This is a genomic window from Arthrobacter sp. BI5 (genome assembly GCF_056680065.1).
In genome coordinates this window covers 3520711-3748509 of sequence record NZ_CM155264.1, presented here as the reverse complement: position 1 = coordinate 3748509, position 227799 = coordinate 3520711, and the positions used below count along the sequence as shown (strand labels likewise).

Annotated in this window: 206 protein-coding genes, 1 tRNA gene, 2 pseudogenes and 3 riboswitches (2 of these 212 cut by a window edge); of the genes and pseudogenes, 113 read left to right on the top strand and 96 right to left on the bottom strand. The window is 67.4% G+C overall.

Features of this window, described 5'->3' with window-relative positions; all coding sequences use genetic code 11:
• The 7 genes from hpaE to AC1MED_RS17325 form a co-directional block, all read right to left on the bottom strand.
• Positions 1–880, bottom strand: the 5' portion of a protein-coding gene (gene hpaE, locus AC1MED_RS17355) for a 5-carboxymethyl-2-hydroxymuconate semialdehyde dehydrogenase (protein WP_346959329.1). The gene continues 635 nt to the left of window position 1, outside the view; only the first 880 of its 1515 coding nucleotides appear in the window; it begins with the start codon at positions 878–880; its stop codon lies beyond the left edge, outside the window.
• 10 nt (positions 881–890) lie between these two features.
• Positions 891–1571, bottom strand: coding sequence for a GntR family transcriptional regulator (locus tag AC1MED_RS17350; protein ID WP_479784669.1), 681 nt, complete (start codon positions 1569–1571; stop codon positions 891–893).
• Complete coding sequence (locus AC1MED_RS17345) at positions 1568–3052, bottom strand: fumarylacetoacetate hydrolase family protein (protein ID WP_479784667.1); 1485 nt, start codon at positions 3050–3052, stop codon at positions 1568–1570. The genes AC1MED_RS17350 and AC1MED_RS17345 overlap by 4 nt, the downstream gene beginning before the upstream one ends.
• 349 nt (positions 3053–3401) lie before the next feature.
• Positions 3402–4394, bottom strand: coding sequence for a hypothetical protein (locus tag AC1MED_RS17340; protein WP_479784665.1), 993 nt, complete (start codon positions 4392–4394; stop codon positions 3402–3404).
• Between the two features lie 138 nt (positions 4395–4532).
• A complete protein-coding gene (locus AC1MED_RS17335; protein WP_479784664.1) occupies positions 4533–6227 on the bottom strand; it encodes a helicase HerA-like domain-containing protein in 1695 nt (564 codons plus the stop codon).
• An 86-nt stretch (positions 6228–6313) separates the two neighbouring features.
• Positions 6314–7015 carry a type 1 glutamine amidotransferase domain-containing protein gene (locus AC1MED_RS17330; RefSeq protein WP_479784662.1) on the bottom strand — a complete coding sequence of 234 codons (702 nt, stop codon included), beginning with the start codon at positions 7013–7015 and terminating at the stop codon, positions 6314–6316.
• 64 nt (positions 7016–7079) lie between these two features.
• The gene (locus AC1MED_RS17325) at positions 7080–7949 is read right to left on the bottom strand and encodes an aldo/keto reductase (protein WP_479784660.1); all 870 of its coding nucleotides are present in this window, start codon (positions 7947–7949) and stop codon (positions 7080–7082) included.
• 181 nt (positions 7950–8130) lie between these two features.
• Between AC1MED_RS17325 and AC1MED_RS17320 the strand changes: the two genes are divergently transcribed.
• The gene (locus AC1MED_RS17320) at positions 8131–9120 is read left to right on the top strand and encodes an LLM class flavin-dependent oxidoreductase (protein ID WP_479784658.1); all 990 of its coding nucleotides are present in this window, start codon (positions 8131–8133) and stop codon (positions 9118–9120) included.
• 12 nt (positions 9121–9132) lie between these two features.
• Here AC1MED_RS17320 and AC1MED_RS17315 read toward each other — a convergent pair whose 3' ends face one another.
• A complete protein-coding gene (locus AC1MED_RS17315; protein WP_479784656.1) occupies positions 9133–10161 on the bottom strand; it encodes a GmrSD restriction endonuclease domain-containing protein in 1029 nt (342 codons plus the stop codon).
• 319 nt (positions 10162–10480) lie between these two features.
• On the opposite strand from AC1MED_RS17315, the gene AC1MED_RS17310 reads away from it, so the two are divergent.
• Positions 10481–12694: a discoidin domain-containing protein gene (locus AC1MED_RS17310; protein ID WP_479784654.1), complete on the top strand. Its 2214-nt coding sequence runs from the start codon at positions 10481–10483 to the stop codon at positions 12692–12694.
• A 50-nt stretch (positions 12695–12744) separates the two neighbouring features.
• Here the strand turns inward: AC1MED_RS17310 and AC1MED_RS17305 are convergent, their stop codons facing one another.
• The 3 genes from AC1MED_RS17305 to AC1MED_RS17295 form a co-directional block, all read right to left on the bottom strand.
• Positions 12745–13671 carry an AEC family transporter gene (locus AC1MED_RS17305; RefSeq protein WP_346959339.1) on the bottom strand — a complete coding sequence of 309 codons (927 nt, stop codon included), beginning with the start codon at positions 13669–13671 and terminating at the stop codon, positions 12745–12747.
• Positions 13672–13814: 143 nt separating this feature from the next.
• Positions 13815–14243, bottom strand: coding sequence for an aspartate 1-decarboxylase (gene panD / locus AC1MED_RS17300; protein WP_479784652.1), 429 nt, complete (start codon positions 14241–14243; stop codon positions 13815–13817).
• Positions 14244–14308: 65 nt separating this feature from the next.
• Positions 14309–15217: a LysR substrate-binding domain-containing protein gene (locus tag AC1MED_RS17295; protein WP_479784651.1), complete on the bottom strand. Its 909-nt coding sequence runs from the start codon at positions 15215–15217 to the stop codon at positions 14309–14311.
• Positions 15218–15359: 142 nt separating this feature from the next.
• On the opposite strand from AC1MED_RS17295, the gene AC1MED_RS17290 reads away from it, so the two are divergent.
• A complete protein-coding gene (locus AC1MED_RS17290; RefSeq protein ID WP_346959430.1) occupies positions 15360–16823 on the top strand; it encodes an amino acid permease in 1464 nt (487 codons plus the stop codon).
• 281 nt (positions 16824–17104) lie between these two features.
• Positions 17105–20662 (top strand): bifunctional proline dehydrogenase/L-glutamate gamma-semialdehyde dehydrogenase, encoded by a 3558-nt coding sequence (locus AC1MED_RS17285; protein ID WP_479784649.1) that lies wholly within the window; start codon positions 17105–17107, stop codon positions 20660–20662.
• A 164-nt stretch (positions 20663–20826) separates the two neighbouring features.
• Here AC1MED_RS17285 and AC1MED_RS17280 read toward each other — a convergent pair whose 3' ends face one another.
• The gene (locus tag AC1MED_RS17280) at positions 20827–21183 is read right to left on the bottom strand and encodes a hypothetical protein (protein WP_346959343.1); all 357 of its coding nucleotides are present in this window, start codon (positions 21181–21183) and stop codon (positions 20827–20829) included.
• A gap of 219 nt (positions 21184–21402) precedes the next feature.
• A complete protein-coding gene (locus tag AC1MED_RS17275; RefSeq protein WP_346959344.1) occupies positions 21403–22257 on the bottom strand; it encodes a LysR substrate-binding domain-containing protein in 855 nt (284 codons plus the stop codon).
• A gap of 158 nt (positions 22258–22415) precedes the next feature.
• Between AC1MED_RS17275 and AC1MED_RS17270 the strand changes: the two genes are divergently transcribed.
• Positions 22416–23780 (top strand): MFS transporter, encoded by a 1365-nt coding sequence (locus tag AC1MED_RS17270; protein WP_479784647.1) that lies wholly within the window; start codon positions 22416–22418, stop codon positions 23778–23780.
• Positions 23781–23889: 109 nt separating this feature from the next.
• Here AC1MED_RS17270 and AC1MED_RS17265 read toward each other — a convergent pair whose 3' ends face one another.
• From AC1MED_RS17265 to AC1MED_RS17255, 3 genes are all read right to left on the bottom strand, one after another.
• Positions 23890–25050 carry a N(5)-(carboxyethyl)ornithine synthase gene (locus tag AC1MED_RS17265; RefSeq protein ID WP_479784645.1) on the bottom strand — a complete coding sequence of 387 codons (1161 nt, stop codon included), beginning with the start codon at positions 25048–25050 and terminating at the stop codon, positions 23890–23892.
• Positions 25047–25196 carry a hypothetical protein gene (locus AC1MED_RS17260; protein ID WP_186372181.1) on the bottom strand — a complete coding sequence of 50 codons (150 nt, stop codon included), beginning with the start codon at positions 25194–25196 and terminating at the stop codon, positions 25047–25049. The genes AC1MED_RS17265 and AC1MED_RS17260 overlap by 4 nt, the downstream gene beginning before the upstream one ends.
• Positions 25197–25304: 108 nt before the next feature.
• Positions 25305–25378: transfer RNA gene (locus AC1MED_RS17255), tRNA-Gly, on the bottom strand.
• A gap of 807 nt (positions 25379–26185) precedes the next feature.
• Here AC1MED_RS17255 and AC1MED_RS17250 point away from each other — a divergent pair.
• The 9 genes from AC1MED_RS17250 (at position 26186) to AC1MED_RS17210 (ending at position 40591) form a co-directional block, all read left to right on the top strand.
• Positions 26186–27511 (top strand): sugar transferase, encoded by a 1326-nt coding sequence (locus AC1MED_RS17250; protein WP_479784643.1) that lies wholly within the window; start codon positions 26186–26188, stop codon positions 27509–27511.
• Positions 27512–27521: 10 nt separating this feature from the next.
• Entirely contained in the window at positions 27522–27980 is a 459-nt protein-coding gene (locus tag AC1MED_RS17245; protein ID WP_479784641.1) for an FAD synthase family protein, read from the top strand.
• A 115-nt stretch (positions 27981–28095) separates the two neighbouring features.
• Entirely contained in the window at positions 28096–29304 is a 1209-nt protein-coding gene (locus AC1MED_RS17240; protein WP_479784639.1) for a DUF1972 domain-containing protein, read from the top strand.
• 545 nt (positions 29305–29849) lie between these two features.
• Complete coding sequence (locus tag AC1MED_RS17235; RefSeq protein WP_479784638.1) at positions 29850–30119, top strand: hypothetical protein; 270 nt, start codon at positions 29850–29852, stop codon at positions 30117–30119.
• Positions 30119–31417: a polysaccharide biosynthesis protein gene (locus tag AC1MED_RS17230; protein ID WP_479784637.1), complete on the top strand. Its 1299-nt coding sequence runs from the start codon at positions 30119–30121 to the stop codon at positions 31415–31417. The genes AC1MED_RS17235 and AC1MED_RS17230 overlap by 1 nt, the downstream gene beginning before the upstream one ends.
• 202 nt (positions 31418–31619) lie before the next feature.
• A complete protein-coding gene (locus AC1MED_RS17225) occupies positions 31620–36929 on the top strand; it encodes a PKD domain-containing protein (protein WP_479784635.1) in 5310 nt (1769 codons plus the stop codon).
• Positions 36930–37046: 117 nt separating this feature from the next.
• A complete protein-coding gene (locus AC1MED_RS17220) occupies positions 37047–37811 on the top strand; it encodes a CDP-alcohol phosphatidyltransferase family protein (RefSeq protein WP_479784633.1) in 765 nt (254 codons plus the stop codon).
• Positions 37812–37865: 54 nt separating this feature from the next.
• The gene (locus AC1MED_RS17215; protein WP_479784631.1) at positions 37866–39305 is read left to right on the top strand and encodes a Wzz/FepE/Etk N-terminal domain-containing protein; all 1440 of its coding nucleotides are present in this window, start codon (positions 37866–37868) and stop codon (positions 39303–39305) included.
• A gap of 62 nt (positions 39306–39367) precedes the next feature.
• Complete coding sequence (locus tag AC1MED_RS17210; RefSeq protein ID WP_479784629.1) at positions 39368–40591, top strand: O-antigen ligase family protein; 1224 nt, start codon at positions 39368–39370, stop codon at positions 40589–40591.
• Here the strand turns inward: AC1MED_RS17210 and AC1MED_RS17205 are convergent.
• The gene (locus AC1MED_RS17205; protein ID WP_479784627.1) at positions 40520–41776 is read right to left on the bottom strand and encodes a right-handed parallel beta-helix repeat-containing protein; all 1257 of its coding nucleotides are present in this window, start codon (positions 41774–41776) and stop codon (positions 40520–40522) included. The two genes, AC1MED_RS17210 and AC1MED_RS17205, sit on opposite strands and share 72 nt — an antisense overlap.
• Before the next feature lie 910 nt (positions 41777–42686).
• Between AC1MED_RS17205 and AC1MED_RS17200 the strand changes: the two genes are divergently transcribed.
• From AC1MED_RS17200 to dcd, 4 genes are all read left to right on the top strand, one after another.
• On the top strand, positions 42687–44060 hold the full coding sequence (locus tag AC1MED_RS17200; RefSeq protein WP_479784625.1) for a glycerophosphodiester phosphodiesterase: 1374 nt from the start codon (positions 42687–42689) through the stop codon (positions 44058–44060).
• Between the two features lie 44 nt (positions 44061–44104).
• Positions 44105–45226 (top strand): glycosyltransferase family 4 protein, encoded by a 1122-nt coding sequence (locus AC1MED_RS17195; RefSeq protein ID WP_479784623.1) that lies wholly within the window; start codon positions 44105–44107, stop codon positions 45224–45226.
• 124 nt (positions 45227–45350) lie between these two features.
• Positions 45351–45797, top strand: a complete 447-nt coding sequence (locus tag AC1MED_RS17190) for an SRPBCC family protein (protein WP_479784622.1) — start codon at positions 45351–45353, stop codon at positions 45795–45797.
• A 66-nt stretch (positions 45798–45863) separates the two neighbouring features.
• Positions 45864–46439, top strand: a complete 576-nt coding sequence (gene dcd / locus AC1MED_RS17185; protein WP_479782390.1) for a dCTP deaminase — start codon at positions 45864–45866, stop codon at positions 46437–46439.
• A 19-nt stretch (positions 46440–46458) separates the two neighbouring features.
• Here dcd and AC1MED_RS17180 read toward each other — a convergent pair whose 3' ends face one another.
• From AC1MED_RS17180 to AC1MED_RS17170, 3 genes are read right to left on the bottom strand one after another with little or no spacing between them, the layout of a single operon-like run.
• Positions 46459–47655, bottom strand: coding sequence for a cation:proton antiporter (locus AC1MED_RS17180; RefSeq protein WP_479784620.1), 1197 nt, complete (start codon positions 47653–47655; stop codon positions 46459–46461).
• Between the two features lie 5 nt (positions 47656–47660).
• Complete coding sequence (locus AC1MED_RS17175; RefSeq protein WP_175322308.1) at positions 47661–48143, bottom strand: cation:proton antiporter regulatory subunit; 483 nt, start codon at positions 48141–48143, stop codon at positions 47661–47663.
• Between the two features lie 40 nt (positions 48144–48183).
• A complete protein-coding gene (locus tag AC1MED_RS17170; RefSeq protein WP_479784618.1) occupies positions 48184–49584 on the bottom strand; it encodes an MFS transporter in 1401 nt (466 codons plus the stop codon).
• Positions 49585–49741: 157 nt separating this feature from the next.
• Between AC1MED_RS17170 and AC1MED_RS17165 the strand changes: the two genes are divergently transcribed.
• Genes AC1MED_RS17165 through mnhG form a run of 6 tightly spaced genes read left to right on the top strand, consistent with a single transcriptional unit; the run spans position 49742 to position 56149 of the window.
• Entirely contained in the window at positions 49742–52777 is a 3036-nt protein-coding gene (locus AC1MED_RS17165) for a Na+/H+ antiporter subunit A (RefSeq protein WP_479784617.1), read from the top strand.
• Positions 52774–53337: a Na(+)/H(+) antiporter subunit C gene (locus AC1MED_RS17160; protein WP_479784615.1), complete on the top strand. Its 564-nt coding sequence runs from the start codon at positions 52774–52776 to the stop codon at positions 53335–53337. Before AC1MED_RS17165 ends, AC1MED_RS17160 begins: the two co-directional genes overlap by 4 nt.
• Positions 53334–54947 (top strand): Na+/H+ antiporter subunit D, encoded by a 1614-nt coding sequence (locus tag AC1MED_RS17155; RefSeq protein WP_479784614.1) that lies wholly within the window; start codon positions 53334–53336, stop codon positions 54945–54947. The genes AC1MED_RS17160 and AC1MED_RS17155 overlap by 4 nt, the downstream gene beginning before the upstream one ends.
• Positions 54944–55489, top strand: a complete 546-nt coding sequence (locus AC1MED_RS17150) for a Na+/H+ antiporter subunit E (protein ID WP_346959368.1) — start codon at positions 54944–54946, stop codon at positions 55487–55489. Before AC1MED_RS17155 ends, AC1MED_RS17150 begins: the two co-directional genes overlap by 4 nt.
• Entirely contained in the window at positions 55486–55764 is a 279-nt protein-coding gene (locus AC1MED_RS17145; RefSeq protein WP_479784613.1) for an MrpF/PhaF family protein, read from the top strand. Before AC1MED_RS17150 ends, AC1MED_RS17145 begins: the two co-directional genes overlap by 4 nt.
• Positions 55754–56149 carry a monovalent cation/H(+) antiporter subunit G gene (mnhG, locus tag AC1MED_RS17140; protein ID WP_346959369.1) on the top strand — a complete coding sequence of 132 codons (396 nt, stop codon included), beginning with the start codon at positions 55754–55756 and terminating at the stop codon, positions 56147–56149. Before AC1MED_RS17145 ends, mnhG begins: the two co-directional genes overlap by 11 nt.
• Positions 56150–56215: 66 nt before the next feature.
• Here mnhG and AC1MED_RS17135 read toward each other — a convergent pair whose 3' ends face one another.
• Both AC1MED_RS17135 and AC1MED_RS17130 read right to left on the bottom strand, forming a co-directional pair.
• The gene (locus AC1MED_RS17135) at positions 56216–56479 is read right to left on the bottom strand and encodes a DUF4235 domain-containing protein (RefSeq protein WP_175322316.1); all 264 of its coding nucleotides are present in this window, start codon (positions 56477–56479) and stop codon (positions 56216–56218) included.
• 41 nt (positions 56480–56520) lie between these two features.
• A complete protein-coding gene (locus AC1MED_RS17130; RefSeq protein WP_479784611.1) occupies positions 56521–57069 on the bottom strand; it encodes a heme-degrading domain-containing protein in 549 nt (182 codons plus the stop codon).
• A 77-nt stretch (positions 57070–57146) separates the two neighbouring features.
• A riboswitch (TPP riboswitch) is annotated at positions 57147–57289 on the top strand.
• A 69-nt stretch (positions 57290–57358) separates the two neighbouring features.
• Here AC1MED_RS17130 and AC1MED_RS17125 point away from each other — a divergent pair.
• The 5 genes from AC1MED_RS17125 (at position 57359) to AC1MED_RS17105 (ending at position 63391) form a co-directional block, all read left to right on the top strand.
• A complete protein-coding gene (locus AC1MED_RS17125) occupies positions 57359–57991 on the top strand; it encodes an ECF transporter S component (RefSeq protein ID WP_479784609.1) in 633 nt (210 codons plus the stop codon).
• 13 nt (positions 57992–58004) lie between these two features.
• A complete protein-coding gene (locus AC1MED_RS17120) occupies positions 58005–59639 on the top strand; it encodes an ABC transporter ATP-binding protein (RefSeq protein WP_479784607.1) in 1635 nt (544 codons plus the stop codon).
• Positions 59636–60439, top strand: a complete 804-nt coding sequence (locus AC1MED_RS17115) for an energy-coupling factor transporter transmembrane component T family protein (RefSeq protein WP_479784606.1) — start codon at positions 59636–59638, stop codon at positions 60437–60439. The genes AC1MED_RS17120 and AC1MED_RS17115 overlap by 4 nt, the downstream gene beginning before the upstream one ends.
• Before the next feature lie 129 nt (positions 60440–60568).
• Complete coding sequence (locus AC1MED_RS17110) at positions 60569–62092, top strand: UDP-N-acetylglucosamine 1-carboxyvinyltransferase (protein WP_346959374.1); 1524 nt, start codon at positions 60569–60571, stop codon at positions 62090–62092.
• Positions 62093–62152: 60 nt separating this feature from the next.
• Complete coding sequence (locus tag AC1MED_RS17105; protein ID WP_479784604.1) at positions 62153–63391, top strand: glutamate--cysteine ligase 2; 1239 nt, start codon at positions 62153–62155, stop codon at positions 63389–63391.
• Here AC1MED_RS17105 and AC1MED_RS17100 read toward each other — a convergent pair.
• The 3 genes from AC1MED_RS17100 to AC1MED_RS17090 are packed head-to-tail and all read right to left on the bottom strand — an operon-like array spanning position 63388 to position 65306.
• Positions 63388–64596, bottom strand: coding sequence for an O-succinylhomoserine sulfhydrylase (locus tag AC1MED_RS17100; protein ID WP_479784602.1), 1209 nt, complete (start codon positions 64594–64596; stop codon positions 63388–63390). The genes AC1MED_RS17105 and AC1MED_RS17100 overlap by 4 nt on opposite strands.
• Positions 64597–65016, bottom strand: coding sequence for a rhodanese-like domain-containing protein (locus AC1MED_RS17095; RefSeq protein ID WP_479784600.1), 420 nt, complete (start codon positions 65014–65016; stop codon positions 64597–64599).
• Positions 65013–65306, bottom strand: coding sequence for a DUF1737 domain-containing protein (locus AC1MED_RS17090; RefSeq protein ID WP_479786719.1), 294 nt, complete (start codon positions 65304–65306; stop codon positions 65013–65015). Before AC1MED_RS17090 ends, AC1MED_RS17095 begins: the two co-directional genes overlap by 4 nt.
• A 38-nt stretch (positions 65307–65344) precedes the next feature.
• Positions 65345–65459, bottom strand: a riboswitch (SAM riboswitch).
• Between the two features lie 304 nt (positions 65460–65763).
• On the opposite strand from AC1MED_RS17090, the gene AC1MED_RS17085 reads away from it, so the two are divergent.
• Both AC1MED_RS17085 and AC1MED_RS17080 read left to right on the top strand, forming a co-directional pair.
• Positions 65764–66720: an ATP-grasp domain-containing protein gene (locus AC1MED_RS17085; protein ID WP_479784598.1), complete on the top strand. Its 957-nt coding sequence runs from the start codon at positions 65764–65766 to the stop codon at positions 66718–66720.
• On the top strand, positions 66707–67444 hold the full coding sequence (locus tag AC1MED_RS17080) for a glycosyltransferase family 2 protein (protein WP_479784597.1): 738 nt from the start codon (positions 66707–66709) through the stop codon (positions 67442–67444). The genes AC1MED_RS17085 and AC1MED_RS17080 overlap by 14 nt, the downstream gene beginning before the upstream one ends.
• Before the next feature lie 19 nt (positions 67445–67463).
• Here AC1MED_RS17080 and AC1MED_RS17075 read toward each other — a convergent pair whose 3' ends face one another.
• Positions 67464–68438: an aminodeoxychorismate lyase gene (locus tag AC1MED_RS17075; RefSeq protein ID WP_479784595.1), complete on the bottom strand. Its 975-nt coding sequence runs from the start codon at positions 68436–68438 to the stop codon at positions 67464–67466.
• A gap of 76 nt (positions 68439–68514) precedes the next feature.
• Here AC1MED_RS17075 and cls point away from each other — a divergent pair, with 76 nt between their 5' ends.
• On the top strand, positions 68515–70005 hold the full coding sequence (gene cls / locus AC1MED_RS17070; protein WP_346959382.1) for a cardiolipin synthase: 1491 nt from the start codon (positions 68515–68517) through the stop codon (positions 70003–70005).
• A 45-nt stretch (positions 70006–70050) separates the two neighbouring features.
• On the opposite strand, the gene AC1MED_RS17065 is transcribed toward cls, so the two are convergent.
• The 3 genes from AC1MED_RS17065 to AC1MED_RS17055 form a co-directional block, all read right to left on the bottom strand.
• Positions 70051–72189, bottom strand: a complete 2139-nt coding sequence (locus tag AC1MED_RS17065) for a chorismate-binding protein (RefSeq protein WP_479784593.1) — start codon at positions 72187–72189, stop codon at positions 70051–70053.
• The gene (locus AC1MED_RS17060; RefSeq protein WP_479784592.1) at positions 72186–72773 is read right to left on the bottom strand and encodes a low molecular weight protein-tyrosine-phosphatase; all 588 of its coding nucleotides are present in this window, start codon (positions 72771–72773) and stop codon (positions 72186–72188) included. The genes AC1MED_RS17065 and AC1MED_RS17060 overlap by 4 nt, the downstream gene beginning before the upstream one ends.
• Before the next feature lie 125 nt (positions 72774–72898).
• Entirely contained in the window at positions 72899–73378 is a 480-nt protein-coding gene (locus tag AC1MED_RS17055; protein ID WP_479784590.1) for a MarR family winged helix-turn-helix transcriptional regulator, read from the bottom strand.
• 123 nt (positions 73379–73501) lie between these two features.
• On the opposite strand from AC1MED_RS17055, the gene AC1MED_RS17050 reads away from it, so the two are divergent.
• The 6 genes from AC1MED_RS17050 (at position 73502) to AC1MED_RS17025 (ending at position 80138) form a co-directional block, all read left to right on the top strand.
• Positions 73502–74437, top strand: coding sequence for an SDR family NAD(P)-dependent oxidoreductase (locus AC1MED_RS17050; RefSeq protein ID WP_479784589.1), 936 nt, complete (start codon positions 73502–73504; stop codon positions 74435–74437).
• A gap of 1 nt (position 74438) precedes the next feature.
• On the top strand, positions 74439–75332 hold the full coding sequence (locus tag AC1MED_RS17045) for an amidohydrolase family protein (protein WP_479784587.1): 894 nt from the start codon (positions 74439–74441) through the stop codon (positions 75330–75332).
• A 1-nt stretch (position 75333) separates the two neighbouring features.
• Positions 75334–76557, top strand: a complete 1224-nt coding sequence (locus tag AC1MED_RS17040; protein ID WP_479784585.1) for an acyl-CoA dehydrogenase family protein — start codon at positions 75334–75336, stop codon at positions 76555–76557.
• Positions 76558–76651: 94 nt separating this feature from the next.
• On the top strand, positions 76652–77107 hold the full coding sequence (locus AC1MED_RS17035) for a MaoC family dehydratase (protein ID WP_479784584.1): 456 nt from the start codon (positions 76652–76654) through the stop codon (positions 77105–77107).
• A gap of 52 nt (positions 77108–77159) precedes the next feature.
• Positions 77160–78506, top strand: coding sequence for an MFS transporter (locus AC1MED_RS17030; RefSeq protein ID WP_479784582.1), 1347 nt, complete (start codon positions 77160–77162; stop codon positions 78504–78506).
• A gap of 42 nt (positions 78507–78548) precedes the next feature.
• Entirely contained in the window at positions 78549–80138 is a 1590-nt protein-coding gene (locus AC1MED_RS17025) for an acyl-CoA synthetase (protein WP_479784580.1), read from the top strand.
• A gap of 52 nt (positions 80139–80190) precedes the next feature.
• Here the strand turns inward: AC1MED_RS17025 and AC1MED_RS17020 are convergent, their stop codons facing one another.
• The 5 genes from AC1MED_RS17020 to AC1MED_RS17000 form a co-directional block, all read right to left on the bottom strand.
• Positions 80191–80814, bottom strand: coding sequence for a LysE family transporter (locus AC1MED_RS17020; RefSeq protein WP_175322337.1), 624 nt, complete (start codon positions 80812–80814; stop codon positions 80191–80193).
• A gap of 81 nt (positions 80815–80895) precedes the next feature.
• Complete coding sequence (locus AC1MED_RS17015) at positions 80896–81447, bottom strand: dihydrofolate reductase family protein (RefSeq protein WP_479784578.1); 552 nt, start codon at positions 81445–81447, stop codon at positions 80896–80898.
• Positions 81448–81584: 137 nt separating this feature from the next.
• Positions 81585–82064 (bottom strand): hypothetical protein, encoded by a 480-nt coding sequence (locus AC1MED_RS17010; protein WP_346959392.1) that lies wholly within the window; start codon positions 82062–82064, stop codon positions 81585–81587.
• A gap of 72 nt (positions 82065–82136) precedes the next feature.
• Positions 82137–82952, bottom strand: coding sequence for a methyltransferase domain-containing protein (locus AC1MED_RS17005; RefSeq protein WP_479784576.1), 816 nt, complete (start codon positions 82950–82952; stop codon positions 82137–82139).
• Between the two features lie 63 nt (positions 82953–83015).
• Positions 83016–83519: a MarR family winged helix-turn-helix transcriptional regulator gene (locus AC1MED_RS17000; RefSeq protein ID WP_479784574.1), complete on the bottom strand. Its 504-nt coding sequence runs from the start codon at positions 83517–83519 to the stop codon at positions 83016–83018.
• A gap of 176 nt (positions 83520–83695) precedes the next feature.
• On the opposite strand from AC1MED_RS17000, the gene AC1MED_RS16995 reads away from it, so the two are divergent.
• The 7 genes from AC1MED_RS16995 to AC1MED_RS16965 all read left to right on the top strand — a co-directional run bounded on the left by AC1MED_RS16995 (position 83696) and on the right by AC1MED_RS16965 (position 91617).
• The gene (locus AC1MED_RS16995) at positions 83696–85921 is read left to right on the top strand and encodes an MMPL family transporter (protein WP_346959395.1); all 2226 of its coding nucleotides are present in this window, start codon (positions 83696–83698) and stop codon (positions 85919–85921) included.
• 228 nt (positions 85922–86149) lie between these two features.
• Positions 86150–86596, top strand: coding sequence for a hypothetical protein (locus tag AC1MED_RS16990; protein WP_479784573.1), 447 nt, complete (start codon positions 86150–86152; stop codon positions 86594–86596).
• Between the two features lie 323 nt (positions 86597–86919).
• A complete protein-coding gene (gene dnaK / locus AC1MED_RS16985) occupies positions 86920–88779 on the top strand; it encodes a molecular chaperone DnaK (RefSeq protein ID WP_479784571.1) in 1860 nt (619 codons plus the stop codon).
• 2 nt (positions 88780–88781) lie between these two features.
• Positions 88782–89450: a nucleotide exchange factor GrpE gene (locus AC1MED_RS16980; protein WP_479784570.1), complete on the top strand. Its 669-nt coding sequence runs from the start codon at positions 88782–88784 to the stop codon at positions 89448–89450.
• Between the two features lie 94 nt (positions 89451–89544).
• A complete protein-coding gene (locus AC1MED_RS16975) occupies positions 89545–90525 on the top strand; it encodes a DnaJ C-terminal domain-containing protein (protein WP_346959399.1) in 981 nt (326 codons plus the stop codon).
• A gap of 15 nt (positions 90526–90540) precedes the next feature.
• A complete protein-coding gene (locus AC1MED_RS16970; protein ID WP_346959400.1) occupies positions 90541–90963 on the top strand; it encodes a heat shock protein transcriptional repressor HspR in 423 nt (140 codons plus the stop codon).
• A gap of 255 nt (positions 90964–91218) precedes the next feature.
• Positions 91219–91617, top strand: coding sequence for a hypothetical protein (locus tag AC1MED_RS16965; RefSeq protein ID WP_479784569.1), 399 nt, complete (start codon positions 91219–91221; stop codon positions 91615–91617).
• A gap of 43 nt (positions 91618–91660) precedes the next feature.
• Here AC1MED_RS16965 and AC1MED_RS16960 read toward each other — a convergent pair whose 3' ends face one another.
• Positions 91661–93277 carry an FG-GAP repeat domain-containing protein gene (locus AC1MED_RS16960; protein WP_479784567.1) on the bottom strand — a complete coding sequence of 539 codons (1617 nt, stop codon included), beginning with the start codon at positions 93275–93277 and terminating at the stop codon, positions 91661–91663.
• A 112-nt stretch (positions 93278–93389) separates the two neighbouring features.
• A complete protein-coding gene (locus AC1MED_RS16955) occupies positions 93390–96833 on the bottom strand; it encodes a DEAD/DEAH box helicase (protein ID WP_479784565.1) in 3444 nt (1147 codons plus the stop codon).
• A 162-nt stretch (positions 96834–96995) separates the two neighbouring features.
• Between AC1MED_RS16955 and AC1MED_RS16950 the strand changes: the two genes are divergently transcribed.
• Positions 96996–97922 carry a DMP19 family protein gene (locus AC1MED_RS16950; protein WP_479784563.1) on the top strand — a complete coding sequence of 309 codons (927 nt, stop codon included), beginning with the start codon at positions 96996–96998 and terminating at the stop codon, positions 97920–97922.
• 9 nt (positions 97923–97931) lie between these two features.
• On the opposite strand, the gene AC1MED_RS16945 is transcribed toward AC1MED_RS16950, so the two are convergent.
• Complete coding sequence (locus tag AC1MED_RS16945; RefSeq protein WP_479786718.1) at positions 97932–98810, bottom strand: DUF1206 domain-containing protein; 879 nt, start codon at positions 98808–98810, stop codon at positions 97932–97934.
• A 68-nt stretch (positions 98811–98878) separates the two neighbouring features.
• Positions 98879–99802 (bottom strand): tRNA (guanosine(46)-N7)-methyltransferase TrmB, encoded by a 924-nt coding sequence (trmB, locus tag AC1MED_RS16940; protein ID WP_479784562.1) that lies wholly within the window; start codon positions 99800–99802, stop codon positions 98879–98881.
• A gap of 263 nt (positions 99803–100065) precedes the next feature.
• Here trmB and AC1MED_RS16935 point away from each other — a divergent pair, with 263 nt between their 5' ends.
• Positions 100066–101304: an MFS transporter gene (locus AC1MED_RS16935; protein WP_346959435.1), complete on the top strand. Its 1239-nt coding sequence runs from the start codon at positions 100066–100068 to the stop codon at positions 101302–101304.
• 7 nt (positions 101305–101311) lie between these two features.
• Here the strand turns inward: AC1MED_RS16935 and AC1MED_RS16930 are convergent, their stop codons facing one another.
• Together AC1MED_RS16930 and AC1MED_RS16925 are read right to left on the bottom strand one after the other, a co-directional pair.
• Positions 101312–102601: an MFS transporter gene (locus AC1MED_RS16930; protein ID WP_479784560.1), complete on the bottom strand. Its 1290-nt coding sequence runs from the start codon at positions 102599–102601 to the stop codon at positions 101312–101314.
• A gap of 24 nt (positions 102602–102625) precedes the next feature.
• On the bottom strand, positions 102626–103894 hold the full coding sequence (locus AC1MED_RS16925; RefSeq protein WP_479784558.1) for a M20 metallopeptidase family protein: 1269 nt from the start codon (positions 103892–103894) through the stop codon (positions 102626–102628).
• A 130-nt stretch (positions 103895–104024) separates the two neighbouring features.
• Here AC1MED_RS16925 and AC1MED_RS16920 point away from each other — a divergent pair, with 130 nt between their 5' ends.
• From AC1MED_RS16920 to AC1MED_RS16910, 3 genes are all read left to right on the top strand, one after another.
• Positions 104025–105059, top strand: coding sequence for an Lrp/AsnC family transcriptional regulator (locus tag AC1MED_RS16920; protein WP_479784556.1), 1035 nt, complete (start codon positions 104025–104027; stop codon positions 105057–105059).
• A 78-nt stretch (positions 105060–105137) separates the two neighbouring features.
• Positions 105138–106625: an MFS transporter gene (locus AC1MED_RS16915; protein WP_479784555.1), complete on the top strand. Its 1488-nt coding sequence runs from the start codon at positions 105138–105140 to the stop codon at positions 106623–106625.
• A 327-nt stretch (positions 106626–106952) separates the two neighbouring features.
• A complete protein-coding gene (locus AC1MED_RS16910) occupies positions 106953–108839 on the top strand; it encodes a DEAD/DEAH box helicase (RefSeq protein ID WP_479784553.1) in 1887 nt (628 codons plus the stop codon).
• A 124-nt stretch (positions 108840–108963) separates the two neighbouring features.
• On the opposite strand, the gene AC1MED_RS16905 is transcribed toward AC1MED_RS16910, so the two are convergent.
• The 5 genes from AC1MED_RS16905 to AC1MED_RS16885 form a co-directional block, all read right to left on the bottom strand.
• Positions 108964–109614, bottom strand: coding sequence for an MBL fold metallo-hydrolase (locus AC1MED_RS16905; protein ID WP_479784551.1), 651 nt, complete (start codon positions 109612–109614; stop codon positions 108964–108966).
• Between the two features lie 20 nt (positions 109615–109634).
• A complete protein-coding gene (locus tag AC1MED_RS16900) occupies positions 109635–110645 on the bottom strand; it encodes an aldo/keto reductase (protein WP_479784549.1) in 1011 nt (336 codons plus the stop codon).
• 135 nt (positions 110646–110780) lie between these two features.
• Complete coding sequence (locus tag AC1MED_RS16895) at positions 110781–111185, bottom strand: DMT family transporter (RefSeq protein WP_479786717.1); 405 nt, start codon at positions 111183–111185, stop codon at positions 110781–110783.
• 2 nt (positions 111186–111187) lie between these two features.
• Positions 111188–111511: a DMT family transporter gene (locus AC1MED_RS16890; RefSeq protein WP_479784548.1), complete on the bottom strand. Its 324-nt coding sequence runs from the start codon at positions 111509–111511 to the stop codon at positions 111188–111190.
• A gap of 9 nt (positions 111512–111520) precedes the next feature.
• A riboswitch (guanidine-III (ykkC-III) riboswitch) is annotated at positions 111521–111588 on the bottom strand.
• Positions 111589–111694: 106 nt separating this feature from the next.
• Positions 111695–112384, bottom strand: coding sequence for a HutD/Ves family protein (locus AC1MED_RS16885; protein ID WP_479784547.1), 690 nt, complete (start codon positions 112382–112384; stop codon positions 111695–111697).
• 127 nt (positions 112385–112511) lie between these two features.
• Here AC1MED_RS16885 and AC1MED_RS16880 point away from each other — a divergent pair, with 127 nt between their 5' ends.
• The 4 genes from AC1MED_RS16880 (at position 112512) to AC1MED_RS16865 (ending at position 114870) form a co-directional block, all read left to right on the top strand.
• A complete protein-coding gene (locus AC1MED_RS16880; protein WP_479784545.1) occupies positions 112512–113111 on the top strand; it encodes a phosphoribosylanthranilate isomerase in 600 nt (199 codons plus the stop codon).
• Positions 113112–113254: 143 nt separating this feature from the next.
• Positions 113255–113815 (top strand): YceI family protein, encoded by a 561-nt coding sequence (locus tag AC1MED_RS16875; protein WP_479784543.1) that lies wholly within the window; start codon positions 113255–113257, stop codon positions 113813–113815.
• Positions 113816–113936: 121 nt separating this feature from the next.
• A complete protein-coding gene (locus AC1MED_RS16870) occupies positions 113937–114338 on the top strand; it encodes a YccF domain-containing protein (protein ID WP_346959415.1) in 402 nt (133 codons plus the stop codon).
• Positions 114339–114381: 43 nt separating this feature from the next.
• Positions 114382–114870: an SRPBCC family protein gene (locus AC1MED_RS16865; RefSeq protein ID WP_479784542.1), complete on the top strand. Its 489-nt coding sequence runs from the start codon at positions 114382–114384 to the stop codon at positions 114868–114870.
• 25 nt (positions 114871–114895) lie between these two features.
• Here AC1MED_RS16865 and AC1MED_RS16860 read toward each other — a convergent pair whose 3' ends face one another.
• Positions 114896–115765: a DUF4031 domain-containing protein gene (locus AC1MED_RS16860; RefSeq protein ID WP_479784540.1), complete on the bottom strand. Its 870-nt coding sequence runs from the start codon at positions 115763–115765 to the stop codon at positions 114896–114898.
• A gap of 94 nt (positions 115766–115859) precedes the next feature.
• Between AC1MED_RS16860 and AC1MED_RS16855 the strand changes: the two genes are divergently transcribed.
• The 5 genes from AC1MED_RS16855 (at position 115860) to AC1MED_RS16835 (ending at position 120134) form a co-directional block, all read left to right on the top strand.
• Positions 115860–116270 (top strand): TOBE domain-containing protein, encoded by a 411-nt coding sequence (locus AC1MED_RS16855; RefSeq protein WP_479784538.1) that lies wholly within the window; start codon positions 115860–115862, stop codon positions 116268–116270.
• Positions 116267–117037 (top strand): molybdate ABC transporter substrate-binding protein, encoded by a 771-nt coding sequence (gene modA / locus AC1MED_RS16850; RefSeq protein WP_479784536.1) that lies wholly within the window; start codon positions 116267–116269, stop codon positions 117035–117037. Before AC1MED_RS16855 ends, modA begins: the two co-directional genes overlap by 4 nt.
• A complete protein-coding gene (locus AC1MED_RS16845; RefSeq protein WP_479784534.1) occupies positions 117034–117867 on the top strand; it encodes an ABC transporter permease in 834 nt (277 codons plus the stop codon). The genes modA and AC1MED_RS16845 overlap by 4 nt, the downstream gene beginning before the upstream one ends.
• Positions 117864–118913, top strand: coding sequence for a sulfate/molybdate ABC transporter ATP-binding protein (locus AC1MED_RS16840; protein ID WP_479784532.1), 1050 nt, complete (start codon positions 117864–117866; stop codon positions 118911–118913). The genes AC1MED_RS16845 and AC1MED_RS16840 overlap by 4 nt, the downstream gene beginning before the upstream one ends.
• A gap of 138 nt (positions 118914–119051) precedes the next feature.
• Positions 119052–120134, top strand: a complete 1083-nt coding sequence (locus AC1MED_RS16835; protein ID WP_479784531.1) for an SDR family oxidoreductase — start codon at positions 119052–119054, stop codon at positions 120132–120134.
• A 106-nt stretch (positions 120135–120240) separates the two neighbouring features.
• On the opposite strand, the gene AC1MED_RS16830 is transcribed toward AC1MED_RS16835, so the two are convergent.
• The 6 genes from AC1MED_RS16830 to AC1MED_RS16805 form a co-directional block, all read right to left on the bottom strand.
• The gene (locus tag AC1MED_RS16830; RefSeq protein WP_479784529.1) at positions 120241–120759 is read right to left on the bottom strand and encodes a carboxymuconolactone decarboxylase family protein; all 519 of its coding nucleotides are present in this window, start codon (positions 120757–120759) and stop codon (positions 120241–120243) included.
• A 391-nt stretch (positions 120760–121150) separates the two neighbouring features.
• Complete coding sequence (locus AC1MED_RS16825) at positions 121151–122140, bottom strand: glycerate kinase (RefSeq protein WP_479784527.1); 990 nt, start codon at positions 122138–122140, stop codon at positions 121151–121153.
• Between the two features lie 4 nt (positions 122141–122144).
• Positions 122145–123077 (bottom strand): 3,5-dioxohexanoate:acetyl-CoA acetone transferase, encoded by a 933-nt coding sequence (kce, locus tag AC1MED_RS16820; protein WP_479784526.1) that lies wholly within the window; start codon positions 123075–123077, stop codon positions 122145–122147.
• Positions 123078–123097: 20 nt separating this feature from the next.
• On the bottom strand, positions 123098–123862 hold the full coding sequence (locus AC1MED_RS16815; RefSeq protein ID WP_479784525.1) for an SDR family oxidoreductase: 765 nt from the start codon (positions 123860–123862) through the stop codon (positions 123098–123100).
• Between the two features lie 105 nt (positions 123863–123967).
• A complete protein-coding gene (locus tag AC1MED_RS16810; protein ID WP_479784523.1) occupies positions 123968–125287 on the bottom strand; it encodes an MFS transporter in 1320 nt (439 codons plus the stop codon).
• A 118-nt stretch (positions 125288–125405) separates the two neighbouring features.
• Positions 125406–126464, bottom strand: coding sequence for a LacI family DNA-binding transcriptional regulator (locus AC1MED_RS16805; RefSeq protein WP_479784521.1), 1059 nt, complete (start codon positions 126462–126464; stop codon positions 125406–125408).
• A gap of 457 nt (positions 126465–126921) precedes the next feature.
• Here AC1MED_RS16805 and clpB point away from each other — a divergent pair, with 457 nt between their 5' ends.
• Entirely contained in the window at positions 126922–129579 is a 2658-nt protein-coding gene (gene clpB, locus AC1MED_RS16800) for an ATP-dependent chaperone ClpB (RefSeq protein ID WP_479784519.1), read from the top strand.
• 105 nt (positions 129580–129684) lie between these two features.
• On the opposite strand, the gene AC1MED_RS16795 is transcribed toward clpB, so the two are convergent.
• On the bottom strand, positions 129685–130044 hold the full coding sequence (locus AC1MED_RS16795; protein ID WP_479784517.1) for a VOC family protein: 360 nt from the start codon (positions 130042–130044) through the stop codon (positions 129685–129687).
• Positions 130045–130187: 143 nt separating this feature from the next.
• On the opposite strand from AC1MED_RS16795, the gene AC1MED_RS16790 reads away from it, so the two are divergent.
• Positions 130188–130946: a VOC family protein gene (locus tag AC1MED_RS16790; RefSeq protein WP_479784515.1), complete on the top strand. Its 759-nt coding sequence runs from the start codon at positions 130188–130190 to the stop codon at positions 130944–130946.
• 27 nt (positions 130947–130973) lie between these two features.
• Here AC1MED_RS16790 and AC1MED_RS16785 read toward each other — a convergent pair whose 3' ends face one another.
• Together AC1MED_RS16785 and AC1MED_RS16780 are read right to left on the bottom strand one after the other, a co-directional pair.
• The gene (locus AC1MED_RS16785) at positions 130974–131636 is read right to left on the bottom strand and encodes a DNA alkylation repair protein (protein ID WP_479786715.1); all 663 of its coding nucleotides are present in this window, start codon (positions 131634–131636) and stop codon (positions 130974–130976) included.
• A gap of 27 nt (positions 131637–131663) precedes the next feature.
• Positions 131664–132476, bottom strand: coding sequence for a hypothetical protein (locus tag AC1MED_RS16780; RefSeq protein WP_479784513.1), 813 nt, complete (start codon positions 132474–132476; stop codon positions 131664–131666).
• Positions 132477–132947: 471 nt separating this feature from the next.
• Here AC1MED_RS16780 and AC1MED_RS16775 point away from each other — a divergent pair, with 471 nt between their 5' ends.
• Both AC1MED_RS16775 and AC1MED_RS16770 read left to right on the top strand, forming a co-directional pair.
• Complete coding sequence (locus AC1MED_RS16775) at positions 132948–133181, top strand: DUF3073 domain-containing protein (RefSeq protein WP_479782525.1); 234 nt, start codon at positions 132948–132950, stop codon at positions 133179–133181.
• 212 nt (positions 133182–133393) lie between these two features.
• The gene (locus AC1MED_RS16770) at positions 133394–134173 is read left to right on the top strand and encodes a VOC family protein (RefSeq protein WP_479784511.1); all 780 of its coding nucleotides are present in this window, start codon (positions 133394–133396) and stop codon (positions 134171–134173) included.
• Positions 134174–134249: 76 nt separating this feature from the next.
• Here AC1MED_RS16770 and purM read toward each other — a convergent pair whose 3' ends face one another.
• From purM to AC1MED_RS16755, 3 genes are all read right to left on the bottom strand, one after another.
• The gene (purM, locus tag AC1MED_RS16765; RefSeq protein ID WP_479784509.1) at positions 134250–135419 is read right to left on the bottom strand and encodes a phosphoribosylformylglycinamidine cyclo-ligase; all 1170 of its coding nucleotides are present in this window, start codon (positions 135417–135419) and stop codon (positions 134250–134252) included.
• Entirely contained in the window at positions 135416–137152 is a 1737-nt protein-coding gene (gene purF, locus AC1MED_RS16760) for an amidophosphoribosyltransferase (RefSeq protein ID WP_479784507.1), read from the bottom strand. Before purF ends, purM begins: the two co-directional genes overlap by 4 nt.
• Before the next feature lie 78 nt (positions 137153–137230).
• Entirely contained in the window at positions 137231–137557 is a 327-nt protein-coding gene (locus tag AC1MED_RS16755) for a hypothetical protein (protein ID WP_479782245.1), read from the bottom strand.
• A gap of 195 nt (positions 137558–137752) precedes the next feature.
• Between AC1MED_RS16755 and AC1MED_RS16750 the strand changes: the two genes are divergently transcribed.
• A complete protein-coding gene (locus AC1MED_RS16750; RefSeq protein ID WP_479784505.1) occupies positions 137753–138601 on the top strand; it encodes a class I SAM-dependent methyltransferase in 849 nt (282 codons plus the stop codon).
• 130 nt (positions 138602–138731) lie between these two features.
• On the opposite strand, the gene AC1MED_RS16745 is transcribed toward AC1MED_RS16750, so the two are convergent.
• The 5 genes from AC1MED_RS16745 to AC1MED_RS16725 all read right to left on the bottom strand — a co-directional run bounded on the left by AC1MED_RS16745 (position 138732) and on the right by AC1MED_RS16725 (position 142679).
• Entirely contained in the window at positions 138732–139679 is a 948-nt protein-coding gene (locus AC1MED_RS16745; RefSeq protein ID WP_479784503.1) for a hypothetical protein, read from the bottom strand.
• Positions 139680–139844: 165 nt separating this feature from the next.
• On the bottom strand, positions 139845–140321 hold the full coding sequence (gene bcp / locus AC1MED_RS16740; RefSeq protein ID WP_479784501.1) for a thioredoxin-dependent thiol peroxidase: 477 nt from the start codon (positions 140319–140321) through the stop codon (positions 139845–139847).
• 124 nt (positions 140322–140445) lie between these two features.
• The gene (locus AC1MED_RS16735; RefSeq protein WP_479784499.1) at positions 140446–141654 is read right to left on the bottom strand and encodes an MFS transporter; all 1209 of its coding nucleotides are present in this window, start codon (positions 141652–141654) and stop codon (positions 140446–140448) included.
• A complete protein-coding gene (locus AC1MED_RS16730) occupies positions 141651–142487 on the bottom strand; it encodes a hydroxypyruvate isomerase family protein (RefSeq protein WP_479784497.1) in 837 nt (278 codons plus the stop codon). The genes AC1MED_RS16735 and AC1MED_RS16730 overlap by 4 nt, the downstream gene beginning before the upstream one ends.
• A gap of 30 nt (positions 142488–142517) precedes the next feature.
• Positions 142518–142679, bottom strand: a complete 162-nt coding sequence (locus AC1MED_RS16725) for a hypothetical protein (protein ID WP_479782236.1) — start codon at positions 142677–142679, stop codon at positions 142518–142520.
• A 38-nt stretch (positions 142680–142717) separates the two neighbouring features.
• On the opposite strand from AC1MED_RS16725, the gene AC1MED_RS16720 reads away from it, so the two are divergent.
• Positions 142718–143701: an aldo/keto reductase gene (locus tag AC1MED_RS16720; protein WP_479784495.1), complete on the top strand. Its 984-nt coding sequence runs from the start codon at positions 142718–142720 to the stop codon at positions 143699–143701.
• 10 nt (positions 143702–143711) lie between these two features.
• Here AC1MED_RS16720 and AC1MED_RS16715 read toward each other — a convergent pair whose 3' ends face one another.
• Positions 143712–144236: a DUF488 domain-containing protein gene (locus AC1MED_RS16715; RefSeq protein ID WP_479784493.1), complete on the bottom strand. Its 525-nt coding sequence runs from the start codon at positions 144234–144236 to the stop codon at positions 143712–143714.
• A 135-nt stretch (positions 144237–144371) separates the two neighbouring features.
• Here AC1MED_RS16715 and AC1MED_RS16710 point away from each other — a divergent pair, with 135 nt between their 5' ends.
• Positions 144372–145022 (top strand): uracil-DNA glycosylase, encoded by a 651-nt coding sequence (locus AC1MED_RS16710; RefSeq protein WP_479784491.1) that lies wholly within the window; start codon positions 144372–144374, stop codon positions 145020–145022.
• A gap of 62 nt (positions 145023–145084) precedes the next feature.
• A complete protein-coding gene (locus AC1MED_RS16705; RefSeq protein WP_479784489.1) occupies positions 145085–145405 on the top strand; it encodes a hypothetical protein in 321 nt (106 codons plus the stop codon).
• Positions 145406–145524: 119 nt separating this feature from the next.
• Here the strand turns inward: AC1MED_RS16705 and AC1MED_RS16700 are convergent, their stop codons facing one another.
• From AC1MED_RS16700 to AC1MED_RS16690, 3 genes are all read right to left on the bottom strand, one after another.
• Positions 145525–146001 carry a hypothetical protein gene (locus tag AC1MED_RS16700; protein ID WP_479784487.1) on the bottom strand — a complete coding sequence of 159 codons (477 nt, stop codon included), beginning with the start codon at positions 145999–146001 and terminating at the stop codon, positions 145525–145527.
• A gap of 313 nt (positions 146002–146314) precedes the next feature.
• Positions 146315–147151 (bottom strand): alpha/beta fold hydrolase, encoded by an 837-nt coding sequence (locus tag AC1MED_RS16695; RefSeq protein ID WP_479784485.1) that lies wholly within the window; start codon positions 147149–147151, stop codon positions 146315–146317.
• A gap of 163 nt (positions 147152–147314) precedes the next feature.
• On the bottom strand, positions 147315–147809 hold the full coding sequence (locus tag AC1MED_RS16690; RefSeq protein WP_479784483.1) for a hypothetical protein: 495 nt from the start codon (positions 147807–147809) through the stop codon (positions 147315–147317).
• 612 nt (positions 147810–148421) lie between these two features.
• On the opposite strand from AC1MED_RS16690, the gene AC1MED_RS16685 reads away from it, so the two are divergent.
• Both AC1MED_RS16685 and AC1MED_RS16680 read left to right on the top strand, forming a co-directional pair.
• A complete protein-coding gene (locus tag AC1MED_RS16685; protein ID WP_479784481.1) occupies positions 148422–149261 on the top strand; it encodes a GIY-YIG nuclease family protein in 840 nt (279 codons plus the stop codon).
• Between the two features lie 43 nt (positions 149262–149304).
• On the top strand, positions 149305–150225 hold the full coding sequence (locus AC1MED_RS16680) for a 2-hydroxyacid dehydrogenase (RefSeq protein WP_479784479.1): 921 nt from the start codon (positions 149305–149307) through the stop codon (positions 150223–150225).
• Between the two features lie 27 nt (positions 150226–150252).
• Here AC1MED_RS16680 and AC1MED_RS16675 read toward each other — a convergent pair whose 3' ends face one another.
• Positions 150253–151065, bottom strand: coding sequence for an MBL fold metallo-hydrolase (locus tag AC1MED_RS16675; RefSeq protein ID WP_479784477.1), 813 nt, complete (start codon positions 151063–151065; stop codon positions 150253–150255).
• 122 nt (positions 151066–151187) lie between these two features.
• On the opposite strand from AC1MED_RS16675, the gene AC1MED_RS16670 reads away from it, so the two are divergent.
• Complete coding sequence (locus AC1MED_RS16670; protein WP_479784475.1) at positions 151188–151466, top strand: putative quinol monooxygenase; 279 nt, start codon at positions 151188–151190, stop codon at positions 151464–151466.
• Positions 151467–151566: 100 nt separating this feature from the next.
• Here the strand turns inward: AC1MED_RS16670 and AC1MED_RS16665 are convergent, their stop codons facing one another.
• Together AC1MED_RS16665 and AC1MED_RS16660 are read right to left on the bottom strand one after the other, a co-directional pair.
• Positions 151567–151818, bottom strand: coding sequence for a DUF1272 domain-containing protein (locus AC1MED_RS16665; protein ID WP_479784473.1), 252 nt, complete (start codon positions 151816–151818; stop codon positions 151567–151569).
• A 91-nt stretch (positions 151819–151909) separates the two neighbouring features.
• Positions 151910–152347, bottom strand: a complete 438-nt coding sequence (locus AC1MED_RS16660; protein WP_479784471.1) for a VOC family protein — start codon at positions 152345–152347, stop codon at positions 151910–151912.
• A 141-nt stretch (positions 152348–152488) separates the two neighbouring features.
• On the opposite strand from AC1MED_RS16660, the gene AC1MED_RS16655 reads away from it, so the two are divergent.
• Positions 152489–153514: a DUF808 domain-containing protein gene (locus AC1MED_RS16655; RefSeq protein WP_479784469.1), complete on the top strand. Its 1026-nt coding sequence runs from the start codon at positions 152489–152491 to the stop codon at positions 153512–153514.
• A gap of 245 nt (positions 153515–153759) precedes the next feature.
• Here the strand turns inward: AC1MED_RS16655 and AC1MED_RS16650 are convergent, their stop codons facing one another.
• Complete coding sequence (locus tag AC1MED_RS16650; protein ID WP_479784467.1) at positions 153760–154149, bottom strand: VOC family protein; 390 nt, start codon at positions 154147–154149, stop codon at positions 153760–153762.
• Between the two features lie 197 nt (positions 154150–154346).
• On the opposite strand from AC1MED_RS16650, the pseudogene AC1MED_RS16645 reads away from it, so the two are divergent.
• The 15 genes and pseudogenes from AC1MED_RS16645 to AC1MED_RS16575 all read left to right on the top strand — a co-directional run.
• Positions 154347–154607: pseudogene (locus AC1MED_RS16645) on the top strand (YciI family protein); the annotation flags it as partial.
• 18 nt (positions 154608–154625) lie between these two features.
• Positions 154626–155330, top strand: coding sequence for a DUF6994 family protein (locus AC1MED_RS16640; RefSeq protein WP_479786712.1), 705 nt, complete (start codon positions 154626–154628; stop codon positions 155328–155330).
• A 171-nt stretch (positions 155331–155501) separates the two neighbouring features.
• Positions 155502–157241 (top strand): ABC transporter ATP-binding protein, encoded by a 1740-nt coding sequence (locus AC1MED_RS16635; protein WP_479784465.1) that lies wholly within the window; start codon positions 155502–155504, stop codon positions 157239–157241.
• Positions 157238–159271, top strand: coding sequence for an ABC transporter ATP-binding protein (locus tag AC1MED_RS16630; RefSeq protein ID WP_479784463.1), 2034 nt, complete (start codon positions 157238–157240; stop codon positions 159269–159271). Before AC1MED_RS16635 ends, AC1MED_RS16630 begins: the two co-directional genes overlap by 4 nt.
• Positions 159272–159769: 498 nt before the next feature.
• A complete protein-coding gene (locus AC1MED_RS16625; protein WP_479784461.1) occupies positions 159770–160051 on the top strand; it encodes a substrate-binding domain-containing protein in 282 nt (93 codons plus the stop codon).
• A gap of 242 nt (positions 160052–160293) precedes the next feature.
• Complete coding sequence (locus AC1MED_RS16620) at positions 160294–161802, top strand: glycoside hydrolase family 32 protein (RefSeq protein ID WP_479784459.1); 1509 nt, start codon at positions 160294–160296, stop codon at positions 161800–161802.
• Positions 161802–162800 (top strand): aldo/keto reductase family protein, encoded by a 999-nt coding sequence (locus AC1MED_RS16615; protein ID WP_479784457.1) that lies wholly within the window; start codon positions 161802–161804, stop codon positions 162798–162800. The genes AC1MED_RS16620 and AC1MED_RS16615 overlap by 1 nt, the downstream gene beginning before the upstream one ends.
• Before the next feature lie 261 nt (positions 162801–163061).
• On the top strand, positions 163062–164132 hold the full coding sequence (locus AC1MED_RS16610; RefSeq protein ID WP_479784455.1) for a LacI family DNA-binding transcriptional regulator: 1071 nt from the start codon (positions 163062–163064) through the stop codon (positions 164130–164132).
• Positions 164133–164209: 77 nt separating this feature from the next.
• Positions 164210–165883: an ABC transporter substrate-binding protein gene (locus tag AC1MED_RS16605; protein WP_479784453.1), complete on the top strand. Its 1674-nt coding sequence runs from the start codon at positions 164210–164212 to the stop codon at positions 165881–165883.
• 123 nt (positions 165884–166006) lie between these two features.
• Complete coding sequence (locus AC1MED_RS16600) at positions 166007–166984, top strand: ABC transporter permease (protein WP_476862080.1); 978 nt, start codon at positions 166007–166009, stop codon at positions 166982–166984.
• Positions 166985–167016: 32 nt separating this feature from the next.
• Positions 167017–167943 carry an ABC transporter permease gene (locus AC1MED_RS16595; protein WP_479784452.1) on the top strand — a complete coding sequence of 309 codons (927 nt, stop codon included), beginning with the start codon at positions 167017–167019 and terminating at the stop codon, positions 167941–167943.
• Positions 167940–168893, top strand: coding sequence for an ABC transporter ATP-binding protein (locus AC1MED_RS16590; RefSeq protein ID WP_479784450.1), 954 nt, complete (start codon positions 167940–167942; stop codon positions 168891–168893). Before AC1MED_RS16595 ends, AC1MED_RS16590 begins: the two co-directional genes overlap by 4 nt.
• Complete coding sequence (locus AC1MED_RS16585) at positions 168890–169987, top strand: ATP-binding cassette domain-containing protein (RefSeq protein WP_479784449.1); 1098 nt, start codon at positions 168890–168892, stop codon at positions 169985–169987. The genes AC1MED_RS16590 and AC1MED_RS16585 overlap by 4 nt, the downstream gene beginning before the upstream one ends.
• Before the next feature lie 139 nt (positions 169988–170126).
• Entirely contained in the window at positions 170127–171722 is a 1596-nt protein-coding gene (locus AC1MED_RS16580) for a glycoside hydrolase family 32 protein (RefSeq protein ID WP_479784447.1), read from the top strand.
• A gap of 96 nt (positions 171723–171818) precedes the next feature.
• Positions 171819–172778, top strand: a complete 960-nt coding sequence (locus tag AC1MED_RS16575; RefSeq protein ID WP_479784445.1) for a PfkB family carbohydrate kinase — start codon at positions 171819–171821, stop codon at positions 172776–172778.
• A 165-nt stretch (positions 172779–172943) separates the two neighbouring features.
• On the opposite strand, the gene AC1MED_RS16570 is transcribed toward AC1MED_RS16575, so the two are convergent.
• From AC1MED_RS16570 to AC1MED_RS16540, 7 genes are all read right to left on the bottom strand, one after another.
• Complete coding sequence (locus AC1MED_RS16570; RefSeq protein WP_479784443.1) at positions 172944–173795, bottom strand: sugar phosphate isomerase/epimerase family protein; 852 nt, start codon at positions 173793–173795, stop codon at positions 172944–172946.
• A gap of 2 nt (positions 173796–173797) precedes the next feature.
• Positions 173798–174634 carry a carbohydrate ABC transporter permease gene (locus AC1MED_RS16565; protein ID WP_479784441.1) on the bottom strand — a complete coding sequence of 279 codons (837 nt, stop codon included), beginning with the start codon at positions 174632–174634 and terminating at the stop codon, positions 173798–173800.
• Positions 174628–175437 (bottom strand): carbohydrate ABC transporter permease, encoded by an 810-nt coding sequence (locus AC1MED_RS16560; protein WP_479784439.1) that lies wholly within the window; start codon positions 175435–175437, stop codon positions 174628–174630. Before AC1MED_RS16560 ends, AC1MED_RS16565 begins: the two co-directional genes overlap by 7 nt.
• Positions 175438–175613: 176 nt before the next feature.
• Entirely contained in the window at positions 175614–176942 is a 1329-nt protein-coding gene (locus AC1MED_RS16555; protein WP_479784437.1) for an ABC transporter substrate-binding protein, read from the bottom strand.
• A 181-nt stretch (positions 176943–177123) separates the two neighbouring features.
• Positions 177124–178233 (bottom strand): LacI family DNA-binding transcriptional regulator, encoded by a 1110-nt coding sequence (locus AC1MED_RS16550; RefSeq protein WP_479784435.1) that lies wholly within the window; start codon positions 178231–178233, stop codon positions 177124–177126.
• Between the two features lie 62 nt (positions 178234–178295).
• Complete coding sequence (locus tag AC1MED_RS16545; RefSeq protein WP_479784433.1) at positions 178296–179174, bottom strand: PfkB family carbohydrate kinase; 879 nt, start codon at positions 179172–179174, stop codon at positions 178296–178298.
• A 93-nt stretch (positions 179175–179267) separates the two neighbouring features.
• Positions 179268–180269, bottom strand: a complete 1002-nt coding sequence (locus AC1MED_RS16540; RefSeq protein WP_479784432.1) for an SIS domain-containing protein — start codon at positions 180267–180269, stop codon at positions 179268–179270.
• A gap of 872 nt (positions 180270–181141) precedes the next feature.
• Between AC1MED_RS16540 and AC1MED_RS16535 the strand changes: the two genes are divergently transcribed.
• Entirely contained in the window at positions 181142–181318 is a 177-nt protein-coding gene (locus tag AC1MED_RS16535; protein WP_479784430.1) for a CsbD family protein, read from the top strand.
• Between the two features lie 168 nt (positions 181319–181486).
• Here AC1MED_RS16535 and AC1MED_RS16530 read toward each other — a convergent pair whose 3' ends face one another.
• Positions 181487–182215: an IclR family transcriptional regulator gene (locus AC1MED_RS16530; protein WP_479784429.1), complete on the bottom strand. Its 729-nt coding sequence runs from the start codon at positions 182213–182215 to the stop codon at positions 181487–181489.
• 206 nt (positions 182216–182421) lie between these two features.
• Here AC1MED_RS16530 and AC1MED_RS16525 point away from each other — a divergent pair, with 206 nt between their 5' ends.
• The 7 genes and pseudogenes from AC1MED_RS16525 to AC1MED_RS16495 all read left to right on the top strand — a co-directional run.
• A complete protein-coding gene (locus AC1MED_RS16525) occupies positions 182422–183840 on the top strand; it encodes an MFS transporter (protein WP_479784428.1) in 1419 nt (472 codons plus the stop codon).
• A 4-nt stretch (positions 183841–183844) separates the two neighbouring features.
• A complete protein-coding gene (locus AC1MED_RS16520; protein ID WP_479784427.1) occupies positions 183845–184231 on the top strand; it encodes an NIPSNAP family protein in 387 nt (128 codons plus the stop codon).
• Positions 184221–185054, top strand: coding sequence for an SDR family NAD(P)-dependent oxidoreductase (locus AC1MED_RS16515; protein ID WP_479784426.1), 834 nt, complete (start codon positions 184221–184223; stop codon positions 185052–185054). Before AC1MED_RS16520 ends, AC1MED_RS16515 begins: the two co-directional genes overlap by 11 nt.
• Positions 185055–185131: 77 nt before the next feature.
• Positions 185132–186526, top strand: coding sequence for an FAD-dependent oxidoreductase (locus tag AC1MED_RS16510; RefSeq protein ID WP_479784424.1), 1395 nt, complete (start codon positions 185132–185134; stop codon positions 186524–186526).
• Entirely contained in the window at positions 186523–188007 is a 1485-nt protein-coding gene (locus AC1MED_RS16505) for an FAD-dependent oxidoreductase (protein WP_479784422.1), read from the top strand. The genes AC1MED_RS16510 and AC1MED_RS16505 overlap by 4 nt, the downstream gene beginning before the upstream one ends.
• Positions 188004–189554, top strand: a complete 1551-nt coding sequence (locus AC1MED_RS16500; protein ID WP_479784421.1) for an FAD-dependent oxidoreductase — start codon at positions 188004–188006, stop codon at positions 189552–189554. The genes AC1MED_RS16505 and AC1MED_RS16500 overlap by 4 nt, the downstream gene beginning before the upstream one ends.
• A 131-nt stretch (positions 189555–189685) precedes the next feature.
• Positions 189686–189867 (top strand): annotated as a pseudogene (locus AC1MED_RS16495) (hypothetical protein); the annotation flags it as partial.
• 87 nt (positions 189868–189954) lie between these two features.
• On the opposite strand, the gene AC1MED_RS16490 reads toward AC1MED_RS16495, so the two are convergent.
• The 6 genes from AC1MED_RS16490 to AC1MED_RS16465 all read right to left on the bottom strand — a co-directional run bounded on the left by AC1MED_RS16490 (position 189955) and on the right by AC1MED_RS16465 (position 196388).
• Positions 189955–191028, bottom strand: a complete 1074-nt coding sequence (locus AC1MED_RS16490; RefSeq protein ID WP_479784419.1) for an NADH:flavin oxidoreductase/NADH oxidase — start codon at positions 191026–191028, stop codon at positions 189955–189957.
• Between the two features lie 111 nt (positions 191029–191139).
• Entirely contained in the window at positions 191140–192339 is a 1200-nt protein-coding gene (locus tag AC1MED_RS16485; RefSeq protein WP_479784417.1) for a M20 family metallopeptidase, read from the bottom strand.
• On the bottom strand, positions 192336–193352 hold the full coding sequence (locus AC1MED_RS16480; protein ID WP_479784415.1) for a ketopantoate reductase family protein: 1017 nt from the start codon (positions 193350–193352) through the stop codon (positions 192336–192338). Before AC1MED_RS16480 ends, AC1MED_RS16485 begins: the two co-directional genes overlap by 4 nt.
• Positions 193349–194161, bottom strand: coding sequence for an SDR family NAD(P)-dependent oxidoreductase (locus AC1MED_RS16475; protein ID WP_479784413.1), 813 nt, complete (start codon positions 194159–194161; stop codon positions 193349–193351). The genes AC1MED_RS16480 and AC1MED_RS16475 overlap by 4 nt, the downstream gene beginning before the upstream one ends.
• The gene (locus AC1MED_RS16470; protein ID WP_479784411.1) at positions 194158–195471 is read right to left on the bottom strand and encodes an MFS transporter; all 1314 of its coding nucleotides are present in this window, start codon (positions 195469–195471) and stop codon (positions 194158–194160) included. Before AC1MED_RS16470 ends, AC1MED_RS16475 begins: the two co-directional genes overlap by 4 nt.
• Positions 195468–196388, bottom strand: a complete 921-nt coding sequence (locus tag AC1MED_RS16465) for a polysaccharide deacetylase family protein (RefSeq protein WP_479784409.1) — start codon at positions 196386–196388, stop codon at positions 195468–195470. The genes AC1MED_RS16470 and AC1MED_RS16465 overlap by 4 nt, the downstream gene beginning before the upstream one ends.
• 288 nt (positions 196389–196676) lie before the next feature.
• Between AC1MED_RS16465 and AC1MED_RS16460 the strand changes: the two genes are divergently transcribed.
• On the top strand, positions 196677–197648 hold the full coding sequence (locus AC1MED_RS16460; protein ID WP_479784407.1) for an Lrp/AsnC family transcriptional regulator: 972 nt from the start codon (positions 196677–196679) through the stop codon (positions 197646–197648).
• Between the two features lie 12 nt (positions 197649–197660).
• Here AC1MED_RS16460 and AC1MED_RS16455 read toward each other — a convergent pair whose 3' ends face one another.
• The gene (locus tag AC1MED_RS16455) at positions 197661–198362 is read right to left on the bottom strand and encodes an SCO1664 family protein (RefSeq protein WP_479784405.1); all 702 of its coding nucleotides are present in this window, start codon (positions 198360–198362) and stop codon (positions 197661–197663) included.
• A gap of 25 nt (positions 198363–198387) precedes the next feature.
• Positions 198388–199053, bottom strand: a complete 666-nt coding sequence (locus AC1MED_RS16450; protein ID WP_479784403.1) for an MSMEG_4193 family putative phosphomutase — start codon at positions 199051–199053, stop codon at positions 198388–198390.
• A 92-nt stretch (positions 199054–199145) separates the two neighbouring features.
• On the opposite strand from AC1MED_RS16450, the gene AC1MED_RS16445 reads away from it, so the two are divergent.
• From AC1MED_RS16445 to AC1MED_RS16415, 7 genes are all read left to right on the top strand, one after another.
• On the top strand, positions 199146–200534 hold the full coding sequence (locus tag AC1MED_RS16445; RefSeq protein ID WP_479784401.1) for a sigma 54-interacting transcriptional regulator: 1389 nt from the start codon (positions 199146–199148) through the stop codon (positions 200532–200534).
• A 25-nt stretch (positions 200535–200559) separates the two neighbouring features.
• Positions 200560–202563 carry a vWA domain-containing protein gene (locus AC1MED_RS16440; protein WP_479784399.1) on the top strand — a complete coding sequence of 668 codons (2004 nt, stop codon included), beginning with the start codon at positions 200560–200562 and terminating at the stop codon, positions 202561–202563.
• Between the two features lie 23 nt (positions 202564–202586).
• A complete protein-coding gene (locus tag AC1MED_RS16435) occupies positions 202587–203066 on the top strand; it encodes an N-acetyltransferase family protein (RefSeq protein ID WP_479784397.1) in 480 nt (159 codons plus the stop codon).
• A 47-nt stretch (positions 203067–203113) separates the two neighbouring features.
• On the top strand, positions 203114–203989 hold the full coding sequence (locus tag AC1MED_RS16430; protein WP_479784395.1) for an aminoglycoside phosphotransferase family protein: 876 nt from the start codon (positions 203114–203116) through the stop codon (positions 203987–203989).
• 182 nt (positions 203990–204171) lie between these two features.
• On the top strand, positions 204172–205029 hold the full coding sequence (locus AC1MED_RS16425; RefSeq protein ID WP_479784393.1) for a phosphatidylinositol-specific phospholipase C/glycerophosphodiester phosphodiesterase family protein: 858 nt from the start codon (positions 204172–204174) through the stop codon (positions 205027–205029).
• A 37-nt stretch (positions 205030–205066) separates the two neighbouring features.
• Positions 205067–206119, top strand: coding sequence for a hypothetical protein (locus AC1MED_RS16420; protein ID WP_479784392.1), 1053 nt, complete (start codon positions 205067–205069; stop codon positions 206117–206119).
• A 486-nt stretch (positions 206120–206605) separates the two neighbouring features.
• Positions 206606–207133, top strand: a complete 528-nt coding sequence (locus AC1MED_RS16415) for a hypothetical protein (protein ID WP_479784390.1) — start codon at positions 206606–206608, stop codon at positions 207131–207133.
• On the opposite strand, the gene AC1MED_RS16410 is transcribed toward AC1MED_RS16415, so the two are convergent.
• Positions 207130–208023 (bottom strand): alpha/beta fold hydrolase, encoded by an 894-nt coding sequence (locus tag AC1MED_RS16410; RefSeq protein WP_479784388.1) that lies wholly within the window; start codon positions 208021–208023, stop codon positions 207130–207132. The genes AC1MED_RS16415 and AC1MED_RS16410 overlap by 4 nt on opposite strands.
• A 193-nt stretch (positions 208024–208216) precedes the next feature.
• On the opposite strand from AC1MED_RS16410, the gene AC1MED_RS16405 reads away from it, so the two are divergent.
• The 3 genes from AC1MED_RS16405 to AC1MED_RS16395 are packed head-to-tail and all read left to right on the top strand — an operon-like array spanning position 208217 to position 210166.
• Positions 208217–208540 (top strand): YciI family protein, encoded by a 324-nt coding sequence (locus AC1MED_RS16405; protein WP_479784386.1) that lies wholly within the window; start codon positions 208217–208219, stop codon positions 208538–208540.
• Complete coding sequence (locus tag AC1MED_RS16400) at positions 208537–209775, top strand: RNA polymerase sigma factor (protein WP_479784384.1); 1239 nt, start codon at positions 208537–208539, stop codon at positions 209773–209775. The genes AC1MED_RS16405 and AC1MED_RS16400 overlap by 4 nt, the downstream gene beginning before the upstream one ends.
• Positions 209776–209818: 43 nt before the next feature.
• Positions 209819–210166 (top strand): hypothetical protein, encoded by a 348-nt coding sequence (locus AC1MED_RS16395; protein WP_479784383.1) that lies wholly within the window; start codon positions 209819–209821, stop codon positions 210164–210166.
• Positions 210167–210185: 19 nt separating this feature from the next.
• Here the strand turns inward: AC1MED_RS16395 and AC1MED_RS16390 are convergent, their stop codons facing one another.
• The 6 genes from AC1MED_RS16390 to AC1MED_RS16365 all read right to left on the bottom strand — a co-directional run bounded on the left by AC1MED_RS16390 (position 210186) and on the right by AC1MED_RS16365 (position 217100).
• Entirely contained in the window at positions 210186–211589 is a 1404-nt protein-coding gene (locus AC1MED_RS16390) for an MFS transporter (protein ID WP_479784381.1), read from the bottom strand.
• Between the two features lie 79 nt (positions 211590–211668).
• A complete protein-coding gene (locus tag AC1MED_RS16385) occupies positions 211669–212613 on the bottom strand; it encodes a hypothetical protein (protein WP_479784379.1) in 945 nt (314 codons plus the stop codon).
• 73 nt (positions 212614–212686) lie between these two features.
• Entirely contained in the window at positions 212687–213535 is an 849-nt protein-coding gene (locus AC1MED_RS16380; protein ID WP_479784377.1) for an alpha/beta fold hydrolase, read from the bottom strand.
• An 82-nt stretch (positions 213536–213617) separates the two neighbouring features.
• A complete protein-coding gene (locus AC1MED_RS16375) occupies positions 213618–214739 on the bottom strand; it encodes a cytochrome b/b6 domain-containing protein (protein ID WP_479784375.1) in 1122 nt (373 codons plus the stop codon).
• Positions 214740–215329: 590 nt separating this feature from the next.
• The gene (locus AC1MED_RS16370) at positions 215330–216313 is read right to left on the bottom strand and encodes an electron transfer flavoprotein subunit alpha/FixB family protein (RefSeq protein WP_479784373.1); all 984 of its coding nucleotides are present in this window, start codon (positions 216311–216313) and stop codon (positions 215330–215332) included.
• Between the two features lie 10 nt (positions 216314–216323).
• Complete coding sequence (locus tag AC1MED_RS16365; RefSeq protein ID WP_479784371.1) at positions 216324–217100, bottom strand: electron transfer flavoprotein subunit beta/FixA family protein; 777 nt, start codon at positions 217098–217100, stop codon at positions 216324–216326.
• A 326-nt stretch (positions 217101–217426) separates the two neighbouring features.
• Between AC1MED_RS16365 and AC1MED_RS16360 the strand changes: the two genes are divergently transcribed.
• On the top strand, positions 217427–218653 hold the full coding sequence (locus AC1MED_RS16360) for an MFS transporter (protein WP_479784369.1): 1227 nt from the start codon (positions 217427–217429) through the stop codon (positions 218651–218653).
• Between the two features lie 77 nt (positions 218654–218730).
• Positions 218731–218859, top strand: a complete 129-nt coding sequence (locus AC1MED_RS16355) for a hypothetical protein (protein WP_479784367.1) — start codon at positions 218731–218733, stop codon at positions 218857–218859.
• 16 nt (positions 218860–218875) lie between these two features.
• On the opposite strand, the gene AC1MED_RS16350 is transcribed toward AC1MED_RS16355, so the two are convergent.
• A complete protein-coding gene (locus tag AC1MED_RS16350; protein ID WP_479784366.1) occupies positions 218876–219448 on the bottom strand; it encodes an MOSC domain-containing protein in 573 nt (190 codons plus the stop codon).
• A 98-nt stretch (positions 219449–219546) separates the two neighbouring features.
• Here AC1MED_RS16350 and AC1MED_RS16345 point away from each other — a divergent pair, with 98 nt between their 5' ends.
• The 3 genes from AC1MED_RS16345 to AC1MED_RS16335 all read left to right on the top strand — a co-directional run bounded on the left by AC1MED_RS16345 (position 219547) and on the right by AC1MED_RS16335 (position 222879).
• Entirely contained in the window at positions 219547–220158 is a 612-nt protein-coding gene (locus AC1MED_RS16345; protein WP_217500986.1) for a helix-turn-helix domain-containing protein, read from the top strand.
• Between the two features lie 172 nt (positions 220159–220330).
• Positions 220331–221554 (top strand): acetylornithine deacetylase, encoded by a 1224-nt coding sequence (argE, locus tag AC1MED_RS16340; protein WP_479784364.1) that lies wholly within the window; start codon positions 220331–220333, stop codon positions 221552–221554.
• Positions 221555–221556: 2 nt separating this feature from the next.
• Positions 221557–222879: an MFS transporter gene (locus AC1MED_RS16335; RefSeq protein WP_346957971.1), complete on the top strand. Its 1323-nt coding sequence runs from the start codon at positions 221557–221559 to the stop codon at positions 222877–222879.
• A 148-nt stretch (positions 222880–223027) separates the two neighbouring features.
• On the opposite strand, the gene AC1MED_RS16330 is transcribed toward AC1MED_RS16335, so the two are convergent.
• The gene (locus AC1MED_RS16330) at positions 223028–223363 is read right to left on the bottom strand and encodes a hypothetical protein (RefSeq protein ID WP_479784363.1); all 336 of its coding nucleotides are present in this window, start codon (positions 223361–223363) and stop codon (positions 223028–223030) included.
• Positions 223364–223544: 181 nt separating this feature from the next.
• Here AC1MED_RS16330 and AC1MED_RS16325 point away from each other — a divergent pair, with 181 nt between their 5' ends.
• The 3 genes in view from AC1MED_RS16325 to AC1MED_RS16315 are tightly spaced (at most 57 nt apart) and all read left to right on the top strand, a layout consistent with a single transcriptional unit that may run on beyond the window.
• Positions 223545–226472, top strand: a complete 2928-nt coding sequence (locus AC1MED_RS16325; RefSeq protein WP_479784362.1) for an FAD-binding and (Fe-S)-binding domain-containing protein — start codon at positions 223545–223547, stop codon at positions 226470–226472.
• Between the two features lie 31 nt (positions 226473–226503).
• Positions 226504–227184, top strand: coding sequence for a GntR family transcriptional regulator (locus AC1MED_RS16320; protein WP_479784361.1), 681 nt, complete (start codon positions 226504–226506; stop codon positions 227182–227184).
• Between the two features lie 57 nt (positions 227185–227241).
• Positions 227242–227799: the 5' portion of an SDR family NAD(P)-dependent oxidoreductase gene (locus AC1MED_RS16315; RefSeq protein ID WP_479784360.1), read on the top strand. Its footprint extends 255 nt past the window's final position; 558 of the gene's 813 nt are visible here — the first part of the coding sequence; it begins with the start codon at positions 227242–227244; the stop codon falls past the right edge of the window.

Here is a 227799-nt window from a genome sequence, read left to right as displayed (position 1 = left end):
AAAAGACCCCGAAGAGAGCGGAATCGATCGCGGCGTCGAGGTCGGCGTCGGCGAACACAACGCACGGGGACTTGCCGCCGAGTTCCATGGACAGGCCCTTGAGGTTGGCCGCGGCGTTGCGGAATATCGTCTGCCCCGTGGTGGTCTCGCCGGTGAAGGAGATCAGCGGGACGTCCGGGTGCTTCACGAGGGCGTCGCCGGCTTCCTCGCCCAGGCCATTGACCAGATTGAACACGCCGTCGGGAAGGCCGGCGTCCTTGAAGATCTGCGCCCATAGCGAGGCGGAGAGCGGGGTGAACTCGGCCGGCTTGAGCACCACGGTGTTGCCGGTGGCCAGCGCGGGGGCGAGCTTCCAGGACTCCAGCATGAAGGGGGTGTTCCAGGGGGTGATGAGGCCGGCGACGCCGATCGGCTTGCGGTTGACGTAGTTGATCTGGGCGCCGGGGACCTTCATGGCGTCGTCGAACTGGGCCACGATCAGGTCCGCGAAGAAGCGGAAGTTTTCGGCCGCGCGGAGCGCCTGGCCCTTGGCCTGGGTGATGGGCAGGCCGGTGTCGAAGGTCTCCAACTCGGCAAGCCGGGCCTCCTGGGCTTCGACGGCGTCGGCGATCTTGTTCAAGACGCGGGCGCGTTCGCGGGGCTTCATCTTCGGCCATGGGCCGTTGGTGAACGCGTCGCGGGCGGCGGAGACGGCGAGGTCGATGTCTTCCTTCTGCCCGGCCGCCGCGGTGGCGTAGTTGGTGTTGGATACCGGGTCCAGGACGTTGAAGGTCGCCCCGCCCACGGAGTCAACGAACTCGCCGTTGATGTAGTGCTGGATGTGGGTGGGCAGGTCCTGCGGAATGTAGTGGGTGGTGGTAACAGGAGCAGTGAACGTCATTGTTGTCTTCCTAACTGTTGCTTTGGGCGAGGTACGCGTCCAGGGTGGCGGATCGGTGCAGGCGGGCGGACCGTTCGATCTCATCCGCGCCGGCGCCGGACTCGATGAGTTGCAGGAGCGTCTCGTGTTCGTCCACGGACTCGTGGGCGCGTCCGGGAACGAACCGGAATGTGGAGGACCGCAGCGACGCCAGCCGGTTCCAGCCCCGGTGGACCAGGTCCAGGATGTGCGGGTTGGGGCAGTGCTCGAACAGGACGCTGTGGAAGTCCTGGTTCAGCTGCGTGAACCGGACCGGATCGAAGTGTTTCAGGCAGTCGCGCATCTCGGCGTTCACGGCCCTGGCACGCGCCACGTCCGCCGGCCCGATCAGCGGAGCCGAAAGGGCTGTGGCGGCACCCTCGATGATGCTCAGCGTCTGCATCGTGTATAGGAATTCGGTGGGGTCGATGCCGGCGACCGTGGCACCGACGTTCCGTTCGAACTTCACCAAGCCTTCCGCCTCGAGCCGGCGGATGGCCTCGCGCACCGGCACCACGCTGACGCCCAGGTCCTCGGCGATCTTGGCGAGCACCAGCCGGTAGCCGGGGGAGTAGGCGCCTTCGACGATGCGAGTTTTGACGAAGGCGTAGGCCCGTTCGGATTTGCTGGTTGCGTGCGTGCCTGCGCCCGTGGCCGTTACTGTCTCGGTCATTGGGTTTTCCCCGCTTCCCATTGCTCGTACTTGCCGCGCCATGTGGCGTTCAGCGGGTAGAGGCCGTCCACGCTGTGGCCCTGCTGCACCATCTCGGCGATGAACGTTTCCTCACGCTCCTGCGCGATGGAATCGTCCGCGAGTTCTTCGGCGAGGGCCGGCGGAATCACCAGGATGCCGTCGGAATCCGCCACGATGATGTCCCCGGGCTGCACGGTGGTGCCGCCGCAGGCGATGGTGATGTCCGTGTCCCATGGGATGTGCCGGCGTCCCAGGACCGCGGGGTGCGGGTTGGCATAGTAGGTGGGCATGTCCATCGCGGCCACGGCGGAGAAGTCGCGTACGCCGCCGTCGGTGATGATGGCGGCTGCTCCGCGGACCTGGGCCCGGAGGGCCAGGATGTCGCCGATGGTGCCGGTGCCCTTTTCGCCGCGGGCCTCCATGACGAGGATTTCCCCCTCATTGACGGAGTCGATCGCCTTCTTCTGGGCGTTGAACCCGCCGCCGTGGACCTTGAAGAGGTCTTCGCGGTTGGGTACGTAGCGCAGGGTCCGGGCCAGGCCGACAATGCGCTTGTCGGGGCGGGTGGAGGTGAGGCCGTCGATGCTGACGTTGTTCAGTCCGCGCTTGCGCAGCTGGGAGGACAGGGTGGCGGTGCAGACGCTTTCCAGCTTCGCTTTCAGCTCCGGGGACAGGACAGGAGCCGGCGCCTCCGGTGCCAGAGCAGGAAGCCCTGCCGCTTCGCGGGAACCGTAGGCTTCCTCCCGTTGCAGGTCATCCGTCCTCGGCCGGGCGCCGAAGTCCGCGAACGGCGTCGTGCCTTCTGCCACCCGGGTGACCAGCCGTCCGGTGGTCAGGTCAGCGCTGCTGACTTCAACCTCGACGACGTCGCCTGGCGTGGCGACCGAGGCCCCGGCCGGGGTGCCGGTGAGGATGATGTCCCCTTCTTCGAGGGTGAGCAGCTGGGAGAGGTCGGCCACGAGCCGGGCGAACGGGAAGAGCAGGTCGTGGGTGGTGTCGTCTTGGACCAGTGCGCCGTTGTGCCAGGTGCGGATGCGCAATGCGGCGGGATCCACGGCATCCGCAGCGATCAGGCCTGGGCCCACGGGCGTGAAGCCGTCGCCGCCCTTGGACCGGAGGTTGGAGCCCTTGTCTGCGTAGCGGAGGTCGTACACGCCGAGGTCATTGCTGGCCGTGACCCACTGGACATGGCTCCAGGCGTCCTCGAGGCCCACGCGCCGGGCGGGCTTGCCCATGATCAAAGCAATTTCGCCCTCATAGCCGAGGAGTTCGCAGTCGGCGGGACGCTCCACCGTCGAGGGTGCCTGTGCCGAACCGACCGTCAGGGAGGACGATGGCTTCAGGAAGTATGAAGGCTGTTCCGGCGTACGGCCGCGCTGGGCTGCCCGGCTGGGGTAGTTGATATGCACCGCGATGACCTTGCGGGCCGCGGCCAGGGTGTGGTCGGTGACCTGTTCCAAGAATATCTCCTCATCGAGTACGAAATCATATACGATGACTATCGCTCATAAGCTGCGGATCGTCAACCCCTTTAAAGGGCACCGGCGATCCTGGGGTGTAAGAACACCCGTGCTGACGCTCCTGCCCAGTTGCTGCTGACCGCACCTTCTGCGCGCACAGGATGCGCCGGAATGCCGCGGGGTTCTTGCGTGGAGGCGGGGCCGCGGGCCGAGTAACTGGGCAGGAACGCTGCGCCCCGTGACACGGCTCGACGGCGGGCGTCGTAGGTTCCCGTTGGGTAGTCCACTTCGAGGTGTGACTGCTGGGCGTAGCGGCCGGCCGGTTTGGGCAGCCGCCCCGGCAGCGGCCCTAGTTGCTCAGCTGCGGAGTGAGCTTAACCGAGTCGCCGGCGATGTCCAGCCGGGTGGTGAAGCTGAAATCATGGACCGTGTTCAGTTCCGTGACCGCCCCGGTGAAGAGGTCCACCTGCCGTGCCTTGATCCTAGCCTTGCCGTCCAGCGGCGCGACAACCCAGCGGCCGCCGAAGGGCTCGACGCTGACGGCAGGGTAGTCGGCGATGCTCCAGTCGATGGTCCCGTCCACCACCCGGTTGTTGGTGGCGTGGTAGAACGGGCAGTCCGGCTGAAGCCGCTGCTGTTTGTCGGCCTGCGCCGCGCAGGTATCCAGGAACTCCTTGACCTTGGCGGTGACGGCGTCCTTGAGCCCCTCGGTGGCCTGGGTGAGCAGGTTCAACGGAGCCGAGGGCATGTCCCGGCTGGAAACCGTTGCCCGGGTCGCGGGGGCGGCGAAGAACTTGCCGTTCAAGGACGCCTCGTACTCACCGGGGTAGAACACGGCAAAGGTGTTCCGGCCGTTGGGCATGTTCACCGGAACGCCGTTAAGGGAGGCCTGGTTCGAGTTTACGACGGTGACATCCAGCACCGGGAGCGCGGCCGGAACGAAGGACCAGTCGTGGAAAAAGAGCCACTGTGTGCCGGAGCGCTGGAGCAGGAATTCGGTGTGCAACCGGCTCCCGCCGAGGGTGTAGTCCATCGGAACCATAACCTGGTTGCCGCCCCGGTCCTCCGCGTTGCCGAATTTCACATCCGAGATCCCCGCGGCCGCAGCCTTCAGCGCCTCGCCGTCCAGCATCGCGGGGTTGCTTTGCGGCACGGAGGCTTTCAGCAGGCCCAGGGCCTTCTCGCCTTCGCCCTTCTGCAGCGCGTCCAGATATTCGCGCACGGGCTGCTGGGGGCTGGCGATCGAATTGTTCACCAGATTGATGGCGACGACGGCGCCGGCCACGGCGAGCATCAGGCCCAACAGCCACACGGCTGCAATCCTGACCAACGCCTGACTCATCTGCACGTACCTTACGTTACCTGCACGCCCGTTGATTACCGGTCTTCAGGACGCCCGCTGTGATGGGCACCATCACCGGCGGACCGGCGGACCGGCGGACCGGCGGACGGCCGGACGGCCGGCGGGTGTGCGGGGCGGCTAGCGCCTGCGCCGCCGGGAAGAGGTGCCGAAGACGCCGCGGAGCAGCTCCCGGCCGATCTGGGTACCCAGCGAACGGGCCATGCTCTTGAGCCCGCCGCCCAGCGCCCCGCCCAGCGCGCCGGCGAGGTCTCCGGCCATGCCGCCGCCGGTTCCCTGCGACTGCGGGGCGCGCCGCTGCGGGGTACGGTCCGGTTCGGGCGTCGGCGCTGTGCGGCTGCTGGGGCGGCCCAGGATCTCTTCCTCGATCCGGCGGGCGTCCGCGTCGACGGCGTCGGGGTCCAGTCCGGTTCCGGGTCCCGAACCGGTGGGGGAGCCGGCCGCGGGGCCGGTCGGTGCGGCCGCCCGGCCTGCGAGCTTTTCGTAGGCGGAGACGTTGTCCACGGCCGTGCCGTACTTGGCGAGCAGGGCGGAGCCTGCCACGGTGCTGGAAATCAGCGCATCGTCGCTGGGGCCCATCACGGACTCCGGCGCCCGCAGCCGGGTCAGGGCCACCGGGGTGGGAGCGCCCTTCTCATTCATAACTGTGATGACGGCCTCGCCGATTCCGGCCGAGGTGAGCGTCTCTTCGAGGTCGTAGTCGCTGACCGGAAAGGTCGACACCGTCGCCCTGAGCGCTTTGGCGTCCTCGGGGGTGAAAGCCCGCAGGGCATGCTGGACCCTATTGGCCAACTGGCCCAGGACATCCGCCGGGACATCCTTGGGCGTCTGCGTCACGAAGAAGATCCCCACGCCCTTGGAGCGAATCAGCCGGACCGTGGTGGTGATCGCGTCGAGGAAGGCCTTGGAGGCGCCGTTGAACAGCAGGTGCGCCTCGTCGAGGAAGAACACGAGCTTCGGCTTGTCCAGATCGCCCGCTTCGGGAAGGTCCTCGAACAGGTCGGCGAGCAGCCACATCAGGAAGGTAGAGAACAACATGGGCTTGGTCTGCAGGGTAGGCAGCTCCAGGCAGGTCACGACGCCGCGGCCGTCGGGGGCGGTCCGCAGCAGTTCAGCGGTGTCGAACTCCGGCTCGCCAAAGAACTTCTCCATGCCCTGCGCCTCAAGCGTGATGAGTTCGCGGAGGATGACGCCGGCGGTCGACTTTGAGAGGCCGCCAAGGTTCTCCAGCTCGTCCTTGCCCTCCGCCGAGGTGAGGAACTGGATGACCGCGCGGAGGTCTTTCAGGTCGATCAGTTCAAGGTTGTTCTTGTCCGCAAAGTGGAAGACCAGCTGCAGGCTGGACTCCTGGGTCTCGTTGAGCTCCATCACCCGCGACAGCAGGATGGGGCCAAAGGAGGTGATTGTGGACCGCACCGGGATGCCGGCCCCGTCGCCGCCGAGGGCCAGGAACTCCACCGGGAACGTCTTCCCGGACCAGGCCTGGCCGATGCTGTCGGTGCGGGCCTTGAGTTTGTCCGAGCCGGCGGCGGCCGTGGCGAGGCCGGAAAGGTCGCCCTTGATGTCCGCGAGGAAGACCGGGACACCGGCGGTGGAGAGCTGCTCGGCCATCATGTGCAGGGTCACGGTCTTGCCGGTACCGGTGGCGCCGGCCACCAGGCCATGCCGGTTCATCATCGCCAGCGGCAGCCGGACGGGCGCGTCCTTGCGGAGTTCGCCGTCGACGATCGCGGCCCCCAGCTCGATCGTGGGTCCCTCCAGGGTGTAGCCCTTCTGGATGGTGGCGACTTTATCTGCAGTGGATTTGATGGCCATGCCGCTAGCTTAGCCGGGTCCGCCAGCGCGGACCCGGCATCGGCCAGTGTTTATTTGCGGTTCATTTGTGGGCCTGGCGGGCGCCGCTATTCGGCGAGGGCCTTGAGCACTTCCTTCGCCACGTCCTCGCTGGACTGCGGGTTCTGGCCGGTGATGAGGTTGCCGTCGCGGACCACGTTGGAGCTCCAGGCGGCCCCGTTTTCAATGACCGAACCCTTCTCCTTGAGCACGTCCTCAACGAACCACGGCGTGTTCTCGCCGGTGCCGCCGCCGAGCTCCTCCTCGTTGGTGAACACGGTGAGGCGGCGCCCCGCGAAGGTGAAGGTTCCGGCGTCGTCGACGGCGCTCAGCAGGCCGGCGGGACCGTGGCAGAAGGGGGCGATGACCTTGCCGGCCGTGTTGGCCTCGACCAGCAGCCGGCCGAGGTCCGCGTCCTCGAACAGGTCTGCCATCGGGCCGTGGCCGCCGGGCATCACGATCGCGTCGTACCCGGCAAGGTCGACATCGGCCAGCACCAGCGGCGAGGAGAGCTCGCCATCGATGCCGCCGATGTACTTGCGGAAGCCGTCGGCGCGGTCCTCGCCGCCGGCGGACTCTGCCGCCAGGCTGACCTCGTCGACCGTGGGCTTGGCGCCGCCCGGGGTGGCGATGCTGACGCTGTGTCCGGCGCCCTTCAGGGTCTGGTGCGAGACCACGAGTTCCTCGGCCCAGTAGCCGGTGGGGTGCTTGCTGCCGTCGCGCATGGTGAGGGAATCGGCGGCGGATACGACCATCAGGATGTTAGCCATGTTTTTGCTCCTGTTCTGCCGGCCACGGGGCCGGCCAAGGGATGGGGTGGGGATGGTTGGTTTGCTAGCGTGCGGCTTTGAGCTCGGCAAAGGTGGCGTCATCGAGGACGACGCCGGCGGCGGCCAGGTTCTCTTCGAGGTGCTTGACCGAACCGGTGCCCGGGATCGGCATCATCACAGGGGAGCGGCGCAGCAGCCAGGCGAGAGCCACCTGGGAGGTGGTGGCGCCGAGCCGCGTGGCGGCCTCGTCCAGCGGGCCGCCCGGCCGGGCAAGTTCGCCGGCCGAGATGGGGGCCCACGGGATGAAGCCGATGCCGTGCTCTTCAGCGTAGTTAAGGACATCTTCGGAGCTGCGGTCCGTCAGGTTGTAGCGGTTCTGCACCGTGGAGACAGTGAAGTACCGGCCGGCCTGCTCAAGCTCCGCCACGCTGACCTGGGACAGGCCAAGGGCCTTGACCTTGCCCTCCTTCTGCAGGTCGCGGAGCACGCTGAACTGCTCTTCCGGGTCGACCTTGGGGTCAATACGGTGCAGCTGCAGCAGGTCCAGGGCCTCGACCTTGAGCTTGCGCAGGCTCAACTCCGTCTGCTGGCGCAGGTATTCGGCGCGGCCCAACGGCACCCATTCATCGGGGCCGGTGCGGGTGAATCCGACCTTGGTGGCGATCTTCAGGCCGTCCTTGTAGGGATGCAGGGCCTCGGCGAGGATCTCCTCGCTGATGTTTGGCCCGTACGAGTCTGCGGTGTCGATGAAGTCGACGCCCAGTTCGACGGCCCGCCGGACGACGGCGATGGCCGCGTCCCGGTCGGCTGGTTCGCCCCAGACGCCGTCGCCGACGATGCGCATGGCGCCGAAGCCCAGCCGGTGGACTGTTCCCAGGTCCTTCAAATCGATCGTTGCGGATGATTCCGGATGCTGCGAGTTGTCGTGGCTCATAAGGGCGGCAACCCACTAAGGGTGCTGAGTATTCCTGCCGGGCAGTCTTGCCGGCGATTCCGGCCGCGCAGAAATAAGCCGGGCCCCGGCGCCGTTGGCATCAGTGTGCGCCGGCCGGAGTCCGGCGCGGCAGACGAAATTTTCCAGACACCATGCTCCGCTACGAAAGGCCGGCTTTTCCGTGACTGTTCCGCTTTCCATCCTTGACCTCGCAATCATCGGCAAGGGCCAGACGGCGGCAGAAAGCTTCGCCGGAAGCGTGGCCATGGCGCAACGCGCCGAGGAGCTGGGCTACCGCCGCATCTGGTACGCCGAGCACCACAACATGTCGTCCATCGCGTCCTCCGCCACAAGTGTGCTGATCGCCCATGTCGCGGCCCACACCAAGAGCATCCGGCTCGGGGCCGGCGGCGTGATGCTGCCCAACCACGCGCCGCTGACCATCGCCGAGCAGTTCGGCACGCTTGAGACCCTGCACCCGGGCCGGATCGACCTGGGCCTGGGCCGCGCCCCCGGCAGCGACCAGAACACCATGCGGGCCCTGCGCCGGGATCCGATGAGCGCGGACAGCTTCCCGCAGGATGTCCTGGAACTGCAGGGCTACCTGACCGGCCCCACCCGCATCCCCGGCGTGGAGGCAACCCCCGGCAAGGGCACCAATATCCCGCTTTACATCCTGGGTTCATCATTGTTCGGGGCGAAGCTGGCCGCCCAGCTGGGCCTGCCCTACGCGTTTGCTTCGCACTTCGCGCCCAACGCCCTGCAGGACGCCGTGGCCCTCTACCGCCGCGAATTCCGGCCCTCCGAGCAGCTGGACGCCCCGCACGTGATCGCCGGCGTCAACGTGATCGCCGCGGATTCCGCCGCCGACGCCCAGGAGATGTTCCAGGCCACCAAGCGCGCCCGGGTGTCGCTGTTCTTCGGCAACGGCCGCGTCTTCAGCGACGACGAGGCGGACATGATCCTGGACTCGCCGCAGGGCCAGCACATGGCGCAGATGATGAAGTACTCCGCCGTGGGCACCCCGGCCGCCGTGCTGGACTACCTGGACGAATTCGCCGCGCACGCCGACGCCGACGAGCTGATCGTCGCGCACCAGAGCGCCGGCGTCGAGGACAGGCTGCGTTCGGTGGAGCTCCTCGCGGAGGTCGCCGGGCTCGCCCGGGTCTGAACCGGAGGGCGGCTACTCGCAGCCGACCCCGTCGCCGTCGCCGTCGAATTTGCTGCTGAAACCGGGCTGCCCCTGCCGGATGGGGGCGGCGCCGGCAGCCCGCACCGCGGTGCAGTTTGCGTAGTACACCGCGGCAGGCGCAGGCGCCGGCCGTGCCGGGAGCGTGGCCGGGGCTTTCGGCGCAGGCGGAGCCGCCGGTGCCGGCGCCGGGGCGGCCGGTTGCTGGCTGGCGGGGACCACGGCATCCGGGCAGCCGCCCAGGATCCGCGCCATGGCGTCATGCTCGGCCGCGGTGACCCAGAGTGCGTAGCTGGCCTTGACCGAGATCTGGCGTGCCACGTAGTCGCAGCGGTAGGCCTTGTTCGGCGGCAGCCAGGTGGCGGCATCGCCGTCGCTCTTTCGCAGGTTCGCCGGGCCGTCCACCGCCAGAAGATTGAGCGGATCGTTGGCGAAGGCGAGCCGCCGGGCCGGGCTCAGCCGCTGCGCGCCCTTCTGCCAGGCGTCACTGAGCGCCACGACATGGTCAATCTGGACGGCGCTGCTGGTGCTCGCGCCGCGAAGGAAGGCGATGAGCTTCCCGGTGTAGGGGTCCTTCAGAACGCCGGAGAGCACCACACAACCCCGGGTCCCGGGTTTGAGCGCTTCCGCCGTCAGGTCGCGCCGGAGCACGTCGTTGCGGGTGTCGCAGCCGTTGCGGTCGACGTCGGCCCAGGCCTGGCCGAACTGGTCACGGGAGTAACCGGTCTTGGGTGCCCTGCCCTTGACCGGGAGCGTCGACAGCACGTCGAGGGCCTTGCCCGCGAAGGCCGGTTGCCGGTGCGCCGGCGCCGTAGTTTGGGCGGGGGCAGTCGCAGCTTTGGCGGCCGCCGCCCTGGATGCGGCAGTGGGGGGTGGAGTGGCCGCGCCGGCGGGGCCCGAGGGGGACGTCGCCATTCCGCTGCCTGCCGGGACGGCGCAAGAGGTCGAAGCCGCCAGCAGCAGTCCGGCAACACCGCAGGCAATCCAGTCGACGGCGCCGCCGAGCGAGCCCTTCTTGCGCAATTCTTCCCCCCGCTGCCTGCCTGGTTTCCGGACCCTTTTTGGCCTTTCCCAGCTTAGGGCCGGCCGCTGCCCGGGCCGTCCTGCCACGCCGTTGGGCCGGCACCGGGCCGGCCTTGCGCGGCCCTGCGCGGCCGGGCAGCGCCGGGGCGGCCCATCCGCGGAGCACATTGGGGGCCTCCGGGCCGTAGAAATTTACGGCAAGGCCCGGCACACTGGGACTTGATCGTCTCGACGGCGTTGCCGTTGCGGGTGGCTGGCTCAGAGCCGCCCGGTTTAGTTCCCATGCCCTGTTCGGACAACTGCGGACCCGAGGATCTCCATGACACCTCATGCTGAGCGGAAAAGACCGGCCCTTCGACCCTCCCGGCGCGTCGTCCTGATGTCCGTCGCGGGCCTCGCGGCAGTGGGCATCTGGCTCGGTTCGACCGTCGCGTTGCGCGGTGCGCCGCCGGGGCCGCTTCCGCACGCTGACGGCATCATCAGCATCGAGACGGACAACCCGGTGAACAAGTTTGACGGCCACCGTGCCATGGGGGTCGGCGTCGACGGCCTCGAAGAAAACGAAATCGACCGGGTCTGGTCGGCCCGGAATGTGGAAGCCATGAAGTCGGCCGGGTTCGGGCCGGTGAGTTACCGCCTGCGCACCGAATTGGGCGTCAAGGCGTGGCATTGGAACCCGCGGGGGACCTGGAGCCAGCCGGACAAGCAACAGGGGTACTGGACGTCCTCCTCCGACCCTGTGGAGGACTACGGGGTCTCATACGGCTACCGTCTTCCCCGGCGCGGCAACACCATCGATCAAGGCAAGAACAGTGGCCACTCGCGCCTCAACGACGGTGACGTCGAGACATTCTGGAAGTCCAACCCCTATTTGGATTCCCACTTCACCGGTGAACCCGACAGCCTCCATCCGCAGTGGATCATGGTCGAATTCCCGCAGGCTTTGCCGATGGACACCGTCCGCCTCGACTGGGGTACGCCGTATGCCACCAGCTTCAAGGTGCAGTACTGGGTCGGCCGGGATGCACGCTTCCCCGTGGACAACGGCAACTGGCGGGATTTCCCGCAGGCCGCGCAGCGGGGGACCGGGGGGTCCCAGACGGTGCGGATCGCATCCAAGCCGGTCAGCGCCCAGTACGTGCGCATCCTTTTCACGGCGGACTCGGACACCGACCCTGCCGGGTCCCGCGACATCCGCGACCGGCTCGGGGTCGCCGTTCGCGAACTCTACATCGGGCAGCAGCAGGCGGGTGCGTTCGTCGACCACGTCCGGCACCGGAAGTCGCATCGGCAGACGGTCATGTGGACCTCGTCGACGGACCCGTGGCACAGCAAGGATGACATCGACAAAGACTATGAGCACGCCAGCTTCGAGCGGCTTTTCGCCAGCGGGATTACCAAAGGCGAGCCCATGATGGTCCCGGTTCCCGCCCTGTACGGAACGCCCGAGGACGCCGCCGCGCTGGCCCGCTACCTCGGCAAACGCGGCTACCCCGTCCAACGGATTGAGATCGGCGAGGAACCTGACGGTCAGCTCGCCCAACCGGAGCATTACGGGGCGCTGTACGTCCAGATGGCCGCCGCCATGAAGGCCGTAAACCCGTCGCTGGAGTTCGGCGGCCCGGGCTACCAGACCACGCTGCCGGACTGGGTGCACTGGCCGGACGACAAGGGGGTCCGGTCCTGGACCGGCCGCTTTGTCTCCTACCTGCGGCACCGCGGGGCGATGGCGGACTTCGATTTCTTTTCCTTCGAGTGGTACCCCTTCGACGACGTCTGCGCCAATCCCGCCGGGACCCTGCCCCAGAACCCGGAGCTGCTGAGGCAGCTCCTCAAACGCCAGGCGGATGCCGGCCTGCCGGCCGAGGTGCCCAAAGTCATCACCGAGTATGGCTATTCCTCGTTTGTTGGGCAGGTAGAGCTGGAGTTGCCCGGCGCCATGGTCAACGCGGAAACGGCCGCCTTGTTCCTGGCGATGGGCGGAGAGAGCAGCTATTTCTACGGAATAGAGCCGAACTGGGTCTTCCAGGACGAGGTGGGCGAGAAATGCGACACCCGGGGCAACCTCATGATTTTCCAGTTCTACGACGAATGGAAAATCCGGCCCGTGGCCGGCTACCAGGCAGCCAGGCTGGTGAACCACACCTGGCTGGAGGCCGGCACGGGCAGCCACACGATGTACAAGACCACCAGCGATGTGCGCAACGCCAAGGGCCAGGACCTGGTGACCGCCTATACGCTCCGCCGGCCCGACGGCAAGCTCAGCGTGATCCTGTTCAACAAGGACCCCCAGCGGGCCATCACGGTCCGGCTGATGCAGGACGGCGGCGGTGAATCCCAGCCGGTTGAGGGCAAGCTTGAGCTGGACCAGTATTCCGCTGAGCAGTACAAGTGGAACCCGTCCCACGGCCGGGGCAACGGGGGACACCCGGACCCCAATGACCCGCCGGTGAGCACCACCATCGGCACGGACAGGCATGCCACCATCACGCTGCCGCCCTACAGCATCTCCGTGGCAACAGCCCCGGGCTGAGCGGCGGCCGAACCCGCCGGCGTCGGGCCGTTCTCCGGCGGGACCCGGCCTCAGGCGAGGAGCAGCGCCACCCCGATCATGGCGGGGACGGCCACCACCGTGGTGATCAACACGGTGTCCTTGGCGACAACGAGCCCGGTCCGGTAGCGGTTGGCCACCACGAAGACGTTCTGCGCGGTGGGCAACGCGGACGTGACGACCACGGCGAAAAGAGCCTGGTCCTGCAGGCCGAGCGCGAACCGGGCGAAGAGGTACGCCAGCGCCGGGTGGACGATGAGCTTGAAAGCGCAGGCCAGCAGGGTGTCGGTCCGGCGCCGGGCCGAGGCGTGCAGCGGGCGCGACCCGTTCAGGCTCATGCCGAAGGACAGCAGCATGGCCGGGATCGCGGCGCCGCCGATCAGGTGGATGGGCTGCAGTACCAATTCAGGAATCTGCCAGCCCGTCCCGGCCACCAGCAGGCCCAGCCCGGAGCCCACAATCATCGGGTTCCGGAGGATCATCAGGACGAAACTGAGCGGTGTTGTCCGGTGGGCGCTGGTGGTGGCGTCCAGGACCATGAGGAACAAGGGGGTGAAGAAGGCCAGCTGGAAGATCAGCAGGGGTGCCACATAGCTGGCGTCGCCCAGCACAAACACGGCGATCGGGATGCCGAGGTTGGCGGAGTTGGCCAGCGAGGCGCTCATGGCGGACACCAGGGCTTCCGGCAGCGGGCGCTTGAGCAGCAGACGCACCACACCGAAGTAGAGGGCAGCGGTGGCGATGGCACCCACTGCGGTCACCAGCAACGGCGCGGCGAAGACGTCACCGAGCCTGGCTTTGCTGAGGGTCTCGAACAGCAGGGCCGGGCTGGCCACGAAGAACGTCAGCGCGCTGAGGACGGAGCGGGCGTTGTCGCCCAGGATGTTTCGCCGGCCAACGAACATGCCGACCAGGATGATGCACCAGACAACGAAAAAACCGGCCAGGACGCCTAGCACGCGGCTGTCCGGGGCAGCGCGGGCGGGGGAAGGATGACGGACACCGTCCCACAATAATCAGATTTTTCCGCTACCCCGTCAGGGCTGGCAGCGGGACGACATGATTGCTCAGGCATGCCGGGGACGCCCCGGGGGCGGAGGTGTCAGTTCAGGGTGGCGTTGTTCAGCGCGTGCGGTGGCCGGAGCAGTCCGGCGGTGTAGCCCTCTGCGGGGTCGCTCCCGATCTGGATTACCTTGTTGTCCCTGTCCACATGGACCACCTTGGGGGTGTAGGACTGGGCCTCTTCCGTGGTCATCTGGGCGTAGGTAATCAGGATGACGATGTCGTTTTCGTGCATCAGGTGCGCGGCAGCGCCGTTGATGCCAATGACGCCGGAGCCGCGCTCGCCGGCGATGGTGTACGTCTCGAGCCGGGCCCCGTTGGTGACGTCGACGATCGCGACGAGTTCACCGGGCAGGATGTCGGCGGCCTCGAGCAGGTCCAGGTCCACGGTGACCGAGCCGACATAGTGGAGGTCCGCGTGGGTGACCGTGGCGCGGTGGATTTTGGACTTGAACATTGTGCGATTCATAACTTATTCAGTGTAGCGCCGGCAACGGAGCCGCGCTGTGAGCTAGGAAACACCGGCGTCGGACTTCAGGCGGCGGGAGCGATGGACGCGGCGGTCTCGGCGAGGATTTCGCGGGCCGCGACGATCGCCGGGCGTTTCGCGCTGGAACGGCGCACGGACGTGAAGACGGTGCGGTGGGGGTTGCCCGGGAGGTCAATCAGCTGCGCCGTGGTGCCCCGGCCGGTCCAGACCAGGTCCGGCATCAGCGCCACCGCGTTGCCCGATTCGATCAGCCGGATCTGCGCCTGCAGATCGGCGGTCTCATAGCGCACATCCGGCTCGAAGCCGGCACTGCGGCAGGCCTGTTCGGCCCAGTGCCGGGATGCCGCACCCCGGGGCTCCATCACCCAGGCCAGCCCTGCGGTGTCGGCGAGGGAAGTGACGGCGGGACGGTCCGGGGACGCGGGCGGGACCGCCAGCCGGATCGCATCGCCGGTCAGGCGGAGCCGGTCCAGCTCGGCGTAGCGGGGTGCCGCATGGCCCGGATACTGTTCCGCGATGACCAGGTCGAAATCACGGGCCCAGGTTTCATGGAGGGCCGTTTCAGGCTCCCGCTGGATCATCTCGATCCGGACCTCCGGGTAGCTGGAGGACATCCGGGTCAGGGCGTCGGGCATCAGGGCCAGTGCGGCGGACTGGAAAACGGCGATCCGCACCGTCCCGGTCACGGTGGTCATTGAGGCCGCGAGGTCGGCCTCCGCCTGCTCCAGGGTCTCCAATAGCTGGGCGGTATGGGCCACCAGCACCTCGGCCTGCGGAGTGAGCTGCACCCGGCGGCCCGTCTTCCGCAGCAGTGCGACGCCGGCTTCCTTTTCCAGCAGCGCCAGCTGCTGGGAGACGGAGGAGGGGCTGTACTGCAGTGCCTCGGCGACCTCGGCGAGCGTGCCCCGGATTTTGAGTTCGCGCAACAGACGCAGCCGCCGGACGTCGAGCATCGCTATTCCTTTGTGAATTCTAATGGTTATTGATTAGGAGAATTCACTTTATCTAATGCAATCCGGCTTGCATACTGTTGTCACCGAGTTACCCCCATCACAGGGTGGATTGATGGGCGCCACTTCTGACCAGGAGACCCTGATGAGCACCAAAGATTTAACCAAGTCGATCATGCGGCGCAAGCCCATCGATGACATTGAGGAAGAAAACAAGCACAGCGGCCTCTTTAAGAGCCTGGGGCTGTGGCAGCTGACGGCCATCGGCGTCGGCGGCATTATCGGCGTCGGCATCTTCTCGCTGGCCGGGCTGGTGGCCCACGGAAGCGAGAGCGAACCCGGCGTCGGCCCCGCCGTGCTGTTCTCGTTCCTGATCGCCGGCCTTGCTTCCGCGGCCGCGGCCCTGTCCTACGCAGAGTTCGCGGGCATGATTCCCCGGGCTGGTTCGGCCTACACCTACGGGTACGTGGCGCTGGGGGAGGTGATTGGCTGGTTCATCGGCTGGGACCTGCTGCTGGAATACATTGCCATTGTTGCCGTGGTGGCCATCGGCATTTCCGGGTACTTCGACGCGTTCCTCTCCGGCATCGGCATCCACATGCCCGTCTGGATGACGTCGACGTTCGATGAAGGCAAGGGTGGTGTCGTCAACATCCCCGCCATTGCCGTCTGCCTGCTCGTGACCTGGATCCTCTCCCGCGGCACCAAGACGTTCGGGCGCTTCGAGCTCGTGGCCGTCGCCATCAAGGTCGTCCTGATCCTGTTCATCATCGGGCTGGGCATCTTCTACATCAACACCAATAACTACAACCCGTTTATGCCCAGCGGCTTCGGCCCGGTGCTGGCCGGCTCCGCGACCGTGTTCTTTGCCGTGTTCGGCTATGACGCGATGAGTACCGCGGCGGAGGAAGCCACGGACGGCAAGAAGCACATGCCGAAGGCGATCATCCTGTCCCTGATTGTGGCCATGCTCCTGTACGTCGCCGCGACCCTGGTGCTGACCGGGATGCAGAACTACCAGGACATCGATCCCAAGGCCGGCTTCGCCTCCGCCTTCAACGGGGTGGGCCTGCCGGTGATCGCCACGATCATCTCTGTCTTCGCCGTGCTGTCCATCCTGACGGTCATGCTGACCTTCCTGCTGGGTGTCACCCGGGTCTGGTTCTCGATGAGCCGCGACGGACTGCTGCCGGGCTGGTTCGCCAAGACCGACCGCCACGGCACCCCGCAGCGCGTCACCTGGATCGCGGGCGTGGCCTCGGCGGTGCTGGCCGGAGTCTTTCCGATCAAGGCCGTCGCGGACCTGACGAACATCGGTATCCTGGCCGCGTTCGTCGTCGTTTGCCTCTCCGTGATCATCTTCCGCTACAAGAAGCCCGACGCGCCGCGCACCTTCCGGCTGCCCTTCATGCCGGTGGTTCCACTTTTCGGCATGCTCGCCTCGGCGTTCCTCATGTTTCAGCTGCACTGGGAGACGTGGGTCCGTTTCGGCGTCTGGCTGGTGGTGGGGCTGGTCATCTACTTCGGTTACGGCCGCAAGCACTCGTTGATGAACCCGGACAGCCCGCGGCACGAAGAGGCCGTGGAACTGCACCGCCACGTCGGCTGACTCCCCACGCTCCCTCACGTTTAGCAGCCATATTCCGGACGCTCCCTCAGGTCCGGCCCGATTTCGGCGAACCCTCCCTCACCTCGTGAGGGAGGGTTCGCTGGTTAGGGGCAGGAGCTGAGGGAGTGTCGCACCGGTAGGTGCCGGAAGTGGGGGCGGGCCGCCGAAAGATGCGATTTTCCTAACCAGTATTGCTCAGAAAACATCGCTTTATCTTATGAAAATCCAGTCGCATACTGATTCAAGAACGGTCCACATATTGAGAAAGAACGAGTGCCACCATGACCAACACCTCAACGGAATCCGGCCTGAACACCGGCACGTACGCGGGCAAAGACGCCACGCACGCCGCCGTTTCGGAAGGCTCGCCCGTGCTTGAGGCTGCAGCCCTAGCCGAGGAGACCATCGCGTTGGTCCGCCGCTGGCTCACCGCGGCAGCCCAGGTCCCCGTTGACGCGTCCGCCGCGCAGCTCGCCGGTGTTTTGAAGGACCCTAACGGCCTGGACTTCACCGTCGGATTCGTCGACGGCGTCGTACGCCCAGAGGACCTCCGGGTCGCCGCCCGCAACCTCGCCGCCCTGGCCCCCAAGGTCCCGGCCTTCCTGCCGTGGTACATGCGCAGCGCCGTCCGCGTTGGCGGTGCCGTGGCCCCGGTACTGCCGCAGGTGGTCATCCCGGTTGCCCGCCGCGTGCTGCGCGAAATGGTCGGCCACCTCATCGTCGACGCCACTGATGCCAAGCTTGGTCCCGCGATTGCAAAGATCCGCAAGGACGGCATCAAGCTGAACGTTAACCTCCTCGGCGAAGCCGTGCTCGGCGAACACGAGGCCTCCCGCCGGCTCGAGGGCACGCACACCCTGCTCGCCCGGCCCGATGTGGACTACGTCTCGATCAAGGTTTCCTCCACCGTGGCCCCACACTCCGCCTGGGCCTTCGACGAGGCCGTGGAGCACGTGGTCGAAAAGCTCACCCCGCTCTTCGCCCGCGCCGCCGCGTTTGCCGCCGGCGGGCAGAAGGCCAAGTTCATCAACCTGGACATGGAGGAGTACAAGGACCTGGATATGACCATCGCGGTCTTCACCCGGATCCTGGACAAGCCCGAGTTCAAGGACCTTGAGGCCGGCATCGTGCTGCAGGCCTACCTCCCGGATGCCCTGGCCGCGATGATCCGCCTGCAGGAGTGGGCCGCGGCCCGCCGCGCCGACGGCGGCGCTGCGATCAAGGTCCGCGTGGTCAAGGGCGCCAACCTGCCGATGGAACAGGTCGAAGCCTCCCTGCACGACTGGCCGCTTGCCACCTGGGGCACCAAGCAGGACTCGGACACCAACTACAAGCGCGTCATCAACTACGCGCTGCACCCCGACCGGATCCGCAACATCCGGATCGGCGTCGCCGGCCACAACCTCTTCGACATCGCCTTCGCCTGGCTGCTGGCCAAGCAGCGCGGCATCGCGGATACCGCCCAGCAGGGCATCGAGTTCGAGATGCTGCTGGGCATGGCGCAGGGCCAGGCCGAGGCCGTCAAGCAGGACGTCGGCTCGCTCCTGCTCTACACTCCGGTGGTCCACCCGGCCGAGTTCGACGTCGCGATCGCCTACCTGATCCGCCGGCTCGAAGAGGGCGCCAGCCAGGACAACTTCATGTCCGCCGCCTTCGAACTCAGCGACAACGAAACCCTCTTCGAGCGCGAGAAGCAGCGTTTCCTCGCCTCCCTCGCCAAGCTCGACGACGAGGTCCCGGCCCCGAACCGCCGGCAGAACCGCGCCCTCCCGGCCGCGCCGATGCCGCACGACGCCTTCGAGAACACCCCGGACACCGACCCGTCGCTGCCGGCCAACCGCGACTGGGGCCGCGCCATCCTGGGCCGGGTGGCGACGTCCACCTTGGGCAACGCCGCGGTCGAGGCCGCCACCATCGACGACGAGGCCACCCTCAACGCCGTCATCGACACCGCCGTGGAGAAGGGCAAGGCGTGGGGCGCGCTCTCCGGCGCCGAGCGTGCCGCGATCCTGCACCGCGCCGGCGACGTGCTCGAATCACGCCGGGCCGACCTCCTCGAGGTGATGGCCAGCGAAACCGGCAAGACCATCGACCAAGGCGACCCCGAGGTCAGCGAGGCTGTCGACTTCGCGCACTACTACGCCGAATTGGCCCGCAAGCTCGACGACGTCGACGGCGCCACCTTCGTGCCGGCGAGGCTCACCGTGGTGACGCCGCCGTGGAATTTCCCGGTGGCCATCCCGGCCGGCTCCACCCTCGCGGCCCTCGCCGCGGGCTCCGCCGTCGTGATCAAGCCCGCCAAGCAGGCACGGCGCAGCGGCGCCGTCATGATCGAGGCGCTCTGGGAAGCCGGGGTACCGCGCGACGTGCTCACCATGGTGCAGCTGGGCGAGCGGGAACTCGGCCAGCAGCTGATCTCCCACCCCGCCGTGGACCGCGTCATCCTCACCGGCGGCTACGAGACGGCCGAACTGTTCCGTTCCTTCCGCAAGGACTTGCCCCTGCTGGCCGAAACCAGCGGCAAAAACGCCATCATTGTCACCCCCAGTGCCGACCTGGACCTGGCGGCGAAGGACGTGGCGTACTCCGCCTTCGGCCACGCCGGCCAGAAGTGCTCCGCGGCTTCGCTGGTGATCCTGGTGGGGTCCGTTGCAACGTCCAAGCGGTTCCACAACCAGCTGATAGACGCCGTCACCTCGCTTAAGGTCGGCTACCCGGAGGACCCGGCCAGCCAGATGGGCCCGATCATCGAACCGGCCGGCGGCAAGCTGCTCAACGCGCTGACCACCCTCGGCGAGGGCGAGGCCTGGGCTGTGGAACCGAAGCAGCTGGACGAATCCGGCAGGCTTTGGAGCCCCGGCGTGCGCCACGGCGTCCGGCGCGGGTCCTACTTCCACCTCACCGAGTTCTTCGGCCCGGTCCTCGGCGTGATGACTGCCGCCACCCTGGAGGAAGCCATCGCGATCCAGAACCAGATCGAGTACGGCCTGACCTCCGGCCTGCACTCGCTCGACTCGGATGAACTGGCACTCTGGCTGGACACCGTCCAGGCCGGCAACCTGTACGTCAACCGCGGCATCACCGGCGCGATCGTGCAGCGCCAGCCCTTCGGCGGCTGGAAGAAGTCCGCCGTGGGTGCCGGGACCAAGGCCGGCGGCCCCAACTACCTCGCGGGGCTCGGCGACTGGGCCAGCAAGCCCAGCACCGCCGCCGAAGCCGGGCAGGCCCCGGCGCCGCTGCACTCCGGCGTGCGCCGGATCGAGGACGCGGCCAGGGGTTTCCTGACCGCCGAGGAACTGGCCCCGCTGCAGCGCTCACTGGCCTCCGACGCCCGGGCCTGGGCCGAGGAGTTCGGCACCGCCAAGGACGTCTCCGGGCTGAGCGCCGAACGCAACGTCTTCCGCTACCGCCCGTTGCCGGTCACGGTGCGGCTCGCCGCCGGAAATCCGCTCGGCGAACTGGTCCGGGTTGTTGCCGCCGGCGTCCAGGCGGGATCGCAGCTCACGGTGTCCAGTGCGGTCGAACTGCCCGCACAGCTGCGCGCCGTGCTGTCCGGCCTGGGGATCGCGGTCACCGTGGAGGACGACGCCGACTGGCTGGCGTCCGCAGCCCGGCTCGCCGGGGCCGCGAAGCTGTCCGTGACGCGGATCCGCCTGATCGGCGGGGACGCGACGGCGCTGGCAGAGGCCACCGGGGGCCGACCCGACCTGGCCGTCTACGCCCATCCGGTCACGGAGGCCGGGCGGGTGGAGCTGCTGCCGTTCCTGCACGAGCAGGCCGTCAGCATCACGGCACACCGGTTCGGCACCGCCAACCACCTCTCGGACGGCCTGATCTAGCTGCTTCGGGCGCCTCTAGCTGCTTCGGGCGCCGGGCCGGCCCCGGGGATCCCGGGGCCGGTCTCCGGCAGTTCCAGGGCAAACAGCATCGCCGCCGTGTCCGCGCTAAAGAGCGGGCACGGCGGCGATTGCCGTTGGATCAAGTGCGGTGCGGGCCGCGGCTCTTAGCCGAGGTACCAGCCCGGCGGCGCCCAGGACGCCGGAACGGCGTGCGCGGAGAAGTCTTCGCATCCCGAGCAGAAGTAGGTGACCTCGCCCAGCCGACTCACGGTCCCATCCCGGCGGTGTTTGGCGGGTACGAACGTCTCCAGGTAAACGAACTCGTCCGTCCCGCAGCGCTCGCAGTAGGGGATGCCGACGAAGTCATCGTCAGTCCGGGCGGGGGCGGGGTGTGCATCAAGCCGGCCGAGGGCGGCGTGCGGCACGCCCTCGAGGCGGGGCGATCCCGCGAGCGGCCGGGCGGCCTTCAAGGGCCGGGCGGACCTGACCGTTGGGCGGGGGCGGTTTATGGCTGGCGTCATTGCTGGCCTATCCCGAACGCCGGGTGCCGTCGCCGCCGGGCAGCAACAAGGACGAGCGTTCGTTTGTCGAATAGTGGTGGCGGGCCTCTGCTTGACCTTCAACAAGGTCAGGATAGGGCAAGTACCACGTGTGTTCAATGGGTGCGTACTGACCCCGTTCGGTCGGGTATTTTGCGGGTAGGTACCGGGCCCGGCCGAGTAGGTACACGGGTACGGGGGTCAGGCCGAGCGGTTCAGGGCGCGGCCGACGATGGTCTGGGTGAGGGCTTCAATCACCTCGGTGTTGGCGAGCGGATTGCGGATCAGGGTGAAGTCGACGTCGCCCACGGCGGGCAGGTCGAAGCGCCGGGTAATGACTTTCAGGTCCTCCGGGACCAGCGAGGACGGCATCACGGCGACGCCGATTCCGGCCCGGACGGCGGCCAGCACGCCGCTGATCTGACGGGTGGTGCAGGTGATGCGCCAGGTCCGGCCGCTGGCTTCGAGGGCGTCGATGGCCAGTTTCCGGCTCAGGCTGGGCGCGGGGTAGGCGATCAGCGGCACCGGGTCCCCCGGGTCCAGCACAGTCTGCTCGAGGCCCACCCAGGAAAAGGAATCCTGCTGCACCACGGTGCCGTCCTTGGCCCCGGCCACCCACTTGACGAAAACGAGGTCCAGCTGGCCGGCGTTGAGCCGCTTGTAGAGCTGGTCGCTTTGGCCCACCGTGAGCTCCAGGTTGATCTGCGGGTAGATCTGCCGGAACTCGCGCAGGATCCGGGGGAGTCCCGTGATGGCAAGGTCGTCCGCTGTGCCAAAGCGCAGCCGGCCGCGCATGGCGGAGCCAGAAAAATAGCGGGCGGCGGAATCGTGGGCGGCGAGGATACTGCGCGCGAAGCCGGCCATGGCGTCGCCGTTGTCCGTCAGACGCACATCGCGGGTGTCACGGGTGACCAGGGTGCGCCTGGCCGCGGCTTCAAGCTTCCTGACGTGCTGGCTGACCGTCGGCTGCGCCAGCCCGAGGCGTTCCGCGGCCCGCGTGAAGCTGAGCGTCTCGGCCACCGCCAGGAAAGAGCGGAGCTGGGCAGGTTCAAACATGCCCGCCCCCGGTCAGCGGATCCCGCACTCGATTCACTCCGGCTCCAATACATTGCAGTTCGTGATGCTAGTTATGCGCAGAATAACCTTCCATTATCGATTGGCGCCAGCTTAGCGTTAAGGCAGCCCCCGTAAACTCCCTTCCCTGAGGACTTGCCGTGCCACCCCCTCCGCCCCTCCAGGCCGCCGCAGCGCAGCAGGAGCCTCTCCGGCAGTCCTGCCGGCAACCCGTCACCGAACCGATCGGCGTCGTCAGTGAGCGGCTGCCGTGGCGGCACACTTTCATTTCGCTGCGGGTCCGCAACTTCCGGATTTTCGCGGCCGGACACTTCGTAGCTGTGGTGGCGCTGTGGATGCAGCGTATTGCCCAGGACTGGCTGGTGCTCCAGCTCTCCGGCTCCGTCACCGCCGTGGGCGTCACGGTGGCGCTGCAGTTCCTGCCCTCGCTGCTTCTCGGCCCGTGGGGCGGCATGATGGCGGACCGCTTCGCCAAACGGAAAATCCTGATGCTGTGCCAAGGCGTGGCCGCGGTCCTGGCCGCAAGCCTTGCTGCCCTGGCCCTCTCGCAGCGGATCGAGGTCTGGCACGTGTACGCGCTTGCCCTGACGCTGGGCCTGGTCACGGTGCTGGACCAGCCGGCCCGGCAGGTCTTTGTGAATGAACTCGTGGGACCGGCCTACCTGCGCAATGCCATCAGCGTGAATTCCACGATCTTCCAGCTCGGCGGCCTGATCGGCCCAGCCGTTGCGGGCATCCTGCTCAGCGCGGTGGGGGCGGGCTGGGCATTCGCCGCCAACGCGCTGGCCTGCTGTTCCACGCTGGCGATGCTCCTGATCCTGCGCAAGGACGAACTGCACCTCACGGCGCCAGCCGCCAAACGCAAGGGCATGCTCAGGGAGGGGCTGCGGTACGCGCTGGCCAAACCCACAATCTACTGGCCGTGGCTGACGGCCGGCTTCGTCGCGGTGTTCGCGATGAGCCTGCCGGTGCTGCTGGCGGCCTTCGCCGACCACGTCTACGACGCAGGAGCGGGCGGCTACGGACTATTCAACTCCCTGGTGGCGCTCGGCGCGCTCGCCGGGGCCATTACCTCCGCGCGGCGGCGGCAGCTCAGGCTGCGCTCGGTGGTGCTCGGCGCCGGAATGTACGGGCTGATGCTCTGCCTGGCGGCCGGGGCGCCCTCGATGGCCCTGTTCGGGGCGGCCATGGTGCTGGCCGGTTTCTGGTGTCTGATGTTCCTTACCGCCGCCAACCAGCTGGTCCAGGTAAGCGCCAACATGGGGATCCGCGGCCGGGTCATGAGCCTGTACATCATGGTGCTCATCGGCGGGCAGGCGATCGGCGGGCCGCTGATGGGGGCGCTGGCAGAGCACCTGGATCCCCGCACGGCGATCCTCGTCTCCGGCGGGGTGCCGGCGCTCGCAGCGGCGGTGGTCGCCGTCGTACTGGCCAGGCGTGGCGAGCTGACGCTCAGGGTGGACCTGACGGACCGGCGGCGGCTGTTGCGGATCGTCCGGGCCTAGCTTTCCGCGGCGGATACAGCTTTCCGCGCCGATAACGGACAGCCGCTACGCGGGTCGGCGTAGCGGCTGTCCGGAACCGCGGCGGAAACCCGGACGCGGCGCGAGGATGCTAGCCGGCCAGCGGGAGGTGCGGGTAGCCCGGCTGCCGCTGCTGGAACTCCAGGACATCCGGATTGAGCACCACGCCGTCGCGGATTTCGATGGCACGGCGGATGGTGTCGTTGCTGTCCCAGGCCGCAGGGCCGGAAATCACCGTCTCCAGGAACGGCAGCAATGCCTCGCTGATCTCCGAGCTGGCGGAGTTCCACAGGTACGACGGGCTGTGGTCCACCGCGTAGTAGTCGATGTGGTCGCCCACCGTGAACATCGGCTCGGCGAAGGTGGTGGTCTTCGCCCAGCTGAATCCCATGCCCTCGTCGCAGGACACGTCCACGATCAGGCTGCCGGGCCGGAAGGCGCCCAGGTCCTCGGTGCGCAGGTACGTCAGCGGCGCGTTCGGGTCCTGCAGGGTGCAGTTGACCACGATGTCGCTCTCGGCGAGGAAGGGCGCCAGCGGCACCCGGCCTCGTTCGGTGATGACTTCGCTCAGGAACGGCGCCTCGTTGTCGTGGTCGAACTGCGCGATCCGCACCGAGTGGATGGGGGAGCCCACGGCCGCGACCCCGCGGTTGGTCAGCACCTGCACATCGTGGATGCCGTGGGCGTTCAAGGCGGTCACGGCGCCGCGGGCGGTGGCGCCGAAGCCGATGACGACGGCGCTCAGCCGGCGGCCGTAATCGCCGGTGGTTCCGGTCAGGGCCAGGGCGTGCAGCACCGAGCAGTAACCGGCCAGCTCATTGTTCTTGTGGAAAACGTGCAGGCCGAAACCGCCGTCGCTGGCCCAGTGGTTCATCGCCTCGAATGCGATGAGCGTGAGTTTCTTGTCGATCGCCAGCTGCGTGATGGCCGCGTCCTGGACGCAGTGCGGCCAGCCCCAGAGGACCTGCCCGTCGCGCAGTTCGGCGAGGTCCGCCGGCTGCGGCTTGGGCAAGAGTACGACGTCGGCCTCGGCCAGGAGCTGCGCCCGCGGCGCGATCCGGCCGACCAAGCCGGCCAGCTGGGCGTCCGGGACGCCGAAGCGCTCCCCGTAGCCCGCTTCCAGGATCAGTTGCTTCCTGAGCTCCGGGGCGATGCGTTCGAAGTGGCGGGGATGGATGGGAAGGCGGCGTTCGTCCGGTTTGCGTGTGGCTGCGAGGACGCCGAGGGTGAGATGGTTCGAGGAACCGGTCACTTCTTTTTGGGGCTCGCCGTCTTGGCGGCGGTCACTTTGTCCAGGGAGCTGGGCGGCGCGGCGGCGGCCCTTTTATCAGCGCGCTTTTCCTTGATGGACTTGGCGGATTTTTTGGATGCTGCTTGACGGGGGGATTTGTCAGCCATGATTGCTCCTGTAGCGGAACCGGGAAGGTTCCTGACTCCTGACGATACAGGTAGCCACCTAACCGGCTCCGGGGCGGCAGGGCTGCGGGGCCGGGGCGTGCGAAGAATTGGAGCGGCTGACGGGAATCGAACCCGCGTATCAAGCTTGGGAAGCTAGCGCTCTACCATTGAGCTACAGCCGCAGAGGGACCGGCCAGAGCCCTGGACCCCGTCCCGCGGAACAACGAGATTCACCTTACCCCAGCCGGGCGGCTTCGCAGAACAGCGACACCGGCTGGCGGCGACGTTGCGGGTCTGCCCGCCGGCGCCGTTCCCTTCGCAGGTACCCCGGGGATACGCCAGATCCAGTGGCGTGCAGCGCGGCGTGCCGGCGGGGGGGCGGGCCAGGGCGGGCGGGCCCTGAGCTGGCCCGGAAACAGCCCCAACACGGCGCGGAATGGACGGCTGAACAGGTAGTCCCGTCTCGGAACCCCGTAGTACCTGCCCGGCGCGGCGAGTGTACCGCTAGCCATAAAAGGGTAGCCCGCACTCGTGTGCGGCCAAAAGTCATCTAATTTACTTGGGGAGACCGCAGCCAACCTATTCGCTAGAAGGTCTCACAATGTTTCGTCGGACGTTGATTGGTGTTCATGTTTCCAGGCTAAGGAGTCGAACTCGTCGCCCGGGTTCCCTCTCCAAGCCCGCCGGCAGCGTCGCTTCCAACCCCGCGGATCTTGGCACATCCAGGGACGGCAGTCATGAGTGAACTCAAACACCGCCGTCCATTCCATGCGGTGACGCCACTGACACCTCCAATAACGACCCATGAACGCCCACATGCTTCCGCAAGGCCGCGGCATTCGGTGTGGGATGACGAGTCCCGAACTGACATCGCAGCTTCAAGGAAGGCGGTCACCCGACGGTGGCGGAACTTCGCCAACCGCCTTCGAATGACCGATGCGGGAGTGATCGCAGTGTCCGTGGTGTTGGCATATGTAGCCAGATTTGGCATGGACGCAGCGACTCCGGCGGGGGTGGAATTTGAGGCTCGATATCTGGCTGTCTCCATCCTGTTAATTGCGGCATGGATCGCTGTGCTGGAAATCTACCCCACTCGTGACTGCCGGACGTTTGGTGTCGGCGCTGCCGAGTACAAGCGCGTAGTTCAGGCAACCCTGAAATTATTCGGCGCACTCGCCATCGCGATGGTCTTTGTTCGCTTCGATGTGGTGCGAGGCTACTTTGCTGTCGCGTTGCCGCTAGGGCTGCTCCTGCTGACCGGGAATCGCTGGCTGTGGCGCCGGTGGTTGAACCGCAGGCGAGCCGCGGGCAAGTATCTGTCCAAGGTGATTGTGATCGGAGATGCGGCTGACGTCGAATACGTGGTCAACCAGATCGAACGGAACCCGACTGCCGGCTACCAGGTTTCCGGAGTGGGCCTGCCGACACTGGACAAGTCAACGGAGTTGCGTCCTCCGTGGTACCGGGTCCCGGTGGTGTCGACGCTGGCGGATGTGTCCCGAATGGTGGAAGTTGCTGGTGCAGATGCGGTCATCGTCGCGGGCCGGGTGCCCGGGGGCATCACGTACATTCGGGAACTGGGGTGGAAACTCGAGGCCTCCGGAACGGAGCTTGTCCTCGCCTCAAGCCTGACCAACGTCGCCGGGCCCCGAATCCACTGGCGCCCGGTCGATGGATTACCACTCGTACACGTGGAACTTCCGCAGTACGCGGGCGCCAAGCACGTGCTCAAGAGAGCCATGGATATCGCCGTCGCATCCCTGGCGTTGCTGGTGCTTGCGCCGCTCATGCTGGTTCTTGCCATCATCGTCAAGCGGGACAGCTCCGGCCCTGTCTTTTTCGGACAGCTGAGGGCAGGTAGAAATGGCGTGCCCTTCTACATGCTGAAGTTCCGTTCGATGGTCCAGACTGCCGAAGCGGACCTCGACGCCTTGCGCGACCTCAATGAAGGTTCAGGACCATTGTTCAAGATCCGGGACGATCCGCGGGTCACCAGCTGCGGGCGGTGGATGCGGAAGTACTCTCTGGACGAGCTTCCACAGTTCTGGAACGTTCTGACGGGTGATATGAGCCTGGTCGGCCCCCGGCCGCCGCTGCCCGCGGAAGTTGAACGCTACGAGAAGTTCACCAACCGGCGCCTGCTGATCAAGCCCGGCATCACGGGCTTGTGGCAGATCAACGGCCGTTCCACCCTCCCGTGGGAGGAAAGCATCCGGCTGGACTTGTACTACGTAGAAAACTGGTCGCTTACCGGTGACCTGATCATCCTGTGGAGAACCTTCCGAGCCATGCGCAGCCCAGTCGGCGCTTACTGATGGAGCAACCATGACAACGCGAATTGGCTACGCAGCCGGTGCTTTCGATCTGTTTCACATTGGCCACCTGAATTTGCTGCGGCACGCGAAGGCGCACTGCGACTTCCTCGTCGCCGGCGTCGTATCGGACGAGCTGTTGGTCCGGGCGAAGGGCCGGTCACCCGTGATTCCGCTGGCCGAGCGCCTGGAGATCGTCCGGAATATCCGCTACGTGGATGAAGCGATAGCAGAGACCCTGCCCCGCAAGATCGACACCTGGCGCAGCCATCCGTTCGATGTCTTCTTCAAAGGCGACGACTGGCGAGGAACGCCGAAAGGCCTTGCGCTGGAGCGGGAATTCGCGTCGGTCGGGGTGGAAGTTGCCTATTTCCCGTACACGATGCACACGTCCAGCACCGCACTCCGAAGGGCCCTGGAACTCATGAACTCCGGGGCCCAGGAGAGAGGGACTTTGCAGAGCCTGCCCTGAAAGCCAGGCCGGCAGCTGCCGGCACGCTTGCCAAGGAAACGCCCGGTCTCGATCAACGCCCGGTCTCGATTACAGCTCGGTCTCTATCAACAAGAAAAACCTTGTGGGGGTAGCAGTGAAGCATTCAATTAGCCCGTCTGACGGTTTACGTATTGCCTTGGTGGGTACGCGTGGCGTGCCTGCACACTATGGAGGATTCGAAACCTGCGTCGAGGAAGTAGGGCGCCGTCTCGCGGAGCGCGGGCATCGGGTAGCCGTTTACTGCCGGTCCGGCAATAGCCCGGACAAGAGGATCAAAGAATTTGCGGGAATGCGACTGGTGCATCTGCCCGCCCTTCGCCGACGCTCCCTTGAGACTTTGAGCCACACCGGACTTTCAGCAGCTCACCTCCTGACGCACAGAGCGGATGCCACGATAATCTTCAACGCTGCCAATGCGCCCTGGCTTCCGCTGCTCCGGCTGGCCCGGCTTCCGGTCGCCACCCACATGGACGGCCTCGAATGGAAGCGCGCCAAGTGGGGCCCCGTCGGCCAACGCTATTACCGCTGGGCCGAGGGTTTCGCTGTTCGGTTCTCCAATGCACTGGTCGCGGATGCGGCCGGCATTCGCGACTACTACCGGGCCACCTTCGACGCGGATACCGAGCTGATCTCGTATGGTGCGCCGTTGCTTGCCCCCCGGGAACCCAAACAGCTGGCGTCCCTTGATCTGGCTTCCGGCAAATACCATCTGGTTGTTGCACGGCTTGAGCCGGAGAACCACGTCCATACCATCGTGGAGGGCTATGTACGCAGCGGCGCCAAACTCCCCTTGATCGTCGTCGGCTCCACCCCGTATGGCCGCGAATACAACGAAAGGCTCACGGCGTCAGCGGACGGAAGAGTGAGATTCCTCGGCGGAGTCTGGAACCAGGACCTGCTGGACGAGCTCTACGCCAACGCGCTGGTCTACTGGCACGGGCATTCCGTGGGCGGGACCAACCCTTCGCTTCTCCGGGCCATCGGTGCCGGCGCTGCAACAAATGCGTTCGATGTGAACTTCAACCGTGAGGTCCTCGGCTCGGCCGGGAAGTACTTCCGGGACCCGGGCGACGTGGCCCGCTTAGTGGAGGAATCGGAAGCGCACCCTGCCGATATCCGGTCCAGGGGAAGTCAGGCCAGGGAAGTCGCCACGCGGTACGACTGGGACGATGTGGCCGATCGCTACGAGGCCCTCTGCATCGCCCTGGCATCCCGGACACAGACGAGGGTGCAGGGCCGAGGTAGTGGCGCAACGGCCACCGTGGCCAGCCACACTCCGGACGAAAGGCAGGTGGCGTCGTGACCCGCCTGGTCCTGGGAGCTCCCGGGAGTTCGAACCCGATCCGAAGCGGCCGCAGCGCCGCCCTGCCCGTTTCCAGTAGTGCGCTTATGGAGGTCCCAATGCAGCAAGACCCGGCGGTACACCCAATCTTCGCTATTGGGGGTTCAAGAGGCGGCCCGCTGACGCGGAAAATCCTCGCGGTCGTCGTAGGAGCTACCGCAAGCATCGCCCTCTTGTCGGGCTGCAACGCGCCCTCCGGGTCGAACACTGGGCAGGCCGGCACTGTGGCGCACTCAGACGCCGGAGCGAGTGACCCGAAGCCCACGGCGGAAGGGCCGACAGTGCCGCCAGGCGGCCCGGGGTTCGTAGACAATTCCAAGGTCGCCCCCGTGGTCAGGCGGGACAACGAAAAGCCTGCTGCCGCAAAGGCCCGCGCCGTCCCCGGGGACTTCGACTCGACGCCTGCCAGATACAGCGACGGAGTGCTTGTCTCGGTGGGAGGCTTGCGCAGCGGCGTCGTGACGGCCACTGACCCTGGTTCAATAACCGGGGCTTCCTACGTATACATGGACATCAAGATCCAAAACGGCTCCAGCCAAAGCCTCACCGTGTCCAACGTCGTGGTGACAATGCGGTACGGGAGCGGCAAAACCGCGGCTGCGCCGCTATACGAGGGCAAGGAAGAGCTCGACTTCGCCGGCACCGTGAAGGCCGGTGAGAGCCAGACGCGGGGTTACGCCTTCATGGTCCCCAAGGGCACCGACGCCGGCACCGTCTTCATCGACATCGACGGCGCCCACACGCCGGCTTCCCTCAGCGGAAACCTGCCACGGTAGTGGCCAGTCACAAGTTCCAGCAAAAAGCCTCGGCTGCCACCGGCGGCCGGGGGATGGTGGGCGGTGTCGCGGCCCAAGGATCCCAGGCGCTCGCAAGCTTTGGACTGCAGCTTCTGGCCGTGCGGACTCTCGGGCTCGACGGACTGGGGCAATTTGCCATCTTGTACGGCGTCATTCTTTTGGTCACCGCGGTCGTGAGCGGTTTCGTGGGTGACACCCTGACCGTACTGGACCGTCACGACTCGTCGATAAGGTTCACCCTTCAGCTCTGGTGCCTCGGTCTGAGCCTGGGGACCGGCCTGTGCGGCGCCGTGGTCGCACTGGTTTCGGGTTTGCTGGCGCCGTCCGGAGCCTGGATCTTCGGGGGCGCGATCATCGTCTTCGTCCTCGAGGACACAGTGAGACGGCTGCTCATGGCACACCTCACGTTCTGGAAAATCGTGGTGGTCGACGTGTCCGGGCTCGTTGGGGCCCTCGCCGCCCTGGGTATGGCCGCAACTGCCGGTCCGCTAGCCCTGAGCTCCTTCTTCGCGGCCCTAATCTGGGGGCAATTGGCGGCGTTCGGGATCGGAATCGCGCTCCTGCCGAAAAGCGACCGCTACCTCGTTGTCAGGGCCCAGAAGTTCTCCCCGGAGGTGGCACGGTACGGGACCTGGCGTTCCCTTCAACAGGCCGTCCGCCCCACGCTGCTTACTGCCGTTCGGGTGACGGTGACATTTATGGCCGGACTGGCCGCGACCGGACAGCTAGAAGTCGCGCGGATCTATGTCGCTCCGATCATGTTGATGGTCAGCGGTGCATCCTCGTACCTTTTTGCAGTCTTTGCCCGGGAGCATGCCGTTCCGATGAAGGACCTGCTGCGGCGGGCAGACCGCGGTGTGGCCGTGTTGACCGTGGTCGCGCTGGGAGCCGGCATCATCGCAATGGCTTCGCTGTCGAGCATCGGCCGATTGGTGGCCGGGCAGGAACCCGATGCGGCGGCGGTCGTCGGGTGGATCGCCTACGCCACGTCCGTGGCGGCGGTAACACCGTATGGTGCCCTTGCCGCCGTCCGGGGAAAACAGGCAAGCGTCTTCGGCTTGCGAGTGGTGGACTCCGTTTTATCCCTCTTGCTCGCCGGAGCATTCGTCGCCTTCACAGCTGGATACACCTTGGTTCCGGCGCTGATGGCGGTGGGCTCCTTGCTGGGAGGGCCCCTCATACGCAGGTTACTCATCCGGCCCCTGTTAACTTCCGAAAGTCAATCACGACCAGCAGTTCAATATCCGCGGTCTCGAAAGGTGGCACACCGTGCATAGCAGTAAGCATCCATCGCAGGCACACTCGTTCCGGGGGTCATCGGCCAGGAAGGCAGGCGATATCAGATTCCGGCGTTCCGTCCGGGGCCTCGCGGGGGCAACCGCAGCCGTCGTCATTGCTGCCTTCTTCAGCGCCGGTGCCGCGGCGGCAGCGGACAACCCCCCGCCGCCACCCCAACTCCCACCAACAGTAAGCGGCGATGTGCTGCCCACCCCACAGATCAACGGCGTTGTCTGGAAGACAGCGGTCATCGGCAACACGGCCTACGCGGTGGGCAGTTTCACCAAGGCGCGTCCGTCGGGCGCCGCGGCGGGTACCAACGAAGTCACCCGGAACAATGCGATGGCGTTCAACATTCTGACGGGGGCAATCCTGCCCTGGAACCCAAACCTGAACGCCCAGGCACGGACCATCAAAGTCTCGCCGGACGAAAAGAAGATCTACCTAGGCGGCGACTTCACCACCGTCTCTGGCAGCACGCGCGGAAAAGTTGCAGCGTTTGACGCCGCCACCGGCGCGCTCGACCCCAACTTCAAGCCGACCGTCAATGGGTCAGTCTGGAACGTCGCGGCGAGCAACAGCGCGGTTTACGTGGTCGGATCATTCGGTGTTGCCGGCGGCGCGACGCGCCGGAACATGGCCTCCTTCACCACCTCCGCAGGTGCACTGCTGCCGTGGAATCCCGCTTCCGACGACATCGTAGAGGCAGTCGTCGCCGCACCTGATGGCGGCAGGGTGGTCGTCGGCGGCCGGTTCCAGCAGCTCAACGGTTCGCCCATTGTCGGCATCGGGGCCGTCGATGGCGCCACCGGCAGTCTGCTTCCGTGGACCAGCCGGCCCATTCCAACGCGGCAAGACACCAACCGCTCCGGAGTCACCGAGCTGTCCCTCGTCGGCAGCGTGGTTTACGCCAGCGCCGACGGCGAGGGCGGACACTGGTTCGACGGCCGGTTCGCCGCAGACTTCGCTACCGGCGATCTAATCTGGCTGAACAATTGCTACGGTGCGACCTACGGCGTCTCGGTGATGGACCAGGTTATGTATTCCGTTGGCCACGCGCATGACTGCACCTCTGTGGGCACATTCGCCGATCATGACCCGCAAATTTGGAAGCGGGCTACTGCTGATACGACGTTTGCGACGGGAACCGATCAGGGCCCTCCGGGTTCCAATATGAATTATGCATACCAGCCGGTTCCCACCCAGCTGCCGTGGTACCCCGAAGTTAATGCGGGGAGCTACACGGGCATGTACCAAGGAGGCTGGGCGTTGGCCAACAACGGCACCTACCTCGTTATGGGTGGTGAGTTCACCCGCGTGAACGGGAAGAACCAGCAGGGCCTGGCCACCTTTGCTAAGAGGTCTGTCGCCCCAAATAAGGTGATGCCGACCTACAGCCCAATGAAGCCGAGCGTCTTGTCTCTGAATTCCGGGACGGCGCGCGTCGCTTGGACTGGCACTTCGGACATCGACGACGGCACGCTCACCTATGAAATCCTGCGCGACAACGGCACCGTTCCCGTCTTCAGCGTTGACGCAAAGTCGCCTTGGTGGGCACTTCCTCAGCTGGGCTTTACGGATACCGGACTGGCCCCGGGCTCCAGCCATACCTACCGCGTACGGGTAAAGGACCCTGAAGGTAACAACTACACGGGGAGCAGGTCGGACGCGGTCGTGGTCTCCTCCGCCGCTCCCAGCGCCTACGCCCAGAAGATCATTGCTGACGGGGCCACGAACTACTGGCCGCTCAATGAACCCACTGGGTCGGTCGTTTTCGACAACGCCTCCTTCGCGGACGCCGACGCCGGCTCCGGCGTCACCCGTGGTGCCGGCGGCGCCATCCCCAATGATGCGGCGTCGAACTTTGACGGCTCCGGCAGCGGATTTGCTGCCACACGCGGCGCCATTCCCGGGCCCGACACGTTCACGGCAGAGGCCTGGTTCAAGACCACCACTACCAGCGGTGGCAAGATTCTCGGCTTTGGCGCCTCGGCAACAGGCAATTCGGGCAGCTACGACCGCCACATCTTCATGGACAACGCAGGGCACATCTGGTTCGGTGTTTACCCGGGCGGGGTCCAGACGCTGAGCACCAGCAACACCTACAACGATGGGCAATGGCACCAGGTCACCGCGAGCCTCGGCGCTGATGGCATGCGTCTTTACATAGACGGCGTTCCTGCGGGGCAACGTAGCGACGTGACCTTCGGCCAGGCCTACAACGGCTACTGGCGCATCGGCGGAGACAACATGGGAGGCTGGCCCAACCAGCCCGCCAGTTCCTATTTCGCCGGAGCCATCGACGATGTGGCCATCTACCCGACCGTGCTGACCCGGCAGGCAGTGCTCTCGCACTACACAGCAAGTGGCCGGGAATCCAGCCTTCCCCCGGCCCCGACGGATGCCTACGGTGCCGCGGTAAATTCAGACCAGCCGGACCTATACTGGCGCTTGGACGAAACCGCAGGAAACGTAGCTGCGGACTCAAGCCAGTCCAGCAATAATGGTGCGTACCAGGGCGGCGTAGCCCAGGGCGAAGCCGGCGTGGTCCCGAACTACAGCGGTACTGCGGCCAGCTTTAATGGACGGAACGGAATTGTCGCCGGCCAGAACTCGCTCACCAATCCGACGAGCTACTCCCTTGAATCGTGGTTTAAGACGACCACCACCGAGGGTGGCAAGATTATCGGCTTCGGCAACAGCAACACCGGCCTATCTGACAATTACGACCGCCACGTCTACATGCAGGACGACGGGACCCTCGCTTTCGGCGTCTGGACAGGCCAGCCGAGCCTGGTCATCACTCCGGTCCCCTACAACGACGGCAAATGGCATCACTTGGTGGCCGAGCAGTCGACGGACGGCATGAAGCTCTACGTCGACGGGGCCCTGGTGGGAACCAACCCACAGACGCAGGCTCAGCCCTATACCGGATACTGGCGCATCGGCGGAGACACGACCTGGGGATCCTCCAGCCCCTACTTCGACGGCACCCTTGACGAAGTTGCGGTCTACTCGAAGGCCCTGAGCGCCGACCGGGTGGCAGCCCACTACAACCTGGCCGCCCCCGCGAACGTTCTGCCTGCCGCAGGCTTCACGTCGACGGCGAACAACTTGGATATCGCCGTGGATGGCAGCCAATCAAGCGATCCAGACGGGCAGATCGTCGACTGCGCCTGGGACTTCGGGGACGGCCAAGTCGGCTCCGGGTCCACGGCCACCCACAGCTACGCGGCGGCGTCAACGTACGTCGTGAAGCTGACAGTGACCGATAACCGCGGGGGGAAGTCGACGGTTTCGCATGATGTGACCGTCACCGAAGCCCCCAACCAGCTGCCAGCGGCTGACTTCACCGCCACTATTTCGAACCTTAAGGTCTCAGTGGACGCAGCGGCGTCCCAGGACCCAGACGGAACGCTGGTGGACTACGCGTGGGACTTCGGCGATGGACACACTGCAACGGGAGTGAACTCCGAATACACCTATTTGGCGGAGGGCAACTACAAAATCACCCTCACGGTGACAGACAATCGTGGCGGAACCAGCACTACCAGCCGGGATGTCACGGCAGTCCGGCCGCCAAACGCATTGCCCACCGCAGCCTTCACACCCACCACGTTGGGCCTGGACGGATCCTTCGATGCAGCTGCTTCGAGCGATTCCGACGGGCAGATCGTGGACTACAGATGGAAATTCGGTGACGGATCAACTGGAACCGGAGTTACGGCACACCACTCATACACGGCGGCCGGGACTTACAGCGTCGAACTGACGGTGACCGATGACCGCGGAGGTCAGGCCCGGATTGCTCGCGACGTCACCGTCGCGTCGGTGCCCAACAAGGCACCGACGGCCGCATATTCGTTCACCGCCACCGACCTCCGTGTCGCATTCGACGGATCGGCGTCGTCGGATCCGGACGGAACGGTCGCCTCTTACGCTTGGGACTTCGGCGATGGATCTACCGCGTCAGTGGCGGCTCCGGTGCACACGTACGGCGCGGCCGGAACATACAACGCCACCCTGACGGTGACCGATGACAAGGGGGCCAGTGACGCGATTACACACGCGGTCACTGTGAGCGCCGCGCCGCCGCCCAACGCGCCACCGGTCGCCTCGTTTACAAGCGATATGGCCGGTCTGAGCGGCCAGTTCGACGGCCGGGCATCAGCGGATCCGGACGGCACGATTTCCAGCTTTGCCTGGGATTTCGGTGACGGAGCGACCGCGGAAGGATCGACGGCGAATCACAACTATGTCGGTGCGGGTGAGTACTCGGTCACTCTGACCGTCACCGACAACCAGGGAGCGTCAACTTTCATCGTCCACGCCGTTACAGCCACGGCACCCGCCAACGCTGTACCGGTGGCTGCCTTCACTTCCCAGGTGCAGGATCTGAAAGTCAGCTTCGACGGGTCGGCCTCCACTGATTCCGATGGAACGATCAGCAGCTACGAGTGGGCGTACGGCGACGGCTCAACGGGAACGGGCGCCACGGCGACCCACACCTACGCGACCGCCGGCGACTACGACGCCGTGCTGACGGTGACAGACAATTCGGGTGCCACCGACTCGGTCACTCACCGGATCACGACTGCCGCAGCTGCGAACAACCCGCCGGTCGCCGCCTTCACGAGTTCTGCGGTCGGCCTGCAGGTCTCCTTCGATGGCTCATCGTCGACGGACTCCGACGGATCCGTGACCGGCTACGCCTGGGACTTCGGCGACGGGGCCACGGGCACGGGAATGACCGCATCACACCGCTACGGCAAGGCCGGAACATTCACCGTCCGCCTCACGGCCACCGATGATCAGGGGGCAAGCTCCACAAAGACTGCCCAAGTGGTGGTGACGCAGCGGAGCTTCTCGCAGGATACGTTCTCCCGGACCGTCACCGGCGGCTTCGGTTCCGCGGACCAGGGCGGAGCCTGGACCAGTACTTCCAGTGCCAGCAACTTCTCAGTCACCAACGGAAAGGGGAATATCCGCATGGCGGGTCCGGGATCGGGCCCTTCCATCTTCCAGAAGTCGGTAAGCCAGACTGACGCCGAGATTCGGGTGGCCGCCGGAGTGGACCGGGCGCCCACGGGCGGCGGAACCAATCTGTCCGTTATTGGCCGCAGCGTCGACGGGCAGGGCGACTACCGCGCCAAGGTCAACTTGCTGGCCAACGGGGGAGTCACCTTGGGCCTGTTCCGTGTGAACACCTCCGGGGTCGGCACCATGGTGGCGGCCGAGTCGGTGGTCTCAGGGCTCACCTATCAAGTCGGTGATGTCCTGAACATGCGGGTGCAGGTGACAGGAACGTTCCCGACCACGGTGAAAGCCAAGGTGTGGAAGGCCGGCACCCCAGAGCCCGCGACCTGGATGAAGACGGGCACCGACTCCACGGCCGGCCTGCAGGTAGCAGGCTCTGTCGGACTGTTTTCCTACCTCTCCGGGTCGGCAACCGTGGCACCAATCGTCGCCTCATGGGACAACTGGTGGGTCGGGGAGAGCGCGGACCAATAGCCCGGCATGCTATCCAGCCGAGGCCTCAGACGGGCACGACTGTCTGAGGCCTCGGCCGCCGGGGAGCTGATTTGTCACCGGAAGAACGGTGAATTGTTTATCCAAGGAAGGACCGAAATGTCGAATGCACTGAACATTTCCCGCCAGGGCTCCATCCAGGTTTTCAGGGTGGCTTTAGAGACGCTGCGGACGGCGCAGAAAACAACGAAAGGGGCTCCGGCGTACTCTCGATACATTAATCGTCCCCTGGGCCGGCCCCTTGCCGCGCTGGCATATGCCTGGAAGATGACGCCGAATCAAGTGACGGCCATAAGCGCAGGGCTGACGTTTTTCGGCCTGCTCATTGTGGCCGCCACCCCTCCCCGGATATTTACGTCTCTTGCCGCGGTGCTCCTGCTCATGGCGGGATACGCGCTCGACTCAGCCGATGGTCAACTTGCCCGCTTGCGCGGCGGGGGCACCTTCGCCGGCGAATGGCTGGATCATGTGGTCGATGCTTTCAAAGCCAATCTCCTGCACATAGCAGTCCTCTTGTGCTGGTGGCAGTACTACAAGCTGGATCCTGCCTGGTACCTGCTTCCCCTTGCCTACGCGGTCCTGTCGTCCGTGTTCTTTTTCGCGGTCATCCTGACGGACCAGCTGCGCCGCCAGCACCGCGGAAGCTCAGCGATGTTCCTTCAGGGGGAGGGGCGCTCATCGGTGTGGTATTCACTGGCTGTTGTCCCCACCGACTATGGCCTGATGATCGTGGTGTTCGGCCTCCTTTGGCTGCCTCAGGCCTTCATCACTGTCTATACCGCACTGCTAATCGCGAACATCATATTTCTCGGCCTGGCCCTCCCGAAGTGGTTCGGTGAAGTACGGGCATTTGCTAAAGCGTAGCCCGGTAATTTGTGCGCACATTTCCTCGTCAATTACTAGTTTGGATGTAATGCTATGTACTACAACCCCCAGTGGGACGGGAACTGCGATCGGGAAAATCTCATGGAGTTATCCGACTATTTGAAGGCTTTTCGGGAACGTTGGCTGTTGATCCTGGTCTGCACCCTGGTCGGAGGAGGGTTGGCGGGGCTCATTACACAGCGCATCCCGCCCACGTACACCGGAGAAGCGACTCTCTTTCTCAAGGTTGACTCCAAGGCAGGTTCTCTTTACGAGCGTTCCCAGTTCGGCCTTCAACGCGTGAAGTCGTACCCCGCCGTCGTGCAGAGCCCCGATGTGCTCCTGCCCGTCATGGCGGAGCTCAAGCTGGGTGGTTCGCTGGAAGACCTGCAGGCGCGTGTCACGGCCACCAACCCGACCAATACGTTCTTCCTAAAGGTGCAGGCCGAGGACAGTTCCGCCGAACAGGCGGCGGCGGTGGCCAACGCCGTCGCCAAGAACCTGGCCGTGCAGGTCGGAGTGTTGGAAACGGCCAAAGGCGAAGCTGCTTCCGCCGTCTCCCTCGTGCAGACAGTTCCCGCCTCCCCGCCGTCGAGCAGGACCTCTCCAAGCCTGCCGCTGAACGGCGCCCTGGGGGTCTTGGTAGGACTCTCGCTGGGGCTCGCGACGGCGGTTATTGGCAAGCGGTTCGGTCAACGGATCCGCACTGCCGATGACGTTCGGGCGGCCAGCGATCTTCCGGTCCTCGGTGTGTTGAACCGCAAAGCGCGCCGACGGACTGTCATTCCGTCCCGGCGGCGGTCGGCCCAGGATGAGACGCGGTCCCACCAGGATCTCGTAACCAACCTGCAGCTGGTTGCCGGTGGCAGGCTGCCGAACTTGTTGGTACTCGTCTCGGAACTTGATTGGCAGGCGCAGTACTCGTTGCGCCAGGAACTTGCATCGACCCTCGCCAGCACTGGTAGAGCCGTCTGCTTGCTGGAATCGGAGCCGCCGCCCGGCTCAGCCGACGACGTTGCGCTGCCGCCCGGCACCCGCGGCCTGGCAGATCTGCTCAGCGAAAAGTGCGAGCTGGTCGAGGCGCTTACCCCGAGTGCCGACGGCCAATTCCAGATTCTGCCGGCTGGCTCCAAGGCTGCGGCGCCAAGCGAATTCGTCACGCAAAAGCGGTTCCCCATGGTGGCCAACAGGCTCCGTGAAAGCTTTGACGTCATTCTGGCGGAGGCGGGTCCGCGTTCTGCGGCACTGAGTCTCGCGATGGTGGCTCCATGTGCAGGCGGTGTTCTCCTGGCTGTGGAGCACGGGACAACGCGCAAGCGCGATCTCGCCCACCTGCTGGCCGAAGTGAAGGCCTTTGGGTTGCGGCCCGTCGGTGTGGTCATGACGTCAGTGCCGGGTTCCCGGCGGGTGTCCGTCACCGACGGATGGCGGTCAGGCGACTTCCGCGATACCGATCTGCAGTTTGAGCTGCAAAGAGTCCACGAGTACCGGTGATGCCGCCGCTACCCGGCGCCCTCGAACCGCGGAGAAGCGCCGCGCTGTACATTGTGTGGCTGTTGACGCTGGCAAGTGTCGTTTCCTGGCGACGGGGGGTCTATTTTTCCGGCGGGCTGGATCCCGTGGTGGTCATCAAGGCCGTCGTGGGGCTTGCGGCACTGGCAGCCGCAACATGGAGCTTCCGTCGCGGCCAGGGCAGGCTGCGGGCCGGCGGCCGGACGCTGGCCTTCCTGATGGTCTATGTGTCAGTGTCGGTCCTGGGGGCGATTTCGGACGGCAACTTGCCGGCCTCGCTGGTCCTGACCGTCCGAGTGGTACTCATCGCCATTACCATTGTGCTGCTTGCCGGCACGTTTCCTGCCAGAACCCTGTTGGAGTCGCTTCTGGCAATGATGGCGCTGGTGGGGCTGTGCGCGACCGTTTCCGGGCTCGAGACCCTAGGGGTCGAGGGGAGGATCTACGGTGTGTTCCCGCCCTTGAACCCTAACGAAATTTCTCTTCTTTGCGGGTTGCCGGCCTTGGGCGTGGTGCACGAACTGAGTATTGGCGGCATGAAGAACAGGACGGGCCTTCCGCTCCTGGCTGCATTGCTCGCTGCCGTGTGGATGACCGGATCCCGGACGGGTCTTTTTGCTTTTGCCGTGGCATGCGTGTTGATCCTGATGCACGCACGATGGCTTCGCCTCGGTGCCGGGCTGGCCCTGATCGCGCTGGTCCCGACGGCGTTTTTTGTTTTGACTGAGACCACGCTGGTTTCGAGCATCCTGGAGCGGGGCGACGCGGCAGGCGCGGACTTGCTGACACTTAACGCCCGTACGATCGCATGGGACACCGTGCTCAGTACGCCGCCAGAGACGTGGCAGCGGTGGGTGGGCGCGGGGCTGTCCGTAAAACAAGTTGCCGTCGAAGGCCAGTACTGGCAGGACCAAGCGCTGGACAGCAGCTGGATATCCGCCCTGGCCCAGGCAGGTGTCATTGGCACGGCTGTACTGGCGGCCTGGTCACTCTCCGCCGTTCTCGGCAGCCTGTCGGCGAGAGGAGTCCGCTCGATCACTACCCCGATCCTGGCGTTCATCTTGATACGGAGCTTCCTCGAAAACGGCCTCGTCGATTCCAACGTGCCCTTCATCGTGTTCCTGACGGTTTCGCTCTTGGTTGAACGTGTCAGGGCCAGGGACCAAACCGCCGGGACCGGACGAATTTGGAGCGGATCAGGCCGGCCAAGCACCCAGGTGCTGGACTCCCGTGTTTCTCCCCAGGGCGGCCGCGACGGCCCCCGGTAGGGGCTGCGCGACAGTCGCGTCCCTGGCCTTCACCTCGGAGGTGGGCTGCCAGCCGCTGAGGGCTGGCCGGCCGTCCACGACGAGGTGGGAAGATTCCTGCCCGGTGGCCGACTTGAAGCCTGGGACGGTCGTGAACACGGCAGGATTCCCCGGCCCCCGCGACCAAACGACTGCCCACGCTGGGCTGCTGGCCGAGGGGCGCTGATAGACGTCACCCTTGGCCGATATCCCAAGTTGTTCAGCGCTGAACTGATGGGAATAATCCTCCACGCAAAGGAGGCAATTGCCGGTCCCGCCAGCCAGTATGTTGTTGCGGACGGCGATCTTGGTGTTGATCCACGTCATTGTCGGGTCGGGGAACGCCTGGCGTGGGTCATGGCCGGGCAACGAACGGTTACTGGCCCGACGAGTGTCCTGGACGATATTCAAGTTCCGGCCATTGCCGCTAATGGTGTTGTTCCACAGATCCACATTGCTGGTGTCGTTGAGCTTGACGCCGTTACCCAGATTCCCGGCGATGTAATTGTCGGCGACCAGGAACTTGGCCGAGATTTCCATCGTCAGGCCATGCCCCAGATTGGCGATCGAGTCATTGCGCGTGATGACACCGTTGTAGACAGATTCGTCCAGCCAGAGTCCGGGGCCGGCGTTGCGCACAAACGAACTGTCGCTGAACTTGACTGCGCGGGAGCGGGTCACTTTGAAGCCGCCTGACACGGGGGACTGGTTGAACGCTTCCGTGTTGTTGCCGTAGGCCAGGACCGAGGTGGCCTTGAAGTTGTCCGCCGTGCTGGCGCTGCCGCCAAGCATCCCGTTGCGGGCCAGGGTCAGGTTTCGGAAGGTGATGTTGGCGCCGACGGCATGGATCCCGGTGCCCGCGTTATCAATGACGGCGACGTTTTCAACAGTGACGCCGTCCTTTTCCGCCGTGACCGCGCCCATATCCGGGATCGATGGCGCGTACCGACGGAACCCAACGCCGCGGACTACGGTGCCCCCGCCTTGGAGGGTCGCGGCTTTGGAAATGTCACTGGCGCGGACGCTGTGACCAGCCGGGTTGCTTCCGAGATACAACTTTTTGGCGGCGTAGTCGACGAAGAATGTTCCCGTTTTTACCTGGTCCAATGCCTGGACCTGGGTGAGGGCTTTCCCGTCGATCCAGACCTGGTCCGGGTGGGCGGCCATCGGGTGTGCCCTGTTAACGAAGGTCCAGTTTGCGGCGCTGCCGTCGGGCGCGCCACGGGTGTACGTGGGGCTCGCATCAAATCGTGCGGTCCACCCGCTGGAAACCCAAGCATTTCCGCTCGCAACCCAGTTTCGCACCGGGACGCTTCCGTCAAACCACACGGCCTCGTGGGGATACGGCTGGATGATCAATCTTTTGTTCGCCGGGACGGTAACGGTCTCGTGGTACTGCCCTTGCCTTAGCACAATTGTCTTTCCGCTGGCGGCCAGGGCAATGGCCCGAGCGACCGTCCGCACGGGGTTTCCCAACCCGCCCGGTGCCGAGTCCGATCCGTTGGGGGAGACGAATAGGGCGCCTGCTGGCACCGGGTACGCAGTCGAACCCACAGCCGGTGAACCTGCCGCGATGCGGGTGCCTGACAGGTCCATGACGGGCGGCGGGTCTGTCGCAGTCACCGCAGCGGATGGCCGCGACCCTGCCGACGCCGCCTGCCCCGGCGCCGTCGCCAAGAACGGGGCGGTCACGATCAGGGTGAGGGCTGCCGCTCCAACGGCATGACGCCTGACGTGCAGCCGGGACGAGCCTCGGAATCTGAGCATAGCCATGCGCAGTCCTTTGAGTGGGAATGGTTGAAGGTAAGACCGCAGAACGAGAGACCGTCCGACGATTGTTGCATGGCGGCGGGGCATCCGGAAGACGACAAGAGTTCCGAAGTCGGGCGGCGGATGGCCGTCAGTAAGGCGCTGGACGGCCCTGCGGCGGCGTTGTCGGCAAATTTTCCTGCAGGGCCTACGCTGAGTAAATCAAGGCGGCTTGAGGCTGGGGAGGAAACTTTTGAGTTCTGGCGAATGCACGCCTGCGGCGGCCTGGTTGTCGAGGCGCCAGTTAGTGGCGTTGTCTGCGAGCTCTATGCTGCTGCTGCCTGCCTGGGGCTGCGCGCCGCCGAAATCCCAGCCCAAAGGCACCAATTACACGATCGCCGGCCTACTTAGCTCCGCCCCGTTCTTCGTTGCGCATCGGGGTTCCGGGGACAACTGGACCGAACACACGGCGGCTGCCTACAGCCGGGCGATCGCCGCCGGGTCAATGGCGATCGAAGTCTCGGTCCATGCCACCAGCGATGGCGTGCTTGTCTGCCATCACGATGAGTCGACACTGCGGCTCACCGGGCAGGACTACCGGATCAAGGACCTGGACTACGGCGCTGTGTCTGCGCTTCGGGCCGATGCGCGCCAATGGCTTGGTCCCGCGGCTCCTCTCGAGCAAATTCCAAAACTCCAGGACGTGCTGGATGCGCACGCGGCCAAACACGTAATTTTCATCGAGGACAAGCAGGGAACGAATACCAAGCAACTGTTGGACCTCATGGACACCTACCCGCAGCCAACCGAACATTTCGTGTGGAAACAACCCGCGGCGTCGCCGTCCTACCGGCAAGCGCAGGAGCGCGGGTACAAAACCTGGGGATATTTCATGGATGGTTCAGACGGCCAGTTCCAGCGGTACGCCCGCAGGCACGACCTGCTGGGCATCTTCCACAACGCCACCGACGATGAAATCCGGCAGTTGGTCGCTTTCGGTAAACCGACCATCTGCTGGGAGGTGCACACGCGCTGGATGCGCGAACGGCTGACGGGCTTGGGGGTCCAGGGCATGATGTGTTCAAACATCCCGTACGTCATTGGGGGCGCCGCGCCGAGTATGGCAGATGCCTTCGGGACGGGCTTGCGCGCGGCAGGTGACCTGCCGTCCAACATCAACTGGTCGGCCCAGCCGCTGATCAAGGCGGAAACCCAATCCGTGCTCCTGGCTAACGACCCGCCGCTCAGCTACTGTCTGGGGTCCATGGCGCCAGCGGCGAGCGGGAGTTACACGGTCAACTTCCACATGCGGTGGACTGGAGAGCCGTCCGCCGAGGCTCGGGCAGGGCTTGCCTTCGGGCAGCAGAGCGACACTCCGTATGTGCCCACTTCCGCTGGGCCTTCCGGCTACCACGTGACAATGGATGCTTCCGGCGACTTAGCCCTCTTCCGACGGGCAGAAGCTGCCTCTGAGAGCACGAAGCTGGCCACCGTCCACACCGTTTCACCGGGGGCTGGTGAATGGATGGAATTCCAGGTGGACGTTTCCCCCGATTCAATCCGAATTGCACGACTGGACGGAGGCGGCTCCGTCGCTTCTGCCGACGACTCTTTCGAGAAGGGAAGATACTTCTCACTCTGCAAAAACTACAGCGGTCAGCCGGGGGCCGAATTCCGGCACGTGACAGTCAGCCTCGGATAAGCGAGAATCCTGCTAGAAAAGCGCTCCAAGGAAAGGCAGCTTTAGTGAAAGTACTTTTTGATGGGCACTGGTGGGTCGACGGACCGGCCTCGAACCGGGAAGTCCTCAAGCAAATCGTGCTGACGTGGAGCCGCGACTACGCCGGGGACGAGATTGTGCTCGCGGTGCCGAGGAAAGACGTCGGGGCAGTGCGGAACGAACTCTGCAAGGACATCAGGGTTGTCTCGACGCGGCTTTCCCCGCACGGCGTGAGTGCGATTCTTGAACTGCCGCTCTTGAATCTGCGGCATAAAGCCGACGTGATGATCGCACACAACTTCGCTCCTGCATTTGGATCGTCCGTTGTTTTTGTACACGATTTCCTGTTTTTGACCAATCCCGAATGGTTCACGTTTGCGGAGAGGCGGTACTTCGGTTTTATGCCGCTGTTGGCCCGCCGCGCAAAGATGATTTTCACGTCGTCGAAGAACGAGGCGCAGAGGATCCGGGGTTTTTCGACGAAGGGTAAGCCGGTCCATCCGGTCGGGCTCGGCGCCAACACCGCGGTTATTCATGCCGCCCCCCGGCCGGTCCCTGACCTGGCCGGAGTCCGGGGATTCATCCTGTCCGTTGGTCGACTCAACATCCGCAAGAACCTGGGCATGACTCTGGATGCCGCACTTGAATCCGGACGGGTCTCAGCGCAGTATCCGCTGGTGGTCGTGGGCGCTGAATCCGGCAGGGTTGCGGAGTTTTCGCCAAGGCTACGCGAGGCTGTCGAATCGGGGGCGATCCGCTTCCTCGGATACACCTCCAACGAGGAGTTGTCCTGGCTGTACTCCGAAGCGGATGCCTTCGTGTTCCTGTCCCTGGACGAAGGATTCGGAATGCCCCTCCTGGAGGCACTTTCCTTCGGGACCAAGGTCTTGGCAAGCGACATACCGGTTTTCAGGGAGATCATGGGCGACGCCGCAGTGTTCGTCGATCCCACCGACTTGGCCGCCGCGTCCGCGGGCATCGGATCGGTCCTCGACGCGGAACCTGACGCGGCCAGCGCGTCGAGGGTGCTGGAAAGATACTCCTGGGCCGGCACTGTGCGGCGGATGCGGCACCACCTCAGCGCCCGCAGCGAAGATCTGCACCAGCCCGGCACTGATTCGCCGTCCAATCCGGCTCCGGCCGGGTAACTCTTCGGTAAAGGCCCGCCACACAAGGACGTGTGGCGGGCCTTGCTGGATACCCTGAAGTGGTTAGCTGCAGTCTCCGGGGAACGGGCTACGTCCATCAGCCGTCCGCCAAGCGAGGATTTCCGTGGCCTTTGCAGAGTACGAAGTCGTGATTCACCGCGACGCGTTGAGTGTCTACAATTTCCTGCTGGACCCGGGGAACCTGCCGTCCTGGCGGGACGGAGTCCGCGGCGTCGAACTGGTCTCCGGGGTTGCCTGCTCCATGGGGGCCGTCTACCGCCCGCTGTTTGCCGGGGCAGGGCGGCGGCCGGCGGATGCGGACTTCGAACTCACCGCGGCACGGCCCGGAGCCGAGATCCAATTCCAGGTCATTGCCGGCCCGGCCCGCGCGCACGGCGGTTACTACCTCAGCACGGAGGGCTGCAGTACCCGCGTCCGTTTTGCCCTCCGGTACCGGCCTGCAGGTGCCGCGCTCCTGGCCTATCCCAAGGTGCGCCGGGCGATGAAGGCGCAGGTCGCCCAGCTGGAGCGGCTCAAGTCCGTGTTGGAGCACCGGCTGGCGGCAGCCTAGGGCGTTGCGGCAGTAACACTGGGCCCAGGCGTACCGGCAGGCCATTCCTGGGGTATTTTTGATGCTGTGCTGATCTCTGACCGCGACATTCGTACCGAAATCGATTCCCGGCGCATTGTGCTGGAGCCGTTCGACCCTGACATGGTTCAGCCGTCGTCGGTGGACGTCCGGATTGACCGATTCTTCCGGCTTTTCGACAACCACAAGTACGCCCATATCGACCCGTCCGAGGACCAGCCCGAGCTGACCCGCCTGGTGGAGGTCGACGCCGGCGAGCCGTTCATCCTGCACCCGGGCGAGTTCGTGCTGGGCTCAACCTACGAAACCGTGACGCTGCCGGACGACATCGCGGCGCGGCTGGAGGGGAAGTCCTCGCTGGGCCGGCTGGGCCTGCTGACACATTCGACGGCGGGCTTCATCGATCCGGGATTCTCCGGCCACGTCACGTTGGAGCTCTCCAACATGGCCACCCTGCCGATCAAGCTGTGGCCGGGCATGAAGATCGGGCAGTTGTGCTTTTTCCGCCTGACGTCGGCGGCCGAGCACCCTTACGGGTCCGGCGAGTACGGCAACCGCTACCAGGGCCAGCGCGGCCCGACGGCGAGCCGCAGCCACCTGAACTTCCACCGCACCGAGATTTAGCCCGGCAGGTGGCGGGGGCCTAGCCGACCGGCCGGACCGGGAGCGCGGTCGGCCGGGCCGGGCGGCGGAGCATTCGCACGATGGGCTCCACAAAGCGGGCCGCCAGCGGACCCATGACAGCCATGATCAGCACATAGGCGGTGGCCAGCGCGGCGAGATCGCGGGGCACCACGCCTGACGCCACCGCGAGCCCGGCGATCACAATGGAGAATTCGCCGCGGGCAATCAGCGCCGCGCCGGCGCGGAAGCGTCCGGGCAGCGCGATCCCGGCCCGCTTGGCGGCCCAGATTCCGGTGATCATCTTGGTGGCGGCTGTCAGTACGGCCAGGACCAGGGCCCAGCCAAGTACCGGCGGGATGGACGATGGATCGGTGTTGAGGCCGAAGACCACGAAGAAGATCGCGGCGAAAAGGTCGCGCAGGGGTTCAAGGATCCGCGTCGCGCTGTGGGCGGTGGCCCCGGAGATCGCGATCCCGAGCATAAACGCGCCGACGGCCGCGGAGACCTGCATGGCGGCTGCCAGCCCGGCGACCAGCAGCGCCGCGCCCAGCAGGTTCAGCAGGAACACCTCTGAATTTTCACTGTGCACGGCCTTGGACACGTGGTGGCCGTGGCGCAGCGCCACCACGAGCACAAGCGTCACGACGGCCAGGGAAATCCCCACCGTCTGCAGCCCCACCAGGAAGCTGACTCCGGCGAGGGTGGCCGTCAGGACGGGCAGGTACACCGCCATGGCCAGGTCCTCGAACACCAGGATGGACAGGATCACCGGAGTCTCCCGGTTGCCGATCCGGCCCAGGTCGGTGATGACCTTCGCGGCGATCCCGGAAGAAGAGATGTAGGTGACCCCGCCCATGACCATCGCCCCCACAACGCCCCAGCCCAGCATCAGCGCCAGGGCCGCGCCAGGCACGAAGTTCAGCACGAGATCCAAGACGCCGGCCTGCCAGGAGCGGCGCAGGCCGGTGACGAGTTCGGCCGCCGTATATTCCAACCCGAGCATAAGTAGGAGGAGGATGACGCCGATCTCACTGGAGAGATGTGCGAACTCGTGCATGCCCTCGAGCTTGACCAGCCCGCCCGCGCCGAAGAACAAGCCGCCGATCAGGTATAGCGGGATGGGGGACATGCCGATCCGCCCGGCCAGCCTGGCCAGCAGGCCAAGGCAGAACACGACGGCCCCCAGTTCGATGAGGGTCAGGGCGAGCGGATCCATGCGGCTTATCCGTTGCGCAGGATGCTGGCTGCCGTGTCCAGGCCTTCTTGCGTGCCTACCGCAACGAGGAGGTCCCCTGGGTGCAGGACGACGTCGGGCCCCGGGGAGGGAAGCACCTCACCCTCCCGCATAATGGCCACGATCGAGGCGCCGCTGCGGGTCCGGATGCAGGCCTTGCCCATGGGCTGGTTCTGGAAGGGCGAATCCGCGGCGATGGAGAACTGCCGGGTGACGATTCCGGGCACTTCCCGGTGCGCTTCGGAGAGCTGCATGGCCAAGCGCTGCCCGCCAAGCAGGTTGCCAAGGGCCGCAGCCTCGTCGGCGGTCAGCGGGATGGAGGCCTGGCAGGTGTCCGGATCGTCCCAGGTCGAGACGATCAGCTCGGTCTGGCCTTCGCGGTACTCGACGACGCCGATCCGGCGTCCCGAGGCGGTCATGAAGTCCTTGCGCCGGCCCAGGCCGGGAAGGTCTGTCTCATCCACGTTCATGCCTCCAGCCTAGTGGGCTGGCCGGATTTTGGGGGCAGGTTCAGGCCTCGGGCACCACGGCGATTTCCGTCTTTCCCGGCGGTTTCACGGGCAGCATCACCAGCAGCCCGGCCAGCAGGACAACCATGATGCCAAGGATGCCCCAGCGCTGTGCCTCGCCGGCGGCCACAAGGGGAGTCGCGACCGTGATGCACAAGGTGAAAAGCGCCGGTGCCAGGAAGCTGACGGCCCGGCCCGTAGTGGCGTAGAGGCCGAAAAGTTCGCCCGATTCGCCGTGCGGGGCCAGCCGGGCCAGGTACGCGCGGGACGAGGACTGGGCCGGGCCCACAAAGAGGCACAGGAACAGGCCGAACACCCAGAACGTCGTGCTGCCCGCCCACTGCATGCCGAAGAAGGAATAATTACCATTTCCCAGGACCAGGAGCACGGTTCCAGCGCCGAGCAGACCGATCAGTGAGCCGATAATGACCGCCTTCGGTCCGATCCTGTCGTCCAGGAAACCGCCGAGCAGGGCGCCGACGGCGGCGACGACGTTGCCGAAGATGGCGAAGAAGATCACCTGCCTGAGTTCGAAGCCGAAGGTGCCGGCGGCGATGATCCCGCCGAAGGTAAACACCGCGGCGAGCCCGTCACGGAAGATGGCGCTGGCCAGCAGGAAGTAAATGGTGTGCGGGCTGGTCCGGTAGATCGCCCGGATGCGGCGGACCAGCAGGCCGTAGGACGCGAAGAACCCCAGCCCGGACTGCGTGGCCTTGGGCACTTCCGGCACGGCGAACATCACCGGAAGCGCAAACACCAGGAACCAGAGTGCGGAGAAGACCGCCACGAGGCGGATGTTCAGGCTGTCCTCGGTAGAGGCGCCGAACCAGTCGATGCTGGGCTGGACGAAGAGCTGCAGCACGATCAGCAGCGCCACGATGCCGCCGAGATAGCCCGCGGCCCAGCCGAACCCACTGATTTTTCCGATGTTCGCGGGGGTGGAAATCTGGGCCAGCATGGCGTTGTAGTTGACGCCGGCGAATTCGAAGAACACGTTGCCCAGCGCGATCAGCGTCACCCCGAGGAGCAGGAACTCCGGCCGGGGGAAGACAAAGAAGCACAGGCCGGTCAGGAGCGCGACGGCGGCGGTGTTGACCCCCAGCCAGAGTTTGCGCCGGCCTCCCGTGTCCGAGCGCTGACCCGTGACCGGCGCCAGCAATGCGATGGCGGCCCCGGCGATGGCCAGCGCGGAGCCGAGGACCGCGGAGGCTGCATCTTCCCCGCCGAAGGCCTGGGAGGTCAGGTACACGGTGAAGACGAACGTGGTCATGACCGCGTTGAAGGCTGCGGAACCCCAGTCCCAGGCGGCCCAGGCCAGGATGCGGCCCTTGCCGGTGGCATGGTTGCCGGACTCAAGTTCGGAGCCAGGGCGCATGGCCTCGGCGGCGGTGGCGGAATTCATAGCCTGATGTTATCCGTCCGCGGCGCGCAGCCGACGAAGAAACGGTTCCGCCAAAAACAATTTGTGCACGCTTGGTAAACTGTCCGGACCGAACCTAACCAATGCGCCGCCTGCTCCAACTCTTGATAATCGAATTCCTAACGTTGCGGAGATTCCAGTGATCACAGTCCTTGCCGTGCACTTTGTGGTGGCTGCTGTGGCGCCGTTCCTCTTCCGCAGGCTGGGCAGGAACGCGTTCTTCGCACTGGCCGCGGTGCCGGCAGGATCGTTCATCTGGCTGCTCCTGCAGCACGCCGCGGTCTATTCGGACCCTGGTTCCACCGCGGTGACACTGCCGTGGATCCCGGACCTTGGCCTTGAGCTGGCGTTCCGGATGGATGCCTTGGCCTGGGTCATGTCGCTGCTGGTCCTGGGGGTCGGAGCGCTGGTCCTGGTCTACTGCGCCCGCTATTTCAAGAACAAGGACAGCTACCTGGGCGGCTTCGGCGCGCAGCTGCTGGCCTTCGCCGGCGCCATGTTCGGCCTGGTCACCGCCGATGACCTGCTCCTGATGTTCATTTTCTGGGAACTGACCACGGTGCTGTCCTACCTGCTGATCGGCTACGCCCGCACCCGCTTGTCCGCCCGGCGTTCGGCGCTGCAGGCGCTTATTGTCACCACAGCCGGCGGCCTCGCCATGCTGGTGGGGCTGATTATGCTCGGCTCCACGGCGGGAACCTACCGGATCTCGTCCCTCCTGCAGCGGGCGCCGGAGCTGGTGGCCGGGCCGGCCGCGGACGCGGTGGCGGCCGCCGTCGTGCTGGTCCTGGTGGGGGCGATCACAAAGTCCGCACTGGTCCCGTTCCATTTCTGGCTCCCAGGGGCGATGGCCGCCCCGACGCCGGTGAGCGCCTACCTGCACGCCGCCGCCATGGTGAAGGCCGGCATCTACCTCGTGGCGCGGCTCGCCCCCGGCTTTGCCGAGACGGCGTTCTGGCTCCCGGTGGTGCTGGGCCTGGGCCTGGCCACCATGCTGGTGGGCGGGTACCGGGCCCTGCGCCAGACCGACATCAAGCTCATCCTTGCCTACGGCACGGTCAGCCAGCTGGGCTTCCTGACCATGGTGGTGGGGCTCGGCAAGCCGGACGCCGCGCTCGCCGGCCTCGCGCTGCTGCTGGCCCACGGTCTCTTCAAAGCCACGCTGTTCCTGGTGGTCGGCATCATCGACCACCAGGCGGGGACCCGCGACATCCGCAAGCTCTCCGGCGTGTACCGGTCCTCTCGGGCCCTCGCCGTGGTGGCGGCGATCGGGGCGGCGTCGATGGCCGGGGTCCCCCCGCTGGCAGGCTTCGTGGCGAAGGAGTCGGTCTTTGAAGCCTTCGTGCACCACGCCGGGACCGGCCCCTGGGGCCCCGTGATCCTGCTGGGAGTGGTCCTGGGCTCCATCCTGACCTTCGCCTACAGTGCCCGCTTCATGTGGGGCGCCTTCGCGGTCAAGCAGGGCGTGCCGGCCACCCCGTTCAAGGCGATCAAACCGGCGTTCCTGGCCGCCCCCGCACTGCTGAGCCTGCTGACTGTCGCCTACGGAGTGTGGCCGGTGCCGGTGGACGCCTGGATCCAGCCCTATGCCGCACTCTTTGCGGGCCACGACGGTGCCCCGGAAGCCGACGCCGCCGGCCACCTGGCGCTGTGGCACGGGTTCACCCCGGCGCTGGGCCTCACCGCGGTCACCTTCGCCCTCGGCCTGGCGATGTTTTACGGACGGAACGTCGTCGCCCGTGCCCAGGGCCTGGTGCCTGGCTGGATCGACGGCGACCGCAGCTACCAGCACACCATCGGCGCCCTCGACGATGTCGCGGTGTGGGTCACCGGCCGGACCCAGCGAGGGTCGCTGTTCTTCTACCTAGCCGTCATCCTGACGGTTGCCTTCGTCCTGCCGCTGACCGCGCTGGTGCTGGCCAACAAGCCGCTGCCGGGCGGCCTGTACTTCGTGGACCCCGGTTCGCCGCTGCAGCTGGTGGCCGGCGCCGGAATCGTGATCGGCGCCCTCGCCGCGGTCCGGGCCAACAAACGCTTCCTGGCCGTGCTGATGGTCTCGGTGACCGGCTACGGCATCGCGCTCATGTTCGCCCTCCAGGGCGCCCCGGACCTGGCCCTGACCCAGATGTTGGTGGAAACGATCATCCTGGTGGCCTTTGTCCTCGCCATGCGCAGCCTGCCGCCGGAACTGCGGGACCGCACCGGCGGCAAATACCGGGTGATCCGGGTGATCATCGGCGCGGCCTTCGGCCTCACCATGGTCTTCGTGGCGATCTACGCACTGGGGGCCCGCGTCGCCACACCCGTTTCGCTGGAATTCCCCCGCCTGGCCTACGAGGGCGGCGGAGGCCTGAACGTCGTCAACGTCACCCTCGTGGATATCAGGGCCTGGGACACCTTCGGCGAGATCTCCGTCCTGGCGCTCGCCGCGACCGGCGTCGCCAGCCTGATTTTCGTCCGCGGGCGCGGCGACCGGATCGGACCGTCCGCGTCCGTGGCGGAGGGGACCGTGGGCCGCCGGACCGGCCTGCACGCGCACACCAGGGACAACGCGGCGCTGGCCATGAGCCGCCGGTTTGCCGCCTCGACGCGCGACGCATGGCTGGTCGCCGGGCGCACCATGGCCCCGGAGCGCCGCTCGATCATCTTCGAAGTCGTCACCCGGCTGATCTTCCACTCCATGATCGTCTTCTCCCTCTACCTGCTGCTGGCCGGCCACAACCTTCCCGGCGGAGGTTTCGCCGGCGGCCTTACGGCCGGTCTCGCCCTCACCATCCGCTACCTCGCCGGGGGGCGCTTCGAACTGCGCGAAGCCACCCCGGTCAGCGCCGGCGCCCTGCTGGGGATCGGCCTAGCAACGGCCGCGGCGTCGGGCGTGGCGCCGCTGCTGTTGGGCGGCCAGGTCTTCCAGAGCGCGGTGATCGAACTCTGGCTGCCGGTGTTCGGTGACATCAAGTTCGTCACCTCCACCATCTTCGACATCGGCGTCTACATCGTCGTCGTCGGCCTGGCCCTGGACGTGCTGCGCAGCCTCGGCGCGGAAATCGACGAGCACTTCGAGGACCAGCCCGCCGGGCGCGCCGAGGAAGAGCCCGCTGAGCCGTCCGAGGGGTCGGCCGGCGGGCCAAAGGCCGACGGCGTCCCGGCCGAAGCCACCGCGAAGGGAAACGCATGAGCGTCAATCTGACCCTGCTGACGGTTATGGGAGCCCTGTACGCCTGCGGCATCTACCTGATCCTGGAACGCAGCCTGACCCGGGTCCTGCTGGGCCTGATGCTGCTGGCCAACGCCACCAACCTGCTGATCCTGGCCACCGGCGGCTACGCAGGCCTCGCCCCGCTGTACAACAAGGACACCGCCGCCAACGACTACAACGACCCGCTCCCGCAGGCGCTGATCCTCACCTCGATCGTGATCTCCTTCGCCGTCACGGCGTTCATGCTGGGCATCATCTACCGCACCTGGGTGCTGGCCCGGCAGGACGAAATCCAGGACGACGCCGAGGACCGCCGCGTGGCCGAGACCCCCAGCTTCGACGCGGAGGATGACGCCGTCATTCCGGTGGAGACCTCGGAGTTCCCGCTGGTCGCGGCCCCGGAGGCCGGCGCAGCGGGGACGGATTCGCCGGAGACCGTGCAGGCCGGCGCCCGCCGCATGCCTGCAGCGGACGCCGCCGCCGAAGAACAACCTGGTTCCCGCAACGTCGATCCCGGCCCGGAAGGAGGGACCAAGTGAACATCGCAAGCTTTGCCCCGCTCGCCGTCGTCCTCCCCATCCTGGGGGCCGCCCTGACCTTCCTGCTGATCCGGCAGCCACGGGCGCAGCGGACTGTCAGCATTGCGCTGCTCTCGCTGACCCTGCTGCTGGAGTGCTTCCTGCTGGCCTCCGTCTGGCAGGGCGGCACGTCCGCGGTCAACATCGGCGGCTGGCTGCCGCCCTGGGGCATCGTGCTGGTGGTGGACCAGTTCTCCTCGCTCATGCTGGTGGTGTCCTCCACCGTCAGCCTCGCCGTGCTGGTCTACGCCACCGGCCAGGGCATGGCCGACGGCGACCGCGACGCACCCGTGTCGATCTTCCACCCCACCTACCTGATCCTCGTGGCCGGCGTGTCCAACGCCTTCCTTTCCGGCGATTTGTTCAACCTTTACGTGGGCTTCGAGATCCTGCTGACCGCCAGCTACGTGCTGATGACCCTCGGCGGGACGGGGCCGCGGATCCGCGCCGGGGTGACCTACGTGGTGGTGTCCGTGGTGTCCTCGGTGCTCTTCCTGATCGCGATCGCCATGATCTACGGCGCCACCGGGACCATCAACATGGCCGACCTGGCCGTCAAGCTGGTCGAACTGGACCAGGGCACCCGGAACCTGCTGCACGTGCTGCTGCTGGTGGCGTTCGGGATCAAGGCCGCCGTCTTCCCGCTGAGTTTCTGGCTCCCGGACTCGTATCCGACGGCGCCTGCCCCGGTCACCGCCGTGTTCGCCGGGCTGCTCACCAAGGTGGGCGTCTACGCGATGGTCCGCACCGAGACGCTGCTCTTTCCCGGCGATACGTTCAACACCCCGCTGATGGTCGCGGCCCTGCTGACCATGGTGGTGGGGATTCTGGGTGCCCTGGCGCAAAGCGACATCAAGCGACTGCTCTCCTTTACCCTCGTCAGCCACATCGGCTACATGGTGTTCGGCCTGGCGATGTCCTCTGTCGCGGGGCTGGGGGCCGCGGTGTTCTACGTGGCGCACCACATCACCATCCAGACCAGCCTGTTCCTGGTGACCGGCCTGATCGAGCGCCGCGCCGGCAGCTCCTCGGTGGACCGGATCGCCGGGCTCGCCAAGCTCTCGCCGCTGCTGGCGGTGCTGTTCTTCGTCCCGGCCATGAACCTGGCCGGCATCCCGCCGTTCTCCGGGTTCCTGGGCAAACTGGGCCTGCTGCAGGCCGGCGTCGCCCTCGGCACGCCGCTCGCGTACGCGCTCGTGGCCGGCGGCGTGCTGACCAGCCTGCTGACGCTGCTGGCCATCGCCCGGGTCTGGAACCGCGCTTTCTGGCGCAAGCCCGAGGACGCCGAACACCCCGACCCCGTACTGCTCGCCGCTCCCGGCGACTCCGCCACCGGCCACCGCGCCGGCCAGCAGAACGTGACCCTGCTGCCGCGGACCATGGTGGGCTCCACCTTGGGCCTGGTGCTGTTCGGGGTGGCGCTGACGGTGTTCGCCGGGCCGCTGTTCCGGGTGGCCGGCCAGTCGGCCGAGGCAATGCTGGACCGGTCAGCCTACATCCAGGCCGTGCTGGGGGACGAGGCGCCGGTCCCCGCGATCGCCGAGCCGCCGCGGCAGGAGGGCGGGAAATGACGCGGAAGAGAATCTCGCTGCGCCAGGAACTGCCGTTGCTGGTCTGGCTGGTCATCGTCTGGGGTGCGCTCTGGCAGGATTTCAGCGCCGGGAACCTGCTTTTCGGTGCGTTGATAGCAGTGGTGGTGGCGCGGCTGTTCTACCTGCCGCCGGTAGAACTGGGCGGCCGGTTCAACGTGCTGCGCGCCGTGCCCTTCGCCGTGATCTTCCTGGGCAAGGTAGTGGCGGCCAGCTTCCAGGTCCTGTACCTGGCCGTGGTCCGGGGCCCGCAGGTGATCAGCGCCGTCGTCGCCGTCCGACTCCGGAGCCATTCCGACCTGCTGGTGACCGCCACCGGGCATGTGATCTCGCTGATTCCGGGGTCCGTGGTGGTAGAAGTGGACCGGTCCACGTCCACGCTCTACATCCACGGCATCAACGTCCGCGACGCTAAGGATGCGGACAAGCTCCGCATGGAGGTCCGCGACACCGAGGCCGCGCTGATCCGGATCATGGGCACCCCGGCCGAACTGTCCGCACTGAAGCAGGAGGTGGGCACATGATGCCGCTGGTCCAGACCATCACCGCCGTCGTGCTCTCCCTCGCAGCGGCCGGCGCGATCATCCGCATCGCCCGCGGGCCCTCGCTGCTTGACCGGGTGCTCGCCGCCGACGTGCTGCTCGCCATCCTGGGCGCGGCGCTGTGCATCGATATGGCCGTGAACCGGCACCTGAACAACCTGATGCTGCTGGTGTCCATCTCCATCATCGGCTTTGTCGGCTCGGTGACCGTGGCCCGTTTCGTGGCAGACCGGAGGAAGCAGCCCAATGAGTCCTGAGACAACCTCGGCCGACGCCGTGATCGACGCCGTCTCCGCCGTGTTCATGGTGGTCGGGGCGCTGATGTCCCTCGGCGCGGCTATCGGCCTGCTGCGCTTCCCCGACCTCATGAGCCGGATGCACGCCGCCACCAAGCCGCAGGTGCTGGGCCTGTTTCTGCTGCTCTGCGCGGTGGGGCTGCAGCTGCGCACCTGGTGGGTGTGGCCGGTGCTGGGGGTGGCATGGATCTTCCAGCTGCTCACGGTGCCGGTCTCGGCCCACATGGTGGGACGCGCCGGCTACCGCACCAAGCACCTGCACCCGGAACTGCTCAGCGCCGACGAGCTCGAAGCCGTCGTCCAGCAGGCGGCCGGCAAACGCGGTTTTACCGACGACGACGACTGACGCCGCCGGCGCGGCCAGTGCACCTCGACGAGGCGCACTGGCTCATGCGCGCTCAGACCAGTGCCTCTAGACCAGGTCCTGGGTCTTGGCGAAGCGGGTGATCGCCCGCTGCGTGCCGCGGTTGGCGAGGACCTGGATGATGGCGCTGACCGACGCCGAGATCAGGGCGAACGTCAGGGCCTGCCGCAGCGTGGTGGGAACGTCGTCGTCGTGGCCCTTCGGCGGCTTGTTGCCGGTGGTCTTTTCCCAGACGGTGTCGACCACCTTGGTGCCGACGAAGCCGGCGAGGAGGCTGATGCCGGTGCCGAGCAGTTTGATGAAGATGTTCATACGTCGTACTCCTTGCGGGAGGAAACAGGGCTTCCCCTAGCCTAGCGTCCCGGTGACGCCGGGCGGCCAAGGACCTCCGTCAGGGCCTCGACCACCAGCTCGTGGTCCGCCTTCTGCGGCAGCCCCGACACGGTGACGGCGCCGACCATCCCGGTGCCGCGCAGGTAAATGGGAAAGGAGCCGCCGTGGGCCGCAAACTCCTGCTGGTCGAACCAGGCGTTGTCCTCGATCCTGCGCCCGGCGGCACGCGCCCGGAGGCCCACCAGCAGCGACGGGACTTCGTACCGCGCGGCGGTGCGCTGTTTGGCCTTGATCCAGCGATCGTTGTCCGGGGTGGCGCCCTCCAGCGCGGCGTCGAACAGCACCTGCTCACCCTTGGTGATGTCGATGGCAATCGGGTGGGCGCGTTGCCGGCCCAGTTCCACCAGGCGGAGCCCAAGGTCAAGGGCGTCGTCCTTGCTGAAGGACTCGAACTGCAGTTCGTCGATCTCCGTCAGGATGCGGCCGATGAGCGCCGCCAGGGCCCCCTGCGGCTGCGGTTCCGCGGAGTCCGGGTCGTACTCGGGGGAAGGAACTGGTGCGTCGCTCATGGGATTCAGCTTCCGTTAGCTGCCCACCGCGGCGCAACCCCAACGGGTGTAAACTGGCCCAGCCCACAAGGGCGATTTTAATACGACAGGGGAGCGCCGCCGTCGGGCATCACTGGAACACTCCAGGGAACCGTAGGTGGGCGCTGAGAGTGCGGACAGCCGCAGACCCTCGAACCTGATCCGGTTAGTACCGGCGCAAGGGAGTCGAGTTCTCAGGGTGCCCGGCGCCCGTGGCGGAAGCCGCGGCGCCGCCGGAACACCCTCCCCTCCTGTACCTCAGGAGGACGACATGACTGATATTTCTGCGAAGCAGACACTCACCACCGGCAAGTACAACTGGCGCGTGGTCGACATTGTGGTGGCGGCGTTGATCGCTGTAGCCGGCGGTGTGATTTTCTGGGCCTGGTCCCAGGGTTCCAACCTTGTTTCCGTTCCGCTCAACGCCGTCTACCCGCCGCTGACCGGGCTCTATGCCGGAGGCTGGATGATCCCCGCGGTGCTGGGCATGCTCATTATCCGCAAGCCCGGAGCGGCACTGTTCTGCGAAACCGTGGCCGCCACGGGCGAGCTGATCATGGGCTCCCAGTACGGCGCGTCCGTGCTGTTCTCCGGCTTCGTCCAGGGCCTCGGCGCCGAACTCATTTTCGCCGCTTTCCTGTACAAGCGGTTCAACCTGCCGGTGTCCCTGCTCGCCGGCGCCGGCGCGGGCCTCTTCTGCGGCCTGAACGACTCCCTCCTGCCGTGGGGCTGGAACATCGCGTACGAAACCGGCGACAAGCTCGCCTACATCATCTTCTGCGCCATCTCCGGAGCCGTCATTGCCGGCGGACTGTCCTGGCTGGCCACCCGCGGCCTGGCCAAGACCGGGGTGCTGGGCTCCTTCGGCTCCCGCAAGGCGGCGTCGGAACCCGTCTTCTCCTGAGGCCCGCACCCGCATGAGAACTTCCGACGCCGTCCGGCCGGCCGCTGTCACCGCCCGCGGCTGGGGCTGGCGGCACGCCGGCCGGCCACGGCCCGCCGTGAGCGGCCTGGATCTGGACATCGGACCGGGTGAGCGTGTGCTGCTGCTGGGGCCGTCCGGCGCCGGCAAGTCCACACTGCTGCATGCCCTGGCCGGGGTGCTCGGGGACAGCACAGCTGCAGCCGCTGCTTCGCCCGCGGCCGCCGCTGACGCCGAGGACTCGGACGAAACGGGCAGCCTGCTGATCGACGGCGCCCCGCCCCGGGCCCGGCGCGGCAGGGCGGGGCTGATGCAGCAGGACCCGGAGACCCAGGTGGTGCTGTCGCGGCTTGGCGACGACGTCGCCTTCGGGGCCGAAAACCTCTCCGTGCCCCCGGCGGAGATCTGGCGCCGCGTGGCGGAGGCGCTCGACGACGTCGGGCTGGGCGGCCTGCCGCTGCAGCACCCGACGTCGTCGCTTTCCGGCGGCCAGAAGCAGCGGCTGGCACTCGCCGGGATCCTCGCGATGCGGCCCGGCCTGCTGCTGCTCGACGAGCCCACCGCCAACCTTGACCCGGCCGGTGTCCTCGAGGTCCGCGACGCCGTGGGACGGTGCCTGGACAAGACCGGGGCCACCCTGGTGGTGGTGGAGCACCGGGTCGCCGTCTGGAAAGACCTCGTGGACCGGATCGTCGTGCTGCAGCCCGGAACCGCCACGGACTCCGCCGTGCTGCTGGACGGGCCCCCGGACCAGGTGCTGGAGCAGGCACGGGACCTGCTCATCGCCGCCGGCGTCTGGGTGCCCGGCCATGTGCCTGCCACCCGGGCCCGTGCCGGCGGAGCCCCCGGGGGTACCCTGTGGGGCGGGGCCGGCGGCGGCGCGGCGGCCGGCCAGCTGCTGCTGGCCGCCGAGGGGCTGGCCGTGTCCCGCGAACGCCCCCGCCGCACCGGTCTGCTGCGGGGGTTCCGCACGCTCCCGCCCGCGCCCGTGCAGTCCGGCATCACGGCGCAGGTCCGGGCCGGGCAGGCGCTGACCATCACCGGCCCCAACGGTTCCGGGAAGTCGACCTTCGCCCTGACGCTGGCGGGACTGCTGGCCCCGGTGGCCGGTGCGGTGTCCGCCACGACCGAACTAAGCGCCGGCGCGGGCATCGATCCCTACAAGTGGAGGGCCCAGCAGCTGATCGCCAGGATCGGCACGGTGTTCCAGGAACCCGAGCACCAGTTCGTCACCGGACGGGTGCTGGACGAACTGATGTTCGGCCCCCGCCAGCTGGGCCGCGGCGAAGAACGGGTGGACGAACTGCTGGAACGCCTCCGGCTGCGCGAGCTGGTGGACGCCAACCCCTACACCCTCTCCGGCGGCGAAAAACGGCGGCTCTCGGTCGCTACCGTGCTGGCCGCGCACCCGCAGGTGCTGGTGCTGGACGAGCCGACCTTCGGCCAGGACGCCAACACCTGGGCGGAACTTGCCTCCTTCCTCTCCGAGCTCCTCGACGCCGGCACGGCCGTGGTCTCGGTAACGCATGACGCGGAGTTCAGCGAGGTTCTGGGCGGCACCGAGGTGAAACTCGGCGCCCCGCAGCCCGGCGTGCCCGGCCCGGCCCATCCGGGGGTGGCGGCGCCGTGAGGGACACTCTGACCCTGCCCGGAAACCACGCCCTGCTGGCCCGGGCCAACCCGCTGGCCAAGTTCGCCGGCGTCGTGCTCATCACCGTCGTCCTGGCGCTGTCCATCGACTGGGTGTCCGCGTCCGTGGCGCTCGGCTTCGAACTCCTGCTGTTCCCGCTTGCCGGCCTGACCCTGGCCCTGCTCTGGCAGCGCGGCTGGCCGCTGATCCTCGCGGCGGCCGTGGGCGGCTGGAGCACGGCGATCCTCGCGCCGGACCACGGACGGATACTGCTCGACGTCGGCGTCTGGTCCATCAGCGAGGGCTCGCTGCAGCTTGGGCTGGGCTTCCTCTTGCGCGGCCTGGCGATCGCCCTGCCGGCGGTGCTGCTGATGAGCTGCACAGACCCGACAGACCTGGCCGACGCCCTGGCGCAGCAGGCGAAGCTGCCGCACCGGTTTGTGCTCGGGACCCTCGCCGCGATGCGCCTGGTGGGGCTCATGGCCGAGGAATGGCAGACCATCGGCATGGCCCGGCGGGCCCGCGGCGTGGGCTCGCATGGCAGCCCGGTGCAGCGGCTGAAGGCCACCCTGGGGCAGAGCTTCGGACTGCTGGTCCAGGCACTCCGCCGCGCGTCCCGGCTGGCGGTGACCATGGAAGCCCGCGGCTTCGGCGGCGCGCAGCGGACCTGGGCGCGGACGGCGACGTTCAGCCGGCTGGACGCGTGGGTGGTCCTGGGCGGTGTGCTGATCGCCGGCGCGTCGGTGGCGGCGGCCATCGGTGCCGGGACCTGGAACATGGTGTTCCTCGGCCAGCAGTAGCGGACTGGCGTACGCTATTCGCGGGGTAGCCGCTGCTCCCATATCGCACGAGATGGATATTGTGTGAGCTTAAGTGCAGTTGGAGGGAGTTTTGCGGATCAAATAGCTCATTCGTGATATTTATTGCATATGACTCAACAGACTGCTGAACACGTCGGCGCCGCGCTCCGGGACGCCCGCGGCCAGAAGGGCTGGACCCAGGGACAGCTCGCGGCCGAACTGGGTACCAGCCAGAGCGCCATTGCCCGGATGGAACAGGGCAAGCAGAACCTGAGCCTGAAAATGATCCAGCGGCTTGAAGCCATTTTCGGCCGGGCCATCGTCAAAGTCGGCCGGCCGCAGATGACCCACCTCAGGGTGGAGGGCGGCCGCACGCTCTCCGGCGCCGTGGACGTCAACAGCAGCAAGAACGCCGGCGTCGCGCTGCTGTGCGCGAGCCTGATCAACCGCGGCACCACCGTCCTGCGCCGGCTGGCCCGGATCGAGGAGGTCAACCGGATCGTTGAGGTCCTGACCAGCATCGGCGTCGAATGCACCTGGCTGGACGCGAACGATCTGCAGATCCGCCGCCCGGCCGTGCTGGACCTTGATTCGATGGACGTCGAGGCCGCACGCCGGACCCGGAGCGTCATCATGCTCCTGGGTCCGCTGCTCGACGAATCCGCCGAATACCGGCTGCCGTACGCGGGCGGCTGCGACCTCGGCACCCGCACCGTGGAGCCGCACATGCAGGCCCTGCGCCAGTTCGGCCTCAGCGTCGAGGCGAAGTCCGGCTTCTACAGCGTGCAGGCGCCGCCCGCGGACGGCCACGACCGTTCCTTCGTCCTGAGTGAGCGCGGCGACACCGTGACCGAAAACGCCATCATGGCTGCAGCCCACCGCCGTGGCACCACCATCATCCGCAACGCCAGCCCGAACTACATGGTCCAGGACCTCTGCTTCTACCTGCAGATGCTGGGCGTGGAGATCGACGGCGTAGGCACCACGACGCTGAAGATCGTCGGCCGCCCGTCAATCGACGCCGATATCGAGTATTTCCCCTCCGAGGACCCGATTGAGGCGATGAGCCTGATCACCGCCGGCATCGTGACCAACTCGGAAGTCACGATCCGGCGGGTCCCGATCGAGTTCATGGAGATCGAGCTGGCAACGCTGGAGCAGATGGGCCAGCGGCTGGAGGTGTCCGCAGAGTACCTTGCCCGCAACGGCCGCACCCGGCTGGTGGACGTCACCACCAAGCCCTCCGAGCTGCGGGCGCCGACGGACAAGATCCACCCGATGCCTTTCCCCGGCCTGAACATCGACAACCTGCCGTTCTTCGCCGTCATCGCCGCCAACGCACAGGGCCAGACGATGATCCACGACTGGGTGTACGAGAACCGGGCCATTTACCTGACCGAGTTGAACAAGCTCGGCGCCCAGGTCCAGCTGCTGGATCCGCACCGGATTTACGTCAACGGGCCCACGAGGTGGCGGGCCGCGGAAGTCGGCTGCCCGCCGGCCCTGCGCCCGGCAGCCTGCCTGCTGCTGGCCATGCTCGCCGCGCGGGGCGTCTCCGAGCTGCGCAACATTTACGTAATCGAACGCGGCTACGAGGACCTCGCCGAGCGGCTCAACACCATCGGCGCCAGGATCGAGTACTTCCAGGACTGACTCGTCTGACCGGCGCGGTGGGGTAGCGCACCGGGGGAGGGGCTGGCGCACAATGGTTGCATGCGCACCTTCGGCGTTGAGGAGGAACTGCTGATCGTGGACCCCGTCACCGGGGTCCCGCTGGCGCTCGCCGACGCACTGTTGAGGGGGCTGAGGCCGGCCCCCGGTGCCGGTCACGATCCGTACGCCGCCGCCGCCGCGCCGCCCGCGTCTGCCGGTCGCGATCCGCACCACGACGATTCCGGTTTCAGTTTCGAGCTTAAGCTCGAGCAGATCGAGACGCAGACCGTCCCCTGCCTGGACCACGGCGGGCTGCTGCAGCAGATCCGGCAGTCCCGGGCGTTCACGGACCGCGCCGCCCTGACCCATGGCGCCCGGGTGGCGGCCCTGGCCACCTCGCCGCTGGCGTCCGCTACGCACACAACCCCCAACCCGCGCTATGCCACCATGCAAAAGCGGTTCGGCCTCACCGTGCAGGAGCAGCTGACCTGCGGATTCCATGTCCACACCTTCATCGAATCCCCGGAGGAGGGCGTGGCGGTCCTGGACCGGATCCGGGACAAGCTGGCGGTGCTCATCGCGCTCAGCGCCAACTCGCCCTTCTGGAACGGGGCGGAGACCGGCTTCGAAAGCTACCGTACCCAGGCGTGGAACCGCTGGCCGGCAGCCGGTCCCGCCACGATCTTCGGCAGCCTTCCGGTGTACCGGCGGGTAGTCACGCGGCTGCTGGAGAGCGGGGTGCTGTTTGACGAAGGCATGGTCTACTTCGACGCGCGGCTGGCCCGGCACCACCCCACCGTCGAGGTCCGGGTCGCGGATGTCTGCCTGCGCGCGGAGGACGCAGCGCTGATCGCGGTGCTGGTGCGCGCACTGGTGGAGTCCGCCAGCCGGGAGTGGCGCGACGGCGTGGATCCGGCCCCGGTACCGACGGTGCTGCTGAAGATGGCCGCCTGGCAGGCCAGCAACTGCGGGCTGCGCGGCGAGCTGCTGGACTTCGGCAGCTTCCGGCCCGCCCCTGCCGCCGAGGTGGTGCATGCGCTGGTGGACTTCGTGGCCCCCGTCCTGGCGGAGCAGGGCGAGCTGGAACTGGCGCGCCGCGGCGTGGACCGGGTCCTGGCGAACGGCACCGGGTCGCAGCTGCAGCGCCAGGCGCTCTGCGCGCCCGGGCTGGACACGCCCGCCGACGACGCAGGCCTGGCCGCCGTCGTCGCCCACGCCGTGCGGGTCACGACGCACGGCGCGGACGCCAGGGCGGCAGCGGAGCCGACCCCCGTGCTCTCACGGGTACGCCGGGACTAAACCTGCTTGAGTGCCTGCCCGAGGTCGCGGATCAGGTCCTCGACGTCTTCCAGGCCCACCGACAGCCGGACGACGCCGTCGCTCAGCCCGATCGCTGCCCGGCCGTCCGGTCCCATGGCGCGGTGCGTCGTGGTGGCCGGATGGGTGATCAGGGACTTCGAATCACCCAGGTTGTTGGAAATATCGATGATCCGCAGCGAGTCCAGCAGCGCAAAGGCGGCCTCCTTGGCCGTGCGGCCGGGCGAGGGTGACAGCTCGAACGTCAAGACGGTGCCGCCGGCCTTCATCTGCCGTGCGGCCAGCTCGTACTGCGGATGGGATGGCAGCAGCGGGTACTTGACCCAGCTGACCGCCGGCTGCTCCTGGAGCCACTCGGCCAGCCGCAGCGCGGAGGCGGAGGAGTGGTTCACCCGCAGGGCCATGGTCTCCAGCCCCTTGGTCAGCACCCACGCGTTGAAGGCGGAGAGCGCCGGGCCGGTGTGGCGCATAAGCTGCTTGACCGGGCCTTCGATGAACTCCTTGGTGCCCAGGATCGCGCCGCCGAGCACCCGGCCCTGGCCGTCAATGTGTTTGGTGCCGGAATACACAATCACGTCCGCGCCGAGTTCCCCGCAGCGCTGCAGCAGGGGAGTGGCAAAGACGTTGTCAACGATGACGGTCGCGCCGGCGGCGTGCGCCAGTTCGCTCACGGCGGCGATGTCCACGATTTCCTGCATCGGGTTCGACGGCGACTCGAAGAAGACCGCCGTCGTCGGCTCCGACAGCGCCGAGCGCCACTGCTCAAGGTCGGGGCCGTCCACGAAGACCGTCTCCACACCCCAGCGGGGGAGGATCTCGTTGAGGATCACGAAGCAGGATCCGAAGAGGGAGCGGGCGGCGACTACCCGGTCGCCGGCCCCCAGCAGCGCCCCCAGCGCGGTGAACACGGCGGACATGCCGGACGCCGTCGCGAAGCATGCTTCGGTTCCTTCCAGCAGCCGGAGCCGCTCCTGGAAGGTGGCCACCGAGGGGTTGCCGTAGCGCGAATACACAAAGCGTTCGTCCTCGCCGGTGAAGGCGCGTTCCGCGGCGGCGGCGGATTCGTAGACGAAGCCTGAGTTCAGGAAGATCGGTTCGGTGGTCTCCTGGAAGCCGGTGCGGTCGAGTCCGCCGCGGACGGCCTGGGTGTCCGGGCTCCAGCCTTGGGCATCGGGATTAAAGCTCACTTAGTGCTTTCCGGGGTTGGTGGGCAGGCCGCGGTTTTTCCAGCCGTTGACGGTGCGTTCGCCGTGACGGTCCGGTTCGCCTTCGAAGCCCTCGAGGACGTTGTAAGAGGTGAAGCCGGCTTCCGTCGCCGCTATTGCCGCGGCGACGGACCGGGCGCCTGAACGGCACAGGAAGACCAGTTCGGTTCCTCCGCCTTTCGGGGCCCGCTGTTTCAACTGTTCAACAAACTGCGAATTGGGGATGCCGCCGGCCAGGTTCCACTGGATGAAGAGCGGATCGTTCCGTCGTTCGCCCGCGGCCGTGGTGTCGGGGGTGCCGATCCGGGCCCATTCGCCCTCGGTGCGGACGTCCACCAGGACGGCGCCCGCCTCAAGCGTGGCCCATGCCTCCTCCGGGCTCAGGTCTCCGGCGTAGTTCATGCGTGGCCCCCGCCGTCGAACTCGACGTCCAGCTCATCCACCGCGTTGGCGACGGCGGCGTCAGCGCTCGCGATGGCGGACGGCAGCACGAGCGCCTGGGCCACGATCACGGTGCTGCCATTGAAGGTCGCGGAGGGGCTGCCATGCAGGACATAGCCCTCGGCCAGGGCGGCGGAGACCCGTTCGCAGAAGCTGCGGTCATCGGGACCGGTGAACAGGCGGTAGGCCAGCCTCGCTTCGGCGGCCGGGCCGGGGGCGGCGGAGGACGGGGCGGGGGCTGTGGCGGGCACAGCGGGTGCGGACGCGTCGGGCACGACGGATCTCCTTACTTTCACGCTTGCAGCTCGAACTCTCGATATGCCGAGTATTCACCTGAGGCACCCCGCCGCGAAAGGGAGGGTTGCCGACCGGCCAGTCAGGGCTTGGCGCCGGGTCTCATTACTCCCCAAAAACGTAGCACTTCCGTGCCGTCGGCACCGGCGGCGCCGTCATGTTAAGTCACGGGCCGGCGTTTCCAGCAACGGCATGGGCGCGGGTAGCGCTGGCAGCAACCCCAGTACTCGTGGGCATCCGGCGCAGTGCCTGCGGGGCAGATTCGGGTAGTTCCTACTCGGGATATCCCTGGCCACCCTCGCCTTGACTGGGACGGGCACGACCGACGTGCCAGCAGATTTCCAATGGGATAACCAGCATTAGCCAGGCGCTGCACTGGGGCACCCGGCATGTCTACGAAGGAACTGGATTTTTATGGGACCACCTGTGAAGCCCCGCGTGCTCATCACCGGCGCGGGGGGACCTGCCGGACGGGCCGTCGCGGCCCAGCTCAAAGCGCGAGGCGTCCCCGTCCTGGGTACCGACATCCGCGAACTGCCGGCAGGGTCGGGAATCACCGCCGTCCGCGTCCCGGAGGCCTCGGATCCGGAGCTGGTCTCGGCGCTCCGCCGGCTGGTGGCCGCCGAAGACGTGAACGTTGTCATTCCTACCGTGACTGACGAGCTGCCGCAGCTGGCGGCCTTCCGGCCCGCCTTCGGCCCCGATGTCCGCGTCATCATTGGCGAGCCGGGACCCGTGGCCCTCGCCCACGACAGGCTCTTTACCGCATGGCGGCTGCAATCGGCCGGGGTGGCCGTCCCGCGGTTCGGGGTGCCCCGGGATTTCTCCGGCGCTGAGGCCGCCATGGAAGCGCTTGGCGGACCGGTAGTCGTCCGCCCCCGGGTCTCCGGCGGCGGCAGCGGCGTGACCGTCGTCGACGGAGGCAGCGACGTGGACTGGCACAGACTGCCGGAAGGCCAGATCGTGCAGGAATTCATCCCGGGAACCGCTTACGGCCCGATGGTCTTCGGCACCCCGGTGCAGAACGCGGCCGCTCCGTTCGTCGTCGTTATCGAAAAAACTGCACCGGCCCAGGGGAAGGCTGGAAACGCGGCGGCCGCCCGTCGGGTCGAAATCGGCGAGGCCATGGATGTGGGAAATGTGGCCATGGCCGCTGTCCGCGCGCTTGGGCTGACCGGCCCGGTTGGCGTCGATGTCAGGCGGCGTGCCGACGGGACGCCGGTGGTGCTCGGTGTGACCGCCCGGTTCGGCAGGAACAGCGGGCTCGTCCCGGAATTGCTCGACGCCGTTCTAGGGGCATTTACCCTGCCATCGTTCAACCCGGCATCCTTCCGTCAGTTCCCACGGGTGCACGGCAATGCCCTGGTATGAGGTCCGCGCCGCAGTGCGGCGTCGCCGCGGGGTGCCCACCCTGCTGGACATGTGGCCGACTGTGTCGATCATTGTGCCGGCCTTCAACGAGGCGGCCCGCATAGAGAGCTGTGTACGCTCCATCCAGCTCACCAGCTACGACCGTTACGAAGTGGTGCTGGTCGACGACGGCTCGACCGACAACACGTTCGAACTGATGAAGGGCGTGGCCGCGGCCGATCTCCGAATCAAAGTGCTCAGCCAGGCCAACGTGGGCACAGGTGCCGCCCTGAATCTGGGCTTACGGCACGCATCCGGCGAGGTCGTGGTGTTCATGGATTCGGACGTGGTCCTCTCACGGAACACGGTCAAAAGGATGCTCCAAGGCTTCGCGGACGAGAATACCGGCGCGGTCTGCGGCGACGCCCGGCCGGCCACGGCGGCCCCGGAGCGGCCCCGGATACCATCCTCCCTGAGCCGCGGCGCCGGGTTGCTCCGGAGAGCCCTCGCCGTGAGCGGCTGCCTGCCGGCCCGCCCCGGCAACATCAGAGCGGTATCCCGGGCCGTGCTTGAGGAAATCGGACCTCTCCCGGAAGACCTGCTGGTGGGCGGAGACCGGGAACTGATCAGGCGGGTGCGCCGCGCCGGCTACCGGGTGGCCTCCGCTCCGCGTGACTTGGCCTACGCCGATACTTCAGCGACTACCGCGGGGGACCGGTTCCATCGCCCAAGGACCCGGAGCTGAGCTCGGGTCGCTCCGCGCCTTACTCGATCGTGGCGAAAAGTTCGTTGAGCTCCGCCGTGAGCTGCCGCCGCAGTTCGGGCGTGCCGATCTCCTTGCCGTCGATGTGGTTCACCGGGGCGAGGAGCCGGATGCTCGAGATGAGCCAGACGGCGTCCGCGTCGTACAAGTCCTCGGGGACCAGCGGACCGTAGCCGAGTTCCCACCCGGCGGCCTTCGCCGCAGTGAACAGGGCGCCCTGCGAGGTGCCGGGAAGGATTCCGCTATCCAGCTGCGGGGTGATCAGCCGGCGCACGGTCCGCACCCCGCCCGCGCCGTCGTCGGTGGATTCCAGGTGCGCCAGCAGCACGGTCGACGTCGGACCCTCCAGGACCCGGCCGTCCGCGGAGGTGAAGATGACATCGTCCGCGCCCTGGTGGTGGGCATACCGGAGCGCCGCCATGTTCACCGCGTAGGACAGCGTCTTGGCGCCCAGCAGCAGCCACGGGGCGCGTTCGCCCACCTCGCTGTCATAGCCGCGGTCCAGCAGGATGACGTCAATGCCCGTCTCACGCTGCAGCCGCCCGACGGCCGGCGGAGGGGAGGCCTGGACCCAGCACGTCGGTGCGGAGTCGCCCTCGACGCCGCGGGTGGCGAGCAGTTTCACCACCACCTCGTCAGCCGCACCGTCAGCTTCGCCAGCATCGCCGGCGTCGTCAGCCGGGCCGCCGAACTCGCTGATGGCCGTCCCGATCGCGCGGCGCCAGGCGTCCTCGTCCGGGATGGCCAGCTCCAGGGCGCGCGCGGAGCCGGCCAGCCGGCTCAGGTGGGCCTGCAGCTTGCGCGGCCGTCCCCCCACCACCAGCAACGACTCGAAAACGCCGTCGCCGCGCGTCGCGCCCTGGTCCGTGGCCATCAGCTGCGGCTTGGACGAGTCGGCGACGCGGCCGTTTTCAAACGCGGGATCGAGGAACACCAGCACCGTCGGGCGGGCCGGAACAGAGGCAGGGGTAGTCATGCCTTCAGCTTAGTGCGGCGTGCCGGGATAGGATTTGCGGGTTGCCCGTTCCGGAACTGTTCCGCGGGTCTGGATCATGAGGGGTTCGCCTGTGCTGTGGCCATTTCCGCTAGTGGGAACACTCCCGTCCTGGGTCGTCCTCATTCTGACCCTGGTCGACCTCGTCATCAGGGTCCTGGCGCTGGGCATCATCCCGGGCAACCGCCGTCCCACCACCGCCATGGCCTGGCTGCTGGGCATCTTCTTCGTCCCGGCCCTGGGCCTGGTCCTGTTCCTGCTCTTCGGCAACTTCCGGCTCTCCCGGAAGCGCCGGGCGCAGCAGGAAGCGGTGAACACCCGCGTGCGCGCCGGCACCTCCGAACTGGCGATGCTGGAAAGCAGCTACGAGGGTCCGGAGTGGGTGTCCTCCGCGGCGGAACTGAACAAGACACTGGGTTCGCTGCCGATGGTGGACGGCAACCACGTGGAACTCCTGCCCGGCTACCCGGACTCGATCAAGGCGATGGCGGCCGCCGTCCGCGAGGCCGAGTCCTTTGTCAACGCCGAGTTCTACATCCTCAGCTCGGACCACATCACGGACGACCTGCTGACGGCGATGGAGGAAGCCGCCGAGCGCGGCGTCGAAGTCCGCCTCCTGTTCGACCACCTGGGAACCCTGCGGATCAAGGGCTACAGCAAGCTCATCGCCCGGCTGAAGGCCAGCAAGATCCGCTGGCGGCCGATGCTGCCGCTGCGGCCCGTGCACGGGCAGTGGCGCCGCCCGGACCTGCGCAACCACCGCAAGATCATGGTGATCGACGGCGAAGTCGCCTTCACCGGTTCGCAGAATCTGATCGAGCCCTCCTACAACAACCCCCGGCACCGCAAGGTCGGCCGGGAATGGGTCGAGCTGATGGCCTGCCTGCGCGGCCCGATTGTCACCACACTCAACGTCGTCTTCGCCACCGACTGGCTCAGCGAGACGGATGAGTCCCTGGAACACCAGCTCGCGCACCGGCCCGAGCTGCACGCCGGCAACATCACGGCCCAGGTGGTGCCCAGCGGCCCCGGCTTCATCACCGAAAACAACCTGCGGCTCTTCAACACGCTGATTTACTCGGCGCAGCACAAGATCTCAATCTGCAGCCCCTACTTCGTCCCCGACGATTCGCTCCTGTACGCGGTGACGACGGCGGCGCAGCGCGGCGTCGACGTCGAACTCTTCGTCTCCGAGAAGGGCGACCAGTTCCTGGTCCACCACGCCCAGCAGTCGTACTACGAGGCGCTGCTGGAGGCCGGGGTGCGGATCTACCTCTACAAGGCCCCGTTCGTGCTGCACGCCAAGCACTTCACGATCGACAACGAGGTTGCCGTGCTGGGTTCCAGCAACATGGACATGCGCTCCTTCTCGCTGAACCTTGAGGTCTCGGTGATGCTCCTGGGCGAGGACATCGTGCGGCGGATCAGCGCGGTGGAGGACACCTACCGGGGCATCTCGCGCGAACTGACGCTCGAGGACTGGATGAAACGCCCGGTGGGGGTCAAGTATGTGGACAACGTCGCCCGGCTCACCTCCACCCTGCAGTAGGTATGCCGTAACGGCCCGTGCCGGCGCCTACTCCGGTTCCCGCGGCTAGCCCGGCGGGAAGCCGGCGCCGAGCGCCGAGAGCACACCGAAGGCTTTGGTCCGGATCTCCTCATATTCTTCCTGGGGCGAGGAATCCGCGGTGATGGCGCCGCCGACGCCGAGGCTCACCGCGCTGCTCTGGCCCGGGCCCGGGCCCACCACCAGCGTCCGGATGGCGACCGCGAGGTCGGTGGCTCCGCTGAGCGAAAAGTAGCCGATCGCCCCGGAATAGACGCCCCGCGGGGCCGCCTCGAGCCGGTCCAGGATGGCCATGGTGCTGACCTTGGGGGCACCGGTCATGGAGCCGGCCGGGAAGCACGCCGCCACGGCCTCGGCCCGCGGCATGCCGGGACGGAGCTGTGCGTCAATGGTGCTGACCAGCTGGTGCACCGTGGCGTAGCTTTCGATTGCACAGAGACGGCTGACGGATACGGAGCCGGGCACCGCGAAATGGCTCAGGTCGTTGCGCAGCAGGTCCACGATCATGATGTTTTCGGCCCGGTCCTTGGGCGAGGATTCCAGCTCCCGGCGCAGCTGTTCGTCCCGGGCGGCGTCGGAAGCCCGGCGCCGGGTGCCCTTGATCGGCTCCGCCCGCATGGCGCCGTCGGCGTCGATCCGCAGGAAGCGCTCCGGCGAGGTGCTGGCCACGGTGAGCTCCCCGAGGCGCAGGAAGCTCGCAAACGGCGCCGGGTTGCGCCGGCGCAGCGCCAGGTAGGCCTGCCACGGATCGAGTTCCCCGGCGGGCACGGTGGCCGTCAAGGCCGTGGTGAGGCAGACCTCATAGCTGTTGCCCTCGGTGATTTCATGCTGCGCCGCGGTGATCTTGGCCTTGTACTCCGCTTCGGTATCCCGGGCGCGGAAAGCAAAGTCGGGTGCGGTGCCGAGGGCGCGCACGACGCCGTCGCTGCCGCCGTCTGGCACTCTGCCGTCTCCAACTCTGCCCCCGCCGCTGCCGCCTGGCCTGCCGCCCTCAGCGGCCGTGACGGCGGCGCGGGCCGCGGCGAGCCAGTCCCCGGAGTCCGCGGACTCGAGCGCGAGCAGCCACACCGTGCGCTCCCGGTGGTCCAGGACCACGGCGCGTCCGGCGAAGATCAGGCCGGCATCCGGGGTGGTGGCGGTGACGTTACTACCGCCGGTTTCACGCTTGAGCTCGTAGCCGAGGTAACCCAGCCAGCCGAGCGTGAACTCGCACGGGTACTCCTCCGGCGCGCGCAGCGCACGGCGGCCCCAGACCCCGTCGAGCCAGCGGAAGAACCCTCCCTCGGTCTGCACGGTGGCATTGCCCACGCGCACCGAGGTCCGGCCGGATTGGTGCCGGACCGACTGGCCGTAACTGCCGCCGTCGTCCGCCAGGATGCTGAAGCGGCTGCGTTCGGCCGCCTCACCGCCCGGACCCTGGCCGTCTGCACCCTGGCCGCGCCGGCTTTCCCCGGTTAGCTCCGTGAGGGAGGAGTCGAGCCACACGGCGTTCGGCGAGCTGCCGTAGAGCGTTTCGAAGAGCCGGGCCGCGTCCGGGGCGGCACTGATCCGCTCGGTCCTCAGCTGCAGCCCGCGGCGGGCTGCAAGCTCGGGGAGCAGCACTGGGGTCAGCGCCGGAAGGTATTGGAGGGCCTGCAGTACCTCGGCCGGGGCAGCGCCGTCGGCGAGGTTGAGCACCCGCACGTCGGCGCGGGCAGGCACGTCGTCGGCGGCCAGCCACTCGTCTTCCTGGCCGGCCCACTGCTCCCAGTAGGGTTCGTAGCTTGCGCCGTCGCGGGCGAGGGCCCGGGTGCGGCGGTCCTGCTCGGGCGAATCGGCCCAGACCACGGCGTCGAGGAACGGCACTGCGGCTGCGGCGGCGGCGCCCACGCCTTCGACCAGGACAATTTCGGCCGGCTCAGTGACGCGGGCGGCGCCGTCGTAATGCCGATCCCAGTCCCAGCTGACCCAGCGGGCTGGCTCGCTGCGGCGCAGCGGGGCGAGGACAGTGGCGGCGTAGCGGTCGATGCCAGCGGCGAGGCCGTTCCAGCCGGGGTAGATGTCCTCGAGATGGAAGAGCGAGACCTTGTGGTGCTCCCGGAGCCGGGCCGCGAGCTCGATGGCCAGGGTGGTCTTCCCTGCGCCGGAGCGTCCGTCGATGGCGATGATGACGGGTGCGCGGCTCATGAACTAGAGCGTACCCGCTGCCCCGCGCCGTCCCGGTGCGTCAGGTCCTGCAGCCGGTCCTGGGGTCCCGGGCCGGCCGGCCGCCGGGCGGCGCGGACGTGCTCCAGGATGCCGGGGATGGCGGCGTGGATCAGCTCCCAGGTGGTGTCAAAGTCGGTATGCCCTCCGTACCAGGGGTCCTCGATGCCCTGCTCCAGCGGATCCCTGCCGGCCACGGCGGGATCAAAGCTGCGCAGCATCCGGATCTTCGCCAGCGAGGCCTGGTCCGGGGCTGCCTGGCGGAGCCAGCCGTAGTGGTCCACGTCCAGGGCCAGGATCAGCTCGCGGGACAGGAACCATTCGCTGCGCCACTCGCGCGCGACGTGGAGTTCGGAGGAAATGTTGTGGGCCGAGAGCTTGCGCGCGGCGCGGGGATCAATCGGGCGGCCCACCTCGTACGCGGTGATCCCTGCTGAATCGACGTCGACGCCGGTCAGCTGCGCTGCGGCCAGGGCCTCGGCCAGCATCAATTCGGCCATCGGTGACCGGCAAATGTTTCCGGTGCAGACCGTGATGATCCGGTACTGGCTCGACGTTGAGGTCATGACTAAGCATGGCCGATCCGGAGGCCTCTTGGCTAGCCGCGCCGGACGAAATGTGACAATTCCTGTCACATAGCTATCGCTGACTGTCACGTGGGCGCCATGCGTGGCCGGCGCAGTGCCGGAACTCAGGCGGCCCGGCTCCAGAGCGCCTTCCGCAGCAGGGCCTTCAGTTCGCCCACCTCCGTATCGCTGAGGTCGGTGAGGGCCTCGGCCTCCGCCGCCCGGGCCGCGGCCTCGGCGCGGCGGAACACGGCCGCTCCCGCCGCGGTGGCGGACACAATCTTGGCCCGGCGGTCCTGCTTGCCGGGCGCACGGACCACCAGGCCGCGCTTTTCGAGTTCGTCGATGAGGGCCACGATCTGGCTGGGATCCAGGCTGAGGAACTCCGCCATTTCACGCTGCGTGGGTTCCAGCTCGCTGTTGGCCAGGGCCAGTACTGAATAGGAGCGCTCCTTGAGCCCGAACTCGGCCAGGGCGCGGTTGTTGAGGACGGAACCGGCGGCATGCAGCTTCGCCAGCAGGAATCCCGCATCCAGGCTGATCGACGCCGCCATGAGCTTGTCTGCCGGCCGGGTGCCCGGTGCCTCGTCTACTTCGGTCGCCATGTCCGCTCCAATAGTCCACAAAATAAATCATTGACATTCTCAATTATCCATACTTTCATGGATGCAGACCAGCATCCCACGCCCCAGGGCAGGATGCACACGGCAGCTAGCAAAGGAGCAGCGATGAGCCTCACAGGAAAAGTAGCAATCGTCACGGGAAGCGGCCGCGGCCTGGGCCTGGCCTATGCCCGGGAGCTGGCCCGGCAGGGCGCCGCCGTCGTGATCAACGACGTGGACGCGGCCGTCGCCGACGAGGCGGTCCGGATTATCGAAGCCGACGGAGGGCGGGCCGCCGCCGTCGTCGCCCCGGTGGGCAGCTCCGAGGTCGCCAAGCAGCTGGTGCAGGCGGCCGTGACGGAATTCGGCCGGCTGGACATCCTGGTCACGAACGCCGGGATCCTGCGGGACAAGTCGCTGCTGAAGATGACGGACGACGATTTTGATGCGGTCATCAACGTGCACCTGCGCGGCACCTTCACCTGCGCCCGGGAGGCGTTCGGCTACTTCAAGGAGAACGGTATCCCCGGCCGCATCATCACCATCGGTTCGCCCACCGGCCAGCGCGGCAACTTTGGCCAGACCAACTACGCCGCGGCCAAGGCCGGAATCGTCGGCATGGTCCGCACCTGGGCGCTGGAGATGAAGAAGGCCGGCGTCACCGCCAACGCCGTCATCCCGGTGGCTGCCACGGCGATGACCAAGACCGTCCCCTACTTCCAGAAGGCCGTCGAGGCGGACGAGCGCGGCGAGGCCATGCCGGCGTTCTTCCGCCACGAGCTCGGTTTCGGCACCGCCGACGACGTCGCCGGACTGGTTGCGTTCCTGGCCTCCGACGCCGCCGCCGGCGTTACCGGCCAGGCCATCGGCGCCGGCGGTGACCGCCTGCAGCTCTGGACCCACCCCGAGGCCGCGGCCACCGAGTACCGCGAGGGCGGCTGGGGCTACCAGGACCTGGTCGATAACTTCGGCGCGCTCTTCGGCGACAAACTGCAGAGCGTGGGGGAGGAGTTCCTGCCGCTGCCCGAGGAACTGCAGCCGGAACCGGCAGAGGCCCGCTGACATGACCGCCGCACGCTACGAACTCGGCATCGATGCCTCAAAGCTCGATGCGATCGACATGCACGTCCACCTCGAGGTGGACGGCCACGGCCACGGCTCCCTGCCGGAGACGCTCACCGAGGCCTCCGCCAAGTACTTCAAAGCCGAGGAGCGGACGCCGTCACTGGACCGGATCGCGGAGATCTACCGAGAACTGAACATGGCCGCCGTCGTTTTCACGGTGGATGCCCGTACCCAGCTCAAGCACGAACCCAACAGCATCCCCGAACTCATCGCCGGGGCGGCCCGCAACAACGATGTGCTGATTCCGTTCGGCAGCGTCGACCCGCGCACCGGCATCGAGGCCATCCAGGGTGCCAAGCACCAGGCCGTGGACCTGGGCGCGCGCGGTTTCAAGTTCCACCCCAGCCTGCAGGGCTTCGACCCCTCGAACGAGCAGTTCTATCCGCTCTGGGAGGCCCTCCAGGAACTGGGCCTGCCGGCGATCTTCCACACCGGACAGAACGGCATGGGCGCGGGGCTGCCCGGCGGGTACGGGATCAAGCTCGGCTACTCCAACCCGCTCCTGCTCGACGCCGTCGCCGCGGACTTCCCGGAGCTGCAGATCATCATGGCGCACCCCTCGGTGCCGTGGCAGGACGAGGCCAACTCGATCGCCACCCACAAGGCCAACGTGTTCATTGACCTGTCCGGCTGGTCGCCGAAGTACTTCCCCGAGTCGCTGGTCCGGATGGCCAACTCGGTGCTGCAGGACAAGGTGCTGTTCGGCACCGACTTCCCGTTGATCACCCCGCAGAAATGGCTGGGCGCCTTCGCGGACCTGCCGCTCAAGGACGCGGTCCGCCCCAAGATCCTCAAGGGCAACGCCGTCCGTCTGCTCGGGCTGGAGGGTTGAGATGAGCGTTGGCACGGACGTCGCCGCCGCGCAGGAGCGGCTGTACGGGGTCTGCGACTTTTACGACGCCGAATCCCTGCTCACCGACGCCGAGCGCCGGGTCCTGGGCCGGCTGCGCACCTTCCTCGACGAACAGGCCCGGCCGCTGCTCGCCGAGTACTGGGAGCGCGGCGACTTCCCGGACCAGCTGGCCCGGCCGCTGATCGACCTGGACCTGATGGAGCCGGCGGACCTGACCGGCGCCCAGGGTGCAGAGCGAACCCCCGCCCGCGGCATCTACCACGGCTTCCGGATCTTCGAACTTGCCCGCACAGACGCGTCGCTGGCCACCTTCTACACGGCCCAGGCCGGCCTGTTCCGGACCGCCATCCAGGTCGGCGCCTCCGCCGAGCAGCAGGCCGAATGGATGCCCAAGGTTCTCGATTTCTCGCTCAAGGGCGTCTTTTCGCTGACCGAACCGGACTCCGGCTCGGACATCGCCGGCGGGCTCTCCACCAGCGCCCGCCGCGAGGGCGACAGCTGGGTCATCAACGGCGCCAAGCGCTGGATCGGGGGAGCGGCCACGGCCGACGTGCTGGCTGTGTTCGCCCGTGACGAGGCCGACGGGCAGGTCAAAGCGTTCCTCGTGGACCGTGAGGCCGACGGTGTCACCCTGGAGAAGATCCACGGCAAGACGTCCCTGCGGATGATGCAGAACGCACACATCACCCTCGAGGACGTCCTCGTCCCGGAATCGATGCGGCTGCACAACGTCAACTCCTTCCGCGACGTGGCCGCGATGCTGCGGGCCATGCGCTCCGACGTCGCCTGGATCGCCACCGGCATGGCCGCCGGCGCGTTCGAGGCCGCCTGCCGCTACGTCACGCAGCGGGAGCAGTTCGGCCGGCCGCTGGGGTCCTTCCAGCTGGTCCAGGAGAAGCTGGCCCGGATGCTCGGCAACGTCACCTCGGCCCTGTCCCTCGTGGTCAGGCTGACCGAGCAGCAGGCAAAAGGCATTTACCGGGACCAGGATTCCGCCCTGGCCAAGATGCAGACCTCCCTGCTGATGCGCGAAACCGTGGCGCTCGCCCGGGAAGTGGTGGGCGGCAACGGCATCACGCTCGAGACCGACGTCGCCCGGTTCCATGCCGACGCCGAGGCCGTCTATTCCTACGAGGGCACGCACGAAATCAACGCCCTGATCATCGGCCGCGCCCTCACCGGCCACGGCGCCTTCACCCGCTAGGCCTTCACCGACCGATCCTTCACTTACTGATCCTTCAGGCGGTCCGCCCAGCCGGATCCCGCCGTCGTTCCACCACCCACACCAGGAGCTAAAGATGCCCAAACTCGTCGTCGACTTCGACAAACTGCTCACCCTCGCCGGCACCGACCTCGGCGCCACCGACTACCGCGAAATCACGCAGGAACAAATCAACAAATTCGCCGACGCCACCGGCGATGACCAGTGGATCCACGTGGACCCGGAACGCGCCAAGGACGGCCCCTTCGGCGCCCCGATCGCACACGGGTTCCTCACCCTCTCGCTCATCATCCCGTTCTGGGGCGAGCTGTTCGACGTCGAGGGCGTCACCACCAAGGTCAACTACGGCCTGGACAAGGTCCGCTTCACCTCCCCCGTCAAGGTGGGCTCGCGGATCCGGATGCGCGCCACGATCGCCGAGGTGACCGAGGTCAAGGGCGGCGCCCAGATCAAGGTCTCCAACACCATCGAAATCGAAGGCCAGGAGCGGCCCGCCGTCGTCGCCGAGTTCCTCGCACGCTTCTACAAGTAAGCCCCCACCACCCCCATTGCCCCCACCACCCCCACTGCCCCTAGGAACAACGATGTCCCAAATTACGCAGCTGCAGTCCATGGACGCGGGCACACGCCGCCGGGAGGCCCGGACGGTCATCGCCTCGAGCTACCTCGGCAGCACCATCGAGTACTACGACTTCCTGCTCTACGCCACGGCGGCCGCGGTGGTCTTTCCCAAGGTCTTCTTCTCCGGCATGGACGACTGGGTGGGCGTCGTCGCCGCGTACGGGACCTTTGCCGCGGGCTACGTCGCGCGGCCCCTGGGCGGCGTGATCTTCGGCCACTTCGGTGACAAACTCGGTCGCAAGGGCATGCTGATTGTCTCAATGCTGGTGATGGGCATCGCCTCCACGCTGATCGGGCTGGTACCGGACGCCTCGGTGGCCGGTCCCTGGGGCGCCGTCATGCTGGTGATCCTCCGCGTTTTCCAGGGCATCGCCGTCGGCGGCGAATGGGGCGGGGCCGCCCTGATGGCGCTGGAGCATTCGGAGTCCGGCAAGCGCGGCTTCGCGGCGTCGTTCGTCAACGCCGGCGCCCCCACCGGCGCGGTGCTCGGCACCCTCGTGATGGGCGCCTTCTCCGCCCTGCCGAACGCACAGTTCCTGGCCTGGGGCTGGCGCGTGCCGTTCCTGCTCTCCTTCGTTCTGCTGGGCGTGGGCATGTTTGTCCGGCTCAAGGTCTCGGAAAGCCCGATCTTCAAGGCCGCGCTGGAGCAGGAAGCAGCCGAGCAGGCCACACTGGGTACCGCGGAGCGCCGCGAGATCCCGCTGCTGCAGGTCCTGCGCCGGCCCAAGACCCTCATCTTCACGATGCTGGCCGGCGCGGCCGGATTCGCGCTGCAGGTGGTGCTGGCAACCTTCTCCGTGACCTACGCGGTGTCCAAGGGCGCCGACCGGCAGGGTGTGCTGTACGCCTTCGCGGCGGCGTCGTTCGTCTCCATCATCTTTGTGGTCATGGGCGGCCGGCTCTCCGACAAGCTGGGCCGGCGGCCCGTGATGATCGGCGGCCTGGTCCTGTTCATCGTGTACCTCGTGCCGATGTTCCAGCTGCTCTCCTCGAACAACATCGGGCTCATCTTCGTGGCGTTCGCGGTGGGCCTGATGATTCACTCCACGCTGTTCGGCCCGCTCGCGGCCTTCGTCTCCGAGCAGTTCGGCACCACCTCGCGCTACACCGGCGCCTCGCTGGGCTACCAGCTCGCCACCCTGCTCGGGGCAGGCTTTACCCCGGGGATCGTGGCGCAGATCTTCAAGGATTCCGGGCATGACACCTCGTCCGTGGTGTGGTACCTCGCCGTCATGTCTGTTGTGTCGATCGTCTTCATCCTGCTGACCCAGGAACCGAAGAACAACGATCTGGAAGCCGTCCGGTCCTAACCGGCCCTGCAGGCATTACCGTCTAACTAGAAAGGATTTGCCGTGGAGAATCTTGGCATCGGTTCGTGGCTGCAACGGCGCAGCCCGAAGTCGGGTCCGAAGACCGCCGTCATCGCCGGAACGCGGGAGCTCAGCTACGAACAGCTCGCGGAGCGTTCCGTCCGCCTCGCGAACGCCTTCCGGGACCGCGGGGTGGGCAGGGGCGACAGGGTGGCGTACCTCGGCGAGAACGATCCGTCCTTCCTGGAAACCCTCTTTGCCGCCGGGCTGATCGGCGCGGTCTTCGTGCCGCTGAACACCCGGCTGGCTCCGCCCGAGATCCAGTTCCAGCTCCGGGACAGCGGTGCCGTGCTGCTGGTCCACGCGGCCACGCTCGCCGGGCTGGCGGAGCGCGGCTCCCCTGAGACCGCGGTGCGGGCGCGGATCGTCGTCGACGATTCTCCGGTGCCCGCCGCGGCAGTGCACGACGGCGGCAGCGCCGGTTCCGCCGGCACCGGGGGGTTCGAGGCCTTCGAAGACGTGGTGGCGTCCGGCTCCCCGACGGCGCCGGACGAGCCGGTGGGCCTCGACGACGGCGCCATGATCCTTTACACCTCGGGAACCACCGGCAACCCCAAGGGGGCGCTGCTGACGCACGGCAACATCACCTGGAACTGCATCAACGTGCTGGTGGACTTCGATTTCTCCTCTTCCGATGTGGCGCTGATGATCTCCCCGATGTTCCACGTGGCCTCGCTGGACATGGGCGTGCTGCCCACGCTGTTGAAGGGCGGCACCGTGGTGCTGGAGGCCAAGTTCGATCCGCGCCGGACGCTGGAACTGATCCAGCAGCACCGCGCGACCACCATCAGCGGGGTCCCCACCACCTACCAGATGCTGTGCGAGCACCCGGACTGGGACACGACGGACCTCAGTTCGCTGAACAAACTGACCTGCGGCGGCTCCGCGGTGCCGATGCGGGTCCTGGAGGCCTACGAACTCCGGGGACTGCGGTTCTCCAACGGTTACGGCATGACCGAAACGGCCCCCGGGGCCACCACCCTGCCCGCCGCGCGGTCCCGGGAAAAGGCCGGATCCTCCGGGCTGCCGCATTTCTTCACGGCCGTCCGGGTAGCCGATCCCATGGACCCGGAGGCCGGCCCGGCGGCGCCCGGAACGGTGGGGGAGATCCAGATCAAGGGCCCCAACGTGATCCGCGAATACTGGAACCGGCCGGAGGCCTCGGCCGATTCCTACACCCCGGACGGCTGGTTCAAGTCCGGTGACATGGGCTATAAGGACCCGGACGGCTTCGTCTTCATCTCGGACCGGCTCAAGGACATGATCATTTCCGGCGGGGAAAACATCTACCCGGCCGAGGTGGAACAGGCGATCGCCGAGCTCGACGCCGTCGGCAGCGTCGCGGTGATCGGCGTGCCGGACGCGAAGTGGGGCGAGGTGCCGCGGGCTGTGGTGCTGCTGCGCGACGGCGCCCGGCTCACCGAGGAGCAGCTGCGCGGCCACCTGGAGGGCCGGCTGGCCCGGTACAAGATCCCCAAGTCGGTGGTGTTCGTGGAGGAGATGCCGCGGACCGCCAGCGGCAAGATCCGGAAGGCCGACCTGCGGAAGCTCACGCCCGCGAACGGACAGTAGCGGCCCGGGTTGGGGCGCGAACGTACACTTGCGGCCCGGGTGTCCGCGCGGATCAGTGGATCAGCGCCAGCAGCACGCCGACGGCCATGAACAGCACACCGAAGGTCCGGTTGAGGATCCGCTGCCCGCGGGCGTCATGGGTGAAGCGCTGAAAGCTTGTGGCGGCCGCCGCGAAGAAGAACCACATGACCAGGATGTCGATCACGATCACGGTGGCGGACAGAACGAGGTACTGCGGCAGGAGCGGCTGGTCCGGTCGGATGAACTGCGGCATAAAGGCGAGGAAGAACACGATCGCCTTGGGGTTGAGCAGGTTGACCCACAAGCCGCGGCGGAACATGGACAGCGCCGGCTCGTTGCGCAGCGCGTCGGCCTTCTCCTGGTCCAGGTCAGGTTTGTGCCGGAACTGCTGGATGCCAAGGTAAACGAGGTAGGCGGCTCCGGCGTACCGGATGATGTTGAAGGCCAGCGGCGAGCTCGCTACCAGCACCCCGACGCCGAGGGCCACGATCAGGATGTGCACCACCAAGGCGGCCTGCTGGCCGAGGATGCCCCAGATGGAACGCCGGAAGCCGGAGTTCAGGGAGTTGCTCATGGTGTTGATGGCGCCCGCGCCTGGCGTGAAGCTGATCAGGACGCCGGCGCCGGCGAGGGCCAGCCAAAGGGAAAGTTGCACCTACCAAGTTTACGTTTCCTCACCGGGCCGGCCGGTTCGATGACGCGGCCGGCGCCCCGGTCACCCGGCGGCCGGCCGCGGTCAGCCCTGGCGGAGGCCGTAGCTGAGGATCATGTTGCCTTTGCTGGTCTGCTGGGATGACTGCAGCTCAAGCCGCGTCAGCGGGTCGCCGTCGTTGAAGAGCCGCCGGCCGCTGCCTGCGATCACCGGATGGACGATCAGCATCAGGCTGTCCAGCAACCCGGCGTACAGCAGCTGCCGGACCAGCGAAATGCTGCTGAAGATGCCGATGTCGCCGCCCTCGCCCTGCTTCAGGTCCGCGACGAAATCCTCCAGGGATCCTTCGATCAGCCGCGAGTTCTGCCAGCCGAGGTCACCGGTCAGGGTCCGGGACGCCACAAATTTGGGCAGCGGGTTGATGAACCCGGCGAAGTCGGCGTCCGCTTCGGCGTTCGGCCAGTACTCCGACCATTGCTGGTACCCGACGCGGCCCAGGAGCCCGGTGTCGATCCGGCCCATCATCTCGCCCATCCCGGCGCCCAGCTCCTCGTCGAAGCTGTCGAACTGCCACCGGAACGGGTCTTCAACCACGCCGTCCACGGAGCTGAACAGGCCGGCCGTCACCTTGCGCATGGTCTCTCCTCGCAGTAGGTCTTTGAGTGCACCCTAGCGGGAGTTTGGAACGCAGGGAATGGCCGGCGGGGGCCCGGGCAGGTCCGTAGCTGTTAGTGGCGGCAGCGGTGCTGGCCGGACCTGGCCGGCCTCTGACGCTACTGTGGCGGTGCAGTGAGTGAGCCGCAGTTGCCAAACTTCGAATGAACCCAATGCACCATGGTCCTGGGGAGGTCCTCGTGGCTCGGGTATTCGTCAAAGTACGAGCGCGGGCGGGCCGACATGGAGCCCGTCTCATCGATAGCGAAGTGGCCGATCAACCGCATCCCCCGTTCGGCTGCTTTCGTTTCCAAAGCGGCTGCCTCGTCCAGCAGTGGGTCCGGCTCGCTGAAGGCCTCACTGAAGCTGCCAGGGTGGGCTATCGCGAAGTACTTGGTGTAGTCCGGATTCAGTGCCGCCAGGATGGCGCCCTCGAACGGAACCAGGCAGCCGGCGAAAGTGCCAGGAACGATGCGCACGCTGTTCAACTGCATGCTTTCGTCCAGGCAAATCAGCACGAGACTGGGCATGAGCATGCCGTGCTGGATGATGCGGGGGCGGGCGAGTATCTCGAAGTCAAAGCCTGCTTGGATGATCATGTCCCGATGCTAGAAAACCGCACGGGCCACCCGACAGCGGGTAGCGCTGCTATGTGGACAACCGGCTGCCGCTCAGGCCCGGGCGATCACTTCGCCATTGGGGATCAGGAACCAGCCGTCGTCCGTGGAGCCCCAGCGGTGCCAGCCCGCGGAGATCCGGGCCAGATCCGCGGCGGTGGCGAAACCGTACTCAAGCGCTTGGTCCGCAAAGGCCGAATGCAGCACCCGCTCGCCCCAGACCCGGGCCTGCCAGCGCCGCTGCTGCCCGGTGGCGTACAGCCAGTTGCTGCTGGACGGCGCGACGTCGGTGAACCCGGCGGCTTGCGCCCAGGACACGAGCCGCCGCCCGGCGTCGGGCTCCGCGCCGTTCCGGCGCGCGATCCGCTGGTAGAGCTCCATCCACTCGTCCAGCTCGGGGATTTGCGGGTACCAGCTCATGCCGTGGAAGTCGGCGTCGCGGACGGCCACGATCCCACCGGCCTTGGCTACCCGGCGCATTTCCCGCAGGGCGCCGACAGGATCGGTGAGGTGCTGCAGCACCTGGTGCGCGTGGACGACGTCGAACGTTTCGTCCGGGAAGTCCAAGTCGTAGAGGTTCCCAGCGAGGAAGCGGACGTTGGCCACCCCGCGCTCCGCGGCCAGGGCGCTCGCGTGGGCGATGACCTCGGGGGAGCGGTCCACGCCGGTGACCTCGCCGGGGGTGACGAGCGCGGCGAAATCGCACGTGATGCTGCCGGGCCCGCAGCCGACGTCGAGCGCCGAAACGCCGGGGGTCAAATGCGGGAGGACGAACGCCGCGGAGTTTTCCGCCGTCCGTGAGGCGTGCGCGCGGACCACCGACTCGTGGTGGCCGTGGGTGTAGACATTGTCGGGTTGCTCAGCACTCATAAAGAAACGCTACGCCTCCCGCGGCCGGGACGGGCCTAACTGACTGGCCCTTGTTGGCGGCAACTAGTGCGGGTCAGCCGGGGCAGCGGCGGCTTCCTCGCCCGCGCGGACCGTGGCATCGATCATGGCGTGCAGGAACCGGGTGGCGATTTCCAGCTCGGCCGGGCTGAAGTTCTCCATGGCGGCCCCCATGTGCCGGGCGAGCGGCAGGAACATGGCGCCACCGTCGCGGTACGCCTTGGGGGTCATCCGCAGCTGGACCTGCCGGCGGTCCGTGCCCTGCCGTTCCCGGACCACATGCCCGGACTTGTCCAGCCGGTCGATCAGGGCGGTGGTGGCGGGCGAGCTGAGATGGAGTTCCTTGCGCAGCACGCCCGGTGTCACCACCTGGTTCCTCGCGGTGTGCTGCATAATCACGGACAACGCATTGAGGTCGGTGCGGTGCATGTCGTTCCGGGCGCCCGCCGAGTCCGCGTAGCGGTTGGCTTCGAGGCTGAACTCCTGAAGCAGACTCACTAGCGGCGGGGGACCGGCGGCGTCAGGGATTGCCGGCATCTCTTTTGACATGTCACCCTTCCTGCTCGGCGCCCCGGGAGGCCTGCGCGGTTGGCGCCTTCCGGAGTTTACTCCAGCCCTTCAGCCTGCAAAGTCAAAATCTTTCTAGCCTGTCACTTATATCTATTATGGAGATAATCTATGATTTACTAAAGTCTACTTCGCCACGCCACCCCGAGAAGGACGCCATGAAACGCAACCGGCAAAACTCCACCCGTGTCCCGTTCTGGCTGCGCTGGCTGGTTCCCGTGGTCCTGGTGGTCGCGTGGCTCGCCATTGCGGGCATCGGCGGCCCCACCTTCGGGCGGCTGAGCGAGGTTTCCTCGAACGACCAGGCATCCTTCCTTCCCGCGGGCGCCGAAGCCACCGAAGCGCAGGACTGGCAGGCCAAATTCCGCGACTCCAAGGAGATCCCGGCCGTCATCGTGATCGAAAGCGACGCCGCGTTCACCCGGGCCCAGCTCGGCGAGGCCGCTGCGCTGAAGGGCAAGCTCGAAGCCCTGCAGGTCGGCAGCACCGTAATCGGACCGATCCCCTCCGAGGATGCAAAGGCGGTCCAGTTTGTGGTTCCGATCGCCTCCTCCGATGAGGTGAAGGACGTCATCAAGGAGCTCCGGGACGAGGTGAAGTCCTCCGCTCCGGAGGGCATGCAGACCTTTGTCACCGGCCCGGCCGGGCTGACGGCTGACCTGGTCAGCGCGTTCGCCGGCATTGACGGCATCCTGCTGCTGGTGGCGCTGGCGGCGGTCTTCCTGATCCTGCTGGTCGTCTACCGCTCGCTGCTGCTGCCGATTGCCGTGCTGTTCACCTCGGTCTTCGCGCTCTGCGCCGCCATCCTGCTGGTCTTCGGCATGGCGAAGCTGGGCTGGATCCAGCTCAACGGCCAGAGCCAGGGCATCCTCTCCATCCTGGTGATCGGCGCCGCCACGGACTACGCGCTGCTCTACGTGGCCCGCTTCCGCGAAGCGCTGACCCACACCACCAACCGCACGGCCGCGGCGCTCACGGCGTGGAAGGCCGCCTGGGAGCCGATCCTGGCCTCCGGCGCCACTGTCATCATCGCGCTCCTTTGCCTGCTCTTTTCGGACCTCAACTCAAACAAGGCTCTCGGCCCGGTGGCGGCCGCAGGCATCCTGTGCTCGCTCTTCGCGGCGCTGACCCTGCTGCCGGCGATGATGGCGCTGCTGGGCCGGGTCGCCTTCTGGCCGTTCCGCCCCAAGCTGCTCCCGGAGACCGAGCGCGAGCCGGAGCTCGTCACCGGTCTGGAGGGCCAGAAGGGAATCTGGCGCGCCACCGGGTCCCTCGTGTCCCGCCGCCCGCGCACCGTCTGGATCGCCTCCGTGCTGCTGCTCCTGGTGGCATCCGCCGGAGTCCTCCAGCTCAAGGCCAACGGCGTACCGCAGACCGACGTCATCCTTGCCGCCTCCAACGCGGTGGACGGCCAGGACGCCCTGGCCCGCCACTTCGACGCCGGCTCCGGCAGCCCCGCCGTGATCGTCGCCGACGAGGCCAAGGCGCAGGAGGTGCTCGACAAGACCAAGGCGAGCGACGGCGTCGGGGATGCCTACCTGTTGGCCGAGGGCAACGTGCCGATTGTCCCCGGCGCCCAGGGAGCGCCCGGTGCGCCGGCAGCTCCCACCGCCCCGGCGGTCCGGGACGGCAAGGTGCTGATCAACGCCACGCTGAACTACGCCGCGGACTCCAACGAGGCCGAAAACGTCGTGGTCAACCTGCGGCAGGAGCTGAAGAAGATCGACGTCGGCGCCCTCGTCGGCGGGGTGACCGCCACAGCCCTGGACACCAACACCACGGCCCAGCGCGACCTGGTCACCATCATCCCGGTGGTCCTCGCGGTCATCCTGGTGATCCTGATGCTGCTGCTGCGTTCCGTGCTGGCGCCGGTCCTGCTGGTCGCCTCGGTGGTGCTCTCCTATGGCGCTGCGATGGGCGTCTCCGCCGTCGTGTTCAACCACATCCTTGGATTCCCGGGAGCCGACGCCACCGTCCCGCTCTTCGGCTTCGTTTTCCTCGTCGCGCTGGGCGTGGATTACAACATCTTCCTGATGAGCAGGGTCCGCGAGGAGTCCCTCAAGCACGGCACCCGGCCCGGTATCCTGCGCGGCCTCGGCGTCACCGGCGGCGTGATCACCTCGGCCGGTGTGGTCCTGGCCGCCACCTTTGCGGCGCTGGGCGTCATCCCGATCATGTTCCTGGTGCAGCTGGCCTTCATCGTCGCGTTCGGCGTACTGCTGGACACGGTCCTGGTCCGGTCCCTGCTGGTCCCGGCCCTGGCCTACGACATTGGCCCGCGGATCTGGTGGCCGAGCAAGCTCAGCCGTCCCGCGGCTGACGCCGGCGTGCGGGACCTGCCGGCCGCACCGGAACCGGAATCCGCCGACGCCGGCATCCGCTAGCCGGAGCCCCGCCGGAAGCCCCGCCAACCGGAGCCCCCAGTCGCAGCCGCCGTCACCGTCCCAGGTCCCCCCACCAGGCCACGGTGGCGGCGGCTGCTTGCGTGAGCGGCGTCGGCTGCAGGCCCAGCGCCGCCTCGCGGCCGGAGGACCCCTGTTGCCTCCCCGCCGTGCTCGATAGACTGCGACTGCGCCCGCGCGGGCGCCCACGCCTGCAGGAGGGATCCACCCATGTCTGAAAACAGTGAGTTTGATCGAACGGCAGCAGCGAAGCAGCACGGTACCGCCCCGGTTCCGGCCGGCGCCGAGGAACCGGCCGTCGAGGGCGACGCCGGCCAGTACGTCGAAGGCGACTACGGCCAGGCGGGCGTGGCGGGGGAAAACCCGGCGGCGGCCCCGGAGGGTGAATATGCCGAGGGGGATTACGGCAAGGCGGGTGTAACCGGCGGGTCGACCGTTGGCGCCGAAGAAGGCGATTACCCCGAAGGCGACTACGGCGCAGCCGGCGCCACCGGCCCGGATGCCGCCGAAGAGGGCGAATATCCCGAGGGTGACTACGGCGCAGCCGGGTCCGCAGGCGCCCAGCGCACCGGCCGCCGCGCCGAAAACGCCGCGGACGACGAAGCGGCGGGGCGGGACGGCACCGTCCGGGACGACTCGGGCCGCGAAGGGCTCTAAACCGCCGCCCGGACGTCACCACGGGCCCGTTCACGCACAGCGAAATCGCGGCGGTGGGCGTCTTATACTGCCCAAAAACCGCACAATTGGGCGGATTCGCGGCGGCCGCGGGCCCTGCGGGTGTCCCCTGAGACAAAGTTGAGTCGGGTTGGCTCAACTTCGGATTGACATCTCATCCGGGCTGCGTAAAGTTGAGTGCAGAGCGCTCAATAAGTGGGCGCGCCTCGTTCTCGACGGGCTCGAACTCCGGGTATGGCCCGGTCGCCGGGCACCCGCCCGATTGCCGAGGCCAGCAAGTTTCCAAGGAAAGAAGGAAGCAACACATGTCACGTGCAGTAGGTATTGACCTCGGAACCACTAACTCCGTCGTCTCCGTTCTCGAAGGTGGCGAGCCCACCGTTATTGCCAACGCCGAGGGTGGCCGCACCACGCCGTCGGTCGTTGCATTCTCCAAGTCCGGCGAAGTCCTGGTCGGCGAAATCGCCAAGCGCCAGGCCGTCAACAACATCGACCGCACCATCGCCTCGGTCAAGCGCCACATGGGCACCGACTGGAGCGTCGCGATCGATGACAAGAAGTACACCGCGCAGGAAATCTCCGCGCGTATCCTCATGAAGCTCAAGAACGACGCCGAGTCCTACCTCGGTGAAAAGGTCACGGACGCCGTGATCACCGTTCCCGCGTACTTCAACGACGCCGAGCGCCAGGCCACCAAGGAAGCCGGCGAAATCGCGGGCCTCAAGGTTCTGCGCATCGTCAACGAGCCCACCGCGGCCGCCCTGGCCTACGGCTTGGACAAGGGCAAGGAAGACGAACTCATCCTCGTCTTCGACCTCGGCGGCGGAACCTTCGACGTCTCCCTCCTCGAGGTCGGCAAGGACGAAGACGACTTCTCCACCATCCAGGTGCGCGCCACCGCCGGTGACAACCGCCTCGGCGGCGACGACTGGGACCAGCGCGTCGTGGACTACCTGCTGAACCAGCTCAAGGTCAAGGGCATCGACCTCTCCAAGGACAAGATCGCCCTGCAGCGCCTGCGTGAGGCCGCCGAGCAGGCCAAGAAGGAACTCTCCTCCTCCTCGAGCACCAACGTCTCCCTCCAGTACCTTTCCGTCACCCCCGACGGCCCGGTCCACCTGGACGAGCAGCTGACCCGCGCCAAGTTCCAGGACCTCACCAAGGACCTGCTGGAGCGCACCAAGAAGCCGTTCCACGATGTCATCAAGGAAGCCGGCATCAAGCTCTCCGACATCGACCACATCGTGCTGGTCGGCGGCTCCACCCGTATGCCTGCCGTCTCCGACCTGGTCAAGGAACTCGCCGGCGGCAAGGAGCCGAACAAGGGCGTCAACCCGGATGAGGTCGTCGCCGTCGGCGCCGCACTGCAGGCCGGTGTGCTGAAGGGCGAGCGCAAGGACGTCCTGCTGATCGACGTCACCCCGCTGTCCCTGGGCATCGAGACCAAGGGCGGTGTCATGACGCACCTGATCGAGCGCAACACGGCCATCCCCACCAAGCGCAGCGAGACCTTCACCACGGCTGACGACAACCAGCCCTCCGTGGCGATCCAGGTCTTCCAGGGCGAGCGCGAGTTCACCCGGGACAACAAGCCGCTGGGTACCTTCGAACTGACCGGCATCGCCCCGGCCCCCCGCGGCGTTCCGCAGGTCGAGGTCACCTTCGACATCGACGCGAACGGCATTGTGCACGTCTCCGCGAAGGACAAGGGCACCGGCAAGGAACAGTCGATGACCATCACCGGCGGCTCCAGCCTCTCCAAGGAAGACATCGACCGCATGGTCCGCGACGCCGAGGAGCACGCAGCAGAGGACAAGGCCCGCCGCGAGGCGACCGACACCCGCAACACTGCCGAGCAGCTCGCCTACTCCGTGGATAAGCTGATCGCCGACAACGCCGACAAGCTCCCCGAAGAGGTCAAGACCGAGGTCCAGGCCGACGTCGACGCCCTCAAGTCGGCGCTCGAAGGCACCGATGACGCCGCCGTCAAGACCGCGTTTGAGAAGCTCCAGGCTTCCCAGACCAAGCTCGGCGAGGCCATCTACGCCCAGCCCGGTTCCCCCGACGGCGCTGCCGGCGCCCAGGGTGCCCCGGCCGGCGAGCAGGCAGCTTCCGACGAGGACATCGTTGACGCCGAGATCGTTGACGAAGACGAGAAGAAGTAATCATGCCGCACCACGGTAACGAAGAAGAGCGCGGAGCCTCCGGGGACCGCCGCGACGAGAGCCGCGACGAGAACCAGAAGCCGGTGATCCACGACAACCGCAAGGTTGATCCGAAGACCGGCCAGGCACGTCATCCCGACCAGGAGCGCACCGCCGCCGGGGATTCGGATTCCGGGGACGCACTGTCCCAGGCCGAGGACATCCTCAACAGCGTGGACGTTCCGGCCGCGGAGTCCGTGGCGCAGGGCGCGGGTGCCGGGGAGGCGGAGGAACTGAAGAACGACCTCCGCCGCCTGCAGGCCGAGTACGTCAACTACCGCAAGCGCGTCGAACGTGACCGCGCCGTGGCAGGGGAGATGGCCGTCATCGGCGTCCTGAACGCCCTGCTCCCGGTGCTGGACGACGTCGACGCCGCCCGGCAGCACGGCGACCTCGCGGACGGACCGTTCGCCGCGATCGCCGCGAAGCTGGAGAACGCGCTGAAGACGTACGGCCTGGTGCGCATCGATGAGACCGGCGTGGAGTTCGATCCCACGATCCACGAGGCCCTCATCCAGCAGCCCGGCCCCGACGTCGAAACCGACACGGTCAGCCAGGTCCTGCGCTCGGGCTACAAGTCCGGCGAGCGGGTCCTGCGGGCGGCCCAGGTCATCGTCGCCGTCCCTGCGTAGCAGCACGCCATCGAGGTGACAGTTCGCGCCGGTGTTTCCAGCAAACATTGGCGTGAACTGTCACCTCGGCACACACTTTAGAGAGGAAACGCCATTGGCTAGCCAGGACTGGGTGGACAAGGACTTCTACAAGATCCTTGGTGTCGCCAAGGACGCTTCCGACGCCGACATCAAGAAGGCCTACCGGAAGCTCGCGCGGCAGCACCACCCGGACACCAACGCCGGGGACACGGCGTCGGAAAAGAAGTTCAAGGACATCTCCGAGGCCTACTCGGTGCTCTCCGATGCCGACGAGCGGCAGCAGTACGACGCCATCCGGGCGATGGGCGGCGGCGCCCGCTTCGCCCCGGGCGGGGCTGGCGGTGCCGCCGGCGGTGCCGGGTTCGAGGACCTGTTCGGCGGCTTGTTCACCGGCGGCGGCGGGCGCCACTCCGGCGGGTACAGCACGGCCGGCGGTATTCCGCCCGAGTTCGCCGATCTGTTCGGCGGCGGCGGTTTCGGCGGCGGCCAGTCCTTCCAGCGCGGCCCCCAGAAGGGCGCCGACCGCACCGCGTCGACCAGCATTTCCTTCGCCGGCTCCATCCGCGGCACCACCATCGGGCTGCGCGAACCGGACGGCGAGGTCATCGACGTTCGTATTCCGGCCGGCATCAAGGACGGCCAGAAAGTCCGCGTCCGCGGCAAGGGCCAGTACGGTCCGGCCGGCAACGGCGACCTCATGGTCACGGTCACGGTCAAGCCGCACGACTTCTACACCCGCGACGGTGACAACCTGCGCATCCACGTTCCGGTCACCTTCGCCGAGGCCGCCCTGGGCGCCGACATCGAGGTCCCGACCATCGACGGCGACAAGGTCAGGGTCCGGGTTCCGGCCGGCACGCCGTCCGGCCGGACGCTGCGGGTCAAGGGGCGCGGTGTCAAGCACACCAAGGCCACCGGAGACCTGCTGGTCACCATCGACGTCGCCGTGCCGAAGAAGCTGAACAAGGACGCCGAGGAAGCAGTCAAGGCCTTCGCCGCGGCCACCTCAGGCGAAGACGTCCGCGCCGGCCTGGCAGCCAAGGCCCGGCTCTAAGGACGGGGTCCGGGCATGGACATCGAGTTCGACCAGCCGATCTTCGTCATCTCCGTCGCCGCGGAGCTGGCGGACATGCACCCGCAGACGCTGCGCCAGTACGACCGGCTCGGCATCGTCTCGCCCAGCCGCGCCCCCGGGAAGTCCCGGCGGTACTCGCAGCGAGACGTGAACATGCTCCGTGAGGTGCAGCGCCTCTCGCAGGAGGGCGTCTCGCTGGAGGGGATCAAACGGATCCTGCAGCTGGAGAACCAGGTTGCCGCGCTGCAACACCGGGTCGCCGAGCTGACCGACGAACTGGGCCGGCGCCGGCAGCCGCTGGACTCCCGCATCTTCGCCGCGGGGGCCGCTGGCGACGTCGTCACCCTCGCCCGCGGCCAGCGGCCCCGCGCCCGCTCGCAGGCCCTGGTGGTGTGGCGGCCGCGGGAGACCCCCTAACGCGTTCCCGCTGCCGGCTCCAAGTAGTCGGGAGGCCCCGACTGAGTACTCGCACGCAAAGTCACGTGGTCGACGGCGCATAGTCGGGTACCGGCGGGCCGTGACTTCCCGCCCGCGCGGCCGGTTGAATTGTCTTGGCGGCCAGGCGGCCGCCCGGTTCGTAAGTTCCGGTGCAATTGTCGGGGGGCAGCACATGTTCAGTTCACCACTTCCGGGCGCAGCAACGCCGGCGTCCGCAGCGTTCGCGGGCCGGCCATGAACACCGGGTTGCACGCAGTGGCCCTCTTTGGAAACTCCTTGCCGGGCCTGCTCCTGATGGCCCTCGGGCAGTCCATGGTGGTGGTCTGCGTCTGTTTCGACATGGTCCGGGCGGTCTCCGTGCCGCGCTCCAGGCGGCGTTACCTGGCCAACACCGTGTTCCGGACGCTGGCGCTCCCCTCGATCCTCAGCATGGCCCTCATCGTGCTGGTCCACGCCGCTTCCGGCGCCTGGGAACAGGTGGCTGCCGGTGTCTTTGTCCTCGTGGCGGTCATCTTCCGGTGGCACCACGACACAGACGAGGACAGCTGGTGGACCGGGAAGGGCAAGGCGCTGGGGCGCTGGCTGCGGGGGACCCTCGGCGCGGGCCGTGTCGTGGCCCCGGCCGCAGTGTAGGTCCGCCCCCGGCCGCTAAACCCCACCGCCCGCCGGCCGCGGGTCAGAAGATCGCGTTCATGATGTTCCAGCCGATCCCGGCGCGGACCCGCGGCAGCCATTTGCCGGCGCCGCTGGTGGGGTAGAGCCAGAGTGCCCCGGTGCTGTCGCGGGCCAGGACGTCCGGCGTGCGGTCGCCGTTGAGGTCCCCGGGGCTCATCACGGCCGTCATGGCGTTCCAGCCGCTGCCGACCAGGACCCGGGGGAGCCAGCCGCCGGCGCCGGTGCCGCGGTACAGCCACAGCCGGCCGTTGGCGGCCTCCCTGGCCAGGACATCCGCCGCGCCGTCGCCGTCGAAATCCCCCGGGGCGACGAGCGCATTGAAGATGTTCCAGCCACTTCCGATCCGGACGCGGGGCAGCCAGCCGCCGTTGCCGTTGCCCGGGTAGAGCCAGAGATAACCGGTCGCGGATTCGCGGGCCAGCACGTCGACGCGTTGGTCGCCGTTGAAATCGCCCGGGCCGAGGATGGAGTTCATAGCCTGCCATCCCGTGCCGATCAGTACCCTGGGGAGCCAGCCGCCGGTGCCGGTCCCGCGGTACAGCCAGAGCCGGCCGGTGGCGGTCTCCCGGGCGAGCACGTCCAGCGGTCCGTCCCCGCTGAAGTCGCCCGGAGTTTCGAGGGCATTGAAGGCGGCCCAGCCGGTCCCGATCTTGATGCCCGGGGACAGGCCGCCGCGGCCCGTCCCGGGGTAGAGCCTCATCTCGCCGGTGGCCGTGACCCGGGCCAGGACATCGTTGTTCCAGTCACCGTTGAAGTCCGCCGTCGCGCCGGAAAGGGTGGAAGCCGGTACCGGGAGCGGCGTGAAGGCGTAGGGGTCGCAGGTCAGGTCGTAGTCGCGGACGTCGTCGTACCACTGGGACAGGTAGACCCGGCCGCCGGAGAAGCTGGCCTGCCGGCACCGGTCCAGGGCCTCCGCCGGGTAGTCCAAGCGTCCGGCCGTGGCCCAGACCGGAACGCCCGGCAGCCGCCACGAGCCGGTGATGGCCTGCCAGCCGGAGGCATAGGAGTAAAGCCCGTAGGAATATCCCGCGTCCCGGAGCCCGCGCATCAGTCCTTCGACCACGTACCGGTTTTCGCGCTGCTGGCCGGCGGTGGCGGTGGGCCACGGCTGGGCCGGGCGCGGCTCCACGTCGATCCAGACCATGGGCGGCCGGAAACCGGTCCGTTGCAGGCTGGCGACGGCGTAGCGGGCCTCGGCGTAACCGACATTGGAGAGCTGCCCGGCCCGGGTACTGGCGGACCACGGGCCCTGCGCCCGGTACGCCGTCAGCTGCGCGACCGTAGGAAACGCGGCCATGGTGTAGGCGTGGGCGCGCTTGTTGTTCGCCTTGACCCAGGCGACGTGGCTGGCCAGGCAGGGGTTTTCGGTGAAAGGCAGCCCCCGGGTCAGTCCAAGCACCACGAACGAAGTGGTGGCCGGCGGGAGCGGCAGGCCCAGGCCGCCGACCGCCGTCGGGCATTGGGGCCAGGAGAAGTCGTGCCCGTAGAGGGTGGCAGCCCCGGCCGGCGCAGCGGCGGCAGGCATCAGGCCCAGCACCAGCGCCAGGGATGCCAGCACCGATGCCAGCCGCCGCCGCGGGCGCGCCGCCGCGCCCCTGAACCGTGTCCGTGCGGCCATGGCTACCCGCTCCTTCGCCCGGCTTCTTCCCTGGGCCACCATTGGACACCCGGCCGGCGCCGGCCGGTAGGGCTGAAAGTCACCGGCCCAAGGTACCGGGGCGGCCGGGGAGTCAGTCGGTGAAGAGCCCGGCTAGGTCCTCGGCCGTCAGCGCGCCGCCGGAGAGCGCGTCGCCTTCCATCACGTCCGCGAACAGCTGGGACTTCCTGGCCTTGAGCGCCATGACCTTTTCCTCGATCGTGTCCTTGGCCACCAGCCGGTAGACCATCACGTTGCGCGCTTGGCCGATCCGGTGCGTGCGGTCCACGGCCTGCGCTTCGGAGGCGGGGTTCCACCACGGGTCCAGCAGGAACACATAGTCCGCCTCGGTGAGGTTCAGGCCGAAGCCGCCCGCCTTGAGGCTGATCAGGAACACCGGGGCGGCGCCGTTCTTGAACTCGTTGACGACGTCGGTGCGGTTGCGGGTGCTGCCGTCGAGGTAGCAGAACTCGATGTTCTCCTCAATGAGCCGTTCCCGGACCTTGCCGAGGAAACCGGTGAACTGGCTGAAGATCAGCGCACGGTGGCCCTCCGCCACAAGGTCCTCCAACTGCTCGAACAGGACGTCGAGCTTGCTGGCGCGCACCCCCGAGAGCGAGGGGTCGATCAGCGAGGGGTCCAGGCTGAGCTGGCGCAGCAGGGTGAGGGACTGGAAGATCGTAAAGCGGTTCTTGTTCACGTCCTCGATCAGGCCCAGGATCTTCTGCCGCTCGCGCTGCAGGTGCGTCTGGTAGACCTTCTGGTGCCGCGGGTTCAGCACAACTTCGAGGACCTGCTCCTGCTTGGGCGGCAGGTCGTGGATGACCTGTTCCTTGGTGCGGCGCATCATCAGCGGCCGGACCCGACGCCGGAGCTTGTCCAGCTGCGCCTTGTCGCCGTTTTTCTCCACCGGCTTCTGGTAGTACTCGGCGAAGCGCTTGGGGCTGGAGAAGAGCCCCGGGGCCACAATCGAGGTCAGTGCCCAGAACTCCATCAGGTTGTTTTCGAGCGGGGTGCCGGTGATCGCCAGCTTGAAGGAGGCGGGGAGCTTCCGGGCGCACTGGTAGGCCTTGGACTGGTGGTTCTTCACGAACTGCGCCTCGTCCAGCACCAGGCCGGCCCACTGCCGGGAGGCGTACGCCTCGTAGTCGATCCGGAACAGCGCGTAGGAGGTGATGACGACGTCGGCGCCCGCCATGGCCTCGGCCGGCACCGAGCCGCTCTTCGCGAACGTCTCGCTGATGGCCCGCACCGTCAGTCCGGGGGCGAAGCGCGCGGTTTCGGCCTGCCAGTTTCCGACCACGCTGGTGGGCGCGACCACCAGGAACGGCGCACCGCCGGGCGCGCTCCCCGGGGCGCTCCCCGCGACGCTGCCGCCGTCGGCCGCCGGGACAGTGTCCGCGCCGGACTCAGCGGCCGCCACCTTGGCGGCGCAGATCAGCGCCAGGGCCTGCACGGTCTTGCCCAGGCCCATGTCATCGGCCAGCACCCCGCCCAGGCCGTGGCGGTAGAGGAAGCTGAGCCAGTTGAAGCCCTCGAGCTGGTACGGGCGCAGCTCGGCGTTCAGCGTGTCCGGCAGCGGCAGCCCCTTGACGCCGCCCTCCAGCAGCCCGCCGACGGCCTCGCGCCACGCAGCGGCCTGCTCGTCGACGATGCCCAGCTGGGCCAGCTCGTCCCAGAGCCCGGCCTGGAAGCGGCTGATCTGCAGCGGGGCGTCCTTGTTGTCCTGCAGCTCCCGCGCTTCTTCGATCAGGGCGCGCAGCTGGTGCAGCTCGGGCAGGTCCAGGGAGAAGTAGGCGCCGCTGGGCAGCAGCATCTTGGTCTGGCCGGCCGCCAGGGCGGAGAACACGGCGGCGAAGGACACCGGCTGGCCCTCGAGGGAAATCTGGATGCCCAGGTCGAACCAGTCGCGCTGCTCGGTGGCCTTGGTGGAGATCGACACCACCGGCGCCTCCTCGGCCTCGCGGTAGTCGGCAATCTCACCGGCCGTGTCCACAGAGACGTCCGGAAGCTCGCGGAGCGCAGGCAGGACTTCCTCGGTGAAGGCCAGCGTGTCCAGGCCGCTGAGCTCCGCGGACGCCGCCAGCCGCGGGGTACCCCAGCCGCCGGTGGCGGATTCGCCGAGCTTCGGCACCACGTCCCACGGCTGGCCCACGGTCTCCAGGATGCGGGCCTCGGCGGTGTCGTCACGGTAGCCGTGGTCGCCGGGGTGCCGCCACAGCGGTTGGGCCGTGACCAGGGTGCCGGACTTGTAGTGCCACTCCCAGTGCAGCCGGACCCGGTGGTCCGCGCCGTAGTTGGCCAGCAGGGACAGGGTGGGCACCGCCAGGGCGGGCAGCTCGACGGATTCATCGGAGGCGGTGACCCGCGCGGTCTGCTTGAGCTTGGGGTAGAACCCGGTCAGGAAGCGTCCCTCGTCCCGGGCCGGAATATGCAGGGTGGTGCCGCCGGTGACGAAGGTCAGCAGCTCCTCGCTGAGTCCGGCTTCCAGGGGTGCCAGGGTGATCGCGGAGTCGCCCGGGGCAACGCCGGGCAGCGCGTCCGCGCCGGAGGTCAGGAAGATCCCGTGCGCGGGCCGCCCGATGGTCCCGACCGACGCCGGATCGACCACCGCCCCCTCCACGGTGATGGTCGGAGCGAGCGCCAGCCCGCCGTCGGCCTCCCCGGTGCCGAGCCGGGTCAGGTTCAGTCCGACGGCGGCCGGCTCGTCGGCCAGCCGCACGGGTTCGTCGCCCCGGCCGTGGACCAGGGCGAGGCCGATCTTCCGGGCCTCGGCCAGCAGGCTCCAGAGGTTCTTGCCGGCGTAGGTGTTCAACCCCAGCCAGGGCGCGGTGCCGGCGTGCTGGCGGTTCGCCAGGGCCGTGTGCGAGGCGAGGAATTCCAGCATCCACTCCACGTGGGCTTCGTTGCATTCGCGCCGGTAGTTCAGGTAGCTCAGCGTGTTCCAGGAGACGTCTCCGCGGATCCACTTGCCCTTGGCGCCCATAATGACGGGCCGGGCCTTGAGCTGCCGGACGCTGCGGAGCGGATCGCGGCGGCCGGTGTAGGAGAAGTGCGGCGCCGGTTCCTCGATCTCGAATTGCAGCGCGAGCGGGACGCCGTTGGTGGACTGGGTGATTCCCGGCCGGGCGATCAGCGGGCTGAGGGCCTGCTCCCAGTCCGGCAGGTCCAGCGCCGGGACCTGGCGGGACAGCCGGGAGGACTCCGCAGGTGCCAGCAGCTGGAGGCGGGTCGCCGGGTTGTCCTCGGCGGCAAACAGCAGGGCGGCCACGTGCTTGCAGTCCTTGCGGACCGGGCAGCTGCAGACACCGACGCTGCAGCTCCAGCCGCCGCCCTTGCGGACCAGCTTCGCCGTCGTCGAATAGGGAACATCCGCGCCGCCGCGGACCTTCCCCAGCATCAGCCCGGTGGCGGCGTCGAAGGAAATCCCGGAAACCCGGCTTCCCATGGCGTAGGCGAGCCCGGCCGCGAGGGAGCGGTCGTTGATTGCGGGGGTCTGTATTGCCAGTGCCGCACTCTCGTCCGGATGGGATGGCATGTGCGCACTACTTTCAGCAGTTGGTCATCTGATCCATCTTAGCCAGCCTGGCGTGGCCCGGAAACTTCGCCTGGCGTTCACTCCCGCTTGGGCTGTGCGGCACGGAGCGGGCCTACCGTGGAAGGGACCGGAGCAGCACCCGCCACCCCCGTGAGGATCCCCATGAGCAGCAGCCTGACCCAGAGCCCCACCGCTACCGGCCACGCCCCGGTCCTGACCCGGGAGTGCCTCCACGGCGGCAACGTGGATGTTGTGGACGCGAATGTGGACGTCGTCAACGCCATGTACGCGGAACTGCTCGACGCGGAGGAAATCGCTCCCACTGCGCTGCGCAGCTACTTCGTGGACTTTTACCTGACGCAGGCGCTGGGCGGCGGCTTCGCCCAGTACGTCTTCACCCTGCCCGAGCGCGCGGAGGTGGACGGCTACGTCCGCGAGGGGCTGGCCGCGATGGGCGCCACGGCCCACCTGGACCTGTTCAACCGCAGCGTGGCCGCCTTCGACGCACTCTCCGGGGAGACGGACGCTTATCTGGACGGCGACGCCGAGCTCGACGCCGGACTCGACGCCGGGCTGGACGCCGACGGCGGCGCCCGCGGCGTTGGGGCGGCGGTACCCGACGCGGTGCGGCAGTTGGAGCAGCTCGACGACGAATTCGAGCCGCTGCTGGAAACCGAGGACATCGTCGCGCTCAACGCCGCGTGGCTGCGCAGCCAGCCGGACCTGCTGGTCCTGGACCCGGACGAACTCGACCGCCACATCCACGAACGGGTGTCCCGGATCCCCAACCTCGCGGAACGCCAGGCCGAGGCGGCCGAGGAGGAGCTCAGGAGCGCCCCGGAGTTTGAGCTGATTATCCGGGAGCTGTGTGAGGTGGCCGGGCACACCCTGCTGAAGATCACCATGGGCGACCCGAACTACGACCACCACGGCGACCGGGTCCTGGCCTGGCACTTCACCACGGACCAGGGCGAGTTCCTGATGCTGGAGGACGACGACGAGGCCTACATGATCCACTCGGAAACCCGCGAGATCATCGCCGCCGTCGAGTTCGAGGACGACGTCGACGACGAACCGTCAGACGGGTAGCGGCAAGACCTACATCCGGGCGAGCCGGGCCCGGACGGCCAGGAAGATGCCGTAGCAGATCAGGCCGGCGCCCACGGCGGCGAGCATGTACATCCCGAGCGGCTGCTCCCGCAGGGCCTTCAGGCCGCCGTCGAGCCCGGTCGATTCCGCCGGGTTTGCTTTCACGGTGGCAATGACGATCAGCAACCCGGTCAGCAGCAGCGCCACACCCTTGGCGGCATAGCCGACGACGCCGGCGACGGTCACCGCGGTGCGGGTGTGCTCGTTGGCGGGCAGGCGCAGGTACTTCAGGAACGATTTGCGGAGACCCCTGATGGCATAGACGACGCCGGTAATGGCGATGGCGGCGCCAATGACGATCAGCAGCAGCACGCCGCCCGGCGCCTTCATGAGCTGCACGGTGAGGTCGCTGGTGGAGCGGCGGTGGTCCGCGTGGGCGCCGAGGGCCACGGACGCCAGCGTGAGCCCGAACCCGGCGTAGACCACAGCCTGCAGGGCGGCCTTGAGCTTCTTGCCGACCTTCTTTTTGGTGGGCAGGTGGTTGAAGTCGAACACCGCGTCACTGGTCTGCCAGATGGCCAGCGCGACACAGGCCGCGAAGGCGCTCCACAGCAGCGCCGGACCGGCCGGCTGCTTGGCGAGCTCCTCAACCGCGCCGCTGACATCGGCCTGGCCCTGCCCGCCCATCGCGAGCCGGATCGCGACGAGGCCGATCAGGAAGTGCAGGATGCCGGACACGGCGAACCCTGCCCGTGCCGCGTATTCGAGCGGCTTGGAGTTGGTGACGTCCTCGGCGACTTCCGCGGCGTCCTTGAGTTCTTTTTTGATGGTCGGTCCTTCGGGTCTTCTGGCTCTGCCGGCGCCGTCGTGCCGCCGCCAGCCCTGCATCTTCGGTAATCGTGCCACGGGAAGCCGCTTCGCAACAGCATCTTGGCCGCGGGCGGGTGGGGGCGGGGTCAGCGGCGCCGGTAGCAGAGATCGAAGATCAGCCGGCGGGCCTCGTGGGCCTTGTTCTCGAAGCTCGTCAGGATCCGGCCCTCGAACCTCGGTGCCCAGCCGCCGGTCTCGTCGACGCCCTCGTTGGGGCCGGTGTGTTCGGTGCTGACCGGCGCCCGGCCCTCCTTGACCGGGGCCCCGCCCACGACGGACTCCACCCCGGACTCCCAGACCTGGGTGAGCGGGCTGTCGTCGCCGCTGCGCTCGCCCTCGTGCAGGTTTTCGAAGTCGGGGGAGCCGGCCAGGACCTCGCGCACGTGCACGGCGTAGTTGGACCAGTCGGTGGCGATCCGCCAGATGCCGCCGGGTTTAAGGGCCCGCGCTGCGAGGTCGGCGAAGGCCGGCTGGATGAGGCGCCGCTTGTGGTGCCGCGACTTGTGCCACGGGTCGGGAAAGAAGACCCAGAGTTCGGTGACCGAGCCTGCCGGGAGCATGCTGGCAAGCACCTCGGGGGCGTTGGCCTCCACCACCCGCACGTTGCTCAGCCGGCGGCTGTTGATCTTGATCAGGGTGTTGGCCAGGCCCGGGGTGTAGACCTCCACGGCCAGGAAGTCCTTGTCCGGATTCTCCTCCGCCGCGTGGCAGACGGCGTCGCCGAGCCCCGAGCCGATCTCGACGATCAGCGGAGCCGTCCGGCCAAACTCGGCCTCGGCGTCGAACACGTAATCGGGGTGCACGGAGGTGTTCGCGATGTGCCGCGGGACGTCGACCGCCCACCGGTCCGCGTGCTCCTCCCACGCCGCCTGGCGGCGACCCTGCAGGCGGGTGCCGCGGCGTACAAAGCTGACCGGCCGGCCGCCGTAGGTGCCGAACGATGCCTGGCTGCCGGGCGTGACCGGGCGGGCAGGCTGCGGCGTCTGGGGGGATTCTGGGGATTCGCTCATCACTTCCAGAATAGTGGAGTCTCGGCGGGCCGGCCGGACCGGGGAGCCCCCTCCCGGCTGCGCCCGGGAGGGTTCCCCCCGGACCGGGGAGCCCCCTCCCGGCTGCGCCCGGGAGGGTTCCCGCGTCGACGGCGGTGCGCCCGGTTCAGTTCGGAGCGGCGGGCACTGCCTGCCAGAATTGGTCCGTGAGCACAGCAAAGAACGCGCCCGGACCCGCCAGCAGGGCCGCCCGTCACGCCCCGGACCATGCGGCGGCCCACGGGGTGGATACCCTGGTGGACGCGGAGATCGACGACGTTCCCGCCGCGGAGCCCACCGCCCTCGGCAGCCGCCGTGCACTGGCCTATTTGGGCGTGTGCCTGGTGCTGATCGGGCTGAACCTGCGCACCGTGTTCTCCAGTTTCGCCGCGGTGCTCCCGGAGGTGACCGCCGACGCCGGCCTGCCGGGCTGGGCGGTCGTGGCGCTGACCACCGCGCCGGTGACCCTGCTGGGCGTGTTCGCCCCGCTCGCGCCGCCGCTGGCCCGCCGTTTCGGGGCCGAACGGGTGCTGCTGGGGGCCATGGCCGTGCTCACCGCCGGTCTGCTGCTGCGCCCCCTGGATGCGCCCGGAATCGGCCACCTGCCCTCGCTCCTGGCCGGCACCGCCGCGTGCGGCGCCGCCATCTCGCTCTGCAACGTCCTGCTTCCTGGCCTGGTCAAGCGCGACTTCCCGCACCGCCTGGGCCTGATGGGCGGGCTCTACACCACGGCGATCTGCGCGTCCGCGGCCCTTGGCGCCGGCTTCACCTACCCGTTGTTCAGCGCGACCGGGCAGTGGACGGCGGCGCTATGGTTCTGGGCGCTGCCAGCCGGCGTCGTGCTGGTATTGTTCCTGCCGCTCGCGGCGGCCCAGCACCACGGGCGGCACCAGGCGGCGGCCGGCGGCGTCAACGTCTGGCGCTCGGCGATCGCCTGGCAGGTGACCGGGTTCATGGCGCTGCAGGCGATGATGTCCTTCAGCGTGTTCGCCTGGCTGGCGCCGATCCTGCGGGAACGCGGGGTGGACGGCGGCACGGCCGGGCTGATTGTGTCCGCCTCGATCGTGCTGCAGATGCTGGGATCCCTCTTCGCGCCCGCCCTGGCCGCCCGGCTCCGGGACCAGCGCGCCGTCAACACGGTGGTGGCGCTGATGACCGGCGCCGGGTTCGCCCTGAGCATCTTCGGCCCGCTGGACCTGGTCTGGGTGTGGACCGGGCTGCTGGGCCTGGGACAAGGCAGCCTGACCGCGGTGGCCCTGACCATGATCATGCTGCGCACCCGCGACGGGCACACCGCCGCGCACCTCTCCGGCATGATGCAGGGGGTGGGTTACGGCGTTGGCTCGGCCGGGACCCTGCTGGTGGGGCAGCTGCACCAGGGCACCGGATCCTTTGCCGCGGCGGGGGTGCTCTTCCTGGTGGTCGGCTCCCTGGCGGCCGTGTTCGGCTACCGCGCCGGGAAAGACCGTTTCGTCGGCGGCTGAGGGCAGGTCAGAGGGTGAGGTCCTTGCCCTTCGTTTCCGGGATGGTGAAGACGAACGCGGCGGAGACGGCCAGCAGCAGCACCGCGTAGACGTTGAACAGCTGCGGCAGCTGCAGGCTCGTCCCGAGCCACTGCTGGAGGTACGGCGCGGTGCCGCCGAACAGCGCCACGCAGATCGAATACGGCACGCCGACGCCGACGGTGCGGATGCTCGTGGGGAACAGCTCGGCGTAGACGGCCGGGACGATCGCCGCGCTCGCGGCAATGAAGATCAGCATCACGGACATGCTGACCGCCAGCTGCCAGGCCGAATCCTTGAGCAGGGCCGTCATCGGGAAGTGCATGATGCCCGCTCCGATCGCCCCGGACCACAGCACCTTCTTGCGGCCGATCCGGTCCGACAGTTTGCCCCAGAACGGCAGCGCGGCAATGAACACGATGTTGCCGATCACGCCGGCCCAGAGGGCTTCGCCGCGGTCGATTTTCAGCGCGGTGGTGGCGTAGCTGGGGGCAACAACGCCCCAGATGTAGTAGATCACCGTCAGGCCGACGGTCAGGCCGATGACCTGCAGCGCCTGCTTGCGGTGGCGGACGATCTGCGGCCAGATCGGAGCGCGCTTCTCCGCCAAGGCTTCGCCGGCGAAGACGTCGGTTTCGTGCAGCCGGGACCGCATGATCAGCGCGTACAGCCCCATGGCCGCGCCCACCAGGAACGGGATGCGCCAGCCCCAGGCGTTCATCACTTCGGTGCTCAGGGTCATGTTGAGTACGGCGCCGAGCAGGGTGCCGAACAGGATCCCCACGGTGCCGGAGGTGTAAATCAGGGTCGCCCAGAAACCGCGGTGTTCCCGCGGCGCCATTTCGGACAGGTACGTCTGCGACGACGGCAGCTCGCCGCCGTGCGCCAGGCCCTGGACCAGCCGGGCGACCAGGAGCATCAACGACGCCCAGGCGCCGACCGCCGCGAAGGTCGGCGCGATGCCGATCATCAGGCTGCCCACTGAGGCGAGCCCGACGGCCAGGGTCATCGACGCCTTGCGGCCGATCCGGTCGCCGATCCAGCCGAACAGGAATCCGCCGAACGGGCGGGCCACGAAGCCGACGGCGAAGATCGCCAGCGTGGACAGCACGGCGGAGGCGGGATCGGCTTTGCTGAAGAGCTGGCTGGCGATGAACGGCGTGAACGTGGCGTAGATGGCCCAGTCGTACCATTCGACGGCGTTGCCGATGCCGGTGCCGATGATTGTCTTGCGGGTGGAGGTCCGGGGTGCCGTCGCCAGGGACGCGGTTGCAGTCATGGTGTTCTCCCTCAAGGGATGGGGCTAGGAAAGGATGGAGGCGGCGGCAACGGTGTTGCCCGCGCCGGGGACGTCCGCTGCCGCGAGGGCGGCGAGACGGGAGACGGCGAGTTCCGCATAGAGCGCGGCGCCGTCGGCCAGCACGCCGTCGTCGAACGTGGCGTACGGGGAGTGGTTGAACGCGGAGGCGGCGTGGTCGGCGCCGCGGGGGACGGCGCTCAGCCCGATGAAGGTGCCGGGGACCTCGGCGAGGACCCGGGAGAAGTCCTCGGAACCGCTCAGCGGGGTGGCCCAGCGGGCGAGCCGGGAATCGCCGAAGAGTTCCTCGATGACGTTCTCCGCGGTGTGGGTTTCGTCCACGTCGGTGATGGTGAGGGGGTATTCCTGCTGGTAGTCGACGTCGACGTCGAGGCCGTGCGCCGCCGCGATGCCCTTCAGCAGGCGCGGTACGGCGTCCATCATCTTGAGCCGGGATTGCTCGGAGAAGGTCCGGATGGTGGCCTCGATGCGTGCCGTTTCCGGGATGATGTTGCGCTTGGTGCCGGCCTGGAGCACGCCCACGGACAGGACTACGGGGTCGAACATGTTGAACTGGCGGGTCACCATGACCTGGAGGGCGGTGACCATTTCGGCCGCGGCCGTGACGGGGTCCTTGGCCGAATGCGGGGCCGAGCCGTGGCCGCCGGCGCCCAGCACCGTGACCGTCAGGCCGTCGGAGGAGCTGAGCATGACGCCGGGTTTGGTGCAGAAGGTGCCGTGCGGTTCCAGGGCGGAGAACACGTGCATGCCGTACGCGGCGTCCACGCGCCGGCCGGCGGCATCCAGGACGCCTTCGCGGATCATGTGGCTGGCGCCGTCGAAGCCTTCCTCGCCGGGCTGGAACATCAGCACGACGTCGCCGGCCAGCCGGTGCCGCCGCTCGGCCAGCAGCGTTGCGGCGCCGGTGAGCATGGCGGTGTGCAGGTCGTGGCCGCAGGCGTGCATGGCGCCGTCGATCCTGGACGTGTAGTCCACCCCGGTTTTCTCCTGCACCGGCAGGCCGTCCATGTCCGCGCGCAGGAGGACCGCTGGCCGGGTGTCCGCGCCGGTTCCGGCCGCCTGGCCGCGCAGTACCGCGGTGACCGACGTCGTGTCCTGACCCAGGGTGATCTCGTAACCGAGCCCGTCGAGTGCCTTGAGTACCTTCTCCTGGGTGCGGGGCAGCGTCAGGCCAATCTCGGGCTCCCGGTGCAGCTCGTGGCGGAGCCGGGTAAGGTCCGGCTGGATGTCCCGGGCGTCTGCGGTGATCGGCACGTATTCTCCTCAGTGGTTGGTTCGGCTTTCTTGTCTATTCTGAAGTGACGTGGTTCACAAGCCGCCAAAGGGCTGGAAAAATGCATCAAGTGATCTAAAACGCAGTTTGTATGCATGCGGGAAGGAGGAAATGGTGGAACTCAGTGAAGAGGACCTTGCGCTGATCAACGTCCTGCAGATCGCCCCTCGCCTGAGCTGGGCCGATGCCGCGGAGGTGCTGGGCGTTCACGCCACCACTCTGGCGGCCCGCTGGGAGCGGCTGCGGGCCTCCGGCGTTTCCTGGATTACGGCCCACCTGATCGGCGACCCCCACCAGATGTGCCTGGCGTTTGTCGCCGTGGACTGCGAGATGCACCGGCGCGAAGAGGTCACCGCGCAGCTTGCCGGGATGGCGGAAATCATCACGGTGGAGGAGGCGGCCAGCAACCGGGACCTCATGCTGACCGTCATCACGTCCTCCCTGGACGACTTCAGCACGAAAGTGATCCAGCGGCTGAAGGAGATCGACGGCCTGGTCAAATACCAGACCGCGCTGTGCACCAGGCTGCATGCAAGCGGCGGATCCTGGCGGCTCAACGTGCTCAGCCGGGCCCAGCAGGCCGCCGTGAAGGCCAAGGCCGGCCCCGAGGCCACCGGCGTTGCCCCGCCCATCGCCAGGGAGGACCTGCCCGCCAGCCACCTGGCGCTGCTGCCGTTCCTGGCCAAGGATGGACGGGCGACGGCGGCGGAGATTGCCCGCGGGCTGGGCAGGCATCCGGCAACGGTCCAGCGGCAGCTCAACCGGGTGCTCGCAAGTGGAATCCTGTCCTTCCGCTGCGAGGTCGCCCAGCGGTTTTCGGCTTTCCCGGTGACCTGCCAGTGGTTCGTCAACGTCCCGGCCGGCCGGCATGAGGAAGCTGCAGCCGAACTGAAGACAATGCGCAACGTACGGCTCAGCGCCTCCACCACCGGGCCCACCAACTTTGTCATCGTGATGTGGCTGCAGTCCCTGGCGGACGTCATGAACATCGAACTGGTACTGCAGCAAAAGGTGCCGGGGATCGTGCTCGTGGAAAGCGTCGTCATGCTCAGCACCGTGAAACGGGTGGGCTGGATGCTGAACCCGGACTCCAGGGCCAGCGGCGCCGTGGTGGTTCCGGCCGAAGGCATTGGCCCGGCCGAGTGAGCCTTCCGGTGAGAAGCGGTGACGGCCCGGTCCCGGCCGCCATCGCCCGCCGGGTGCCCTTCTTATAGGCTGTGGCACGTGCCACGAAACGACCCGTCCGAACCGGGTGCTGACCCCGCCGCGGATACTGGCGGCATCTTCCACCGCCACTACCTGCTGGTGACCCTGGGCGCCCTGGCCCTCGTCTTCCTCGCCGCCTTCGAGTCGCTGGCCGTCACGACCATCATGCCGCTGGTCAGCCGCGAACTGGACGGCGCCAGCCTCTATGCCCTGGCGTTTGCCGGTCCGCTGGCCACCGGCGTGATCGGGATGGTGGCAGCCGGGAACTGGTCGGACCGGCGCGGTCCGGTGGGTCCGCTCTATGCATCCGTGGCCCTGTTCGTCCTGGGCCTGTTGATCGCCGGGTCGGCCGGGACCATGGCCGTGCTCCTCGCCGGCAGGCTGGTCCAGGGGCTTGGCGGCGGCGCGGTGACGGTGGCCCTTTACGTGGTGGTGGCCCGCGTTTATCCGCCCGTGCTGCATCCCAAAATCTTCGCGGCCTTCGCGGCGGCCTGGGTGGTTCCGTCGCTGGTGGGCCCCTTCGCCGCCGGGCTGGTAGCCCAACTGGCCAGCTGGCACTGGGTTTTCCTCGGCGTGGTCGGCCTGGTGGTGCCGGCGCTGCTGATGATCGTGCCGGCCCTGCGCGGACTCTCCGGTGCCGAGGCCCGCGAAACCGGCGCCGACGGGGCGGGCGGGACCGGCGCCGACAGCGGCGGTCCCCGCCCCGCCGTCGACCGGTCCGCGGAAGCGAACGCCGTGGCCGGCAAACCGTGGGACTATGGGCGGCTGGCCTGGGCCGCGCTCGCGGCGCTCGCTGTCCTCGGACTGAACCTGTCCGTGGAGCTGCCGGCGGCCGGCTGGCTACTGGCGGCGGCCGCCGTCGTCGTGGCGCTGGTTGCGGTGCGGCCCCTGGTGCCCCGCGGGACACTGACGGCCCGCCGGGGCCTGCCCGCCGTCATCCTTTCCCGGGGACTGGCGTCGGCGGCGTTTTTCGGCGCCGAGGTGTACCTGCCCTACCTGCTGGTGGAACGCTATGTCTTTTCGCCGACCTTCGCCGGCTTGACCCTCACCGGCGGGGCCCTGGCCTGGGCGGCGGCCTCCGCGATCCAGGGCCGGCTCGGGGCCAGGCTGGACCATCGCCGCGCGATCCGGATCGGCTCGGCACTGGTCCTGGGCGCCGTGCTGCTGGCGCTCGCGACCACGCTCCTGGCCTGGCCGGCCGCCGTCGCGATCACCGGCTGGATCTTCGCCGGCGGCGGGATGGGGCTGATGTATCCGCGGCTGAGCGTGATGACACTGGCGCTGTCCACCAAGGACACCGAGGGCTTCAACAGCTCCGCCATGTCCATCTCCGACTCGCTCGGCGGTGCCCTGGCGCTCGCCTGCACTGGGATCGTCTTCGCGGCGTTCACGACGGCGGCGGGCGCCGGCGCCGCCCCGTTTGCCGGGGTCTTCGCTCTCACCGCGGCGATCGGCGTCGCAGGCGTGGCGGTTGCTCCCCGGGTGTCCGGATCCGGGCGGGCCTAGGAGCCGCCCGGGCGGCGCCGGAAACGGGAGGGCACGCGCAGATGCTAGACTGGAGGAACTTGATGTGCAGTGATGCCCACTTTGGGTCCGGCTGATCAGCCGGATCCCCTGCAGGATTCCTTCCGGATTCCGGACGCAGGCGGTGGGCTTTATTCATGTGAGAGGCACATCCTGCGTCGATGAACGCGTTCTATTTGGTCCCGGCGGCCTGCGAAAGCTCGCAAGCCGCCCGGTTGACCACCTGACTTTTCTTCGGCGAACCCCTGGTCCAACCGGCGCCGGGGGCCGATATCCGCATGGATACCGCCTGAAAGACCTTTGAAACACATGACTACTTTTGCTGCCCTCGGCACGCCCAAGGCCCTCGCCGACACCCTCACCGCCCAGGGAATCGTTGAACCGTTCCCCATCCAGGTCAAGACCCTCCCGGACACCCTGGCCGGACGCGACGTCCTGGGCCGCGGCCGTACCGGCTCCGGCAAGACCATCGCCTTCGCCATCCCGCTGGTGGCACGGCTCGCTGAGCGGGAAGCCGCGCACTTCCGCAAGCCCGGCCGCCCCATGGGCCTGGTCCTGGCGCCCACCCGCGAGCTGGCCACCCAGATCAACGCGACCATCGAGCCGATGGCCAAGGCCATGGGCCTGACCACCACCGTTATTTTCGGCGGCATCTCCCAGGCCCGCCAGGAAAAGGCGCTGCGCTCCGGCGTCGACATCGTCATCGCCTGCCCGGGCCGCCTGGAGGACCTGATCCGCCAGCGCATCGTGACCCTCGAAGCCGTCGAGATCACCGTCCTGGACGAGGCAGACCACATGGCCGACCTCGGCTTCCTCCCGGTGGTCAAGAAGCTTATGGACATGACCCCCAGCCAGGGCCAGCGCCTGCTCTTCTCCGCCACCCTGGACAACGGTGTGGACAAGATCGTGCAGCGCTACCTGTCCAACCCGCTGACCCACGCCGTGGACGAATCACAGGCCGCGGTGACCACCATGGAGCACCACGTCCTGGTCGTCAACGACCAGACGGTCAAGAAGCAGCTGATCGTCGAGCTCGCCTCGGGCGCCGGCCGCCGGGTGCTCTTTATGCGCACCAAGCACCATGCCCGCAAGCTCGCCAAGACCCTGACCGACGCCGGCATCCCCGCCGTCGACCTGCACGGCAACCTCTCGCAGAACGCCCGTGACCGCAACCTCGCCGAGTTCTCCTCCGGCGACGTGCGCGTCCTGGTGGCCACCGACGTCGCCGCCCGCGGCGTCCACGTCGACGACGTCGAGCTGGTCATCCACGTGGATCCGCCCACCGAGCACAAGGCGTACCTGCACCGCTCGGGCCGTACCGCCCGCGCCGGTTCCGACGGCACCGTGGTCACGCTGACCCTGCCGGAGCAGCAGTCCGACGTCAAGAAGCTGATGAAGGCTGCCGGCGTCGAGGTCAACTTCGAGCGCGTCACCGCCAACTCCCCGCTGGTTGCCGAGCTGGTGGGCGAGATGGCTGAGAAGATCGATCCGCGCACCCGCGCCGCACTGCTGGCCACTAAGGCCAAGCAGCAGGGTGGCGGCCCCTCCACGGGTGCCAACGCCGAGCGCAAGCGCGCCCGCCGCACCACCCAGGCTGCACCCACCGCGGGTGGCCGGGGCGGCCGTGGCGGACGCGGACGCGTTTCCGCAGAGGCACCCCGCACCGATCTGCCGCGCGCCGAGCGCCGCGCCGTGGCTTATGAAGGCCAGGCTGCTGCCCGCAACGCCGCCGAGCGCGTCGCCGAAAAGAACCAGGACCGGGCCGACGCCGAGCGCGCCGAGCGACGCAACGCCCGGGGCCGTGGCCGCACCACCGCCTACGCGCACCACAACGATGTCCCCGCCGCCGGCGGCCGCGCCTCGGCCGGCCGAGGCTCCGACGGCCGCGCAGCGGATGGCCGCGGCGACTCCCGCGGCGGTTCCGCACCCCGCACCGGCGCACCCCGCACCGGGGCAGGCCGTACCGGCGCGTCGGCTGGAGGCCAGCGCGGCGGACGCCCCGCAACCGGCCAGCGTGCAGCGGCAGGCGCCAAGTCAGGCGGCTCCGCACCGGTCTGGTCCTCCAACACCGGCGGCACCTCCGGCGGATCCTACGCAGGCGGCGGCAACGGCCGCTCCGGCGAAGGCCGTCCGGCCCGCAGCGGCGGCCCGCGCCGCGCGTCGGCGCCGGCGTCGAACGAACGCCGCAGCCGCTAGGATTCCGGATTTCCGCTGACCACAGTAGTTTCCGCTACGCAAACGGACGGCTGCTACGGGGATCCCCGTAGCAGCCGTCCGAAACCGTAGCAGCCGCCCGAAAGCGTAGCGAAAAGCCCTGGCCCTACCAGCCGCGGGCGCGCCACTCTTCCAGGTGCGGGCGTTCCGCGCCCAGGGTGGTCGGCTTCCCGTGGCCCGGGTGCACCACGGTGTCATCCGAATAGACGTCGAACAGCCGCTCGGTCACGTCGCTGAGCAGCTGCGCAAACCGCGCCGGATCCTGCTGCGTGTTGCCCACACCTCCCGGGAACAACGAGTCGCCGGAGAAAATGTGCGCCGGGCCCTCCGGGTCCTGGTACACCAAGGCCACCGACCCCGGGGTATGCCCGCGCAGGTGCACCGCCGTCACGTCGAACCCGTCGAAGTTGCCGACGTCGCCGTGATCGAGCAGTACATCCACCTTCACCGGGAGTTCCGGGGCGTCATCCGTCCCGGCCGCCGTCTTCACGCCGGTGGCTTCCACCAGGCCCGGCAGCGCCCGGACGTGGTCCCAGTGCTGGTGGGTGGTGGCAATCAGCGCCAGCTTCGGCGTCGCGGCCGTATCCGCGGCGGCGTCGGCGAGCAGCCCTTGGATGGCGGCCAGATCATCGGCCGCATCGATCAGGAGCTGTGCGCCGGACACCTTGGCGGTGAGCAGATACACGTTGTTGTCCATCTCGCCGACCGAAATCCGGCGGATGGTGATGTCACGAAGTGAATGAATGAGCGAGTCCATGGGCTTCAGTCTAGGACGGGCTATTCGCGGCCCTGCGAGACCCAGTTGGGGTCCGCCGAGCGGGAGCCGACGACGGCGTCCGCGGCGGCGTCGAGCCTCTCCAGTTGCGCCGGGGTCAGGTCGAGCGAGAGGGCGCCTAGGTTTTCATCAATCCGGGCCGCCTTGCGCGTGCCGGGGATGGGGGCCACCGGCAGGCCCAGCTTGCCGCCCTGGGCGAGCAGCCACGCCAGCGCCACCTGGGCCGGCGTCACGGCGTGGCCGGGGCTGCTGAGCTCGGCGGCGACAGCCTGGACCGCGGCGACGACGGCCTGGTTGGCGTCCAGGGCGGTCCCGGCGAAGCGCGGGATGTTGCGGCGGAAGTCGTTGCTGCCCAGCTTCGAGGCGTCGACTGTGCCGGTGAGGAATCCCCGGCCCAGCGGCGAGTAGGGCACAAAACCCACGCCGAGTTCGGCGGCGGCAGGAACCACGTTGCGTTCCACGTCGCGGCTCCAGATGGACCATTCGCTCTGGACCGCGGCGATCGGGTGGACGCTGCTGGCCTCCCGCAGTTCCTCGGCCGTCACTTCGGACAGGCCAAGGTGCCGCACCTTCCCGGCCTGCACCAGCTCCGCCATGGCCTCCACGGTTTCCACAATCGGAACGCGGAGGTCGCGGCGGTGCATGTAGTACAGGTCGATGGTGTCGGTGCCCAGGCGCTGCAGGCTGCGGTCCACCGCCTGCTTCACGTAGGCGGCGTCGCCGCGGATGTCCGAGTAGCCGGTCGACGGGGTGCCCACCAGGCCAAACTTGGTGGCCAGCTGCACCTCGCCGCGGCGGTCCTTGAGCAGCCTGGCGATCAGCTCTTCGTTGCTGCCGCCGCCATAGATGTCCGCCGTGTCGATGAAGCTCACGCCAGCGTCCACGGCGTGGTGCAGGGTGGCCAGGGCCTCGGCCGGATCCACGTCGCCGTAGACCGGGGTCAGGGCCATGCCGCCGAACCCCAGGGGGCTGACGCTGAGGCCGTCGCCGAGCTGGACTGGTGCTGAAGTCATCTTTGATCTCCTATCGCTGTTTTCTAGCCGCAACCCGTGTCCACTCCGGTGTATTCCAACGCTCCCGCCCAGTTGTTCCCAGCGGACAGGCCTGAGCCACGGCGTGTCCCCCCGGATTACCCCTCGGGCCACGCATTAACTGGGCGGGAGCGTCCTGGAGGCCGCAGGTGACCCGGCAGGCAGCAGCTTCAGTCCGGCAGCGCAGGCCACGATCCCGGCAATAAACAGCAGTTTCAGCGGACTCGCGGGCTCGACGCCGGTCGCCATCGCCCAGCCGACCGTCAGCGCCGCGCCGATTCCCACCCAGACGGCGTAGGCGGTGCCCAGCGGGATACGCTTCACGGCCGCCCCCAGTCCTGCCAGGCTCAGGGCCGCGGCCACGGCAAACACGGCGGTGGGTCCTGGGCGGCTGAAGCCGTCGGACAGCCCCAGGGCCGTAGCCCAGACCGCCTCCAGGACCGCGGAGGCCAGCAGGATGAGCCAGGCCAGCGTCGTTCGGGGCGTCCTGGCCGCTGTTCCCTGCCCGCGGTTCGCAGCCATGCTCACGCCACCAGCTTCAGGCCGGCCACACACGCGGCGATCCCGGCAAGCAGCAGGATCCGTCCAGCCGTGGCGGGCTCAGCCTTGGTGATCATGGCATACACCGCGGTCAGGACGACGCCGACGCCCACCCAGACGGCGTAGGCGGTGCCGGTGGGAATGCTTTGCATCGCGACGGCCAGGCCGCCGGTGCTGGCTAGCACGGAGACGAGGAAAACTGCGGCCGGCCGCAGGCGACGGCGTCCGCGGGCCTGGGACGCGCGGTGCAACGCCGCAGCCCAGACGGCCTCAAGCGCTCCGGAAAGTATGAGGATGAACCACGACATGACAGCTCCTGTGGCCAGTCTTGTCGCGTGCCGGGTACTGAACCGTCGTCCGGAGGCCGCGAAGCAGGCGGCCTTGATACCAGCCTAGCAACGCGCCGACGTGGGCGGCCAGCCCGGGTAAAACGCCCTCCCGCCCGCCAATCGATGGGTCTAGGAGGGTTGGAGGGCGGGGACCGGCGAGAACTAGCCTGCGGCGCTCGCTCCGTCGGGATCCGCGGAATCGACCGGGTCGACCGGGTCGATGGAGACGACGGCGAGGAAGCCGCGGCCCAGGATTTCCGGCGTGCCCGTGTCCGAGCCGACGACGGCGTCGTACCGGCCGAGCGGCTGGGGCGCGGCGCTGCCGGCGTCGCCCCCACCTCCCGCACCCGCGTCACCAGCGGCGTCCGCCTCCGCGGCGCTGCCCTCGCTGACCGTGGCCTGGCCCTGCAGCAGGATGCCGAACTGGCCGGCAAAGACCGGGTGGGCGCGCTTCTTGGAGAGTTCGATGATGGAGGTGAAGCCCTTGAAGGCGCCCGCGCGGGTGATGACGTTCAGGTCCCGGATGTCGCCGGTGGGCAGGGCGCCCGCAGCGTCGGCGTCGCCGGTAAACCGGAACGGGCGGTACTTCTCCAGCGGATGCTCGGCGCCGTCCACGGTGAGGAGCAGCAACTCGCCGTCGACCACGGTGAGCACCCGCTCCATCCCGGCAAAGCGGGAGAACGCGCCCGCCCGCGCGACCTCGGCGATGCTGACGCGCCAGTCCCAGGTTGCGTCGTCGGCCGCTGCCGTCTGCCCGGCGGCCGCTGCCGGGAACCTGGCCAGTTCGCGAGTCGCCCCGCCGCCGTTGCGCCAGGGGACGGGCTTGAGCTCGCCATAGCGGATGATCTCCATCAACCCAGCCTAGCCGCCGCCGCAGGACCCGGGGCAGCTCCGGCACCGGCCACCAGGACGTAACCTCGGCGCGGCCGCGACGGGCTTGCTAACGTCAAAGCAGCGAAAAACTGCGGAAGGAGCCGGAATGTTCGTCAAGGTGTGCGGCCTCAGCACCACTGAATCGGTGCAGGCCGCGGTCGACGTCGGGGCCGATGCCCTCGGTTTCGTGCTGACCCGCAGCCCGCGAGAGGTGAGCCCGGACCGGGTCCGGGAGCTGCTTCCCGCAGTGCCGGCCGGGCTGCCCGCCGTCGGCGTCTTCCGGCATGAGGCGGCCGCCGACGCCGTCGCCGCGGCCCGCGACGCCGGGCTGGAATGGGTGCAGCTGCACGGCGAGCGCACCGCGGATGATGTGCGCACGGTGCACGACGCCGGCCTCAAGGTCATCCGGGCCGTCACCATGTCCGCGGCGCGGGAGGCGTTTGCGGACTGGGGCGAGGAGCTGCTGCTCATCGACGCCGCGGTGCCCGGCTCCGGGGAAGCTTGGGACTACGCCTCGGTCCGTGCGCTGGGGCTGGAGGGCCGAAACTGGCTGCTGGCCGGCGGGCTGGACCCGGAAAACGTGGCCGAAGCCGCCGCCGCGGCCGGTGCCTGGGGAGTGGACGTCTCCTCCGGCGTCGAGCAATCCCGCGGCGTCAAGGACCTGGCGAAAATCCGGGCCTTCGTGACGGCGGCCAAGGGGCTCTGACCGGCACCCGGCGGCGGCGCGGCCAGATGCGGACCCGATCAGACGGACGCACCTACCGCCGCGATGGCTTCCTCGTTAGCATGCATCATGGGGTCCCGAATCCCGCCGGGAACGCCCGCCACCCATTCAAAGGAGAAACGGCCATGACCCTGCCCGAAGGATTGACCCCCGGCGTCTGGACGCTGGACATGTCCCACAGTGAAATCGGCTTCAGCGTCCGACATGCCGGGATCAGCAAAGTCCGTGGCCGCTTCAACGAGGCTTCGGCGGAGGCGCGTGTCCGGGATTCCCTGGCAGATGCCAGCCTGCACGCCACGATCAAGACCGCCAGCTTCGACTCCGGCGACGCCAACCGCGACGGCCACGTGCGCGGGCCGGACTTTTTCGACGTCGAGAACTTTCCCGAGATGACCTTCCGCGCCACGTCCCTCCGGGGCGACGGCGAGGACTATGTACTGACCGGCGACCTCACCATCCGCGGTGTCACCAAGCCGGTGGACCTGGAAGTCGAGTACACCGGCGTCGCGGTGGACCCCTTTGGCGCGACCCGGGCCGGGTTCAGCGCCGAGGCTGACATCAGCCGCAAGGAATTCGGCCTGACCTGGAACGCCGCCCTCGAAGCCGGGGGACTGCTGGTCAGCGACAAGGTCAAGATCAACGTCGAAGCGGCCATGGTCAAGCAGGCCGCTGCCGAGCCTGCCTGACCTGCGCCGGGCCGGGCCCTGACGGGGCCGGGCCGGGACTTGCGTGGCCCGGCCCCGAATCAGGGGTTGATCAGGGCGAACCCCTGATCCGGATTGGCGGCGCGCGGGAGACAATGGAGCCATGAAGACACTGCTGAACATCATTTGGCTGCTTTTCGGCGGACTCTGGCTGGCGATCGGGTACTTCCTCGCCGGCATCGTCTGCTGCCTGCTGGTCATCACCATTCCTTGGGGGCTCGCCTCGTTCCGCATCGCGTCCTACACCCTGTGGCCGTTCGGCCGGATGGTCGTGGACAAACCCGGCGGAAACGGCGTCTTTACCCTGCTGGGCAACGTCATCTGGCTCCTGGTGGCAGGCATCTGGATCGCGGTCGGCCACGTCGTCACCGCGTTTGCGATGGCCATCACCATCATCGGCATCCCGCTTGCCATCGCCAACCTCAAGCTCATCCCGGTGTCCCTGATGCCGCTGGGCAAGCAGATCGTGCCCACCGACCGGCCTTTTGCCGTCAGCTACCGCTAGGTCCAGCCCGGGCGCAGCACCCCACGAAGTCGAGGGAGAAGCAATGCCAGAGTCCCCAGTCCCGGAGACGGTGCCCAGCGCCGATGAACTGATGCTGGTCATCACCCGCGAGTTCCAGGTCCCGCTCACGGCGGTCTGGTCTGCCCTGACCGACCCGGAGCAGGCGCCCGCGTGGTGGGGGCCGCGCGGCTTCCACACCCCGCGGGAAAGCATCGACGCCGACCTGGAAATCGGCGGACTGTACCGCGCCTGCATGATCCAGGACGCCACCGGGCAGCAGTACTGGTGGAGCGGGGTCCACACGGACATCGAGCCGCCCCATCTGTTCGTGTTCACCCACGCGTGGGACAAGACCGACGGGACGCGCGGCTTCGAGACCGAAGTGGCTTTCCGGCTGGAGGAGATCGACGGCGGCACCCGGATGACGTTCACCCAGGGACCCTTCGACACGGCGGAGAACCGGGACAGCAACGGCACCGGCTGGCGGGAGTCCTTCGACCGTCTTGCCGAACACCTCCGCCGCGGCGCCTAGGGCGCCTCCGCTTCGACCGACCGCATCAGACGAGTTCGCCCTGCAGGTTCCGCCGCGCCGCGTCCTCCCACAGTTCCCGGCCGCGCCCGGTATGGAAAAGCGGGTCCAGCTCCAGCAGTTGGCGCACGACGGCGGCGCGCCCGGCGGCAAAATCGGCGTCGCCAATGTGCGCGAAGTCTTGCCGGACGGCCGCGAGGTAACGGGCGTACGTCGCCGGCTCGCCGCCCAGAACGGAAAGGTCGGCGTCGCTGAGCAGGGCCGCGGGCTCGTCGCCCGGATCCGGCCGGTGGTCCGCCGTCATCCGGACCAGCCGCGCGACCTCGTCGGCCTCGCCCGCGGGCAGCCCAGCCTGTTCCAGCCGCTCCTCGGCCAGCCGGGCCGACTCCTCCTCGTCCTCACCGGCGATGCCGCGGTAGACGGCGTCGTGAAACCAGGCCGCGAGCAGCACGGCCCGCGGCGGAGGCGCCGGCGCAGTCAGCCGGTCCAGGGCCTCCAACACGGCGAGCAGGTGAGTGCGGCCGTGGTACTTCCGGTGCTCCTCGCCCCAGCGGTCCAGCAGGTCGAGGAAGAGCGCATCGTGGCCCGGGAGGACCTCGTTCCAGCGGGTCAGCAGCGGCAGTTTCAACGACCCGCTGCGCCGCCGGGCAGGAATCCGCAGGCCGCTGTCGATCAGCTTGCGGACCAGCACCCGGCCTTCGACGGCGATGGCGCCGGCGGCCACGAGGGCCTCGAAGCGGGCTTCGGCCACGTCGTAATGGTCGCCGTCGAACGCCCGCTCCGGGATCCCCGCGGCCCGCGCGAAGGCGTGCAGTTCCTCCAGCGAGCTGTCCGAGATGAGGTGCGAAAAGTGGGTTCCATGAGCGGGCCAGAGCGGCGGATCAAGGTAGATGGCCATGCAGGAAGTCTACGAGGCGTCCGGATGCGGCGGTGATCCTGATATGAAAAGCAAACGGGCCGTATTCTCCGCAAATGCGGGTTAGAGTGTCCATATGCCTAGTTTTCGCGTCTCAGAAGCCGCCCGCTTCCTCGGCGTCAGCGATGACACCGTCCGCCGCTGGACCGAGAACGGAAGCCTCACGCCGCTCAAGGATGAGTCGGGTCGGCTCGCCGTGGACGGGCTCGAGCTGGCCAGGATGGCCCGGGAGCAGGCGAAACTGCCCGAGGACCCTGCCCGCGCCGGGAGCTCGGCCCGGAACCGCTTCGTCGGCCTGGTCACCGCCATCACCGCCGACACCGTCATGGCCCAGGTGGAGCTGCAATGCGGCCCGTTCCGGGTGGTGTCGCTGATGAGCAGCGAGGCCGTCCGCGAACTCGGCCTGGAACCGGGCTCCGTGGCCACCGCCGTCGTCAAGGCCACCACGGTGATCATCGAAAGCCCGCAGGGGAAGGCCCTGGTATGAGCAGGTTCCGGACCGCCGCCGCGCTGGTGCTGGCGGGATCCCTGGCGGCCGGCGCGGCGGGCTGCGCCGGCCCAGGGGGGACCGCCGGGTCGGACCAGAAACTGACGGTGTTCGCGGCGGCCTCGCTCAAGGCGCCCTTCACGGCGCTCGCCCGGGACTTTGAGGCCAGCCACCCCGGGACGAAGGTCGCGCTGAGCTTTGCCGGGTCCGCCGACCTCGCCACCCAGCTCAGCCAGGGGGCGCCCGCGGACGTGTTCGCCTCCGCGGACCTGAAGAACATGGCCAAAATTGCCGACGCCGGACTGGTGGAGGGCGATCCCCGGAACTTCGCCAGCAACGTCCTGGCGATCGCCGTGCCGCCGGCCAACCCCGCGGACATCGGTTCGTTCGCCGACCTGGCCAGGCCCGGGGTTAAAACGGTGGTGTGCGCGGCGCAGGTCCCGTGCGGCGCGGCCGCCAAGTCGATCGAGGGCAGGACCGGCGTCACCCTGACACCGGTCAGCGAGGAATCCTCCGTGACGGACGTGCTGGGCAAGGTCACCTCGGGCGAGGCCGACGCCGGGCTCGTCTACGTCACGGACGTCCGGGCCGCCGGAGGCAAGGTTAAGGGAATCGCCTTTCCCGAGTCGGCTGCTGCCGTGAACCGCTATCCGATCGCCGCGGTCAGGACCAGCAAAAACGCGGAGCTCGCGGCCGCTTTCGTTTCGCTGGTTGCCGGAACCGGGGGCCGCAAGGTCCTCGCCGACGCCGGCTTCGGCAGCCCGTGACGCGGCACGGCTACAGCGGCATTCCGCGCTGGGTGCTGGCCGTCGCCGCGGCCGGGGCGCTGTTCGTCCTGCTGCCGCTCGCCGCCATGGTCGCCAGGGTCGACTGGCCGCACTTCGTCCCGCTCATCACCTCCGAGGCCTCGCTCACGGCGCTGGCACTCAGCCTGCGCACGGCGGCGGCGAGCACCGTGCTCTGCGTGCTGTTCGGCGTCCCGCTGGCCCTGGTGCTGGCCCGGGGCGACTTCCGCGGCCAGCGGCTGCTGCGCTCCTTCGTGCTGCTGCCGCTGGTGCTGCCGCCGGTGGTGGGCGGCATTGCGCTGCTCTACACCTTCGGCCGGCAGGGCCTGCTGGGCCGGACCCTCGAGGTGGCCGGCATCCAGATCGCGTTCTCGACGACGGCGGTGGTGCTCGCCCAGACCTTCGTCGCGCTGCCCTTCCTCGTGGTGAGCCTCGAAGGGGCACTGCGCTCCGCCGGCAGCCGGTACGAGGCCGTGGCGTCGACCCTCGGCGCGCGGCCCACCACGGTGCTGCGCCGCGTCACCGTGCCGCTGGTGCTGCCCGGCCTCGCCTCCGGGGCCGTCCTCTCCTTCGCCCGCAGCCTCGGTGAATTCGGCGCCACCCTCACCTTCGCCGGCAGCCTGCAGGGCGTCACCCGCACCCTGCCGCTGGAGATCTACCTGCAGCGGGAGACCGACGCCGACGCCGCCGTCGCGCTGTCGCTGCTGCTCGTCGCGGTGGCGGTCATCGTCGTCGGACTCAGCTACCGGGGGCCGTCACCGGCCGGCCGCCGCGCGGCAAGCCCTGTGCGCGCCGGGCAGGGACCGCCATGACGTTCACGCTCGACGCCGCCGTCGCCGCCCGCGGTTTTGACGTCTCGCTCAGCCTGGGCCAGGGGGAGACGGTCGCGGTGCTCGGACCGAACGGGGCCGGGAAATCCACGCTGCTTTCCGTCGTCGCCGGCCTGCTCCGCCCTGACACGGGCCGGGCCGCGGTGGACGGGCGCACCCTCTTTGAGCTCGGGCCCGGCCGGAACGCCTGGACCGCGCCGCACCGCCGCGGCACCGCCCTGCTGGCCCAGGAACCGCTGCTGTTCCCGCACCTGACCGCCCTCGACAACGTGGCATTCGGCCCCCGCAGCGCCGGAGCCGGCAGGGCCCAGGCACGGGAAACGGCCCGGCACTGGCTCGCGGAGGTCGACGCGGAGGACCTGGCCGGCCGGCGCCCCGGCGAACTCTCCGGCGGGCAGGCCCAGCGGGTGGCGGTGGCCCGGGCCCTCGCCGCCGACCCGCAGCTGCTGCTGCTCGACGAACCGATGGCCGCCCTCGACGTCCACGCGGCCCCGCTGCTGCGCCGACTGCTGAAACGGGTCCTGGCCGGCCGAAGCGCCATCATCGTCACGCACGATGTCCTGGACGCCTACATGCTCGCCGACCGCGTGATCGTGCTGGAGGAGGGCCGGATCACCGAGGACGGCCCCACCCGGGAGGTGCTCCAACGGCCCCGCAGCCGCTTCGCCGCCGGCCTGGCCGGGCTGAACCTCGTCGCTGGCACCATCACCCCGGCCGGGCTCCGGACGGCCGCGGGCCAGGAATTCGCCGGCCGGCACGAGGATCCTCCGGTTCCCGGCCAGGGCGGCGTGGCGGCGTTCCCGCCGTCGGCCGTCTCCGTCTTCCTTTCCGAGGCGCACGGCAGCCCGCGCAACTCGTTCCCGGTGACGGTCACCGACCTGGAACCGCACGGCGACCAGATCCGGGTCCGTGCCGGGGAGCTGGCCGCGGACGTCACGCCGGCCGCGTCGGCGGACCTTGGCCTGGCGCCGGGGGTGGGCGTGTACTTCGTGGTCAAGGCGGCCGCCGTGTCCGTCTACCCGGCGTAGGGCTTCGCGGGTCCGGGGCGGCTCCCGCCGGCGGGCGCTGGGACCTCTGCAGTCCCGCCGGATGCCGCTTCGGTAACGGCCGGGCGCGCGGCGGGCCTAGGGTGGAGAGAGGCCCCGCCCGCAACCAGGAGGAAACTCGTGCACGAAAACTCAGCCCCGGCCCCCGGACAGACCGCACTGGTGGTCGGAGCCAGCGGCATCGCCGGCTCCGCCCTCGTCACCTCCCTCGCAGCGGCCGGCTGGGACGTGCTGGCCCTGTCCCGCGGCGGCGCTCCCCGCCCCGGGGCACGCCCGATCAGCGCGGACCTCGGGTCACCGGACAGCCTCGCCGCAGCGCTGGCCGGCGAACGCCCGACGCACGTGTTCTTTACCGCGTGGTCGCGCCAGGACACGGAGCGGGAAAACATCGAGGTCAACGCCGCGCTGCTGCGGAATCTGCTCAACGCGCTGCAGGACAGCCCGGTGAAGCACGTCGCCCTGATGACCGGCCTGAAACACTATCTTGGCCCGTTCGAGGCCTACGCCGCGGGCGAGATGCCGGACACGCCCTTCCACGAGGAGGAGCCCCGGCTGCCGGTTCCGAACTTTTACTACGCCCAGGAGGACGAACTGTGGGCCGCGGCGGAGCGCCAGGGGTTCAGCTGGTCGGTCCACCGCGCCCACACGGTGATCGGCCACGCCGTGGGCAACGCCATGAACATGGGGCTCACCCTCGCGGTGCAGGCCTCGATCTGCAAAGAGCTGGGGTTGCCGTTCATCTTCCCCGGCTCCGAGACGCAGTGGAACAGCCTCACCGACATGACCGACAGCGGGTTGCTGGCCGACCACATGGTCTGGGCAGCCACGGCGGAAACGGCCGGCGACCAGGCCTACAACATTGTCAACGGCGACGTCTTCCGCTGGCGCTGGATGTGGCCGCGCCTGGCCGCCTATTTCGGCGTCGAGGCCGTCGGGTTCGAGAAGGAACCCCGGCCGTTGGAAGAGCAGATGCGGGGCATGGAGACGGTGTGGGCGGACCTGGCCGCCCGGCACGGGCTCGCCGAGCCGGACCTTGGCCGCGTCTCCTCGTGGTGGCACACCGACGGCGACCTGGGCCGCAACATCGAGGTGCTGGCCGACATGAGCAAGAGCCGCCTCGCAGGCTTCACCGGCTACCGCCGGACCCTGGACTCCTTCACGGACCTGTTCGACAGCCTCCGGGCGGACCGTCTGATCCCGTAGCTGTCGGCGGGGATGGTTCCTGCGGGTTGGCTGCTGCGGCTGGTTGCTGCCGCTGGTTGGGCGGGGCCGGCCCCTGCTTCGTGGGCGGCCCCGGATGCGGGCCTGGTTACTCGGTCTTGGTTTCCTTGTCCTTGCTGCCCTGGTCCTTGTTCCGCACCGGGTGCTGGCTGACGATGGATACGCGGTTGAAGGCATTCATCGTGATCGCCAGCCAGCTGACGGCGGAGAACTCGACGTCCGTGAGGTGCCTGCGCGCCCGGCCGCCCTCGCGCTCGCGGGCCTCGGCGTCGGAGATGTTGGTGATCGCCTCGGCCAGGGTCAGTGCGGCACGTTCCTTTTCGCTGAAAAGGGTGGTGTCGCGCCAGGCCGGGAGAACCGCCAGGCGCTGGGCCGACTCCCCGTATTTGACGGCATCGCTGACATGCAGGTCCAGGCAGAAAGCGCAGCCGTTGATCTGAGAGATGCGGACGTTCAGGAGTTCCACCAGCGTCTGGTCCAGCCCGGCCTCCTCCGCGGCCTCCTTGGCCTTGAGGCCCAGTCCGTTCAGCGCGCGCCACGCGGCGGGGTGCGCCTTGTCCAGGAAAACGCTGCGGGTGCCGTGCTCCGGGCTTGAAGTCTCATCCATGGGTCCCAGCGTACAGAGGTCCAGAGGAGTCCGCGTGTCCGGTATGTGACAAACTTGTCAAAGGTATGACAGAATTTACACGTAGCTAGTATTCGATCCGGTGGTCGGTTCCTTGGGGGAGCCGACCGCCGGATCGCTTCTTTGTGCGGACCGATGTCACGGACATGCCCATCGCCGGCCGCCCAGGATGCGGATGTCCATACTTCGTTGCCTGCCCGCTCCCCGGGGACATGCCCAGTTCCGGTGGCTAAAAGTGGGCATAAGGGCGCTATGCCCATCGGCCAAGGTCTTCGGGGCGCATGTCCATTCTTCGTCGCCGGCCGCTCCTGGGGACATGCCCAGTTCCGGTGGCTAAGAGTGGGCATATGGGGATTATGTCCGCCGGCCAGGCTCAGGGATGGGCATGTCCCGTGGTGCGGGCCAGCCGGGAACCCGCCGCAACCAGGGCTTCGGCGTCGCTGGCCACGATCACACCGGCGAAGTTGTCCGCATAGTCGCCCAGGTCCTCGTGGACGGAGCCGACGACGGCGTAGACCGGTGTCGTGCCGCTGCGGGCCAGGATAGCGGCGATGATTTTGCCCTGGCCGGTCTGGGAGTCCAGCCTGCCCTCGCCGACGACGACGGCGGTGCTGGCCGCGGCGTGCGCATCGAAGTCGAGCAGGTCCAGGACGTGGTCGGCGCCGGAGACCAGCCGGGCCCCGTACCGGGCCCACATGCCGCCGGAGAAGCCGCCCGCGGCCCCGGTCCGCGCCACCGTCCGGGGATCCCGGTTCAGCTCGCGGGCAAATCCGTCGGCGAGCTCGTTGAGCCTCCGCGTGAGTGCTTCCACCGTGGCAGGGCCAGCGCCCTTTTGCGGCCCGAAGACCCGGGCTGCGTCGGCGAAGGTGGTGGTCACGTCGCTGAGGACCACCACCTCGGCGCCGCCCAGGCCGCCGCGCTCCTCGATCGCGGCGATGGCCCCGGCCCCGCCGTCGGTTGTTGCGGAGCCGCCGGCCGCCACCAGCACCCGCCGGGCCCCGAGCCGGACCGCCTCCGCCATCATCACCCCGGTGCCGTAGGTGCTGGCCCGGACGGGGTCCCGGTCACCGGTGCTGGGCAGGTTAAGGCCGCTGGCAAACGCGAGCTCGACGACGGCGGTCCCGTCCGGCGCCAGCGCGACGACCGTCTCGACGTCGTCGCCCCAAGGCCCCACGGTGTGCACGCGGACGGGCCGGGCGTCCAGCCCCCGGACCAGCACCTCGAAGGTTCCCTCGCCGCCGTCGGCCACCGGCAGCTCGACGGCGGCCCTCCCTGCCGCGCGGATGCCGGCGGCGATGTGGGCCGAGGCGTCCGCGGCCGTGAAGGTCCCCTTGAAGCTGTCCGGGGCGACGAGGATGCTCACCGGCCTAGAACCCCACCTTGTCGCGACCCTTGAGCTGCAGCATCTCGCGGGCCTCGTCCGGGGTGGCGATCTCGAAGTTGAGGGCCTCCAGGATGATGCGGATCCGGGCGACCTGCTGGGCGTTGGACGTGGCGAGCTGGCCGGGCCCGATCCAGAGCGAGTCCTCCAGCCCGACGCGGACGTGCGAACCCATGGCCGCGCCGATCGTGGCGAGCGGCATCTGGTTCTTGCCGGCGCCCAGGATGGACCACTCGTAGTCGCCGCCCAGCAGCCGGTCCGCGGTGCGGCGCATGTGCATGAGGTCTTCCGGGTGGGCGCCGATCCCGCCGAGCAGGCCGAAGACGGACTGGACGAAGAGCGGGCCCCGGGCCAGGCCGCGGGCGTGGAAGTGGGCCAGGTTGTTCAGGTGGGAGATGTCGTAGCACTCGAATTCGAACCGGGTGCCGTTCTCGTTGCCTATGCCCAAGATGGTCTCAATGTCCTGGAAGGTGTTCTTGAAGACCAGGTCGCGGCTCTTTTCGAGGCCCTCGCGCTCCCACTCGTGGCCGAAATCGGAGAAGCGGTCCAGCATCGGGTACAGGCCGAAGTTCATCGACCCCATGTTCAGCGACGCCAGCTCGGGCTTGAACAACGCCGCCGGCTGCATCCGCTCCTCCACGGTCATGTGGGGGGAGCCGCCGGTGGTGATGTTGATGACCGCGTCGGTGTTGCGCTTGAGTTTGTCCAGGATCGGTGCGAAGTGCTCCGGCTCCTGCGAGGGCCGGCCGTCCTTCGGGTTGCGGGCGTGCATGTGCACAATCGCGGCGCCCGCCTCGGCGGCACCGATCGCGGCGTCGGCGATTTCATCCGGGGAGACCGGCAGGTGCGGGGACATGGACGGGGTGTGGATGGCGCCAGTTACGGCGCTGGTGATGATGACTTTGCGTGCAGCAGCCATGGGGGTTGCTCCTTCGGGGCTCAGTAAAGCTTTTCGGTGTTGCCGTCGACGGCGAGGGCCTGGCCGTTGACGTTGCGGGCCAGGTCGCTCGCGGCGAAGGCGGCCATGTTCGCGATGTCCTCGGCCTCGATCAGGCGGCCGAGGGAGGACTGGTTGTGGTACAGCTCGGAGACCTGCTCGGCAGGGAGGTCCAGCATCTGTGCCTTGGCGGCGATAACGGCGTCGATCCGGGGCCCGTTGACGGCGCCGGGGCAGATTGCGTTGACCCGGATCCGGTCCGGGCCCAGTTCGATGGCGAGCGTCTTGGTCAGCCCGACGACGGCCCACTTGGACGCCGAGTAGGCGCTGCGCCCGGCCATGCCGAGCCGGCCGGCCGCGGAGGAGAGGTTGACGATCGAGGCGCCGCTGCTCTTCCGGAGCAGGGGCAACGCGTGCTTGATGCAGTAGAACTGGCCGTGGATGTTGACGTCGAAGGTGGCCTTCCAGGCGGCTGCGTCGAGTGTTTCCAGCGGACCCGTGGGCCCGGCGATGCCGGCGTTGTTGACCAGCACGTCTAGGCCGCCGAGTTCCTCGGCCACCGTCGCCATGAGGTCGCGGACCTGGGCTTCGTCGGAGACGTCGCTGACCGCGGCGGCGAGGCCGTTGACGCGGGCCTTCTCTACGGCGTCGGGGTCAATGTCGGTGACGAAGACAGCGGCGCCGAGTTGCTGGAACTTCTGGGCGATGGCCAGGCCGATGCCGTTGGCGCCGGCAGTGACCAGGACGCGTTTTGCGGTGAAATCCATGGGGTGTTCCTTGCGGTGGTGGTTCGGTGTGCCGCCCCGCCGGTGCGCAGGGGCGCCGGAGGGGCGGCGTGGGAGCGCCGGGAGAATGGCCCGACGGCGGGGCGTTTAGTGGGCGGCGGGGACGACGTCGGGCTTCTCGGTGCCGCGCTTGAGCATCAGGGACAGCAGCGCACCGATGATGCACATGCCCACGATGAACCACAGTCCGGAGAGCTTGGAGCCGGTGGCGTCCTGCATGAAGCCCATGACGTACGGGCCGAGGAAGCCGCCGAGCAGGCCGATGGTGTTGACGAATGCGATGCCGCCGGCCAGGGCGGCGCCGCTGAGGCGGGTGGCCGGGTAGGTGAAGAGGATCGGCTGCAGGGCGAAGAAGTTGAACGCGGCGAGGCAGAAACCGATCATGCCCAGCAGCGGTCCGCCGACGGCGCCGAGCGCGAAGCCGGCGATGATGCCGATCATGGTGCCGGTGACCAGCAGGCGGGAGCGCTTGCCGTCAGTGGCGAAGCGGGGAACCAGCAGGGCGCCGGCTGCGGAGAAGATCCACGGGATGGCGGTCAGCAAGCCGATCTGCAGCGGGTTGAGTTTGCCGTAGGTGCCGATGATGGACGGCAGGAAGTAGGACAGGGCGTAAACGGCGATCTGGTGGGTGAAGTAGACGCCCACAACCAGGAGGATCTGTTTGTCTTTCAGGACGTCGCGGAGGCGGTGGTTGCCGGAGGCTTCGGCGCCCGCCTTTTCTTCGGCCGCGATCCGGGCCTCAAGGTCGGCGGCTTCCTCGGGGCTGAGGAACGTGGCCTTGCTGGGCCGGTCCGGGAGCTTCTTCCAGACGACATACGCCAGGACGCAGGCCGGCAGGCCCTCCACCAGGAACATCCACTGCCAGCCGTGCAGGCCGCCGAGTCCGTCCAGGGTCAGCAGCAGCCCGCCGAGCGGCGCGCCGACGATGTTGGCGATCGAGACGCCCAGCAGGAACATGCCGTTGGCCTTGGCGCGGTCCTTGACCACGAACCACTGGGTCAGGAAGTACATCACGCCGGGGAAGAGTCCGGCCTCGGCGACGCCGAGCAGCATCCGCATGATGTAGAAAGACCACTCGCCTTGGACGAATGCCATGCCGGCGGAGATGAGGCCCCAGGTGATCATGATCCGCATGATCCAGAAGCGGGCGCCCACCTTGTGCATGATCAGGTTCGAGGGGATTTCAGAGAGGGCGTAGGTCAGGAAGAACAGGCCGGCGCCGATGCCGTAGGCCGTGGCTGAGATGCCGAGGTCAATCTCCAGGCGGTCCTTGGCCATACCGATGTTGGTGCGGTCCAGGAACGCCATGATGTAGGCGCCGATCAGCAGCGGCATGACTCGGCGGAGGATCACGCCATTGATTTCCTGCGGCGTGCGCATCTTCGTTGGTGCGGATACAACTGACATGGGTATTCGTCCTTGAATTGGGGTCAGGGTTGATGGTCGGGGTGGACAGAGGGCAGCGTTGAAGCAGCAGCCGGAGCTGCCCGGGTGGAGCTTTGAGGGAATTTCAGTCGGAGCGGGGTCAGGGGAGGGCTGGGGTGCAGCCGCAGGTGCGGCCGATATGCAGGCGGTGCCGGCACACCAAGGAGGTGTAACTGCGGGACGGGGCTTCAAGGCGTTTGAGCAGCATGGCGAAGGCCTCGTGGGCCATTTCCTGCTGCGGCTGGACGATGCTGGTCAGGTTGATCAGCCCGGAGCGGCTGTGCGGCAGCCCGTCGCAGCCGGCCACGGCCACGTCCTCCGGGATCCGCAGGCCGCGGGCCAGGGCGTATTCCATGACGCCGATGGCGAGTTCGTCGCTGCCGCAGACCACAGCTTGCGGCGGCGTTCCGGAGGCGAACAGGCGTTCCGCAGCCAACCGGCCGCCTTCGTTGTTGACCCGGGTGCTGATCTTGCGGTCGCCGTTGATGACGACGCCGGCGGCGGCCGCCGTCCGCACGAAGGCCTGTTCCCGGGCCAGGGACGCGGTGGAAAAGCGGGGGCCGATCACGGTGGCGATCTCGGTGTGGCCGTGGCCGAGCATGTGTTGCATCAGCAGCGTGGCCGCGGCGTCGTCGTCGATCCCGACAAAGTCGGCGTCGAGGAAATCGGCCCGGCGTGACAGGCAGACGTAGGGAATCCGGGCGGCCCTCAGGGTGCGGAGGGCGCGCGCGTCGTCACGGAGCGAAGCGGCGAGGATGACGCCGTCCACGCTGCGGTTCGCCAGCGTGGACGTGACCTGGGCCAGGATCTCCGGATCGTCCTGGGTGGTGGCAACAAAGACCTCGTAGCCGGAATCGGCCGCGGCGGAAATGATGCCCTGGGCCCAGCGCGGGAACATCGGGTTAATGATGTTCGGCAGGATCAGGCCGATCACGCGGGTACGCTGCAGATCTGTGGACTGGGAGGACTTACGGGGCCTGAAGCCCAGCTCGTTCGCCACGTGGATAATGTGGCGCCGGGTTTCCGGCGAGACGCCGGCCTTGCCGTTGAGGACGTAGGACACCGTGGCGGACGAAACCCCCGCGGCGCGGGCGACGGCGGCCGCGGATACCGGCGCAATAGGGCCATCGGAGGCAACGGTGGTGGCTTGCTCCTGCACTCTGACCCTCCTTCGCGTCGGTTTCCGTCCCTGTGACCTCAGTTACAGTAATGAGCCTGCGCAGCGTTAAGCAACGTTAAGTGATTCGGCTTCAAACGGCCCTGGTATCGCAGCCTGCCGAGGGGGCATGTCCATCCTTGGCCTCTACGCCGCAGGGGACATATCCAGCCCAGGCTTCGAGCGATGGGCATATTCGGATTATGTCCAGTTGTCCGCATCAAGGATGGGCATGTCCCGGGGTGTTGGTTTCCAAGGGGGACGGCATGTCCAGTTGCCAGCGTGGGCGGAGGGCATGTCCAGCAGTCCAGGAGTAAGCCCGCCGGCAACCGCGCGCGGGGGACTCCGGCCCTAGACAGCAGTTTCGCCGTGGGCAAACATGGAGCCAAAGGGGCCAAATCCAAAGTTGAGCGGGATAGACTCAACTTTGACGACAGTCTTATCCCGGAAGGAGCTCTCTTTGGACGCCAAATTCACCACCAAGAGCCAGGAGGCTCTTTCGGCAGCAGCCATGAACGCCTCGACGGCCGGCAACCCGCAGCTGGAACCGGCGCACCTGCTCAAGGCGCTGATGGACCAGCGCGAGGGGGTCGCCGTCGCGCTTCTCCGCGCCACCGGAACCGATCCGGATGCTGTCAGCGTCCAGGCCAGCTCCGCCATCAAGTCCCTGCCGTCCACCTCGGGCAGCTCCGTGCAGCAGGCCCAGCTCTCCCGCACCGCGATGCAGGCCATCAAGAACGCCCAGAACGAGGCGGAGCGGCTTGGGGACACTTTCGTCTCCACCGAGCACCTGCTGCTGGGCCTCGCCTCCGGCAACGACGACGTCGGCCGGCTGCTCCGCGACGCCGGTGCCTCGCACGAGGCGCTGCTCGCGGCCCTCCCCGGGGTCCGCGGTGACCGCAAGGTGGACAACGCCGACCCCGAGAACACCTTCCAGGCGCTGGAGAAGTTCGGCACCGACCTGACCGCGATCGCGCGCTCCGGCAAGCTGGACCCGGTGATCGGGCGCGACGCCGAGATTCGCCGCATCATCCAGGTCCTCAGCCGCCGCACCAAGAACAACCCCGTGATCATCGGCGAGCCCGGCGTCGGCAAGACCGCCGTCGTCGAAGGCCTGGCCCAGCGGATCGTGGCCGGCGACGTGCCGGAGAGCCTGCGCGGCAAAACCCTGATCGCCCTGGACCTGGCCTCGATGGTGGCGGGCGCCAAGTACCGCGGCGAATTCGAGGAACGGCTCAAGGCGGTACTGGAGGAGATCAAGAACTCCGAGGGCCAGATCGTCACCTTCATCGACGAGCTGCACACCGTGGTGGGTGCCGGCGCGTCCGGGGACAGCTCGATGGACGCCGGCAACATGCTCAAGCCCATGCTCGCCCGCGGTGAACTCCGGCTGATCGGCGCCACCACGCTGGACGAGTACCGCGAGAACATTGAAAAGGATCCGGCCTTGGAGCGCCGCTTCCAGCAGGTCTTTGTCGGCGAACCGAGCGTGGATGACACCATCGGCATCCTGCGCGGGCTCAAGGAACGCTACGAGGCGCACCACAAGGTCTCCATCTCCGACTCCGCCCTGGTGGCAGCCGCGACCCTGTCCAACCGGTACATCTCCGGCCGGCAGCTGCCGGACAAGGCGATCGACCTCGTGGACGAGGCCGCGTCCCGGCTGCGGATGGAGATCGATTCCGCACCCGAGGAGATTGACCAGCTGCGCCGCCAGGTGGACCGGCTGACCATGGAGGAACTGGCCCTGGCCGGCGAGACCGATCCGGCCTCGGAGGAACGCCTCGCCGCCCTGCGCGCGGACATGGCGGACAAGAAGGAAGCGCTCGCTGCCCTCAATGCCCGCTGGGAGGCCGAAAAGGCGGGCCTGAACCGGGCCGGCGACCTGCGCGCCAAGCTGGACGAGCTGCGGTCAATGGAGGAAAAGGCCGAGCGCGAGGGCGACCTTGAGACGGCGTCCCGGATCCTCTACGGCGAGATCCCGGCGCTGGAGCGTGAGCTGAAGGCCGCGGCGGAGGCCGAAGCGGCCGTGCCGGACAAGTCCGGGCAGATGGTGGCCGACGAGGTCACCGCGGACGACATCGCCGAAGTGATTTCCGCCTGGACCGGCATCCCGGCCGGGCGCATGCTGCAGGGCGAGAGCCAGAAGCTGCTGGAGATGGAGCACGTCCTGGGCGAGCGGCTGATCGGCCAGACGAAGGCCGTGACCGCGGTGTCCGACGCCGTGCGCCGCGCCCGCGCCGGCATCAGCGATCCCAACCGGCCCACCGGGTCCTTCCTCTTCCTGGGCCCCACCGGCGTCGGCAAGACGGAGCTGGCCAAGTCGCTCGCGGACTTCCTCTTCGACGACGAGCGGGCCATGGTGCGGATCGACATGTCCGAGTACTCAGAGAAGCACTCCGTGGCGCGGCTGGTCGGGGCGCCTCCGGGCTACGTGGGCTACGAGGAGGGCGGCCAGCTGACCGAGGCCGTCCGGCGTCGTCCGTACTCCGTGCTGCTGCTCGACGAGGTGGAGAAGGCGCACCCGGAAGTCTTCGACATCCTCCTGCAGGTGCTCGACGACGGCCGCCTTACCGACGGCCAGGGCCGCACCGTGGACTTCCGCAACGTGATCCTGGTCCTGACCTCCAACCTGGGCAGCCAGTTCCTCGTGGACCCCAACCTGGACGCCGCCGCCAAGCGGGATGCGGTCATGGCCACGGTGCACGCCTCCTTCAAGCCGGAATTCCTGAACCGGCTCGACGAGGTGGTGCTGTTCGACCCGCTGACCGTCGAGGAGCTTGCCGAGATCGTGGAGCTGCAGGTCAAGGAGCTGGCCGAACGGCTCAAGGGCCGCCGGTTGACCCTCGAGGTGTCCGAAGGCGCCCGGGCCTGGCTGGCTGTCACCGGCTTCGATCCCGCCTATGGCGCCCGGCCGCTGCGCCGCCTGGTGCAGCGGGAGATCGGCGACCGGCTGGCCAAGGCCATCCTCGCCGGCGACATCGCCGACGGCGACACCGTGCTGGTGGACACCGCCCCGGACCTGATGGAACTCACCATGGGCGGGACCGAGGCTTCGGCGCGGCCCGACGGCGGGGCCTCCTCCGGCAGCGGGCTCTCGGTCCGCCGCAAGGGGTAGCCGACACACGCCACCCTTTGCTGCCGGGTTCTGCCGGGGGCTGCCAGCCACACGAATTGGGCTGGCAGCCCCTTTTTGCTGGGCTGCCTCGAGGCGGGCTGCCGGTCAGTCCAGGCAGAGGCAGAACGGGTGGCCGGCCGGGTCCAGGAAGACCCGGAAGGTGGTCCCCGGCTGATGCTCGTGCTTCCTGGCGCCCAGCTCCAGGGCCGCGGCCTCGGCGGCGTCGAGGTCATCGACCACGAAGTCGAGGTGCATCTGCTGCGGGACGTCCTGGCCGGGCCACTGCGGCGGGGTGTAGGACTCCACCCTCTGGAAGCTCAGCGAATCGCCGTAGTCGGCGCGGATGGAGCACCAGTCGTCGTCGTCCTGCTCCACCTTCCAATCCAGCAAGGCGCCGTAGAACCCGGCCAGGGACTTGGGGGCAGGGCAGTCGAGGACAACCACCGGGAAGCGTGCGATAGCCATGGCCACACTCTAGGACCATTTCCGGCGGATCGCACCGGACGCGGCGGACGGGGCGGGAACTGCCGCCGGGGGTCTTGCCCCCAGATGCCGGTGCGGGTAACAATGTTCCGGCCGAATCCGGCCGACCCGAAAGGAATTCCTCCATGAGTGCGCGGGATACCTCATCCGTCGGTGCGCCGTGCTGGGTGGACAGCTGGCAGCCCGATCCCAGGGCCGCCAAGGACTTCTACGGCCAGCTCTTCGGGTGGACGTTCGATGACCCCCTCCCGATGTCGCCCGGTCTCGACGGCGACTACTACCGCGCGCGCCTGCGCGGGGAGCTGGTCGCCGGCATCGGGCAAGCGCCGCCGCTGTCACCGCCGGGCTGGCTCACCCACATCCGCGTCGACGACGTCGGGGAATCCCTGGCCTGCGCCGAGCGGGCAGGAGGCAAACGCCTCGGGCCGGGTAATGTCGGCCCCGGGGGCGGCTTTGCGGTGCTCGTCGACCCTGCCGGCGTCCCGTTCTGCCTGCGGCAGGCGGGTGCGAACGACGGCGTCGGGCTGGCCGATGAGCCGAACTGCTGGGCCATGAGCTCGCTCCACACTACCGACGTCGGAAGGGCCCAGGCCTTCTACGGGGCCATGTTTGGCTGGGAGCTCAAAGCGGTGCCTCACGCTGCGTTTTCACTCTGGCTCCGTTCGGGCCGGGTCGTCGCCGTCGTGACGGCCACCGACGGCGCCGAGGTTCCGCCGCACTGGAGCGTCAACTTCGCCGTCCGCGACGCCGACGCCACCGCGGAGCGTGCGGTCGCCCTGGGCGGTAGCGTTTTGATGGCGCCGGCGGATACTCCGGGATTTCGGAGCGCCGTGATCCGGGACCCGCAAGGCGCCGTCGTCGCGGTCAGTGCAGCCAGCGGCTGATGCGCGCTGCCGGCGGTGGCCGGCTCCCTACCGACTTTGCTTCCGGCCCACCATCTCGGTGATCCAGACGGGCGCGAACGGAGACGTGCAGTTCGGCGGAGTCGGGTAGTCCTTCAGCACCTCGAGGCGCTCGCCGATGCCGATGGCCCGGGCGCGGTGCTCGGCGTGCTCGATCCCGATCTGGGCGAGGCAGTGGTTCATCGCCCACTGCAGACGGTCAGGCGCGTCTTTCATCTGCGCCTCGATGACATCGAGCAATCCCGGGAGGTCCAGGCCCTCAGGCTTTTTTGCGACGCGTTCGGTGGTGAGCGCCCAGCCCGCACTGGCCACGACGGGGTCCGGGTCGGCGGACCAGAGCAGGCGCAGCTCCTCGGCGTGCGGGTTCGCCTTCACCACGTAGTTCAGCAGCCAGTCGTGCACCTTGGGAATGCGCGCCTGGCGCATCATGAGGTCCAGGTCCTCGAGCTCGAACGCCTTAGGCCGGCAGATCAGGGTCGCCAGCAGTCTCGCCGCGGTGTCACCCGTCGCCCAGAGCTGCCGCGCGAGGTCCTGTTGCGTCTTCAACCGCTTCGCGAGGGCGCGCAGTTTGCCCAGGTTCACGCCGTGGTCGTCGCCGTGTTTCTCGTTGATGCGCCGGGCGTTCGGGTCCTCAAGCCCGGCCAGCTCCGCCATCACCTGGGCGAGTGTCATCTCGGTCAAAGCCGCTCCTCCTGTCCGTCAGAGCCGGGGGATCAGGGATTCCTTGATGACGTTTCCGCCGTCGGCCACGAAGTAGCAGTCCACCCGCCGGTCGCCGGTGCCCCAGCTGGAGGAGCTGGGGTAGGCCAGCTTGTAGCTGAACTGGTAGTCGCCGGATTTGTCGGTGAGCTGGGCCGCCTTGCAGGTGTCCAGTGCCTTCTGCTTCAGCGGGTCGCGGCCCGGGTAGGAGTCCGACGCGGCGTAGTTGTCCACTGCCACCAGCTGGGCTGAGTGCCCGGTGTCGCAGGCGACGACGGTGGAAGCCTGGGCGTTCGCGTCGAAGTCCTTGAAGCAGTCGCCGAGCTGGAAGTCCATCGGGTTGACGCCTTCCAGCGGCAGCGGGCCGCGGGTTGCCGGCGCCGCGGACGAGGCTGCGGCCGCCGGGGCCGGGGAGGTGCCGGCCTGCGGTTGTTGCTTTGCGGTTCCCAGCGCGGTCAGCCACCAGATCACCAAGCCCAGCACGACGACGGCGGCCAGCGCGGCGCCGACCTTCGCCAGGCCCAGCCGGTAAGCACCGGCCCACACGGCACGGCCGAACCGCCGTGCAGCGGCCCACAGCCTGCCACCCAGCCGCCGGGCGCGGGGACCGAGTTGACCGGTCTTGAGCTGCGCCGCTTGTGCGGACAGCAGCTTGCCCAGTTGGGAAGCGCCGGAGGTGGTCTTGCGGTTGCGGGTCTTGGCGGCGGTGCTTCCGCCGGCACCGGCCGACGGCGACTCCGGGGTTTCGGGCCCTGTCGCGGCGACCTGCCTTGCAGGACGTTCCGCGGCGTCGGCGCGCGGGACCAGAGGCACGGCAGAGGTCGGCGGTGCGGTTGGCCGCGGCGGAATGCGTACGGAAGAGGGGACGCGCGCCGGTGGGGCCGGGACCGGCCGCTCGCCGGCGTCGTTCGCGGGGAAAACCTCAGGCATTCCGGCATCGCCGCGCCTGGCGTTCTCGTCGCTCACAGGCTTTTCGGTCACTCGGGAATTCACCTCTTCCGTGCGTATTCGCCGGGGCTGGACGTCCGGCTCGGGTCCCGCTTCCGGGAGCCCATCAAGAGACTCTATCGAAGTTGCGCGCCGGGCCGCATGCGGTGGCGCGCAGGCCGGGTGCGCGGTCCGGGCGCGGCGTGAGGTACGACTCCGCCCGCAGGCGCCCGGCCGGCAAGCAGTCATAGCCGAAAGCATGTAATCTAGGTGTACGACAAATTGACCAAACATTCCGGGGCCTCACTAACGCCAATGGTGACCACCTCCGGTCCGAGTACAAAAGGGGGTCACGCCATGGGGCGCGGCCGTCAAAAGGCAAAAGCTACCAAGCAGGCTCGGGATATCAAGTACTATTCCCCGAACACTGACTACACTGCGCTTCAGCGTGAGCTCAAGAGCTCCGAGGGTCGTGCACCGAGTCGTTTTTCGAGTGAGCCGGTTGAGCCGGACTATTCGGCCTACGTGGATAAGTACGCGGACGATGTGGAAGAGGACGACGACGAGGTAAATTCCCGTCGGATCGGTTAGTCGACACTTCATCCGGTAAGTCCCTCCCGAGCGGACTGCCCATCACATGATTTCGGCCCGTCGGCCATGCCCTGTCTGGGGTGTGCCCGGCGGGTTTTTCGCGTCTTCCGGCGGACCCGCCCACGGCGGGCGTGGACCGGTTGCTGGGTCCCGCGCCGGGGGATAACTTGGGGTTGCCGGGGTGTCCGGCGTTTCTCCCGGAGAGGACTTCCATGGCCATTCGTTCAGGGTATGCCGAGGGCGAGGTCTGCTGGGCCGACCTCCAGACGTCGGATGTGGCAGCCGCCAAGGAGTTCTACGCGGAAATCTTCGGCTGGCGGTACGAAGACCTGCCCACCCCGGATGGCCGTAGCTACGCCAAGGCGTTCCTGGGCGAGGAGCTGGTGACGGTCATTGCGCCGCAGAACCCGCACCAGCTTCAGGCTGCTGCGGCGGGCCAGTGGAACGTCTATTTCGCCGCCGACGACGCCTCCGGGCTCGCCGCCGAACTGCCGCACGCCGGAGGGACGCTGGAGTTCGGCCCGGAGGCCGTGGCGGACACCGGCGTGATGGTCTTTTTCGCCCCGCCCGGCGGAGGCACCACGGGCGTGTGGCAGGCGGGCACCCACTTCGGCGCGGCACGGAGCGAGGAGCCTGGGGCTTTGGCCTGGGTCGAGCTGCTCACTCCCGAGCCGCAGGCCGCCGTCGGGCTCTTCCAGCAGCTGTTCCGCCACGAGGTGACCGAATACCCGCAGGACGACGGCGGTACCTACACGACCCTGATGGTGGGCGGCGCCGAGGTGGCCGGGATCGCCACGGTTCCCGCGGCTGAGCGCAACCTCGAACCGGGTTGGCAGGTGTATTTCGGCGTCTCAAGCGTGGCTAAGGCCGTGGCCGCCGCGCGCGCGGCCGGCGGCGTCGTCCTGGTAGAACCGGAAGAGGACGACGAGGCCGGTGCCATTGCCACGCTCCGGGACCCGCAGGGCGGCGTGTTCAGCGTTCTGGAGGTTTAAACAGATCGAGTGCCCCATAGGTGCCGTTTTGGAACTGCTAAACGTCACTTATGGAGCACTCGATGAGGTTTAGGGGTCAGGCGTAGGCGTTGACCATCCGGACGGCGCCGCCGTCGACGCCCTTGGCGCCCTGGACGTAATCCGGGCCGGTCTTCACGACCGAGTCGGAGTTCTCCCCGACGGTGCCCATGATCCACGAGGGCAGGCCGCGGGCGTTCAGGTGGTTCACCGCGGCGTCGGCGGCCTCCGGGGACACGATCGCCACCATGCCCACGCCCACGTTGAGGGTGCGCTCCAGGTCGGCCAGCGGGACGTTGCCCAGCTCGGAGACCAGCTTGAAGATGGCCGGCAGTTCCCAGGTGGCGCGGTCCACGGTGGCCAGCAGGCCCTGCGGCAGGACGCGGGCCAGGTTGGCGGCGAGCCCGCCGCCGGTGACGTGGCTGAAGCCGTGGACGGCCTGGCCGGCGGCGGAGCCGTCAACCGGGAAGGTGCGGGCCAAGTCGAGGCAGTCCGCGGCGTACACGCGGGTCGGCTCCAGGAGCTCCTCGCCCAGGGTGCGCTCGAATTCGGAGACGTGGCGGTCCAGCGCCCAGCCGGCGTGGTTGACGACGCGGCGGACCAGCGAGTAGCCGTTGGAGTGCAGGCCGGAGGAGGCCATGCCGATCACCACGTCGCCTGCCCGGACGCGGTCCGGGCCCAGCAGCGACTCGGCTTCGACCACGCCGGTGGCGGCGCCGGCGACGTCGTACTCGTGCTCACCCAGCAGGCCCGGGTGCTCGGCGGTCTCGCCGCCCACCAGGGCGGTGCCGGCGACCGAGCAGGCGGCCGCGATGCCGCGGACAATGTCCGCGATGCGCTCGGGGACGACCTTGCCGCAGGCAATATAGTCGGTCATGTAGAGCGGCTCGGCGCCCACCACCACGATGTCGTCCACCACCATGCCCACCAGGTCGAAGCCGATAGTGTCGTGGATGTCCATGGCCTGGGCGATGGCAACCTTGGTGCCCACGCCGTCGGTGGAGGTGGCCAGCAGGGGCCGCTTGTAGGTCAGCAGCTTCGACACGTCGTACAGGCCGGCAAAGCCGCCGACGCCGCCGATCACCGAGGAGTTGTGGGTCGCCTTGACGGCGTCTTTCATGAGTTCGACGGCGCGGTCGCCCGCTTCGACGTCGACGCCGGCGGAGGCGTAGGTGATGCCGGTGTTGGCGGCGTCGTTCGTGTCAGCGGCCGGGGAGGCGGAAGTCATACTGGCTCTTTCTTGTCGGCATCAAGCTTGTCGGCGGGTACGCGGTCGGCGTCGGTGAGCAACTCTTCGAATTCGGCATCCGGTCCGGGATCGCAGCCGGTCGCACCGGCCTTCTCGGCCGGGTCCTGATCGGCGGGGATGGCGGCGTCGGACGCAGCGTTGGCGGCGGCGTCAGCCGCGGAGGAACCGGCGGAGGGGTTCCCCGCGGCGGAAGCCACGGCGGGCGCGGAAGACCCGGCGGAGGTTCCGGTTGCCGGCAGGCCGCCGAGATCGGTGCGTTCCAGCAGGTTCTTGCCGAGCTTGTCGGCGCCGGGCAGCTCGATCGGGTACTGCCCGGTGAAGCAGGCGGTGCAGAGGCGTTCGCGCGGCTGCCGGGTGGCGCCGATCATGCCGTCCTCGGAGATGTACGCGAGCGAGTCCGCGCCGATGGCCTGCGAGATTTCCTCGATGGTGGCGCCGTTGGCGATCAGCTCCGCGCGGGAGGCGAAGTCGATGCCGTAGAAGCAGGGCCACGTCACCGGCGGGGACGAGATCTTCACGTGCACGGCGGCGGCGCCGGCCTCCCGGAGCATCCGCACGATGGCGCGCTGGGTGTTGCCGCGGACGATCGAGTCGTCGACCACCACCACGCGCTTGCCGCGGATCACGGACTCGAGTGCGTTGAGCTTGAGCCGGATGCCGAGCTGGCGCAGGGTCTGCGAGGGCTGGATGAAGGTGCGGCCCACGTAGGCGTTCTTGACGAAGCCGTGCGCGAACGGGATGCCGGATTCCTCGGCGTAGCCCACAGCTGCCGGGGTGCCGGATTCCGGCACCGGGATGACGATGTCCGCTTCCTGGGTGTTCTCGCGGGCCAGCTGGCGGCCCATTTCCACACGGGATTCGTACACGGAGCGGCCGGCGATCGCGGCGTCCGGGCGGGCGAGGTACACGTATTCGAAGACGCAGCCGGCCGGCGTCGGCTCGGCGAAGCGCTGGGAGCGGACGCCCTGCTCGTCGATGGCGATGAATTCGCCCGGTTCGATCTCGCGGATGAAGCTCGCGCCCACGGTGGCGAGGGCGGACTGCTCGGAGGCGACCACCCAGCCGCGTTCCAGCCGGCCCAGGACCAGCGGGCGGATGCCGTAGGTGTCGCGGGCGGCGTAGAGGGTGCCTTCGTCCATAAAGACGAAGCAGAAACCGCCCTTGATCTTGGGCAGCAGCTCCAGGGCAGTCTGTTCGAGGGTCTTGCCCTCCTCGCCCTCCAGCAGGGCCGTGACCAGGGCGGTGTCCGAGGTGTTGCCCTGCTTCATTTCGCCGGTGAGCTGGCCGCCGTTGCGGTCCACGATCATGGCCTTGAGCTCGGCGGTGTTGGTCAGGTTGCCGTTGTGCGCCAGGGCGACTGTGCCGGTGGCCGTCGCGCCCAGGGTCGGCTGGGCGTTGGCCCAGTGGCTCGCCCCGGTGGTGGAGTAGCGGCAGTGGCCCACGGCCAGGTGCCCGGTCAGGGTGTTCAGCGTGGTCTCGTCGAAAACCTGGGACACGAGGCCCATGTCCTTGTAGACGTTGATCCGCTTACCGTCGCTGGTGGCAATACCAGCCGACTCCTGACCGCGGTGCTGCAGCGCGTACAGCCCGTAGTAGGTGAGTTTTGCTACCTCTTCGCCGGGAGCCCAGACCCCGAAGACGCCACATGCGTCCTGCGGGCCTTTTTCGCCAGAGAGAAGATCATGAGAAAGTTTTCCATCGCCGCGTGCCACTGGTCGATTATCTCACGTTGTGCGCTAGGACTTTTCCGGGGGCCGGTTTATGACCTGCCGGGCTGCTGGCCGGACCGCTCAGGCGCGGTCCTCGCCGTCGGTGTCCGGCACCGAGTCCGGGACGGACTCGACGACGGCGCGCTCGGCGCGGCGGACGCTCAGCCGGTCCAGCACCAGTGCGACGGCGGCGCCCACGATCGCGCCGCCGGCGATGCAGAAGGTCAGGAAGAAGCCGAAGACGGAGTTGGCGTCATAGCCCTCGTCGCCGGGCAGGCCGTAGGCGATGATGGCCGCCACCACGACGCCCAGCAGGCCGCCCAGGATCAGGAACGGCACGTACTTCGGAGCGCGGCGGACGGTGACGGCGCGGCGTTCGGGCGCAACGGGGGTGTCTTCAGGAGCCATGCCATTAAGCCTACTGCCCGCGCAGCCCCGCGGTTTCGCCGGCATTTCCGCGGCGGTTCCGGACCGATGCTACGCGGATCCGCGGGGCACCTGTCCGTATCCGGAGCGGAATTCCGGGACCCTAGCGGGAACTCCGACGGCGGCGCACACTAAGGGATGGGGGAGGGTGCGGTCCGGACAGGTAAAGGACGCACCATGTCAGTAGCAGCGGACAGTATCCCTGACCGGCAGCGCATCATCTGGGACCAGTTCGCGGCGGGCTGGAAGAAGTGGGACGCCGAACTGCTTGGCTGGCAGGCTCCGTTTGGCGACGCCGTCATCCAGGATGCCCGGCTGCATCCGGACTCCATTGTGCTCGACGTCGCGTCAGGGACCGGGGAGCCCGGGCTCACGGCGGCCGCGCTGGTGCCGGACGGCGAGGTGGTGCTGACGGACATCTCGGCCGGCATGCTGCACGTCGCGGAGGAGAAGGCATCCGCCCGCGGGCTGGCGAACGTGAGCTTCACCGCCTGCGACGCCGCGGAGCTGCCCTTTGACGACGCCACGTTCGACGCCGTGCTGTGCCGTTTCGGCTTCAACTACTTTCCCGACATCCGGTCCGCCGTGCGGGAAATGGTGCGGACGGCCAAGCCGGGGGCGAGGATCAGCGCGGCCGTCTGGGGCCGGACCGCGGAAAATCCCTGGGCCACCCTGGTTCTTGGCACCCTTGCGCAGCACACGGAGCTGCCGCGTCCGCCCGGTGTGATGCCGGGGCTGTTCCGTTGCTCGACACCGGGCTTTATGACCCGGCTGTTCCGGGACGCCGGCCTGGTGGACGTGGCCGAGCGCAAGGTCAGCACGGACCTGGTGCACGACTCCCCGGAAAGCTACTGGGAGTTCATCACTGACATTGCCATCACGGTGGCCACGGGGCTGGCGAAAGCGGACAAGGAGGCGCGGTCGCTGATCCGCTCCGACGTGTTCCAGCTGCTGGGCCGCTACGAGCACCGGGGCGCGCTCAGGCTCCGGTCGACGGCGACGATTGTGGCGGGCACCCGTGCCTAGGCACTTGTCCGCGCCGGTTTCCGCACCGGTTTCGGACCGATGCACCCCGGATCCGGGCCGCGGATGTCCGGAACCGCCGCGGATTCCCAAGGCGGGCGCGGATGTCCGGCGCCGGCGCGGCTCACCGGGATCACCGGCGGCAGGCCGGCCGGACCAGCCGCGGGACCCGATGGGCGGTGAGAAAAGCCTCGAATCTCGCCGGCCGGGAGATCTCTGTCCAGGTCCAGCGGATGACCCGCCGCCCGGTCGCCCGGATCCGGTCCTCGCGGGCCTTCTCGTCGACGACCACCTCGGAGGGGGTCCGTCCCTGCAGGTACTCGGCCTTCTGGTACTTGACCCGGCCGTCGAATTCCCCGCACAGCCGCTCCTCAGGCCACTCGAAATCCGTGTAGGCGGCCAATCCGCGGGCGTCGCGGATGGCGGTCTGCAACCGAGGGGGCTCGAACCCCAGCCGGTGCATCAGGGCGCGGCTCACCGACTCCCCGGGGGATCCCGACTCCGGGTCTGCGAACTCGATCGCGGCGCGGATTCTGCGTCCCGCGGCCGCGCTGTAGTTGGACCCGATGCCACCGTTGAGCTCCTGCTTGCCCAGTGCGGGCAGCCCGGGCTGAGGCCGCAAAACGTGGTCGAGCGCCGCGACGGCCTGTTCGAATGACTCGAACGCCGCCAGGTCCAGGACGGTCCGGAGCCGCCCTGTGACCAGCAGCCCCCGGCGTTCTTCGATCTGCAGGGTCAGCGGATCGGTGTAATGCCGCCGCACGCCCGCCCGCGAGCGGCCGCCGCCGTCGTCGGGCGTGCAGGCATGCACCAAGGTGGGGCGGCCCAGCACGGGAAGGTCCCACAGCGCGGCCGAGGACTTCCGGCAGAACACGGTGCGGCTTTGCAGCGTCGAGGCGGCCGCCTGGATCAGGAGCGGGTACCGGTCCCAGCCCGGCAGCGCGTCCCAAGCCGCCGCCTGGACGTAGACGCCCCGCCTGATGCGGCGCAGTTCGCCCGCCGCGGCCCGGCGGGACAGTTCGCGCGCATCCCGGCCGAGCCGTGCCGGGTCGCTGCTGAGGATGAGCGCGGGAAGTTCCATAAGCCGATGCTGGCGTTCTGGACGGTCGCCGGCAACGGGCCCGGCGGTGGATGTGGACAAGTGCCGCTGCGGCTGCGGACTTCCGCTGCGCTTTCGGACGGGGGCAGGCCGGATCGGGTGCGCGCCGGTCCGGAACCGGCGCGGATTTCCGGAACTGGCGTGGTCCTAGATGCCCAGCTCATCCTTCAGGGCGGCCACGTGGCCCTCGGCCTTGACCTGGTACTTGGCCAGCTTCACCTTGCCCTCGGGGTCAAGGACGACGGTGGAGCGTACGATGCCCTCCCTGACCTCGCCGCGGACCAGTTTCTCGCCCCACGCGCCGTAAGCGAGGGCCACGGAGTGGTCCTCATCGGCCAGCAGCGGGAAGGTCAGGGCGTAGTCGCCGGTGAAGTGCGCAAGCGCCTCGGGGCCGTCGGGGGAGATGCCCAGCACCTCGTAGCCTGAACCCTCCAGAGAGGCCAGGTTGTCGCGGAAGTCGCACGCCTCGGTGGTGCAGCCCGGGGTGGCAGCCTGCGGGTAGAAGTACACAATGACGTTCTTACCTCGGTAGTCGGCCAGCGCAACCGGTTTACCCTCGGCGTCGGGCAGGGTGAAATCGGGTGCGGGGGTTCCGGGCTGGAGCTTGACGGGGTTCTGGCTCATAGGAAGTCCTTCGGGGATGGCTGGAATGGAATCTGTGGTGCACAACACCGGTGGCGGAATCACTATTCCGCCTGCCTGCCCAAGGTCGCGTCCGGCTGGGCAGACCCCCCGGCTGGGCAGGCCCTCAGGCCGGGCCGCTGATGACCCGGGCCCGTCCGGCCAGCAGCCCCACCAGCGAGAGGACCGCCATGATGCCCGCGGTCACGAGGAGCGGCAGCGTCCAGCCGTCGGTGAGGTCGTGAAGGGCGCCGAACAGGACCGGCCCCACCGCGCTGAGCCCGTAGCCGACCGACTGTGCCATGCCGGACAACGCCGCCGCCTGCGGGTGGTTCACGGTCCGCAGGCTGAACAGGGACAGGGCAACGACGATCAGGCTCCCGCAGCCCATGGCCCCCAGGACGATCCACAGCAGCACGAGCTCCGGCGCCAGGGTCAGCCCCAGGAACGTCGCCACCGTGAGCGCGCCGCTGGTGAAGGCCACCAGCCGCTGGTCGCGTCCGCGGTGCAGGATCCCGCCGGCGGCAAGGCTGGCGAACACGCTGATCAGCAGGAAGACGGACAGGTGGATCCCCGCGGTCGTGGCCGGGACGCCGCGGCTTTGCTCGATGGTGGGCAGCCACGCCATCAGGACATAAAAAGCGATCGACTGCAGCCCCATGAAGATCGTCACCTGCCAGCCCAGGGCGGAGGTCCAGGGTGAGCGGTAGGCAACCTTCGGCGCGGCAGCGTGGGCAGCACCGGACCGGTGACGGCGCAGCCACGGCAGGAGCACCGCCATGGCGACCAGCGCCAGCCCCGCCCAGATTCCGAGGGCCAGCCGCCAGCCCGCGGGCGATGTTTGCGCAACGGGAACGACGACGGCGGCGCCCACCGCTGCGAATGCGGCCTGGGCGGCGGTATAGCCCCCGGTGACCTGGCTGACCCGCAAGGGAAAGTCGCGCTTCACCAGCGAGGGAACCAAGACGTTGAGGAAGGCGATGGCGAGCCCGATCAGCGCGGTGCCGGCCCAGATGACACCGGCCAGGGGCAGGGAGCGCAGCACGATGCCCGCGGCCAGGATCAGCAGTGACGTCCAGAGCGCCCGGTCCAGGCCAACCCTGGCCGCGAAACCGGGTGCCAGCGGCGAGAAGACGGCGAATGCCATGAGCGGAAGGCCCGTGAGGAACCCGGCTGCGGCGCTGGAAAGCCCGAGGTCGCTGCTGATGTTCCCCAGCACGGGCCCGACGCTGACAAAGGACACCCGGAGGTTGACCGCAATGAGCAGCACGCCGATGAAGGCGATGCCGATCCTGGTGGTGCGGTCGGCCGCGTTCCGGGTGACGGTCGGCGTCACGGCCTGTCCGCCCGGCCGGACGCGGGCTGCTCGGACGTCCGGCCGGACGCGGCGCGCGCCCACTCGAAGGCCGTTTCCGCCGGCGCCTGGTATTCCAGGCCGATGCGGCCCTCGTAGCCGAACTCGCGGCTGCGGGCGATCCAGTCGGCCAGCGGGAGCCGGCCCGTTCCGGGAGCCCCGCGGCCGGGAGAATCCGCGATCTGGACGTGGCCGAAGTCCTTGGCGTGCCGTTCGATCACGGCGTCGACGTCGTCGCCGTTCACCGAGAGGTGGTAGAAATCGGCGAGCAGCCTGATGTTTGCCGCGCCGGTCTCCTCCTTCACCCGGGCGATCACGCGCAGGGCGTCGTCGGCGGTGCGGAGCGGGTAATCCGGGGCGCCGCTGACCGGTTCGAGCAGCACAGTGCCGCCGATGCGGGCCACGGCGGCCGCCGCGGCGGTCAGGTTCTGGACGGCGAGGTCGTCCTGGGCCTCGGGGGCGTGCCCGGGCAGCCGGTTGCCGTAGAGGGCGTTGAAGGAGGTGCATCCGAGCCGTCCGCCGATCCCGGCCACGACGTCGATATTGTCCCGGAACTCGGAGGACCGCCCGATCCAGGACACCAGCCCGCGGTCGCCGGCGGGCATGTCGCCGGCGTTGAAGTTCAGGCCGACCAGCTGGACCCCGGCGTCCGTGATCGCGCGCTCGAAGCGGCTGAGTTCGGCGTCGCCCGGGACGGAGCGTGCGAACGGCCACCAGAACTCGACGGCGTCAAAACCGGCAGCCTTCACCGCGGCCGGCCGCTCCAACAGCGGCAGTTCGGCCAGCATGATGGAGCAATTCACGGAAAAGGTCATGAGTGATTCCTTCAGATGCAGGCGGAGGCCTTACCGCTTCGTGGGGTCCTTGCGGGCAGCCAGGCCGACCAGCGCCCCGACGGCCACCCCGATCAGCAGCCCGGTAAATGGCTTGTCCGCCGTGGCCACGCCGACGGCAAAGCCGAGGGCGGCGCCAACCAGCATTCCGATCCACAGCCTCTCGTACTTCACAGCCTCAGGCTAGCAAGGCAACACCCTATAGTCGGATCATGGAACAAAGAATCTTGGGCAAGACCGGTCGGAACGTCTCCATTGTCGGGCTGGGCACGTGGCAGCTCGGCGCGGACTGGGGCAACGTGGACCCGGCGCAGGCGCAGGCCATCCTGGCCGCCTCCGCGGAAGCCGGTGTCACGTTCTTCGACACCGCGGACGTGTACGGGGACGGCCGCAGCGAGCAGGCCATCGGCGCTTTCCTGGCGGACAACCCCGGCCTGGACATCACGGTGGCCACCAAGATGGGGCGCCGGATGGAGCAGCAGCCGGAAAACTACAACCTCGCCAACTTCCGCGAATGGACGGACCGGTCCCGGCGGAACCTCGGCGTCGAGCAGCTCGACCTGGTCCAGCTGCACTGCCCGCCCACCGCCGTCTACAGCAACGCCGAGGTGTACGACGCGCTGGACACCCTGGTGACCGAGGGCGTCATCCGGAACTACGGCGTCAGCGTCGAGCGGACCGACGAGGCGCTCGAAGCGATGCGGCACGACGGCACGGCCACCGTGCAGATCATCCTCAACGCCTTCCGGCTCAAGCCGCTGGATGAGGTGCTGCCCGCGGCGGCGGCCGCCGGCGTTGGCATCATCGCCCGTGTGCCGCTCGCCTCGGGGTTGCTGTCCGGCAAGTACACGGCGGACACCTCCTTCGCGGCGGACGACCACCGGAACTACAACCGCAGCGGCTCGGCGTTCGACGTCGGGGAGACCTTCTCCGGCGTCGACTTCGAAGAGGGCCTCAAGGCGGTGGCCGAGTTCCAGGAACTGGTGCCCGACGGCGTCAGCACCGCCCAGGCTGCCATCGCCTGGATCGCGGCGCAGGAGGGTGTCAGTACGGTGATTCCGGGGGCCCGGAACGTCGAGCAGGCGCGCGCGAATGCCGAGGCGGCGTCGGTCAGCGGCATTGACGCAACGTTCGACGTCGGCGTCCACGAAATCTACGACCGCTACTTCCGCGCGTCGATCCACCCGCGCTGGTAGCCGGCCGGCGCTACTCCGCCGGGTACCAGACCCGGTGTCCTTCGACGCGGGCGAACGAGGTCAGGGTGTGCGGTTTGGCGGACTTTTCGCTCATGATGTCCAGGACCTCGACGTCCCGGACCAGCAGCGCGTCACCGATCAGCGACCGGTGGCACCGCCAGGGGACGGCCTCCGCGCACATGATGGCCGCATCGTTGGTCCGCCCGCGTTCCAGCAGCTGGCCGACGGCGGCGGCGAACTCCTCGGTCTGCATGTAGTCCGCGTAGCCCCGGAACGATGCGTTGCGCCACGCGCCGTTGGGGCTGTCCTTGGTGGTGTGCCGCAGTCCGCCGAGCGCCTCCATCCGGCGGTAGGTGATGCCGCTGGCCCGCACGCTCGCCGCGAGTTCATCCGCGTTGAACTGCGGGTTGTGCCGCGACTTGGGGACGGTGCGCACGTCGATCAGCTTCTTGATGCCGTGGGCCTTGAGGATGCCGATGAATTCGTCGATGGGATGAGTGGAATGCCCCACCGTAAAGATGGTCGTGTCCGTCATGTCCCCATGCTAGGGCGGTGCGGGCCGTGCGGCGCGGGCGCGGCGCCGCGGGCGCGGCGCTTGCGGGACGTGCGTGGGCGGGCAGGGCGCGGATAGTCTGGTGGACCGAGAAGATGCCAAGGGAACGGGCCTGGAATGACTGCACCCTCGATCGATGACTTTGTTGGGCGGCTCGCGTCCGTGCGGACCGGGCCGGGGTGCGCCAACTTCTTCGACCACTCCGAGCCCGCGAACGAGCAGCGCCGGCGGAACCTGGCGATCTACCTGCAGGAAATGCGGGACCGTTCACCGAAGGTGCTGCTGGTGGGCGAGGCCCCGGGCTTCAGGGGCATGCGGCTCACCGGGGTCCCGTTCACCAACCGCACCATCCTCGAGGGGCCGGCCAACGCTTTTGGCCTGTTCGGGCCGGGCAAGGGCTACGTGCTGCCGCCGGACGCTGCGGGTATTGCCGCGGAGCCGACGGCGACCGTGATGTGGGAGGTGCTGACGGAGTTGGACTTCCTCCCGCTGCTCTGGAGCGCCTGCCCCTGGCATACGCATGTCCCGGGGCGGCCGCTGTCCAACCGCACTCCCACGGCATCGGAAGCTGCGCTGGGGACCCCGTTTTGGCAGGCGCTCGCCGCGGAGTTCGGGATTGAGACGGTGGTGGCAGTGGGCAACGTGGCGCACCGCAGCCTGCAGCGCAGCGGCCTGGACGTGCCGAAAATCAGGCATCCGGCCCATGGCGGACGGTCCGGGTTCAAGCGCGGGCTGGAGGAACTGATCGCGGCCGGCGTCGGCCGCTGAGTCCAGGGCGTGCCTGCCCGATAGTGTGGGGAGGCGTGTATCCGCGGATGAAAGGCAGTGCCATGAGTGATCCGAACCAGCCAGCCAACGACCCCGCCGGCCTGCGGGGTCCGGGCGACCCCGAGGCCGCCAAGGAACGCCAGCAGCAGTCCCAGCCGGACGCTGCGGAAGCCCGCCCGGAGCAGGCAGAGCCCGCGCCCGAGCCCGCGAAAATGCCCGGGGAACAGGCCGTCTCCGGCAGCGCCGGCAACATCCGCGAGGAACAGCTGACCCAGGCCGCCGGCACGGTCCCGGCCGCGTACGTGGGGTCCGGAGACCCGACGTCGGGCGACAAACCGGAAGACGCCGTCGACTCCGCCGGCGGCTGGGACGACGAAACGTAGCCGTCCCTCCTTGCCGCAAAGGGCACAGAAAAGCCAGGGGGATCGCTCCTGGCATTTCGGTATGGCAAGCAACGACCGGGCATCAGGGTAGGGCGCCGGCCGGGACCTGGGTTACGGCGTCAGCGCCAGAGAGTTGCCACCTGGCTCTTCTCCCAGCGGGTCCAATCGGACCAGTGGTTGCCGACACGGACGCGGAACGACACGAGCTGGTAGACCTTCTCGGGGCCGCGGCGGTCCTGGACACGGTCGTAGCTGTGGACGGTGGCCGAGTCGTGGCGGTGGTTGAAGGACTCCCGGAACGTTGAGCCGCCCAGGAAATCGTCGTGCCGGCGACCGCGCTCGTCTTCATAGCGCAGCTGCCTGATCTGGACGGTCTTGTTGTCCCGGCAGTCCACCTTGATGCGGAAATCGACCCAGTGGCTGCGGTCGGTGGGCTTCAGCGGGTCCACGGTGCAACCACGCACGGAGGTCGAGGCGTCGGCGGGTGCGGCCACGGCGACAGGGCCGCCGATCAGCCCCAGGGCGACGGCCGAGACCAGAGTGAACTTGGCCGTCCGGGGGCGGGTTTTGCTTGGTGATGGGGTAGTACTGGACATTTCTTTGGTGCTCCTACGCTGAGGATGCGGTTCTACAAGGGCGGACGGGGAGTGCCGGCTGCGGCCACGGCGGTGGTGCCGTGCACGTGGGGGGCACGCGTGTCCGGTGTTGATTAGCACGCCCGTGTTAAATCCGGGCTACAACCGGGCACTGCTCTTGGAGTTCCCGGTAAGTTAATCGTCCGCCCGTGGACGCGTCTGCGCCAGACCCCCGCGGCGCTTTCGGAAAACCGCTGCGGAAACGGACGGACGCACCCCGGATCCGGGGTGCGTCCGTCCGGAACCGGCGCGGAAAGTGCGGCGGCGGCGGGGCCTACTTCGCCAGGAAGCCCAGCAGTGCCTCGTTGACCTCGGCGGCGTGGGTCCAGAGCATACCGTGCGGGGCGCCGTCGATCTCCACGTACTCGGCCTCCGGCAGGGCCTTGGCGAAACGGCGGCCGGTGACATCGATCGGCAGGATCTGGTCCGCGGTGCCGTGGACAATCAGGGCCGGGACATCGATCTTGGGGATGTCGCCGCGGAAGTCGGTGAGCCAGGTGGGCTGTGCGGCCGCGGACGCCGTCGGGCCTCCCGCGGTGGCGAGGTTCCAGCCGGCCCGCATGACTTCCTCGCTGAGCCGCGGCGTGCCCAGGAAGGTCTCGCTGTTGTAGAAGTTCTTGAAGAAGTCGGTGAAGAAGGCGTAGCGGTCGGCCGTGACCGCCTCCATCAGGCCGTCGAACACGGACTGCGGGACGCCGTCGGGGTTGTCCTCCGTCTGCAGCAAGTACGGCTCCAGCGAGCCGAGGAACACCGCCTTCGCCACCCGCTCCGAGCCGTAGCTGCCCAGGTAGCGGCCCACCTCGCCGGTGCCCATCGAGAAGCCCACCAGCACGGCGTCGTTCAGGTCCAGGCTGGTTATCAGGGTGTTCAGGTCGGCGGCGAAAGTGTCGTAGTCGTAACCGTCGGTGGGCTTGCTGGACTGGCCGAAGCCGCGCCGGTCGTAGGTGATCACCCGGTAGCCGGCGTCCAGGAGCGCCGCGGTCTGCTTCTCCCAGGACGAGCCGTCCAGCGGATAGCCGTGGATCAGGACCACCGGCTGCCCGGTCCCGTGGTCTTCGTAGTAGAGCTCGACGTCGGTGCTGTTCTCGGTTCCAACCTTGATGTATGCCATGAAGCGTTCCTCTCGGTACGGTGTGAAGTCAGTGCGTGCGTCCCGTCGGCGGGCCCCACTGTAGGGAACTAACGCGTCCGGGCGGCAGGGTGTTCCATGGGAATCCCGCCCGTCCAAGCCACCGGCTGGACGGACGGGACTGTGAGGGGATGTGGAACTTCGGCTACTTCAGTGCCGCGCAGACATCCACCTTGGTTCCCGAGGTGCTCTGGAGGGTAAAGACACCAGTGGCGTCGACGGTGTACACAATCCGTCCGACATACTGCACCGTCGTCGGCCCGGCAGGGAAGTCGCTGGGGAAGAGAATCAGTCCGTTGTGGCCGGTGGCCGTGACAGTCGAGACGCCTGTGTCGTTGTTGATGCTTGTGCGGGTGACCGATCCGTTGCCTTTGAAGGAGATTGACTTGCCCGTGCTTACGTTGGTGTAGGTCAGGTTATAGCCTTTGCCGGCTTCGATGATCCTGACTTTCAAGCCGTTCTCGTCGAAGAATTCTTTCGTATGGCGTTTAGAGTCTGTGCCCCGCACACTGAGCGGGAAGCTGCAGCCTTCGCCTGCGGGAAGGTCGACGATCAGATCTTTGGGCGGTCCGCTTGGAGGGGCCGCGCTGGCGCCTGGAGCTGAAAGGAGGGCAGCCGCTAACACGGCCGCTGTTGCCATGGGTGCTGTTGTCCAAAGGTTCATCTGAGGTTCCTGACATGCTAGGGAAGCGAAGCTTCCGGTTGGAGGCGCACCGCCAGGTTGAGCAGTTGAGGCAGCTCGCCGGGACGCTCAAGGTAGGACTGGCTCCGGAGGCTGTCAATGGGTCTCGGGTTTAGCCGGGGCCCAACCCGCCGTTCCATGGAGTTGCGCACAATACCCCCCGGGGTATACTGGAGCTACAGACCACCGAGGTCGCAGACCTACAAAAGGGAGACACCAGATGTGCCGTCAGGTTGCATGCAAGAAGTGCGGTAAGACCACTTGGGCCGGTTGCGGCCAGCACGTTGACCAGGTTATGCGCGGCGTCAAGAGCGCCGACCGCTGCAAGGGCCACGCCGACGAGCCCAAGACTGGCTTCTTCGCCAAGCTTTTCGGCCGCTAGGCACCTCGCGCGACACGGAGATTTCTCCAAAGGGGCGGCGGGAGTATTCCCGCCGCCCCTTTGCGTCCCATTTGGGAAGACGACGGCGGCGTCCGTCGAGTACCTTCGCGAAGTGGATCGTCCCGGGGCATAAGCTGAACAGCGAAGTTCGCAACTGCGGGCGGTGTTTGGGGTACTCGGGGGTAAACATGTACGGCGATGTCCTTGGCGAACTGAGGCTTGGGCACCTGTTTCAAGCTGCGGGCGTCGCCCCGGATGACGTCGTGGTCATTCGACACACACTCACCTCTGACGGGCTGACCAGCCAGAGTGAGGCCGAGGGGCCGAAGATGCTGACCTACACGCGTGAGCAGGGGTTGCGTAATAAGCTCGGGCAGTCCCCTCCGAAGCTCTGGCTGAATTTTCTCGCGACCACTGGCCGCCGTGCACGGTTCCTGACCGCCTACGAGAACCACGGAGAGGTGTCGGGGGAACGCACTGAGAAGCATCGCTATTTTGACCTACGACCTTCTCCCGTCTTCTCGGCGCACGCGCAGCGCCTTGTGATTGAGTGGACAGCCGATACTGTGAACTGGGCTAAAGCTGGCAAGCATGCCCTTACGATGCCGGTCGTCGAAATTTCGGACCCGAAGTCGGAGTCGTTTCCTGGGTTCGACTCAATTCTGGTCAATCTCAATGAGCTCATTGCCATCATTGAAGATGATCGCTACCGGCAATGGCGGACGGCGCTCAGCTCAGTGCAGGGCATCTATCTCATTGCTGACACCAAAACCGGGAAGCTCTACGTGGGTAAGGCCGACGGGGCCGAGCGTTTTCTGGGTCGTTGGGGCGCGTACGCTCGAAACGGCCATGGTGGCAACGTCGCCCTCCGCGAACTAGACGGAGTCGATATGGCCCATCGGCATCATTTTCAGTTCAGCATCCTGCAGGTCTTTGCGCCCAGCGCCCCCGCGGCGCAGGTGGATGCTGCCGAAGTGCACTTCAAGAAGGCCCTGCTTACCCGACAATTTGGCCTTAATCGAAACTAGGCGCGGGCAGGAACATCAGCTTTCCGCTATTAGGCTGGCAGCTATGCCGAAGAAGATAACCGTCAGCCTGCCGGACGCGACCCTGCGCGACTACCTGAAGCCCCACCCGGACGTCACCGTCCTCGAATGGGACCTGACCGGGGAGCCGCCGCGGCCGGAGATCGACATTGTCGTCCCGCCGTACATGGGCGGTTCGGCGGCCCTGGGCGCACTGGCGGCCGTGAAAACCGGTCTGGTGCAAAGCCAGTCGATCGGCTACGACGGCGTTCGCGACGTGCTGCCCGCCGGACACGTGTTTGCCAATGCCGCGGGCGTCCACGAGGCGTCCACTGCCGAACTGTCCCTGGCACTGATCCTGGCCAGCCAGCGCGAATTCCCCCGGATGCTGCAGAACCAGCAGGAGGGCCGCTGGGAGACCCGTCCCACCGCCAGCCTCGCGGACCGGCGCGTGATGATCGTCGGCTACGGCGGCGTCGGCAAGGCGATCGAGGACCGGCTGCTGGCCTTCGAAACCACCGTGACCCGCGTGGCCAGCAAGGCCCGCTCCGACGCGCGCGGCCAGATCCACGGCATCGACGAGCTGCACAGCCTGCTGCCGGAGCACGACATCGTGGTGGTGGTGGTCCCGCTCAGCGACTCCACCCGCCACCTGATCGACGACGCCTTCCTCGCTGCCATGCCCGACGGGGCGTTGCTGGTCAACGTAGCCCGCGGCCCGGTCGCGGACACCGAGGCCCTGGTGAAGCACACTGCCTCCGGCCGGATCCGCGCCGCCCTGGACGTCACCGACCCCGAACCGTTGCCCGAGGGCCACCCGCTGTGGAGCACCCCCGGCGTCATCATCAGCCCGCACATCGGCGGCGCCTCCTCGGCCATGCGCCCGCGGATGGGCAAGCTCCTGCAGCGGCAGATCGAGCTCATGCTCGCGGACGAACCGCCGGCGAACGTGGTGATCGGCGGGTAGCCGGGTGCTCCGGGGGCGCTAGGGGCGCTACTTCGGCGTCCCTCTGTGGGCGAGCTGCTGTACCTGCCCTTGATGCACGCCGGCCAGGAAATCCAAGGGGGCCGAGGGGCCCAACCGCGGGTCGTCCGGCTCAGCGCCGTCGTGCATAGCCTCCACATACGCGCGGTCCTGGTTGATTCGCGCCGACAGCTGCTCGGCTCCGCCGACTGAGCCGTGACCGGGGACGACGGCGACGACGTCGCCGGCCACGCCCTCCAAGAGCAGCAGCGCGGCGAGGTAGTCAGCGATCGGATCCGCGGCCTTCAGATCGAGGAAGGGAATCAGGATGTCGGAAAGCATGTCCCCGGCGACGAGGACACCGCTCTCCTCGATCAGGAGCGCCGCGTGGCCCGCGGCATGGGCCTGGTGCTCGATGATCCGGACCGTGGGGCCATCCCAGGGAAGCTGCGCGGTTCCGGCGGGCAGGCCGGTGATGAGGCCCAGGAGTTCCATCGGGATCTCCCCGGCGAAGTCCGGCGGCAGCACTCCGGCCACGCGGGCCTTCCAGTCCGGCTGCGCCAGCAGGTCCTGGATCGGTGCCGCGCAGCGGGCGGTGGCGTAACGTGGCGCGTCGCCGAAGTCCGGGTGCCAGAGCACGTGGTCCCAATGCGGATGCGTCGAAAAGCCGGCCACGACGGGCTGGCCCAAGTCGCGAAGGTCGTTCGCGAGTGCGGCCATTTCGCCGCGCGTTATCCCGGGGTCGATGAGTAGCACACCGGCCCGGCCCTGCACGATGACGGAGTTGCTCTGCAGGAACTCGCTCTGGTGAGCCCAGACGCCCTCAGCGACTTGCTTCAGCACGGCACGCCTTCCCCTTGTGGTTTGCACTGGTGTTCGAGACGGTATTCCGGGCGGTCGTCGATCGCAAGCACTATCGGCAAGGCTGATGGGTGGCGCTGTACCCGGCAATGTAAGGATGACTTATGAGCAACGTCTTCCTCACTGGGCAACTTGTTTGCAGTGACCACGAGCAGGCCGCGGTGGTGGCACAGCTCCTACCCCTGCACATTAAGCTGACGCGCGCCGAGCAAGGATGCCTTTCCTTCGAAGTGAAACCCACCCAGAACCCGCTGATCTGGCAGGTCGATGAGCAATTCCAGGACGCCGCGTCGTTCCGTGCACACCAGAAACGGGTCGCCGAGAGCGAATGGGGCAGGGCAACTGCAGGCATCGCTCGACACTACGAGATTGAAGGCCTATAGCCCGTCTGATGCATGGCGGGGGTTCCGCGACCCCGAGTTGGATTGGCAGGAGGAGCGGCCGCCCGAAAAGTGAAACCGTCGCGGTGCTCCATCCATGCCGCTAAATGCCGATGAGCTGCCCCTGGCAACTCGGTGATACCACCCTCAACGTGCTCGGCGGATTAGACGCCAACGCCGCCGCCGGTCGCACAGGACGTCGCTGAAGATCGCCACCGCAGTTGGGGCAGGCCCGATTCTCGAAGCGGTCCACGCAATTCGGGCACCAAGTGCATTCAAACGTGCAGATGTAAGCCTCATCAGAGGGAGCGATGTCGCGGTCGCAACATTCGCAATTTGGGCGTATCTCAAGCATGCGACCACCCTATCCCAGGGTGCCGTGACGGCACGGCGTGCTTCGATCAGCCCGGTTAGCCCTGCAACAGGGGCAATTCGTGGCCCGGCCCTCAGCTTTTCTTCAGCTCCTGGGCGAGCATCACGAGGATGCCGCTCGGCCCGCGGAGGTACGTGAGCTTGTAGACATCCTTATAGCTCGCCACGCCGCGCAGCGGATAACAGCCGTGCCGCGCGGCTATGTCCAGGGCTTTGTCGATGTCCGGGACTGAGAACGCGACCCGGTGCATGCCGATCTCATTGGGACGGGTGGGCGCCGTCTCGATCGCCTCGGGGTGGATGTATTCAAAGAGCTCGAGGCGGCCGTGACCGTCCGGCGTTTCGAGCATGGCAATGTTGGCGTGATTGCCGTCAAGCCCGACGGCGGTGTCGGTCCAATCGCCGCTGACGGTGTCCCGGCCGACCACCGCCAGGCCAAGGTCGGTGAAGAAGGCGATCGCCTCCTCGAGGTCGCGCACGGCGATGCCGACGTTCTCAAGTCTGATGTCCATGCTCCTCACGCTACCGAGGCGGCCCGGTGCAGATCCAGCGTCGACGGGGCCCGCCACATATAATTCGAGGATGCCGATCACGCGCCTTGACCGAGGCAACCCCGTCCAGCCGTCCGCCCCTTCGCAGGACGGACGCGGGCTGTGAGCGGCGGTCTCGTCGCCCTGCTGGACGACATCGCAGCCCTGGCCAAGATTGCGGCCGCCTCGGTGGACGACGTCGCCGCCGGAGCGGCCAAGGCGGGCGCCAAGGCTGCGGGCGTGGTCATTGACGACGCCGCCGTCACCCCGCAGTACGTGTCCGGAGCGGACCCGTCCCGCGAACTGCCGATGATCAAGAAGATCTTCTGGGGCTCGTTGCGGAACAAGCTGTTGATCATCCTGCCGGCGCTGCTGCTTATCAGCGCCTTCATCCCGGGCGTCATTCCGTTCATCCTCATGGCGGGCGGCACCTACCTTTGCTACGAGGGTGCCGAGAAGGTCTGGCACAAGCTCCGCGGCCAGCACGAGCCCGACGAGGACACCCCTGCGGTGGACCGCGGCCCGGAGGCCGAAGCCAAGGTCACCAAGGGAGCCATCACCACCGACTTCATCCTCTCCTGCGAGATCATGGTCATCGCGATGAATGAGGTGGCGGCCGAATCCCTGTGGGTCCGGGCCTCCATCCTGGTCGCAGTGGCGATCGCCATCACGGCGGCCGTGTACGGCGCCGTCGCACTCATCGTCAAGATGGACGACATCGGCCTGCACCTGACCACCAAGGACTCCGCGGGCTCCCAGCGCTTCGGCGAGCTGCTCGTCAAGGGGATGCCCGCCGTGCTGACCACAATCACCGTCGTCGGGACGGTCGCCATGCTCTGGGTGGGCGGCCACATCATGCTGCAGGGGGCCCACGACCTCGGCTGGCACGCGCCCTATGACCTGGTCCACGCCCTCGAGCACCCGTTTGCCGGGATCCCGGTGGTGGGCGGCTTCCTGGCCTGGCTCGTGAACACCCTGTGCTCCGCCGTCCTTGGCCTCGCCTGGGGCCTTGTCGTCATGGCCATCCTGCAACCGCTGCTTAAGGTGCTGCCGTTCGGCAAGAAGGAAGGCGGCCACAAAGAGGGCGACGTCCGCGTCGCCGTCGACGGCCATCAGCCGGCGAAACACGACGCCGATCCCGCCTCCTAGCCCGTACCCTCCGACGTAATTGGCTCGCCGGCCAGCCGTCGCCGGACGGCACCTATGCGCCGTGAGCGGCGATTGACCTTGCGCTGGCCGGCGAGCCGCCGGTGAACGTGGTGCTGGGCGGCTGAGTCAGCCCGGGGCGCTATGCGGGCATCTCGTTCTGTTCTCTTTGGGTGAGCTTCTGTACCTGCCATTGATGCACGTCGGGCAGCCATTCCAGCGGGAGTGGATCGCAAGCACTCAGATGTTCACCTTTCTTCAACGGACGACGGCGAGTCGCCCGTCCCGGCGGTGTCCACCACACAGAACCTGTTGCCCTCCGGGTCGGCCAGGATCACGTAGTCCGCGTCCGCCGGCTGTTTGCTCCACTCCACCCGGCTGGCGCCGAGGGCCAGGAGGCGCTGCACTTCGGCGTCCTGTTGGTCGGCATACAGGTCCAGGTGGAGACGCGGCGGGATTTGCAGGGCTGCGGGAACGCGGTCCAGCGAGATGCAGGTGCCTCCGCCGCCCGGCGGCTGCAGGATGACAAAGTCGTCGCCGGGCTCGTGCCGCGGCTCGTAACCTAGCGCGGCCTGCCAGAAAACCATCTGGCGTTCGAGGTTGTGCACCCGGATCACGATCGAACCAATGCTCAGCATTCGGCTAAGTTACACCCGGGGGTGGGATGGCCCGGGATACTGGCAGGGACCGGCCTGAGCCCGTGCCTGCACACGGGCGCTTCAACCTGGCGGCGCGGCGTCCGGAACAACGGGTGCGCGGCCGGGCTCTTGTGCGGCGCGGCGGCATCGGCGAGGATGAACGCGACCGCCGTGCTGCGAAGAGGGAGTGCACCGGAATGACCAAGTATCAGATCTCGTTTCCGAGAGCCGCCAGTGGTGTCCACGCAGAAGAATTGCGGGCTATTTCGGAGGCGGCGCACGCGGTTGTCCAAGAGGCGAAGGACGCGGGTGTCTGGGTGTCCGGCGGTGGCATCGACGGAGGCATCGCGGTGCTGGAGCTGCCCTCGTACGAGGCGGCCCTGGAGTGGACGGCGAAGATCGCAGCCGCGTGCCGTTGTGCGCAACAGCCGCCCGCCTTCCAGTACGACTCCGCCAGCGTTAGGGATCCGAAAGGGATCGACGTAACCTTCGACTTCCGCTCTGACACACCCACTGGCAAAGATCCTGATACTTTCAGCCCTACCCTCCGCAGTACCCACAGGAGGCTTTGGGGCAGGCCACTGCCGAATGGTGCGCTGTTCCACCTGGACGCAAGCAACCGACGCAGATACCTCTATCACGAGTCCGATTTGGGCCGATTCTTCCTGTCGAGTGACGCGATCATTCGGACCTTCTGCCGGCACCCAAGGGCCGCTTCGATCATGGCGCAGATTCCGGAGGCAGAGCAGGAAGCCTTCAACCGGCAGGGATACACGATCGGCGGGATGATGGTGTTCCCGGGCAACAGGATCAACAACAAGCAGACGATCAATCAGCGCCGAGGCATGCACCCCCGCATCGCCGATCGGTTCGACCGGACGCTCGAGTGCATCCGGTTGCACTATCTGGGCCAGGCCAGCCCGCTGGCCGACACCTTGGAGCTGTACCCCGAGTTCTTCGACTTGTTCGGCGACTTCCGGGGCTATGTGGACTTCTTTCTGCTCCAGGACCTGGTAACGGATGACTACACCCGCGTCCGGTCCTTCCTGCCGTTCGCCGACTTCACGACTCCTGCGATACCGAAGACCCGCGATGAGTATCTGCTCTACCGGCAAGCCACCCTCGAGTTCGTAGGTGCCCGGAACGCGCGGATCGCGGACTTCCTCGCCGAGCCAAACTAGCCTCCACCATTCGAGCTTCTGGTAGCGCTCTTTGACGACGTCGACGCGCGCCACATCGCGGCGATCCAAGATCTCCCAATTCGCCCTCAGAGGAACCAGTTCCGCTCCCAGCATCCGGACGTAAACTGGCGTTCGAATCACCGTGCGTGAACTAGAGACCGTGGAGACCGGATGCTCTGGAAACTGCTCGTGCAATACCTGAGGCCGCAGCGGCGGCGGCTGCTCGCCGTCGTCGTCTTCCAACTGGCGGCGTCCATCGCCTCGCTGTACCTGCCCACCCTGAACGCAGACATCATCGACCAGGGCGTGGCGCAAGGGGACACCGACTACATCCTGCGCGTTGGCGGGGTGATGCTGATGATCACGCTGCTGCAGATCGCCTGCACCATCGCCGCCGTCTACTTCGGCGCGAAGGCCGCGATGGCGCTGGGCCGGGAGGTGCGCGGGGCGATCTTCACCCGGGTGGCGGAGTTCTCCGAGCAGGAAGTGACCCGGTTCGGAGCGCCGAGTCTGATCACCCGCTCCACCAACGACGTCCAGCAGGTCCAGCAGCTGGTGCTGATGTCCGCGACGCTGATGGTCACCGCGCCCATGCTGAGCATCGGCGGGGTCATCATGGCCGTGCGGCAGGACGTGCAGCTCTCCTGGCTGATCGCCGTCAGCGTGCCGGTGCTGCTCATCGCCGTGGGCCTGATCGTTACCCGGATGGTGCCGCTGTTCCGGCTCATGCAGACCCGGATCGACACGGTCAACCGGGTGCTGCGCGAACAGCTCACCGGCATCCGCGTGGTCCGCGCCTTCGTCCGCGAGGACATCGAGACCGCCCGCTTCGGCCGCGCCAACGAGGACGTCACGGACACCGCGCTGCGCGCCGGCCGGCTGATGGCGCTCGCGTTCCCCACCGTGATGCTGGTGCTCAACGTCTCCTCCGTGGCGGTGATCTGGTTCGGCGCGTTCCGGATCGAGGAGGGCTCCATGCAGGTGGGGACCATGATCGCGTTCCTGAGCTACCTGATGCAGATCCTGATGTCCGTCATGATGGCCACCTTCATGGCGATCATGATCCCGCGCGCCGCCGTCTCAGCGGACCGGATCGGCGCGGTGCTCGGCACCGAATCCAGCGTCCGGCCGCCGGAGCGCCCGGTCAGCCTGTCCGGCCGTGCCGCCCGCGGCGAGCTGGAGATGCGCGACGTCGGCTTCGCCTACCCGGGTGCCGAGGCGCCGGTCCTCTCGGACGTGGACTTCACCGCCCGCGCCGGGCAGACGACGGCAATCATCGGCCCCACCGGCTCCGGCAAGACCACCCTGGTGAACCTCATGCCGCGGCTCTTCGACGCCACCTCCGGCTCGGTGCGGATCGACGGCGTGGACGTCCGGGAACTGCACCCGGACCTGCTCTGGGGGCACATCGGCCTGGTCCCGCAGAAGCCCTACCTGTTCTCCGGCACGGTCCGCAGCAACCTGCTCTACGGCAAACCCGACGCCACCGAGGACGAGCTCTGGCGGGCGCTGTCCATCGCGCAGGCGGAGGACTTTGTCCGCGAGATGGAGGGCGGGCTGGACGCGCCCATCTCGCAGGGCGGCACCAACGTCTCCGGCGGGCAGCGGCAGCGGATCGCGATCGCCCGGGCGCTGGTGAAACGGCCCGAGCTCTACATCTTTGACGACTCGTTCTCCTCGCTGGACACCGCCACGGACGCCCGGCTGCGGCAGGCGCTCCGGCAGCATACCGCCGGCGCCACCCTGGTGATCATCGCCCAGCGGGTCTCCAGCATCGTGGACGCGGACCAGATCCTGGTGCTCGACGACGGCCGGATCGTCGCGCACGGCACGCACGAGGAGCTGCTGGAGACCTCCGGGACGTACCAGGAGATCGTGAACTCCCAGCTGGCGGCGGAGGAGGCGGTATGAGCAAGACCGAGTCCCAGACGCCAGCTTCCGGTGGAGCCTCCGGTGCCGGCTCCCCGGGTGGCGGCGGCGCCCAGGAGGCTCCGCTGCGGATTCCGCGCCCGCGCGGCGGCCCGGGCCACGGAGGCCCGTTCGCCGGGATGAATATCCCGGCGGAGAAGGCGATGAACTTCTGGCCCTCCGCTAAGCGGCTGCTGAGCGAACTCCGCCCCGAGCGGATCTGGCTGACGCTGGTACTGGCCCTCGCCGTCGTGAGCGTGACGCTGTCCGTGATCGGGCCCCGGCTGCTGGGCGAGGGCACCAACCTGATCTTCGCCGGCGTCGTGTCCAAACAGCTGCCCGCCGGGGTGAGCAAGGCGCAGCTGATCGCGCAGCTGCGGGCCGCGGGGGAGAACCAGAAGGCGGACATGCTCAGCGCCATGGCGCTGACGCCCGGCACCGGGATCGACTTCGCCGCACTGTCCTCCGTGCTGCTGTGGGCGCTGGTGCTGTACGTGCTGGCGTCGGCGTTTATGTGGATGCAGGCATACATCCTCAATGGCGTGGTGCAACGGACCGTGTACCGGCTGCGCGAGCGGATCGAGGCGAAGATCAACCGGCTGCCGCTGCGCTACTTCGACACCGTGCAGCGCGGCGAGCTGCTCAGCCGGGTGACCAACGACGTGGACAACATCTCCCAGAGCCTGCAGCAGTCGATCAGCCAGGCGGTGACCTCGGTGCTGACCGTGGCGGGGGTGCTGGTGATGATGGTGATCCTGTCGCCGACGCTCGCGATCATCGCCCTGGTGACCATTCCGCTGACCCTGGTGACGACGGCGGTGATCGCCAAGCGCTCGCAGAAGCTGTTCGTGGCGCAGTGGAAGAACACCGGCGAGCTGAACGGCCAGATCGAGGAGACCTACACCGGGCACGCGCTGGTGAAGGTCTTCGGCCGGCAGCGCGAGGTGGAGGAGACGTTCCGGCAGAAAAACGCGGACCTGTACCAGGCCAGCTTCGGCGCGCAGTTCATTTCCGGGCTGATCATGCCTGCCATGACGTTCATCGGGAACCTGGTCTATGTGGGGATCGCCGTGGTGGGCGGGCTGCAGGTGGCGTCCGGGGCGATGCAACTGGGCGACGTGCAGGCGTTCATCCAGTACTCGCGGCAGTTCACCCAGCCGCTGGCCCAGCTGGGCTCGATGGCCAACCTGCTGCAGTCCGGCGTGGCGTCGGCCGAGCGGGTGTTCGAGCTGCTGGATACCGAGGAGCAGTCGCCTGATCCTGTGCCTTCTGAGGCGCCCGACGGAGGGCGGGGCAGGCTGGTGTTCGAGGATGTGTCCTTTGCGTATTCGCCGGACAAGCCGCTGATTGCTGACTTGAGCCTGGTGGCGGAGCCGGGGCAGACGGTGGCGATTGTGGGGCCCACCGGGGCGGGCAAGACCACCTTGGTGAACCTGATGATGCGGTTCTACGAGCTCGACGCCGGGCGGATCACGCTGGACGGCGTCGACGTCGCCGCGATGTCCCGGCACGAGCTGCGCTCGCGGATGGGCATGGTGCTGCAGGACACCTGGCTGTTCGGCGGGACCATCCGCGACAACATCGCCTACGGCCGGCCCTCCGCGACGGAGGCGGAGATCCTGGAGGCGGCGAAGGCAACGTACGTGGACCGGTTCGTGAAGTCCCTGCCGCAGGGCTACGACACCGTGCTCGACGACGAGGGCGCCAACGTCTCGGCGGGGGAGAAGCAGCTCCTGACCATCGCCCGGGCGTTCCTGGCCCGCCCGTCGGTGCTGATCCTGGACGAGGCGACGTCGTCGGTGGATACCCGGACCGAAGTGCTGGTGCAGAAGGCCATGAGCGCGCTGCGCTCGGACCGGACGTCGTTTGTGATCGCGCACCGGCTCTCCACGATCCGCGACGCCGACCTCATCCTGGTGATGGAGGCCGGCCAGATCGTGGAGCAGGGGACGCACGCTTCACTGCTGGAGGCGGGCGGGGCGTACGCGGCGCTGTACGCGGCCCAGTTCGCGGCTCCCGTGGCGGAGGTCTAGGAGCCGGGAGGGCATCGTTGCAGTCCCGTGCTGAGTTTTCCACTGATGCGATGCCTCCGGCACAGATGTCGAGGGTGATGTCGTTCTCCGCATATATGGTGTCCCTCTCCCGATGGCCGCGAGACGGCCGCCCCTCACCCAAGGGCGTTGCTCCATCCGTCCAGCGTGGCGGCCGTGCGGCTGACCGGTATTGGAGCTGTGGATGGTGATGATCCGCCGTTGGCGCGGGAAACGTCTGTCCTCGACGCCAAAAAAACCTTTTGACACTGCCCAGATAACGCGGGTAACTTTGATCACACGCTCTAGGTAACGCGAGTTACCTAGAGCGTTCACCCCAATCCCTCCGTGCTGGCGTCACCCAGTTCAACGAAGACCACTGGAGTATTCAATGGCGGATATCGCCTCCTTGAACAGGGGCCTGAACTGGTCCCCGGCGCCGCCCGGGCGGGGAGCAGCCCGCGTTTGCAGGGCGTCCGCGGGGCCCTGGCTGGCGTGGGTGTGGAGAGTGATCCGGAGCTGGTCCTGGCCGAGTTTGCGGTGGGCGACGGCGGCATCAAGGAACGCGGTCTGGCCATCCCCGGGGACATCGCCGTGATCGGCTTCGACAACCAGGAACTCATTGCCGCCTACCTCAGGCCCAAGCTGACCACAGTGGCTTTGCCGTTCGAAAAGATGGGCCCTCTGGGAGTCCAGACGCTCGCTGCTCTTACAGCAGGACAGCCGATCACTGCCGGCCAGCAGTTGGTCGACTGTCCGCTGCTAGAACGCTCTTCGGTCTGACCGCGAAATCAACGTCGAAGAGCTTACCCCACCCACCCTTCACCTTGCTGATGAAGACAGGAAAGAGATAACCCATCATGACACAACCCAAAATCTTCAGGTCGGCCCGCCAGGAGTGTGCCCAGACAATGAGCTCCTGAGCACCCTGCAGCACCCTGTCCGACTTCAGGCTGCTCCTCAACGCGAAAACACCCCTACCTCACAGGTTCGCGGACCCCACGCACCGTCATGAAACGAGAACAATGAACAGCGTCCCCTCCACCCTTGAGACCTACAGGCCGGCCATGCACTACGCCGCCAGGGACACGTGGCTTAACGATCCCAACGGACTCGTCTTCCACGAGGGCATCTACCACCTGTATTACCAGAACAACCCCTTCGGAAACGTCCACAGCAACATGTCCTGGGGCCACGCCACCTCCAAAGACCTGGTCTGCTGGGAGGAACAACCGGTAGCCATTCCCTGCGATGACAACGAGGACATCTTCTCCGGCAGCATCGTGGTGGACACTGCCAACACCAGCGGATTCGGCGCCGACGGGAAAGCCCCACTGGTGGCCATCTACACGAGCGCGTACAAACCGGGTTCCCCTCACCAGGGCACCCAGGCCCAGTCCATCGCGTGGAGCGTCGACGACGGTTACACCTGGACCAAGTACGCCGGCAACCCAGTCCTGACGAGGAATTCCCCGGAATTCCGGGACCCCAAGGTCTTCCGCTACAGCGGTCCGGCCGGCAGCTACTGGGTAATGGTGGCCGTCGAAGCGCACGACTTCACTGTTCTGCTCTACCGCTCCGAGGACCTCAAGAACTGGGAATACCTCAGCACCTTCGGCCCTGCGAACGGCACCGGTGGCATCTGGGAATGCCCGGACCTCTTTGAGCTGCCGCTGGACGGCGACGCCGCGGCCCCTAAATGGGTCCTGACGGTAAACATGAACCCCGGGGGCCCAAACGGCGGCTCCGCAGGCCAGTACTTCGTGGGAGAGTTCGACGGCGTCACGTTCAGCTCAGAGACAACCCTCACCGAGGGGATGGAGGACCCGGAACGCGTAACCGACTACCAATGGCTGGACTGGGGCCGCGACTACTACGCCGCCGTCTCGTTCAGCAACGTCCCAGCCGGCCGGCGGCTGATGATCGGCTGGATGAACAACTGGCAGTATGCCAACCACATTCCCACATCGCCCTGGCGCAGCCCCATGAGCCTCGTCCGGGACGTGTCCCTCGTTTCCGTGAGCGGGCAACCCCGGCTCGTCCAGCAACCCGTGCCGGAAGTGAAAATAACTTCGCAACCCGGTCCCGTGAGGCGGGTGACCCTAGACGGGCCCGCGGCAGTTGACGGCGGCGCGGCAGTGCAACTCGTTGACGTCACCTTCACGCCCGGTAGTGCCGAGGAATTCGGCCTTGTGGTCCGGGGGTCAACCGACGGCACGGTCGGGACGCGGATCGGGATCCGTCCCGGCAGCGGAGAACTTGTAGTGGACCGTACCCGCTCTGGTGACACCGGCTTCCATGAGGCCTTTCCGTCCACCAGTCGCGCCCCGATTGCTGCCGGACCGGACGGCAGCTACACCCTGCAGATCTTCGTTGACCATTGCTCGGTGGAAGTCTTCGGGAGCGCTGGGCTCGTCACCCTGACTGAACTGATCTTCCCCGCTGCCGCCGAAACATCCCTCACCCTATACTCCACCGGCGGCACAGCGGACGCTGCGCTCCAGCTCACCGACTTCGGAAAGGACGTAGCCTGATGGAACACCGCAAGCTGGGTTCCTCCGGCCTGTACATCAGCGAAATCGCCTACGGGAACTGGTTCACCCACGGTGAGCAGATCGACCAGGCCGCTGCGACGCAGTGCGTCAAGCAGGCGCTGGACCTGGGCATCACCACTTTCGACACCGCCGATGCCTATGCCGGAACCCGGGCCGAGGAAGCGTTGGGCCAGGCGCTCAAAGGAACACGCCGTGAAAGCGTGGAGATTTTCACCAAGGCCTACTTCCCTACTGGGGAGGGCCGGAACGACCGTGGCCTGTCCCGAAAACACGTCATGGAGTCCATCAACTCATCGCTCCGCCGGCTCCAAACTGACTACGTCGATCTCTACCAGGCTCACAGGTACGACTACGAGACCCCACTGGAAGAGACGATGCATGCCTTCGCCGATATTGTCAGGGCCGGGAAAGCGCACTACATCGGGGTGTCGGAGTGGACGGCAGAAGAGATCCGGTCCGGAGTTGCCCTTGCCAACGAACTTGGCGTTCAGCTCATATCCAACCAGCCGCAGTATTCCATGCTGTGGCGCGTCATCGAACAGGAAATCGTTCCTCTAAGCGAGGAACTGGGCATCGGCCAGATCTGCTGGTCGCCGCTCGCCCAGGGAGTCCTCACCGGCAAGTACGCCCCCGGTGCGGCGGCTCCTCAAGGCTCCCGCTTCCGTGCCGACAACGGCGATCTCAAGGACGACCACCGCTTTCTCGGCGAGGACATCCTCACCCGCGTCCAGAAACTGAAACCCCTCGCCGAAGAGACCGGACTGTCCATGGCAGCCTTCGCTGTCGCATGGGTACTGCAGAACCCCAACGTCTCAGCGGCCATCGTCGGAGCATCCCGGCCCGAGCAGCTCGTCGACAACGTCCGGGCCGCAGGAGTCAAACTCGACCCTGAACTGCTCCAGAGGGTCGATGACATCCTCGGCCCCGTGATCGAGAGTGATCCGGGCAAAGTCGAATCCTTCAAGAACCGTCCCTGAACCGCCCTGCTAGCCAACGAGGGGCGGCGGCGCTGGACGTTCGGGCTTAGCCGCACTGCGTCCGGAGCGCTGCCCACAGCACCCCGGATGGAAACCTGCAACTTACACCCATCGACACGAAAAATTTGTTGACACCCGGGAGTAACGCGGGTAACTTGAATCACAGCCGCTAGGTAACGCGAGTTACCAAAGCGAACCGGGCCGACTTTCTCCCGTTAGTGCCGGCATCACCAAGCTCAACGACGACCACTGGAGCATTCAATGGCGAAAACCACCTCCCCAAGCAATAGGGGCACTGCCAGGCCGCGTGGGGTCACCATGAATGATGTCGCTAAGCACGCCGGAGTGTCCCGAACGGCTGTTTCATTCGTGCTGAGCAACCGCGAAAACGCGAGCATTTCGGAAGAGACGCGGACCCGCATCGCCGACGCGGTTCAGGCGTTGGGCTACCGTCCGAACGCCGGGGCGAGGGCGCTGGCATCCCAGCGCAGCGACTGGTACGGAATTGTCACCGAGATCGTAACCGCACCCTTCGCTGTGGACATCATCAAAGGCGCTCAGGACCAGGCTTGGATTGACCGCAGATTCCTCCTTATCGCCCCCTCGGACCAAGGTGTTGCGGCCGGCCCCACCCAGGGCATGGAGGATGCTGCCGTTGAGAAGTTGCTGGAACAGCGGGTCGAAGGTTTGCTGTATGCCGCAACGCACCACCGCGGCGTGCATGTGCCCCCAAGCGCTCACGAGGTGCCCACGGTGCTCATCAACTGTTTCGACCTGGATGGGAAGCTGCCCTCGATTGTCCCCGATGAACGGGCAGGGGGACGGGTCGCCGTCGAACGGCTTCTCCGGGCCGGTCACACCAGGATCGGTGTGATCAACCTGGACCCGCACATTCCGGCAGCTGTCGGGCGTCTGCAGGGCGTCCGCGAAGCCTTGGCCGACGTGGGTCTGGAGCTTGATCCGGAACTGGTGGTGGCCGGGTACGCGACCGCCGATGGCGGCTACGACGCTGCCTGCCAAATCCTTGACCGGTACCCCGCCAAAGACAGGCCAACCGCCCTGTTTTGCCTCAATGACCGCATGGCCATGGGCGCCTACGACGCCATCAAGGAACGCGGTCTGGCCATCCCCGGGGACATCGCCGTGATCGGCTTCGACAACCAGGAACTCATTGCCGCCTACCTCAGGCCCAAGCTGACCACAGTGGCTTTGCCGTTCGAAAAGATGGGCGCTCTGGGAGTCCAGACGCTCGCTGCTCTTACAGCAGGACAGCCGATCACTGCCGGCCAGCAGTTGGTCGACTGTCCGCTGCTAGAACGCTCTTCGGTCTGACCGCGAAATCAACGTCGAAGAGCTTACCCCACCCACCCTTCACCTTGCTGATGAAGACAGGAAAGAGATAACCCATCATGACACAACCCAAAATCTTCAGGTCGGGCCGCATCGCCGCGGCCGGACTGGCGGTAGGCGCGATGTTGCTGACCGGCTGCGTAGCCAATGTCAACAAGCCCGCAGACGGCGGCGCCGCGACCAACGCCAGTGCGTTCCTCACTATCCCGCGTGAGGACATGGGCACTTTCGTGCGGAACTTCAACCCCTTCGCACCGACGGTCAACCCGATGGTCCAGCAGTCCATTTACGAGTCTCTCCTGGTCTTCAACCCGGCCAAAGGCGACACCGTGCCGTGGCTGGCCACCGACTGGAAGGCAGCCGAGGACGGAAGGTCTATCACTTTCACCCTGCGTGACGGGGTGAAATGGTCCGATGGCCAGCCGTTCGTCGCCGACGACGTGGCTTACACCTTCGAGCTTCAGAAGAAACTCAAGGGTGGCTACGAGTACCTCGACGCGGTAACCGCAGAAGGCAACAAAGTCACGTTCAAGTTCAACAAACCATGGTCCCCCGCCCTGTACGACGTTGGTCAGCTGAGCATCCTGCCCAAGCACGTCTGGTCCGCGCTGGCTGACCCGGAAAAGGACGCCAACGCCAAGCCCGTCGGCACAGGGCCCTACACGGAGGTGGACAGCTTCCAGGCCCAGTCCTTCGTGCTGAAAAAGAACCCCAACTACTGGCAGCCGGAGAAGCAGAAGATCGCCGGCATCAAGATGCTCGCCTTCGCTGGGAACGACGGCGCTAACCTCGCTGCCGCCAACGGCGACGTGGACTGGGCCCCGCAATACATCCCGAACATCGAAAAGACGTTCGTCTCGAAAGACAAGGAACACCGGCACTACTGGTTCCCCCCGACGGGTGCCATGATCAACTGGCAACTCAACACCGCCAAGGCACCTTTCAACGACGTTGATGTCCGTAAGGCATTGAGCATGGCTGTGGACCGGGACCAGGTCACCAAGATCGGTATGAGCGGTTACGCCCAGCCCGCGGACTGCACCGGCCTCTCCGGAAATTACGAGACGTGGAAGAACACCCAGGTCAAGGACAACTGCACCTGGACCAACCACGACGTCCAAAAAGCCAACGACCTCTTGGACAAGGCCGGCTACCCGAAGGGCCCCGACGGCAAACGGACGCTCAAGGACGGTTCTCCTTTCCAGTTCAAGATCTCCGTGGGTGCAACATCGTCCGACTGGTTGTCCGTTGCCAACGTGATCTCCCAGAACCTGGCGGAGGTGGGCGTGACCGCGAAGGTGGACTCCCCGGACTGGGCCGCTGTGGTGGCAGGGTACGAAACGGGTAACTTCGACTCCGGGATTGTATGGAGCGCCAACGATCCGAGTCCGTACAAGTACTTCAACACCTCCATGTCCACCAAAACGGTGAAGCCTGTGGGCACGAAGACGTTCGACAACTACCACCGTTTCGGCGATCCCAAAGCCGATGCTCTGCTGGCGGAGTTCGCTGCAGCGACGGACCAGTCCAAGCAGAAGGACATTGCCTACAAGCTGCAGGACGAATACGATGCCGTCGCGCCGCTGGTGCCGCTCTTTTCCGGGCCGGAATGGGGGGCGTACAACGACACCCGCTTCACCGGCTGGCCGACTCAGGACAACCCTTACGCCACCCTCTCGGTCCGCGCACCCACCACGGTTCTCGTGCTGACCAGCCTGGAACCGCGCAAGTAGCGTCACACGCAGCGTGAGGCCGACCCGCCCTCATGCCACCCACGCCCGACGGCCTGGCCAATTCGAAAGCCGGCCGTCGGGCGTACCCCACCATGTTGACCACTCCCGAATTGGAGGGAAACCGTGCGCTTCATCCTGCGCCGCCTGGGTTTCTACCTGCTCGCCTTCTGGGCATCCATCACCCTGAATTTCCTGCTCCCGCGCTTCATGCCCGGGGACCCCGTATCACGCATGTTCGCCCGCTCCCAGGACAGGATGCAGCCCGAACAGATCGAGGCCCTGCGCAAGCTGCTCGGCGTGGACGACCGGCCCATCTGGGAGCAGTACGCCGGCTACCTCCAGAACATCCTCACCGGGCAGATGGGGGTATCCATTTCACGATTCCCCACCCCCGTCACCGAGGTCATCTCGTCCCAAGTCGGCTGGACCCTTCTGCTCGGTGGGACCGCCCTTGTCATAGCCGCCGTCGTCGGTAACCTGCTCGGCATCCTGGCAGCATGGCGCCGCGGCGGAGCCATCGATTCGGTGCTGCCTCCGCTGTTGGTCTTCATCGGATCCTTCCCGTACTTCTGGCTCGCGATGGGCGCGCTGTATCTGTTCGGCGTCGTTCTGGGCTGGTTCCCAATCCGCCACGCGTTCACGGATGGGCTGGAGCCCGGCTTCACCTGGGAGTTCATCGGCGACGCCGCCGCCCACCTCGTGCTCCCGGCGCTCACGATCGTCCTGGTCTCCATCGGCGGCTGGATGCTGGGTATGCGGAACACCATGATCGCCACCAACTCTGAGGACTACATCACCATGGCGGAGGCCAAGGGCCTACGCCCCGGACGGATTATGCTCCGTTACGCCGCCCGGAACGCGATGCTGCCTTCGGTGACCAGCTTCGGCATGGGCCTGGGATTCGTGGTGGGCGGCGCCCTTCTCACGGAGGTCGTATTCGCCTACCCCGGCGTCGGCTACCAGCTTCTGAACGCCGTCCAGGGCCTTGACTACCCGCTCATGCAGGGCCTGTTCCTGACCATCACCGCCGCCGTACTGCTGGCGAACTTCCTGGTGGACATTCTCTATGTCCGCCTCGACCCCCGCGTGCGCAGCAACTGACCATTGCGTACCCAGTAACCAAGGGACCGACCATGACCAGCGTTATCCTCCAGCAGCCGATCGAACCAAAAGCTGCACGCAAAACCAACCGCGGTTTCATCCACGGACTTATTACCAACAAGAAGGCCATGACAGGCATGGCCATCATGTTCGTCTTCATAGTTCTGGCGCTGGCCGCGCCGGTACTGTTCCCCGGCGACCCCTCCCGGATCACCGGCATGGCCTCGCTGGAACCGGACGCTGAGCACTGGCTCGGAACCACCGCCAAAGGCCAGGACGTGCTCGCCTTGACCATCCACGGCTCCCGAAGTTCCCTGCTGGTAGGCCTTACAGTCGGGTTCGCGTCCACCTTTATCGGGATTCTGGTAGGACTGGCATCGGCCTATTTCGGCAAATTTATCGACGAAGCGCTGTCGCTGCTGACCAACGTCTTCCTGCTCCTTCCCGGACTGCCGCTGCTCGTCATCCTGGCTGCTTTCCTGCCGCCGGGGCTGGGCACCGTGATCCTGGTACTCACGGTCACGGGATGGGCAGGATCAGCGCGCGTGCTCCGGTCACAGGCCCTGTCCATCCGCTCCAAGGACTTCGTGGCCGCCGCCGTCGTGTCAGGTGAGAGTGCCGGGCGGATCATGTTCCGTGAAATTCTGCCAAATATGGCCTCGATCGTGATGGGGACGCTGCTTGCCTGCGTCATCTACGGTATCGGCGCCCAGGCCGGCCTCGAATTCCTTGGGCTGGGAGACGTCAGCACCGTCTCCTGGGGCAACAACCTCTTCTGGGCCGGAAACGAAGGTGCCCTGCTCACCGGGAGCTGGTGGGTATTTGTCCCCTCCGGCCTCTGCATTGCACTGGTGGCCTTCGCCCTGGCCCTGGTCAACTACGCCGTCGACGAAGTAACCAATCCGCGGCTGCGGAAGATCCGCAAGCCCGCCACCACCGAAAGGAGCACCGCAAAGTGACTGTCTCTCAAGTCTCCTTCGGCTCCCACGAAGCAGTCCTCGACGTTAAGAACCTCACCGTCAAGTACATCGGCGACACCCGCTCGACCACTGCCGTGGACAACGTCTCCTTCAGCATCGGCGTAGGTGAGGTGTTCGGGCTGGCCGGTGAATCCGGTTGCGGCAAATCAACCATCGCCAACTCAATCATGCGTCTGCTCAAGGATCCGGCGAAGATCGCCGCCGGCAGCATCTCCTTCGGCGGCAAGGACGTCCTGGCCATGAGCCAGGATGAGCTGCGTCGTTTCCGCTGGCAGGATGTTGCCATGGTGTTCCAATCCGCCATGAACTCGCTGAACCCGGTGCTGACCATCGGGGAACAGATGGCAGACATCTTCACCACACACGCCGGCTACTCCCGTAACGAATCCCTTCGACGCGCAGCACAGCTGCTGGAGCTCGTAAGAATCGATCCGGCCCGCCTCAAGTCGTATCCGCACCAACTCTCCGGGGGGATGCGGCAACGCGCGGTCATCGCCATGGCCGTAGCACTGAAGCCATCACTCCTGATTCTGGACGAGCCCACCACCGCGCTGGACGTGGTGGTGCAGCAGGAGATCATGGCCCAGATCAAGGACCTCCAGCGCGAACTGGGTTTCTCCGTCCTGTTCATCACCCACGACATGTCCCTGATGGTGGAACTCTCGCACCGCATGGCCGTCATGTACGGCGGCCGGATCGTGGAGACCGCAAAAGCCCACGACATCTACACCACGCCCGGGCACCCCTATACCAGGGCCCTCATGGGCGCGTTTCCGCCGCTTACCGGCCCTAGGGTTCCACTCAAAGGCCTGCCCGAAGGCGTGAAGTTCCAGAACATCCCGGACCTCGCCGAAGTCGCTCCGGGCCACTTCGTGGCCCCCTTTGATGCCGACGCCGAAGCCGCCGTTTTAGAAGGAGCAGCACAATGAACCACACCGCACACTCCGCGGCACGGCCGGACGCTTCACCCCAGACGCCGGCTCTTGAAGTGCGGGGACTGGGTAAGTCCTTCCGCATCGGCGGCCTATTCTCCAACCAGGCAGTCCGGGCATTGCACGGCGTCGACCTGACCATCGGCCGTGGGGAAATCGTGGCACTGGTCGGGGAATCCGGTTCGGGCAAGAGCACCCTGGCCCGCTGTGTGGCCCGGCTCGAGAAACCCAGCGAAGGTGCCATCCTGCTCGACGGCGTCGACGTCCTCAAAAGAGACCGTTTCCAGGCCTCACGCATGTTCCGATCACAGCTGCAGATGGTCTTTCAGGACCCCTTCGGCTCCCTAAACCCCGCACACCGGATCGAGCACTTCCTCCGACGGTCCCTTGCGATCCACGGCAAAGGCGGCACCGGCCAGCGCGGTTCCGAAGAGCAGACCACGCGCCGCCTTGAAGAGCTCTTGACCACCGTTGGGCTTCAGGCCGACATGCTCAACTCCTACCCCCATGAGCTCTCCGGCGGGCAACGTCAACGAGTCTCTATCGCGCGCGCCCTAGCCGTCGAACCAGAAGTCATCCTCGCCGACGAACCAACGTCCATGCTGGACGTGTCGGTCCGCATCGGGGTGCTAAACCTGATGCGGAAACTTCGCAATGAGCAGGGCATCTCCATGCTCTACATCACCCACGATCTCGCCTCCGCCCGGTACCTCGCGGACCGGACCGCCGTCATGTTCGCCGGCGAGATCGTTGAAGAGGGCGAATCACTGGACCTGCTGGCCAATCCGGCCCACCCCTACACACAGTTGCTGGTCTCAGCTGTCCCGGACCCAGCCCGGGCCGGGTCATACGACCCAGTTCACCGCGCCAAGCTCAGGCAGGCCGTCATGGCTTCCACCGCCTGCGACTTCGCAAATGACCCCCATCAGCCCTGCTCATCTGAGGAACCCGTCCGGCATCAGGTGGGTGACCCCCTCAACCGCCACTGGGTCCGCTGCCACCTTTACCGTCCACGCGCTGGCGCCAGCGGCCATGCCCTGGCGACAGAACCCCTGCCGAAACCACAACCTGCAGACGGGGAAACTCTCTGAAAATCCTGTTCCACGAACGGGTCAACCCCTCTGTCTTAGCAGGATCCCCTCAGCTTCAAGCCACATGAGGACCTGCACTGCCCAAAAACATCACCATCCAAGCAGCAGAAGCACCGAAGCTGCCCACCGAAAGGGAACCATGGAAGATTCCCCCGCCGTCTCCCGGCGTGCACTCCTGACCGGAAGTGGAGCCGTTGCCCTCACCGGGTCACTCGCGCTTTCCGCTTCGTTCTCCGAGTCAGCGGCAGCCGCGCCCCCAAACAGTCCCGGCACCGCACAGGCCATGCCGCTCTCAAAAGGACCAACCCGTATGCGCCCGACCTATCACTTCAGCGTCCCCGACAATTGGAAGAACGACCCTCAGCGGCCCATTTACATCGACGGCGAATACCACTACTACTACCTCTATAACGGCGATTACATTCAGGGTGGTGGGGGTACGTCGTGGCGCCGTGCGACCACCACCGACCACGTCTCCTTCCGCGACCGCGGCGTCGCCATCCCCAAGTTCAGCAATGACAACGGCGACTGCTGGTCAGGATGCCTTGTCATCGACGAACAAAACACCGCCGGATACGGCGAGAATGCTGTGATAGCCCTCGTGACACAGGCGCCACAGGGCCGTCAGGCCCAGTATCTCTGGTACTCGACGGACCGTGGGCGCACATTCCAACCCGGTGGCACAGCCCCAGTACTGCCAAACCCAGGTGTGGAGGACTTCCGCGACCCGAAGGTAATTTGGGACGCCGACCGGGGGCAGTGGTTCATGGTCAACGCCGAAGGGCAGAAGCTTGGCTTCTACACATCTCCCAACCTGCGCTCTTGGCAGCGCGTCGGCGAATTCGTCCGCACGGATCTTGGGGTACTTGAGTGCCCGGACCTTTTCCGTATAACCGCCGACGACGGCACTTCCCACTGGATTCTTGGCACCAGCGCCAACGGCAAAGGCAGGGGGCTGCCGGCCACTTATGCCTATTGGACAGGGGCCTTCAACGGCACCACCTTTGCTCCCGACCATGCCGAGCCGGAATGGCTGGATTACGGCTATGACTTCTACGGAGCAGTGACCTACCCCCATCACGACTCCTCCGGGACAGAGGATGCCACCCTGCGCAGGGCGCTCGGATGGGCGAACTTCTGGGATTACCCCCACAACACTCCGACATTGGCGACCGACGCTTACAACGGCGATGACATGATCGTGCGCGACATCCGCCTCAAGAAGGGAATCGGAAGCTACTATCTCGCCTCAACCCCGACAGCCGGCCTGGACAACTACGTCAAGCGCAGCCACCGTCTTGGTGATGTCGCGGTATCGGGCACCCACGACCTCGATATCCGTTCAATGGCCTATGACCTGACCTGTGAAATCGTATGGGATCCGGCGACCCCGCCAGCCAACATCGGTCTCGAGATCTGTCGTGCAGCCGCCGGAGGTCGGCATGTCGCCGCCGGTGCGTTCCTCCGCGGACCTTTCGCGTACCTCAACCGGCGACCCACCATCAACCCCACCGGCGGTGAGAGCCAGACGCCCGTCGACCCCTCGGCAGGGCGCCTCACACTTCGTGTCCTCGTGGACAGCACAAGCGTCGAAATGTTCGTGGGAGACGGACGAGTCGTGCACTCCCACCGCGTATTCCCACTCGAAGGGGACAACGGCATCCGTCTCTACGCACACGAAGGAACTGCCACTTTCCGCAACCTCACGATCAACGAAATCAACGCAGCACCTTAACCGAACCCGAAACGTTCCGGTAGGTCATTCCGTACGGCCATAGACCGCCAGAATGACCTAGGCGCTCCCGTACTATCACTTGCCCGAGAGACAAACATGGATAACCTCAAAGCAGCACCGCATGATGCCCAACAACCCCTCGACGTAGTCGTTGTCGGAGAAGCGCTGATCGACGTGATCACCACCCCGAATAGCCAGGTAGAGCATCCCGGTGGATCGCCGGCCAACGTCGCCTACGGCCTCGGGCTCCTCGGCGTCTCCACAGGCCTGCTCACGGCCATCGCGCCCGATGCACGGGGAACGTCGATAGAAGACCACCTCCGCCGGGCAGGAGTAACTCTCCTGCCCGGGTCAAAGTCCCTCACCCGTACAGCGACAGCCACAGCAACCCTTGGGCCTGACGGTTCCGCCGCCTACGACTTCGACATCTACTGGGACCTGCCCCCAAAAGCGCCGGCCTACTTCCCAAAAATCCTTCACACAGGTTCCATAGCCACGTTCCTGGCCCCTGGCGCCAAAGCCGTCAAAGCCCTGCTGGAACAAGCCCACAAGCATTCCACCATCACCTACGATCCCAACATCAGGCCATCCCTGCTTGGCAGTCATGCCGAAGCCAAAGCGACCTTCGAAGAACTCGTCTCCCTGACCGATGTTGTGAAACTCAGCGACGAGGACGCCCATTGGCTCTACCCTGGGAAAACACTCGACGAAACCGCAGCCCATATCCTCCAACTGGGCACCGGACTGGCAGTCATAACCAAGGGAGCTGAAGGCTCCCAATTCACCTCCTGCGCCGCAAGCATCACTATCCCCGCTGTCAAAGCCAAGGTTGCGGACACCGTAGGTGCCGGGGACTCCTACATGGCTGCACTGATCCTGGGTCTCCTGACTCGCCGAACCGACGGCTTCGCTCCCGGGGTGTTGGAGCAGCTGGGACACACGGCAGCTGCGGCGGCGGCCATCACCGTTCAACGGGCCGGAGCAAACCCGCCGACCCTTGCCGAACTGAGATCAGCAATGGAAGCACCTACTTTCGCGCTTAAAACTTTCGTCTAGACCGTCTGGGCCCGTGGGCTGCGGAACTAATTGACACGAAGGTCCCTGTATAGGCGTCATAAACGCACGCTCCGTTGCTGGAGGCGGGCGGGGCGTATGCCGCGCTGTATGCGGCCCAGTTCGCGGCTCCTGTGGCGGAGGTCTAAGGGAGACCGGAACCGCGTGTCAGGGGAGGCGCGGGCCGACGGCGGCGACAGCGAAAGCATCAAGGCACTTCTCGATGGCGGGGCGGGGCTCCAGCGCGTAGGAGCCGTCTCCGAAAAGCTCGAAGGTCATCGCGCCCCGGTACTCCAATCCACTGAGATCGCGCAGGATTCCAGCCAGGTCCATCGTCCCGTCGCCCCAGGCCAGGTGACCGCTGGGTGCCCCGTCCACAAGATGCACATGCCGGATCCTGTCACCGAACGCCTCCCCGTAATCGTTGACGGTGTCTCCTGCGACTGCCATGGCGACGGTGTCGATCACGACTCCGAGTTCCGGGGAGCCGACGTCGTGAAGCATGCGCGTCAAGGACTGGACGTCCGTGACCAAGTTGGACTCCACCCGCTGTAGCGGCTCCAGCACACACGACACCCCCAGTTCCGCGGAACGGGCCGTGATGGCCTGCAATCCTGCGACGGACCTCTCCCATGCCGGGCCTGCCGGCTCGTCCTCGTAGCCCCGGCCGGCGGTGAGGAAAAGGAGCGGCGATTCCAACTCGCTGCACACTTCCGCTGCGCGCAGGAAGAGCTGCAGGCTCCGCTGCCGCAGCCATTCCGCGCCGGAAGCGAGGTTCACCGGATAGCTCACCTGCTCCGGGGTGAGGCAGGCCAGGCTGAGTTCCCGCTCCCGCAGTAGGGTTCGCACCTGCTGCAAACGCTCCGCATCCGTCTCCGGGAGGTGCAGATGCGGGGCGACGCACCACAGCTCAATCCTGGTCCTCCCCACATCGACCATGTCATCAAGACAGCGCTGCAAGGTGTGATGCTGATAAGCGAAGTTTGAGCCGCAGACCTGCTCCATGCTGACGGTGTGCACGGCTACTTCCCAACGCCGTCGGCCAGTCCGCGGATAAAGTACCGCTGGCCGGCGAAGAACAGCACGATGACGGGCAACGCAGCGATCACCATCCCGGCGAAGACCACGGGATAATCCGTGCCGTGCTTTGACATGAGATTGGTGAGCCCCACCGGCAGGGTCTGCAGTGCCCCGCCACTGGTGAAGATCATGGCGAAAAGGTACTCGTTCCAGGTGAAAAGAATGTTCAGCAATACCGTGGAGACGATGATCGGGCGGCACATGGGCAGGATGATTTGCCAAAAAGCCCTCGACTTCGAGGCACCGTCGACGGCGGCCGCTTCATCGACTTCTGCCGGCAGGTCCATCATGTAAGCGCGGATCAGGAACGTGGTGAACGGAACACGGAACGCCGTGTACAAGATCAGCAGCGCCCAGAAGCTGTTATACAGACCCATCGCCTGGAACATCTTCACCAGTGGAATGAGGGCGACGGTCGGTGCCAGCATAAGCCCGGTCAGTATGACGATCAGCAGCGTCCGGCTGAACGGAATGCTGACCTTCGTCAATCCATAGGCGGCCCACGCACTGATGAACACCGTCGCGATCGTGGACGTCACCGTCACCAGGACGCTCGTGGTGAGGTAGTCGCCCACGCCGCGGTTCCACGCGGTGGCGTAGTTCTCCCATCGCCACGAAATCGGAAGAGCAAACGGATTGGCAAAAAGTTCCGCGTTCGACTTCACGCCGTTGAGCAGCATCCACACCAGCGGGTAGATGACCACCACCGCGAGGGCCAGCAGGAAAGCCCGGACAAAGCCCCGTCCAAGGGACATGAGTACTGATGTCCGCGTTACCATTCCACTCTCCTTCGCTTTGAGACCCGCAACTGAAGTGCCGCAAGCACCATCGTGATGATGAAAACAGCGGTGGCGATCGCTGCCGCATAACCGAAGTCGTTGCGGACAAATCCGCTTCGGTAGAGCCAGGTTCCCAGGACCTGGCTGGAGTTGTTCGGGCCGCCGCTGGTCATCACCATGACCTCGTTGAACACCTGGAACGCCCCGGAAACCGTGACGATCAACATGAGGCTGGTCATCTCCCTTACCAGCGGCAAAGAAATGGCGAAGAAGCGGCGGAAGGGACCGACGCCGTCGATGGAAGCAGCTTCGTACAGTTCAGTGGGTATACGTTGTAGCGCGACGGCAAAGAGCAACGTGCAGTAGCCGAAACCCTGCCACTGGCTCATGACGATAATGCCAAAGATTGCGGTGTTTTCCTGCCCGAGCCAGGCCTGGGTGAAGTCCTGCAGGCCGAGGAAATCCAGCGCTGCATTGAGGATCCCCATTCGCGGCTCGTAGATGAAATAGAACAACAGCCCGGCCACAGTCAGGGAGATCGCAGAAGGGACAAAGTACACCGCCCGAAGGATTCCGCGCCATCGCGCGCTGCGCAGCCCTTCGATCATGGCCGCCAGAATCAAGGCACCGAACACCTGGAACACGATCGAGATGCCGGCGTAAAGGACGTTGTTCAGCAACGACTTCCAGAAGATCGGGTCGTTGAGCATCTTGGTGTAATTGTCCGTGCCCACAAAGGTCTGGCGTCCGCTGTAGATGTCCCACTTGAGCGTGCTGAAGCCAAGGTTCTGCAGGAGCGGCACGTACGCAAAGATGCCCAGGAGCAGGACGGCGGGTGCTACCCAGATCAGGTTCCGCCAACGCTGCGAGCGGACCCTTCTTGCGGGCTTCCCGGCCGGGCGGCCCGGCACCACCGCCGTCGCTGGCGTTGGTGCCGCCGGCTTCCACGCAGTATTGGAAATTGTCATGGCTGCACCCGTTACTTGGCTGCGTCGGAAGCGGACCGGACCGAAGCGAGGACCTGTTCGGGACTTTGGCCTCCGGCGGTCAAGGATTCTCCTCCGGCGAGCCAGGCGTCCGCGACGGCCGGGACCGTGACCGAGTCCAGCCAGACGATGGCGTCCGAGGCTTCGTTGACCTGCTTGATGCCTTCCACGACCGGTGCGGTGGAGTTTTGCTTGGAAACGGCGCCCTTGACGGAGCTGGGCTGGCCGTAGGGCGGAGCCGACAGCTTGGCTGCGTTTTGAGCGCTCGTAGCAAACTTCATGAAGTCAGCAGCGAGGGCCGCGTTTTTGGACTTGGCGTTGATGATGTAGCCCTCGGGCGATGCTTCGATGGCTTTGGTGTCTCCCTTGGCATCGGCTGCGGCGGGGAGCCGGAAGATACCGAGGCCGTCCTTCTTCAGCGAGGAGTCTTTGGAGGCAGTGGTATCGAATTCGAGGACTTCCTGGTAGTACATTCCGGCTTTGCCCTCTGCCAGGGCCTGCTGCGCCGTGGTGTACAGGACCCCGTTGGAGTCCTTGCCACTGCCCGTGCATTCGTTCACCAGGGTGCTGTACTGCTTCATGGCCCTCAGGTACCCCGCGTCTTCCAGCTTTGCGGTGGCCGGGTGGAAATCTGCTTTCAGCACGTCGGTCGGTACCTCGTAGGCGAACAGCTGCTGCAGGTAGTGCAGCGCCGGCCAGCCATCCTTGTTTCCAAACGCAATGGGTTCATAGCCGCCTGCCTTGAGGACCGAGCAGGAGGAGACAAGCTCCTCGAATGTCTTGGGCGGAGTGAGTCCCAGTTCCTTGAAGACTTTCTGGTTGTAGCCCATGAACTTCCCGTTGTTGTACAGCGGGACAGCAAAGTACTTGCCGTCCTTCTCAAAGGCTTTGAGAGCCGATTCGCCGAACTGTGCTCCCCACTCGGTGCCGGGCGCGATGGCGGGTGTGAGGTCTGCCGCGAGTCCGCCGTCGATAAAGTTGTTTGCCCAGTTCCCGGCCCAGGTGAAGAAAATGTCGGGAAGGGCTTGAGACGCCGTCAGCGTTTTGGTCTTGTCCTTGATGCTCTGGTCCGTTTCCTGAATCAACTCGAACGAAACGTCCGGATGCATCTTCTGGTACTCCGCCGCCAGATTCTTGAAGTACGGCTCGAGGGGATCGCCGCCGAACTTCGTAAGGATGCTCAGCTTTCCGGAGTACGCAGGCTCCTTGGTGAGGTCCAGAGGGGCAGCAGTCTGGCTTCCGCCGTCCCCGCAGCCGGCCAGGGCCAGCGCTGCCCCGGCGACGAGTGCCGTCATCAATTGCTTGCTCTTGGGGAAGATCATTTTTCTACTTTCGCTCGGTGGCCGATCAGCCGAGGCTTCACGATGGGAGCGGCACCTTCGCCCTCCATTGGAATCGGTGCCAGTCTCCGGGACTGATTTGGGACGCTTGATACCGGTACCATAGTGAATCACGATTTGGAGCGATGGGGAAGAGTCTCAGCAGGGGAATTACGAGGCGGCGTTACCGGCCGGCATCGGCCGAAGGCACGGGTCCGTCAGATGACCGCGAGATCAAAGTCGACGGCAACACATGCCGGGACGGAGCGGACGCGTCCCCGTTGATGCGCGCGATGAGCTGCTGGATCGCTACCGCTCCCAGCTCGCGTACGGGCTGACGAATCATCGTCAGCGGTGGCTCCATCACGGCAGCCCAGGGGCTGTCATCAAAGCCGATCAGGGATACGTCCTTGAGCAGCCGAAGATTGCGTGCCCGCAATGCATGAAGCGCACCCACAGTGGCCTCGGTCTCGGTGGTGAAGATTGCGGTGGGCGGATCCGCCAGGGCAAGCATGCCGCTGACTGCCCGCGTTGCTTGTCCTTCGTTCTTCAGGACGTGGGTCACCAGTGCCGTGTCGAACGGTATTCCGGCATCCTTCAAAGCGTCGAGGTAACCGCGGAGGCGTTCGCCGTCGCTCCACAGCGCGTCGTCCAGGATGCGATGCATTTGCTCGAGGTCGGTTGCCGGGCTCAGCGTCACCGGGCCCCACGCGAAGGCGATTCTCCGGTGCCCGTTCTGGATGAGGGAGTCCACGGCGGAGCGGGCTGCCTCACGGTTGTCGATGACCACTGAGTCCGTATCGAGACTGTCTACGAGGCGGTCAATCAGGACCACTGGAATGCCGCGCTCCATGGCGCCGGTCAGATGCGACGTGTCGTCATGGCGCCCGGCGGCCGACGCCACAATGAGGCCGTCGACCTGCTTGGCGAGCAGGACGCCGACGGCGTCGCGCTCGAGTTGCAGTTTCTCGTCCGTGCTCAGGATGATGGCGTCGTAGCCGGCCAGCTTCGCGGTTTCAGATATGCCTTTGAGGACTCCGGTGAAGAACGGGTTGGCGACGTCCGCCACCACAATGCCTAGGGTTTTCGTGATACCCGTGGTCATGCTCCGCGCCAGGGCATTGGGCTTGTAACCCAGCCGCTCCGCCGCGAGCATCACCTTGGCTCGGGTCGCGTCACTGACCGAACCGTAATTGCCCAGGGTGCGCGCGACTGTGGCCCTGCCCACCCCTGCTGCAGCCGCAACGTCGGTGATGGTCGGGGCCGCGTCATGGTGCTGGTGGTCCGACGGCATCCAAAGCCCCTTCTATGTGCAGGGATTCGCGTCGGCGACCCGGCTGTTTAAGTGTTCCTGCATCAGATCCTAGTTGGTGTGGCGGCAGGCCGTCCGTAACCAAAGGCGCCCTCCACGGAGCACTGCTCCGCCGCGGCCCGTGCTGCGACGCCCAGGGCTTCGGCCAGGCTGCGGGCGGACGGCCGGGAGCGCTTGGTCCAGCCGGTTGTCAGGAGGCTCACGACCATCCCGGTCAGGAAGGCATCACCGCACCCCATGGTGTCGGCGAACCGCCCCGGGTCTATGGGCACGGCGTCCTGCATGAGGAACGCGTCCCCGTCGAACAATACGGCTCCGTCTGCACCTCTGGTGCCTACCGCCAAGGCCGCCCCTGCCTCCACAACCCGCCGCAGCTCATGTTCGGCAGACTGCCGGGTATGCCCGCCCAACGAAAGCAACGCAAGATCGATGTAAGGGGCTGTCCGGTTGAAGTACTCGTCCGTTCGCCGGTCCGGCTCCGAGGAGTAGTCGAAGCTGACCAGAGCCCCGGTATCGCGCACCAGGGGAAGCTGCGATTCCGACGCTGAGTAGACGCTGGAATGCACCAGGTCCGCCGTGGCCAGGTAGGCCAGGTGTTCCGGTTCGAGTTCGAAGGGCTGGCCTATGGTGACGCCTCCGTTGTTCCACCCCAGAAACACCCGGTCGCCGTCGACCACTTCGATCTCAGTCACTCCGTTCGGGCCCTCCCGGGTGACGCAGCGGCTGATATCGACGCCTTCTTGCACCAAGGCCGAGCGGACGAAATCTCCTAGAACGTCGTTGCCGAAGACGCCGACATAGCCAGCGTCCAGGCCCAGACGCCGCGCGAGAACGGCGAAGTTGACGCAGTTCCCGCCCGGATAGATCATCTTGCGGTCAAGGAACCGGTCCACAATGTTGTCTCCGAAGCCAATTACTCTCATGCTTTTCCCGTCTCGACGCTGCGGGCCCGGGTCCGACCGGGCCCGCAGCGCTGGAAGTCGTATCCCCGGTTGGGGTACGAAGGCCGCTGACTGTCAGTATTCAACGACGCGGTAGTACCGGCGCAGATCCAGTGAGTGGTTGCGGACCCGCTCGAGGTGCTTGCTGATCCGGTCCACCACGGTGTCCAGAATGAGCGGGGCCAGCAGACCACGGAAGCGGGGGCTGATGCCGGGCAGTTCGTAGTCCTTGGTGTCCAGCAGCGTGGTGTTGTTGTTGTAGTTCTCCGCGAACTTCACGACGCGCTCCATGAGGGGCCGGCTCTCGTCTTCGCCGAGGAACAGCATGAGGCTGGTGTCTTCTTCAATGAGTTCCAAAGACCCGTGAAAGAATTCGGCGCCGTGCACGCGCGTCGTCCGGAGCCACTGCATCTCCTCGAGGATGCACATGGAGTAGAGGTAGGTGAAACCCCAGAGGTTCCCGGCGCCGACGAGGAAGTGATAATCGACGTCTACGTTTCTTTCGGCGAAAGCTTCCGCTGCCGGTTCTGCCTGTCGCGCCACGTCCACCAGGGTTTCGGGGATGGATTGGAGCTCCGCCGCGAACTCTTCATATCCTTCGAACTCTCCGCGGGTTGCGAGCAGGCGCGTGCTCAGCAGCAACAGGGGGATGTCGAACGGCCATGTCTTCGGTTCGGTGACGAGGACGGCGTCCAGTGACTTTGCAAAGGGGCTCTCGCCGAAACCCGTGAAACCGACGGTGTAGGCGCCCTTGGCCTTCGCGAATTCGATCGCCTCGATGACGTCCTCGGTGGTGCCGGAAACGGAGGCAAAGACCGCTACCGACCCGGGGCCAAAGGTGGGATCTGCGGTCAGCATGAGTTCTTTGCCGATAGCGGCGCGAACAGGCAGTGTCGAGTTTGAGCGGATGAAGTGCTCATAGGGGAGCATCGCCGCGTACGTCCCCCCGGCGCCGATCAGGAACAGATTGCGGAAGTCGCGTTGCTGCAGCGAGTCCACAAGCTGTTCGATCTGCTCTTGCAATGCCAGCGCACTGCGGGTCTGGAGCAGAAATTTTTCTTCGTTGAAGCCCAGCACGGGGTGATCCTTTCGTCGACAACCTATTCATAGTGATACGTGTTGATACCGGTATCAACACTGTCCACATCGTGTCACGGCCGTGGGCCAGCGTCAAGAGTGGCTTTTCCCAGACAGACTCCTGCACCCAAGCGGGGGCGCAGGCCGAAGGTCCCAAGACTTTGCCGCGTGTGCTGTGTCGACCATCTGCGGTAAAGGCCGGAAGGGCCTCTCGCTGGCGGATCACGCTCGACGGCGTGGACATCGCCGCGATGGGGACTGAGCAAACGGGCCTGTTGGTAGGCCGCGGCTCTGTCTAGACTTAAGTTGCGCCGGAGCAGACGCATGAATTCGTCTCGGAAGGGCAAGGATCATGACAGACCGCAGCGACTCCGAATTGCCGGTTGAGGCGCCCACGGAATTGAAACCAGAAAAACGGGAGCCTCATGTCCCGGCACCTGAAGGTACCAACCAAGACGAGGACCAGCGCGTCTTGTCCGGCGCTGAAGCCCAGGCCGATAACTCCCGTAGTGGTGCAGACGTGCGAGAAGCGGTCAACGTCGCGGAGGCAGGCACCAGAGCCGAAGGGGACCACGCGCACCCGGAACGGGGCAAGTCTGGGGAGGCGCCGGTCGAGCAGGTTTACGACGATCCCGCGATGACTGAGGGGCAGCGAGTCGTAACCGGGGCCGCAACAACGAGCGGCAATGTACCGCCTGGACCGTCACCGGCCGAAGCCGGATCCGGCGGTGCTCAGTCCGTTGTTGGTGCGCGGGAGTCGGACCGTCGGGCGGCGGGCCAGCCGCCTACCGCGGGCGCGCCCTTCCAGACCGGCGAGCACGAACATCAAAATAAAACCGGGACTGCCGGGAAGTACCCCAAGGAGGAAGATCATGGGACTGGGTGACAAGATTCGCAATGCCGCAGCCAAGCGGGGCGGCAAAATGAAGGAAGCCACGGGCAAGGCGGCGGGTGACGAGCGTCTGAGGTCCGAGGGCAGGGGCGAACAGGTCAAAGCCGACTTAAAGCAGGCGGCCGAAAAGGTGAAGGACGCTTTCAAAAAGCACTAAGAACCGGCAGCGCCGGAGCTCAAGTACGCCCATCTGCGGCTCCGGAAGAGGACGCGCGGGTCAGTGGCGTGTTCGCGCGTGTAAAGCCTTGGCTCGAAGTCGGGCAGCCGCCGTTCGGAAAGCTGTCGGCACAGCAAAGCAACACCAACAAGCCACCCAACCCTGACTTCACACCTGCAGCTCCTGCCTCCTAAATTCAGCGGCCGTTTCCAGCAGCTGCGCGGACAGGCGCTTTGCATCCTGCCGGGCGAACCGGGTCATGGGCATCGCAATGCTCAGCGCCGCGTGCTGACCGTCAACCACGCCCAGGGACACGCCCAGGGCCGCGACGGCGTCCTCGCTCTCTTCGAAATTCATGCCGATCCCTGTCCGGCGGGTCTGGTCAACATCCCGGTACAGCTTGGGAAAGTCGATGCCTGCATTGGCATCGGCAGCTGAGTCATCCAGGATGCCGTAGCGCCGTTCGATGTCTTCCCGCGGCAGGTCCGCGAGGATGGCCTTGCCGGAGGACGTCACATGGGCCGGCAGGATGACCCCCGTGCGCAGGCCAAAGCGCAGGGCATGCGTGGTGGCCTCAATGCCGTCCAGGTGGTGGATATCCGTACCGATTAGCGCGGCAAGGTGGCTCGTCTCGCCGACCCGCGCAAACAGCCGCTCCAGGTACGGGCGGGCACGCACGATGAGCGACGGCGGTGTGTTGTCGATGACCGCCTTCCGGTACTCGGGGCCCGGCACGTACCTCCGCTGGGCCGCCTGCTCGGCGAACCCGTCTCCCACGAGGGTAGCCAGCAGGCGCTGCGCCGTGGACGGGTTGACGTCGAGGACGCTTGAGGCCTCCGTCACGCTGATCGAGCCCTGTCGGGACATGTGCTTGAGCAAAACCAATGCGCGGTGCACGGATTCGACCCTCGGTGCTTCATCTTTGCGTATCACGCAATAAAAGCTAGCACTTATTGCGTCACATGCGAAGGCGTGGCTAGTGTCACATCACCGAATGACCCCCACCTCCAGGACCGGCCTCGGCTAGGTCCCCCGAGGTTGCGAACCGAAACCCCCACCGGCGGTGCACCTGCCCGCCCTGCTCACCAGACAAAGGAGTCCTGATGAGTCTGTCCCACCCCACCCGAGCCGCAAAACGGCCGCTCAAGCCCACAATGCCCGCATCACGGCAGGCCAAGCGCGCCGTCCTCAGCGGAACTTTCGGGTCCGCCCTGGAATGGTTCGACTTCGCCGTCTACGGCGCCATGGCCGCCACGGTCTTCCCCAAGCTGTTCTTCAACGACATGAGTCCCGCCGTCGCCCTGCTGGCGTCCTTCGCCACGTTCGGCGTCGGCTTCGTGGCACGCCCGCTCGGCGGCATCGTGTTCGGCCATCTGGGTGACCGGCTGGGACGGCGCAAGATCCTCCTCACCACCTTCATCACGATGGGCATCGCGTCGATGGTCATCGGCCTGCTTCCGCCGCAGTCGGCGATCGGCGTTGCCGCCCCGGTGCTGCTGGTTCTCATGCGCTTCGTTCAGGGCATCGCGCTCGGCGGCGAGGCAACGGGCGCCCAGTTGATGACCATGGAACACGCACCCGCGGACCGCCGCGCCTTCTACGGCGGCCTCATGGCAATGGGGTCCCCCATCAGCCAGGTGGCCGCCAACCTCATGCTGGCCGTCCTCTCCGGCGTGCTGAGCCCGGAAGCCTTCCTCTCCTGGGGCTGGCGAGTACCGTTCCTGCTGAGCATCCTCCTGGTGGCCGTTGGCATCTACATCCGGCTCAAGGTGGAGGAAACGCCGGTGTTCAAGGAAGGCATGCAGGAACTCGCCCAGGAATCCACCAACCCGGCCACCGTGATCAAGACCCACGGCGTCACCATCCTGCGGCTCATCCTGGCCTTCGCCCCGATCGTCGTGACGTTCTACATCGTCTCCGTGTTCGGCATCAGCTACCTCACCACCCATGGCTTCACCCAGAGCCAGACGTTCACGATCATCATGATCTCCAACTTCCTTTCCGTGATCGCGATCTGGTGGGGCGGACGGCTGGCGGATGTCTACGGCCGACGTCGGATCCTGACGATCGGATCGGCAGGCACCCTGCTCGCCGCGGTCCTGTTCTTCCCGGTGGTGAACCTGGGCAGCTTCCCGCTGACGCTGGGCATGGTGGCGTTCTCCCTGGTCACTGCGCAGTTCGGAAATGCGGGCCAGGGCGCACTCTTCGCCGAGGCGTTCCCCACCCACATGCGCTATACCGGATCCGCGCTCGCCCTGACCGGCTCCAACCTCATCTTCGCCGCCCCCGCACCGTTCCTGGCCTCCTGGCTGATGAGCATCAGCGGCGGCAGCACGGTCTCCATCACCATCGCGTGGATCGTGATCATCGTCGCGGCCCTGATCAACCTGGTGCTGATGGGCGACGGGAAGACTCTTGAGGGCGGCCAGCACCGCTTTGGCCGCTACGTCCACGTTGAGGAAACGACGACGGCGGCCACAGCCACCGGACTGGTCGGCTCCGCCGCCCGAGACGCACTGTGACGCCATGATCGTCGAACAGCGCACCTACGTCCTTCATACCGGTGCCCGGCTAGAGGAGTACCTTGACGCCTACGAAAACATCGGCCTGCCCGCGCAGAAGCCGATCTTGGGAGGCTTCCTGGGTTACTTCGTCACCGAATTCGGGCGGCAGAACGAGCTCAACCACTTCTGGGCCTACGAAAACCTGGAAGAGCGCCGCAACCGCCGCGCCGATCTCGCCAAGAGCGGCCAATGGCAGGAATGCCTGGCCATCATCCGGCCGATGATCATGACGATGGAGAACCGGATCATGTACCCGACGTCCTTCTCGCCGATCCGCAGCCTGCCCGTTGCCGTGACCGACCAGCACACGGCCTTCAGCCCGAACCAGAAGCCCGGCCATGACCAGTAACCCCACCGCCACACTCGATCCGGACACTCTCAAGCAGCCGGTACTGCTGCAGACGGCGATCGTGACCGGCGGCGCCGGCGGCATCGGCCAGACGATCAGCCGGCGCCTCGCGCAGGAAGGCTACGCCGTCGTCGTTGCCGATCTCGACCAGGAAGCCGCTGACCGGACGGCCGCGTCGCTCCCCGACGTGGGCTGGGCCGAACACCGCGGCTTCGCCGGCAATCTGGCCGACGGGGAGACCAATAAGGCACTTGCCGCGTTCGCGGCCGAGACCGGCCCGGTGGGGGTAGTGGTCAACGCCGTCGGCATTTCGCCCAAGCGAAACGGCGGCAAGATCCGCTTCTTTGAACTCAGCGACGATGAGTGGAACACCGTCATGGCGGTCAATGTTGCGGCACCGTTCTTCCTGGTGCGCGAGGTCTACCGGCACATGCCCACGGATGGTTCCGCGAGCATCGTGAACCTGCTGTCGATCACCGCCAAGACCGGCACGGGCGGCGGCCCGGACGCGGCGTTCGGCCCCTTCCTGCCCAGCTCCGTGGTCTACGGGGCATCGAAGGCGGCGCTTCAGAACCTGACGGCCAGCCTGGCCCACGAACTGGCCGACTTCCGGATCCGCGTGAACGGCGTGGCGCCGGGCTTTGTGCAGACCCCCATGATGGGCGACGTTCCCCAGGACGCCAGGCTTCTGGGCCAGGTCCCCATGAAGCGCTTCGCGACGCCGGAGGAGATCGCCGACGCCGTGGCCTTCCTCACCGGGAACCAGTCCACCTACATCACCGGCACCAGCCTGGACGTCAACGGCGGATTCCTCACCTGTTGACAAGCCCCGGGCGTGAGCCCGCCGCGTCCCCCACGGACGCGCCAGCACCAATGACAAAACCCCTGAAAGGGACAGCAATGACCATGCCCCAGTACGACTACGATGTGGTGGTCCTCGGATCCGGTATCGCGGGACAGTCCGCAGCCACCGCCGCGGCGCAAGCCGGCCTCAAGGTGGCGCTCCTGGAAAAGACCGGCAAGCTTGGCGGATCCTCGGCCATGAGCGGCGGATTCTTTGCCTTCTCCGGAACCGAAGAGCAGGCGGCCGAGGGCGTCCAGGACTCCGCGGAACTCTTCCTGCAGGACCTGCTCTCCACCGGCGGCGGCGTCAACAACCGCGCCCTGGTAGATGCCTACCTTGAACGCCAGGACGACACCTACCGCTGGCTCAAGGAGCAGGGCGCGACGTTCCGGGCCCTGGAAATCAGCTCCGGACAGTCCGCGCCGCGCAGCCACAACACGGTGATCACCGAGCTGCTCGCCAAGCTGCACCGCTCCTTCACTGAAAATGGCGGGGAAACCCGGCTGGGACACCGCGCGGTCCGGCTGGTGCGCGGCCACGAAGGCACGGTGACCGGCGTCGTCGTCGAAGCTGACGGTACCGAGTCACTGTTCAACGCCCGCGCCGGGGTGATCCTGGCGACCGGCGGCTTCAGCCGGAGCGCTGAGCTGCTGCGGACCTTTGCGCCGGAGCAGCTTGCGGCGATTCCCTATGGCGGGGCGGGCAACACCGGTGACGGCCTCAAGATGGCCTGGAAGCTGGGCGCCGGCGTGGCGGACATGTCCTACATCACCGCAACCTATGGCTCCCACCCGGACACCGGCGAGGAATTCCACGAACTGCTCACCGCGTATTACATGGGCGCGATCATCGTGAATCAGGACGGCCGGCGGTTCGTTGACGAGTCCAAGTCCTACAAGACCCTCGGCCGCGAGGTGCTCAAGCAGCCGGAGGGCCTCGGCTTCGAGATCTTCGATGCCAAGGTCCGGGCCAAATCACACCCCGGCATCCCGCTCAATGACATTGGCATGATCGAGGACTTGGGTCATCTCTTCAAGGCCGATTCGCTCGAGGAACTGGCCGAGGAAGCCGGCATCGCCCCCGCCGCCCTGGTGGCGACCGTGGCCCGCTACAACGACTCGGTGGCCGGCCGCGAGGAGGACGAAGTGGGCCGCACCCACCTGTGCAATGGCGTCGGCGAACTCCTGCCGCTGGACCAGGGACCGTTCTACGCCTACCCCGCCAAGGCGCTGATGACCACCACCTACTGCGGCGTGACCATCAACCCAGACGCGGAGGTGGTGGACGTCGACGGCGACGTGATCCCGGGGCTGTACGCCATCGGCGAGCTCACCGGCGGATTCCACGGCGCCGCGTACATGACCGGCACCTCGCTGGGCAAGGGCGTCGTCTTCGGCCGGATCGCCGCCGAGCACGCCGCCGCGAAACTGGCATCGAGCGTGGCGCAGTGAGCACGGCTACGCAGCAGGATGCGCTCACACAGCACCGTTCCACGGACACGGCGCCCGGCGAGCACGAGGTCCGCCGGGTGGACGTCGTCGTCGTGGGATCCGGGGTCAGCGGATCCGCCGCTGCCATGACCGCCGCCCGGCGCGGAGCCAAAGTGGCGCTCCTGGAGAAACAGCCGACGTTCGGCGGCTCGGCCGCGCTGTCGGCGGGAATGTTCTGGACCGCTCCCAGCGTGGATGCCTACCGGAAGCGGATTCCGCTGGGAAACGTGGACCTCGGCAGCCGCCTAGTCGACGACTATGAGGACGCGCTCGCCGAGTTGCGTGCCGCCGGTGTCCGGGTTGCGGCGGAGCCGAAGCGGGACATCATGACCTTCGGCATCGGCTACTCCACGGACATCCACGCCATCCTGGCCTGGTGCCGTGATCAGGTCATCGCGGCCGGGGGAGAGGCCACGGCCGGAGCGGCCGTCACCGAACTCCTGCAGGACGACGGCGGTGCCGTCACCGGGGTCCTGGTGCGGACCGCGGACGGGCACCAAATCCGCTACGACGCAGCCGCCGTCGTGCTGGCCAGCGGCGGATTCCAGGGTGACCGTGCCGAACTGACGCGATCCATCGGGCCCAACGCGGACCGGCTGGTGCTGCGCTCCAACCCCGGCAGCGTCGGCGACGGGCTGCGTATCGCGCGGGCTGCAGGAACCGGGGGGACGACGGCGATGAGCACCTTCTACGGGCACCTGCTGCCGTATCCGGTGGGCAGCTTCGAGGCCGCCCACTATCTGCCCTATTCCCAGTACTATTCCGGCTCGACGGTGTTGGTGAACCTGCAAGGGAAGCGCTTCGCGGACGAGACCGACGGCGACGAACTGCTCAACCAGGCCGTCACCTTCCAGCCACAAGCGCGCGGAATCCTGATCTTCGATGAGTTCGTCCGGAGCACGGAAGTGCTGGAGGAACCGTTCCCGGGACTGGGCAGCATCGACCGTCTGGGCATAGCCATCGAGGCGGGCGGGCAGCACGCTGTCGCGCAGACCCTGCCGGAACTCGTGGACCTGGTGGCCGACTGGGGCGTTGACCGCGATCAGCTCGCCGGCACCCTGGACCGTTATGCGGAAGTCGCCCGCCAAGGCGGCGGCACGGCCGACGGCGTTCCGGTGTCCGCCTCCGCGCGGGCGCCGCAGGACGGCCCTTTCTACGCACTCATGGTCCAGCCCTCCATCACGTTCACCTTTGGCGGGATCCGCACCAACGCGAAGGGCGAGGCCTTGGACCACGACGGCGCCGCGGTACCCGGGCTGTACGCAGCCGGTGCCGACATTGGCGGGCTGTCCAACTACGGCTACGCCGGCGGACTGGCGCCGGGTTACATCACCGGCCGCTGGGCCGGTGACTCGGCGGCAGGGCGGGCGGCCAAATCGATGCAGCACGGAAACCTGGCCGTCGCCGGCGGCAGGTACGGACGTGAAGGGAACACGAAGTGAGTTCAACAGCAGACGTTCTGGTGATCGGCGGCGGAGGATCCGGCATGAGTGCCGCGATCTCCGCGGCCACCAGCGGTGCGACGGTGATCGTCCTGGAGAAGTGCGCCAAGGTGGGAGGCAGCACGGCGATGTCCGTGGGCTCGTTCACCGCCGCCAACACGGCCTACCAATACCGCGCAGGGGTCAATGACAGCGTTGAGTTGTTCGTTGAGGACATGAAGGTGGCCAATGGCGAGTTCGAGCAGCGCGAGAACAAGGAGCTACGCCGGATCCTGGCCGAAAACTCGGGTGCCACCGTGGAGTGGCTCAGCAGCATCGGCGTGCAGTTCCTCGGCCCGACTCCGGATCCGCCTTACGAGAAGCCCCGCATGCACAACGTCCTGCCGAACTCCGGTGCGTACGCCGAGGCCCTGCTGCGCGAGTGCAGGAAGCGCGGCGTCCTCATCCATACCTCCATGCGCGTGGAGGAGCTGCTGCGCAACGCCGACGGCGAGATCATCGGCGCGCGCGCCAACGGCCGGGACTACTTCGGCCGGCGCGGCGTCATCCTGGCCACGGGTGACTACTCGGCGTCCGCCGAGATGAAGGCCAAGTACGTGGGGGAGGGCGCGGCCAAGATCCCGCCGGTCAACCCGAACGCCACCGGCGACGGCTTCAAACTGGGCGCCGACGCCGGCGGGGTCATGATCCAGATGGACCGCCTGTATGAGGGGCTTCGCTTTGCGCCCTCCACCCGGGTGGACCCGATAAAGATGCTGCCCTCGCACCCCCTCATCTCCAAGGTCATGCGGCTGGTGGTCGAGCGGCTGCCGCGGAAGATCCTGGCGTACGTGGTCCGCGGAGCGTTGACCAGCTGGGTCGGCCCCAACAACACCATGTACCGCGCTGGGGCGATCCTCGTGGGTCACGGGGGCAAGCGCATCGCCAACGAGGATTCGGACAAGGCCATGGCGCGGGCCACCGCGGCGGATGCCAAGAACACCGCCTACATGATCTTCGACGAACGGGTGGCCAGGAAGTTCTCGGCTTGGCCCAACCCGGTCTCCACGTTCCCGGGGGTGGCCTACGCCTACGTCGATGACTACAAGCGGTACCGTCCGGACGTCTACCACCGGGCCGAAACCATCGAGGCACTGGCTGCCAGCACCGGCCTCGACCCGGCGGTGTTGACGGCCAGTGTTTCGGACTGGAATGCCAAGGTGGCGGCCGGCAAGGACGGCGACTTCGACCGCGAGCACCTTGGCCAGGGCGTGAGCGAAGGCCCGTTCTACGCGCTGGGGCCGATGAACGCCTTCATCACCCTGGCCGACGGCGGTCTGGCCGTCGACACTGAACTCCGGGTGACCACTCCCGAGGGTGAAGCCATCCCCGGTCTGTGGGCTGCCGGATCCACCGGTCAGGGAGGCCTCCAGCTGCTCAACCACGGGCTCCACATCGGCTGGGCGATGGTTTCCGGACGCATCGCCGGACGCAACGTGGCGCGCGCGCCGGGCCGTAGTGACCTGAATGTGGCGGGAGCCCCGCTGGCCAGCAGCGTTCGAGTATGAAACGGGAACGGCCTGCCCGGCCGGGCAGGCCGTTCCCTTCAGTACTCCCCATTAGTCAAGTAGAACGAACGGCGGATGGTGCCCGCGAGCTTTTGACTTCTGTAGGGCGAGTTTGGGCCTAGAGTCCAGGGCTGGTGAACCTGATGATGCGCTTCTACGAGCTCGACGCCGGGCGGATCACGCTGGACGGCGTGGACGTGGCGCTGATGTCCCGTCACGAGCTGCGCTCGCGGATGGGCATGGTGCTGCAGGACACCTGGCTGTTCGGCGGGACCATCCGGACAACTTCGCATACGGCCAGCCGGATGCTTCCTAAACGGAGATCCTGGAGGCCGCGAAGGCATGACGTGGGTGTTCAGCGCTTTGTCGGTCTGTTTGGCGTGCGCGTTGCATGGCCCCGCTACAGAGCGCGGTGGTACTGACTTGGCCAGTATTCCTGCGGTTGGCCGCCGGCCAGCCGCAGCGCATAGTAGGGGTCGCGCAGCAGCGCCCTTCCGACGATCACGGCGTCGACGCTGGACGACGCGAAGACGTTTCGCAGCAGGTCCGGGTCCGCCATTTGGCCTACCGGTGCTACCGCGGTTCCGGCGGCTTCCTTCAGCGACTCCGCGAAGTCCAGGTTCAGGCCCTGCCTGTTTGGCGGCGGGGCGTCCACAGCTAGGGCCCCAGATGTCACATCCAGCAGGTCGATCCCCAAACTGCCCAGGCGTTGAGCAAACACTTTCGCCTCCTCCAGGGTGATGCCGCCGTCGATCCAGTCCGTAGCGGTTATCCGGACAAATACGGGTTTCTCTGGCGGGAAGGCATCACGGACGGCCTTGGCGACCTGCAATGGGAACCGCATCCGGTTTTCCAGCGATCCGCCGTGCCCGTCCTGGCGGTGGTTCGTAACCGGGGACAGGAACTGGTGGAGCAGGTACCCGTGTGCGGCGTGGATTTCCACCACGTCATACCCGGCTTTATGGGCGTTGCTCGTGGCCGCAACGAACTCGCCCACCACGTCATCGATTTCCCAGGCGGTCATTTCAGTGGGCACGGTCAGCTTGCCGAATGCCCTGGCTGAGGGAGCCAATGGCACCCAGCCCCCGTCCTGGACCGGGACCGCGCTGTTCTGTCCGCTCTGAACCCAGGGCTGCCGGTGTGAGCTCTTCCGGCCCGCGCTGTTGAGCTGTATCGCGGCGACGGACCCGAGCTCCTTGATCTGCGCGGCAAGCATCCTGTGCCCCTCGACCTGCCCGGCATTCCAGATACCGAGGTCGTGGGCCGTCGTCCGGTGCCGGGGGCCGACGGCGGTTGACTCCACCATGATCATTCCCGCTCCGCCTACTGCCCGGGAACCGTAGTGCACGCGGTGCCAGCCAGTCGGTACTCCGTCATGGCCGGCCGAGTATTGGCACATCGGGGACATCCAGACCCGGTTGGCGATTTCGACCCCGCGCAGCTGCAACGGCTCTGTGAATGTTCCGCGATCCATTCCAATCCTTCTTCGAATCAAGCGTCCGGGCCAACGGTGTTGTCGGTCCTGTGGTGATGCACGACGACGGCGGGCAGCGGAACTGCCAATCCGCCCCCGCCGTCGGACTTCTTAGCCTGCGGCCGCCCCAACGACAGCGCTGACGGCCCCCTCCGGGACCTCTGCTAAGGCAGCCAGCAGTCCCGCGGCGAGGCTGGTCCGCTCGAGCATGCCGTCGATGCTGATCCATTCGTGCCGGGCGTGCGCCCCGTCGCCGACTGCGCCGAGCCCGTCCAGGACGGGAAGACCCAGGGCTGCAGCGAAGTTGCCGTCGCTGGCGCCGCCGACGGAGGTTTCCGCCAGCTCGAAGCCCAGCTGGGCCGCCACCTGCTCGGCCTCTGCGAAGAGCCGCCCGGTATCGGCCGAGCGGGGCATCACTGGACGGTTCCAGCCGCCGGAGACCTCCACGGAGGCCTCCGGGCTGCGGGCCGTGAGGCTGTCCAGGACGGCGTTGATCCGCCCGACCTCGGCCTCGGAGGTCACCCGGACATCGAGGTCGGCGGTAGCGAACCCGGCCTTGACGTTGGTCCGTGTGCCCCCGCCCACCAGCCCGACATTAACGGTGGTTCCCTTGGCCAGGTCCGTTTCGGCGTGCAGCTGCACGATCACGTGCGCAATTTCGTCGATGGCGCTGGCGCCGACTTCGGGATCCAGCCCGGCGTGGGCTTCCTTGCCGGTGGCGGTAACCCGGAAGATTCCCACGCCCTTCCGGGCCGTCTTCAACGCGCCCGCGGCGCTGGCCTCGAACACCAGGACCGCACTGCCCCGCGCGGCTTCTTGCTCGATGACGGACCGCGACGCCGGGCTGCCTACCTCCTCGTCGCCGTTGAGGACCAGCCGGACGTTGGGGCGGGGCAGGCCGAGCTCGGCCCCGGCGCGCAGGGCCCACACCAGCTGCACCAGCCCGGCTTTCATGTCGAATGCACCGGGTCCGGTAAACCGGTCCCCGTCCACGGTTGCCGGCCAGTCTCGGAGGGTCCCGGCCGACCAGACGGTGTCGTAGTGGCAGAGGGCCGTGATCCAGCCGTCGCCGCCGTCGTCCGAGGGATAGTCGAGCACCACGGTGTCGCCCCAGCTCCCGCCGTCGACGTGGCGGCGGGCGGCGGGCGTGCCGATGCGGCCGGCTATCCACTCCTCCACCCAGGCCAGGCCCGACTTGAGCAGCGCCTTGTCATCGGAGGGGGTTTCCCGGGAGACGTAGCCCGTCAGGTCCTCGAGGAGGTCGGCGCGTTGTCCGGCCACCCAGGCCGGCAGTTCCTCGATCGCGGTCATCGGGTGGCCTTCCGGTCAAGGGCGGTGAGGTGTTCTTCGTCCATGGTGATGGCACCCGTTTCAAGCTGCGTGATCATCGACACCAACTCCTCAATGAGGGCCACCTCCAGCTGGTGTTTGGCGGCCAGTTCCAGGACCGGGCGGTACTGGGTGGGCACCTCGGTGGGACGTTTCCGCACCGCGATGTCGCGCCAGATGCCGGAGCGCGTCTTGGTCTGGGTGGAGAGCCATTTGACGAGGTCGTCCGTGGCCCCGGAGTTCCGGGCCGCGTCGGCGCCGCGGGTGTAGCAGGAAGGATCGAACGCGTCGAACCCTTCCAGCGTGATGCCTTCGGCCGCGGCCACATCGAAAACCTCCGCGGCGAGTTCGTTCATCGCGGGCCGGTGCCGGTCGATCAGCTCGCTCATGTCGGCGTCGGCCAGTGCCGTGGCAGTCAGCATGGCCCCGAACCCCAGTTTGGACCAGAGGTAACCGGCGACGTTGTCTGTGACCGCCGGAGTGCCCCAATGGCGCAGGTCGTGGGCCAGCTGCCGCACCCGGTCGCTGGTGCCGCCGGCGTACTCGCCTAGCGCCATGGCGCCGATGCCGCCGTCGTTGATGACACCGGGTTCCAGGACGTCGGCGAAGAGGTCGACAAAGGCGATGACGGTCCGCTCGGCCCCGACATGCCGGGCGATGGTGGCCTCATTGAGGCCGTTCTGAAGGGAGGCCACGTAGCCGCCGCTGCTGAGCCTTGGCGCTATCCAGGCCGTCGCGCTGTCGGTGGCCTGGGCTTTGACCGCCAACAGGACCCGCTCCAGGGTGGCGGGGGCGTCGTCCAGGCCGTAGCAGGGAACGTCCGCGGCCAGGACCCCCGACGGGCTCTTGATCTGCAGCCCGTTCTCGCGGATGGCCGCGACGTGGAGTGGATCGGCGTCGACCAGCTGGACCGGGACGCCCTGCGCGTGGAGGTGGGCGGCCAAGGTGCCGCCGATCGCTCCGGCGCCGACTACTGTGTATGGGTTTTCCGTCATTGAGATACTTTCGTGTTGTTGCCGCCGGGGCCCGCCACCGCGTTGGCCGGCCAGTGAAGCGGCAGGTTCATGGCGCCGGCGGAGGAACCGCCGTCGACGCGCAGGGTCTCGCCGGTGATCCATTCCGCCTCGGGGCCGGCCAGCCATACGACGGCGCGGGCAATGTCGTCGGGTTCGCCGCGGCGCCCCAGCGGGTTGCCGGACACGGCGGCGGCGTATTCCTCCGTCACCGGGTTGGCGTCGCTGTTGACGGTCACGAAGCCGGGGGCGACGGCGTTGACACGGATGCCGTGCGGCCCCAGTTCCAGGGCCGAGGCCCGCGTGACCATTTCAAGTGCGGCTTTGGACGTGGAGTAGGGCGCGGCGCCGGGACGGGCACGCAGGGCCGCGCCGGAGGAGATGTTGATAACGCTTGCCCCCCGTCCTGCCTCGATGGCCCGCTGCGCGAGGGCAACGGTGGCCAGCAGGGGAGCGCGGGTGTTGAGGTTCTGCACCGCGTCCCAGGCGGCGGCGTCCAGGGAGAGGAAGGGGGTGGCCGGATAGATTCCGGCCGAGTTGACCAGCACGTCCACCGGAGCGTCCGTCCAAGCGCGGGCAACCATGTCCTCCGGCGCGGCGGGGGTTGCGAGGTCCGCAGCCAGGACCTGCGCGTCCTCCGCGCCGGCCGCCCGGCACTCCTCGGCGACGGCGGCCAGGGCCTCTGTATTGATGTCCACCAGCGTGAGCCGGAAGCCAAGTCCCGCGAACCGGTTGGCCACCTGGCGGCCGATGCCGCTGCCTGCCCCTGTTATAAGTGCGTGCCGGCTCAATCGAGGGCCTTGCCCTTGGTCTCGGGCATGGTCAGGTACACAACGACGCCGATCGCTGCGGCCACTGCGCAGTAGAGCCAGACGAACCCGCCGTAGCCGCTGGTGTTCATCCAGGTGGTGATGTACGGGGCGGTGCCTCCGAAAATTGCCACCGCGAGGGCGTAGGGCAGGCCAATGCCGGTGGCGCGGACCTCGGCGGGGAACTGCTCGGCCATGATGACGGCGCAGTTGGCGGAATAGCCCAGGAGCAGGATGATGCCAATGACCTCGATGAGCAGCAGCATCCAGAAGTTGCCGTTGAGCAGGGCGAAGGCAGGCCAGGAAAAGAGCAGGAACCCGGCGGCGAAGGCCGTCATGGTGGGTTTGCGGCCGATCTTGTCAGACAGCAGGCCGGCGAAGGGGAGCAGGACTAGGAACAGGCCGACGGCGATGAAGTTCGCGAGGAGCGCCTGGCTCAGCGGGATGCCGGTGGAGACGGCCGCGTAGGTGGGCATGTAGGAAACCCACATGTAGTACAGCAACGTCCCGGCGATGGTCACGCCGAAGACGCGCAGGGTGGCTTTGGGGTGCTTGACGAACATGGTAAAGACGGAGTTGCGGCGCGTTTCGCCGGACGCTTCGGCGCGGCTCTTGGAGTTGACGAACGATTCGGTCTCCTCCACGGACGACCGCAGCCACAGGCCTACCAGGCCCAGGAGCGCGGCCACGATGAAGGCCAGTCGCCAGCCCCAGTTGTCCAACGCGTCCTTGGACAGGGTGCTGGTGATGATCGCGCCCATGCCGGAGGCGAGCAGGACGCCGGCGCCCACTGACACCTGCTGCCAGGAGCCGGCGAAGGCGCGGCGGCGCGGCGCGGCGGACTCGACCAAGAAGGCCGAGGAGGAACCGAACTCGCCTCCGGCGGCAAAGCCCTGGACCATCCGGGCAATCACCAGGATGATCGGCGACAGGATGCCCACAGTGTCGTAGGTGGGGGCGATGCCGATCAGGGCGGTGGCCCCGGCCATCAGGCCGATGGTGAGAACCAGGCCCTTCTTCCGTCCGTGGCGGTCAGCGTAGGCGCCCATGATGGCGGCCCCGACGGGCCGCATAACGAACCCGACGGCAAAGATGGCGAGAGTGGCCAGAAGCGCCGCGATGGGGTCGCCCTTGGGGAAGAAGTGGTGGGCGAACACGGACGAGAAGGTCGTATAAACGGCCCAGTCCACCCATTCGACGGCGTTGCCGATGCTGCCGGCGACGATTGCCTTGCGGCCCTGGGGTGAGAGTTTGGTTGCGTGGACCTCGTCCACAGTCAGCTGTTGTGTCATGAGATGGTCGTCCTTGTGGTGAGCCGGGAGGCAACGTGGGCTGCCAGGTCGGCGTGGGTGGTGATCCACACATCGTTGTGCGATCGGATGTGGTCCATAAGTTCTGCCAGGATCATCAGCCGGGACCGGTGCCCGATGATGTGGGGATGCATGGTGAGCTGGAAGACGCCGCCTTCCGCGTACGCGGCGTCGAACTCGTCCTTCCAGATCTGCAGGAGATCGCGGGGCGGCATATAGGGCCGCAACCCCGTGAAGCGGTCCATCATCAGGTACGGCGCGTCGTCCCGGATCCACTCCACCGGGACCTCGATGATGCCCGTGGGGGCGCCGTCGGCGAGGATCTCGTAGGGCTCGTCGTCGGCCATCAGGGAGGAGTCGTAAATGAATCCCAGTTCCCGGATGACATCGAGGGTGGAGTCGGAAAAGTCCCACGACGGCGTCCGGATGCCCACCGGCCGGATGCCTGCCTGCTGGTGCAGTACGTCTGTGGCACGTCCCAGCAGGTCCAGTTCCTGCTCATAAGTCAGCAGGGTGTTCCGCTCGTGGATCCAGCCATGCACGGCCACCTCATGGCCCTGCTCAACGTAGGTGGGGACTTCGTCCGGACGCAGTAGCGCGCAGACGGCCGGGATGTAGAACGACGCCGGTGACTCGTAGCGGCGGAGTAGCTCCAGGATGCGGGGCACCCCGGCCCGGGCGCCGTACTCTCCCTGTGCCATCCGCCCCGGCGACGTTTCGCCGTCGCGCAGCGAGGGCGTCTCGTGGTCCGAGTCGAAGGACAGCAGGACCGCGGCCCTGGCGCCGCCCTTCCAGCGCTGGGCCGGATCGGGATGAATGAGGGACTGTCCGGCACGGACGCGGTTGACGTGCCCCCGCCACTCCGTTTCCGGCCATTGCCACGACTGGACGTTGTTCACAAGCGCTCCTTTGGTTCTTCGCGATGCGGAGGATCGACGGGGACCACGGCTTGGGGGTCGGCGTCAGCTGAGAGTGATCCAGCTCTCAAGTTACAAACGTAGGGTAGATCGTGCCCTTGAACAAGAGATGATGGAAAAATCATTCAAAAAAGTTAAATCAAATGGTTTTTTCATCTTTCAAACCCGCAGTTCGCCGGTAGTCTTGAGTCAACACAGCGGCACAATCACGGACCGACGGAGGCCACCATTTCACTCATCGACGAGACGGACCTGGACATCATTGCGGCCTTGCAGATCGCCCCCAGGGTCCCGGCCAATGCGCTGGCCGAGATATTGGGTGTGCCGACCAGCACCATCACCCGCCGGCTCAACCGGCTGCAGAGCGAGCGGCTGATGAAGGTGATTGGCCGGTACGCGTGGCCGCTGATCCTCTCAGGCAACCCGCAGCAGCTGTGGATCTGCTGCGAGCCGGGGCGGTCGGCCAAGGTGGCGGAGCAGCTCAAGACGTTCCCTGAAGTTCAGTTCGTCATCACCACCTCCGGCACCGGCGATATCTACGCCGATGTTTTCCCCCTGCTGGGAACGGACATGAACGATCTGCTCAGCAACCAGATCCCCTCACTGCCCGGAATCAGGTCGGTGGAGAGTCGGCTGATCCTTGACTCGCGGCGCGTGGGCCAGAGCTGGCGGATCCAGCGCCTCACGGCGGACCAGAACGACGCTCTGGCTGTGCACGTGGTTCCCGTCAACCTGCCGGCCCTGAGTTCCATTGATGAACTCTCTGACCTGGAATTCGGCACAATGTGCGAGCTCGGGCGCAACGCCAGGGCTTCCGCCGCCGAGGTGGCACGGACACTGAACGTGAGCAGTTCCTCGGCCTACCGCGCCATCCAGATGCTCCTGGGCACCGGGGCGATTTCACCGCGCGTGGAAGTGGAGCCCGCAGCCGTGGGGTTCCCCCTCACAGCTGTCGTCTCGCTGCAGGTCAAGCCGAAGTCGATTTCGCACGTGCTGGACCAGCTTGGCGGCCACGAGTCGGCCCGTATGGTCACGATGGTGACCGGCCAGGCGCCCGTGGTGTTCCATGGCGTCTTCCGGGATCCCGGGAGCCTGGCCGACTTCATCACCAATGACATCGGCGCGCTTCCGGGCATCCAGTCGATGGACACCCGGGTGGCCATCAACGTCACGCGGCGCTACTGGATGGACCGAAATGGCCCGTTCATCGGCGACCAGGTCGAGGGGCTGCTCAGACGGTAGGGGCGATGCCCTTCACACCAGCGGCCACGGGTAACGCATGCCCGTGCGGTCAACCGGCAGCACGCCTGCGACCAGCATCCGCTGGACGCGGTGCTGCAGGGCGGTGACCTCGTCGTCGTAGAGCAGCTCGGCCAGTTCGGGAGGGACGGCCCCAGCCAGCGGGGCGATGTCGGCCAGCAGCGCCGCGGGGATGGGGTCGCCGGCGAAGTCCCAGATCACAGTGCGCAGTTTGAACGCTGCCGAAAAACACAGTCCATGGTCGATGCCCCAGATCCGCCCGTCGTCACCGCGTAGCACGTGGCCGCTTTTGCGGTCGGTGTTGTTGGCGACGTAGTCGAACAAGGCGATCCGCGCCAGCTCGCGGTGGGTCTCGGGGGCGTCCTCGAACAGGGTGAAGTAGTGCTCTTGGAAGTCGCACTCGATGAACCACTGCAGCGACCCGACACCCAATGGCGCTTCTTCCCGGATGACCGTGGGCGGGACGAAGCCCCACCCCAGCGCTTCGCTGAGCAGGTAGGCGGCGCGTTCGCGCTTGTAGAGCCCGGGGTCGAAGTCGGACAGCGGACGTTCGCCCGCCTCCGGCTTGTAGACCGCGTACCCCTGATCCTCGCCGCAGGTGACCTGGACTAGGAACGTCTGGTTGCTGCTGCGCGGGATGAGGCCCAGCAGCTCGATGCTGCCCTCGGTGAGAAGCGTCAACTCCCGGCTAGACACGGTTACACCCGCCTCAGAAATACAGTCATGACGCCCGGAGCCCGCTGAGGGGTTCCGCCGTCGAATTCACCATGTGCACGGCGGGATCCTGGCCCTCCACAAACGAGATGGCCGATACCGATCCCGGGCTGATGACGATGCGCTGGAACAGATCCAGGGGCGTGCCCAGGGCGTGGGCGACGGCGGCCTTGATGGGATCGGCGTGGGAGAAGCACACAACCACGCCTCCGACGTGGGCGGCACACAGCGCCTCCATCGCTCCGACGATCCGGGCCTGCATCTCCGGGAAGCTCTCGCCGTCCGGGAAACGGAAAGCGGACGGGCTGTGCTGCACGGTCTGCCACTCGGGCAGGGACGCCAGGTCGGCGATCGCGGATCCGGTCCACTCGCCGAAATCGCACTCAAGAAGCCCGTCGTCGTGCTTCACTGCCAGTCCCGTGCGCACCGCCGTCGGCTCCGCCGTTTCGCAGGCGCGCTCCAGCGGGGAGGAATACAAGGCATCCACGGGCAATCCGGCGAGCCGGTCCGCGACCCGGTCGGCCTGGGCAAGGCCCCGGTCGGAGAGGTGCAGCCCCGGGGTCCGGCCCGGAAGGACGGTGCCCGTCGTCGGCGTCTCCCCGTGGCGCACCAGCAGCAGGAGCGTGCCCTGCGGCGGTGGCGGCGCTGAAGGTCCTGGCGTAGCTGCGGTCATCAAGATCCAGCCTAGGCCGCACAAGCGCCCGATGCGGAGGAATCTCAAGAAGTCCCTCGATTCCCCGCCGGGTACAGGTCTACGGTGGAGGAGTGAGTGATCGCCCCGAAATCTTCACTGTTGGTGAACTGCGAGCCTCCGGCCGCGTTCACAAGGACCTGCGCCGCGAAATCCGCGACAACCTGCTGGCCGCGCTCGCCGCCGGCCGCGACCCCTGGCCCGGGATGTACGGCTTCAGCCGCACTGTCCTGCCGCAGCTCGAACGCGCCCTGCTGGCCGGGCACGACGTCGTCCTGCTCGGCGAACGCGGGCAGGGCAAGACCCGGCTGCTTCGCACCCTGGCCGGGCTGCTGGACGAGTGGTCGCCGGTGATCGAGGACTCCGAACTGAACGAACACCCCTACGAACCTCTCACCGAGCACTCCCGCGCCCTGGCCCTCACCGAGGGCGACCGGCTGCGGGTGGCGTGGCGGCACCGCTCCGAACGGTACGTCGAGAAGCTCGCGACGCCGGACACCTCCGTCGCGGACCTGATCGGCGACGTCGACCCGATGCGGGTGGCCGAGGGCCGCCGCCTGGGCGACCCGGAAACCATCCACTACGGCCTGGTCCCGCGCTCCAACCGCGGCATCATCGCCATCAACGAACTCCCCGACCTCGCCGAGCGGATCCAGGTCTCCATGCTCAACGTGATGGAGGAACGTGACATCCAGATCCGCGGCTACGTGCTGCGGCTGCCGCTGGACGTCCTGGTGGTCGCGTCCGCCAACCCGGAGGACTACACGAACCGGGGCAGGATCATCACGCCGCTGAGGGACCGTTTCGGCGCCGAGATCCGCACCCACTACCCGATCGAGCTCGACGACGAGGTGGCCGTCATCCGGCAGGAAGGCCACCTGGTGGCCGGCGTCCCGCCCGTCATCCTCGAGATCCTGGCCCGCTACACCCGGGCGCTGCGGCAGTCTCCGGCGATCAACCAGACCTCCGGGGTGTCAGCCCGGTTCGCCATCGCCGGCGCCGAAACCGTCGCGGCCGCGGCCCTGCGCAGGGCCAGCGTGCGCGGCGAAGACGAGGCCGTCGCCCGGATCATCGACCTCGACGCCGCGGTGGAGGTCCTCGCCGGGAAGATCGAGTTCGAATCCGGCGAGGAAGGCCGGGAACAGGACATCCTGGACCATCTGCTGCGGATGGCCACCGCCGAAGCGGTCCGGGCCCACTTCCACGGCCTCGACATGGGCGACCTCGTCGCCGCGCTGGACGGCCACACCACCGTCACCACCGGTGAACTGGTCACCGCGCGGGAGTTCCTCGAAAACCTTCCGTCGCTCGACGGATCAAGCCTCTACGACGACATCGGGGACCGCCTGGGCGCCGAAAACGACGGGGAGCGAGCCGCCGCCGTCGAACTTGCGCTGGAAGGCCTCTACCTCGCCCGGCGGATCTCCAAGGATTCCGACGACGAGGCGACGGTTTACGGTTAGGCGCCGTTACGGCTAAGGAGGGCCCATGACCGCTCACCACCGGTCCCGCTACAGCCGCTACGCGGGCGGGCCCGATCCGCTCGCGCCGCCGGTGGACCTGGCGGAAGCGCTGGACGCCGTCGCCGAGGACGTGATGGCCGGCTACTCGCCCCGGCACGCCCTGCAGGAATACCTGCGCCGCGGCGGCCGGAACCGGGAAGGCCTGGACGACCTCGCCGGCCGCGTCCAGCAGCGGCGCAAGGACCTCTTGGGCCAGCACCGGCTGGACGGCACCCTCAACGAGGTGCAAAAGCTGCTGGAGACCGCGGTGCTCGAAGAGCGCAAACAGCTGGCCCGCGACGTCCGGATGGACGACACGGATCGCGCGTTCCGCGAGATGCAGCTGCAGAACCTGCCCAAATCCACGGCGGCAGCGGTCAACGAGCTCGCCTCCTACGACTGGCAGTCCAGCACCGCCCGCGAGGCCTACGAGCAGATCAAGGACCTGCTGGGCCGCGAGATCCTGGACCAGCGGTTCGCCGGGATGAAGCAGGCGCTCGAAGGCGCCACCGAGGAGGACCGCGCCGCCGTGGCCGAGATGCTGGCCGACCTCAACGATCTCCTCGACAAACACCGGCGCGGCGAGGATACCGACGCGGACTTCCAGGAGTTCATGGCCAAGCACGGCCAGTATTTCCCGGAGAACCCGCAGTCCGTCGAAGAGCTGGTGGACGCCCTGGCCCAGCGCGCGGCCGCCGCCCAGCGGCTCATGCAGTCCATGTCCGCCGAGCAGCGCGAAGAACTAATGCGGCTCTCCGCGCAGGCGTTCGGCTCGTCGGAGCTTATGGCACAGCTGGGCCAACTCGATGCAAACCTGCAGGCGTTGCGCCCGGGCGAGGACTGGTCCGGCTCCGAGCAGTTCAACGGTGAGGAGGGGCTGGGGCTTGGCGATGGCACGGGCGTGTTGCAGGATCTCGCCGAACTGGACGAACTCGCCGAGCAGCTCTCGCAGTCCTACAACGGCTCGCGGCTAGATGACCTGGACCTGGAGGCGCTGGGCCGCCAGCTGGGGCAGGACGCGGTGGTGTCGGCCCGCACTTTGGCGGAGATCGAGCGGGCCATGCACGACGGCGGTTTCCTGCAGCGCGGCGCCGACGGCGACCTGAAGCTCACCCCGCAGGCCATGCGGCGGCTCGGCCGGTCGCTGCTGCGCGACACCGCCAAGCAGCTCTCCGGCCGGCAGGGCCGCCGGGACACGCGCGTCGCGGGGGCGGCGGGGGAGCAGACCGGCTCCAGCCGCCCGTGGGAGTTCGGCGACGCCGAGCCCTGGGACGTCACCCGGACCATCACCAACGCGATCCGCCGCACCATCGCCGACGGCGGCGACCCGCGGCACGGGCTGCGGCTGGCCATGGACGACATCGAGGTCACGGAGACCGAGGCGCGCACCCAGGCGGCCGTCGCGCTGCTGGTGGACGTGTCCTTCTCGATGGCCGCCGAGGGGCGCTGGGTGCCGATGAAACGCACCGCGCTCGCCCTGCACCACCTCGTGACCACCAAGTTCCGCGGCGACCGGCTGCAGCTGATCAGCTTCGGCCGCTACGCGCAGACCATGGACATCGGCGAACTCACGGCCATCCCGGCGCTGCGGGAACAGGGCACCAACCTGCACCACGGGCTGCTGCTGGCCGGCCGGTTCTTCCGCCAGCACCCGTCGATGCAGCCGGTTCTGCTGGTGGTGACCGACGGCGAACCCACCGCGCATCTGGAGGCCGACGGCGAGTCGTGGTTCTCGTATCCGCCGGACCCGGAGACCATCCGCGTGACCGTGGCCGAGCTGGACCGGCTGGGTCGGTCCGGCGCGCAGGCGACGTTCTTCCGGCTCGGCAATGACCCGGGCCTCGAGCGGTTCGTCGCCCGGATGGCCCGCCGGATCGACGGCCGGGTGGTGGCGCCCGACGCCGGGGACCTGGGGGCCGCCGTCGTCGGCGAGTACCTGCGCGCGCACTTCCGCGGCCGGGCGTACGGCGACGAGGACTGGGCCGGATAGGGGCTCACCATGTGGTTGAAGCCATGACTTCCGACGATTCTGCAGGCGGCCAGACGCCGCGGCGGGCGACGCTGAACGACGCCGCCGTCGTTGCCCAGTTGCTCCATGATTTCAACACTGAATTCTCGACGCCGACGCCCGGCACCCAGGAGCTTGAATCACGATTGACGGAACTCCTGGCGGGGGACGACGTGGTGGTCCTGCTGACCGGCGAGCCAGCGAGCGGGGTTGCCGTGCTGAGTTTCCGGCCCAACGTCTGGTACCGAGGACCGGTCGCGATCCTCGACGAGCTCTACGTCCGCCCAGAGCTCCGCGGTCACCGCCTGGGCAGCGCACTCCTGGACGCGGCCCTTGATTTGGTGTGCGACCGGGGCGGCGCACTCCTTGAGATCAACGTGGACGGCGAGGACGCCGATGCACGCCGTTTCTATGAAGCCCGCGGGTTCACCAACACCGAACCCAACCAGACAGACCCAATGCTTTACTACTATCGCGAGCTCTGAAACGGGCCCGTCGTTACCCACGAAAGGCGGAGCTCTGAATGGCGGGAATGCCACCAGCCACGACGGAAGTGAATGACGCCGTCGTCCAGGGCCTCGTCCGGGACCAGCGGCCCGACCTCGCCGATCGTCCCCTGGTGCGGGTCGCGAACGGCTGGGACAACGCGACCTTCCGGCTCGGCGACGACCTGGCCGTCCGGCTGCCGCGCAGAGCGGAGGCCGTGCCGCTGATCCTTCATGAGCAGCGCTACCTTCCGGACATAGCCCTCCGCTCCCCGGTGGCGGTTCCCGTCCCCGTCCATGCCGGCCGGCCGACGTCGGACTTTCCCTGGCCGTGGAGCATCGTGCGGTGGGTCCCCGGAGCCTCCGCGACGGACGTCGGCCCCGGAGGCCGCGGGCCGGCCGCTGAAGGCCTAGCGGATTTCCTCCTCGCCCTTCACGTGCCCGCCGAACCCGGCGTGCCGGTGAATCCTGTCCGCGGCGTGCCGCTGCTGGACCGTGACACTGTGGTGGTGGAACGGCTCCGGGACGGCGAACGCTACCCGCAGGCGGCCGCGCTGAGAGCGGTGTGGGCGCAGACCTGTGCAGCCAAGGTCTGGGACAGTCCGCCGCTGATGCTCCACGGGGACCTCCACCCGGGCAATGTCCTGCTGACTGAGGGCGGCTCGCTCGCCGGCGTCATCGATTTCGGCGACGTCGGGGCCGGGGACCCGGCTGTCGATCTTGCGGTGGGATGGCTGATGTTCGACGCCGGCGCCCGCCACCGCTTTATGGACGCCTTTGGCCCCGCAGTGGACGGGGACACCTGGACCCGGGCCCGGGGCTGGGCTCTCATCCTGTCCACCGCCCTGCTGAGCAACTCCGACGACAATCCGCGGATGTTCTCCGTGGGGGAGTTCGGGATCCGGCAGATACTGGAAGGCTGACCCCGGGAACCAAAAGGCCTCCCTCGGGCCCCAGCTCGCCAATGGTCCTTCCCAGTTCACCCGCCAGCCACCAGCACGCCCTCCGGCGTTCTCCCGCGGCCAGCAGTCTTTTCACGACCCCCTTTTGCCCGGCGCGTCCAATGTGCCCGGGCGGAGAATGCCCTGCCTTCAAGGAGTAATCCGTGTTCGTGAAAAGCACCCTCGCCGCCGTCGCCGTCCTTGCCTCCCTGGCCGGGACAGCAGCGGCCCCTGCGCAGGCAGAGGCGACCAAGCCAGCTCCCGTCGTCGTCGGCCAGCCGCTCGCCCAGGCGCACGCGCACAACGACTACGAGCAGGACCGCCCCCTGTTCGATGCGCTGGAGCATGGCTTCACCAGCGTGGAAGCGGACGTGTGGCTGGTGGACGGCGAGCTGCGGGTGGCCCACGACCGGGAGGACGTCCGGCCCGGCGTCACCCTCGAGAGCCTCTACCTCGATCCGCTCCAGGACCTGGCCCGCGGCCAGGGCCACAGCGTCTACCCGAACTGGGACGGCAGCCTGCAGCTTCTGATCGACATCAAGAGCGACGGCGAATCCACCTACGCCGCGATCGAGCAGGAACTGGCCAAACACCGCGACATCATGAGCCGCTACAGCCACGGCAGCACCAAGACCGGCCCGGTCACTGCGGTCATCAGCGGAAATCGCCCGCTGGCCACCATGCAGGCACAGGAGACGCGGTTCAGCTTCTACGATGGCCGCTCCGCGGACCTCAGCTCCGGAACGCCTGCCGGCCTGATGCCGCTGGTCAGCGACAACTGGACCAAACTCTTCACCTGGCAGGGCGTGGGCCCCATGCCGGAGGCCGAGCGCGCCAAACTGCGGGCCTACGTGGCCGACGCACACGCCAACGGCTACCGCGTCCGCTTCTGGGCCACCCCGGACATGCCCGGCGCCGCACGCGACGCCGTCTGGAACGAACTCTTCGGCGCCGGCGTGGACCACATCAACACCGACGACCTCGCCGCCCTGCAGCAGTTCCTGACCGCCCGCGGGGCCTAAGCCGCGCACCCCGACCCCGCAAAAAAGGAACACCGTCATGCCTTCAAAGACCATCACAACGACGACGGCGGCAGCCGTCCTGGCGCTCGGCCTCCTTGCATCCCAGCCCGCCACCGCCGCCGACAGGAACGCCGACAGCACTTCCAACGGCCGGGCGTTCTCGTTCGGCGTGATCGGCGACATCCCCTACGGCGAGGCCGAAATCGCGAAGTTCCCCGCCCGCATCCAGGACATCAACAACGACAGCGCGCTGAAGTTCGTCACCCACGTGGGCGACATCAAGAACGGCTCCTCGGTCTGCTCGGACGAGTACTTCGCGAACATCCGCACGCAGTTCGACTCCTTTGAGCACCCGCTGGTCTATACCCCGGGCGACAACGAATGGGTGGACTGTCACCGCACCAACAACGGCGCCTACAACCCGCTGGAACGGCTGGACAAGCTGCGGGAGGTCTTCTTCGACGAGCCCGGCAAAACCCTGGGCGCCACCATGCCGGTCAAGACCCAGGCGAACCTCGGGCTGCCGGAAAATGTCCGCTTCACCCAGAACCGGGTGGCGTTTTCCGTGCTGAACATCCAGGGCAGCAACAACTCGCTGCAGCCGTGGACCGGCCTCGGCGAAACCGCCGCCACTCCCGGGCAGGTGGCCGAAGTGGAGCACCGGACGGACGCCGTCGTGGCCCAGATCCACGACACGTTCGCTGACGCCGAACGCCGCCACGACCGCGCCGTCGTCCTGATGACCCAGGCCGACATGTTCGACCCCTCCCAGCTCGCCGCCGCGACCGCCAACCCGGACACCGTGTCCGGCTTCCGCGAAATCGTGCAGGCCATCATCGACGAAACCAACAGCTTCGACGCCCCGGTTTACCTCATCAACGGCGACAGCCACGTCTTCGCCGAGAACCGGCCGCTCGCGGAGGGCTCACCCTGGCTGGACATCTACGGCCAGCCCGCCGCCGACGACCTGCAGCGCATCACCGTGGACGGATCCGCCAACGCCACCAACTACGTCAGGTTCACTGTCGCCGGCAACAGCGCCGATGGCGCCGGCGTTCTGGCCTGGGAAAGGGTCCCCTTCAGCCGATAGGCGCCGACGCAGGCGGACGACGGCGGGCGGTCCCGCCGTCGTCCGCTTAGGTGACTTCTTCTCAACTCACCGGGCGGGTTGATCGGGCCTGCTTGCTGCCGCGATGATGCCGTTTGCAGAACGGGAGACTTTCGTCCAGCTTGAACCGGCCCCATGCACCGCCCCCGACCTCGACGGGTACGGTCCCGGCGCCGATTGACCAGTCACCTTAGCCGGGCAGGTGGCGTCACTGCGCGCGCACGTCGAGAACGAAGCGAACGGTTTGGGAGTCGGCGAAGGCGATCGTCGGCGCCACTTCGGGACCGGACTATGAGCAGCTGCTCCGAAGCGTCTTCGCGTCCAGGCCGGTTCATCTGCTCGCCGGACAGAGGTCGGCGGAAGACTGGCACACGGCCCCCCGGGGACTGGGATAAGCTCGCTTGCGATCGGAACAAGCATCGAATCGAACTGTGAGCGGCGGGATTTTCCTTGGATCTACTGGGCGGCATGAGCCTCGACAACCTGCGCATCTTCCCTTGGATTGCGGCTGCCGTCTTTGCGCTCGCGGCGGGCCTCTGGCGTCCGCGCCGGCTGCATTGGACCGCGCTAGGCTCCGTCCTGCTGTTCGCGGCCCTCAACGCAGGGGCCGGAATCTACATCCTGAACCACTTCGGTGATGCGCGCTGGGCCGGGGGAGAGCAGCCGCTGAGCGCGCCGTCGTTGTCCGGGACGCCGGTCGTGGGCCAGTTCCTGGAACCTCTGGACTCCGCCCTGAACGGCGTGGTCGGCGGGGTGAACGAGTTCCTGGCCTTCAAGCAGGCCCTTCCCATCGCCTTGGACTTCTTCGCCGTGTCCGGCTGGGCGATGCTGGCGTCGTTCCCGCTGGCTGTCCTCGCCGCCGGCATCAGTTTCGCCATGGCCAGGCGCCTGGCGGCGGAGTTCGCAAGGTACCGCGCCACCGTCGACCGGCTCGAGGAGGAGCTTGAGCAGGTCAAACGGCAGATCTCGTCGATGAATCCGGTCAATACGCCCTAATCGAGCAGGCTCACCACGGCCTGTGCGAACGCGCCCGGGTCCTCCTGCGGGACGTTGTGTCCAATGCGCGGCAGCAAGAATTCCCTGTAGGGGCCGGTGAAATGGTCCCGGCCGGCGCTCACCGCCGGGCCGCCGACGCCGTCGTCCCCGCTCTCCAGCACCACCGTGGGAACGGTGATGCTCGGCTCCTGGGCGATCAAGTCCTCGACCCGCTGGTACTGAGGGTCGCCGTCGACCAGTTCGTAACGGTGGCGGTAGGAGTGGATGACGACGTCGGTAAAGTCGGGGTTGTGCAGGCTCGGGGCGCTGGCGGGAAACGCCCCGCGTGCCCCGGCCCACGAAGGCGACCAGGTGCGCCACAGCAGTTCGCACAGTTCGTCCCGGTTCTGTTCCAGCCCGCGGCGCCCGCGCTCCGAGTGGAAGTAGTACTGATACCAGTAGCTCCGCTCCCATTCCGGGTTCACGGGATCGCCGGACCGGGCCAGGTTGTGCATGTTGTAGCCGTTGACGGTGACGAGGCCGGCGACACGGTCGGGTTCCAGCGCCGCCACGATGCACGCCGCGCGGCCGCCCCAGTCGTAGCCGGCAACGACGGCCTTCTCGATGCTGAGGGCATCCAGGAAGTCGAGCAGATCCTGCGCGAGGGCCGCCTGCTGTCCTGAACGCATCGTTGCGGGGTCGAGGAAACGGGTCGGGCCGAAGCCGCGGAGGTACGGCGCCAGCACAAAGGCGCCTTCCCCGGTGAGGATCGCGGCGACGTCGTCGTAGGCCCGGACGTCGTACGGGAATCCGTGCAGCAGGACCACCGGCTTCCCGCGCGGATCGCCGGTGGACTCGTAGCCGATGTCCAGGACGGGGGTTTGGGCGCGGCCGGAGGAGGTAAAGCTCATAGTGCCGGTCCTTCCACTTCGAGTGGGTGGGTCCTAGGCTACGGCATCCGGGCCGTGGGGTTCAGGGCCGAGCCTGGGTAGGCCAAACTGCGGTGCGGGCTGCCATTTGCTGTCGGATCGGGGCAGAGTTGTTCGTAGTAAGGGTGAGCGGCCGCCCAGGAGGGGCGCCCCAAACCGCAGGAGATGACTCGAAATGCAGTATTTGCTGTCCGTGATCCACGACCAGCTTGAACTTGCGCCGTCGGACGAGATGGCTGCAATCGACGTGTTCAACGATCGTCTCCAAGCCGAGGGGCGCTGGGTCTTCGCCGGCGGCCTCGGCTTCCCGGACACGGCAACCGTCATCGACAACCGTGGCGGGGCTCCGGTGATGACCGACGGGCCCTTCGTGGAGTCGAAGGAGTACCTCGCCGGGTTCTGGATCATCGAGGCACCCGACCTCGACGTCGCGCTCCAACTCGCCGCCGAGGGGTCGAAAGCCTGCAACCGGAAGGTCGAGGTGCGGCCGTTCCTGTGAACGCGACCGACGTCGGCGGCGCCGTCACCCAGGCGTACCGGGAGAACTGGGCCCGGACGGTCGCCGCCCTGACCCGCCGTTTCGGTGACCTCGACCTCGCAGAGGAGGCGGCAGCCGAGGCGTTCGCGGTTGCCGTCGAGCGGTGGCCGTCCGACGGTGTGCCCGCCAACCCCGGCGCGTGGCTGACCACCACGGCCAAGCGCAAAGCCATCGACCGGCTCCGCCGCGAAAACAAACGCGACGGCAAACACCAGGAGGCCCAGTTGGTGTTCGACGACGACCGCCTGCCGGAACCGCCCGGCGCCATCGACGACGACCGGCTCCGGCTGATCTTCACCTGCTGCCACCCGGCGCTCGCGCTGCAGACCCGCGTGGCACTGACCCTGCGCATGGTGGGCGGGCTGACCATGCCGGAGATCGCGCGGGCCTTCCTGGTGCAGGAGAGCACCATGGCGCAACGGATCACCCGCGCGAAGGCCAAAATCAAGGCTGCCCGCATCCCGTACCGGGTGCCGTCCGCGGAGGATCTGCCGGGCCGTGTCTCCGGCGTTCTGGCCGTGCTCTACCTGGTCTTCAACGAGGGGTACCTGGCGACGGGCCCGGACACGGATCCGGTGCGCGCCGACCTGACTGCCGAAGCGATCCGGCTCACCCGCCTGCTCCGCGCGCTCCTGCCCGACGACGGCGAGGTGGCCGGCCTGCTGGCCCTGATGCTCCTCACCGAGGCCCGCCGCCCCGCCCGGATCTCGGCCGGCGGCGAACTCGTGACCCTTGACGAGCAGGACCGGGGAGTCTGGGATGCGGCGCTGATCGCCGAAGGACACCGCCTGGTCCGGGAGCGACTGGCGTCCGGGGCGGCACCGGGGCCGTATCAGCTCCTCGCGGCGATCAACGCCGTGCATACCTCGGCCCGCGACTTCCGCGACACCGATTGGTCCCAGATCGTCGCGCTCTACAACCAGCTGGCAGCCCTGGACCCGTCGCCGATCGTCGCGCTGAACCGGGCCATCGCGGTGGCCGAGTTGGATGGCCCGGACGTGGCGCTGGCCGCCGTCGACCGGCTTGACCGCGAGCTGGCCGGCTACCACGCCTACCACGCCGCCCGCGCCGAGCTGCTGCAGAGGCTTGGCCGCACCCAGGAGTCACGGCTGGCGTATAACAAAGCCATCGAACGGGCGGGTAACTCGGCCGAGGTTGCGGCGCTACAGCGCCGCCGGAACGCGCTGCCTGACTGATCCAGGGCTGCTGCCGCGGCGGCTCCGTGCCAGACTTTCAGCCATGGAACCCATGGATTGCCTGGTCATCTACGTCCCCACCGACGCTGCGCACACCGTCCGGCAGGCCATTGGCGATGCCGGCGCGGGCCGGCTGGGCAACTACTCGCACTGCTCGTTCAGCCTGGAAGGGACCGGGCGCTTTACGCCGCTGCCGGGCGCGACCCCGGCCATCGGCGCCGTCGGTTCCCCCGGGGAAGTCCCGGAAACCCGGATCGAGGCCATTTACCCGCGGTCCCGGCGCAGCGCCGTCGTCAGTGCCGCGCTGTCCGCGCACCCGTACGAGACGCCGGCGTTCATGACCTTCCCGGTCGATGCCAGCCTGCCGGACGGAACGGGTCCCGCCCGATAGCGGCCGCTCGCCCGCGCCGTCACACTGTGCCGGCGTCGGTCTGGGCGTCCGTCCCCGCATACGACGCCGAGACCCGGCGGTAGACCGGGGCCAGGAAGGCCAGCAGTGCAGCCGCGATCAGTATGACGCCTGAGATGAGGAACACCAGGGCGATGCCGCGGGATGTGCCGACGCCCAGCAGCGGGGCCAGTTGGGCGGCACCGTCGGCTGACCGCGCGTATGGGATGATCCAGACCTGGGCGATCGGCGCGATGAGGAACGCTGTGAGCGGCGCTGCCGCGGATTCGAACGCCATGGCAAATCCGAACACCCGCCCCTGCCGGTGCAGGGGCACCACCCGCTGGATGACTGTCTGCTCGGCGGCCTCGACGACAGGGACCAGGACGAGGTACAGCCAGATGCCGGCAACGTACAGCCAGGCCCACTCCCGGAGCGTGAAGACCGCACCGAGGAGGCCCATCAGGACCACCGCGAGGAGCATGGTGCGCAGCGGGTTGGACCCCAGACCGAATTTGTTGACCAGCGCCCCGCCCACAATGAAGCCGGTGGCGCCGAGCGCCAGATAGGTCCCCCACAGTTCTACCGGAAACATCTCCAGGCCGTAGGGGTCCATCAACGCCATGTAGACGCCGCCGATGAAATTGTTGAACGTGGAGAACAGAATCAGCGCGAACAGTCCGGCAACGGCCGCGATGGCGGCGAGGGAGCCCCGCAGGTCAAAGCCGCCCTGCGCGTCCGTGGCGGCCGCGCGGACCTCCTCGGGCAGGCGCAGGGTGAGCACGTGTGCGAACGCCAGCGCGGTGAGCACCACGGCCACGACGATTGTCCAGCCCATGCCCAGTAGCCCGACCGACACCCCGGAAAACACCGAGGTGACGATGAACATCAGCCCCTGCACCATGCCGACCAGCCCGTTGGCGTTGGCCCGCCGGTCCGGGTCGATCAGGATGGTCACCGTGGCGGCGAGCGCGATGTTGCGCATGTTCTCCACCACGGCGCCGAGCAGGACGATCAGCATGAAGGCCCAGAACCACGGCTGCGTTAGGTCCAGCAAGGAGTCGGCGGGCGTCAGCAGGAACATCGCCCCCGAAAGCGCAAACATCGCCAGGGTGAAGGCGGCGGCGAAACGCATCACAGCCAGCTTGCGGTAGCGGTCGACGTAGGTGCCGAAGCTGATGCTGGACAGGGCGATCAGCAGCATGTACGCGCCGCCGACCACCCCGGTGGCGATCACGTTGCGCGTCTCCAGGTACACCCAGAACGTCAGCGCAAACCACAGGTAGCTGGTGGTGATATTGGCCAGGCCGGTGTTGAGCAGGATCCCGTGGAAGGTGCGGGACCGCTGCTGGGAACTTCGCAAGGGGGTGTCGACGGCGTCGGGAGCCACAGCGGTGTGCGGCGGGACCGGTTCGTACTCGGTCATGCGACCCAGTGTAGTGAGAACCGGCCGGTAGGAACACGGCCGCCGCCTGGCGGAAGCCGGCTGCGTTGCTGCGGCGGTGTCAGTCCGTGGGCGCGGCCGTACGACGGCGGACTGCAGCGGACCGGGCACCCAGCCCCGCCAGGGCGACGGCGAGGGCCAGCAGGACCAGGGGCCCTGCTCCGCCGGCGGGTCCAAGGGTGGCCGCCAGGATCTGCCGGCTCATCAACAGCATCTCCTGCAGGTCGCCGGCCGCCACCCGCGTTCCCAGGACGTAGTTGACGGAGATAAACAGGGCGGGAACCACCCACAAGAGGGCCAGGTCCGCCAGCCACACCACGGCACGCCGCGCGGGGCGAAGCCCACACCACGCCAGGGCGCAGCCCACCAGGATAGCGGGGATCCAGCGAGCCGCCGTCGGCACCGCTGCCGGGATGTTGAGGGGCCCGACGACGCCGACAACCCACTCCACCAGCCACGACGCAAACGACACCGCCACGAGTCCGACGCCCAGTGCCACCAGGGCCCGCGACCGGGAAGAGACCAGCAGGAGGGCGACGAGGGCGGCCGCGAGGGATAAGACCACGCCCGCCAGCAGCCCGGCGAAGTAGAGGCGGGCCATCGTGCCGCCCGCCAGTCCGCCGTCGAGCACGGTGAAGGACTGGACGGCCGCGGTGAACTGGACACCGAGAACTCCGGCTGCCGCGCACCACGTCGCCAGTCGGCGTCGGGCGGGGGACCAGAGACGCACCGCGAGTCCGGCTGCCGCGCCTCCTACGGTGAGGAGTGCGACGATCGTGGTGAGTTCGTACTGGCTGAGCGGCAGAAGCGACACCGGCATCTGGTCCGGGGTGACCTCGGCGGCCCACAGGTTCTGCAGAGGCAGTTGTGCCCCGGTGATCAACCAGGGTCCCAAGCCGAGAAGTCCTGCCAGGATGCCGATCAGCCCGCCCCGCATGGCGTCGCGGGCGGGGGCGTGGCCTGGCCGGTTGTCGAAGACCGCCAGGTCCGTCGCTTGCTGGCCCACAGAGGCTCCTTGGTATGAGGGGCAGGGGGCAGCGCAAGAGACGCCGGCCCATCCGAATACTATACCGAATGGATTAAATCCTCCGGACGGTCGCCGAAGGCGGGCCGTTTCGTGCCGCGGAGTGCTCACGCACTCGCGCGAGCCATTCAACCAGCAGTGCCTGAGCCAGGGCGGGCTGCTCGTGCAGCAGGGCATGGCCGGCGCGATCGAGGACGGCAAGGGTGCAGCGGGGGTACTGCCCGGCGAGGTCGGCCGGGGCCGCGTACCCCGCGGTGGAATCCTGCCGTCCGGCCAGAATCAGGACGGGATGGGGATAGGTCTTCGCGGTCTCCGGGCGGTCCTGCAGTTCCCAGCGCGAAAAGATCCGCGTCAGGGCGGCCTCGTCAACGAGCGGCACCGCCGGGGCCACGGCTTCCCGGAACCGGCGCAGCGTTTCAGTCGTCTGGACCACGAAGTAGTCACGGTAGGAGGCTTCAAGCTCCGGGCTGAGATCGATGGCAAGGCCGGCCGAGGACACAAGCACCGTGTGTTCAGGCACGGCGCCGGTGCGGGCGCCCACCGGGCAGACGAGCGCGAGCCCGATGACCTGCTCCGGTCTCTGCTGGGCAATGGCACGGGCCAAGTACCCGCCGTAGGAGTGGCCCAGGACAAGCAGAGGTCCGGTGCCGACGGTGGTGTCGATGAAGCCGAGCAGCAGGTCTAGGACATCATCGTTGCCGGCGATGGTGGCGGGCGCCGGGGTGCGGCCCATCCCCGGCAGGTCCGGGTACAGGCGCCGAAACCCGGGAGCAGCAGCGAAGACGGGTTCAAGGGCGTGGGCGACTTCGCGGTGGTCCACGCCGGCGCCGTGCAAAGCGAGAACCGGCGTACCGCTGCCGGACTCGACGTAATGCACAGGAACCCCGCGGACCGTAGCCTCCATCCAGCCAGTGTAGAACGGAGGCCCTCATCGCGGCCCGGCCCGGTCGCAGGCAGAAGCGGCGCCGTCGGGACTCCCGCCTGACCTACCGGCTGCTCACCTGGCCGAACAGCTTCGCAAGCGGCGCGAGCACCAGCGGACGCGCGGCATACCACCCGGAGGCGGTGACGGCGATGGCGGTCGCGAAGAGCCAGAAGCCGGTCCAGTTCACCACGTCGGTGCCGCCGAACATGTGGTTCAGATTGCGCAGCGCACCGGTGGCGAAGACCAGGAACACGTGGACGATGATGAACAACACGAAAAACAGCATCGTGGGGAAGTGCACCGCGCGCGCGGCTTCCACCGGGTAGATCCTGTTCAGCCTGGTCGCGTTCTTCGGCCAGAACTCGCTCATGCGCACCCCCGTGATCGCCGCGAGCGGGGCCGCGATAAACACCACCAGGAAGTACATAAGCTGCTGCAGGCTGTTGTAATTCACCCAGCCGTTCTCCACGGGCCAGTCCAGGGTCATGTACTGCAGGAGCGCAGAGAGCGCGTTCGGGAACACCTCCCAGCTGCTCGGGACAATCCGCAGCCAGCGCCCGGAGGCGAACAGCAGCACCGCGAAGATAAGGCCGTTGGCCAGCCACAGGATATCCAGCATCTGGTGCAGCCACAGGTTGATGCTGATCTTCTTGCCGCCGCCCTTCGGCGTCCAGAACGCTGGCGGCTTCTGCTGGGTCCGCACCTGGTAGCCGGAGCGGATGATGAGGACCATCAGGAACAGGTTCAGGAAGTGCGTCCACTGCGCCCACCCCGGGAAGCCCGACTCGGCGGCTGCGGGCAGGGGGTATTCGCCGGGATATCTCCGGAGGAACTCCGGCACGCCGGGCAGGGTGGTCACCCCGCGCGCGGCGAGGATAAGGATCGCGGCGGCGGCCACGGCGCCGATGGCGAGGAGTACCGTGCGCTTGATCCACTGGCCGAGGGTGCGTGAGCCGTAGAGCCTTGCTGCGGCCTTGTGCCGCACGGGCTTTGCGGGCTTCTCAGCGACGTCGGGCGGTGCCGCCGCGGCCGGGACGGCTGCGACCGCGGGGGATTCGGCGGTGACCGGTTCATTCGGCGTCGTCGGCGGCTCTGCTTCGGCAACGGTCTCAGCGACGACGACGGCGGCTGCTGCGGTGGCCGGAGCGGGAGCCGTGGCAACAGGCTCGGGAACAGCCTGCACCTCAGGAGCGGGAACCGGGACGGCAGCAGCTGACGGAGCCAGTCCGGCCGGAGGCCATGGATCCCCGCCGGAAACGCGGGGGAGTCCGCGGCGGAGCGCAGTGGCTCCCGTCGTCGGGACCGCCGGTGCAGCGGAGGGAGAAGGGACAGGCGGCGTCGCGGCCGGGACTGCTTTCTCAACGGCAGGAGCAGGAGCATGTGCAGGTGCAGAAGGTGCGGACGCGGGCTCGGCTACTGGGGCGGGAGCCTCGGGCGCGGGCAACACCGATGCCGGCGCCTTGCCGGCCGGCGGCCAGGGCTCGCCGCCCGGCACGCGCGGCAGCCCGCGGCGACGCTGCCGCGCACCCACGCCCGCGCTCACCGCAGGAACGGATGCCGCAGGGACGTTTGCCGCAGGAACCGCAACCGCAGGAACGTCCGCACCGGGCAGCGGGGCGGACACCGCCGTCGTATCCGATGCTGCTTCCGGGCCGGCAGCAACCGGTGGGGCGGCAACCAGGTGTACGGGCGCCTTGCCCGCCGGCGGCCAGGGCTCGCCGCCCGGCACGCGCGGCAGTCCCCGTCGAATGGATCCGGACTGGGTTGCCATCGCTACTTCTTCCGGGCCTCGAGGGCGCTGATCAGCTGGGGCACGACCTTGAAGACGTCGCCCACCACACCAAAGTCCGCGATCTCGAAGATCGGCGCGTCCGCATCCTTGTTGATGGCGACGATCGTCTTCGCCGTCTGCATGCCGGCCCGGTGCTGGATCGCGCCGGAAATGCCCAGTGCAATGTACAGCTGGGAAGACACGGACACCCCGGTCTGCCCCACCTGCTGCGTCTGCGGGACGTAGCCGGCGTCCACTGCGGCCCGCGACGCGCCGACGGCGGCGCCGAGCGTGTCGGCGAGCTGATCGACCAAGGCGAACTGTTCCGCCGAGCCGAGGCCGCGGCCGCCCGCGACCACTTTCGCGGCGCCGCGCAGCTCCGGCCGAGTGGTGGCCGCAACGGCCTCCTCGAATGAGTCGATCCGCGCGGCCGGCTTCCCGGACGGCGTCACCGCGAGGGTCTCCGACGCCGGCGGCTGGGCCGCGGCGCGCGCCTCGACCGAGCCCTGGCGGACCGTGATGACCGGCGGGCCGAAGGTGGCCGTGGACGCGACGTTGTAGGCTCCGCCGTAGACGGAGTGGTGTGCCACGACGCCCTCGTCATCACGGGACACACCGACGGCGTCAACGCAGACCGCCGCCCGCGCACGGGCGGCGTACCGGCCGGCCAGGTCGCGCCCGTTCAGCGAATGCGAAACCAGGATCGCGTCCGGCTGCACCAGCTCCGCCGCGGCCGACAGCGCGTCAACGCCCGGCACCCCGAGGGCAGACGGGTCCGGCGTCTCAGCGACCAGCACACGCGCGGCACCCAGATCCGCGGCCTCCGCGGCCGCGGCACTCCCCGCACCGGGTTCGGCCAGCACCAGGGCCACCGGGGTGCCGGCGCCGGCGGCAGCGCCGAAGAGCCCGGCCGCAGCCTTCTCGAGTTCACCGGACGCCCGGGTCTCCACGACGACGAGGATGGCGTCACGAGGGAAGTCAGTCATGTCGTTTCTCCTACGCCAGTCGGTTTTCGATCAGGAAATCGGCGAGCTTCTCGCCGGCATCGCCCTGGTCAACGAGCTTCACGCCTGCCGCGCGCGGGGGCTTCTCCGCCACCGCCAGCATGATCGACCGCGCCGCGTCCGGGTCCTCGGCCGTCACCCCGAGATCTGCCAGGCTCAACACCTCAAGCGGCTTCTTCTTCGCCGCCATAATGCCCTTGAAGTTCGGGAAACGCGGCCCGGGGAGTGACTCGGTAATCGAGATGACCGCGGGCAGGTCCGCCGATACCTGCTGCACCCCGGATTCAACGCCCCTGGTGCCGGACACGGTGCCGTCGCTGATCTGAACGGCGCTAAGGCCGGAGGCAAGCGGCACCTCAAGCAACTCTGCAAGCATGGCGGGGACCATGCCGCCGGAGCCGTCGGTGGAAACGTTGCCGGTGATCACCAGGTCAAACCCCATCCGGCGGACCGCCGCGGCGAGGGTCTCGGCGGTCAGCACGAGGTCGGCACCCCGGAGCGCCTCGTCACAGACGTGGGTGGCGCTGCCCGCGCCCATCGCCAGCGCCTTGCGGATCGTCGCCGTCGCACCCTCGGGAGCCAGGGACAGGACCGCGACGTCGGTGCCCTCGTGCGCGTCGGCGTAGGTCAGCGCCAGTTCCAGCGCCCGCTCGCCGATCTCATCAATGACGGTCTCGCTGGCTTCGCGGTCGGCGAGGCCGGTTTCGAGGTTCAGCTTTCGGTCCCCGTACGTGTCGGGGACTTCCTTGACTAGGACGACAATCTTCATCGATGGCTCTTCCTGTGGCGGGCATGCCTCCGTAGGGGAGGCACGTCGGATCTCCCTAGAGTCTACGAAAGGGGGTACCTTTTTGCCCGACCGGGCCCGTGTCGTCAGCGGACGACGGCGGGGCTCCCGCCATCGTCCGCTTGGGAGTGCGCCGAAGCCGGCCCGCCGCCGTCGCTATGCTGTAAGCCAACGCGACGATGGGGGGACAGGTGGGAGCATCTGCCGGGAGCTCGTCTGCTGCGGAATCAAAGCTCCGTCGCTATGCGCCCTTCGTGCGGTTCTGGCTGGCCTCAACGGTGTCCGATTTCGGCACCTATATAACGTCCGTGGCACTGTCTGTCCTGATCCTGGTGACGATGGACGGGACAGCCCTTGACCAAGGCCTGGTGAATGCTGCGCGCTGGGCGCCGTATCTGCTATTCGGCCTGGTGGCGGGGGTGTGGATCGACCGGCTTCCACGCCGCACAGTGCTTATTGGCGGAGACCTCGGCCGCGGCCTCATCCTGGCGGGCGTGGCCCTGGCGGCGGCAGCCGGATTGCTTTCCGTTCCGGCCTTGATAGTCCTGATATTTGCCTTTGGAGTACTGGCGCTGACAAGTGACGCCGCGTATCAGAGCTTCCTCCCGCAGCTGGTCCCCAGGCCCCTGCTGACCAAGGCCAATGCCCGGCTGCAGCAAAGCGATACCGTGGCACAAACCACCGGTGGTGCGGTAGCCGGCGGTCTGGTCGCCCTGGTGACAGCACCCTTCGCCTTGTTGCTGGATGCTGTCTCCTATTTCCTCTCCGCCGCGGTCCTGCTGACCCTGGAGCGGCCATCGCAGGCCCCGGTTCGAAGCACACAGCGGCTCCACCGGAAGGTCGCGGAGGGTCTTCGCTGGGTCTACGGGCATCCATACCTGACACCCCTGGCGTGCAGCACCCACATCTGGTTCATCGGCTCCTCCATCCTCGGCACCGTGCTGCCGGCGGTGATTCTGAACGACCTTGGCTTGGGCGCCGTCGGGCTGGGCCTGGTCATGGGGTGCGCCGGGATTGGGGCGGTCATCGGCACCACAGTTTCCACCCGGGCGGGCCACCGCTGGGGCACGGGCAGAACCATGGTGATGGCACGGGTAGCCCAGCCGGTGGCGATCGCGGTGGTGGCCCTCGCGCCCATCGTCGCCGGCGGGACACACTCGGGCGAGTCATATGGCTCCCCGCTGCAGTGGACCGGGGACATGTGGGCAGCTTTCGCTCTTATGGGCGCCGGGCAGCTGCTCTTTGGCGGGGCAATGGGCGTCGAAGGGCCGCTGGAAATGGGATTTTGCCAGGCCGTCACCCCGGACAGCCTGCTCGCCCGGATGAGTGCCACGATCCGTTCAGTGAACCGCGGAATGATCGTCATCGGTGCCCCGCTGGGCGGGCTGATCGCCACCCTGGCGGGTGCCGGAACCGCGCTCTGGGTCTCCGTCGCGGTTCTTCTGCTGGCCTCGCTGGTGCTCCTTGGCTCCAGGTTCAGGAGCGCACGGACCGAGGACCAACAACTCTCCGACGAGGAAGCACTCACGCACTGAACAGAGGCCGGGCCCACGGCGCCGGCTGGGATGACAAGCTTCCCGTTCTCGGGGCCCCTTTTCGCCGACGGCCCACGGTGGATGTGCTGGGATTCAGCGCCGGCGGGCACACCGCCGTCGCGCTGGACCAGCTCACCGTGGACCGCGGGGACCTGCGCGCCATGGACGCCACTATCCCACAGCTGCTGCGGTTCCTCGACGACTAGCCCGACGGCGGTCGAGCTACGGCAGCCGCGATGGGCGCAGAACGGTGGCGTCGCCGGCGCGGTCAGGATCCAGCGGCACCGGGCTGATCAGCACTGCCGGGCCGCGGTGCAGGACGCCGTCGGACAGCACCTGGCACCGCACGCCGCCGCGCCCGCGCATGGCCTTGTGGGCGCCCGGGGCGAGCATCTCATCCATCCACGCGCACGGGTGGGCCGGCCGCCCGGCCTTGAGCCGCACCAGCCCTCCGCCGGACTCCAGTGCAAACTCGTGGCCGAGCAGCGGCGCCAAGTGCGCTCCCCGGACGACAACGTTGCGGCGCGTCAGCAGCGGGTCAAGGGGCGCCGTCGCCAGCTCTGCGGCGATGGCTTCGAGGGCCTCGACGGCAAAAACAGTGACGGCGGCATCCATGTGGGCGGCCTTGCCGAAGAACCGGTCGCCGAGGATTCCCTTGCCGGCCACAAGCGTCGCATGGTCGGCGTCCGTGGTGGGGACGTCGGCTGCGCCCTCGCGCGCCCGGCCGAAGTAGGCGTGCGCCGGCGACACGAGCAGGTGCAGGATCTCGACGGCGTACCGGTAGCTGGCGGTCATGGCACCAAACTAGCGCCTCGGGGGTTTAGCCCGGTATCGGCCACCCGCCTCCTATTCATTATCTTGACGATATCTTCACTATGACGGACGATCGTGGAATGGAACATCACGGCCTCGGCCCCGCAGCAATGGAGCTCCCTGGCGTGGAGGATCAGGCGGAGCGCGCGATGACCGCCGTCGGGGCACTGGTCCTCCAGCTGCGGCGGGACGCCGGGTACAGCATCGGCAGCCTGGCGGCAGCAGCCGGCCTCAGCCCGGGCCTGCTCAGCCAGATCGAGCGCGGCCAGGGCAACCCGTCGCTGACCACACTGATCAAGTTGTCCCAGGCCCTGAAGGTGCCGGTGGGCCGCTTCTTTGATACCAGGGACCAAGGCGGGGCGCTGGTCCGGCGCGCTGACCGGCGGCGCCTTGAAGTCGCCGAGGACAACCTCATCTATGAACTCCTGACCCCCCACATGAGCGGCCAGCTCGGCATGCTGCGCGCGCAGATCGCCGCCGGGTGGGACAATGAGGACGCCCCCTTCAAGCATGCCGGCGAGGAGTGCGTGACCATGGTGCAGGGCAAGCTCCATGTCTGCGTCAACGGCGTGGGGTACGACCTGGAGGAGGGCGATTCGCTGACCTACGACTCCTCGCTGCCGCACTGGTACCGCAACTCGACGTCGGAGGACGCGGTGCTGATCGGCGCCATGACACCGCCGTCATTCTAGGGAAGCCTGGTGCAGCCTGTTCAATTTAATGAACAAATCGCGTCTTTACTGTTGACAGGGATGGCGGGCCGCCCAAATACTGAGGTGAGCGCGCGGAGCCAGCTGGCGGCCGACGCCAGCCGCAGCCGGCCGATCAGGCCAGGCCCGTCCACCACTCCAAGGGAACCTGCCCATGACGTCAACCACCGCTACGGCAACCGCCGTCCCATCCACCACGGCGCCGAGTGCAGCCGCGCTCGCCTGGACCGAGAAGCTTGTCTCCTTCGATACGACCAGCCGCAATTCCAACCTAGAGCTGATCCACGGCATGGCGGACGAGCTCACCGCCAACGGCATCACACCGCTGATCGTCCCCAGCCCGGACGGCGACAAGGCCAACCTTTTCGCTACCATTCCGGCCCACGACGGCACCGTCACCGGCGGCATCATGCTCGCCGGCCATACCGATGTGGTCCCCGTGGACGGCCAGGCGTGGGACAGTGACCCGTTCGCCCCCGAGGTCCGTGAGGGGCGGCTATACGGCCGCGGTACCACCGACATGAAGGCCTTCAGCGGCGCGATTCTGGGCTTCCTGCCCGAATTCCTGTCCCGTCCGCTGGCGGAGCCGCTGCACTTTGCCTGGACCTATGACGAAGAGGTGGGGTGCCACGGCGCCGTCGTCCTCTTGGCCGAGCTCGCGGCCCGCGGGATTCATCCCCGGGTCGGTTTCGTCGGGGAGCCGACCAGCATGCGCCCGGTCTCGGCGCACAAGAGCAGCCAGCTCTACCGCGTCACTGTCAGCGGGATCGCTGCCCATTCGTCCATGACCTCCACCGGCGTCAACGCCATCGAATACGCGGCCAGGTCTATCGCCTTCATCCGCTCCCTCGCCGACGAACACCGGCTGTCCGGCCCGTTCGACGAGAGCTTCGTGGTCCCGTACACCACCGCCAATGTCGGTGTCGTCAGCGGCGGCGCCGCCGTCAATACGGTGGCCGAAAAATGCGACTTCGAGTTTGAGTTCCGGACCATTCCGGGCGTCGACCCGGCGGCGGTGATATCCCGCATCGAGGACAACCTGGCCGAACTCCGGGCCGAAATCCAGCAGGAAAACCCCGCCGCGGACATCCGCATGGCCCCGCTGGGCACGGTGCCCGGACTCAGCCCCGAGGGCCCGCGCATCGCGCTGGGACTGGCCCAGGAGCTCACCGGCCACGCGGTCGAAGAATCCGTGGTCTACGCCACCGAGGCCGGCCTTTTCCAGCAAGCCGGAATCGACACCGTGGTGTGCGGCCCCGGCAACATGGACCAGGGCCACACCGCCAACGAATACATCGAGCTGACCCAGATCGCCGCCTGCGAGGACTTCCTGCAGGCCCTTGCCACCCACCTCTCTACTACTGAACGGACCTCCTAGCCATGAGCCACCAGACCGCCACCGGTGCGGGATCGAGTCAAGAGGTCCTGGAGCCCCGTTCGCCGGCCGACCTTGCCCTGCAGCAAAGTAACGCCCGCAAAGCCGTCGTTGCAGCCTCCATCGGCAACGGCCTCGAGTGGTTCGACCTGATCGTCTACGGCACGTTTGCCGTCACCATTTCCAAGCTGTTCTTCCCCACCACCAGCGAAGCCGCGTCGCTGCTGTTGACCTTCGCCTCGTTCGGCGTTTCCTTCATCATGCGGCCGCTCGGCGGCATCATCATCGGCCGCTACGCGGACCGGGCTGGCCGCAAAGCAGGCATGCTGGTTTCCATCCTCGTCATGTTTGTCGGCACCCTGCTGATTGTTGTCGCACCGACGGCCGCCGCGATCGGCGTCGCGGCCAGCATCCTGGTGCTGATCGCCAGGCTGCTTCAGGGTTTCGCCACCGGCGGGGAATTCGGCACGGCAACGGCCTACCTGATTGAGTACGCGCCCAGCCGGAAGGCGTTCTACGGCAGCTGGCAGGTGGCCACCCAGGGCGGCGGCATCCTGCTGGCCGGCATCTTCGGCTTCGTCCTGAACACCTACCTCAGCACCCAGTCGCTGGACTCCTGGGGCTGGCGGCTGCCGTTCATCTTCGCGCTGGCGATCGGACCCGTGGGCTGGTACATCCGCTCCAAGATGGAGGAAACACCGGAATTCCTGGCCACGGAACGGTCCGCCGCGCCCCTGCGGGAGACGTTCATCGGCAACGGCGGCCGGCTCTGGGCCATCGTGGGCGTCGTCTCCCTCGGATCCGTGGGCGTCTACATCGCCCTGTTTATGCCCACCTACGCGATCGTGAACCTCGGGATGCCCAAAGCCGTGGCCTTCCTCTCCACCCTGATCTTCGGTGTGGTCATGAGCCTTGGTTCCCCGTTCATCGGCATGCTCGCGGACAAAGTCGGGCCCGCCCGGGTCATGACCTGGGCCGCCGGGGGAACCATCGTCGTCGGCATCCCGGCGTTCCTGGGGCTCATCGCCGCGCCGGAGCTGCCCACCATGATCGTGGTGGAACTCGTCCTGTCCGTGCTGGCCACCGCCTACTTCGCGCCGCTGCCGGCCATCATGTCCTCGATGTTCCCGGCCCGCATCCGGTCCACCGGGCTCTCCCTGGGCTACAACATCGGCGTCACCGTCTTTGGCGGCTTCGCTCCCTTCATCCTCACCTGGCTGATCGGCAGCACCGGCTCCCTGCTGGTGCCCGGTTACTACCTCGTCGCCATTGCGGTTATCGCCGCGGTGAGCCTGACCATCTCCCGGAAGGTGTACCGCCAGGCCTGACCGAAGTGTCCCCTCGAGCGGCTCCTGGCCGCGATTTCGGGCGGAGAATATATGGAACGCCCCCGGCAGCTGCCGGGGGCGTTCCTGGCTTCGAGGTAGTCCGGGGCCGGATTCAGGCCGAAGTATTCTCAAGAGTCCGGTCCCGGCGCTACGGCAGAGGTCCGCGTTGGTCCTTCGGATCCCGGGTTGCAGCAGTGGTGCGTTCGATGATCTCGTGGCAATGGCGTGGACCTTGCGGTTCGCATCCTGACTCAGCTTGTTCATGACTTGATAAGCCTCGGTCAACGATCACGCCCCAGACACCGACAGGCGTGGTTCGTTCGAGGATGTAGTCCGCAGAGAAAAGCAGCTTGTGCTGATGAGCCTTGCGGTCGCGGATGGACACGTAGATGGACAACGGGCCGCCGACGGCAGCCACCCGCTCCCAGTAGGCCTGGACTTTTGGCCGGTCTTCAGGCTCGATATGGGGCAGGGCCATCTCCATGGACGGGACAACGTCGCCCCGTAGTTCGGACCGCCTCGGCGACGATCGCCACGGAGCAGGTTTTCCCCGCAGTGTTCGGCACGCTGCGTACCAACCCGGCTACAGTGCTGACGGAAGCCGCACGAATGAACGGTACCCCCAGGTGCCTGTCCCGTCGGTAGCACAAGTCCGTACCGGCCCAATGAGGAGCCTTTTCGCCGTGACACTGGAAATACCGATCCCGCTGCCGACGCACGCCGTTGTTGCTGAGCTCCGCGCCGTGCTCGAAGGAACCGTCGATGACTCCTCGCTGGCGCGGGCGCAATACGCCACCGACGCCTCCAACTACCGGGTCGTTCCCGAGCTGGTAGTGCTGCCCAAGAGCCGCCGGGACATCGAGGAAGCGGTGGCCATCGCGCGGAAACACCGCATGCCTGTGACCGTGCGCGGCGGCGGCACCTCCTGCGCCGGTAACGCGATCGGCCCGGGCATGGTGCTGGACGTCTCCCGCTACCTGAACCGCGTCCTGAGCATCGACCCTGAAGCGGCCACCGCGGTGGTGGAGCCCGGGGTGGTGCTCAGCGACCTCCAGAACGCAGCCGCCCCGTTCGGGTTGCGGTTCGGCCCGGACCCGTCGACGGCCATGCGCTGCACTCTCGGCGGCATGATCGGAAATAACGCCTGCGGGCCGCACGGACTGTCCTACGGCCGCACTGCGGACAACGTTGTGTCCATGACCTGGCTGACGGGCTCGGGTGACATTGTCACCGCCGGCCGAGGCCCGAACGCCCTCGAGGCCGTGCCGGGGCTGGCCGCCTTCGTGTCGGAAAACTTGGCCGTCCTGCGGACCGAGTTCGGGCGGTTCGGCCGACAGATCTCCGGTTACTCCCTGGAGCACCTGCTGCCCGAGCAGGGCCAAAACCTCGCGGCCGCCCTGACCGGTACCGAGGGAAGCTGCGGGGTGCTTCTCGAAGCAGTGCTCAGGCTCGTTCCGAAGGCGGTGGCCCCCGCTCTGGCCGTGCTGGGCTACACGGACATGGCCACCGCAGCCGATGATGTTCCGGCACTGCTTCCCTTCAGCCCGCTGGCCCTGGAAGGGCTGGACGCGACGCTCGTCGACGTCGTGCGCCGGGCGCACGGCCCGGCCAGCGTTCCGGCACTTCCCGCCGGCGGCGGCTGGCTGATGGCCGAGATCGGCGGCGCCACGGCCGAAGAAGCCCTGGCAGCCGCCGAACGTCTGGTCGCCGCCTCCAAGGCGGATGCTGCGGTAGTGCTGCCGGCCGGCCCCGAAGCCACCCGCCTCTGGCAGATCCGGGCGGACGGCGCGGGACTGGCCGGACGCACCGCTTCCGGGCAGCAGGCCTGGCCCGGATGGGAAGATTCCGCCGTCCCGCCGGAGAGGCTGGGCAACTACCTGCGCGGCCTGGAACGGCTGATGGATGAAGAAGGGCTTTCCGGCCTGGCTTACGGCCACTTCGGAGACGGGTGCGTTCACGTCCGCCTCGACTTCCCGCTGGACAACGACGGGGTGCTGATGCGCCGCTTCCTCGAGCGTGCCGCGCTCCTGGCAGTCGAGCACGGCGGATCGCTCTCAGGTGAGCACGGCGACGGCAGGGCGCGCTCCGAACTGCTCTCCACCATGTACAGCCCGGCAGCACTCCGGGCCATGAGTGACTTCAAGGCCCTTTTGGATCCGGAAGACATGTTCAACCCCGGGGTCGTGGTCCGGCCGTCGCCCCTCGACGCCGACTTGCGCCGGCCCCAGGCGCTGTCCCTGCGCGCCAGCGACGGATTCGCCTTCTCACACGACGGCGGGGACATCACCAAAGCCGTGCACCGTTGCGTCGGGGTCGGAAAATGCCGTGCGGACCTGGGCCCGCAGGGCGGTTTCATGTGCCCGTCCTACACCGCGACCCGCGAGGAGAAGGACTCCACCCGCGGCAGGGCCCGGGTGCTCCAAGAGATGCTGAACGGCGGCGTCGTGACCCTCGGCTGGTCCTCACCGGAAGTGCATGACGCACTGGACCTGTGCCTGAGCTGCAAAGCCTGCGCCAACGACTGCCCCACCGGCATCGACATGGCCATGTTCAAGTCCGAGACCCTGCACCAGACCTACAAGGGACGGATACGTCCGCTGAGCCACTACACGCTGGGCCGCCTTCCCCAATGGCTGCGGCTTTCCGCGCCCGCGGCGCCCCTGGTCAACCTCGTCGGCCGCCTTCCGCTGCTGCGCAGGACCATGATGGCGCTGATGGGAGCCGACAGCCGCCGGTCCCTACCGCCGCTGCCCCGTGCTCCGTTTCGAAAAACGCAGGAAGGCCGGAACCGGAACCATGGCCCGAGGGGCGGGCACAAGGTCCTGCTCTGGGTCGATTCGTTCTCCGACGCGCTGGCGCCCGAGGTTGCACGCGACGCCGTCGACGTCCTCGTGGCCGCCGGCTGCGACGTCGAACTCGCCGCCCCCGGGGCGTGCTGCGGACTGACGCTCATCTCCACAGGCCAGCTGACGGCCGCGAAGAAGAAGCTGCGCGCCACGGTGGACCTCCTGCTGCCGCACGTCCGGGACGGCCGGACGGTAGTGGGCCTGGAGCCCAGCTGCACGGCGACGCTGCGCTCGGACCTGGTGGAACTCCTGACCGACGATCCCGGCGCCGCGGAGCTGTCGGCCGCCGTGAAAACGGTCGCGGAACTCCTGGTCGCGATTGACTGGACTCCGCCGCCCGCCGTGGAAAAACTCCTCGTTCAGCCGCACTGCCACCACTATTCCGTGATGGGCTACGGGGCCGATGAGGCCCTGCTGGCAGCCATGGGATGTGACATCGAAACGTCGGCCGGCTGCTGTGGCCTGGCCGGCAACTTCGGCATGGAAAAGGGGCACCATGAGGTGTCCGAGAACATCGCCCGGAGGGGGATTCTCGCCAAGGCAGAGGCCCTGCCGGATCACAGCATCATGGCGGACGGTTTCTCGTGCCGCACCCAGATCCGTGACCTGGCCGGGTTGGAAAGCCGGCACCTGGTCCAAGTCATCGCGGACGCTCTGCGCGCCGAGCGGCATCGCGCTTCTGCCATAAGCGGATGCGCGTCAGACAGGCATGAAAACGGCGACGGAAGGCCGCCAGCTAGAATTTAGGTGTGAAAGCAGATGCGTTTGCGGCGGCCGCATGAGCGAGGACGCCGCGAAAGAGTTTAGGCGCCCTCCCACCGCTCAGGCTTTCGTCCTCGCCGAGCTTCGGCGCGCAATCATCGCAGGGGAATTCCTGCCCGGACAGCCGCTTCGTCAAAACACGCTGGCCGAGCGATTCGGCGTCAGCAGGGTGCCGGTCCGCGAGGCATTCAAGGTCCTCGAAAGCGAGGGCCAGGTGGTTTACGAACCCCACCGCGGCCACAAGGTCGCCAGCCTCTCGCTCACGGACCTCCTTGAGGTCTACCGGCTCAGGCAGCTGTTGGAATCAGAGGCCGCCCGGGTTGCCGTCAAAAAGCGGAGCGACGGTGTGCTCGCCGCGATGAGGGCGACCGCCAGTGAGGTGGAAACGGCCAGCGCGGCCGGCGATCTGCTCAAGATGACCGACGCCAACCGGCGGTTTCACTTCGAATTGCTGGCAGCGGCTCGCATGCCGCGTCTGGAGCGAATCGTCCAAGTCTTGTGGGACGCCACTGAGGCTTACCGGTTCGTCTACTACGGGGCGGAACATAACCGGGCCAGGGTGGAACGCGAGCACGCCCGCATCATCCAGGCCTACGCTGACGGTGACGCGGAGCTGCTAGTCGCGCTGCTGGACGAGCACCGCGAACACGCTGTCGATGCCCTCCGGACTTTCCTGGACGCCCCGAGCCGCCCCTAAGGTAACGATTCTGTGACACGGGTTACACCGCGTCACTATATTGGATACATTATCCAAATGGTCTTCCCAGTACCCCGCAATGATGCGGACAGCGCAGGCGTGCCAGCCGTCCAGCAAGACGTCACGGCGTCCGCGAACGACTGGCTCGGGTTGAACGGTGCCCGCGTGCTCGTGGCGGGCGCCGGCGGGATAGGGGGAGCCTGCGTTGCGGCATTCGTGGCCGCGGGGGCGAGTGTGCTCGCGGTTGACCGCGATGAGTCCCGGCTGGCCGCTCTTGATCCGGCCGCGGCCACGGATCGGGTCGACCTCACTTCCACCGAGGGTTGCGAGAACGCCGTTGCGGCTGCCCGGGAACGTCTCGGCGGACTGGATGTGCTGGTGCACTGCGTCGGCGTCAACCACCGGGTGCCGATTCTCGAAACTGCGGACGAGGACTGGAGCCGCATCGTCGAGCTCAACCTCACCAGCGCCTTCCGGCTCGGCCGCGCGGCGGGCCGCGTCATGGTCGAGGCCGGCTTCGGCCGCCAGATCTACTGCTCGTCGGTCTCCAGCCTCCTGGCACATCCCGATCACGGTCCCTACGCCGCCAGCAAGGGCGGCATCAACCAGCTGGTC

What these genes read in the sequence shown, in the direction of transcription:
- AC1MED_RS17350 (WP_479784669.1), bottom strand. Translation starts at nt 1,571, where the DNA reads ATGACCGAGACAGTAACGGCCACGGGCGCAGGCACGCACGCAACCAGC.
- AC1MED_RS17340 (WP_479784665.1), bottom strand. Translation starts at nt 4,394, where the DNA reads ATGAGTCAGGCGTTGGTCAGGATTGCAGCCGTGTGGCTGTTGGGCCTG.
- AC1MED_RS17335 (WP_479784664.1), bottom strand. Translation starts at nt 6,227, where the DNA reads ATGGCCATCAAATCCACTGCAGATAAAGTCGCCACCATCCAGAAGGGC.
- AC1MED_RS17330 (WP_479784662.1), bottom strand. Translation starts at nt 7,015, where the DNA reads ATGGCTAACATCCTGATGGTCGTATCCGCCGCCGATTCCCTCACCATG.
- AC1MED_RS17325 (WP_479784660.1), bottom strand. Translation starts at nt 7,949, where the DNA reads ATGAGCCACGACAACTCGCAGCATCCGGAATCATCCGCAACGATCGAT.
- AC1MED_RS17310 (WP_479784654.1), top strand. Translation starts at nt 10,481, where the DNA reads ATGACACCTCATGCTGAGCGGAAAAGACCGGCCCTTCGACCCTCCCGG.
- panD (WP_479784652.1), bottom strand. Translation starts at nt 14,243, where the DNA reads ATGAATCGCACAATGTTCAAGTCCAAAATCCACCGCGCCACGGTCACC.
- AC1MED_RS17295 (WP_479784651.1), bottom strand. Translation starts at nt 15,217, where the DNA reads ATGCTCGACGTCCGGCGGCTGCGTCTGTTGCGCGAACTCAAAATCCGG.
- AC1MED_RS17290 (WP_346959430.1), top strand. Translation starts at nt 15,360, where the DNA reads ATGAGCACCAAAGATTTAACCAAGTCGATCATGCGGCGCAAGCCCATC.
- AC1MED_RS17285 (WP_479784649.1), top strand. Translation starts at nt 17,105, where the DNA reads ATGACCAACACCTCAACGGAATCCGGCCTGAACACCGGCACGTACGCG.
- AC1MED_RS17280 (WP_346959343.1), bottom strand. Translation starts at nt 21,183, where the DNA reads ATGACGCCAGCCATAAACCGCCCCCGCCCAACGGTCAGGTCCGCCCGG.
- AC1MED_RS17275 (WP_346959344.1), bottom strand. Translation starts at nt 22,257, where the DNA reads ATGTTTGAACCTGCCCAGCTCCGCTCTTTCCTGGCGGTGGCCGAGACG.
- AC1MED_RS17260 (WP_186372181.1), bottom strand. Translation starts at nt 25,196, where the DNA reads ATGGCTGACAAATCCCCCCGTCAAGCAGCATCCAAAAAATCCGCCAAG.
- AC1MED_RS17250 (WP_479784643.1), top strand. Translation starts at nt 26,186, where the DNA reads ATGGACGCAGCGACTCCGGCGGGGGTGGAATTTGAGGCTCGATATCTG.
- AC1MED_RS17245 (WP_479784641.1), top strand. Translation starts at nt 27,522, where the DNA reads ATGACAACGCGAATTGGCTACGCAGCCGGTGCTTTCGATCTGTTTCAC.
- AC1MED_RS17235 (WP_479784638.1), top strand. Translation starts at nt 29,850, where the DNA reads ATGGACATCAAGATCCAAAACGGCTCCAGCCAAAGCCTCACCGTGTCC.
- AC1MED_RS17220 (WP_479784633.1), top strand. Translation starts at nt 37,047, where the DNA reads ATGTCGAATGCACTGAACATTTCCCGCCAGGGCTCCATCCAGGTTTTC.
- AC1MED_RS17215 (WP_479784631.1), top strand. Translation starts at nt 37,866, where the DNA reads ATGTACTACAACCCCCAGTGGGACGGGAACTGCGATCGGGAAAATCTC.
- AC1MED_RS17205 (WP_479784627.1), bottom strand. Translation starts at nt 41,776, where the DNA reads ATGGCCGCCCACCCGGACCAGGTCTGGATCGACGGGAAAGCCCTCACC.
- AC1MED_RS17200 (WP_479784625.1), top strand. Translation starts at nt 42,687, where the DNA reads ATGCTGCTGCTGCCTGCCTGGGGCTGCGCGCCGCCGAAATCCCAGCCC.
- AC1MED_RS17180 (WP_479784620.1), bottom strand. Translation starts at nt 47,655, where the DNA reads ATGGATCCGCTCGCCCTGACCCTCATCGAACTGGGGGCCGTCGTGTTC.
- AC1MED_RS17175 (WP_175322308.1), bottom strand. Translation starts at nt 48,143, where the DNA reads ATGAACGTGGATGAGACAGACCTTCCCGGCCTGGGCCGGCGCAAGGAC.
- AC1MED_RS17170 (WP_479784618.1), bottom strand. Translation starts at nt 49,584, where the DNA reads ATGAATTCCGCCACCGCCGCCGAGGCCATGCGCCCTGGCTCCGAACTT.
- AC1MED_RS17160 (WP_479784615.1), top strand. Translation starts at nt 52,774, where the DNA reads ATGAGCGTCAATCTGACCCTGCTGACGGTTATGGGAGCCCTGTACGCC.
- AC1MED_RS17150 (WP_346959368.1), top strand. Translation starts at nt 54,944, where the DNA reads ATGACGCGGAAGAGAATCTCGCTGCGCCAGGAACTGCCGTTGCTGGTC.
- AC1MED_RS17145 (WP_479784613.1), top strand. Translation starts at nt 55,486, where the DNA reads ATGATGCCGCTGGTCCAGACCATCACCGCCGTCGTGCTCTCCCTCGCA.
- mnhG (WP_346959369.1), top strand. Translation starts at nt 55,754, where the DNA reads ATGAGTCCTGAGACAACCTCGGCCGACGCCGTGATCGACGCCGTCTCC.
- AC1MED_RS17135 (WP_175322316.1), bottom strand. Translation starts at nt 56,479, where the DNA reads ATGAACATCTTCATCAAACTGCTCGGCACCGGCATCAGCCTCCTCGCC.
- AC1MED_RS17130 (WP_479784611.1), bottom strand. Translation starts at nt 57,069, where the DNA reads ATGAGCGACGCACCAGTTCCTTCCCCCGAGTACGACCCGGACTCCGCG.
- AC1MED_RS17125 (WP_479784609.1), top strand. Translation starts at nt 57,359, where the DNA reads ATGACTGATATTTCTGCGAAGCAGACACTCACCACCGGCAAGTACAAC.
- AC1MED_RS17120 (WP_479784607.1), top strand. Translation starts at nt 58,005, where the DNA reads ATGAGAACTTCCGACGCCGTCCGGCCGGCCGCTGTCACCGCCCGCGGC.
- AC1MED_RS17110 (WP_346959374.1), top strand. Translation starts at nt 60,569, where the DNA reads ATGACTCAACAGACTGCTGAACACGTCGGCGCCGCGCTCCGGGACGCC.
- AC1MED_RS17105 (WP_479784604.1), top strand. Translation starts at nt 62,153, where the DNA reads ATGCGCACCTTCGGCGTTGAGGAGGAACTGCTGATCGTGGACCCCGTC.
- AC1MED_RS17095 (WP_479784600.1), bottom strand. Translation starts at nt 65,016, where the DNA reads ATGAACTACGCCGGAGACCTGAGCCCGGAGGAGGCATGGGCCACGCTT.
- AC1MED_RS17085 (WP_479784598.1), top strand. Translation starts at nt 65,764, where the DNA reads ATGGGACCACCTGTGAAGCCCCGCGTGCTCATCACCGGCGCGGGGGGA.
- AC1MED_RS17080 (WP_479784597.1), top strand. Translation starts at nt 66,707, where the DNA reads ATGCCCTGGTATGAGGTCCGCGCCGCAGTGCGGCGTCGCCGCGGGGTG.
- AC1MED_RS17075 (WP_479784595.1), bottom strand. Translation starts at nt 68,438, where the DNA reads ATGACTACCCCTGCCTCTGTTCCGGCCCGCCCGACGGTGCTGGTGTTC.
- cls (WP_346959382.1), top strand. Translation starts at nt 68,515, where the DNA reads ATGAGGGGTTCGCCTGTGCTGTGGCCATTTCCGCTAGTGGGAACACTC.
- AC1MED_RS17065 (WP_479784593.1), bottom strand. Translation starts at nt 72,189, where the DNA reads ATGAGCCGCGCACCCGTCATCATCGCCATCGACGGACGCTCCGGCGCA.
- AC1MED_RS17060 (WP_479784592.1), bottom strand. Translation starts at nt 72,773, where the DNA reads ATGACCTCAACGTCGAGCCAGTACCGGATCATCACGGTCTGCACCGGA.
- AC1MED_RS17055 (WP_479784590.1), bottom strand. Translation starts at nt 73,378, where the DNA reads ATGGCGACCGAAGTAGACGAGGCACCGGGCACCCGGCCGGCAGACAAG.
- AC1MED_RS17050 (WP_479784589.1), top strand. Translation starts at nt 73,502, where the DNA reads ATGAGCCTCACAGGAAAAGTAGCAATCGTCACGGGAAGCGGCCGCGGC.
- AC1MED_RS17045 (WP_479784587.1), top strand. Translation starts at nt 74,439, where the DNA reads ATGACCGCCGCACGCTACGAACTCGGCATCGATGCCTCAAAGCTCGAT.
- AC1MED_RS17040 (WP_479784585.1), top strand. Translation starts at nt 75,334, where the DNA reads ATGAGCGTTGGCACGGACGTCGCCGCCGCGCAGGAGCGGCTGTACGGG.
- AC1MED_RS17035 (WP_479784584.1), top strand. Translation starts at nt 76,652, where the DNA reads ATGCCCAAACTCGTCGTCGACTTCGACAAACTGCTCACCCTCGCCGGC.
- AC1MED_RS17030 (WP_479784582.1), top strand. Translation starts at nt 77,160, where the DNA reads ATGTCCCAAATTACGCAGCTGCAGTCCATGGACGCGGGCACACGCCGC.
- AC1MED_RS17015 (WP_479784578.1), bottom strand. Translation starts at nt 81,447, where the DNA reads ATGCGCAAGGTGACGGCCGGCCTGTTCAGCTCCGTGGACGGCGTGGTT.
- AC1MED_RS17010 (WP_346959392.1), bottom strand. Translation starts at nt 82,064, where the DNA reads ATGATCATCCAAGCAGGCTTTGACTTCGAGATACTCGCCCGCCCCCGC.
- AC1MED_RS17005 (WP_479784576.1), bottom strand. Translation starts at nt 82,952, where the DNA reads ATGAGTGCTGAGCAACCCGACAATGTCTACACCCACGGCCACCACGAG.
- AC1MED_RS17000 (WP_479784574.1), bottom strand. Translation starts at nt 83,519, where the DNA reads ATGTCAAAAGAGATGCCGGCAATCCCTGACGCCGCCGGTCCCCCGCCG.
- AC1MED_RS16995 (WP_346959395.1), top strand. Translation starts at nt 83,696, where the DNA reads ATGAAACGCAACCGGCAAAACTCCACCCGTGTCCCGTTCTGGCTGCGC.
- AC1MED_RS16990 (WP_479784573.1), top strand. Translation starts at nt 86,150, where the DNA reads ATGTCTGAAAACAGTGAGTTTGATCGAACGGCAGCAGCGAAGCAGCAC.
- dnaK (WP_479784571.1), top strand. Translation starts at nt 86,920, where the DNA reads ATGTCACGTGCAGTAGGTATTGACCTCGGAACCACTAACTCCGTCGTC.
- AC1MED_RS16980 (WP_479784570.1), top strand. Translation starts at nt 88,782, where the DNA reads ATGCCGCACCACGGTAACGAAGAAGAGCGCGGAGCCTCCGGGGACCGC.
- AC1MED_RS16970 (WP_346959400.1), top strand. Translation starts at nt 90,541, where the DNA reads ATGGACATCGAGTTCGACCAGCCGATCTTCGTCATCTCCGTCGCCGCG.
- AC1MED_RS16965 (WP_479784569.1), top strand. Translation starts at nt 91,219, where the DNA reads ATGAACACCGGGTTGCACGCAGTGGCCCTCTTTGGAAACTCCTTGCCG.
- AC1MED_RS16960 (WP_479784567.1), bottom strand. Translation starts at nt 93,277, where the DNA reads ATGGCCGCACGGACACGGTTCAGGGGCGCGGCGGCGCGCCCGCGGCGG.
- AC1MED_RS16955 (WP_479784565.1), bottom strand. Translation starts at nt 96,833, where the DNA reads ATGCCATCCCATCCGGACGAGAGTGCGGCACTGGCAATACAGACCCCC.
- AC1MED_RS16950 (WP_479784563.1), top strand. Translation starts at nt 96,996, where the DNA reads ATGAGCAGCAGCCTGACCCAGAGCCCCACCGCTACCGGCCACGCCCCG.
- AC1MED_RS16945 (WP_479786718.1), bottom strand. Translation starts at nt 98,810, where the DNA reads ATGCAGGGCTGGCGGCGGCACGACGGCGCCGGCAGAGCCAGAAGACCC.
- trmB (WP_479784562.1), bottom strand. Translation starts at nt 99,802, where the DNA reads ATGAGCGAATCCCCAGAATCCCCCCAGACGCCGCAGCCTGCCCGCCCG.
- AC1MED_RS16930 (WP_479784560.1), bottom strand. Translation starts at nt 102,601, where the DNA reads ATGACTGCAACCGCGTCCCTGGCGACGGCACCCCGGACCTCCACCCGC.
- AC1MED_RS16920 (WP_479784556.1), top strand. Translation starts at nt 104,025, where the DNA reads ATGGTGGAACTCAGTGAAGAGGACCTTGCGCTGATCAACGTCCTGCAG.
- AC1MED_RS16910 (WP_479784553.1), top strand. Translation starts at nt 106,953, where the DNA reads ATGACTACTTTTGCTGCCCTCGGCACGCCCAAGGCCCTCGCCGACACC.
- AC1MED_RS16905 (WP_479784551.1), bottom strand. Translation starts at nt 109,614, where the DNA reads ATGGACTCGCTCATTCATTCACTTCGTGACATCACCATCCGCCGGATT.
- AC1MED_RS16900 (WP_479784549.1), bottom strand. Translation starts at nt 110,645, where the DNA reads ATGACTTCAGCACCAGTCCAGCTCGGCGACGGCCTCAGCGTCAGCCCC.
- AC1MED_RS16895 (WP_479786717.1), bottom strand. Translation starts at nt 111,185, where the DNA reads ATGGCTGCGAACCGCGGGCAGGGAACAGCGGCCAGGACGCCCCGAACG.
- AC1MED_RS16890 (WP_479784548.1), bottom strand. Translation starts at nt 111,511, where the DNA reads ATGTCGTGGTTCATCCTCATACTTTCCGGAGCGCTTGAGGCCGTCTGG.
- AC1MED_RS16885 (WP_479784547.1), bottom strand. Translation starts at nt 112,384, where the DNA reads ATGGAGATCATCCGCTATGGCGAGCTCAAGCCCGTCCCCTGGCGCAAC.
- AC1MED_RS16880 (WP_479784545.1), top strand. Translation starts at nt 112,512, where the DNA reads ATGTTCGTCAAGGTGTGCGGCCTCAGCACCACTGAATCGGTGCAGGCC.
- AC1MED_RS16875 (WP_479784543.1), top strand. Translation starts at nt 113,255, where the DNA reads ATGACCCTGCCCGAAGGATTGACCCCCGGCGTCTGGACGCTGGACATG.
- AC1MED_RS16870 (WP_346959415.1), top strand. Translation starts at nt 113,937, where the DNA reads ATGAAGACACTGCTGAACATCATTTGGCTGCTTTTCGGCGGACTCTGG.
- AC1MED_RS16865 (WP_479784542.1), top strand. Translation starts at nt 114,382, where the DNA reads ATGCCAGAGTCCCCAGTCCCGGAGACGGTGCCCAGCGCCGATGAACTG.
- AC1MED_RS16860 (WP_479784540.1), bottom strand. Translation starts at nt 115,765, where the DNA reads ATGGCCATCTACCTTGATCCGCCGCTCTGGCCCGCTCATGGAACCCAC.
- AC1MED_RS16855 (WP_479784538.1), top strand. Translation starts at nt 115,860, where the DNA reads ATGCCTAGTTTTCGCGTCTCAGAAGCCGCCCGCTTCCTCGGCGTCAGC.
- modA (WP_479784536.1), top strand. Translation starts at nt 116,267, where the DNA reads ATGAGCAGGTTCCGGACCGCCGCCGCGCTGGTGCTGGCGGGATCCCTG.
- AC1MED_RS16840 (WP_479784532.1), top strand. Translation starts at nt 117,864, where the DNA reads ATGACGTTCACGCTCGACGCCGCCGTCGCCGCCCGCGGTTTTGACGTC.
- AC1MED_RS16830 (WP_479784529.1), bottom strand. Translation starts at nt 120,759, where the DNA reads ATGGATGAGACTTCAAGCCCGGAGCACGGCACCCGCAGCGTTTTCCTG.
- kce (WP_479784526.1), bottom strand. Translation starts at nt 123,077, where the DNA reads ATGGCTGCTGCACGCAAAGTCATCATCACCAGCGCCGTAACTGGCGCC.
- AC1MED_RS16815 (WP_479784525.1), bottom strand. Translation starts at nt 123,862, where the DNA reads ATGGATTTCACCGCAAAACGCGTCCTGGTCACTGCCGGCGCCAACGGC.
- AC1MED_RS16810 (WP_479784523.1), bottom strand. Translation starts at nt 125,287, where the DNA reads ATGTCAGTTGTATCCGCACCAACGAAGATGCGCACGCCGCAGGAAATC.
- AC1MED_RS16795 (WP_479784517.1), bottom strand. Translation starts at nt 130,044, where the DNA reads ATGGCTATCGCACGCTTCCCGGTGGTTGTCCTCGACTGCCCTGCCCCC.
- AC1MED_RS16790 (WP_479784515.1), top strand. Translation starts at nt 130,188, where the DNA reads ATGAGTGCGCGGGATACCTCATCCGTCGGTGCGCCGTGCTGGGTGGAC.
- AC1MED_RS16785 (WP_479786715.1), bottom strand. Translation starts at nt 131,636, where the DNA reads ATGACACTCGCCCAGGTGATGGCGGAGCTGGCCGGGCTTGAGGACCCG.
- AC1MED_RS16775 (WP_479782525.1), top strand. Translation starts at nt 132,948, where the DNA reads ATGGGGCGCGGCCGTCAAAAGGCAAAAGCTACCAAGCAGGCTCGGGAT.
- AC1MED_RS16770 (WP_479784511.1), top strand. Translation starts at nt 133,394, where the DNA reads ATGGCCATTCGTTCAGGGTATGCCGAGGGCGAGGTCTGCTGGGCCGAC.
- purM (WP_479784509.1), bottom strand. Translation starts at nt 135,419, where the DNA reads ATGACTTCCGCCTCCCCGGCCGCTGACACGAACGACGCCGCCAACACC.
- AC1MED_RS16755 (WP_479782245.1), bottom strand. Translation starts at nt 137,557, where the DNA reads ATGGCTCCTGAAGACACCCCCGTTGCGCCCGAACGCCGCGCCGTCACC.
- AC1MED_RS16750 (WP_479784505.1), top strand. Translation starts at nt 137,753, where the DNA reads ATGTCAGTAGCAGCGGACAGTATCCCTGACCGGCAGCGCATCATCTGG.
- AC1MED_RS16745 (WP_479784503.1), bottom strand. Translation starts at nt 139,679, where the DNA reads ATGGAACTTCCCGCGCTCATCCTCAGCAGCGACCCGGCACGGCTCGGC.
- bcp (WP_479784501.1), bottom strand. Translation starts at nt 140,321, where the DNA reads ATGAGCCAGAACCCCGTCAAGCTCCAGCCCGGAACCCCCGCACCCGAT.
- AC1MED_RS16730 (WP_479784497.1), bottom strand. Translation starts at nt 142,487, where the DNA reads ATGACCTTTTCCGTGAATTGCTCCATCATGCTGGCCGAACTGCCGCTG.
- AC1MED_RS16720 (WP_479784495.1), top strand. Translation starts at nt 142,718, where the DNA reads ATGGAACAAAGAATCTTGGGCAAGACCGGTCGGAACGTCTCCATTGTC.
- AC1MED_RS16715 (WP_479784493.1), bottom strand. Translation starts at nt 144,236, where the DNA reads ATGACGGACACGACCATCTTTACGGTGGGGCATTCCACTCATCCCATC.
- AC1MED_RS16710 (WP_479784491.1), top strand. Translation starts at nt 144,372, where the DNA reads ATGACTGCACCCTCGATCGATGACTTTGTTGGGCGGCTCGCGTCCGTG.
- AC1MED_RS16705 (WP_479784489.1), top strand. Translation starts at nt 145,085, where the DNA reads ATGAGTGATCCGAACCAGCCAGCCAACGACCCCGCCGGCCTGCGGGGT.
- AC1MED_RS16700 (WP_479784487.1), bottom strand. Translation starts at nt 146,001, where the DNA reads ATGTCCAGTACTACCCCATCACCAAGCAAAACCCGCCCCCGGACGGCC.
- AC1MED_RS16695 (WP_479784485.1), bottom strand. Translation starts at nt 147,151, where the DNA reads ATGGCATACATCAAGGTTGGAACCGAGAACAGCACCGACGTCGAGCTC.
- AC1MED_RS16690 (WP_479784483.1), bottom strand. Translation starts at nt 147,809, where the DNA reads ATGGCAACAGCGGCCGTGTTAGCGGCTGCCCTCCTTTCAGCTCCAGGC.
- AC1MED_RS16685 (WP_479784481.1), top strand. Translation starts at nt 148,422, where the DNA reads ATGTACGGCGATGTCCTTGGCGAACTGAGGCTTGGGCACCTGTTTCAA.
- AC1MED_RS16680 (WP_479784479.1), top strand. Translation starts at nt 149,305, where the DNA reads ATGCCGAAGAAGATAACCGTCAGCCTGCCGGACGCGACCCTGCGCGAC.
- AC1MED_RS16670 (WP_479784475.1), top strand. Translation starts at nt 151,188, where the DNA reads ATGAGCAACGTCTTCCTCACTGGGCAACTTGTTTGCAGTGACCACGAG.
- AC1MED_RS16665 (WP_479784473.1), bottom strand. Translation starts at nt 151,818, where the DNA reads ATGCTTGAGATACGCCCAAATTGCGAATGTTGCGACCGCGACATCGCT.
- AC1MED_RS16660 (WP_479784471.1), bottom strand. Translation starts at nt 152,347, where the DNA reads ATGGACATCAGACTTGAGAACGTCGGCATCGCCGTGCGCGACCTCGAG.
- AC1MED_RS16650 (WP_479784467.1), bottom strand. Translation starts at nt 154,149, where the DNA reads ATGCTGAGCATTGGTTCGATCGTGATCCGGGTGCACAACCTCGAACGC.
- AC1MED_RS16635 (WP_479784465.1), top strand. Translation starts at nt 155,502, where the DNA reads ATGCTCTGGAAACTGCTCGTGCAATACCTGAGGCCGCAGCGGCGGCGG.
- AC1MED_RS16630 (WP_479784463.1), top strand. Translation starts at nt 157,238, where the DNA reads ATGAGCAAGACCGAGTCCCAGACGCCAGCTTCCGGTGGAGCCTCCGGT.
- AC1MED_RS16620 (WP_479784459.1), top strand. Translation starts at nt 160,294, where the DNA reads ATGAACAGCGTCCCCTCCACCCTTGAGACCTACAGGCCGGCCATGCAC.
- AC1MED_RS16615 (WP_479784457.1), top strand. Translation starts at nt 161,802, where the DNA reads ATGGAACACCGCAAGCTGGGTTCCTCCGGCCTGTACATCAGCGAAATC.
- AC1MED_RS16610 (WP_479784455.1), top strand. Translation starts at nt 163,062, where the DNA reads ATGGCGAAAACCACCTCCCCAAGCAATAGGGGCACTGCCAGGCCGCGT.
- AC1MED_RS16605 (WP_479784453.1), top strand. Translation starts at nt 164,210, where the DNA reads ATGACACAACCCAAAATCTTCAGGTCGGGCCGCATCGCCGCGGCCGGA.
- AC1MED_RS16595 (WP_479784452.1), top strand. Translation starts at nt 167,017, where the DNA reads ATGACCAGCGTTATCCTCCAGCAGCCGATCGAACCAAAAGCTGCACGC.
- AC1MED_RS16585 (WP_479784449.1), top strand. Translation starts at nt 168,890, where the DNA reads ATGAACCACACCGCACACTCCGCGGCACGGCCGGACGCTTCACCCCAG.
- AC1MED_RS16580 (WP_479784447.1), top strand. Translation starts at nt 170,127, where the DNA reads ATGGAAGATTCCCCCGCCGTCTCCCGGCGTGCACTCCTGACCGGAAGT.
- AC1MED_RS16575 (WP_479784445.1), top strand. Translation starts at nt 171,819, where the DNA reads ATGGATAACCTCAAAGCAGCACCGCATGATGCCCAACAACCCCTCGAC.
- AC1MED_RS16565 (WP_479784441.1), bottom strand. Translation starts at nt 174,634, where the DNA reads ATGGTAACGCGGACATCAGTACTCATGTCCCTTGGACGGGGCTTTGTC.
- AC1MED_RS16555 (WP_479784437.1), bottom strand. Translation starts at nt 176,942, where the DNA reads ATGATCTTCCCCAAGAGCAAGCAATTGATGACGGCACTCGTCGCCGGG.
- AC1MED_RS16550 (WP_479784435.1), bottom strand. Translation starts at nt 178,233, where the DNA reads ATGCCGTCGGACCACCAGCACCATGACGCGGCCCCGACCATCACCGAC.
- AC1MED_RS16545 (WP_479784433.1), bottom strand. Translation starts at nt 179,174, where the DNA reads ATGAGAGTAATTGGCTTCGGAGACAACATTGTGGACCGGTTCCTTGAC.
- AC1MED_RS16535 (WP_479784430.1), top strand. Translation starts at nt 181,142, where the DNA reads ATGGGACTGGGTGACAAGATTCGCAATGCCGCAGCCAAGCGGGGCGGC.
- AC1MED_RS16525 (WP_479784428.1), top strand. Translation starts at nt 182,422, where the DNA reads ATGAGTCTGTCCCACCCCACCCGAGCCGCAAAACGGCCGCTCAAGCCC.
- AC1MED_RS16520 (WP_479784427.1), top strand. Translation starts at nt 183,845, where the DNA reads ATGATCGTCGAACAGCGCACCTACGTCCTTCATACCGGTGCCCGGCTA.
- AC1MED_RS16515 (WP_479784426.1), top strand. Translation starts at nt 184,221, where the DNA reads ATGACCAGTAACCCCACCGCCACACTCGATCCGGACACTCTCAAGCAG.
- AC1MED_RS16510 (WP_479784424.1), top strand. Translation starts at nt 185,132, where the DNA reads ATGACCATGCCCCAGTACGACTACGATGTGGTGGTCCTCGGATCCGGT.
- AC1MED_RS16490 (WP_479784419.1), bottom strand. Translation starts at nt 191,028, where the DNA reads ATGGATCGCGGAACATTCACAGAGCCGTTGCAGCTGCGCGGGGTCGAA.
- AC1MED_RS16485 (WP_479784417.1), bottom strand. Translation starts at nt 192,339, where the DNA reads ATGACCGCGATCGAGGAACTGCCGGCCTGGGTGGCCGGACAACGCGCC.
- AC1MED_RS16480 (WP_479784415.1), bottom strand. Translation starts at nt 193,352, where the DNA reads ATGACGGAAAACCCATACACAGTAGTCGGCGCCGGAGCGATCGGCGGC.
- AC1MED_RS16470 (WP_479784411.1), bottom strand. Translation starts at nt 195,471, where the DNA reads ATGACACAACAGCTGACTGTGGACGAGGTCCACGCAACCAAACTCTCA.
- AC1MED_RS16450 (WP_479784403.1), bottom strand. Translation starts at nt 199,053, where the DNA reads ATGACCGCAGCTACGCCAGGACCTTCAGCGCCGCCACCGCCGCAGGGC.
- AC1MED_RS16440 (WP_479784399.1), top strand. Translation starts at nt 200,560, where the DNA reads ATGACCGCTCACCACCGGTCCCGCTACAGCCGCTACGCGGGCGGGCCC.
- AC1MED_RS16435 (WP_479784397.1), top strand. Translation starts at nt 202,587, where the DNA reads ATGACTTCCGACGATTCTGCAGGCGGCCAGACGCCGCGGCGGGCGACG.
- AC1MED_RS16430 (WP_479784395.1), top strand. Translation starts at nt 203,114, where the DNA reads ATGCCACCAGCCACGACGGAAGTGAATGACGCCGTCGTCCAGGGCCTC.
- AC1MED_RS16420 (WP_479784392.1), top strand. Translation starts at nt 205,067, where the DNA reads ATGCCTTCAAAGACCATCACAACGACGACGGCGGCAGCCGTCCTGGCG.
- AC1MED_RS16415 (WP_479784390.1), top strand. Translation starts at nt 206,606, where the DNA reads ATGAGCCTCGACAACCTGCGCATCTTCCCTTGGATTGCGGCTGCCGTC.
- AC1MED_RS16410 (WP_479784388.1), bottom strand. Translation starts at nt 208,023, where the DNA reads ATGAGCTTTACCTCCTCCGGCCGCGCCCAAACCCCCGTCCTGGACATC.
- AC1MED_RS16405 (WP_479784386.1), top strand. Translation starts at nt 208,217, where the DNA reads ATGCAGTATTTGCTGTCCGTGATCCACGACCAGCTTGAACTTGCGCCG.
- AC1MED_RS16395 (WP_479784383.1), top strand. Translation starts at nt 209,819, where the DNA reads ATGGAACCCATGGATTGCCTGGTCATCTACGTCCCCACCGACGCTGCG.
- AC1MED_RS16390 (WP_479784381.1), bottom strand. Translation starts at nt 211,589, where the DNA reads ATGACCGAGTACGAACCGGTCCCGCCGCACACCGCTGTGGCTCCCGAC.
- AC1MED_RS16380 (WP_479784377.1), bottom strand. Translation starts at nt 213,535, where the DNA reads ATGGAGGCTACGGTCCGCGGGGTTCCTGTGCATTACGTCGAGTCCGGC.
- AC1MED_RS16370 (WP_479784373.1), bottom strand. Translation starts at nt 216,313, where the DNA reads ATGACTGACTTCCCTCGTGACGCCATCCTCGTCGTCGTGGAGACCCGG.
- AC1MED_RS16365 (WP_479784371.1), bottom strand. Translation starts at nt 217,100, where the DNA reads ATGAAGATTGTCGTCCTAGTCAAGGAAGTCCCCGACACGTACGGGGAC.
- AC1MED_RS16350 (WP_479784366.1), bottom strand. Translation starts at nt 219,448, where the DNA reads ATGACCGCCAGCTACCGGTACGCCGTCGAGATCCTGCACCTGCTCGTG.
- AC1MED_RS16345 (WP_217500986.1), top strand. Translation starts at nt 219,547, where the DNA reads ATGGAACATCACGGCCTCGGCCCCGCAGCAATGGAGCTCCCTGGCGTG.
- argE (WP_479784364.1), top strand. Translation starts at nt 220,331, where the DNA reads ATGACGTCAACCACCGCTACGGCAACCGCCGTCCCATCCACCACGGCG.
- AC1MED_RS16335 (WP_346957971.1), top strand. Translation starts at nt 221,557, where the DNA reads ATGAGCCACCAGACCGCCACCGGTGCGGGATCGAGTCAAGAGGTCCTG.
- AC1MED_RS16330 (WP_479784363.1), bottom strand. Translation starts at nt 223,363, where the DNA reads ATGGAGATGGCCCTGCCCCATATCGAGCCTGAAGACCGGCCAAAAGTC.
- AC1MED_RS16325 (WP_479784362.1), top strand. Translation starts at nt 223,545, where the DNA reads ATGAGGAGCCTTTTCGCCGTGACACTGGAAATACCGATCCCGCTGCCG.
- AC1MED_RS16320 (WP_479784361.1), top strand. Translation starts at nt 226,504, where the DNA reads ATGAGCGAGGACGCCGCGAAAGAGTTTAGGCGCCCTCCCACCGCTCAG.